The sequence below is a fragment of the Planktosalinus lacus genome (genome assembly GCF_014640155.1).
GTDB classification, from domain to species: Bacteria; Bacteroidota; Bacteroidia; order Flavobacteriales; family Flavobacteriaceae; genus Planktosalinus; species Planktosalinus lacus.
In genome coordinates this window covers 1-230,686 of the sequence record NZ_BMGK01000006.1, presented here as the reverse complement: position 1 = coordinate 230,686, position 230,686 = coordinate 1, and the positions used below count along the sequence as shown (strand labels likewise).

Genomic DNA, 230,686 nt, shown 5'->3' with positions numbered 1-230,686 from the left:
TCGACACCACCTTCTACAAAAATGAATTTGTTTCCGTCATAATTTCTGTTGAAATCAGTAGCATTTGCTGAATGGGGAATAGCCATCAGTGCGATGAATAAAACTGCGAATGTTAGAACAAAATTTTTCATAATAGCGGATTTTAAATATTAGTAATTGCTTAAAGGTTTTGGTTAGCATTACTTTATACGCTATATAATTACCAAAGGTCGTGCCAAAATCTGAGAGCAATTGTTAACATTATGGTTTACAGAAGTTTAATGTTAATTTTAGGAGAGGTGTTAAAAACAAAAAGCTCTCCAATTGGAGAGCTTTTAAAGTTTAAAGGGTATATATTAAAAACTATGCTTACGCTAGTTTAACATTTACTGCATTTAATCCTTTTTTTCCTTGAGCTGTCTCAAAGGTTACTTCGTCATCTTCTCTAATATCGTCTACTAGACCTGAGATGTGTACGAAGATTTCTTCGTTTGATTCGTTGTCTTTAATAAATCCAAAACCTTTTGAATCATTGAAAAATTTTACTGTTCCTGTTTGCATAATAATAAAAATAAAAAATTGTTTTAATAAGCTGCAAATATAGAACTAATAAAGTTTATAACCTATTGTTTTACAACTAATTATTTTTAAAGACCTTAAGTACAGTGAAATGGAGTTATAACATTCTTAACAAAAGGACTTGTTTTCTTAAAATATCAAGAAACTAAGGAGTATAAATGCCATATTTAACCTTATATTTTCTACATTTGAATACCAATAAATAAATTTTTTAAAAATGCCGGAATTCCATTATATAAGCAGTCAAGTGCTTGATTTGTACACTATTATTGATATTGTTGATAATCAAAAAAAACTCTCACTTTCAGATGAAGCAATACTGAATATAAATAAATCCAGAACCTATCTAGATAATAAACTTAAAAATAATGAAACACCCATTTATGGGATTAATACCGGTTTTGGTTCCCTTTGTAATATTAAAATTTCATCAGATAACTTAACAACCCTTCAGGAAAACCTGGTTAAATCACATGCTTGTGGTACAGGGGATTTTGTTCCAAGAGAAATTATAAAGCTAATGCTGCTTCTAAAAGTGCAATCCCTTAGTTATGGCAACAGTGGTGTTCAACTTGAAACTGTAGAGCGTCTTATTGATTTCTACAATCACGATATATTGCCTGTCATCTATACCCAGGGAAGTCTCGGTGCTTCGGGAGACTTAGCACCATTGGCACATTTGGCACTGCCTTTACTGGGACTGGGTGAAGTTTATGAAGGCAGCAAAATAGTTCAGGCAAAGCAAGTCTTAACAAAGAAAAACTGGGATCCTATCACACTTAAAGCGAAAGAAGGGCTCGCACTCCTTAACGGAACACAGTTTATGAGTGCATATGGTATTTACTGTTTGATTAAATCATACAAACTCTCTTATCTTGCTGATGTGATAAGTGCAGTTTCAATCGATGCTTTTGACTGCAATATGAGTCCGTTTGATGCTTTGGTTCACGAGGTGAGACCCCATAGTGGGCAAATCAAAACGGCACAACATATAAGGTCTTTTCTGGAAGGGAGTGAAATTGCAGCTACTGAAAAGATGAACGTTCAGGATCCTTATTCTTTCCGGTGTATTCCACAGGTGCACGGGGCGACAAAAGACACACTGGAGTTTGTGAGAAAAACATTCAAAACCGAAATCAACTCTGTTACTGATAATCCAAATATATTCATAGACGAAGATAAAATCATTTCCGGAGGTAATTTTCATGGACAACCTCTGGCTTTAGGTTTGGATTATATGGGGATTGCAATGTCAGAACTGGGTAGTATTTCTGAAAGACGTACCTATCAACTAGTTTCTGGCCTAAGAGGTTTACCAAGCTTTTTGGTTGACAACCCGGGGTTGAATTCAGGATTTATGATTCCTCAATACACAGCTGCTTCCATTGTGAGCCAAAATAAGCAATTGGCTACACCCGCAAGCGTGGACTCAATTGTTTCTTCAAACGGGCAGGAAGATCATGTAAGCATGGGTGCAAATGCAGCGACAAAATTATTGCGCATCGTTGAAAATGTGGAAACCATTTTGGCGATTGAACTCTTCAATGCATCTCAAGCAATAGCCTTTAGGAAGCCTAAGAAAACTTCAGAGTTTTTAGAGTCATTTTTAAAAATGTACAGGCAAGGGGTTTCTTTTGTTGAAAACGACAGGATCATGGCTGATGACATTCACACTACAGTAGCGTTTTTGAAAAGTTTCAATATTGATTCTGAATTGCTGTATGAATAAATTTATTACTCTTTTGAGGCTTCAGCTATTTTTTCTTCACACCAATTTATTGCATCAATTAATTTATTGAAACTTTTATGAGGCTTAGTTAAAAACTGCTTTTCAAATTCTGCATTGGATATGCTTAAATTATTCTGAGAAACAACAGCAAAAGCAACCAGGTTTTCAATCTTGGAGGTTTCTAAATAAATTTTTGGGTTGACAGAGTAGGAGTATATTCTGTTAGTTATATAGGCAAAAGGTCTGTTTTTAAAATATTTTTCGGCTACATCAATTAAAGATTCATTGTCATCGATCGTAAGATTAACTCCTTCCTTTATTACTGCAATAATGAAGTTATCAAAAATGGAGAGTTCACCAAAGTTATATTTATTAACAGTTTTTAGTTTACTCATATTCCGTAAAAATAAAATCTAAGTTAAAGTCCTGAAGCACAAGATACACAGAGATTAGTTTGAGGCATTAGTATGATTCTTCCAACTGGAATTTGTTGATTACACCTTCTGCACAAGCCAAAGTCATTATCATTAAATTTTGAAAGTGCAACCTTTAGGTGTTTGAGTTTTTGGGATGTTTTTTCTAACGCAGCTTCATTGATACTTCTGTTATTTATTGCATCCATTCTTGAAACTCTTCCTATTGCATTTTCAGGGGAAATGGGTTTTGTGAGCTCTTCCAGTTTTTTTAAAGCTTCTGATGTTTTATCTATTTCAGAAAGTATTTTAATTTTGATATCAGAAAGTTCATTTTCAGAGTAACTCATTATAAAAATTTATGACTCAGTTGTTTTTTTTTGTTTTTCAATCTTAATAACCAATTCGTTAGATTCTTTATCTAAATCCATTGTAATTGAATCTCCTTCTACAAGTTTCGAGGAAATGATTTCTTCTGCAAGTACATCTTCAATATACTTTTGAATTGCCCTGTTAAGAGGTCTGGCACCATACTCTTTATCAAAACCTTTGTCTGCTATGTAGTTTTTAGCGCTTTTGGTTAATGTTAAAGAATAACCAAGGTCTTTAATTCTAAGAAATAATTTAGCAAGTTCTATATCAATAATTTTATTGATATCTTCTTTTTCCAGGGCATTGAAAACCACAACATCATCAACCCGATTTAAAAACTCGGGGGCAAATGCTTTTTTAAGCGCATTCTCGATGATGCTTTTTGCATTCTCGTCTGCTTGACTTGTTCTTGCTGAAGTTCCAAAACCAACACCTTGTCCAAAATCTTTTAATTTTCTGGCACCAATATTAGATGTCATAATTATTATGGTATTTCTAAAATCAATTTTTCTTCCTAAACTGTCTGTCAAGTAACCATCATCAAGCACTTGCAAAAGCATATTAAACACATCTGGGTGTGCTTTTTCAATTTCATCCAGAAGAACGACCGCATATGGTTTTCTCCTGATTTTTTCAGTTAATTGACCTCCTTCTTCATAGCCCACATAACCCGGAGGTGCACCAATAAGCCTCGAGACAGAAAATTTTTCCATATACTCACTCATGTCTATCCGAATTAGCGCATTTTCAGAATCAAAGAGTTCACGAGCCAACACTTTTGCTAACTGGGTTTTACCTACACCAGTTTGCCCTAAAAATATAAATGAACCAATGGGTTTGTTTGGGTCTTTAAGTCCCGCTCTGTTTCGCTGTATAGCCTTAACAACTTTATTGACAGCTTCATCCTGACCAATAACTTTGCCTTTGATTTGTTTTGGCAATTCTGAAAGTTTTTTGATTTCAGTTTGAGCTATTCTATTTACAGGAACACCTGTAATCATTGAAACCACTTCTGCAACATTTTCCTCTGTCACTGTTTCTCTGTGTAATTTAGAATCTTTTTCCCATTCCTCCTGAGCAACGGCAAGGTCTTTTTCTAGTTTCTTTTCATCATCTCGCAATTTTGCAGCTTCTTCATATTTTTGCTTTTTAACAACTGAGTTTTTTTGTTCCCTTACTTTTTCAAGCTCAGATTCAATCTCAAGAATTTTTTCTGGTACATTAATGTTTGTTATATGTACTCTAGAACCTGCTTCATCTAAAGCATCAATTGCTTTATCAGGAAGAAACCGTTCAGTCATATATCTGTTTGTGAGATTTACACAAGCATTTATGGCCTCATCTGTGTATGTCACATTGTGATGTGATTCATATTTATCTTTAATATTGTTTAAAATTTCAATAGTTTCTTCGATACTTGTTGGCTCAATAATCACTTTTTGAAAGCGTCTTTCGAGAGCTCCGTCTTTTTCAATGTACTGTCTATATTCATCAAGTGTGGTAGCACCAATACATTGTATCTCGCCACGAGCTAATGCAGGCTTAAACATATTGGAAGCATCTAAAGAACCGGTTGCTCCACCTGCACCAACTATTGTATGAATTTCATCTATGAATAATATGATATCATCATTTTTTTCTAGTTCATTCATAACCGCTTTCATGCGTTCTTCAAACTGACCACGATATTTTGTACCGGCAACCAAACTTGCAAGGTCGAGAGTCACCACACGCTTGTCATATAAAATTCTTGATACTTTTCGTTGAATTATTCGAAGCGCAAGACCTTCAGCAATCGCTGATTTTCCAACGCCGGGCTCTCCAATCAAGAGGGGGTTGTTTTTCTTTCTTCTACTCAAAATCTGGGATACGCGTTGAATTTCCTCTTCTCTTCCCACAACTGGGTCTAATTTTCCTTCTTCACCAAGCGCGGTTAAATCTCTTCCAAAATTATCTAATACAGGGGTTTTTGATTTTTTGTTTGTTTTTGCAGAACCACTGGTACCAAAAGGATTTTCTTTTGGGTTTTCTCCAGGTGTTTGGCTTTCGTCTTCGTCGTTTGGAAAGGACTCAGAGGTGGGTGATTGAAATGGGTTTTCATCATTTGTTATCATAAATTTAAACTGATCTTTAACACCATCATAGTCTAAGTTTAATTTGTTAAGCAACTTTGTAGTTGGGTCATTTTCATTTCTCAAAATACAAAGCAATAGATGTGCAGTATTAATGGATGAGCTTTGAAAAAGCTTCGCTTCAAGAAAAGTGGTTTTTAATGCGCGTTCTGCTTGCCTTGTTAAATGAAGATTTTTCTTATCATTTGGCATTGGAGTAGTGTTTGGGTTTGGCGGACTTAGTATTTCAACTTTTCGTCTTAAATGATTTAAATCAATATCTAAAGCATTTAGTATATTGATTGCTTTGCCATTTCCATCTCGTAAAAGGCCCAGCATTAAGTGTTCTGTTCCAATAAAGTCGTGACCTAACCGCAAGGCTTCTTCTTTACTGTAAGCAATAACATCTTTTACTCTTGGGGAAAAATTATCATCCATGGTATATCTTCTTAGTGTCTAAATTTACGAATAATGCTAGTATTCTACAAAAACTATTCCTTGATAAAGCATCATAAGTAAAAAGACAAAAAAACTTTTCAATTTCAAAATAAATTTGAGTCTATTTATTAACTTATTTGATGTCAATTTTTGTTAATAAAATAGTGCAAAACCAGATGTGTTTTTTGACTAAAAAAGCTTTAAAAGCCGTATATTGCTCGATAAAATTTATAAACGACAAATTAAAATATTAAATATATGAATGAAGGTGAAAAACTGATTCCGATTAACATCGAAGAGGAAATGAAGTCAGCTTACATTGATTACTCAATGTCGGTCATTGTGTCACGTGCACTTCCAGATGTTAGAGATGGAATGAAGCCTGTTCACAGACGTGTTTTGTTTGGTATGCATGAACTGGGTGTGAGGTCAAATTCATCACACAAAAAATCAGCTAGAATTGTTGGGGAAGTTTTAGGTAAATACCACCCCCACGGTGATACATCTGTATATGACGCTATGGTGCGAATGGCACAAGAGTGGAGTTTAAGGTATATGTTGGTAGATGGCCAGGGTAATTTTGGGTCAATTGATGGAGACAGCCCGGCAGCAATGCGTTACACAGAAGCACGAATGCGAAAAATATCTGAGGATATGCTCGCAGATATTGATAAAGAAACGGTAGATTTTCAATTAAATTTTGATGATACTCTTGAAGAACCCACAGTATTGCCGACACGAGTACCTGGGTTACTTATTAATGGAGCTTCAGGTATTGCAGTTGGTATGGCCACAAATATGCCGCCTCATAATCTCACCGAAGTTATTGATGGAACGATTGCTTATATTGAAAACAACGATATTGAAATTTCAGAGCTGATGAATCATATAAAAGCTCCTGATTTTCCAACAGGAGGTATTATTTATGGTTATGAAGGAGTAAAGGAAGCTTTTGAAACTGGAAGAGGAAGGGTTGTCGTTAGGGCAAAAGCAACTATTGAAGAAGTAAAAGGTAAAGAATGTATTATCGTTACTGAAATACCTTATCAAATCAATAAGGCTGACATGATCAAAAAAACAGCCGATTTGGTAAATGAGAAAAAAATTGAGGGAATTTCAAACATTAGAGATGAGTCTGACCGAAAAGGGATGCGCATTGTATACATACTAAAACGTGATGCTGTTCCTAACATAGTTTTAAACACACTTTATAAATATACATCACTTCAATCTTCTTTTAGTGTAAATAATATTGCACTTGTAAAAGGAAGACCCCAAATGTTGAATTTAAAACAATTAATTCAATATTTTGTAGAACATAGACATGAAGTCGTTGTTAGAAGAACTGAGTATTTACTTCGAAAAGCTGAAGAAAGAGCTCATATACTTGAAGGTTTAATCATTGCTTCAGATAATATTGACGAAGTTATTAGGTTGATAAGAGCTTCCTCAAATGCAGATGAGGCTCGCCAAAAATTGATTGATTCATTTGAGTTAACTGAGATTCAGGCAAAAGCAATTGTTGAAATGCGTTTGCGTCAATTAACCGGATTGGAACAGGATAAACTTAGAAGTGAATATGAAGAATTAATGAATACCATTCAGGATTATAAGGAAATCCTTGCTAGCTTTGAAAGAAGAATGGAAATCATAAAAGAAGAGCTACTTGAAATTAAGAATAAATATGGTGATGAAAGAAGATCAACTATCGAATATGCCGGTGGTGATGTTTCCATCACAGACCTCATTGCAGATGAAAAGGTAGTAATCACAATTTCTCACGCAGGATACATTAAAAGAACTCCGCTCAACGAATACAAAACACAAAATAGAGGTGGAGTTGGCCAAAAAGCGTCAGCGACCAGAAATGAAGACTTCCTAGAGCATCTATTTGTAGGAACCAACCACCAATACATGCTGTTCTTTACTCAAAAAGGAAAATGTTTCTGGATGCGTGTTTTTGAAATACCTGAAGGAACTAGAACGTCCAAAGGTAGAGCTATTCAAAACCTCATCAATATTGAACAAGATGATAAAGTAAAAGCTTTCATTTGTGTTCAAGACCTGAAAGACGAAGACTACATAAACAGTCATTTTGTAATTATGGCAACCAAAAAAGGTCAGGTTAAGAAAACAGCTTTAGAGCAATATTCAAGACCCAGAACAAATGGAATAAATGCCATAACAATCAAAGAAGATGATGAATTGCTAGAAGCAAAACTAACATCCGGTGATAGCCAAATAATGTTAGCAGTAAAATCTGGAAAAGCCATTCGTTTTGAAGAAGAAAAAACAAGACCAATGGGAAGAAATGCTTCCGGAGTAAGAGGAATTAGATTGGCAAATGATCAAGACGAAGTAGTGGGAATGATTACAGTTGAAAACTCAAAAGAAGAAACCGTTCTTGTTGTCTCTGAAAATGGATATGGAAAACGAACCTTTATCGATGACCCTGAAGATGGTGAAGCAATTTACAGAATTACAAACAGGGGCGGTAAAGGAGTGAAAACAATATCTATCACAGAAAAAACAGGAAGTTTAGTAGCCATCAAAAGTGTAACTGACACTGATGATTTGATGATTATTAATAAATCCGGTATAGCAATTCGAATGTCTGTCGACGATCTAAGAGTTATGGGAAGAGCAACTCAAGGTGTCAGACTTATAAAAGTTAGAGAAGATGATGCCATTGCAGCTGTTGCAAAATCAATGAAAGACGACGTAGAAGTTGAAAACGTTGACACTGCTGAGAATGGAACAGTTGTTGATAAAAATACAGATAGTGAAGAATAATAAAAACTAAATAAAATGAAAAAAACAATCTTATTTTTTGCTGTTTTTATGATAACAGCAGTGACATATTCACAAAAGAAGGAATTGAGGACAGCTTCAAAACAAATTAAAAATGAATCTTTTGAGCAGGCAAAATCAACCCTTAATTCAATTGAAGGAATGATAAGTTCTGCTGATGAAGATGAAAAAGCAGAATATTATCTATACAAGGGTCAGGCATACTTAGGTGCTGCCGGAAACAGGGAAGAAGACCTTGTTACCTCTGCAGAAGCTTTTAGAAAGGTTATTGAAATTGAATCATCAGGGAAGCAAAAACACACAAAACAGGCTGAAGAAGAAATCCAAAATTTATTAGTTCGATTAATAAATTCGGCTATTGAAGATCAAAATGCTGAACGTTACAGTGCAGCATCCAAAAAACTTCATGCAGGCTATACAATTAGTAAATCTGATACTACCTATTTGTATTTTGCTGCAGCTAATGCAATGAATGCAAAAGAGTATGACAATGCTATGAAATATTATGAGCAACTTTTGGATTTAGACTACACAGGCATTGAAAAAGAATTTGTAGCTGTCAATAAAGAAACCGGAGAAACTGAAGCTTTTGGAAGCGATGAAGAACGAAAATTGATGATGATTTCCGGAAATTATGTTAGACCTCAAGAGAGAATGTCAGAATCAAGAAGGCCAATAATTTTAAAAGACCTTGGTGCAATTTATATAGACAAAGGAAGAATAGATGATGCTAAGAAAATAATTGCAGATGCAAGAAAAGAAGACCCTAATGACATAGCATTAATTAGAGCTGAAGCAAATATTGCACTGCAAATGGAGGATATGAAAACTTATAACAGATTGATGCAACTTGTTATTGATTCAGACCCAGAAAACCCGGAATTATTTTATAACCTTGGAGTGAGTTCAGCATCAATAGGTGAAAGAGAACAAGCAATCAATTATTATAAAAGAGCACTAGAACTAGATCCGGATTACATTAATGCAAAAGTAAATTTAGCAGTTATAATTTTAGAGAGAGAAGATACCATTATTGAAGAGATGAACTCATTAGGCACTTCGCCTGCTGAAAATAAAAAATATGATGAGTTAAGAGCTGAAAGAGATAATCTATATAAAGAAGCAATACCCTATCTTGAAAGTGCACTTAAGAATCGTCCAGACGATATGAATATTTTGAGAACTCTTATGAACATATATTCAATTCTAGGGCAAGATGATAAGTTTAAAGAAACCAAAGCAAAAATTGAAAGTTTAGAAAACTAATAATTCTACAAATTAGTTATATAAAAAATCCCGATTTCTATCGGGATTTTTTATATAATACGTTTAATGACTCTTAATTTATGACTATGCCTTTTAGTTTCAGTATTGAAAATACCACTGTGATCTAACCTGTCAATCCTAACTTTTCCATGCGCGTGAATGATGTAGTTATCTGACATTATAATTCCAACGTGTGTAATAACTCCTTCTGAATTATCAAAGAAAGCCAAATCGCCGGGTTCACTTTCTTCAATGAAACTTAAATTTTCACCCTGACTTGCCTGATCTTTAGCGTCTCTTTTTAAAAAAACTCCGTTCAGTTTATAAACCATTTGAGTAAAACCACTACAGTCAATTCCAAAAGGTGTTTTGCCTCCCCATAAATAAGGGCAGTTTAAATAGAGTAGTGCATGTTCTATCAATTTTCCTTTAGGCAATTTTCCTTTAAAATAATTACCATCATGTTTATGATTTAGTACTGAAACAGCATTGAGATTGGAACCTAAAGGTATTGCAATTAATTGGTCAAATTCATTCGAGACAAACTCCATTAAGTCGGATGTAATTTTAGAGGTTTTTTCATTTAGAGAGTGGTAGGTATCAGCATCAATTTCCATAAACTGTTTACTGTCAATCCAACCTTCATATTGATCAAACGCTATTCTGATTTTGATCCAGGATTTGCGTGTGTCAATTATTTTAAAATAATCTCCGTAAAGAAGTTGTGTTACCATTTCACTGGAATCACTTGCTTCATTCCTAACAGCCACCAAACTTAAATTGCAAAGGCCGTATTTCATCTAGCTTTAAATATTATTGGAGAATCAACCAAAAATTAAATGATTTAAAAAGAGTTTCTATTTTCGTTCTATAATCATAGCTGAAGCACCTCCACCACCATTACAAATAGCAGCTGCACCAATTTTTCCATTGTTTTGTTCCAAAACGTTAATTAAAGTAATGATGATTCTTACTCCACTGCAACCCAGAGGGTGACCAAGTGAAACTGCACCGCCATTTACATTAACAGTTTTGTCAGTAAGACCTAAAATCTTCATATTTGCCAATCCTACAACAGAAAATGCTTCATTGAATTCAAAAAAGTCTATATCACCTTGGTTTATTCCTGCTTTATTAATTGCAAGCGGTAGCGCTTTAGCAGGGGCAGTTGTAAACCATTTTGGTTCCTGAGCTGCATCTGCATAACTCTTTATATAAGCTAAGGGTTTTAAACCCAATTCATTTGCTTTTTCTTCGCTCATTAAAACTACAGCACCGGCACCGTCATTAATTGTAGAGGCATTGGCCGCTGTAACAGTTCCGTCCTTAGAAAATGCAGGGCGTAGCGATGGAATTTTATCAATAAAAACATTCTTGAATTCCTCATCTTCGGTAACTAAAATGGGGTCTCCTTTCCTTTGAGGTACTTCAACAGGAACAACTTCATTTGCAAACTTTCCTTCTTTCCATGCTTTTTCTGACCTTTTATAGGATTGAATAGCAAAAGCGTCCTGGTCTTCTCTTGAAAATTCATACTCCGTAGCACATAAATCAGCACAGACCCCCATAGCATTTTTATCGTATGCATCAACCAAACCATCTTTTTGCATCCCATCTTCCATGGTCATAGGACCAAATTTATGCCCTTTTCTTAAGTGTGTATAATGTGGAATATTACTCATACTTTCCATACCACCCGCAACAATAATATCAGCATCTCCTGCTTTAATTGCTTGGGCTGCCTGAATAACTGTTTTCATACCACTGGCGCAAACTTTATTTACCGTTGTGCAAGGAACAGTATCTGGTATACCTGCACCTAACGCAGCCTGACGTGCTGGTGCCTGACCAACTCCGGCCTGGACAACATTTCCCATTAAAACTTCTTGAACTAATTCAGGCTTTAGGTTAATTTTTCCTAAAGCACCTTTAATAGCGATAGTTCCAAGTTGCACAGCAGTTAAGGAGGAAAGGCTTCCCATAAAACTTCCTATTGGTGTTCTTGCGGCAGATACAATTACTACATTTTTACTCATTATATAATATTTTAATTTCTAAATCTAAAAGAGCAAATTTACGTAAAATAACGCCAATTATCAATTGAGATTTCAATACGATATATATAAATAAAAAATCAACTTGGTTAAGAATTATTTCATCAAAGATTCGAAAGTTGATTAGACTATGGCTTATGTAAAATTGATTTTTTTTGAGAAATTTTGTGTGAAAATAAAAAGCCCCAACAGTTGTGGGGCTTTAAGTGATCGCGAGAGGATTCGAACCTCTGACCGTCTGCTTAGAAGGCAGATGCTCTATCCAGCTGAGCTACGCGACCATTTTAATAGTAATCATTATGTAAGTATAAAAATACTAAATCAAATAATTATTGTCGGGGTGGCAGGATTCGAACCTGCGACCTCCTGCTCCCAAAGCAGGCGCGATAACCGGGCTACGCTACACCCCGAGGTGTAATTTTTGCGGAGAGTGTGGGATTCGAACCCACGCGACAGTTACCCGTCGACAGTTTAGCAAACTGCTCCATTAACCACTCTGGCAACTCTCCAATTTATTATGAACGTTAGCATCTAAAATTGCGGTTGCAAATGTAAGCCTTCATGTTTTATGAAGCAACAAAATTACTGAATTTTTGGGTTTAAATTTTCTTACAATCTAAAATTACTTTTGATTTGTTTTGAAGCGTAGTGAAAAACAAATAATTATCTCCTCCATCTTTAATATTCCATTTTTTTTTGATTGAGGAAACAGGCTCAGGAAAATTTCGAATACTAATATTTGCTTGAGTATTTCTAAATTCTTTTTTCACTGAAGGTTTGGAGTAAGGAACCATATTTTTAACAAGAAATCTTCTGCCGGGAAACTCTATTAATTTATTTGAAGTGAATAAATGTGAACTTTTGGAAAGTTTTTTTAAGTTGAAATCAACACAAAGAGCTCCAAACATAGCACTTTTCATAATTGCAGCATTGGGCTCATATAAATACTTTTCTGGGGCATCAACATAAGTCTCTTTCTTTGGAATTAGAATAGTCTGGTATTTTTCAATTTCAGTCTTTTTTAAATTGGCAGTTTTTATTTCAATGTTTTCAGTTTGCGATTTTTTTAATAACCATAATAATTCTTTTACTTCATTTTCAATTGCTACAATATGGATTTCAGAAACATGCTTTAATTCTTTCAAACCAATTGATATATCAAGCATGGGTGAGGTTTTAATCATTAATAGTTGACATCTATTCATTAAATACTCAAGATGTTCAGCAACGTTTGGTAAACAATCTTTCAAATAGAAAACTTTTCCTTTAAGTTCGTTTCTGCGAGAGGGGTCAACAAAAATAGTGTCAAAGTTTTGATTATGAATTCCGTCAATTCCATTATCAGAAGAACAAACTATTGAAGCGTTTAATTGGAAAAAATTATGCATAGCAATGAAAGAAAGCTCCTTATTCATTTCAAAATGAACTACTTTATTTATTTTTTTTGAAAAATAGTAGGAGTCAACTCCAAATCCTCCTGTAATATCTGCTATTGAATCCCCATTTACCAAGTCAGCTTTATATTTTGCTGTAATTTCAGAGGAGGTTTGCTCTAAATTTACTTTTGGTGGATAATAAATATTTTTTGAATGAAACCAGGTGGGCAATTTTTTTTTCGCATTTTTTTTTCCATCAATTTGTTGAATTAGTTCTTTGGTAGAAACTTGTTTAAATGGACTTCCTTTAAAGGATAGTTCAATAATATCAACACTTAAATTTTCATTTATAAAATCCTGAACCTCTTTATTTAAAACTTTATCATTCAAAGTAAAACTTAAATATCTTTTGTGAGTCCTTTGACAATTTTATATTCAAATAAAAACTCTTTTGAAATTACCTTTATTGCTGTATAAAAAGGAACAGCAGCAATCATTCCTAAAATCCCAAATAGCAATCCACCAATTACAATGATTAAAAATATTTCTAATGGGTGAGATTTCACACTTTTTGAAAATATTAATGGCTGACTTAAAAAATTATCTATTAATTGGCCAATTATAAAGCCAATCATAACATATATTGTAGTTGGCAGTATTACAGTGCTAAAATCTTGACCCAAATTACTTGACATTGTTAAGAAAAACATTAAAATACCACCTATAATAGGGCCCACATAAGGTATAATGTTGAGTAATGCACATAGAAAAGCGATTACAATGGCATTGTCAATTCCAAAAAGTAATAAAACGAAAGAATAAATTATGAATAAAATCAAAATTTGGAAGACCAAACCAATAAAATAGCGCGATAAAAGGCTTTTTATTTTGTTTAGAGAATTAGAAAACCTCGATTCAAACTCGTCAGGGATTAAAGTTAATAAACCACTTTCCATTAACTTGCTGTCTTTTAGAAGAAAAAAAGATATAAAAATGACTGAAAAAAGTCCAATGCTAAAACTTCCCAATGCAGCTAAAAAAGTATTTATAAACTCAGGAATAAACCCAAAATCGAGTGTGTTTAAAAAGCCAGAGTTTTCAATTTGTGTTTCAATATCAATATTTGACCCTGCAAAATAGGCTAACATTTCTGAATATAAGTTTTCAATGGTTTGAGAAAATGATTCAATATTTAATAAAGAAAGGTTATGACTTTGCTGCCTGATTAGTGGAATAAACAATAGTAACAGGCCAATAAAAAAACCATAAATAAAAACCATTGTAATGATAACAGCCAAAAGGTTATTGAAACGTAATTGGTTTTTTAGGAAAAGTATTAAAGGACGCCCAATGAGAGAAATGATTGCAGATATAATTATATATAATACAACACTTTGTATTTGATACAGGAACCACCCCAGAACAATAAAACCAAGAAGAACAGCAATTGCGTTTAAAATGCCTTTTGTGATTTCTTTTGATAGCATAATCAATGATTAGTTTTCAAAAACATATTTAAGTATATTAGCTCCCATTTTTAAAGCTTTTTGCCGAACCTCTTCTGGGTTGTTGTGAATCTCACGATTTTCCCAACCGTTTCCTAAATCTGTTTCATAAGTATATAAAAGAATCAGTCGATCTTCTTCAAAAATTCCAAAAGCTTGTGGTGGCTTGTTGTCGTGTTCGTGAATTTTTGGTAAACCATTCGGGAATTTAAAATGAATGTTAAAAATAGGGTGGGAGGCCGGTAATTCAACCAGTTCTTTTTCAGGAAATAGTTTTTCTAACTCAGGTCTTAAAAAAGAATCCATCCCATAATTATCATCAATATGTAAAAAACCACCACTCAAAAGGTAATTACGTAAATTGGTTATATCATCAGGTGTGAAAAATACATTTCCGTGACCCGTCATGTGAATGAATGGAAAGTTAAATATTTCAACACTAGAAGTTTCTACCGTTTTTGGATTTGCAGAAATTCTTGTATTGACATTTTGATTTGAAAATTTAATTAAATTGGGCAATGAAGTTGGGTTGGCATACCAATCGCCTCCGCCATTATACTTTAAAACTGCAATTTCCTGAGCATTTATTGTATGACCCAAAATTAAAACTAACAATATATAAGTCAAATATTTCATTAATAGGTGGTTGTTACATTTTCATTCACTACTATGATAAAATCTGCTTTATTTATATGTTCCTCATCCAAATGAGAAATATCTTTTTGTGTTACTGTAGATATGGTTTTATAATTTAGCTCAGGTTCTGTGAGTTTTAAATACCAAAGTATTCCTTCAAAATAGTCGCTGTGATAAGCTCCGTTAAAGTGAATAAACAATTCTTGTTCATTTTTATTTTCTAAAATTGAAAAGGCCATAGTAGCATCTTTAATAGCTTGGGCCATCACGAGTTCGGGAGTACCATGATCTCCCATCATTTTCAAAATATTTTGATATGTTGGTAAATCAGGGACAAACTCAATGGGTAATGGTGCTATCCATTTTTTTTCCTCGCTTGACAGTGTATCTAAAACAGAAAAACTATTTTTATATACCATATTAGCATAACGTCTTGGTATATTGGTGGCTACAAATTCCAATTGGTTTGATTTTGCCAAATCTAGAAGCGGGGCATAATCTGTTTTATGGTTAGACCAAAGTCTTGCTATTGTATCCAATCCTTTTTGGTCTATTTCGCCTTTAAGGTAAGAATTGAGTGCTTCTTGATTATCTCTTTCAAACATTTCAGCACCCAGCTTTACATTTCTCACTTTTATCAAATCTGAAGTCAACTCAAATTGCAGCCAATGGGCAATTGCACTGTTATGCTGTTCACCAAAGAGAATAATATCACTCATTTCAACTTGGTTAATCATATCAGTATAATGTATTTCTTCACCCTCACCAGTAAAAATAGAGTATGCTCTTTTGTGTTGTGAAAATGTTTGAGTGCAAACAAAAAATACAATAATCAGGACTGAATAAATTCTCATAGAAAGTAAATAGAAATTGCTCGCTAATTTAAACATAAAAAATCCGACTTTAAAACTAAAGTCGGATTTTAAGAAATTCTTTAGTTGAAACTAGTTTCCTCCACCTTCATCGTTTTCAATTTCATTTTTTTTATTCTTCGAATGCTTCATAGGCATTACACGTTGTAAACTGTCAGCACTATTAGCTTTTTGAAGTTTTGACTTTTCTAAGTTAGCATTGTTTTCAAGATTTTCTCGTTTTTCTTCAATCTCAATAGATTTCACTTTGGTGTCTTTTACTAAAACATCTTTGCTTTCTTGATTGGTAGCCTCGCTTCCAGCAACCTCAAGTTTACTTTTTGTTTCTTTAACCTCTTTATCAACAACAGTCTCAACATCGGTATCTTTAACAGTTACTTTTTTTACTGTTGTTTCTTTTTTTACATTTTCATTATTTTGTGCTTGAATTCCCAAAACAGTTAAAAATGAAAACACAAAAGCTATAAAAATCTTACTTTTCATAATATTTTATTTATTAGGTTAATAATCTATAAATATAGTTATTAAAACAGGTTTTAAATTTAAAATACCTATAAACATTTCTTAAAAGAATTAAAAGTATTCTATTTGCTATAGAGATTTATTTTTAATCATAAATTAACTCTATTCTGTTTATTTTTTTATTTTAGCGTTCTTAAAAACTAACAACCTCTAAAATGGATGAAACTACTGTGACCAAAAAAAAGGGTTTGCTAAACAGAGCACTCGATTTAGTTGAAAAAATGGGTAATAAATTACCCGATCCAGCAATTTTATTTTTTTATTTACTAATCTTCGTTTGGGTTTTATCTGCAATTCTGTCTCCGTTTGATTTTGGTGAGGTTCACCCAATGACGGGAAATAGTTTAAATGTACAAAACTTACTTACAGGAACTCAATTAGCAGAGTTTCTTGCAAGTATGGTGAATACCTTTGTGCTTTTTGCACCATTGGGAATTGTTTTAGTCGCCATGCTTGGTGTAGGAGTAGCAGAACATTCCGGTTGGATTGATGCCGGTTTGAAAAAACTCTTAAACTTTACACCCAAACAGTTGCTTACCCCAATGCTTATTTTAATAGCCATCGTAAGTCACACAGCTGCAGATGCAGGTTATGTGCTTGTTATCCCGCTGGGAGGTGTTATATTTTATGCCGCAGGGCGCCATCCTTTAGCAGGAATTGCAGCAGCGTTTGCAGGAGTTTCCGGAGGGTTTTCAGCAAACTTTATACCTTCGGCTATTGATCCGCTTATTATGAGTTTTACACTTGAGGCTGCAAGAATCCTGGATCCTGCGATTAATCTAAACCCTTTGAATAACTGGTATTTCACATCTGCATCCACTTTATTGATAGTACTTGTTGGCTGGTGGATTACAGATAAAATTATCGAACCCAGGCTTTCAAAAGTAAAAGTAGATGGTGATGAAGACCAAATGCCCAAAATGGAAAAAGTTACATCCAAGGAAAGTAAAGCCTTCTGGATGGGGCTTATGGCAATGGTGCTTGGTATTGTAGGTTTGTTTTTGTGGGCATATCCTGAAAATTCAGCATTAAGAGGTCCTGATATGGTGAATCCTGAAATTCAATCACTCACCTCATTCCACGCGCCGTTAATGAAGGCCATTGTACCCTTAATCTTTGTCTTGTTATTAATTCCGGGACTAGTTTTTGGTTTTGTATCAGGCAGGTATAAGTCTTCAAGGGATTTAATAAAAAGTATGACAAAATCCATGGAAAGTATGGGTTATTATGTTGTAATGGCCTTTTTCTGTGCACTTTTTATTGATGCTTTTTCTCGATCAAATATAGGTCTTTTAATTGCCATAAAAGGTGCAAACTTCCTTCAGGCACTTGAATTACCGGGTCAAATTACCATTGTTGGAATTGTAATACTTAGTGCATTTGTAAATTTAATGGTGGGCTCTGCCTCAGCAAAATGGGCGCTTATTGCACCCATTTTTGTTCCTATGTTAATGCAGTTGGGTATATCGCCTGACCTTACGCAAGCAGCATATCGCGTAGGGGATTCGGTTTCTAATATTATTACCCCATTATTACCTTATTTTCCATTGGTGGTAGTCTTTAGTCAACGCTATGTCAAAGGAATGGGAATTGGAACCCTTATTTCGATGATGTTACCCTATTCAGTTATATTTTTAGTTGCGTGGACTATATTCTTACTAGTTTACTGGTGGCTGGGTATCCCATTGAGTTTTGAGGCCAATTACCTCTATCCGGCTCCTTAACATTATAACTATTTTGATAATTTTAAAAAGATGTTTATTGATTTTCAGTAAACATCTTTTTTATTCTTAATATTTGAACTGAAGATGTATCTTTGCACCCTTTAAAAACGATATTATATGAAAGCCGGAATCGTAGGTCTTCCCAATGTAGGTAAATCCACATTATTCAATTGTCTGTCAAATGCCAAAGCACAAAGTGCAAACTTCCCATTTTGTACCATAGAACCCAATATTGGTGTTGTGAACGTTCCCGACACCAGATTGCAAAAACTGGAGTCACTTGTGAATCCGGAACGCGTGCTCCCTGCAACTGTTGAGATTGTCGATATCGCCGGTCTGGTGAAAGGGGCTAGTAGAGGTGAAGGATTGGGAAATCAATTTTTGGGTAACATCAGGGAAACTGATGCTATTCTTCATGTACTTCGTTGTTTTGACAATGACAATGTGGTTCACGTTGATGGTTCTGTAAACCCTATCAGAGATAAAGAAACCATCGATATGGAGCTTCAGTTAAAGGATTTGGAAACAGCCGAGAAAAAACTGGAGAAAGTAAAACGTGCCGCTAAAACTGGAAACAAAGAGGCCCAAAAAGAAGAAGAAGCACTTTTAAAAGTGAAAAAAGGCCTGGAAGCAGGCATTTCAGTAAGGGCTATTGATTTTTCTGATGCTGAACGGGAGGAATTTATTGCTCCGCTTCAATTCATTACAGACAAACCGGTAATGTATGTTTGTAACGTGGATGAAGGCTCCGCAGTAAATGGAAACAAATATGTAGAACTAGTAAAAGAAAACGTAAAAAATGAAAATGCCGAAGTATTGGTGTTGGCAGTAGGAACTGAAGCCGATATCACAGAGCTAGAGTCTTATGAAGAACGACAACTTTTTCTGGAAGATATAGGTCTTGATGAAGCCGGTTCAGCAAAACTCATTCGCTCTGCATACAGATTGCTAAACCTTCAAACATATTTTACCGCCGGAGTTAAAGAAGTACGCGCCTGGACAATTCCTGTTGGTGCAACTGCCCCACAAGCCGCCGGAGTCATTCATTCAGATTTTGAAAAAGGATTTATAAGGGCTGAAGTGATTGCTTATGATGATTATGTGAGCTTTGGCAGTGAAGCCAAAGTCAAGGAAGCCGGTAAAATGAGGGTAGAAGGGAAGGAATACATCGTCAAGGATGGTGATGTGATGCATTTTAGATTCAATGTGTAAAAAAGTATTATAAACTACCGGCTCAAAAATAACACCATATTTTTTTCTCTTATAATGAAATTTAAAAAATATACCCGCTAAAACAGCTAGCCATCTGTAAACTATTTTACCACTTCACACTTTTCTTAAAAATACATAATTTTAAACCTCCATTAGGCCATTACGGAACGGACCAAACACTGTTAATAAAATCTTAAAATGAGGTCAAAAATCCGTGGTAATGCAACATTCAAGTAAGGGTACTGTAACGTTCACCCTGAGGTAATGTATAGTTCATGCAGTGGTAATGTAACATTCAAGGGGGTCGAGTGCGACGCGAATGCAACGTTTACTCGACGCGAATGCAACAGAAGTGCAACATGTATAGCATGTTCAAGGCATGTTTAAGGCATGGTAATGCGATATCACATTATAAAGCTGCCTTTTGCAATATATACTTTTCTGCCATGTCGCCACTATTGGGTCGTCCTTCAAGATCCAGTTGTTTTAAATGATTTTCGCCAACTTTGAAAAGTGTTGCATTGCTATCTTTTGTATTGGTAAGAACTACAGTCGATTTATCTTCAGTCCCTTGTAAAGCACCTGTTTCTTCAAAAACAGTTTTCATCTTTGCCTATATAAATTCTATTAATAGTATTAAGTATTATTATTATGAGTATTATTGTCATGCAAAGTAACTTCGGTTTGAATCCCTTCACAATCAGCACAGGGCAGGATGCCTTGATAGGTTCCGTGCCAATCCAGGGAATTTTCTGAAGTGCTTATATCAGGAGCCTGCTCCATTTCAGTGTTTATTTCAACCACTTCATTTTCTGTAATTTGTTGTTTTTCAGGAAAGGAAAACCGTAAGGCTTAATATTAAAATGAGTAGTTTTTTCATTGTTTATCAATTAAGGATGACATACAAATGTAACAAACCTTTCATTTTCAAAACATTATTTTTCGAATAATTAGTGAAGAATTTTGAATAAAATTTTCTTAACAAAATGAATCGTTCTATTGTTAATTACTTTCTATTTTGGAGGTTTCATTTTTTAGCCTGAAGTCTTATATTAGCGGGTCTATCATAAATTTTAATATGGCTAAAGAAACCCAATATACCGAGGATAATATACGTTCCCTGGACTGGAAAGAGCACATCAGGATGCGCCCGGGAATGTACATAGGGAAACTCGGTGACGGTTCTTCACCTGATGATGGTATTTACATCCTTTTAAAAGAAGTGCTGGATAACTCCATTGACGAATATGTGATGGGAGCCGGTAAAACCATCGAAATACGCATAAAAGATAAAGAAGTCAAAGTGCGTGATTATGGCCGTGGTATTCCACTGGGCAAAGTGGTAGATGTGGTTTCCAAGATGAATACCGGAGGGAAATATGATACCCGTGCCTTTAAAAAATCTGTCGGGCTGAATGGTGTGGGCACCAAAGCCGTGAATGCGCTCTCCTCCTTTTTCAGAGTGGAATCTGTAAGGGAAAATCAGATAAAATATGCCGAGTTTGAACAAGGAAATCTTCTCGCTGATCCAAATCCCGAAGAATCTTCCTCACGCCGCGGGACAAAAGTGATTTTTATTCCTGATGAAACCATCTTTAAAAACTTCAGGTACCGCAATGAGTATGTCTCCAAAATGCTCAAAAACTATGTCTATCTAAACCGCGGATTAACCATCGATTTTAACGGGGAGAAATACTTTTCAGAAAACGGACTCAAAGATTTACTGGAAGAAAATATCCATCATGATGATATTTTGTATCCAATCATCCACCTGGAATCTGAAGATATTGAAATAGCGCTCACACACAGTAAAACCCAGTATAGCGAGGAGTATCACTCCTTTGTCAACGGACAGAATACCACTCAGGGCGGAACCCATTTAAATGCCTTCAGGGAAGCCTTCGTTAAAACCATCAGGGAGTTTTATGGAAAGAATTTTGAAGCGAGTGATATCAGAAAATCCATTGTTTCAGCGATTAGTATCAAGGTGATGGAACCGGTTTTTGAAAGCCAGACCAAAACAAAATTGGGTTCGACCGATATGGGCGGCAAATTACCCACCGTGCGTACCTTTATCATTGATTTCGTAAAAAAACACTTAGACAATTATCTGCATAAAAACCCGGAAACCGCAGACAAACTGCAGCGCAAAATCCTTCAGGCGGAACGGGAGCGAAAAGAGCTTTCCGGAATCAGGAAACTCGCCAAGGAACGCGCTAAAAAAGCGAGTTTACACAATAAAAAATTACGCGATTGCCGTGTTCACCTTCACGATACAAAATCTGATCGGCAGCTGGAAACCACTTTGTTTATCACCGAAGGGGATTCTGCAAGCGGTTCCATTACAAAAAGCCGCGATGTGAATACACAGGCCGTGTTCAGCCTAAAAGGGAAACCTTTGAACTGCTATGGTTTATCTAAAAAAATTGTTTACGAAAACGAAGAATTCAACCTGCTCCAGGCAGCGTTGAATATTGAAGAAAGTATTGAAGACTTGCGTTACAACAACATTGTAATCGCGACAGATGCCGATGTGGATGGAATGCACATCCGGTTGTTGCTCATCACTTTTTTTCTTCAGTTTTTCCCTGAAGTAATTAAAGAAGGGCATTTGTATATTTTACAGACGCCGCTCTTTCGCGTAAGGAATAAAAAAGAAACCATTTACTGCTATTCTGAAGAAGAACGCAAAAATGCGATTGAGAAATTAAAACCAAAACCCGAAATTACCCGATTTAAGGGACTTGGAGAGATTTCTCCGGATGAATTCAAGCATTTTATTGGCGCTGATATTCGCCTTGATCCGGTGATGCTGGAACGCAGTATGTCCATTGAGGAATTGCTTTCGTTTTATATGGGCAAAAACACGCCCGAAAGACAAGAGTTTATCATTGACAACCTCAAATTTGAAGTTGATAAAGTAGAAGAAACAGTTTAACCCATTTTGTCCTAAATACGACCCATTTTAATGAGCGACGACCAAAACCCAAATGAAGAAGAGTTTCCAATTCAAGACGATGGAAATGCGACGGGAGATACCATTATAAAGGTAAACGGAATGTTTAAAGACTGGTTTCTGGATTATGCCTCATATGTAATCCTGGAACGTGCGGTACCAGCCATTGAAGACGGTTTTAAGCCGGTACAGCGTCGCATTATGCAATCGTTAAAAGACCTTGATGACGGTCGCTATAATAAAGTTGCAAACATTGTGGGACATACCATGCAATACCACCCTCACGGGGATGCGAGTATTGCAGATGCTATGGTTCAAATAGGGCAGAAGGACATTCTTATTGACACGCAAGGGAACTGGGGAAATATTTTAACCGGTGACAGTGCAGCAGCTTCCCGATACATTGAAGCACGACTTTCAAAGTTTGCTTTGGACGTGGTGTATAACCCAAAAGTCACTCCCTGGCAATTGTCTTACGACGGAAGGAGAAAAGAACCCATCAACCTTCCGGTGAAATTCCCGATGCTACTAGCTCAAGGTGCAGAAGGAATTGCTGTGGGCCTTTCGACAAAAATTTTACCACACAACTTCAATGAGCTTATTGAAGGTTCCATCAAGCATTTACAAGGAAAAAAATTCACCATTTACCCTGATTTTCCCACAGGTGGAATTGCTGATATCACTAATTATAATGACGGTTTAAGAGGAGGGAAGGTGCGTGTGCGCGCCAAAATTCACCAACTGGATAAAAACACTTTGGTAATTACCGAGATTCCGTTTGGAACCAATACTTCCTCGTTGATTGACTCCATATTAAAAGCCAATGACAAGGGAAAAATCAAGATTAAAAAAATAGACGACAATACCTCGGCTGAAGTGGAGATACAGATTCATTTGCCTTCAGGTCTTTCACCCGATAAAACCATTGATGCACTGTATGCTTTTACGGCTTGTGAAACCTCCATTTCGCCTTTAGGCTGCGTGATTGAAGACAACAGGCCTTTGTTTGTTGGGGTTTCTGAAATGCTCAGACGGTCAACTGACCGGACTGTTGAATTGCTCAAAGCCGAATTGCAGATTCAACTCGACGAGCTTGAGGAGCAATGGCATTTTGCATCCCTGGAGCGCATATTTATAGAAAACAGGATTTACCGCGACATTGAGGAAGAAGAAACTTGGGAAGGCGTTATTGCTGCTATTGATAAGGGATTACAGCCTCATATCAAGCATTTAAAACGCGCAATTACAACGGATGATATTGTGAGATTGACCGAAATCAGGATCAAGCGCATTTCAAAATTTGATATCGATAAAGCCCAACAAAAAATAGATTCGCTGGAGGATCAGATTGCGCAAATCAAGAATTACCTCGATAATCTCATTGAGTATGCAATTAATTATTTTAAGCGTTTACGGAAAGATTACGGTGATGGCAGGGAGCGTAAAACGGAATTAAAAATTTTTGATGATATCGAAGCCACAAAGGTGGTGATCAGAAACACAAAACTTTACGTCAATAAAGAAGAGGGTTTCGTGGGAACAGCCTTGAAAAAGGACGAATATGTAACTGATTGCAGCGATATCGACGACATCATCGTTTTCACCGAAGACGGTAAAATGATGGTCACTAAAGTGGATACCAAAACCTTTGTGGGTAAAAATATCATTCATGTGGCTGTCTTTAAGAAAAAAGACAAGCGCACCATTTACAATATGATCTATCGAGATGGGGCTAAAGGAGCATCTTACGTCAAGCGATTTGCCGTTACCGGCACCATAAGGGACAATGAGTATGATATGACACAAGGAAATAAAGGCTCCAAAGTGCTTTATTTTACTGCAAACCCTAACGGCGAAGCCGAAATTGTACAAGTATTGTTGAGGCAAACCGGAAGTATCAAGAAACTCAAGTTTGAATTGGATTTCGCAGACATTCTCATCAAAGGAAGAAACTCCAAAGGGAATATCGTTTCAAAATACCCAATCAAGCGCATTGAACTCAAAGAAAAAGGTTTGTCGACACTCAAACCCAGAAAAATTTGGTTTGATGAGACTGTGCAACGACTAAACCTTGATGCTAGAGGTGAGTTCCTGGGTGAATTCAGAAAGGATGACAGATTACTGATTATCTATCAATCAGGTAAAATAAAGACTGTAATCCCCGATGTAACACTGCGTTTTGATGATGGTATGATATTGCTGGAGAAATGGAGACCTAAAAAACCTATTTCAGCGATATACTGGGAAGGCGAGAAAGAAATGTTTTATGTAAAACGCTTTTTGGTGGAGAATGAAGATAAAGAAGAAACATTCATTACAGAGCACCCTAAATCTTATTTGGAAATCATTTCCACAGACTACAAGCCGGTGGTAGAAATGGAATTTTACAAACCACGTGGTAAAGAACAAAAGGAAAACCAGCAAATAAACATTGAAGACTTTATTTCTATCAAAGGAATCAATGCCCAGGGAAATCAATTAACCAAGGAAAAAGTAAAGCAAATCAATTTACTGGAACCTTTGCCGTTTGAAGAACCGGAGGAAGTACCTGCTGAAGAAATGGAAGTGGTGGATGAGGAAAATGTAAAAAACAGCCCTGAAAAAAGTGATACGAAACCTGATTCCAAAGATGATGAAGATTCACGTGATGAAAATGGTCAGATTACTTTAAGACTGGATTGACATGAAAGGATTTTTTAAGGAGTTTAAAGAATTTGCAGTGAAAGGTAATATGATGGATATGGCCATTGGTATTATCATTGGTGCGTCATTCAATGCAGTTGTAAATACTTTGGTTAAAAAGGTCATCATGCCTCCACTTACCCTTTTGACCAAGGGAATTAACTTCGAGGATAGGAAAGTTGTATTGCGTGAGGAAGAGCTCGGTGAAACGGGTAAGATTGTCGATCCTGAAGTCGCTATTGGTTATGGCGAAATGATAAGCGTATTGCTTGATTTCCTCATTGTAGCCTTTACTATTTATTTGGTAGTCAGATTCTTGAACAGGCTGAGAAGCCGTTCTGAAAATCCAAAAGATAAAGCAGTGGAAACGCCTAAAAATATTGAGCTTCTCTCAAATATTGAAAACCTATTGAAAGAACAGAACACACTTTTGAAAAATCAAAAAAGAACAGAAGACTAATCTACCTTTACTGCCGTACCACGTTCCTTTTTGGTCTGTCCCACGATATTGTATTCAAAAGTATAGGTGTTTTTATCTGTGGTGAGAATTTTCATATGAATGGCTTTTTCTTCAGCCATGCTTTTAGGATTGAGTTTTTTTACAATATACTCACAGTCGTTAATCCAGCGTACGCTTGAAGTATCAGCTTTACCCTTAAAATAATCGATTTCAATACTGTCGTTGCGCACAAAGGTTGTTTTTAGGACTTCAGCACCTACTAAGGCTTCAAATTCAAAAGTTCCGGTCCTGAAATCTTCGCAATTCCGTTCGGGACTGTAACACGAAGTAAAGAGTAAGGTTAACAAGAATAAAGATAGAAAACGCATAGCTATTTTTTTTGCAAATTTCTGTAAAAAATGGGAAGCTTGCTAATTTTTATATTCCTTAAATGTACCGTCTTTGTAGAAAATGATGACGCGCTCAATATTTTTATCAGGATCTAAACCTGATATGTTTCCTACAGATGGCTTTTCTTTTTCATTGCTCTCATTTTTCAGTGGAGGTGATGGTGGCGAGACGTTTTCTTTAGGAAATTCGATTTCAGGATCAGAATCGGGGAAATTGCCTTTTCCATTTAACAACCAGTACAATTTTACTTCAGGAAATTTTTCCAATACTTTCATTACAAATTCCAAACTCGGTTTGTTCCTTCCTGAAAGTAAATGAGAAATACTGGAACGGTTAAAATCAATCGTATCTGCAAAAGCAGAGGAGGACAAACCATAATAATCCATTACTTTTTGAAGCCTAGAAGCAAAAGCATCACTGTTTACCATTGTAAATTATTTAAATACATAATCAGGTTACAAATGTAATGTATTTCTGTAAACAATGCAATATACACTCTTAAATAATCTTATTATTATTAAATATATGCTTCTAGTAATAGAGTATAATACATTGATATAAAATTAATTAATAGACATAATATTTAATCGTCATAATCTTAACTAAACCCAATGTTTTGTTGGATACAAACTGAATGGAATAGTTTACAACAAACAACTTTCAAATAAAATCAACTGTTTACATTCGTAAACTTCCACTTGTTTACATTTGTAGTCGATTAGAATTATGGATTTAAGAACACTTTATAGTAAGCACAAACAAGAAGACCTTTTTGGTAGGTATATTCCTCCTGAGAAGATAGAACCCCTTTTGTTGCATTACAAGTCTAAATTTGAAATAGAAGTAATTGGAACATCTGAAGAGGGAAAAAAAATTCATTCTATTAAATTAGGGTCAGGTGATTTTAAAATTTTCATGTGGTCACAAATGCACGGTAATGAATCAACAACTACAAAAGCTTTATTTGATTTCATTAATTATTTAAAGAGTGATACAGAAGAAGCTAAAATAATTCTTGATAAATTTTCAATAAAAATCATTCCTATGCTTAATCCTGATGGGGCTGAGCGTTATACCAGAGAAAATGCCAATAAAATAGATTTGAATAGGGATGCCCAAAATCGATCACAACTGGAAATAAGAGCATTGTTTAAAGTATTTGATGATTTTAAGCCCAATTTATGCTTAAACCTTCATGATCAAAGATCAATTTTTTCGGCAGGTAAAAAGAACAAGTCAGCAATAATTTCTTTTCTTTCTCCCTCAGCAGATGAGAATAAGACTATAACTCCAGCTAGACAGCTTTCAATGCAGTTAATTGCCAATATGGCTATTAAACTAGATAAGCAAATAACAGAACATATTGGACGGTATGATGATGAATTTAATTTGAATTGTGTTGGAGATACTTTCCAATCAATGGAAGTACCTACTATTTTAATTGAAGCCGGACATTTTCCCGAGGACTATCAGCGTGAAAACACAAGAGAATATATCTTTCATTCATTACTGTATCTTTTTAATTCCATAAACCTAACAAAAGACAGTCTCCCAGAAGTTTCAGCCTATTTTTCCATCCCGGAAAATAAAAAACTATTTTATGACATATTGATAAAAAATGTGAAAATTTCAAATAAAATTGAATCATTAGATGTAGCTATTCAATATGAGGAGCAATTGGTTAACAAGAAAATAGTATTTATCCCTAAAATTGTACGTATTGAAGATTTAAATGGCTTTTATGGTCATAAAACTTTTGACGCCTTAGGAGAAAAGATTCAGATAAATAATGATGAGAGTTTGAAAATTGGAATGAGAGTAAATGAATTACTGATTGGAGAGAAAAAAATTTCATTCTAATAGATATTTTTTAGCCTTTGTTTAAGAATTATTATCAATTTTGCGATTATCTTTGCAAAAAAAACAATAAAACCCAAAAAGCATATGGCTAAATTTAAACTAGATAATATCGACCATCAAATCCTTGATATGTTGATCGATAATTCAAGAGTTCCCTTTACAGATATTGCAAAAAAGCACAATGTTTCAGCTGGAACAATTCACGTAAGAGTTAAAAAAATGGAAGAAGCCGGAATCATAACCGGTTCTTCTCTAACAGTTGATTATAGAAAATTAGGCTATGCTTTTATAGCATATGTTGGAATATATTTAAACAAAACTTCCCAAACAAAATTTGTATTAGAGCGATTAAAAACCATCCCAAATGTTACTGTTGCTCACATTACAACCGGAAAGTTTAATATTTTCTGTAAAATAAGAGCAAGAAGTACTTCACACGCTAAAGATATTATTTATCAAATAGATGACATTGAAGGAGTATTAAGAACTGAAACTATGATTTCACTTGAAGAAAGTATCAATGACAAAAAAAGATTGATGCACGATATCTTTGATAACGCAAATTGATTTTAAAAAGTGATATTTCAAAAAATGAATATGCCTCCTTTTATGGAGGCTATATTTATTTGGTTAAAAGTGATGTGACAGTCGTTGAAGCTTTGAACCAAAGCTTTTCATTGGTGTTAGAGTATTTCGAAAATCTATCTGAAGAAAATGCAAACTTTAGATATGCTCAAGATAAGTGGAGTTTAAAAGAAATGCTTTTACATTGCATAGATACTGAACGTATTATGGTTTACAGAGCATTGAGGTTTTCAAGAAACGATACAACTGAATTACCCGGATTTGATCAAGACATTTATGTTTTAGAATCTGAGGCAAGTAAAAAAAATATTGCTCAGCTTATTGAAGAATATAAGTCTGTGAGAAATGCTACCCTAAGCTTGTTTAAAGGGTTTAGCACAGAACAGTTAAAGCGTTCTGGAATTGCCAACGGTAAAAGAATGTCTGTAAGAGCATTAGGGTTTGTAATTTCAGGGCACGAATTACACCACTTGAATATTTGTAAGGAACGTTATATATCAAACTAATTTTTCATTGTCATCCTCTTCTTCAATCTCAATTTCTTCAATTGATTTTTCTGGGATTTCTGAAATTGGTTCGTTAAAATCGTCCTCATCATAATCATCTTCGTCAAAATTGGCCATCGTGTTTACAAGTTTTGAACTCACTTTGACTAAATAGATATCTTCCTCATTTCTAACTTCTACCGCCTCAACAATTTCACCCTTAAGGTTTTTGAAAGTTATGATATCTTCATCATCATATCCATAAGGATATTTTTCAACCAAAAGGGTCAATATTTCAGGGGTTAACTTTTTGAAATCGACGATAACGCGTTTCATAATTAAAATGGGGGTTGATTACTCGATTATAAAACTAAATACTTTTTTTAAAGAAAAAAAACTTTGAAATAGTTTTCGTTAAGATTATTTTGAGTCTAAATAATATTCAAATGCTTTAATTATTAAATCATTACTAACTCTTTGATTTATTACGGGACTTCCAATGTCTTTTAATAAAACAAAATTAACGGCACCAAAAACGTTTTTTTTATCAAACTTTAATAGGTCTATAACGCTTTTGATATCCTGAGAGTTTAGGCTAATTCTATTGAAATACCTATAGTATTGATTTGTAATTTCCTGTAGTTTTTCTTTAGAAAAACCCAAGGATTCAGTTGATATAAACCCAGCTAAAATAAGGCCAATCGCTATTGCCTCACCATGGAGTAGAGGTGTGGTTTTATTTTCTTTAGAATTCGAATAGGTTTCAAGGGCGTGGCCCAACGTATGACCGAAATTCAGAGTCATTCTCAGGTTTTTTTCTAAAGGATCTTGCTCAACAATTGATTTTTTTATTTCAACAGATTCATAAATAATTCTTTCAATTGACTTGTCATTCAATATTTTGGAAGTTGAAATTAAACTCCAATAATCCTTAGAAGCGATGAGTCCGTGTTTAAGTATTTCAGCAACACCCGAATTAAATTGTTCGCTCGGAAGTGTTTCTAAGTATTTAGTGTCAACGAAAACTAATTTTGGGTTCACAACAAGACCAATTTGATTTTTCAGTAATCCAAGGTCAATTCCTGTTTTTCCTCCTACAGAGGCATCTACCATTGCCAAAAGTGTGGTAGGAATGTTGATATAATCAATTCCCCGCATAAAAGTAGAAGCTACAAAACCACCCAAATCAGTAACAACACCTCCTCCTAAATTTATTACGAGTGAATTCCTGTCAGCTTCATTTTCTGATAAAAATTTCCAAAAAAGATTACAGCTTTCAATATTCTTATGTTTTTCGCCAGCAGGAATAGATGTTTTAAGAAGAGGAGTTGTTGTCTTTAGCTTTGATAAAAAATTTTCTAGACAATATAAACTCGTGTTCGAATCAGTTAAAATAACTAGCTTCGAAGGATTTAAGGTGTCAATATATTGATTCACAGAATCATATTGTGGGTCATTAAAAATCACCTGATAGCCTGATGTATAAATAGTTTTCATTTCTTAAAAAAAACACTTTAAAGAAGGTGAAAATAAGGAGAATTCTTAAAAAATCGATGGAATTCTAACTATATTTGTGGAACTATTACTTCAGTAATTATGCACACAAAAAATCTCTTCGAAAACACAGAGGTTGCTTTTTCCCTTAAATCAGATTCTGAACTGGAACGTGCTTATTTTTTATTTAAAATGATAAGTAGTGAGCCTTTGGTGAAAATAGGAACTGCTGCAACAAAGTTTGCTTTAAATATTAATTTACCTGTAGAAGGCCTTATCAGATCAACAGTTTTTGATCATTTTTGTGGTGGTGTAAATGAAGAGGATTGTATGCCGGTAGTTGAAAAAATGCATGAAAAAGGAGTTTGTTCTGTTTTGGATTATTCAGTTGAAGGTAAAAACCTTGAAATGTCATTTGACATTGCTACAGATAAAGTTTTAAGACTCACAGAATTTGCTGAAAATAAAGAAGCTTTGCCTTTTTCAGTTTTTAAACCCACAGGATTTGGAAGACTCGAAGTTTACAGAAAAGTTGCAGAAAAAGAACCTTTAACAGATATTGAAAGAATTGAGTGGGAAAAAATTATCGAACGATTTGATAAAGTTTGTCAAAAATGTTCAGAAACAGGTGTTTCTTTATTGATAGACGCAGAGGAGAGTTGGATTCAAAATTCGGTTGATGATTTGATTCTGGAAATGATGCGAAAATATAACAAAGAAAAAGTTGTTGTTTATAACACAATTCAATGTTACCGCTGGGATCGATTAGATTATCTAGAGTTAGTGTTACAAATCGCTTCAGAAGAAGGATTCAAACTAGGGTTTAAAATTGTAAGAGGCGCGTATCTTGAAAAAGAAAACAAAAGAGCTGAAGAAATGGGGTACAAAAGCCCAATTTGCTCAACTAAAAAAGCAACTGATGAAAACTTTAATTCCATTATGTCATTTATGTTTGATCACCCTGATGTGATGACAGTTTTTATTGGATCACATAATGAGGAAAGCTGTTACCTCGCAATGGATTTAATGCAGCAAAAAGGAATTGCAAAAAATGATCTTCGCGTATGGTTTGGTCAATTATATGGAATGAGTGACCACATCAGTTTTAATTTAGGTCTTGAAGGCTATAATGTTTCTAAATACCTACCTTTTGGACCTGTAAAAGATGTAATGCCTTATTTGATTAGACGTGCAGAGGAAAATACTTCAGTTGCAGGCCAAACCAGCAGGGAGTTAAACTTGATTAAAAGAGAGAAGGAGAGAAGAAAGCTTTAATTTTTTTCAGACAGAGACAATATAACAGCATTTTCAGGGCAATTTTCTACCTCAAGACGAACTAATTTTTCTAATACCTTTCCATAAATTACATACAGATTACAAGAATCTCTTTTGGTGTCACTCTCTCCAAAATCAACATCTCCTGTTTGCAGCAAAAGGTTTACAGATGCAGTGTCAATATTATTATTTTGAATATCATTAAGAACCCTTTCTGAGTAAACTTTTGGTTTTAACCGAATATTTTTTTTAACCCTGGCATCTGGGCTGTAATCACAACTGGCACCTTTTTTATTGAGAAAGAAAAATAAAAAAATAAGTCCTATTGAAAATCCAAAAAGATAAAAGGCCAGGCGTTGCGTAAATTTCATAAATATTTTAAAGAATAAACAGGTTTATATCACTGTAAGGCATATCAAACCAATCTGAAATTGATTTGTTTGTTAAAATACCGCGGTAAAAATACAACCCATTTTTTAAACCATTATCAAAACGAATGGCATTTTCAAGTCCGCCGGCTTCAGCGATATCAATTAAGTAAGAAGTGAAAATATTACTAATTGAAATTGATGCTGTTTTAGGATATCTTGCCGGAATATTTGGAACACCATAGTGAATCACACCATTTTTAATGACTATGGGGTTATCATGACTTGTCATTTCTGAAGTTTCAAAACAGCCTCCCATATCAATACTCACATCAATAACCACAGCTCCTTTTTTCATATTTTCAACCATTGTTTTAGAAACTATCACAGGTGATCTATTTTTTCCTCTTATGGCGCCAATTGCTACATCACAGCGTTTCAATGCTTTCAATAAATTCTTTGGTTGAATAGTTGAAGTATAAATAGGATGGCCAATGTTTGCTTGCAAACAACGCAGTTTAGTGATTGAGTTATCAAAAACCTTGATACTGGCACCCAATCCCAAAGCTGACCGAGCGGCAAATTCACCCACTGTACCTGCGCCAATGATAACAACTTCAATAGGAGGAACTCCACTGATGTTACCAAACATAAGTCCATTTCCTTCTTTGGCATTTACCATAAGTTCAGCTGCAATTAATACAGAGGCAGTTCCTGCAAGTTCACTCAATGATCTAACGGCTGGGAAGGCGCCATTTTCATCTTGTAAAAACTCAAAAGCCAAAGCAGTGACTTTCTTTTTAGACAAAGCTTCAAAATAACTTTTTTCTCTGGTTTTTAATTGTAATGCAGAAATTAAAACTGATTTTTGCTGTATCATTTTAATTTCATCTAGAGTAGGGGGTTCCACTTTTAAAATTATTGGGCAGGAAAATATCTTTTTTGTGTCGCGTGTGAGTATGGCCCCGGCATCTGCATAAGCTTTATCGCTATAGCTGGCGCCTTCACCGGCACCATTTTCTATTAGAATTTTATGACCTTGTGCAACGATTGCTGAAACGGCATCAGGAGTAAGGCAAATTCTTTTTTCCTGAAAATAAATCTCTTTAGGAATTCCTATATATAAATCCCCCTTTGTTTTTTGAATTTCAAGAGTTTCCTCTTTTGGGATAAGTTGGGAAGCTGTAAAAGGAGTGAGAGACTTAGCCATTAAAGTTTAGGTTGATTGTAAATAACTAAATTACAACTTTAAGACTAATGATGCAAGTATGGATTTAATTGTTTGCTAGCGAAAAAGATCTTTCAATTCATCCCATAACGTGCGTTTTGTTTTAAGCTCTTCTTCAAAAGCTTTCATATCATCCCCTCGTACTCTGTTAAAGACTTTTGCACGGATTAAATATACCGCAGGGATAATTACAAGCATGACAGGTATCATGTAAAGCAACTCAACTTCGTCGAGTTGCATACTTTGATTTATTAACCCCCAAGTTTGAAATAAGTACATTGTAATTGGTATTAAAATAATCCAATGCCACCAATGCTTACAGGTAAAAAACCAAATAAAAAGAAGGTAAAGAGGGATTAGTTTTCCAGTTAAAAACCAAGCAAATAAATAAATACTTTGATAGTTTGTTTCAATTTTAAATAAAAAAGTTTCCCAAACATTTGAATCAGTTGGGAAACTTTCATACAGATAAAACAAATAAGGTGAAATAGCAATTAATAAAACTACTATTCCACCTCCTATTGTGTACTTTTTTTTATCCCTGTCTTGGGACTTGAATTGTTGATGCGTCGATTTGTTGTTCATCGTTGTCTATGCTTTCTGGTGTACAAGATACAAATAATCCAGTAAAAAAGATAGCAACAAAGAATACTGCTTTTGACATTTTCATAATTTTAGTTTTTGTGAGGTTAATAGTACAAACCTATGTAAAAAAAACTAAAGTATTTTAAAAAATATTCCCGTATCTTAGTAAGTTAACTTTTTTCAAAAGAATTCTAAGCTTATTTTAATGTCGATTTGGGGTCTTTACTAAAAAAAGGGAGGCGATAAACCTAGTGTTTATCTTTAAAGCGGTTATTTTTCTTGTTTGCTATTTATTCACAGGCATTAATTTTTAGTGTTCTGGTTCCATCAATATTTTGAGTGACAATTATTTCATTTTTGCGGTTGGGCAATATATTTGAAATTTTTTCCGGCCATTCAATTAAATTCCAATGATCACTGTAAAAGTATTCTTCAACACCTATATCTAATGCTTCTTTTTCATCATTTATTCTATAAAAATCAAAATGATATAATTTATCATTTTGGACGTCATATTCATTCACCAATGAAAATGTAGGGCTACTAACGATGTCATTGTATCCTAATTGTTTTGCAATTTCTTTAATAAGTGTTGTTTTGCCTGCTCCCATATCACCATAAAAGAGAAGTGTTTTCCCGGAAATACCGGTAAGCACAGCTTTTGCCGCTTCAGGCAAGTGAGATAAGTCGTAGGTATAAGTCATAACTTTGGGGTTACGAGCTCAAATATAGTAAAAAAAACATTATCTCGGTAATAAAACTGCAAAGGGTATAATCATTTCTTCTAGAGACACACCTCCGTGCTGATAGGTATTTCTAAAATAACTCACATAATGATTGTAATTATTTGGGTATGCGAAGAATAAGTCTCCTTTTGCAAATATAAATGAACTACTCATGTTAATACTTGGAAGATGGATGGTTTTAGGGTCTTTTGCAGCCAATACATCTTTGGATTCATAGGTTAGGCTTTTGCCTGTTTTGTACCTTAAGTTTAAACTGGTATTTTTATCTCCAATAACTTTTGATGGGTTCTTAACATTAATGGTTCCGTGGTCAGTTGTAATGATCAATTTAAACCCAAGTTGAGCTGCCTGTTGAATAATTTCCAATAACGGAGAGTTTTTGAACCAGCTTTGTGTTAAAGATCTATATGATTTATCAGTCGAAGCAAGTTCCTTGATCACATCCATTTCAGTTTTGGCATGAGAAATCATATCAACAAAATTATACACAACCACTGTCAGGTTGTTTTCTTTTTGTGCTTTAAAATTATCTACTAGCTTTTTACCCTGTTTTTGGCTTGTAATTTTAAAATAATCATACTTAATATTCATTCCCAGACGCTTTAACTGAGCGGCTAAAAATTCTTTTTCGTGCAAGTTTTTACCACCATCCTCAGTATCATTTAGCCATAGGTCAGGGTGAAGTTTGTCCATGTCATCTGGCATTAAACCTGAAAAGATAGCATTTCTGGAATATTGCGTTGCAGTAGGTAAAATACTGTAAAACGCAGACTCCTTTTCTTTTTTATAAATATTTGATAAAATGGGTTCAAAAGTCAGCCATTGATCATATCTTAAATTATCAATTACGACAAGAAGGGTGGGTTGTGTATTAGATATTTCTGGAGCTATTTTTTCTCTAAAAATGGTATGTGACATAACTGGTGAGTCTTCATTTTTAAACCATTCTGGATAGTTTTTATCAATGAATTTACAAAACTGAATATTCGCTTCAGACTTTTGGGATTCCAGGATCTCAAACATACTTGAATCTTCAATTTCTTCTAATCTCAATTCCCAGTGCATTAATTTTTGATACAATTCAACCCAGCCTTGATATGTATTTATCATAGACATATCCATTGCTATTTTTCTAAATTCTTGTTGATAATTAGAGGTTGTTTTTTGAGAAACCAAACGAGAGTGATCCAGGTTTTTTTTGAGACTTAATAAAATTTGATTTGGATTTACCGGCTTTATAAGGTAATCTGCTATTTTTGAACCAATAGCTTCTTCCATTATGTACTCCTCCTCACTTTTTGTAATCATTACAACTGGGAGGTTTGGTTTTTTTTCTTTTATCTCGTGAAGGGTTTCTATTCCTGTTAAACCGGGCATATTTTCATCAAGAAATACAATGTCAAAATTCATTTTTTCAATTTCTTCCAAAGCCTCAGTACCACTTTGGGCTTTGGTAACCGCATAATTTTTATTTTCCAAAAAGAGGATGTGAGGTTTTAATAAATCAATTTCATCGTCAACCCAAAGTATATTTATCTTATTCATTGTTTGTGTTTTGTTTATTTAATTACCAATATTCATTATATTTGCGATGTATTTTCGCTCAATTATTCTCTAAAAAAATCTTCTTTGATTTCTCACCAAAAACTTAATATTTTAAACGACCCAATTTACGGTTTTATTACCATACCTGATACAATCATTTTTGAATTGATTGAAGATCCATTGTTTCAGCGATTACGTCGTATCTCACAAATGGGCCTTTCATATTTAGTCTATCCGGGAGCAAATCACACACGTTTTCACCATGCCCTTGGTTGTATGTTTTTAATGCAAAAAGTAGTCCAAGTCTTACACATCAAGGGTGTAGATATTACTTTGGAAGAAGAAGAAGCGTTGTATATTGCAATTTTATTGCACGATATTGGGCATGGGCCTTTTTCACATGCAATGGAAAATAGTATTGTTGAAGGGATTTCTCATGAAGAGATTTCATTGCTTTTAATGGAACATCTCAATAAAAAGTTTAACGGAAGATTAACGCTTGCCATTCAAATATTTAAAGGATTACACGATAAACAATTTCTTTGTCAATTGATTTCCGGACAACTTGATATGGATCGGCTGGATTATCTAAAAAGAGATAGTTTCTATGCCGGAACTCCTGAGGGCAATATCAATTCTGAACGATTAATCACTATGCTTAATGTTGTAAACAACGAGCTTGTGGTTGAGGAAAAAGGGGTTTATTCTATTGAAAAATTTATAATTGCCAGAAGGTTTATGTATTGGCAGGTATATCTTCATAAAACAAGTATAGTTGGAGAACAAATATTGATTAATATTTTAATCCGTGCTAAAGAACTCATAAAACTGGGAAAAAGCTTGAATGCTAGTAAATCCCTCATTTTTTTTCTAACAAATAACATTTCTAAAACTGAATTTGATGAAGATATGGTTTTAAAGTTTTCAGAACTGGATGATTTTGATATAATAGCCGCAGTAAAAGAGTGGAAAAACAATGATGATTTTGTGTTAAGCAATCTTTGTGAAAGATTGTTAAATAGAAACCTGTTAAAAATCAAAGTAAAAGAAAAACCGTTTTCTGATAAGGATTTAAACTCTAAACTTGAAAAAGTAATACAGAATAATAAGATTTCTAAAGAGGAAGCATCCTATTTCGCTTTTCGCGGAAGCATTACAAACCTGGCTTATAGCGATACAAAACAAAAAATAAAACTATTGACTCAAAAGGGGAAAGTGATTGATATTACAGCGGTAAGCGACCAAATAAACAGTAAAGCACTAACTAAAGTGATTACAAAAAACTATCTATGTTATCCAAAAAGCAAAGATTAAGCCTTTTTTCCTATTTTTGCTAGATTGAAACAAACTAACCAATACCATTTTTACAATAAAGCTAACCAATGATTGTTTCATCATTTAAGAATTAAATCAAAAACCATTAGATGAAATTTACAGCGGAACAAATTGCTACAATTTTAGAAGGAGAAGTAGATGGTAACCCTAAAATTGAAGTATCTAAGCTTTCAAAAATTGAAGAAGGGGAAATGGGTTCACTAACTTTTCTTTCAAATCCAAAATACACATCTTATATCTATTCAACTAATGCTTCAATAACTATTGTTGACAAGAATTTTATTCCTGATGAAAAATTGAATACAACGCTCATCAGAGTTGAAAACGCCTATAAAGCTTTTTCAAAACTATTGGAATATTACAATATGGTAAAACTTAACAAAACGGGATTTGAAGAACCAGTTTATAGATCTAAAAATTCAAAACTTGGTAAAGACATCTATCTGGGAGCTTTTTCATATATAGGTGATGGTGTAACAATTGGGGATAATGTAAAAATATTTCCGGGAGTCTATATTGGAGATAATGCAGTTATTGGAAATAATGTGATAGTATTTGCGGGTGCTAAAATTTACTCAGAAACCAAAATTGGGGATAATTGTGTGATTCACAGTAGTGTGGTTTTAGGAGCTGATGGTTTTGGTTTTGCGCCGAGTGAAAATGGAGAATACAACAAAGTACCCCAAACTGGGAACGTAATTATTGAAGATTACGTAGATATAGGCGCAGGCACTACTATTGATAGAGCCACACTTGGCTCAACAATCATTAAAAAAGGAGTAAAACTTGACAATCAAATACAGATAGCCCACAATGTTGAAATTGGGGAAAACACTGTAATTGCAGCTCAAACAGGTATCGCAGGCTCTACAAAAATTGGAAAAAATTGTATGATTGGCGGTCAGGTAGGTATTGCCGGACATTTGATAATTGGTAACAATGTAAAAATTCAGGCTCAAAGTGGTATTGGTAGGAATGTAAAAGACAATGAAACCCTTCAAGGTTCTCCTGCTTTAAATTATGGCGATTATAACAAAAGCTACGTACACTTTAAAAATTTCCCGAAAATTATAGATAGAATAAACAATATTGAAAAAAAGAATGGCAATGAGTGAATGTCTTATTAAACAACAAACTTTAGGTAAGGAAATTTCCCTAAAAGGAGTAGGGTTACATACTGGCAAAGAAGTAACATTAACTTTAAAACCTGCGCCCATAAATTTTGGTTATGCGTTTGTAAGAGTAGACCTTGAAGGTAGCCCTGTCATTGAAGCGGATGCAAACTATGTTGTAAGTACTCAAAGAGGAACAAACCTTGAAAAAAGAGGCGTGAAAATACATACTTCAGAGCATGTTCTTGCTGCCTTAGTGGGTATGGAAGTGGATAATTGCATCTTAGAACTTGATGCTCCGGAACCTCCAATAATGGACGGCTCATCAAAATATTTTGTTGAAGCCATAGAAAAAGCCGGAATTGTTGAACAAGAAGCTCCAAGAGAAGAATATATCGTGAAAGATGTTATTTCTTTTTTAGACGAAGATTCCGGAAGTGAAATCATTGTAATGCCAGCTGAAGAATATCAAGTAACCACAATGGTTGACTTTGGCACCAAGGTTTTGGGTACACAAAACGCAACTTTAAAGTCCCTGAAAGATTTTAAAAATGAAATATCAAACGCTCGAACGTTTAGTTTCCTACATGAAATTGAAATGCTGTTGGAAAATGGTTTGATAAAAGGGGGAGACTTAAACAACGCCATTGTTTATGTTGATAAAGAATTATCTCCTTCAACCATGGAAAAGCTAAGAGGAGCTTTTAACAAAGAATCCATTTCTGTAAAACCAAACGGAATCCTGGACAATTTAACTTTACATCATCCTAATGAAGCTGCACGACACAAATTGCTTGATGTGATAGGTGATTTAGCTCTTATAGGAACACGAATCAAGGGAAAAGTGATTGCAAACAAACCAGGCCATCACGTTAATACCCAGTTTGCAAAAAAGCTTTCAAAAATGATAAAAATTGAAAAGCGCAACAATGTTCCAAAATTTGATTTATCACAACCACCTTTAATGGATGTAAATCAAATAATGGACATGTTACCACACAGGCCACCTTTTCTTTTAGTGGATAAAATTATTGAACTTTCAGACAGTCACGTTGTGGGTCTTAAAAATGTTACAATGAATGAACCGTTTTTTGTGGGTCATTTTCCAGGAGCCCCAGTAATGCCAGGAGTTCTAATCGTTGAAGCAATGGCGCAAACAGGTGGTATTTTAGCATTAAGCACGGTGCCCGACCCTGAAAATTATCTCACTTATTTTATGAAAATAAATAATGTGAAATTTAAACAACAAGTTTTACCGGGAGACACTTTGGTGTTTAAACTTGACCTAATTACACCTATCAGACGTGGTATTGTTCACATGCAAGGAAATGCCTATGCAAATGATAAACTTGTTACAGAAGCCGAGCTAATGGCACAAATAGTAAAAACAAAAGAGTAAAAAATGAATCAACCCTTAGCATACGTCCATCCGGGCGCCAAAATCGCAAAAAATGTAGTAATTGAGCCATTTACCACTATTCATAACAATGTGGTAATTGGAGAAGGAACCTGGATTGGGTCCAATGTTACAATTATGGAAGGAGCCCGTATCGGTAAAAACTGTAACATCTTTCCCGGTGCTGTGATTTCAGCAATTCCACAGGATTTAAAATTTCAGGATGAAGATACCACAGTTGAAATAGGCGATGGGACTACCATTCGTGAATTTGTCACTATAAACCGAGGAACAAAAGACCGCATGAAAACCGTAGTTGGTAAAAACTGCTGGATTATGGCGTATTGTCATATTGCTCACGATTGCATTGTGGGAGATAATTGTGTGTTTTCCAATAACAGTACCTTAGCTGGTCACATTACAGTTGGTGACCATGTAGTTCTAGCAGGAATGGCGGCTATTCAGCAATTTTGTATGATTGGGAGCCATGCTTTTGTTACCGGAGGATCATTGGTTAGAAAAGACGTTCCACCTTATGTAAAGGCCGGTAGAGAACCTCTCTCCTATGTTGGGATTAATTCAATTGGTCTTAGAAGAAGAGGCTTTACCACTGAAAAAATCAGAGAAATACAAAATATATATCGCATTTTATATCAAAAAAACTACAATAATTCACAAGCTGCAGACATTATAGAAGCTGAAATGGAAGCGACCCCTGAACGAGATGAAATTCTTCAATTCATTAAAAACTCTCAAAGAGGTATTATGAAGGGCTATGTGAGTTCAATTTAAATTTAAAAAGACAAAAAATATATTATTAAAAAACTATGGCAACAACATCAGATATTAGAAATGGACTTTGTATAAAATACAATCACGATATATTTAAAGTAATAGAATTTCTCCATGTAAAACCGGGTAAAGGGCCTGCTTTTGTAAGAACAAAATTAAAAAGTGTTACAACCGGAAAAGTAATTGACAATACTTTCTCTGCAGGTCATAAAATTGATGAAGTCAAAGTAATGACTAACAAATTTCAATTCCTTTATAATGATAGCGACTTTTATCATTTTATGGATGTTGAAGACTTTTCGCAAATTCAATTAAAGGAAAGTGCTTTAGACAATCCAGGCCTCTTGAAGGAAGGAGAAGTTGTTACTATTTTAATCAATACTGAAGATAATTTACCGCTTTCGGTTGAAATGCCGGCCAGTGTTATTCTTGAAGTTACTGCAACAGAACCTGGTGTAAAAGGAAACACAGCCACAAACGCCACCAAACCCGCCACAGTTGAAACCGGTGCCATTGTGAATGTGCCCTTGTTCATCAATGAAGGCGACAAAATAAAAATTGAAACCGACAAAGGGACATATAAAGAGAGGGTTAAAGAATAATTTTTTTTCCAGAAGAATAATTGATTATGATGAACTTTCGGCTTCAAAACATATTTTTTTTATGTATTGCTGCTTTATTAATTACTTCGTGTACAACAACAAGATATGGGATTGCCAATCAAGGGAGTCAAGCGAGATATATAGCTAAGCCAATTTATAAAGATACTACCGAAACTGCACTTTATATTTCCGGACAATATTTCAATAACAATGGAAAAGGCTTTAATGAGCAACAAGAATTCTCTCAATTTGGAGATTTGATGATTCATCGAAGCCACTCAGTTAAAGACTGGAATTACGCTTACGGAATCTTGGGTTATTTGGGTAGTTATGATGTGAATGCAGTTTATAATTTACGTGGGGAAAAAGATTTTTTTGGAATAGGTGTGATGGGCGAAATAAATTACACCATTCCGTTTAAACATATAGAATTTAGACCGGTAGGTTTTAGACTGGGAATTATGCGTGAGTTTGGGGATTATGAAGAGTTTAAACAACTTGCTTCAGAGTTGAATTACATTGAGGATGTAAACCCAAATAACACACCCTTAAATTTTGGGGTTTCATCAGAAGTAATTTATAAGCACGTTAAATTCGATTTGGGATTTCAGTTAAGTTTTGCATATTTATTTAATGAAGGTAATCAACCTCTAAAAGCATTAAAAACTTTCCAAACAATTCACTTTACTTATGGAAACTGGACGCTTATTGGAGCTACATCAATAACTTCAACAAGAAATCTTTACTATTCTACCGGTTTGACATACAAATTCTATTAATTGAAGGAACATAATTATGTTTAATAATATTTTCAGATTCAAATTTATAATGGTAGCGAGTTTATTATTTCTGGCGAATATATCTTGCTTTAAATACGACGAAGAATGCTTAAAATATCAAAACTATTTCATTGCAGAGTTTGACGGATATTTCATTGAACCTGGCTGGAATAATGGTTTAACTTTTGGGGACCGATATGGATTGCATGTTTTTCAGGCACCAGACAACCCAAACAGCTGGCGGATTTCTTTTAAAATTAATACACGGGAGGATATGGAATTTAATATGTTTTTTAGCAATATTGAAAGCACAGGTGAGTACCCTATCGAGACCGGAACATATGAAGATGCGGTTACTAATCCCTTTTCAAAAAACATGATGTTTATCAGGGATGGTTCGCTATTTGGTGGAGGTTCTGATGAAAACACATATATTTATTTTAGTAAGGGAAATTCAGGAAACATTTCAATTACCGCCTATAATCAAGAAAGTGGTATTATAAAAGGTACTTTTCAAGGTCAAATCTACAGTATAGAAAATGAGGAGGAAATTCACATTTCTGGAGAATTTGATATAGATTTACAAACCCTTAACGATATGGAAAACAATAAACCTTGTTGGCTTTAATTCTTAAATTTTTATAAAACAAATGAAATTTGCCCTAATAGCTCACGATAATAAAAAACCTGAAATGGTTGCTTTTGTTATGCGAAGATTGCGGTTTTTTAATCTTGAAAATGTAAAAATTGTCGCAACCGGTACCACTGGGAAAATGATCAGGGATGCCGGCATTGAAAAAGTGGAAACAGTGCAAAGTGGGCCTATGGGTGGCGATGCTGAAATTGCGGCAATGGTTAGCCGGGGCGAGATTACTGCTGTAATATTTTTTAGAGACCCATTAGGGAAACATCCCCACGAAGTAGACGTTTCTATGCTAATGAGACTATGTGACGTTCACAACGTTCCTTTGGCAACAAACCATACAGCAGGAGAAATTTTACTCGAACATTATCAAAACCAGATAAAACCATGAAGTTCCACCCACAACAATCGTTAGAACAAATTGCAAAAATATTAAATTGTGATTATGTGGGACATGCTGAATTTCCTGTACTTGGAATGAATGAAATTCACGTTGTAGAATCCGGTGATATTGTTTTTGTAGATCATCCAAAATACTATGAGAAAGCTTTAACTTCAGCTGCAACAATTATATTAATAAATAAACAAGTAGAATGCCCTGAAGGGAAGGCACTTTTAATATCAGACGATCCATTTAGGGATTTTAATAAACTAACCATTCATTTCAATCCGTTTATTGCTTCAAAAGACTCCATTTCTTCATCATCACAAATAGGTGAGGAAACAGTCATTCAGCCCAATGTATTTATTGGTAATAATGTGCAAATCGGTAGGAACTGCCTTATTCATTCAAACGTATCAATTTATGACAATACTATCATTGGTGATGGAGTAACTATTCATGCCGGTACTGTTTTAGGTTCAGATGCTTTTTACTATAAAAACAGACCGGAAGGTTTTGATAAACTTATTAGTGGAGGAAGGGTCCTCATTAAAAACAATGTTGATATTGGTGCACAATGTACCATAGACAAAGGAGTTACCGGAGACACAACTATTGGCGAAGGCACTAAAATTGATAATCAGGTGCACATTGGTCACGATACAGTAATTGGGAAAAAATGCCTCATTGCATCACAAACAGGCATTGCAGGCTGTGTGGTAATTGAAGATGAAGTCACTCTTTGGGGTCAGGTGGGAGTAACCAGCGGAATAACCATTGGTAAAAAAGCCATTATTTCTGCACAATCAGGGATTAGCAAATCGCTTGAAGGAGGAAAATCTTATTTTGGAACTCCTGCAGATGACTTTAGGTCAAAATACAAAGAAATTGCATCTATTAAACTGATTCCTTCATTGATAGATGAAATTAATAAATTGAAAAAATAACTTTCTATGAGCAAAAAAGTGAAAGAAATCGTCAAATCTTTTTATGAATCAGATTTCATAAAAGAGAAAAACCTGATTGAACGTTATGTTCATCCAGAGCTTACTTTAATTTGGAATAGCACAACAGACGGGCTTTCAATTTTAAATTTTGATGATTTAAAAGATTTCTTTAATGAAGTAAAACGCAATTATGCTGATATGCGCATAGAAATCAGTCATTTACTTCAAGATGATAATTTTGTAACGATACGATATAAATACTATATAACAACAGTTGAAAACCCCAATGAAGAACTGGGAATAGCCCATTTCATTGCTATATGGGAGGTAAAAGACAATCAGCTTTATAAAGGATATCAAATCAGTCAGCCGGTAACAGATAAAGATGATACACAAAAATCATATCATAGAGTTAAAGTATAATTTTTAAACTCGTTTTAAAAGTTTATTTTTGCAGTCAAATTCATAAAAACTATATATTTCAATGAGTGTTCTAGTTAATAAAGATTCCAAGATAATTGTCCAAGGTTTTACAGGTAGTGAAGGTACTTTTCACGCAAGTCAAATGATTGAATATGGTACAAACGTAGTGGGTGGTGTAACTCCCGGAAAAGGTGGGCAAACACATCTTGATAAACCTGTTTTCAACACCGTTTCTGAAGCTGTGGATAAGACGGGAGCTGATACAACTATCATTTTTGTACCTCCTGCTTTTGCCGCCGATGCAATTATGGAAGCTGCTGATTCAGGCATTAAAGTAATTATTACGATTACGGAAGGAATTCCTGTAGCAGATATGATCAAAGTAAATAACTACATTAAAAACAAAAACTGTAGGTTGGTAGGTCCCAATTGTCCTGGCGTAATAACTCCTGAAGAAGCAAAAGTTGGCATCATGCCTGGTTTTGTATTTAAAAAGGGGAATGTTGGCTTGGTATCAAAATCAGGAACACTTACCTATGAAGCAGCAGATCAAGTTGTAAAACAAGGATTGGGAATCACGACGGCCATTGGAATTGGAGGTGACCCCATAATTGGAACAACAACTAAAGAAGCACTGGAGTTATTGATTAATGATGACGAAACAAAATGTGTTGTTATGATTGGTGAAATTGGTGGACAACTTGAAGCAGACGCCGCTAAATGGTATAAAGAAAGTGGTAGCAAGAAACCCGTTGTAGGGTTTATTGCCGGAGAAACAGCACCCGCCGGTAGAACAATGGGTCACGCCGGTGCTATAGTTGGTGGAAGTGAAGATACAGCTGCAGCTAAAAAGAAAATCATGAGAGAACACGGCATTCACGTTGTAGACTCTCCTGCAGAAATAGGTAAGAAAGTAGCAGAAGTACTCGCCTAAATTTTCTGAATAGATTAACAAATTGACCTCTCGATTTTCGAGAGGTTTTTTTGTTTGTTCATAGTGCAATTGCGTATATTTGGTGACAACTATTAATTAAAACCAGTATATGAAACTACTATCAGGAAAAACAGCAATTATAACAGGTGGAAGTAGAGGTATCGGTAAAGGAATTGCAGAAGTATTTGCAAAACACGGTGCCAATGTAGCATTTACATATAGCTCTTCTGAAGAAGCAGCTTTAGCATTAGAAAATCAACTCACAAAAGAAGGCATTAAAGCCAAAGCATATAAAAGTGATGCTGCAAACTTTCAGCAATCTCAAGAACTTGCAGAAGATGTGGTAAAGGAATTTGGCAGCATCGATATATTGATAAATAACGCAGGAATTACTAAAGATAACCTTTTGATGCGTATTTCAGAAGAAGATTTCGATAAGGTAATTGAAGTAAACCTCAAGTCTGTCTTTAATATGACCAAAGCAGTGCAGCGCACTATGCTAAAACAACGACAGGGTTCTATTATAAATATGAGTTCGGTGGTAGGAGTAAAAGGCAATGCAGGTCAGACAAACTATGCGGCTTCAAAAGCCGGTATAATTGGTTTTACAAAATCAGTTGCATTGGAATTGGGGTCAAGAAATATTCGTTGTAATGCAATTGCACCGGGTTTTATTGAAACCGAAATGACCGCAAAACTTGATGAAAACACAGTGCAGGGCTGGAGAGATGCTATTCCTTTAAAACGTGGAGGAGCACCTGAAGATATAGCAAACGCATGTGTGTTTTTAGCCAGTGATTTGTCATCATATGTTACCGGGCAAGTGCTTAATGTTGATGGCGGAATGCTAACTTAATCTACCCAGCGTAAAAAATAATTAATGGGCATACACTAGAACTATATGCATGAAAATTCATTGTTATATATCATATTAGCGGCATTTGTAGCCCTAAGTATTGCAAGTTTTTTTTATGGATATAAATCAAAGCTTTCAGTAAAGCTCCGATGGCTTTTTGGAGCTTTACGTTTTTTAAGTATTTTTATTTTGTTACTATTATTAATCAACCCCAAGTTTTACAACACTTCTTATTATAATGAAAAGCCGGTTCTAACGGTATTAATTGATAATTCTGAATCTGTGAGTTACCTCGAAAGAAGTCAAGAAACCCAAAACGCGGTAAACTTTATCAAAAATAATGATGCCCTTCAAAATCGTTTTGATGTTTCTTTTTACTCTTTCGGCGAAAGCCTGAACACAGCTGATTCATTAAGTTTTTCAGAAAAACAAACAAGCCTTTCTCAACCATTGCTATCTTTAAATGAAGTAAATAAAAATAAAGTAGCACCAATTATTGTATTAACTGATGGAAATCAAACTTATGGAGCAGATTATGAATTTATTTCACAGAGTTTAAAACAGCCTGTCTACCCCATAATTCTCGGTGACACTATCACTTATAAAGATGTTTCAATAAGCCGTATCAATGCAAACAGATATGCATATTTGAACAATGAATTTCCTGTTGAAGTTTTTCTTTTGTATTCAGGTAATACTTCTGAAAATGCAACTTTTACTGTTAAACAAGGAACGTCAACTGTTTACCAACAAACGATTCAATTCAGTGAATCTCAATCTTCTCAGGTCTTAAATTTTACACTTCCGGCAAACAGGGTAGGGGTTCAAAAATATACCGCTGAAATTGGAAAGCTTCAAAATGAAAAAAACAAAGTTAACAACAAAAGCGTATTTGCTGTGGAAGTGATTGATGAAGCAACTAACATTCTTTTAGTTTCTGATATTATTCATCCTGATATTGGAGCACTCAAAAAATCGATTGGCAGTAATGAACAACGAAAAGTTACAATAGCCTCTCCTGAAGAAGCCTTGAATGATTTAGAGGATTATCAATTGGTGGTCTTATATCAGCCTACCAGTCGTTTTACTGAGTTATTTAATAAAATTGAGCAACTGAGTTTAAATTATTTCCTCATTACCGGATCCCAAACCAATTGGACTTTTCTCAATCGAATTCAATCCCATTTTACTAAATCAGCTTATAGCACTGAAGAAGTTCAAGGGGTGTTAAATACTGCTTATTCACTCTTTTCAGTAGAGGATATTGGTTTCAACAACTTGCCACCATTGAAGTCTTCTTTGGGAGATTTAACTTTTGAAGGCGCACATGAGGTCCTGTTAAAGCAACAAATTTTAGGTATCACTACTGAAAATGCTTTGCTTTCAACTTATGAAGAAGGTTCACAAAGACACGCACTTCTTGACGGAGAAAATATTTGGAAGTGGAGGGCAAATGTATATTTGAAAAATACTAGTTTCAATCCCTTTGATGACTTTATAAGCAATCTAGTTCAATATCTTGCTTCAGACAAAAACAAAACCAGATTGGATGTTGAAGCCTCTTCATTTTATTACAACAATGGTGATATAAGAGTAAAGGCTCAGTTTTTTGACAAAAATTATGTGTTTAATAATCGGGCTTCTTTAAATATTACGGTCAAGAATATTGAAACTGAACAAACAAATACTTTTCCTTTACTTTTAAAATCTAATTTTTATGAAGTAAATTTAAGCAATTTAGAGCCCGGAGATTACACATATACAGTGAGTGTCACAGAAGAGCCATTAAGTGTCTCAGGAAGTTTTAGTGTTTTAGAGTTTAATGTAGAACAACAATTTTTAAATGCAAATGTTGATAAGCTTAGCCGACTTTCAAATGCAACGAATGGAGCTCATTATTTTATAGACAATTTTTCAGAACTGGAACAGGATTTATTAAACGACACTAGGTATGAAACCATTCAAAAAAGTGAACAAAAAATCGTAACTTTGCTCGATTGGAAAATACTGCTTTTCGTTTTAGTTGCGATACTCGCAATTGAGTGGTTCAGCAGAAAATATTTTGGATTGATTTAATCTGAAATGAATAACAAATAAACAATATTTAAACTTTAAAAATAAAATATCAGCTATGGAAAAAATGCCAAAAATCGGATTGCCTTTAATTTTTATAATTATTGTGGTAATCATTTTACTCACAAAATCAATAACAACTATAGGCGCAGGTTCTGCAGGAGTTCTTTATAAACCACTTGCCGATGGTGTTGTTACTGATCAACCTGCACTTGGTGAAGGTTTTCACATCATTGCACCCTGGAACAGCGTAACAGTATACGAGGTAAGACAGCAAGAGCTTTCAGAAAAAATTGAAGCACTTTCTTCAAACGGACTTGATATTAGAATTGATGCCTCGATTTGGTATCTACCGGAATATGAAAACTTAGGAAACTTGCACCAGCAAAAAGGTGAAATGTATGTACAACGAGTTCTACAGCCAGCTATTCGTTCGGCTGCAAGAAGCGTTATAGGACGTTACACCCCTGAGCAACTCTATTCAAGTAAAAGAGATGCCATACAAACAGAAATATTTGCTGAGACAAACCGTCTTCTTGAAGGTCAATATGTACAATTGAATGAAGTTTTGGTAAGAGACGTAAAATTGCCTCCAACCATTAAGGCAGCGATTGAACGTAAATTGAGTCAGGAGCAAGAAGCGCTTGAATATGAATTCAGACTTCAAAAAGCTGAACAAGAAGCAGAAAGACAACGTATTGATGCTGAAGGTAAAGCTATTGCCAATGAAATTTTGGATGCATCTTTGACTGATAAAATTTTGAAAGAAAAAGGTATTCAGGCGACAGTTGAACTTGCTAAATCAACAAATAGTAAAGTGATTGTAATTGGAAGTGGACAAGAAGGAATGCCCATTATTTTAGGCAATAATTAAAATCTACCTTAGAAAATCAAAAAAAGCCGCTTTATAAAGCGGCTTTTTTTGTGATTTTCTTTTTGGATTGACCAACCCAGTCGTCGCGGTCTATTCTTCCGGGAAAGTACTCAATTAAATGTGTTACAGTGGCTATATCCTCTTTCGTAAAGCGACTAATTTGACTGAATGAGAATATCCCTAGCTGATTAAGCTTATCTTCAATAAAAGGGCTTATTCCATCAATTTTTGTAAGATCATCTTTATTCATTTCATCAGCATATCCAAAACTGTCAAAATTTAACTCCGGTTGAAATGATTTGTTTTTTATTTTGTTTGATTTTGGAATTGTACTTTTATGTTCCTGAATCATCTTTATGATTTCAGGCTTAATTTCGCTAAAAATGGTTTCAATTTCATTAATGTCTTTGGGTTTACTATTGTGTGTTTTACCTTTTTTTGTTTTTTTTCTACTTCCAAAAAAATAACCAATGATAAAAGCACCTAGCATCAAAATGAATAGTTCGAGTAGAAATTTTGTTTCCGGAATATTTTCTAATGTAAAATCCATACTATTCAATAACAAATTCTATTCTTAAATTATTTTTTCTTCCTAAAGCTGTATTATTATCATCTATCGGTTTTTCTTCACCTTCTGAAAGTGCTATAAGCTTTTTAGGGTCAATTCCTTCATTATTGATTAAATACCATCTTGCTTGTTGTGCATATTTTAAACCCAATTGATAGTTGTCTACTTTACTGCCAATATTGTCTGTATGGCCAATTATTTTAACTTTATAAGAATCATTTTCAGCTAAAATATTCTTTAACTCTTTGGCAAAGTCCTTCAGTTCATTGTTTGCAATAATTCTAGAAAATGAAAATCTAGGATAAATATTAAAATTTCTGATTTTATTATTTTCTATTGCCTCAAGATCATTTTCGCTTAAACGAAAGTATTGAGCACGAATGCCTCCATATGAAAACCCTTTTTTTGAAAACTCAATATCTTTGATGTCGCTTTCAATACTAATTTTTTGATTATTGACACCTAACTTCACCAATTCATTTTTGATAAATTGTCCTCGCTGAATTCCAAAATTTGGAGTCATAAAATTTTCATTGGCACTGTAATCGCTTGTAAACACAATTCCGGTTTCTTTATTTTCATACAAATGCTTGATTAATGGATCAAAATAGGCTTCTGCAGAGCCTTGATAATATACAGTATCAGTATTTTTTCTTATTAAAAGAGAATCTAACTCATATAAAAGTAAGCTGTTTTTATCAAAAACTGAAAGCTTCGCAAGGTTTGGCTTAATAGAATTTTGAAATTTATCCAATGAATCTCTATTGGTTTTTTCAACCAATGTTGTATCCTTCTTTTCAACAAGTTTTTCAGAACTGTTCTCGGGAGAAGAAGATTTATCAAACAGCATGGAAACATTGCTGGAAATGTCAGTCGCGTAGTATATGAAAGCAACAGCACACCACAAAAGTAAAACAACAAAAGCGATTAAAAAGTTTCGCATATATGCCCCATATTATTCATATCAAATCTACTAAAAAGAATAGCAGCTATTTAGCACTTTTAAAATCTTTATTAACCGACTTTTCACAATTTAATTGGTATTCGTGATTGTCCTTTATAGTGAAGCTTCATAGAAAAGAAGAATACATACTTTAAATTACCACCACACAATAAAAAATTGTTCATAGCTATTTGTGGGTGTTTTCTTCCAGCATAAAAGGGATTTTTTGTTTTGAAGTGATTGTTTCGTATTATTTACTGAATCTGCGAAGGAAATCCAAGCATCGTTGTCTTCAGGATGGATTAACCAGTTTTCTTTTTTCGGTAAACAATAGACATCATCGTCCCTATGCCTGTCAATAAATGCGTCTAATGTCAGCCAAAAACCTACGATACAGCTATTGTTTATTTTTGGAAAATACCTGCCATATAAATGAATGGGCACATAGAGTTTTCCAAGGAAACAAACCTGTTGGGAAAATTCTTTGGAAGGAAGATTCATGTCTTTCAAATAATCCTGTGTGATTTTATTTTGAAGTAAGGGAAGTTGTTTATTTTTCAACTTCTGGATTTTATACAATAAGGTGTCCCGCCTGTTTGGGCCAATCCAGCGTTGAAGTTCTCCTTCAATTTTAGGATCATACACATAAAATTTATAAACCAATTCAACGTGTAGAAATCGGTTATTTAAAGTGTCTTTTACTAAAAAATCCAATTCGCCCAGCGTTACTTTACTTTCTATAACTTGAAGGTTTGCAGCTAAAATTGTTTGGCTTTTTGAGTTTTTAATAGCATCCTGAAAAAACAACTCCACACGTTTGCCCAAAACCAGGTTTTCCGGAATTTGTTTTAATTCTAATTTATAAATGTATTCTTTATTTTTCCCGGAAAATGAAAACAATTCAAAGTTTTTATTTTCCTTAAAAAGTGCCGGGGTATCGAGAAAGCCCCTGTATTGTTTTGCCAATTGATTATTAGAATCCATGAACTTCAAAAATAAGGAAATAGCCGCTTTAATCCGTTCGTTTTCGTGAAAACAACTAAAGACTTGCTTTGCAACCTTTATTTCCTGAAAAATTGTTTTATTTTTAGAAAACCAAAAACACAAGCGCTCAACCGAAGAAACACTATGGCAAGAAAAAGACAAAAACGCAAGTCAAAAATAGGTCTGGCACCGGGAACACTTCTCTTTACAGGTCAGCAAAAGATGGAAAAAGCTGAATTTTCTGTATTGATTTATAATGAAGATCAAGTGCAGGAGATCACTCCAAAGAATCTGGAAGAAGTAATTCATTTGATAGATACTTCAAAAGATACGCTTTGGATAAATATTGACGGCATCCATGACGAATCCATAATTGAAAATATTTGCTCAAAAATTTTGGTGCATAAGCTTACGATGGAAGATATTCTGAGTGTGGGGCAACGACCAAAAATAGATGAATATGAAAATTACATTCATATTGTTCTTAAAATGTTAATGCTTAATAAGGACGATGAAGTTGAAGATGAGCAACTAAGTTTTATTTTACACAAAAATATTTTAATATCATTTCAGGAAAAAACAGGTGATGTTTTTGAAGGAGTTAGAAAACGTATTCTAGAAGGTAAAGGTTTCATCAGAAAAAGAGGATCTGACTATTTACTATATGCGCTTGTTGACTCTGTTGTAGATCATTATTTTTTAATTTTAGAAACTTTAGGTGAAAAAATAGAAACCCTGGAATCAGAACTTTTGGTGAACCCTGTTGAATCTGTACTGGCCAAACTACACCATTTGCGAAGGGAAACCCTTGACATAAGACGCTCTGTTTACCCATTACGAGAAGTCATCAGCAAATTTGAAAAGATTGATGAATCTATTTTACACCCTGATGTAAGGGTTTTTATAAGGGATCTTTATGATCACACCATTCAGGTGATTGAAACCATTGAAGTGTTAAGGGAATCTGCATCAGGTTTGCTGGATTTATATATGAACAGTGTTTCAAACAAGATGAATGAAATTATGAAAGTCCTCACCATCATGGCTTCTATTTTTATACCGCTTACCTTTATTGCCGGTGTGTATGGAATGAACTTTCAATATATGCCTGAGCTTGAATACCGGTATGGATATTTTGTGGTTTGGGGTGTTATGATTCTTGTGTTTGTGGGCATGCTAATTTATTTTAAACAAAAAAAATGGCTGTAATTTATGAGAATATCTGAAACACTCTTTCCGTTTTTAAGCGAGCTTAAAGAAAACAACAATCGCGAGTGGTTTGCCGAAAACAAAACCCGTTTTCAAAAAGAAGACAAAGCACTCAAATTGTTTTTCAACGAAATAACCAGCGCAATCAATAACTTTGATGAGATCGAAAAAATGAAAATTTTTCGCATTTACCGCGATGTACGCTTTAGTAAAGACAAACTACCCTACAAAACAAACCGAAGCGCCAACTGGATCAGGGCAGGAGCACACCGTCGCGGAAGTTATTACTTACAACTCGAACCCGGAAACTCCTTTATTGGCTGCGGTTTTTTTCAGCCCAATCCGGCAGATTTGCTTCGCATCAGAAAAGAATTTGAAATGGATGACAGCGAAATCAGGGGAATTTTGAACCAACCGGATTTTAAAAAAGTCTATGAAGGGTTTGATACTTCAGACCAGGTGAAAACGGCTCCAAAAGGTTTTGATAAAGACCACAAAGCCATCGACTTGATTAAAAATAAAAACTTCTTTGTAGCACATTATTACACTGATAAAGAGGTTATGTCTTCAGGCTTTTTTGAAAAGGTGGTCCATCATTTTGAGTTGGTGCAACCTTTTTTCAGGTATATGAGTGATGTTCTTACGACAGATTTGAATGGGGAATCCCTTTTAGACAGTTAATACACATTTACAATCTTATAATTCATATTGTTGAAAGCAAAGCTGTCACCTGCCTTTTTACCTTTTAAATGGGCATAAATGGGCGCATCTGTTGAAATGGAGTAGTAATTTTTATTGTCATCTATATCCAGCTTTCCAAGGGCAACAGTTATAAAAAAGAAGTTTTTTTCGGTTTCAACCAGACTTCCATTAGCGACCACTTGATGTTCCTGTGACACATCTATGCGTTTTAATTGTTCTTTGGTCTTTTCAGTGGTTTCTACATATCTGGCATATTTTTCCAACTCGTTGAGCATTTCACCCTTTCCGCCATCATCTTCTTCAGAAGGAGAGTTTTCGCCTTCTAAGGCTTCCTTGACCAATGCGATTTCGTTCTGGTATTTTTCCAGTTGCTGATTTAAGATATCCAGGCACTTTTTGTAAAGCTGATTTTTAATCATTTAATGACATTTAGAAGCACAAAAGTAGTTTCAATTCCTATTATATTGTGTAAAATGTTAATAAAAATTCAGGAATCCTTTTTTTATAAGCCCTATGACTTATATTTTGGTTTTATAAGTCTTTTGACTTATATTTTGGTTTTATAAGTCTTTTGACTTATATTTGTAATAAAACAAATTGTATGGTCGCCGTTTTAACAGCTGATTTAATCAACTCAACTTCTTATGAAAAGACCTTCCTGAAGGAGGTTGTAAATGTTTTGAAGACTGAATTTGACTCGATTTCTAAGGAACAGGATGCCTTATTTACAATATTCAGGGGAGATAGCCTTCAGGGAGTCGTAAAACATCCTGAAGACGCATTGCACATTGCGTTACGCTTAAAAGCAGCAGTATTAAAAGTGCAGGATCCAAACCAAAAAAAGTCAAATATGCCGGTGGCAGATGTGCGTATCGCGATAGGGATAGGGGAGGCTGATTACAACGTAAAAGCCATTTCAGAATCAAACGGAGAAGCATTTCATTATTCGGGCCATACACTTGATGCCATGAAAGCTGAAAACAAGAAACTAAGCCTTAAAACCGGAAATGAAAACATCAACAGCGAATTTAAGGTAAGCCTAAAGTTTCTGGACAGCCTTACAGATAAATGGTCAATCGCTTCTGCAGAAGTGGTCTATTATCTGCTCAAAGGAATGAAAGAGCAGCAAATAGCTGATCTTTTAAAACGTAGCCAGGCAGCCATTAATCTGAGAAAAAAGGCAGCAGGATGGGAAGAAGTACAATTATTGTTACACCGGTTTAATCAGGTATTTTCAAAATAATACGTTATGAACGAAACTTTGCTTATCGCTTTACAGTTATTATTGGCCCACGTACTCACAGATTTTGTGCTGCAGCCGGCAAAAGCCATCCAACAGAAAAGGGAGCGCAGGGCAAAAGCTCCTTTTCTCTACCTTCACGCTTTTTTAGCAGGATTCTTTACATACCTTTTTTTACAGCAATGGAGCAGCTTTTTGGTTCCGGTTTTAATTATGGTGACGCATTTTGGGATTGATTTATGGAAACTCAACCAAAAAGAAGACAACTTAAAACTCTTTCTGCTGGACCAGTTTTTTCACCTGATTGTTTTACTGTTGGCGTGGTTATACCTCACTGATAATTTTGAAGCGGTTGTTCCGTTTTTTGAGTCGCTTTTTGATTCACAAAACACATTGATTCTTTTACTGGGCTATTTGATAGTTATTTTTCCATTCGGGTTTATTATTGGAAAAGCAACAAAGCACTGGCAGGTAGAAATTGAAAAAGAAGACAGGGTGAATAGCCTGGACAAGGCAGGACGCTATATCGGTATTTTTGAGCGTATACTTGTGCTCACCTTTGTTCTGACCAATAATATTGCGGCTATAGGGTTTCTTATTGCGGCAAAGTCCATTTTACGCTTCAGCGATAAAAGTCAAAGCGGTGGGCGCAAGCAAACAGAGTATGTCCTTATTGGGACACTGATGAGTTTTGCACTGACCATCATCGTGGGCTTTTTAATGAACGCACTCATACTCTAAGAGCTGAATGTTGCTCTTGAGTCTTTCGATAACAAGATTCATCATACGCTTATTGAGGGAAGAAGAGTTTTGAATGTAAAGTTCATATTCTTCAATTGTAAATTGCCCTATGACCATTCCTTTCAATGAGTTCCTGAATTTAATATCTTTTTGAATGGCGTTTTCAATGTATTGCAACCTTTTGTCGAGCGATAAGGTATAAAACACATTTTTGTGTTTGGATACATAGTTTCTAAAAACTAGAACAAACAATTCATTTTGCAACTTCACAATAGGACGCAAGGTTTTGTTTTGAAACTGTTCATCAAAACTCATTAAAGGGGTGACAATTGCTGAAGGAATTTCGGGACGTAAAGCAACCAAATCAAGTTCGCGGGAGTTCATAATCAGAAGTTTTATTAAAAATAACGAAAGCATTCTCCATGAAATAGTTAAAACCGGCCTAGTTATAAACGAGGTTATCAACAAAGAAAACCTTAAAAATCCCTTAAAACCAAAGGGTTTAAAACTTTAAATGATTAATTTTAAAATAAACCAATAGAATTATGGCAACAATAAAATCTATAAATCCTTATAACGGAAAAGCACTTAAGTCATACACTACTCATTCTGAAAAGGATGTAGTTGACGCTTTGGAAAAAGCTGAAGAACGCTTTCAGAAATGGAAAAATGTTTCTTTCGAAAAAAGAAAACACTTGATGTTAAAAGCTGCTGAAGAGCTGAAGAAGAACAAAAAAGAATATGCTGAAACTATGACCCTTGAAATGGGAAAGCCCATCAAACAAGCCATTGCAGAAGTTGAGAAATGCGCCTGGGTCTGTGAATATTATGCAGAACATGCGGAAATTCATTTGGCCTCAGAAAAAATCAACACAGACGCTGATAAAAGCTATATCAATTATGAGCCTTTAGGAGTAATTTTAGCAATCATGCCTTGGAATTATCCATTTTGGCAGGTATTCAGGTTTGCGGCGCCGGCATTGATGGCAGGAAATATAGCCGTTTTAAAACACGCTTCCAATGTTTTTGGTTCTGCAATGATGATTCAAAAAGTATTTGAAAGGGCTGGTTTCCCGAAACATTGTTTTACAACCTTACTCGTGGGAAGTGATGCTGTCAAATCAATTATTGAACATCCTGTAGTGAAAGCTGTGACTTTAACCGGAAGCGGACCGGCAGGGGCCTCTGTTGCATCCATTGCCGGAAAAAACATAAAAAAAACAGTGCTGGAACTTGGCGGAAGCAATGCACTTATTGTTTTTAAAGATGCAGATATTGAAAAAACGATTGAGACCTGTGTTCAGGCACGCTTTCAAAACACCGGACAAAGTTGCATCGCAGGAAAGCGTTTGCTCGTTGATGTAAGTATTGCAGAAATATTTTTGGAAAAGCTTACGGCAAAAGTTAAAACATTAAAAAGCGGAAACCCTATGGATGATGAAACCTTTATTGGGGTGATGGCAAAGGAAAACCTGTCAGAAGAACTGGAGGAACAACTTCAAAATTCTGTAATATCCGGGGCTGAAATCATTCTGGGCGGAAACCGAAAAAGTACTTATTTTGAACCCACGATTGTGAAAAACGTCAGTCCCAAAATGGAAATCTTTAAAGAAGAAACTTTTGGACCCGTTCTTTCGGTAACAACTTTTAAGACTGAAAAAGAAGCTGTGGAATTTTCCAATAATTCCAAGTTTGGGTTAGGCGTTTCTTTATTCTCCAAAGACATCAAACGAATGGAAGAGCTAATTCCTCAATTTGAAGAAGGGGCTGTTTTTATCAATGAACTCGTCAAAAGTGACCCCAGACTCCCCTTCGGCGGAATAAAAACTTCCGGTTATGGCCGTGAATTGAGCAAAGAGGGGATAAGGGAGTTTGTAAATGTAAAAACGGTTTATATCAAAAAATAAAGGGGAAACATAAACATCAAGCTATTTTTAAATAAATAAACAGAGAATCATCATGAAGTTTGGAAAAGTTAACAACCCGGAAGAAATAGATTTTTCTCTTCCTCCTGACCACATAGAAACCAAAGTATTGTTATCAAAATTCAAAAAACCCAAAACCCCTAATATTTATGTAGGGTGTGCAAAATGGAACCGTGCCGATTTAAAAGGATTTTATCCAAGGGGCACCAAAGATGAATTGGCATACTATTCCACCCAATTTAATTCCATAGAATTAAATGCTACTTTTTACCGCATTTTTCCTGCTGATCAATTTGCAAGATGGTATGATAAAACCCCTAATGAATTTCGGTTTTTTCCAAAACTTTTTCAGGGAATTAGTCATTGGAAACGTTTGCAAGGTGCTGAGGAGTTCTTAAATGAATACCTTCTTGCTGCCTCAAACTTAAAAGAGAAACTGCAAATGCCCTTTCTACAAATGCCGGATAATTTTGCGCCAAAAGGCATTGACAGACTGGAACCATTTTTTAAATTGTTCCCTAAAGATGTTTCATTGGCTGTTGAATTCAGGCATACTGACTGCTATAATGATCCTGTCGTGGCAAGTGAATTATATGCGATTCTCGAAAGTTTTAATATTGCAAACATCATTACGGACACAGCCGGCAGAAGAGATTTATTACATATGCGAATGACATCAAATACTGCCTTTATAAGGTATAACGGTGCAAATCAGAAGAGCGATTACACCCGATTGGACGAATGGGTCATTCGTTTAAAAGAATGGGTTGACGAGAGATTACAAAACATTTACTTTTTTGTGCATCAAAATATCGAGAAGGAATCGCCGCTCCTTTCAGCTTATTTTATTAAAAAGCTTAACGATACTTTTGGAACAAACCTCAATATTCCTCAAATTCCAAAATAATGAGCAGTCAAAGTATTTTCTTGACAGTAGATACTGTTGTATTTTGCAAAAGTGAAAAGCAAACGCTTCTCTTATTGATTCAACGTAAAAATGAACCCTATAAAGAACAATGGGCATTACCAGGAGGTTTTGTGGAAGATTATGAAGATTTGGAAACAGCTGCTTTACGCGAATTAAAAGAAGAGACAGGGGTTGCTTTGACATCATGTGAGCAATTGTATGCTTTTGGTAAGCCGGGAAGAGACCCCAGAAGGCGGACTGTTTCAATTGCACATGTGGGCTTTGTAAAAAATAAAATTACTCCCCGGGCTGCTGATGATGCCGGTGACGCAAGATGGTTTGGTATTGATAAGCTTCCTGATTTAGCATTTGATCATAAGGAAATAATTAATCTGGCGATTTCCCGTTTTCTTCCAGACCATTCTCAATAGTTTCTTTGGCTTCTGCCTTATCTTCCTTAGAAGCATTCTCTGGACTTCCGTTTTCTTCTCTGTTGCAACCGTGACATAATTCGGCAAACATGGGGAAGTGATCTGATCCTATTGATTTCAATCGTTTTAATTCAGCGAGTTTAAAATCATCAGAGACAAACAAGTGATCAAGGGGCCATCTGAAAAGGGGGTAGTCTGCATGAAATGTGTTATAAAATCCGCGGCCAATTCGCGGATCCAAAAGCTGGCTTATGCGTTGAAACATTCTGGTGGTATGCGACCAGGCTACATCATTGAGATCTCCCATTACAATAATGGGGTAGTCTTCTTTACGTATTTCTTTGGCAATAATAAGAATTTCGGCATCCCGGTCTAATGATTTTTCATTTTCAGTAGGGCTTGGCGGCATAGGGTGAAGGCAATACAACTTTACCCAGGTCTTATTTTTTAGTTGAACAAAACCGTGTATGGAAGGGATTTTATCATCAACCAGAAATTTTACTTCTGTATCCTTAAGTTTCAACTTGCTTAAAAGAATGATTCCGTAAAAATTTTCTAAGGGATATTCAACGCTATATGGATATTCCTCTTTTAAAATTTTTAATTTTTCCTGCCACCAGTTATTGGCTTCGAGCAGGACTACAATATCCGGGTTTGCTTTTCTGAATACAGACAAAAACCTCTCAAAATCCTTATTGTCCTGTAAAATATTTGCAGAAAAAACACGTATGGAAGCACTGCTGGACCTGATACGGGTCGCTGTGATTTGTTTTTTAGCTAAAGGAGTGTAGGGGTGCATAATACTATATTGGTAGGTAAGGGCAATAAGCAATAAGATGAGCAATCCTATATCATAATAATTATCCCAATCTACCATAAAAATAAGTGCTATAAAAGCAATAAGGCTGAGAAATGAGATTTGCAAGTGCGGAAAGTCAAATGCCCTAACCCACCATTTCTTGGAAGTTATCAAAGGCATCAAAGTAGCTACCAGACAAAAAACTGTAAAGCAAATCAGAAATATTTTCATCTAAGCATCATGTGTTGTCCTTAATTATCTTTTACACCTGAAGGTGGGAGTGGTTTATTAAATTGAAGAAGATTTTTGATATCGCTACCGGTGGGTTCTTCAAAGAGCTCTAAATCAAAATAAGGAATTGCCGCAATCACATGATCAAAAACATCAGACATAATGGCCTCATAGTTTTCCCAGCGCTTATCAGAACTGAAACAATAAATTTCAAGAGGAATCCCTTGAGGTGTTGGCTGCATTTGGCGCACCATAATCAACATATTATTGTTTACGCCTGTATTGTTTTTGAGTGTACTGTCCAGATATTTTCGAAAAACTCCAAAATTGGTTTGGTTTCTTCCGTTGATCAAAACACTTTTATCAGCACTTACCCGCTCATTATGACGGTCAATCTCGAGTTGTCTGTGCTCAATATAATTTTTGACCAGTTGTATTTTTTTTAATTCTTCCATTTTCTCGGGAGTGAGGTATTTAATGGAAGATTGTTTTATAAAAATAGAGCGTTTGATTCTTCTTCCACCTGATTCCTGCATACCGCGCCAGTTTTGGAAAGAGTCAGAAATAAGACTATATGTGGGAATTGTTGTATATGTATTGTCCCAGTTTTGAACCCTTACAGTAGCCAGATTTATATCAATAACGGTACCGTCTGCACCATATTTGCTAAAAGTAATCCAATCACCTATACGCACAATATCATTTACAGAAACCTGGATAGAAGCTACAAACCCCAAAATGGTATCCTTAAAAATAAGGAGCAATATAGCCGAAACAGCACCCAGAGATGCCAGGCTGAGCACGTCTTTTCCGGTTAATTCATAAATTACAAAAATGATGGCGATTCCCCACAGAAAAATGAGGACCACCTGTAAATAGCTTTCCAAGGGCTTATCTGCATACTCTTCCTGGGTTCGGAGGAAATTTTTTGTGGACCGTAAAACACTCCTGATGATTTTTACGATAAGTATAATCCCATAAACATTAATGGCGATACTAAAAACTTCAAACCAAATTTGAAAGCCTTCAAATATAATAGGAAAACTTGCCTTAAGTAAAATTAGTGGAATGATGTGTGCAATATACCTGGGAAAATTACTTTGAACCAAGAAATCATCAAAAGTGGTTTTGGTTTTCACTGAAAAGAGATGGAATACTTTTACGATTATTTTCCTTAGAATTCTGTCCAAAATATAGGCGAGACCTCCAATCAGAATGAGCACCGCTATGAGGTTAATATATCTTGCCCAAAACTCAGTAAACCCCAATTCGATTAAATACTCCCTCAAAAAATGGGTATAAGAAATTAAAATGTCTTTATCAATCATATATTAAGCAGTAAGGTATTTTTTTTCGATATAAAATGTTCCAAAAGGTATAATTGAAGCTATCATAACAATTGCAAGTGTTTTTAATGACCATTTCAGCTCATTATATACCATAAAAGCTAAAGCGATATACCCCAAAAACAAGATACCATGTGCCATTCCAACCACTTGCACCATTTGGGGCATTTCCCAAATATACTTTAAAGGCATTGCTATAAACAACAATAAGAGTAAGGAAATTCCCTCCAGGAAAGCTATAATCTTGAATAGTTTTATCATAATCTGCATTTTGGACAAAGGTAAAAATATATCACATTAAACACATTATCATTGCAATATCATTTTTTTAACTTTTAGAGCATTTTAACTTTTGTATATTAGCTGGATTTTCAAACAAAACCAACATTATGAAATTATTAAAATACCTCTTTATGTCCGGCTGTATGCTTTTTATGTATTCTTGTAATAAAACCACCACTACTGATGAAGATAAAGGAGAGGAGTTTACTTTGGAATATGAAAAATTTACACTGGATAACGGCTTGGAAGTAATCCTTCATGTTGATAAAAGTGATCCCATTGTCGCTGTTGCAACCGTAATGCACGTTGGCTCAAACCGCGAGAAACCCGGTAAAACAGGTTTTGCCCACTTTTTTGAACACATGGCCTTTAACGATTCTGAAAATGTTCCTGTAGGTGCCAACAGAAAAATGGTGCCTGAATGGGGCGGAAGCCGAAATGGTGGAACATGGAATGATGGAACCATCTATTATGAAGTGGTTCCAAAAGATGCTTTTGAAAAAATCCTTTGGATAGATTCAGATCGTTTTGGATATATGATTAACACGGTTACCGAAGCTGCATTAGAAAGGGAAAAACAAGTGGTAAAAAATGAAAAGCGCCAGCGCGTAGATAACGCACCCTATGGATATACTGATGAAATAATCCGTTCAAATCTATACCCTGCAGACCACCCATACAACTGGACGGTCATAGGTTCATTGCCTGATTTGCAGGCGGCAACTTTAGATGATGTTAAAGAATTTTACAACCAATACTATGGTGCTGCAAATGCAACTTTGGTAATTGCCGGTGATATTGATGTTGAAGAAACCAAAAAACTTGTTGAAAAATGGTTTGGCGAAATCCCTCGCGGGCCTGAAGTGGAACAAATGGAACCTATGCCTGTCAGCCTTGAAACTACAAAGGCACTCTCCTTTGAAGACAATTTTGCAAAACTTCCTGAGTTACGTATGGTTTTTCCAACCGTTGAGGAATTTCATAAAGACCAGCAAGCGCTGGAAGTATTGGGGCAGCTTCTTAGCGGAAGCAAAAAATCACACCTCTATAAATCCATCGTTGAAGATAAAAAATTAGCACCCAATGTTTCAAGCTATCAAAGCAGCAATGAACTTGCGGGTGAATTTGTGATTCGTGTAAGGGCAAATGAGGGTGTTGACCTTAATGAAGTCAAAATAACCCTGGATGATGCTTTCGCAAAATTTGAAACAGAAGGCTTCACGGACACTGAACTACAGCGCATCAAGGCCGAACTCGAAACCCAATTGTATTATGGTGTTTCTACCATTTTAAACAAAGCCTTTCAACTGGCACAGGATAACGAATTTGGAGGTGACCCCGCTTATGTCACCAAAAGGGCTAAACTCACTCAGGCGGTTACAAGAGAAGACGTGATGCGGGTCTACAATACATACATCCAGGATAAAAATTATATTATGACCAGTGTGTTTCCTAAAGGCTCATCTAATTTGGCTGTAGCGGGCAGTGAACCTGCTACCGTATGGGAAGAAGAAGTCACGGCTATGAACGCCTCTGAAGAAGTGGGGCAGGGGGAAGAAGCAGTTTATAACAAAACACCTAGCAAGCATGACCGTTCTGAGCCACCTTTCGGTGAAACGCCACTTTTTAAAATGCCAACTGTCTGGACAAATGAACTTTCAAACGGTATGTCAATTCTGGGGATTGAAGATTATGAATTGCCTTTGGTTGCTTTTGAAATTTCAATAAAAGGCGGTCAACTACTTGACACCCCCGAAAAAGCAGGTATAGCCTCTTTTACCGCTCGCATGCTCAATGAAGGAACCGCCACAAAAACAGCAGCAGAACTTGAAGAAGCAATAGGTTTGTTAGGTGCAAATATCAATGTGCGTAGTAGTCTGGAAGAAATTACAATTTCCGGAGCAAGTTTGGCGAGAAACTTTGAAGAAACCCTGAAACTTGTGGAAGAAATGCTTTTAAGTCCGCGATGGGATGAAAAAGATTTTGAAAAAATAAAGCAGGAAATTTTAACTTCCATAAAAGGAAGAGAAGCCAATCCAAATGCAGTAGCCTCACTTAGTTTTGATAAACTCATTTATGGTAAAGAGCATATTTTTAGTTTACCAACCAATGGTACAGAAGAAAGTGTAACCGGAATAACGCTTGATGATTTAAAACAATTTTATACAAATCTCTCACCACGATTGACAACCTTTCACGTTGTTGGTGCAGTAGATACAGACAAAGTAACCAGTGCTTTATCAGATTTGGAAAAAAACTGGAATGGAGAAGAAATAGTTATCCCTAACTATAAAGCCATCGAAGAAGCCACTCCGGGAACGCTTTATTTTATAGACGTTCCCAATTCAAAACAATCTGTGCTTTATATTGGAAAACAAGCCCTCTCTGCAGCTGATGAAGATGCTGTCAAGCTAAACTATGCCAATGAGATTTTAGGAGGTGGATCCAGCGGTATGCTCTTCCAAACTCTTCGTATTGAAAAAGGTTATACCTATGGGGCATATTCTTTTATTCCCAATAGAAGTGAAGTAGCACCTTTTATTTTAAATACTAGCGTCAGGTCAAATGCAACTTTACCATCCCTTGAAATAGTTAGGGAAATGCTATTGAATTATGGACCCAACTTTACTGAAGAAGATGTAGCCCTTACCCAAAATAAATTGATTAAACAAAACACTCGTGCTTATGAGTCATTGGGTGCAAAGCTGAATATTTTGAAAGACATCAGCAAGTTTGATAAATCGTTTACTTATATTGAAGAAGAACAGCGAGTGCTTCAGAATATGGATTTGTCAGATTTTAAAGGGATGGTTGATAAATACATTCAGGAAGAGGAGATGATTTATATTGTAGTTGGTGACAAAGCAACACAATTTAACGAGGTTAAAAAACTTGGCAAACCCATTGTTGAGCTTGATATTTATGGCAATGTCATAAAGTAAATAATAAAAATCTATTTACAAGAAAGCGGTGCATCCATCACAGGGGCACCGCTTTTGTTTTTATAATTGAAATGCCACCATTCAGACTGTATGGTTGCAAAACTAAAGTATAACATTCCTTCTTGTAACACCTTTCTATTTGCAAGCACTTCTTCGGGTAAATTAAAGTTATCAATATGTGCCGCTTTGCCAAAAAAATCATAATCGGTTCCCATAGCAACGGGTTCTCCTTCGAGAGTTGCCAATGTTACATCAACCGCAGCTCCACGGTTATGCACAGAACCTACTGCAGGATCGGCTACATAAATTGGATTAGGTACTTTTTCCCACATTTGCTTTTGAACAGATAACGGCCTGTAACAATCAAAAAATTTAAGAGCATAACCCCGATCACAAAAGTAATAGCTTGCATTTATTACAGCTTCGGCAACTTCAGGGAGTAAAAGGCATTTAGCACAGTCGTATAGTGGCTCTTTTAAAAAATTATTTGCGGTAGCGTAACGAATGTCCAGATAAAACATGGATGAAAGTTCGGTAATATCAACAAGTGGATTTTCTGTTTGATTTTTGGAAATTGAAAAACCTGAAAATAATAGTAATAAACAGAAAGTAAGCAACAATATCCTAAACTTCATTTGATTATTTTTTTTAAAAAGCTTTACATTGAAAATATTGTAAAGGGAAACTTTTTTCCATAATTTAGAGGAATAAATAACTAAAACATTTAAAGATATGCAATTTATTGAAGGCAAAGTAGCATTAGTTACCGGAGGCAGTAAAGGAATTGGTTTTGGTATCGCTGAAGCATTACTTTGGCAGGGAATAGATGTTGCCATTACCAGCAGAACAAAAAATACTGCTGTTGAAGCAGCCAAAAAATTAAATAAACTATGCAAAGGAAAAGCTAAAGCAATTGGGCTTCAAGCCGATGTAAAAAACTACAAACAACAGGAAAAAGTAGTCGCTCAAGTTCTGGAAAAATTTGAAAAATTGGATATTCTGGTTGCAAATGCAGGCTTAGGCCATTTTGCTCCCGTGGATCAATTAACAATTGAGCAATGGCAAGAAACTATTGACACCAATTTAACAGGAGTTTTTTACAGTGTGAAAGCAGCAGTAGAAGCCCTCAAAAAGTCAAAAGGTTACATTATTACAATATCCAGTCTGGCAGGTACCAATTTCTTTGAAAATGGAGCTGCTTACAATGCTAGTAAATTTGGCGTGACAGGTTTCTCCCAAGCCATTATGCTCGACTTACGAAAGTATGAAGTTAAAGTAACGACCATTATGCCGGGCTCTGTAGCGACTTATTTTAACAATCACACTCCGGATGGTAACGATGATTGGAAAATTCAAAAAGAAGACTTGGGGTCAATGGTAGTTGATTTATTAAGAATGCACCCGCGAACGCTTCCCAGCAAAATAGAAGTAAGGCCATCTTTACCCCCTTCAAAATAAATAAATAAGCCGGTGTAATTTCTACACCGGCTATAAGATTTTTGAAGGCTAATTCAAAATCCTTATAAAGTTGGTTACTTTTTTTTCTTAATAGCTAAACCTTCTTTTGCTATTCCAAACATCTCTCTTATTGTTAAAGTCTAACACAATTCGTTTATTGGTTAAGAGACTGTTTCTTTTTTCACTAACTGACTCGAAAATTCTTTTAATTGTTCTCATGGCTATTTGATTTTAATTGATTGATGAATATTTTTAGTTTGATTATTAATTAATAACCAAATCGTCTTCTACTGTTCCAAACGTCTCTTTTTTGATTTAAACTTAATAAACCACGTCTGTTCATTTGCTGATCTTCTTTTTTCTCACTAACTGAGCTAAACATTCTTTTTACCGTTGTCATAATTAATTGATTTAATTGATTGATTTACTATATAGACGACGGATTAATTGTTTTGTTACAGTACTTTGCTATACAAAGTAGTATTTAACAAATAATTAACTATAAGTGCTTGTAAACTAAGTAAAAGTGGATAGGTAGTAATTAGCTTACTATATTAAATATTGCAAGTGCATATAGATAAAAGCGAAGAAAACGCAACAATCCAAACAGCAGTAAACTATTTAAAGGGTATTTAATAATTCCGGCCGCCATTGTGGTAATAGAAAATGGAATAGGTAGTAAAGCTCCAACAACAATCAGAAATCCACCCCATTTTCGGGTATTCCGAATGTGCTTAGCCATTTTAATTTCAAGGTAATCGTGGATGGAAGGTATTTTTGTAATTGCTTTTCCGATATAAAATGAAACTACTCCGCCAGCATAAGACAACAATGCTAATAAAGACAAATGAAGTACCGGTGTTGCAGATTTACTTGACCAGGCAATAAAGAGTTCGGGTGGAATAAGTCCTAAAACAGATTCTGAAATAAAAAAAACAGTAAAAACCCCAAACGCAGGAAAAGTTTCAGTAATCTTGTTTAATAAAACATTGACATCTATTACAAAAAAGTGAATAGCAAATAGTCCTCCAATGAAAAGTAATATCAAAGGAATGGCTTTTAAAAGACTACTTCCCAAAAAACCATAAAATCCGGTATAGCTGTAGTACTGATGCAACAGCTGTAGACGTGTTTTCTTTCTAGGTTTGTTCCTGGACATTGGGTACCTTAATTTTCTGCAAATCTAATCTATTACTACTTAAATTAAAAGAAAGGAAAAGTTATTCTTCCCTTAAAATTTTGTTATTAATCCGCTTGAAAAGATTTACGTTAACACACTTTTAGGGATATTTTATGGAATAACCTAATAAAGGTCTTATTTTTGTAAAAATGGACTCAAAACAATATGATTGAAGTTAAGGAACAAGAAAGTTTAATAGATAGAGAATTATATACTTACCAGAAAAATGCTATTGAAGCAATTTTTAAACGATTCAAAGACTTTCCAGAAAGCTATAACATATTATACCAACTTCCCACCGGAGGGGGAAAAACTGTCATCTTTTCAGAAATTGCAAAACGTTATATAAATGAAGCAGGCAAAAAGGTGCTAATACTCACACATAGAATTGAACTTAGCAAGCAAACTTCAAAAACCTTAACGGAAATTGGTGTACAAAACATGATTATTAACAGCTCTGTCAAAGAAATTCCCGACGAAGATGACTACCAATGTTATGTTGCAATGGTAGAAACACTTAATAACCGTTTAAAGGAAGATCAACTTTCTATTCATAATATCGGTTTGGTCATCGTTGATGAAGCTCATTACAATTCATTTCGAAAACTTTTTAAGTACTTCAAAAAATGTGATATTCTTGGTGTAACAGCAACACCACTGAGCTCCAACATAAAACTACCAATGAAAGATACTTACAATGAATTGATTGTAGGTCATTCAATTTCTGAGCTCATCGAAAAGGGGTTTTTGGCCAAAGCAACAACCTATAATTACAATGTGGGCTTAGGGGCTTTACGGATTGGAATCAACGGAGATTATACTGTTAAATCCTCAGAAGTGGTTTACATCGATTATGCAATGCAAGAAAAATTGATTTATGCTTATGAAGAGCGAGCAAAAGATAAAAAAACACTCATTTTCAATAATGGTATAAATACCTCTCGATATGTTTATGAATCCTTTAAACGTGCAGGTTATGATAATATCAGGCATCTTGATAACAAACATAATGATTCAGAACGTAAAGAAATTATTGATTGGTTTAGAGAGACGCCCAATGCAATTATCACCTCTGTAGGTATTTTAACAACAGGTTTTGATGTACCCGATATTGAAGCTATTATCTTAAACCGGGCAACACGTTCACTTACTTTATATCACCAAATGATTGGACGCGGCTCACGTATCACTGATACAAAAAAGGAATTTACAGTAGTGGACATGGGTAACAATGTTGCTCGCTTTGGCTTGTGGGATGAAAAAGTAGACTGGAACAGTGTCTTCAAAAACCCTGACTATTTCCTTGAAAACCTAATTCCTGACGAAGAAATTGAACGGAATTTCTCTTACGAAATGCCAAAAGAAATCAGGCAGAAATTCAAACATTCAAAAGAAGTTGATTTTGACGTAGAATCCGCCTATGAAAAAGCAAAGAATTTGGGTCAAAAACCTAAAGTTGCACTTGATCAGGCAATAGAACAACACGCACAAATGTGTCTGGAAAATAGTGAAGACGCTTATGAAGCAATGAAACTGGCTCTTTTGTTGGAAGATGCTATCTCGTTTAGGGTCCAAAAATATGCCTATTGCCTGAGTAAAAGCACTGATAACTACCGCGACTGGCTTACAGAAGACTACAAAAGAAGTTTGCGCTCTATTTTAAGAAAAAGTATGTAGTCTTAATTACTATCTTTACGTTTAAAGATAGAAAACAAACCTCCTTTTTTCTTCTTTTCTTTAAATTCTTTAGGTTTATCAGGGTTTGTGAAAAGACGTTTAAAAAAACCATCTCGTTTTGTATCCTCACATTCTGATTGAGCTTGTAAATGTTCCGGTAGACTTTCAAAACGAGCATTTGTGATATTTCGATAGTTTCCGTCGCGGTTTATGCTTTGATAAAATTGGGCAAACATAGGTAAGGCTGCATTGGCACCTTGTCCAAGAGAGGTGCTTCTAAAAGGAATGTTTAAATCATTTCCTACCCAAACCACAGTGGTTAATTTTGGCGTAAGTGCTACAAACCACGCATCTTTATTATCTTGAGTGGTTCCGGTTTTTCCTGCTATATCATTTTGTAAACCATAAGTGCTGCGGAGTCTTTTTGCAGTACCTGAATTCACAGTTGCCTCCATCATATCGATCATCAAATGACGGGTATCATCTGTAAAAGCCTTTTCTTCTGAATTGGAGGAATCAAAGGTTGCAATGGTTTTTCCTTCCTTGGTTTCAATTCTTGAAATAAAAATAGGTTCACTCACAAAGCCATCATTTGTATAAGCTGTGTATGCTTTTACAATTTCTAAAACCGATAGCTCTGCAGTTCCCAATGCCAGTGAAGGTACTTTGGGAAGGGGAGAAGAGATTCCCATTTTTTCAGCTTGTGCTATTACATTTTCAATTCCGGTTTCCATATGCAATTGCACTGCAATTGTATTCACTGAATTACTCAACGCATACTTCAATGAATAGTTTAGGTAAGGGTCTTCATCGTCTGAAGATGTTGTATTTTGGGGAGTATAACCACCTTCATAAGTAATGGTCTCTTTTGAAAAATAAGAACACGCATCTATACCGTTTTCTAAAGCTGCTGTATAAACGATTGGTTTAAAAACAGATCCTACCTGACGTTTGCTTTGAGTGACGTGATCATATTGAAAGGCATTATAATCAATTCCACCAATCCAGGTTTTTATTGCACCAGTAGCAGGCTCTATAGAAATCATACCGGTATTAAGAAACTTCATATAGTGTTGAATACTGTCTATTACACTTGCCTGCATTTTTACAATAGAATCATGTGTATAAAACTCTTTGGTCGTTTTAAGATTCAAAGAGTCCATGATTTGATTAACTGTAAATCCTTTCTTTAATAGTTTTTTATAGACAGGTAGTTTTTTTACTTGTGCTTGGATCAAACTTTTATTTTTAATCCAGGGAGCCTGGTTGCCCCAAGAGTTTTCAAATGATTGTTGTAGTTTACTTATATGCAATAACATGGCTTCTTCTGCATATTGTTGCATTTTGAAATCGAGGGTGGTATGAATGATTAAACCATCGTTATATAAGTTATAAGGTTTCCCATTTTCATCCCGTAAAGTATCTAAAATTGCTGAAACTTTTTTTCTGACCGTTTCACGAAAATAAGTTGCAACTCCACGATTGTGATTAAAATATTGATAATCCAGTTGCAAACTGTCCATTTGGGCATTTGTGGCGAGCTCCGGGTGTAAATATTTATAAGTTACCATCTGAGAAAGCACTAAATTTCTTCTTTGTTTACTGCGTTTAGGGTACAAACGCGGATTAAAATAATTGGAGGCTTTAAGTGTGCCGACGAGTGTTGCAGCTTCAGCCAGGGTTAAATCAGTTGTCGACTTATTGAAAAACTTATTAGAGGCACTTTCTACCCCATATGTATTGTCACTAAATGGAACTGTATTGAAATATAGTTCAATAATTTCTTCCTTACTGTAAATGTCTTCAATCCTCCTTGCAATAATTGATTCTCTAAGCTTTGTGACTACAATTCCTATTTTGTTTATATCATTTCTTCCGTAAAGGTTTTTAGCGAGTTGTTGAGTGATCGTACTTCCACCGCCAGAAGAAGCATCCTGTAATAGAATTGTTTTAAAAAACACCCTGAACAAACTCTGACCATCTATTCCATTATGCTCATAAAAGCGAGCGTCTTCGGTAGCAACCAAGGCATCCACAAGATGTTTTGGAAGTTCATCAAAAGGAATAGATTGTCTGTCAAAAAGAAAATACTTTCCTAAAAGTTCTCCTCCAGATGCCAACACTTGTGAGGCCTCACTTTGGTTAATTTCAGAAAGTTGCTTTTTTGTTGGAACAGGGCCCCATAATCCAAACAATACGCTTAAATAAAAAAGTAAAAGCGTCAAGAGAATTGCAGCTGAAAAAAATGTAGTTTTTTTAAGAAGTTTCCTTTTTGAAATTGCCAATTGGTTTTGTTTTAGTTTAAAACGTTATTCAAAAAATGCTATTACTTTTTTAAAGATAATTTAACTAAAAAAGCCTTCCCGAATCAACAGGAAGGCTTTTTTAGAAAAGAAGTTGTTTAATCTAAACCGCCTTTGCGGTTTGCATCTCTTGGGGTTGGCCACTCCATTTGATTACCACTCCATCTGCTAATAGGCAAAACTGCTTGTTCTCTGGATGTTTTCTGAGGATCTTCGCTAGCCAAATAGGTCATAATGGCTATCAATGCTACATTGTTTTTTACATCGTCAAATACTATTTTATCATAGGTGTCTAAATTGGTGTGCCATGTGTAGTTCCAGTAAGACCAGTTTAGCGAACTCATCATAAAAGCAGGGGCTCCTGCAGCAACAAATGAAGAGTGATCTGATCCACCACCTGATGGTGTTCCGGGAAATGTGGTTTCAATTTCAGATTTATACTCTTCGGGAACCTCATGTAGCCAGCGACCTAAAAAGTCATAGGAATGTAGAAACCCTTGACCGTTAATACTTACTACACGGCCTGTACCATTGTCTTGGTTAAATACTACCTGAATGTTGTCTACAATAGCAGGGTTGTCCTCTACAAATGCTCTCGAGCCATTTAACCCTTGCTCTTCACCTCCCCATAAACCAACAATAATACTCCTTTTTGGGTTGGGGTAAAGTTTTTTAAGGATGCGGGCAATTTCCATCATAGTAACGGTTCCGGTGGCATTATCAGTAGCACCGCTACCGCCGTCCCAGGAGTCAAAATGAGCAGATAAGACAATGTATTCTTCAGGTTTTTCAGTTCCTTTGATGGTTGCAATGGTATTAAGCGTGGGTACTTCACCCAACTCTTTGGATTCAGCCAGTAATCTAATTTGCGGTTTTTTACCGTTTTCAGCCAAACGGTAAAGAAGTCCGTAGTCTTCAAGTAAAATATCTATTGTTGGAATGGTTTTAGTGCGTGAACCAAAAATCTTATTTGCCCCAAACCCTCTTGACCATTGAGATTGAATTATTCCAGCAGCTCCTGCTTTTTCAAGAGCAGCATCGAGTGTGCGGGATGAATATCCTGAATTTCTAATGTTGCTGTTCCAGGTATCTATTTGTGCTGAGCGTTCTTCTTTCATTTTTTCAAAAGAAGCTTCAGTAGCAAATTCTTCCCAGTTATAATCAGGTCTTCCGGTTTTTTGTGGCATAGATACTAATACAAACTTTCCTTTAACTTTGGAAAGCCAGCTTGCAAAGCTAGAGGAATCGGCAATTGTGGTTGGCAAGGTAATGACTTCGGCAGTAATTCCTTTTTTGGGAGTAGGGGCACTCCATGCCAGTTGCATACCGGCAAGAGTTTTAACTCTAGGAGAAATTAAATCAATATGTGTAATACCTCTTTCCCAGCCACGCCAGGTTCCGTATTCTTGATTTTCTGCAGGGATTCCCCAGGAACTGAATTTTGAAACTGCCCATTGATGTGCTTTTTCCATTTGAGGAGTTCCCACGAGCCTTGGTCCAATTTCATCCGTAAGTTCAAAAGCAAGTTGTTCAACTTGTGAATTTTGTTTAATCTCTTCAATAATTGAATTAATAACCGTTTCCTTTTCTTGTGCAAAAAGGGTGCTTCCAACAATTAAAAAGGAGAGAAGTAATGTAGTTTTTTTCATTAGTAAAATAATTTAAATTATAAATCAATAACACTTAAAAAGTATTATACACCCACAATGGGTTCTCAAATATAAAAAAATCCAAAGGAGTTCTGCTTGTTAATATAAACCCAATAAAAAAGCCCGAATGAATCGGGCTTACTATTGTATTTAAACTTAGGTAATTATTTAATTTCTAATAATTCAACTTCAAAGGTTAAATCTTTACCAGCAAGCGGATGATTTGCGTCAACCACTATTGTATCGTCTTTTATTTCGTGTAAAATCAATTGTCTTTCAGAACCATCAGGAGCTTTAGAAACTAGTCCCATCCCAACTTCAAGTTGCATTTCTTCAGGGAGTTTATCTTTCTCAACCTCGTGGAATAATTCCTCACGAACCTCGCCATAGGCTTCGGTATGTGGAATGTTGATCGTTTTTTTCTCGTTTAATTTCATATTGAGGACGCCTTGCTCAAAACCGGGAATTAGTTGCCCTTGACCTATAGTAAACTCCAAAGGGTCACGTTGCAATGAACTGTCAAAAATTTGACCGTTTTCCAATTTTCCCGTGTAGTGCACTCGCACAGTGTCATTCTCTTTTACTTGACTCATACTCTTTATTTTATGATTTAATTATATGATTTCTGCGAAACTAAAGGTTTCTGTTTACAACACAAAATCAATATCTAAAAGATTGCTTTCATTAATAAAAGTTTAACATTAAAATACTTACTGATATTTGTCATTCTATATCTAAGAATTATCGTATATTTTTAGGAGATAAAATTAAAATCCTGAATGATGAAAAAGAATGTCCCTGTTTCGACAATTATGACTAAAAACGTAATTAAACTCAACTTAAAAGATGAGCTCACAAAAGCTGAAACTTTGTTCAAAAAACACAACATCAGACACATCCCGGTTGTTAGTGGGGGTAAAATAATAGGAATGCTTAGTTACTCAGATTTGCTTCGCATTTCGTTTGCAGATGCCGTATATGAAGATGAAGAAATAGACTCTGTAGTTTATGACATGTTTGACATCAGCCAGGTGATGACCAAAAACATCGTGTCTATAACTGAAAATACTACCATTAAAGAAACCGCCGAAATCCTTGCGTCAAAAGAATTTCACGCTTTACCGGTCGTAAAAGATGAACAATTAGTAGGCATAGTTACCACAACCGATTTAATAAAATATTTACTGAACCAATACAATTAAATCAGGAATCCATAACTTTGTTTAAAAGCAAAGCTATGTCAAATATTGATTTAATTATTGAAGAAAGAAGCAGGGATATAGGTGACTTCTTAGTAGGAAGGTTGCTTCCGTTTCGAAAGAAAAGAATGGTAGGGCCTTTTATTTTTATTGATCATATGGGTCCCACAAAGTTGGGATCTGAACAAATCATCAAGTCTGGTGCTGTGAACTGGATGGTAGCCGGAAAAGGTGTCACTCATACTGAGCGTAAACCTTCAGCTTTGAGAAATAAAAATAAATTTATTGCCCACGGATATCAAATATGGGTGGCACTACCAAAAAAATTTGAGGATTGTGAACCTGAATTTCATCATTTTGATGTAGAACAATTACCAAAATGGAGGGAGGGAAGCGCCACCTTCAAGTTGATAGCCGGAGAAGGTTATGGTAAAAAATCTCCTGTACCTGTAAAATCTGAGCTTTTTATGATAGAAATTAAAACAGAAAAACAATTTGAATTGAATACCAAAAACAACCTTCAGGTCGAAATTGGAATATGTATTGTAGAAGGTGAAATTGAGGCTTGTGGTACATCAATCAAAAAAGGAAATATGATGGTTTCAAAAGTTGAGAACACCTGCAATGTCACTATCAAACCAAAAACACACCTTTTGCTTTTTGGAGGAAAACCATATGAAGAAGAACGTTTTATTTATTGGAATTTTGTTTCTTCTGATAAAAATAAACTTGAAAAAGCAAAAATTGACTGGAAAAACAACGCTTTCCTTAAAGTTCCTGGGGATACTACTTATGTGAAAATGCCAGAGTATTAAATTTCTGCTAAAAGAAAGCTCCCGTTTTTTAGTGACTTAAAAATTATGTATATTCAAAAGCCGAACTAAAACACAAAAAATGAAAATAAAACTAGTAATATTATCACTTCTAACCAGCTTAAGCATAGTTGCTCAACAACCCACGCATGTCCCAAGTCCACAAAACAATACTGCAATAGATTTAACCAATTGGGTTGACATTCTTATATTTATTGTATTACCAATTGCTCTTATTTTGATTTATTTTTTATGGAGAAGGCAACTCAAAAAAGAACAGAGAGAGGCAAGAAATAAAGAAAATAATAATTAAAAAAAGGGAATCGAATGGATTCCCTTTTTTACGTTTTGTCTTTTCCGTTTAATTAATTTTCTGCCATTGATTCGTTTGAATCCAACAGTGCAAAAAACTTATCCAAATCAGGAATGATTACGATGCGTGTGCGTCTATTTTTAGCCATATTTTCCATACTGTTGTTTTCAACTAAAGGAATGGAGCTTCCGCGACCGGCTGCAATCAACTTTTCAGGGGCAACATTGTATTTGTCCTCGAGTAGTCTTACAATAGAAGTGGCACGTTTCACACTTAAATCCCAATTATCTTCAACCACTGCGGTATTAATACTTCTTGGATCGGTATGACCTTCAACCATCACTTCCAGACTGGGTTCAGAGTTAATCACATCTGCTAGTTTTTGAAGTAAATCATTAGCCTTAGGACTTACACGATAACTGGCCGTATTAAAAAGCAATTTGTCTGAAATGGATATCATCACCACTGTCTTATCAATATCAATTTGAATATCGTCATTTTCTCCTTCTTTGGAAATTGATTTCATCAAATTATGTGATACAGCAATATTGATGGAATCCTCTAGTGATTTTGCGCCACTTAAAATTTCAGGGTCAACATTTTCCAATGTTTTCCGCATGTTTTCCTTTGTTTTTCTGTTCATCATAGCAACATCATTGAGCTCATATTTTTCTTCTGAGGTTTCTTTTAATGAGTTGATTTTAGCGTTGTAATCAGCAACACGTTGCTCTATCATTGCAAATTGTTTTTCAAGTTCTTCCTTTTCAATTGCAGTTTTTTGGAGTGTTGACTGGGTGTTAGAAAGTTGCTCTTCAAGTTCGACATACTTCTTTTTAGAGACACAAGAGGTAAGCACTCCTGCAACAATGATTGTTAATAATAATGTCTTTCTCATTTTAGTTTGTTTTTGGTTAAGATATACAATAGCCTTTTTTATGGCCATATTTTGTAATGTAACGAGGATAAAAAAAGCATCGTGCTTTATTGGCTTTTTTTTTGAGACAATTAACAAACCTTTATGCCAAATGTTGAAGTTTGAAAAAGTCTTTAACAAAAATTTGGTTTTTAAAACTTCCATATCATACAAGTTTACAATAAATTTGGAATAAGTACTTTTAAACAACAATTGGATAAAAAAGAAAAGAAGGTTAAAAAGAAAAAATGGAAGTTCCTTAAAATATTTGGAAAAATATTGTTAGGGCTTTTACTGTTGTTTATACTATTAGTACTTTTTATAAGAAGCCCATGGGGGCAAGGCATTATTGTTGACAAAGCCACCTCATACATTTCTGATAAAACCAACACAAAAGTTGAAATTGACAGGCTCTTTGTTACCTTTTCAGGAAATGTTTTCCTTGACGGGCTCTTTCTTGAGGATACTCAGGGCGATACACTCGTGTACTCAAAAAGTATGGAAGTAGATGTGCCTTTGTGGCCTATCATTCGCGGAAAGGGTATTTCCATTGATCAGGTCGACTGGACAGGCCTTAGGGCCAATATAATAAGACGAGACTCTGTTCAAGGGTTTAATTATCAGTTTTTGATAGATGCTCTGGCGGCCACTGATACCACTGCAACCACAACAACTGAAGAACCATCACAAACAGAATTTACTATCGGGGATGTCAACTTTAACGACTTTGACCTTGTTTTCAAAGACGATATCACGGGCATTGACAGCAGGTTAAAACTGGGGTTGCTTGAGCTTGAGGTAGATGAAATGGATTTGGAAAGCCTTCGTTTCCATGTAAATGACCTGAATATTGAAAATACAGACATTCAATACACACAAAACAAACCTTTTCCGGAGTCTGAAGATAGTGAGGAAAGCCCGTTACCCTATATAATTGTTGAAAATTTGCAACTTAAAAACATTACTGCAAATTACAATGCTGCTCCAGATGGTTTCGTCGTGAGTGGTAAAATCGGAAAATTCATTCTTGAACTTCCCAAAGCAGACCTCGCCGAACAAATAATTGACATTACTCAAATTTCCCTGGCCGATACAGATGTTTTATTGGAAATTACCACGTCAGGAGCTGACACGAAGCCTTCAAAAGATCCCACAAGCCCCGGTGAATTTAAATGGCCAGACTGGATTATTAATGTTGATGAGATTGCTTTTGAGAATAACAATATGCGTTACTTGGTAAATGGAACAAAGCCTCAGCAAGGCACTTTAAATCCCAATGCACTTGTAGTGGATAATTTCTTTTTTATTGCTGAAGATCTGTATTTACAGGACGAATCTATCGGCATTCAATTAAAAGACTTCCAGTTTGAAGAGGCGTCAGGTTTACAATTGAAAGACTTTGCTTTTGATGGAATCTTTACAGAACAAAATTTGGATATCTCTCAGCTCAATTTACACCTGAATGAAAATTTAATAAACGGAAATATCTCATTGCAATATGCCTCGGTGAATGATTTCATAAACAACCCGGAAGCCTCCCGGATCAAAACAAACCTCAGTACTTTTGAACTCTCTTTAAACGAACTCTTTCGGTTTCAACCGGAATTAAAAAACAACGAATACCTGCTGGCACTTAGCAGGAAAAAAGTAACCGGAAGCCTTCGGGCGAACGGTACTTTAGCATCTCTGGAAATACCTGAGAGCAATTTCAACTGGGGCAATACAACTTCTGTAAATGCCCGGGGAATCCTGTATAACCCGATAAATGTTGATTCTCTCAGACTGGATTTTCCTGTGTTTAATGTGAAAACGGTAAGGGAAGATGCGATGGCCTTTTTGAATGAAGATTCTCTGGGCATCAGGATTCCCAAAACCATTTCGCTGAAAAGCAATTTAAAGGGAGCACTGGATAATATCAGTGCAGAAGCTGTTGTGCAAACACCTGACGGCCAAATTGATATCACTGGAAACTATTTGAACAGGGAAACCATTGCCTATGATGCCAATGTGGAAGTAAAAAAACTGCAATTGGGCAAAATCCTTAAAAATGAAAAATTCGGGGAACTCAACCTTACTTTAAAATCTTCGGGACAAGGTTCAGACATCAACAATCTTGATGCCGTGTTTGATGCTACAATTAGCAGTTTTCAACTAAATGACTATGCTATCGAAGATTTGTTGCTTAGCGGCAAAATGGAAGATGGAGAGGGAACATTAACGTCAGAATACCGCGATGATAATCTTGACCTCTCACTTTATTCGGTGGTGCAACTAGATTCTGTTTCCCCGGGTTTTGCTGTGAAGCTTGATTTAAAAGGTGCAAATTTTCAGGCACTGGGTTTGACAGAAAGGAATATTCGGGGTGCATTTATCTTAAAAGCCGACTTTTTAGGCAATACCGAAACGTTTACGTTTACAGCAGAAGTTGAGGATGGCATTGCGGTTTATGACAATCAATCTTATCTGTTGGGCAACCTTGAAGTAGATGCTTTTGCAAACCCTGATACCACATCGCTTGACATTACAAATAAAATGGTGGATGTTACCTTGCGTTCCAACGCAGACCCAGCTGAATTTAGTAAAGCTTTACAGCGCCATTTTGAAAGATATTTTTCTGAAGAATTTCAAATAAGTGATACAGAAAATGATACCATTATAAACCCAGTGAATCTTGAATTAAAGGCAAAAATCAGTCAGGCACCCATCATCAGGGATGTATTTTTGTCCAGTCTTGAGGAAATGGATACCATTGATATTCAGGTTGATTTTAATGAATCCAAACGTGAGCTTACTGCCAATGTTTTGTTGCCCTACGTAAACTATAATGGCAATGAAGTTGACAGTCTGGCTTTGGGGCTTCAGTCTGATGCTGAAAATTTTGATGTTAATTTTAGTTTCAGGAATATTGTTGCAGGGCCTCTGGATATTAAAAGAACGTCACTGGAAGCCTCAATTGAAAACCAAATACTCAATTTAGATTTTAATTCTTATTTTGATGAGGAGAGGATTGTCCACTTCAATGCTGATGTTACGCGAAAAAATGATACCATCCGTTTACAGATAGACCCTGCGGAGTTTATTATAAACAAAAAAGAATGGAGTATTCCTGAAAGGAATGAAATTATTTATGCTGAAAACTTCCTCGAATTTATCGATTTCAATATTCGCAGGAATGGCCAGGAATTTACATTGAGCAGTTCACGGCCAGAAATGGAGAAGGAACACATTGCTGTTACCTTTGAAAACTTTCGCCTAGCTGATTTTCTCGATTATTTCAACCCCGAAAACTCACTTGCACAGGGACGACTTAATGGTAATGTAATTCTAGAAGACCCTTTTGGCAGTTTAGGACTCATAGCTGATATGAAAATTAACGAATTCAACGTGATAGACGTGCCTATGGGTACGCTAAGTCTGGATGCTCGGGAAAGCTCAGCAGGGATTTATGATTTCAATTTGGCTGTAAAAGGAGGGGAGGTAGATTTAGACCTTACCGGCGATTATGAAGCCGATGAAGTGGCTGCAAAACTCAATCTTGATTTGGTCTTGAACGAAGTTAAAATTAGTGCTATTGAGGGTTTTTCTGATGGTGAAATCACAAATGCAGAGGGATCTTTTTCAGGTGATATACAAGTGAGCGGAACCACAGCAGAACCAAAGTATGAGGGAAATATCACCTTTGATGATTCGGGTTTTACAGTAGCAACACTCAATGCCGGCTTCAGGCTAAACAAGGAGAGTATACGCATTGACAATGAAGGGCTCTATCTGAATCAGTTTCAAATTGAAGATGAAAACGGGAATGATTTTGTGGTTGACGGAAGCATTCTAACGGAAACATTTACAAACCCTGAATTCGATTTGCAGTTCGATGCTCAAAACTTCCGTTTGCTGAATTCCACACGCGATGACAATGACCTTTTTTACGGTACAGCGGTCGTTGATATAAAGGCGACCCTTAAGGGCAACTTAAACCTGCCCAAACTAGACGCAACACTCAATGTAAAAGAGGAAACCGATGTAACCTATATTATGCAGGAATCTGAACTGGCCATTGAAGAACGTGAAGGAGTAGTGATCTTTGTCAACAGGGAAGACCCTGATAACATACTTACCCAAACTCAGGACGAATCTTATGCCATTACCGGTTTTGATGTAAACGCTGTGATTTCGATCAATGAAAACGCCATTTTTAATGTGGTGATTGATGAACAAACGGGTGATAATTTTCAAATCGGTGGGGAAGGAGACTTAACATTTACTATAAACCCTAATGGCAGAACGAACCTTTCAGGTCGCTACACACTCAATAAAGGCCATTTTGAAATTAATTTATACAACCTGGTCAAAAGGCGCTTTGAGATAGCAGATGGCAGCACTGTTATATGGGCTGGAGACCCGTTTGATGCGTTGCTGGATATCAGGGCTATTTATCGTGTAGAGGCTACAGCTTCGTCATTAATGGCACCGTCATCAGGTAGTTTTGATGCGGGAATGAACAATCGCTTCCGGCAGCAACTACCTTTTTTAGTCTATCTTAATATTGATGGAGAACTTATGCAACCGGTCTTGACTTTTGACCTCGATATGCCTGAAGATGAACAAGGTGCTATTGGTGGTCAGGTGTATGGCCGTGTACAACAAATAAACCAGCAAGAAGAAGAACTCAACAAGCAGGTGTTTTCACTTTTGGTATTAAACCGATTCTTTCCAGAATCGGGTAGCGATGGAAGCCAGGGAGGTGCCATGTCTATTGCAAGAAACAATATAAATCAGGCGCTTTCTGAACGCATGAACAAGTTTTCAGACCAACTGCTGGGAAGCACCGGGGTTGAACTGGATTTTGGCCTTGATAGTTTTACCGATTATGGTGAAGAAGGGTCGCAAGAACGCACACAACTGGATATTACCGCAAGGAAACGTCTGTTTAACGACCGGGTGATTGTGAGTGTGGGTAGCGAGGTTGATATTCAGGGAAGCAATCAAAACCCTGACGAACGAAGTCCGGTAATCGGAAATGTGAGTGTTGAATATTTACTTACTGAAAATGGGCGGTTCCGCTTGAAGGGTTTTAGGAGAAATCAATTTGAAAATGTGATTGACGGGCAATTGATTGTAAGTGGTATAGCGCTAATATTCACCCGAGAGTTTGATAAATTCGCTGAACTTTTCACAAAAGCTGCTGATGAACAGCAACTTAACCCACCTCAAAAAGAAGAGGAGGAGCCCAATGAAGAAAATTAGAATGAAAATGAAGACTAAACATATAAATATATTCTTGGTCATTGTAATTGTACTGGCAATGCAGTCCTGTAATGTAAAGCGTTTTATTCCGGAAGGGGAATTGCTGTATACAGGAGCCGATGTCGAAGTGAGCAGTGACAAACTTGTGAAGGATATAAGTGAAGTTCAAACGGAAATAGAAAACCTGATCCGTCCTGAACCAAACTCCAAAATACTGGGGTCTCGTTTGGGGCTTTTGGTGCATTATAAAAGCCAGCGTGAAAACCCCGGATTTATAAATAAATTTCTCAATAAAAGAATAGGAGAGGAGCCGGTGTATGAATCAGATGTCAATACCATCCGCACAGAAGACCTTATCAGAAACAGACTTGAAAACCGGGGCTTTTTCTTTAGCAGGGTAGGTTCAGCCATGGAGGAAAAACCGGAGAAGAAAACTGCTGAAGCCAAGTATGTTATAAAGCTCACAGAACCTTATTTGTTGGAAAATTATATCATTGACAAAGATTCATTGAATATATACAATGATATTAAAGCGTCATTGTCTTCAACAAAGATAGAGGAAGAAATGCGTTTTGATTTGGCAGCATTGCGGGGGGAACGTGAACGGATAGATGAAGACCTCAAGAACAAAGGGTATTATAACTTTACTTCAAATTTCCTGATTTTTGAAGCAGATACCAATCAATACAAAAACAAGCGATTTGATCTATTTCTTCGATTAAAAAAAGATGTCCCAAAAAAATCAATCAAACCCTATCGCATCACTAAGGTAAATGTGTATCCCAACCATGGACCGGACGAAGAATATACTGCACAGGACAGCACACGCCTGGACCAAAAGAGCTTTTTTCAAAAAGAGGAATTCTTCTTGCCCAAAAGGCTTCTGCCATACATCCGTATTGAGGAAGGTGACAATTTTAACCCTGATAACTCGCGCAACACTAGCAGGAGGCTCACATCACTGGGAGCGTATAAATTTGTGAATATCAGGTATGATGAAATCGATTCCCTGGCTACAGACAGTTTGGGTATTTTAGAAGCCAATATCTTTTTATCACCACTTAACAAAAGGGCAATCAGGGCAGAACTGCAGGCGGTAACAAAGTCAAACAATTTTGCCGGGCCCACCTTATCGGCGACCTTGACAAACAGGAACCTTTTTAAAGGGGGTGAAATTTTAAACCTGACAGTCAAAGGCGGCTATGAGTTTCAACTGGCATCAGGGGAACAATCGGGTTTAAACAGTATTCTTGTGGGAGCCCATGCAGACTTGATTTTTCCACGAGTGCTGTTCCCCGTTTCCATCAATAATGATTGGTTTAAATATGCCATTCCCAAGACGAAAATAAGCATTGGGGCAGACTACTTAAGCCGCAGCAAACTCTACAGCCTGACGTCTGCTACAGCTTCCTTTGGCTATATATGGACCGCAAACAGGTTTGTTACCCATGAGCTGACACCGGTTTCTGTGAACTATGTGAAGTTGTCCAATACCTCCGAAGAATTTGAACAAATATTGGAAGACAACCCCTTTTTAAGAAGTAGTTTCAATCAGCAATTCATCGCCGGGTTGCTGTATTCTTTTACATACAATGGTTTGATCGATGCACACAAGACACACCAATTTTATCTCAATGCCAATCTCGATGTTGCCGGTAATGCCTTATCCTTATTTAGTGGTGAAGCAGAAGGGTCCAGTTCCAAGACATTTTTAGGTCTCGAATATGCTCAATATGCAAAAACAGATGTAGACATCAGGTACCATTTAAAAGTGGGTTCAGAACAAAAAATAGCCACGCGTCTTTTTGGCGGAATAGGAATCCCTTATGGGAATTCAGACATTATGCCTTTCAGCAAACAGTACTTTTCAGGAGGGCCTTACAGCGTGAGGGCGTTCAGGATTCGCTCCTTGGGTCCGGGTTCTTTCAACCCTGAAGAAGCCACCACTAACAATCCGTTTTTTGACCGCACCGGAAACATTCGGCTGGAAGCCAATATTGAATACCGCTTCCCCATTTATTCCTTTTTTAAAGGAGCCGTGTTTGCAGATGCCGGTAATATCTGGAATACCGATGAAAACGAATCGGTGCCCGGAGGAAAATTTGAAAGTGATTTTATGAAGGAAATGGGTGTGGGTGTCGGTGTGGGACTACGAATTGACATTCAAAGTTTTGTGATACGCTTTGATTTGGCTGCACCAATGAAAACACCATCTCTGCCTGAAGGGGAACGATGGAATTTTGATATAGAAAATCCCATATTGAATTTTGCTATAGGATATCCTTTTTGATAAAATTAATTGAGTAGATTGGACCGCAACAAACGTAATTGTGTAAGTACTTTTTCTGCTTCAAAATAAAACACATCACTCAAGCTATCATCAGATTGTCGCAAGTTATAAGCGCGTTCAACGAGTCGTTGGTATTTTTTTTCCAAACGGCTTAGGTTTATTTTTCCGGGAAGAGGAGTTGTTTTTTCCATTATAACTTTGAATTAATAAAAAAGTACTTTATAAATATCGTAAAAAATAATTATATATTACACTCTATACCAAATAATTAACATTTTATTTAATTTCTAATTTTTTTAATCCATCAAGAGATTGTTAAATTGCCTTGTGCTTATATACTAATTAAATAAATTTACTGATAATTACATCTCTAATTTATGAAAACAAAGACCTACAGCACTATATTAAATCTTAAAAATACTGATATCGCCCTTTTATTTTTACGCCTTGGAGTGGGTGGTTTGATGCTGACGCACGGAATACCTAAACTCGTCAATCTATTTGACAGCAACCCCATTCGCTTTGGTGACCCCATTGGGATAGGAGTGGAGGCCAGCCTTGCTTTAGCTGTTTTTTCTGAGGTAATTTGTTCTGTACTGGTTATCATTGGCTTAGGAACACGTTTAGCAGCTATCCCTTTATTCTTTACAATGTTTGTAGCATTTTTCGTTGTACACGGAGCAGATCCCTTTAAAAACAAAGAATTGGCCTTATTTTTTATGATTGTATATTTAGTACTTTTCCTAACAGGAAGTGGAAAGTATTCACTAGATCACTATTTTTTAAATCGTAAAAAAGGTGCTTAAAAGTTTTATAAATAAAGGAACAGTTTTTGTTGATTTAAATAAAATTCAATCTATGACTAAAAAAGTCTTATCAATACTCGCTTTATTGGGAACGGTTTCGATGTTTTCGCAAATTGACAATCAGGGAGGTTTTGGTGTCCCCATTGATGCACAGCAAAGTTCCAACAATTTAGATGAACCCTTAAGAACCAACCGAAGCAGAAGTCTCTCCAACAACAACAGTTTTTTAAATTCTAATGAAAACAAACCAAAACCACTGGCAGATAATGAGGAAAAGGAATTTAACATGTCTACCGATAACGGGCTCATGACCCGTAAATTTGATTACAAGCCCAGCTGGTTGACTAAAGACAAGGAATTTAAAGAAGAATATTATCGGGGTCAATTGTTTGGAACTTTCGGAACAGAAAGTAATACTGTAGAAATTTTGTGTCGTGATCACCAATATGTTGATGGTGATCAAGTGAAAATTTTAGTCAATGACGTTGCAGTTATTCACAAAATTCATCTCAGAGAGGATTTCCAAAGTTTTATCATCGACCTTAAAGAAGGCCGAAACGTCATCGAATTTGAAGCCCTTAATCAAGGTAAATCAGGTCCCAATACTGCTCAATTCAGGGTGTACGACAATGCCTCCAATTTATTAACCGAAAACGTCTGGAACCTAGCTACCGGAGTGCGTGCTAAATTGGTTGTAATTAAAAATATCGAATAAATTTAAATTTGCTTATCGGAGTAGGGCAGTACCAGTATTAAACCTCCCTTTTTTACTGAATTATTGGTGCTTTCTTGAAGTTGTTTGGCCTAACAAAACCGTTTTTTGATTTACTTTTAACGAAACTTTAATTGCACATCCCTTTCAAAGATTTTACTTTTAAAAGAAAAAATCAATGAAAGAACAACAACCCTTATTGACCCCTTTCACAAGCGAAAATTTAAACTTACCCAATCGTGTTGTCATGGCACCCATGACTCGAAACCGCGCTGATAATAAAGGGAATATTCCCACAGCCGATTTACAGGGAGAATATTATGCCCAACGTGCCTCAGCAGGTTTGATTATATCTGAAGGCTCACAAATTTCTAAACGCGCTGTTGGCTATATCAACACCCCGGGAATCTATTCAGATGAACAGGTAGCGGGCTGGAAAAAAGTAACTCAAAAGGTACACGATGCGGACGGTCTCATTTTTATTCAATTGTGGCATGTGGGTCGAATGTCACATCCCGATTTCCAGGATGGTGAATTGCCTTGGGCGCCATCAGCCATCAACCCTAAAAGCAAATCCTTTACTCCTGAAGGTTTTAAAGAAACCGTTACTCCCAAAGCAATGACCCTTGCAGAAATCAAACAAACTGTTGGTGAGTTTAAACAGGCTGCAGAAAATGCAGTGACCGCAGGATTTGACGGTGTTGAAATACATTCTTCCAATGGTTATTTATTCCATCAGTTTTTTAATGCTACCTCAAACCACCGCACAGACCACTATGGTGGCAGTATCGAAAATCGTGCGCGCTTTCTCTTTGAGGTGCTGGATGCTGTGAGTGAAGTCATTTCACTAAAAAAAGTAGGTATTCGGTTAAATCCATCTTTGCATGGTATTTTTGGGATGACGATGGATAAAGAAACCATACCGACATTTGATTATATTGTAAAAAAATTGAATAACTACGGTCTAGCATATCTACACCTTTCAGAGCCATTTAATGATGTTTCTGATGTTCCGTTTGCAGTTTCCGAAATAGCTAAACATTACAGGCCACTTTACAATGGTACCTTAATGATCAATGCTGATTTTGACAGAGAGAAAGGCAATGCCGTTATTGCTGCGGGGAATGCAGACCTGGTATCTTTTGGCAGACCATTTGTGTCAAACCCTGACCTGGTAGAACGTTTTAAACATGAAATTGATTTGACTCCCTGGGATAAGGATACTTTTTATACTTCAGGAAAAGAAGGGTACCTTGATTATGAACCCTCCACAAAGTCAAAAAACGTTTAGAAAAATGTGTTTTTAATTTAATGAGGAGCCCTTATTGTTACCTAAAAATAACAGATGCTTAACAGTAAATAAGTAGCTTTTTTAATATATTACTTTAGTAACCAAATATTTATATATTATGAATTCTAACAACAAAAGTTTAAAAAATACATTCACTGCTTTTATAGTCTTGTTTTTTGTAACTATATCAATTGGACAAACAAAAGCAGACTTGAAAGTGATAAGTAATGCAGAGGAAACAAAAACAACGTTTATTAAAAGTAACCCTGAACTGGCAGACCTTATTTTAGATTCACATGCATATGTTATTTTCCCTGAATTAAAAGAAGGGACTTATGCAAAAGAAGGCGTTTCCGGTAAAGGAGCAGTATATTCTAATGGTAAAGTAATTGGAATAGCGCAAGTAACTCAACCTGATTCAGGATTTGATTTAGAAGGTCAAACCTTTAGTGAATTGGTCCTCTTTGAAAATGAAACACAATTTGAACGTATGAAGGAAGACAATTTAAAACTGATCACAGATATGCACGGTGTTATGATGGAAAAAGGCCAAACAAAAAGTATGCAATTTCGTGACGGTATGACGGTGGTCACAATGCCTCATAATCAGGCACAGATTGAAATAACAGTTGCAGGGCAGAGTTTTTCATTCAAAAAGTTCAAATAAGTAAACTTTACATTATTTAAACGAAATATCTATTAATTCAATAAAAAACCCAAATCAAATGATTTGGGTTTTTTTATTGAAAATGAGTAAAAAAATTAATTTTTTCGTTCAACAAGACTTTCCAAAGACTTAACCTGAGAAAGTGTTGCTTGAATTTCATTTAAATGACTGTTTAGTACATTTTCAATTTGAGGTGGGAAATTGTTTTTATTAAGAGCTTCCCGGTATTCTTCTTCACTGGCTTTTTCTCCGCGAATACATTCTTCCAGAACTGCTTCATCGTTATTACCGGCAACACTGCTCTTAATATCAATCCAACTGCGGTGCAGGCTTCCGATAGTGCTCCCGCTTTGTTTGGGTTCTTCGTTTAGCAAACGAATTTCTTTGTCCAATTCAGTGGCAAAACGATTCCGTCTTACAGACTGGGTTTTTAAATACTCTTTTAAGTTTTGATTATTCGTATTGGTGATGGCGCTTTTAAAGCCTTTTTCTGCATCATAGTTTTTTTCGAGTAAGCCCTGAAGGTTGTCCACCAAATTATCCTTACTTTCTTTTCTTGCTTCTTCTCTTGTTGTTTGCATAATTTGATTTTTTAAAGATTAATATACCTAATAATACTCTTTTACAAGGGAAATATTCTTAATTTTTTGTGAGTTGAGATAAGTTTAACATCTTTATTTTAAAGGCGTTATATGATTTTTCATTCATTTTCAGAAAAACCACTCGACAATGGAGCAGTAGCAGCTTCGGGGCTATTTATATATTTTAAAATTGGATTGTACTATTTCAAAATCTAATATTCCAATTTTAGCAACCAAATATTCAACAATGAAGATCAATATAACATTTCAGCAATTTTTAAGCACAAGGCACATTGAATTTTTTCAATATTAAACCAGATGAATACTTCTTTAAAAAAATCATAATGAATAACTTTAAAACTAAAAGGATAAATGAGGGGTTTTATCTAAATATAAAAATAATGGATAAGTATAGGGGAAGGCTTGATGAGAAGTATTCAATTTTCTATTTTACATAATATAAATTATAATTTAAGACTTATTTTCAAAACTATTATAAAGAGTTCTTAATCCTTACTGAATTCAAGGAGTTCGCCGGGTTGGCAATCCAACGCTTCACAGATGGCTTCCAGCGTACTGAAACGAATGGCCTTTGCCTTACCGGTTTTTAAAATGGAAAGATTGGATAAACTCAGGTTTACTTTTTCTGATAGCTCATTTAAAGACATTTTACGTTTGGCCATCATCACGTCAAGATTTACAATGATTGCCATAGCTTAAACTGTTAGATCGTTTTCGTTTTGAATTTCAACACCTTTTTTGAATATAGTCGCAATTATATATAGTACTGCACCCATCACAATAAATGCCTGGCTATCTGCCCAAAAATGGTTTAGGTTGTCGATCACATAACCCTGATGTGTTAAACTTATAGCTACTTGCCTGCCAAGGTAACTTAACAGCCCAATTGAAAGTGTATAATAACTCATTAGAGAAATTTGTCTCGAAACATACATATTGAAGGGTTTTAATAAATCCATTTTGTGCATTAGTCTGAGAAGTATGTAAAATAAGTAAGCTTTTAAAATTGAAATAACTATGAGAAAGCTATAAACATTAAAAAACGCCCATTTACTTTGTTTGTACATTTCAGTTAAATCCAAATTTTGATACAGGTTTTGGACAAATTCAGGCTCATAGAGACTGTAAAAGAAATTTACGATCAAGCCACCGGCTTCAATGCAAAGGCCCACAAAGATTACCCAAGCGACAATGTGTAAGCCTTTAAATATTAGGTTGTTTGTATTTGACATCATTTTATTATATATGAATTAATGAGACAAATATAAAATAATTTATTGATAAACAATAAATATTTATTTAAAAACGAATATTAGTTTACTTTAAACAGTAAAAAACTTATTGGTCTTGTAGTCGTTTTACCTTTAGGAGTTTGTTTATAAGCACTATTTGACCCAAATGGTAATAACAATGTTCAACTACGCCTTCAATATTGTGTTGGTAACTTCCATATTTTTCCTCTACAAACACAGCATTCAATTGATGGTCTGTCATTGAATTTACTTTTTTTATAAACTTTTGAGCATTTGCAAACAAGGTTTCTTTCAGTCCTGTCCAGTCTTCTTCTGAGTTGATGGGTGGCATATCAAAACTATTGGCATCCTTTATTTCCAGATTTCCGCCATAAAATACATTCAGGATGCCCGCCAGATAATAATTAATGTGGTAAGTGAGTGCTGCAATACTGTTTAGGGAGTCTACCTGAAGCAGTGCTTCCCTCCTCTTTATGAACTTTAGCTGGTCTTGGTAATTTGTGTTGGCAATCCAACGGCCGTTTAGTAAGACTTCCTCTAAACGCGCCGCTAAAAATTCACTGTGTGTCATTACTTTTGTGTTTAATTAACTCTTTTTGTTTTGGTTCCATTGGTTACAATCAAGGTGATACCAATTGTGAGGCGCGTTATCATACAAAAACGTTCCCGAATGCTGCATCCCCACTTTTTTCAAAACATTATTGGATCCAATATTTTCAATATGTGCTGCAGCATAGATGTCCTTCAACTTCAGCTTTTGAAATCCATATGTCAAAGAAGCCACAGCACTTTCGGTAGCATAGCCTTTCCCCCAAAACTTTTTGATCATTCGATAACCCAGGTCATAATAGTCAATGTAGTTGTTGGTAGGCTTATTTTCAAGCTTTAAACCAGTCCATCCCATAAAGGCATTGGTTTTTTTATCAATCATTGCCCAGCGGCCGATACCTTTTTCAATATACTGCTGTCTAATATATTTGATAACCTCCAAGGCTTGGGCTCTGTTTTTGAGGGGTTTGTTCCCCAAATAAGTATGCACATCAGGGTCTGAATCCAGCTCAAAGATACCATCAACGTCGGTCAACAAAATTTCTCTAAGTAGCAGTCGGTCTGTTTCAGCAAAAATCATCATTGTTTAAATTTCAAACTGTTTGTCCAGGGAGAATTAGCTATTCTTTGACCTTATGAAAATCATTACGATGGCAGTTGTGATGAAGCCCATCACTATGGCACCCAAAGCGCCCTGGATGGCATAGTTTTGATAATTGAATTGTGCCTCTGCATCGGCTGTAGTGGCATAATAGCCCAACTCTACTGATCGTTGAATTACGTTAGGAAAATAATCAGGTGTGATGACATTGGTGGTTACCCATTGTGCCAGTGGACTTAAGAAACCGATGAAAATAGAAAGTAAAATACCCGATTTCATACCTTGCTTATAGCTCATTTCTCCGCCAAAAAAGTTTTTCTTTTTGTCTTTCAAGGCCAATACCATCATTACAATCGCAGGAATGGCAAATAAGTTGGTGAGGTAAATGTGGTAATCAATGTAAGTGTCGTGAAGTCCCACCAACTTTTCAAGCACCATCCACAACAGTCCTACTATAGTGAATATAAGTGCCCACTTGATTTCAATTTGAATGGATTTCATTTTTGATTGGTTTGATTGATTTTGAGTAGCTAATATAAACAAAATACTCTTGGGCCATTCTCTCAAAAGGAGTGTCTAAAAAAACTGTTTATTTAAAATAGATATGCTGTATTAAATTGGTTTCTTTAATTTTTTAAGATTTTTTGATTAACTATTTGGTTCTTATCCAAGAGAAATTGAATGTGGTACACTCCATTACTAAGACCGGAAATATCAATTTTATTTGTAGTTCCTCTGTCTATTTCAATTTTTTGACCTATTGAATTGAAAAGCTTAATTTCATTAATAAATTCAGAATTTGAGAAATATACATATTTACTTGATGGATTAGGATAAATAATAATTGCTTTGTGCGAAGATGTATTATCAGATAGACTTAAAAGTGTATTTAAGTCATAAACTTTGGCATAGCCCACTTCGGTTCCACTTTGTTTGTAAGTAAAATTAAGAGCTCCGGTAATCAAAACACTTCCATCTCCTGAAATATTTAGCCAAGAGCCAAATTGCCCTCCCACATCTTCACCGTAAAGGGCAATTCCAATATGTACCCAGTTATCATCAATTAATTCATATACTTTGACATAACCCGGCAATTCAGTGTTTAAGATATCGTCTTGTGAAGGGGCACCTACAGCCACTCTGTTTCCTTCATCCGAAATCGTTACAGCAAGCCCAAATTTGTCTCGAATGTTTTCACCCTGTAGTGCATCACCCACCTGAACCCAGTCATCACCATCAAAATCAAATACTTTTGCATACCCTGTATATGCATTCGTTTGATTATCGCCAACTATGATCCGGTTACCTTCGTAAGAGAGGTTTGCAGAAACTCCAAAATTATCATATGATTCAATCCCCGTAAGGTCAGTTCCTAATTGAATCCAATCTGTGCCATCAAATTCAAATATTCTCATTAAACCATTAGGGTAGTATTGGTTAGCTCCCACAGCTACTCGATTACCGTCACCACTCAAAGACAATGAAGTGCTGAAATAATTTCCAGATGCATCACCATCAATATCAGAACCTAATTGAATCCATTCATTTCCATTATATTCATATACCCGAGCATGTCCTGTACTTCCATTATTAAATTTTGCACTAGATGTTATTCGTTGTCCATCAGATGAAATCGCAATAACCAGTCCATAAATATCTAAGCTTGACTCTCCATAAAGCGTACTTCCCAACTGTATCCAATTGTTATTCACAAGTTCATACACCCTTACAAAGCCTGTTCTAAATTTAATAGTACTGGTAACTAACCTGTTACCGTCTGCAGATAATGCTACTTTATACCCTGTAACTTCATCTGGATGTTCAGTTTGAATATCTGCTCCCACTTGATGCCAATTACTTCCGTTATAATCGTAGACTCTAAATCCAAATTCACTTTTTCCATATCCTGCAACTGCAACTCGTCTTCCATCAAATGAGGTACTGACAGAATTAGCATACGCAAAGTCATTATCGATCACATCCAAGGTCTCACCTAATTGAATTTGACCATAACCAATATGAAAACAAAACATGATGAAGACTAAATACACTGAAGTTGCTTTATTCATATTCATAAATTTCAGTTCCTGATTATTGATTGGAGTATTATTGATTTTCTTGATTATTTACAAAAATAGATAAAATGAACTATTTTTTGTATTTATTTACAAAACACCTCAAATTCAAGTTAATACTCCCCACTATCCTTTCAATTTTTTTGTATAAAAACATCTTTAACAAAGGTCAAAAATTCCACTTATTAAAATGATTTATTTTTAAAGTAAATTCAACACGAATGTACTTTAAAATGGTACTTAATCAATTAAATTCATTTATTTAAAATTATTCTAAAGAAGCTAAGGGTCGCTTTATCCCAGCCTTTGCTATGGAGTATCTATACACTATCTATACATAAGACTACTTTTTACACGACTAAATAATTGCTTTGGCCCGTCCTAAAGTCACGAGACAGTTAAGGAAGCGGCTCTTAACAATGCTCCTTGAGTTTGACATTTATAACACCTAATCTATTGTGTTCATAATTTTCAAAACAGTATTCCGGTTTCTTGTGGTGATTTCTTTTCCAAATATCTTTTCCAACACTTAAATCCTTTTTGATGTCTTTTTAAAATAGAGTTTGCCAAATAATTATTTGCTGAATGATTTTACAATATTACCGGAAGAGGGTACATTCAAAAATACGTATCATCATTCTTTCAACATTATTGATTTAAAGGGAACGAATTAAATTACCCCAATACTGTGTGAATGCCTGATGGCGACCTCACTGTTTTTAAAATAGCATACAGATACATTGAGGCTTTTAATATTTTCAAGTGTTCTGGCAACTTTTTGTTTTTGGTTTTTTCCTGTTTGCCTGATGTAAACCGCCTTAATACTGAGTTTGTATATCTTACAAATCTTTTCATAGATAAAAGCATCGTGTTGTGAGTCATCACCCAGCAGTACATATTGCAAATCTGGGTAAAAGGAAATGATATCTTTTATTTTTTCATATTTATGATCATGGTTACCCCTCCCAGTGGTGAGGAAATCCCGTATCCCTGTTTTTATTTTTTTGAGTTTAATGACGGCTTTGGGCAAAGCATGCAATTGTGTAAACTCAATGATAAAATCATATAAGTTCCACTCACTACTGGAAACATAGAAAAAGGAATTAAAGGACTTTTCATCATCCTGTCCATAGAGACTTAACGCCCGGTAATGGTCTGCTACATCACTAAATACTTTTCTCTTATCAATGTTTTTGAAGAGCAGGATGTATAGTTTCTTAAAAAAGCTATTACTGTGAGATATCAAAAAAGTATCATCAATGTCTGAAATGATTCCGAATTTGCTTTTAAATGGCTTGAGCAATTCTCCTTTTGCCACAATGCCCACTTCTTTTACTTTAAAGGCAACTTCATAAGTATGCCAACCACTTTCCAATGTTTCATAGAAAGGAATATCAAAACGGAAATAGCCGTCATCAAGGGTTTTTGTAGTAAGGTTAATTCCTTTAAATCTCAGGGTAATTTCCTGATTCTTTATAGGTTTGATCCTGAATTTATGTATCACTGATAAAGCGTGTTTGATACCCCGCTTGTCAAGTTCAAACTTATCAGGTGCCCAAGATTTAAAAGCGTGGCCAAAAACCACCAGGTGCTGGTCATTTACATATCCCCGGTAAAGTTTTAAGTCCAGTTTTAGCATAATTATTTTTAAATCGTTCTAATTTATTTAAATTTAATGACATAAACCAAATCAATGAAAACCAATCTTCAGATATTATTTGTAATCAACCCTTTCGCCGGAAATACCGCTAAAGAAAAACTGATTGAATATGTTACAACCTACTGTAAAAAACATAGCATTCAATTAAAAACCGTGAAGATTACAAGCACGGATGATGATAAGCTGATCAAGTCATTACTTGAGAAGCACCATTTTGATCGGGTTTGGGTTGCAGGTGGTGACGGAACAATCCATAAGATGGTAAAAATGGTGATTGATTACCCGGTTATATTAGGTATTTTTCCTGAAGGTTCAGCAAATGGACTTGCACTCAATTTAAAGATTCCAGATACCCAAGAGGAGCAGCTTAGGGTTGCACTGTCTGACAAAACTCTTTCTCTTGATGTTTTAAAAATGAATAATGACATTTGTATTCATATTGCTGATATTGGTGTGAATGCAGAACTCATTGAAAATTTTGAAGAAGGAAACATCAGAGGAAAAGTTGGATATGCACTAAAATCTATTCCCACGCTTTTAAACACCACCTACCCTTTTACATTTGAAATTAATGTAAACAGTAACATACAGACAAAAGAAGGTGCCGCGCTTGTAATAGCCAATGCCCGGAAATATGGCACAGGTGCCACTGTAAACCCTTTGGGTGAAATGGATGACGGCAAGTTTGAAATCATTCTTTTTAAGAATCTCAATTTCATCGAAATTATCAAAACCCTTTCCGATATAAATAGCCTTAACCCTGATTTTGCCGAAGTCATTTCAACTAATAAGGCTGAAATTGTATGTAAATCACCTGTTCCCTTTCAAATTGACGGAGATTATATTGGAAAACTCAGTAAACTGAATGTTTCTGTACTTAAAAAGAAAGTCAGCGTGGCTGTACCAGAAAATAATAGTTAAACGTTCGTCGTTCAATTTAAAAACCTTCCAGTATATTATAAATATTATATCCAAAAAAGACAAGGGTTGAGAGCAAGGCTAATACAGTAGGAACCGGGATGTTTTTTATATTAAACGGAACTCTAAACGGTGGTTGCTCGTGTTCTTTCTCCTTATGACTCAACCTGAACTTTAACAACGCTAAATTAACCATTCCAAATACAATAAAAATAAACACATTGCTGATACTTGCTACCACTTTCAGGTTGCCTACCATAGCAAAACTGAGAGAAAGCAGGCCTATTAATGCTATAGCATAAACCGGTGTTTTTCCAGGGCCTAGCAGTATGGTTAATTTTTTCAAATTTGCAATTTTACTGTCACGAGCCACATCATAAAATAAGCGTGAAGTCCCCAGTATATTACTTAAAATAGTTTTACTAGTTGCAAACAAAGCGACCACAATTAAAAGTGTAGCTCCAACAGACCCGATTTCTGATTCAATAACTTCGGCCAAGGGACCTCCGGAAGTTGACAATGTTTTCCAATGGAGTGTTCCCAAAGCACTTATAGCAATGAATACATATAGAATGAGTACAATGACACTGCTCAATATGATCGCTTTGGGCATGTTTGTTTTGGGTTTATTGGTCTCTTCTGCCATTTTCACGAGGTCTTCAAAACCAATATAACTAAAGAAGATCAAAGCACTTCCCGCAAATATACCGTGCCATCCAGACTCAGTTGCTTCAAGTAAATTGGTGTTTTCAAAATTTGGAAGTGATACCACAATAACAAAAACCAACCCAAGCAGGGTGATTATTGTGGCTAAAGAATTAAAATAGGAGCTCATTTTTGAGCCTATAGTATTAAAAGCAGTCATAAAAAAAATGATGCCCACTACAATAATCCTCCAGGAAATATCAGTCAATCGACCCAGATAATCAGCAAAGCTAAGAGCAATTGCCGCAGCTGCCACAATACCGGTAAAAGCCATAAAAAAGGACATAAAGAGTGCCGTTTTCATACCCATACTTTGCTTGATGTATTCAAAACTTCCACCAGCATCAGGAAAACGGCTCACAAACTCTGAATAGGATAATCCTGTTAGTAATGCCACGACTGCAGCCAGCACAAAACTAAGCCACAATAAATTGCCGCTCAGGGCTGCAGCTTCTCCAATAATGGCGTAAATTCCCGCACCAACAATACTTCCAACACCAAAGAAGAGCAGATCCCAAAAACCCAGAACCTTTTTAAGTTTGTTATTCTTCAATACAGCTTACTAGATAGTTAAATTATTTTTTTGAATTGTTTTGGTTTTCTTTGAATGTGCTTTGGTTTCTTTCCAGTTCTTTGTGATTTCCGCCTTGACTGTGTAATTCATTTTCTTCATCAATCAACAGGTGTTCATTGGTATGTTTCCTTTTTCTACTTCTTCCCGGAACATCCAGGTCTTTTCCTTCAAAATCAATACTTTCAGAATTTAGTCTGTCCAGGTTACGCAGTTGCAAATCATCGCCACCTGATTTATGAATGTTTTCTTCATTCAGCATTTCTTTTTCTTCCTTCGTCAAGTTTGAATTAAAATCATCTTTTGTTTCCTTTTTTTGATTGTTTGATTTTTTGGTATTCATTTTTTTAGTTTTTTAATGAGATTCTTTAACTAAATTTCAACTATAAAGGCTAATAAAAATAGATCATTCTACTTCAATCTTACCCTTTTTAAAGTTATCTTTTGTCTCTCCGGTAACAGTTCCCAGGGTTTCTTCTAACATATTGATGAATTTATTTTTGGTTTTATCCCAATAAAATGCTTTTTGTGGTATCACTTTGATTGCTGTTAGATTGACATCATCAAGCCCGTTAAACCAGCGATCATCTTCTTCACTGTAAAGTTCTTTTTTTATGGGATAACGACTCTCAATCATTGCATCACCATAAACACTCAAATATTGTTTTTAATTAGGATCACTATAGATCAACTGAACTTTACTGTCTAACTGAATGTTGACATTATGTTCGCTTTTCAGTTGACTTAAAAACCAAATGGCACCCGTTTCATCAACCTTTTTCGTAGTCATAGGGTTTACACTTATAGGGCGTTCCTTAAGATTCGTTAGAATCATCGCTATTTTAATTTTCTCTGCTAATGATTTTATTTTCTCAATTGCACCTTTTTCAAATAAATTGTCAGTTTTCATAATTAATAGTTTTTTTAATATTGATGTTGTAGACATAATTTATAAAAACTAAAGAGCTAAGCCTATTAATGCTTTGCTAATTCTATGGTGTAGAATGTTAAAAGATGTAAAGGTTCAGAAGAAGTTAAAAGGGTTTAATCTGTTTTTTATTTGCCGGAAGCAGCCAATAACATCATCACAATCGCAGAAATGACAAACAGCTTGATGAGGTAAATTTGGTAGTCAATGTATGTGTCGTGAAGCTCCGCCAGCGTTTCAAGCACCATCCACAACAGTCCTACTACAGTGAACATAAGTGCCCACTTGATTTCGATTTGAATGGATTTCATCGTAGATTGGTTAGTTTAAGGGATGTTTTTTTTTGAACGTTGTAATAGAAAATAATAAAATTGAAAATACAGATTTTTTATAAACCAATACAAAAAAAAGACACCCACACTTTATTTGATGGATTACTCCTTTTCGGTTCCAATTGTTTTGAAGCTCTTCTCCAGGAGTTCCAGCACCATGGGCCAGGCGTCCAGGTGAGTTTGATAAGCTGATGAGGAATCAACTTTAAAAAGCGTCCGCAATGAGGATGCCATTCAAGAGGGACATTGGGTTCATGCCTGAACTCCGTTTCAAAAAAGAATGGAGTGTTTTCTTTCCCTTCAGCCAATAGGGAGCTCGGTGCAGCAAACCACTTTTCCAATCCGGTGCTCTAAATATATCTTTATCTTTGTTTGTATTCATTGTTTTTGATTGTTGAGTGGTGATAAAATTATAAAATATAATCTAATATTTCCATCGAACCATACAATCGTGCCCAATGCTAAAGTTAAATATAATCCCCATTGAAAATCTCATAATTGTGTAACCTTCTACAGAAGTTATGTAACACTATTTGTTCAAGAATTAGTCATCTTTGAATATGAACAATTGAGGCTCTAAACAAGACCTTTAATTTCAAGAAAAAAGACAATTACCCAATGCTTACAAATGAAGCGTTTGCTATCAAGCGGGTAATGAAAAAGAACTATTAACAAATTTAAATCCAGACTAGGAACAAACCGAAATGAAGTTATTGGAATTTTACAAACCAATCAAGTAACGGTTTCATTAAGCTTATCAATGCTAACACCTAATCTGTATTTAATAAGGGAGTCCTTTGGGTTGAGGCTCCCTTTTTTTTATCCTTCTATTCTTAGTCTGTCGAAGCTATAATAATGGTGATAAACCTTTTGCTGCTTGTCAATAAACCATAACTACTCAATTTCAAATTGATACTACTCTTTACATCATTTGTAACCTTAGAAGAGCAACAAACGATATTCGGTTACCAATGAAAACACAAAGTTATGTAACCTTCTCCTTGAGTTTTGTAACATAAAACAGCCAAGATTGTGTCATCTTTGTATCAGTGCAAAAGAGATACTATAAATCATCAAATTATGAATCCTAAAACTATCGATGAGAAAAGTACAATTGAAGAATTTAAAATAAAAGGTGACTGGGAAAAACAGTCAAGTACATTGAAAAGATTTTACCCAACTCTAACAAATGAAGATCTGAACTATCAAGAAGGAACTATAGCAACCTTAATTAAAAAAATAGCAATCAGATTAGGAAAAAACCGGAATGAAGTAATTGGAATATTGAAGACCAATCAAGAAACGGTTTCTTAAAGCTTACAAACGCTAACACTTAATCTGAAAAAAGAAGGGAGTCCTTTGGGGAGAGGCTCCCTTTCTTTATTGTCGTTCAATCAAACAGACTAACTGTAATTCATCAACTCCTATTTTCAAGATATGAGAGCAAGATATAGTTAGCTGAATACCATCAATAAAACCGCAACAATCCATTCCTAATTATTAATTCTTAATTCTTAATTATTCACTCTCTCGGAAATTGAAGTGTAAAAACAGCTCCCTTTCCCGGTGCTGCTTCTGCGCTTATCGAACCCCCGTGATTTCTCATAATACGTTTACAAGCCGCAAGGCCCACCCCTGTGCCGGGTATCTTATCATTGGCATGCAACCGCTTCATAAATGTAAATATATTGGTTGCCTGTTCCTTTTCAAACCCAATCCCATTATCACTCACCTGAATACACTCAAACCCATTGGTTGTTTTGTGTGTCACTACAATATGGGGTGCTTCTTTTGACCGGTATTTTATTGAATTCTCAAAAAGGTTCTGAAAAAGCCTTACAAGTTGTGATTTTGAACCTGAAATCACTGGCATTTCAGTTATATCAAACATTGCCCCGTTCTTTTCCACAGCATCCTTCAGCAAATCAATCGCCTGCCTGCATACTGCCTCAATTGAAACAGGGGAAAAAACAGACGGGTCCTCATCTACTTTTGAATATTCAAGCAGATCGCGAACCATCAATCTCATTTGATTGGAATTGCTTTTAATCAGGGAAAACAATTTGGCACTTTCTGAGCCGGGTGTAATTAGCTTTTTCTTTTCGAGCAAATGAATCATTCCGGATATCGTTCTCAACGGACTCTGAAGGTCGTGAGAAGCTGTATGGGCAAACTGCTCGAGGTCTTTATTTACTTGTTTCAACTTTTTTAAGGCGGCCTCTGCATTTTTACGTTCTTTCAATAACTCACTTTCATACAGCTTTCGCTGTCTGATGTCTATTACAAACACGCTGAATGTTTCCTTTTTACCGCGCTCAGGGGCATCTTTTTTTGCATTTAACAAGACCGGTAAGGTCGTCGCGTTTTTACCTTTCAACGAGACATTGATTTCTGAGGCTTCCCTTTGCATTTGCAGCAAAGGTTGTATATGGGTATTGTAGTATACCTTCCCTCCCATACTGAACAAATCCTCTATGGAATGGACTTCTAAGGCTCCTTCCTCCTCAAAACCAAGCCACCTTCTTAATGTTTTATTCATTTGCAATACAGTACCTTCTGTATCCATTTGCAAATAGCCACAGGGTGCGTTATCGAGAAGCTGGTCTGTTACTTGTTTTTTCATTTCACTCATTAAAGAAACAGTCTCATCGCTGCAATGGTTGCCTCCGGGTTTGTGAGATGTGGCGTGTGTCCCGGTACTTTTATTTCTGTATAGATACTGTTCTGCAAATGCTTATGGACATATTGACCTACTTCAATGCGTGAAATCACATCAGGGTTGCTTTGAATGACCTGGGCAGGTACACTCACTTTTGCAAGGTCCTCCCGGTTATCCCCCAGAAAAGTGACCTTTGCAAAGTGCTTGGCAATCTCAGGATTCATACGGCAAAAGCTGTTATGCAGTTCATCTGAGTACTCCGGTTTTTCAGGGTGCCCCGTGATGATTGGCGTGATGTGGCTGGACCAACCCAAATAATTGCTCTCAAGGGTCTCCACCATATCTTCGATATCGGATTTTGTGAACCCACCATAATACTCGGCCTGGTTGATATAACGTGGTGAGGGACCTATCAAAATAAGCTTCTCAAAAAGCTCAGGCCGCTGAATGGCTGCCAGCACACCAATCATACAGCTCACTGAGTGCCCTATGAAAATCACCTTACTGAGTTTCAGCTCCTCACAGAGTTCAATGACATCTTGGGCATATCCATCCAAGGAGTCATATTTTTCAAAATCGTAAGCCGATTCATCTGAATTACCTGAACCGGTATGATCAAAAAGTACTATTTTATATTCGTTTTCAAATTCAGGGGTAATAAAGCGCCACATGGTTTGGTCACATCCATACCCATGGGCAAAAAGCATGGGCTGTTGCCCGTTTCCAAATTGAATTACATTATTTCTATCTACTACATTTTTTTCCATATAAAACTTTATGTGCGTATTCTAAATGCTTACCATTTGCTCTATAAATACATCCTGATTTTAAATCTTAAAGGTAGAAAAAATACAGGAATTATTAAGTTTAATAGAGATGTAAGGTTTTATGGAAAACCATGTTAAGAGAAAATAGTTTTCAAGAAGCATAATACGTAATTAACCCTTGAAGGGTTTAGAACCCTTCAAGGGTTGGACAAAAACCTTTATTCCATTTTTTGAAGGTAGACAGCGCCGTTTTTCATGACAAACACCAATTGTTCTAGGGTTTTGAGAAAGTCGTTTTCCAGATTCCCTTTTACGGCAATGATATCTGCTTTAGCTCCGGGTATGAGACTGCCAATCTCTTTCTCCTTGTTTAAACAAACTGCAGAAAGATACGTGGCTGAATGTAATATATCCAAGGGGTGCATTCCCGCTTCAAAATAATAGCGAAACATATCTCTTGACGACTCCCCGCGTGTCCCACCGATATGAGTATAGTTATCAGAACCTGCAACAATGGGAACTCCTTTGTTTAGTGCGCTTGTAAGTCTCTTTTTCATATTCTCCATATAATAATCAATCCAGTCTGCCTCTCCGGTTTCATAGCCTGCCAGGGTAGCATATTGTTCCATATAGGCCCTGCTGTTTTCTGTGGGCACCAGAAACACCTTTTTTTGTGCCATCAACGTCAAGGTGCTATCAGCTATATTAAAACCGTGTTCAATGCCGTCTACTCCTGCCTCAATGGCGTTCCAGGCAGATTGATTGGTCACGGCATGGGCGGTTACGGTCAGGCCATATTCATGGGCTGTTTGAACGATGGCTTTCATTTCATCTACAGAGAGCAATGCTTTATTGGGGAGGTTGTCTGCACATATTTTAATAAGGTTTACGTTTTGATTGACGTGTTCACGCACCGCGTTACGGGCGTCCTCCACTCCTTTTACAATGCGGTATTCTTCATCTATAATGTGTTGTTGGTCAGAAGGCACCCCATAAAGCTGCCCTCCTGCTGCTGCCAGTATGGGCCCCGAAGCAAACACACGCGGACCTGCCACCGTGCCTTCATTGATGGCATCCCTAAGGGCGGTATCCAGAAAAAGTCCTGAGTTGCCCAAATCCTTGATGCTGGTGATGCCCACGTCCAAATAAGACTGCGCTCTTTTGGCTCCTCGAAGCACTCTCAACGCCTCGCTTTCCATCACAAGGGTATGTATGCTATGTGCCGCAAAGTCATCCTTAGCGGTTTGAGAAAACAATACATGTGTATGGGCATCTATCAGTCCCGGAAGAACCGTATAGCCAGTTAAATCAATGATTTCAGCATGCTCAGGAATGCTTTCAAACCCACCGACAGACTCAATTGAAGTGCCACTGATATAAATGACCTGGTTGTGCCGGAGTTCCTTTTTTTGACTGTCAAACAGTTGACCGGCTTTTATATATACATCCTGGGAGTAACCTATTGCTGTGATTTGTAAACAACACAACAACAGCAGGATAGCGTGTATCATTTTATTCATTCGTTTAGTATACTTAGTTATTTGAAATAGGACTATCGTGTTGCTAATGTATCACTTTTTTTGTGAACCCATGAGGGGTTTAGAACCCTTTCTGGGTTGCAAATATATTCACTATTCCTTCTCTAAAATAGCATCGATCGCTTCGATAATAGACCTCGCCCTGGTTAATATAGGTTTATTCACATCTATGATAGCACCACGATAGTATATTGACTTCTGAAGTGCGTTATGAACGGTTCTGTTGTTTTTTAGAGTCTTAAGATCAAACGTTACTTGACTTTTAGTGTCGTCAGTAAAATTGAGATCTACACTTGGGTATAGTTCATTGTTTGCAATAGTAACCAAAGCATCCCCCAGCTTGATGGTCAAATCATAACTAAAATCAATTGATTCAAGATAGCGTAAGTATTTATAATGTAAATCCCGGTTTAATCTTTTAATTGAACCCGAGGCAACGATCAAGCCGTTCCTATCGATGTTTTTTTGCACAGGGAGTAAGTATTCTGCCTGAACTATTGTTTTACTGATCAGCTTGATTTGTTCCTCATTCAATGCTTCTGAGGTGTCTATCATAAATAGCGTACTACGTACGTTTTCATTGATTTCATTGTACCACTTAGTTTGGTGTGAGAATGCCAAAGTATCCAAGATGATTTCCCCTTTCAAGTTATTTAAAAACTCAATATCAGATTGATGTTGTTGCTTTCTATCATTCCAATTATTAATCTGCAAGGCGATCAAGATCCCTATCACTACTAGAATTATTTCTCCAATTGCATACAGAAGATATTTTCTGAAATTGTTTTCAGTCAGTAACTTATGCCTAATGCGTCTAAAAAACTTAATCATGTTGTTAGGTATACACCGGTTTTATTGTTTTCGTTCAATGATATGAATGTTATTTCCATCCATATCTGCCATGTGAATGGTTCGTTCTCCATTGGGCATATGTTCCATTTCAGGAAGCTCATAGTTTAATTCTTCTAACCTTGATAGAATGGTATCGATCGATGATATTGTAAATCCAATATGTCCGGGATCATAATACTGTGTTGTATCTCCTTTAAATTCCCCCAAATGCAATTCTCCACCATTCCCTGTTGACATCCATTTTGCTCTGATGTGTTCTCTGTAAGGAAATGGATAATGAATGGTGTCAAATTCAAAAACGTAGTTGTAAAAAGCAACACTTGAATCTAAATTTTTAACAACAAAAGCCGTGTGATTGTATGTTGCAAAAGGTTGGGCTACAGTGTTGGTTTTTAAATTTTCATTCGTTGATTTTTGTTTGCACGAAAAACAGCAAATCAAGACAAAAGCAATGAGCAGTAATTTTGATGGATGCTGAATAAACTCTGACTTTTTCATATTGACTAATGGTTTTCAGACCTTTGAACGCTTATCACGTTTCCGGCAGTTTGTTTATTAATTTTTAACAGTGGTAGAATGCAATTGCTGTAGTTTCCATTTGTCACGGTCTTTTACAGCAATTACACTTTCTAACCAGTGTACGCTTCCTAAAGTATCAGTTCCTTTTACCCAGGTTCCATAGTTATTATAGGCTATCCAGATGGAAGTTTGGTTGTGCACTGATTGTATAAAGTCAAATGTATTTAACCGCTTATATTGATAGACTTCCATTTCTTTACGTTCCCTGTTTAAGTAATGCTTTACAGAATCATTATTCCAAACAATGCCATTTTCGAGAAGCAAAAAATCATCTGTGTGATGTGTCGCTATTTTAGTTGAATCCAGATTTGACCAAATGTCTTCAAAAGAATGCCTTATCAGGTCCTTAACTTGCGCGAGATCTTGCTGAACTACTAAACTGTCGCTTTTGATAATCGGCGCCTTCTCTTCATTTATTTGATGATTACAGGAACTAACTCCCCAAATGAATATCAAAAGGATTAAAATGTGTTTCATAACTATTATTTAATGACTGCAAACGTTAGTATTAAAGCAATATCACCAGACTTTGCTGGTCTATTCCTTTTCTGAACTGTTTGTTTATTTGATTAATGTCTTACATACAGTTTAAAAGTACATAGCGACACCATTTAATTTAAAAAAAACCATTGGGGAGTACTGCCTCCTTCGCTATCCCCCTTCGCAGTTTCCCTTCGCTGAAAAAGCTTCGGGGGATGAGAAACTTCTGAGGCTTAAACAAATATAAAAAAAATGTAAAACACCATTACTGTAACAATGCAACAAACTGGTCCTAAACAATTCTCAAAAACGGACGAGAACAAGCATTTACTTAAAGCCATTGTTAACTTTAGGTTTTAGTTTACTGTCAATATAGGTTTTTAGTCTTTTAGCAATTAGATGATTCGTGTCCAATGCTACAGCCTTATCGATATATGTTTTAGTCAATGAAAGACTATCCATCTTTGAGTAAATCTGAGCATACAATACATAAGGTGCAGGAATATCCGGATTGTTGATTTTTGTTTGTAATTTATCTGCAAGTGAAAGGGCTTTTTCATAATTTCCTAAATCAGATTCAAAGGCAGCAGCAAGACTAATAAAAGAAGGAAGTTCCTTTTGTTTTGTTGTTGAGAGAAAATTTAATGAATCTAAAGCCACTTGGGCATTGTGATTTGAATGTAAAATTTCAAAATATTCTGCTTTAAAATAAGATTCATTTGGGTATTTATGAACAAACTCTCTATAATTGGATTCTGACATTTCCTTAAAATCAGACATAAATTTCTTATCCAATTTCATGTTTTGGTCTCGAGCATTAAATAACTCCAATATATTGAGTGTTGATTCTAACAGTAATTGTTCATCTTTGGAAGCGTTTTGTTTTTTTATGTTCAATTCATCCCACAGCCTTATCCGCTCGTCAAGATCTTGGGTTATTTTCCCAACTAAACTTTTCCCAACCAAAAAAGTGGTATCAAATTCGACCGCTTTTCTAAAAGCTTTTTCAGACAAGGTCCATTGGCCATAATCCATAATATACTCCCAGCCTTTATTAAAATAAAAAAGGGCAGAATCATTTTTTGTACCATAATCATATGCTGCTTGACTATTTTGATTCTTGGAAGTGTTTTGATTGCAAGATATTAGTACAACTAAAACTATACCTAAAGTAAAATATTTAATCTTCATATCAGGTTCTATTAAATTCAAAGTTAACGGTTTACCAATTAACCACTATAACCACATATACGCTTTTGTGTACCGCCATTTTAAAGTCCGTTTTTATGTGAGGAATGAAATTGTCCACACCACATAAAACCATAGATATCCCATCCAACTGATTTTATGTATTTTTTTTATTGTCAACAAGTCATATACAAACAAGGAAATGAACAGCCCATTCCAAACGAGAATAACAAATAGTACATTATTTCCAATATGAAGGTTTGTTGCAACCCTATCTAATATGGGTTCCAGAATCAACAAAGTACCCATATAAATAAACCGCTTGTGTCTGTTACCCTTTTTTCTGTTTAGATATCCCAGTAGGATTAAAACGGCAAAACTGGGTATAAATAAAAGGATTGCTTTTTCAAAATACTTCAGTGCACTCCAGCCTCCATCATAGGCTTCACTAATGATATATACGGTGCTTAAAACCACTAAAATGGCTATCACAAAACCTGCAACCCCCCATTTCATATGTGCTATGTAATTTCTTTTTCGTATAAAATTAGCTTGGATGACAAATAGTATAAACCAGGCAAACATCAACAGTCCGTGGATAATAAACTTCGGGTCGCTGTTGCTTTCTTGCCCCACATCAGTAATTAAATTGTCTGAAAAGGCAATGATGGAAAGCACAAGTAGAAGTATGCTAGCTATTTGAAAATAATAAGTTCTCATTCCAATTTATGTCTGTATTTTTTTGGTTGCTTGGTCTTTATGAATGTTCGCTTACATTTAGTGTAAAATGCGTTTTAATACATTTTTAAACATTGTAAGCGGCTACTCTTCTTTCAATTATCATAGTATGAATTTTTCAAATATTGTCCCATTAAATTTAAATGCCCCGTTTTCGTGCGTTCCAAGCCAAAGGGCACCATGGTTGTCTTTGTAAATGCTGAATAATGTAATGTCTGTTGAATTATACTGAACCGGGTAATGAGTGACGTTTGTTCCGTCATATTTCCAAACGCCATCACGATAGGTTACAAACCATAAATTGTTATTGTCGTCTCTTACTGTTGATAGATACTCGTCCAAATTGCTGTCCTTTTTCCCATCTAACCCACCTATACTTTGGTGTCTTGTGTAAAATTGATTGTTATCTAACGTTGCGCTGTCGTAAACACGATAGCGATATTCGGTATTGAACCAAAAGTCGCCATTTTTGTCTTCCGCAATTGATCGCACTCCGTTTGCACCTTCGTTGCGAAATTCAGTCACATCTTCTTCTGTGATCCATTCAAATGATTTCCCATCATATCGGCACACTCCAACAGGGTTGGTGCCAAACCAAATGTTTCCTTTCTTGTCTTTATAAATGGTGTAGATTTCAAAAGGATTGGGGAGATTTGGTGGTTTTGGTAACTGCAATTCATGTAACGTACTTCCGTCATACCGATATACTTTTTCAGATTGAAAAGAATGTCTAAACCATACATCATTGGATTTAAGTTGCCAATCGTTACCGGCGACTGGCGATAAAGTCGTGAATGTATGTCCGTCAAACTTAACTATCGTTGAATTTGGGGAACAACTGGTAAAATATATGTTGCCGGATTGATCTTCTTTTATTTCATCAATTCTGTTTGGTAAGCCTTGATCGGCTGTATAATTGACCAATGTTTTTCCACCTGTCTTGAGGGAAGCCGAAGGATCATATCTATATACTCCCGTCTTCCAACTTCCAAACCAATAATTATTTTTCTTGTCTTGATAAACAACCATAACGCTGCTACCAAGTGCTTGTACAGTGTCGCCTTTTACCAATTGTTCTTTTAACTGCTCATTGTTTTTTTGCTTGGAAGCGGTCTGCCCGTTACACGAAGTCAATAGAGTTAAGATGCTCAGCAATAATAGTATGTTTAATTTCATTGTCGTCAGTTTGATTTTTGCTGTGTCGTCATAGAGTTACTGCTAACAACCATATTAAAGTAATACCTCCACAACTTGTTGCTGTCATATTCCTTTTCTACATTGTTTAGAGTATTAGTTGATATCCTGCATGCAGCTTATAAATCAAATAGACCACACCATTTAATTTTAAAAAACTATTGGGGAGTACTGCCTCCTTCATTTAAATTTCTGAGGCTGAAACAAATATAAAAAAAAATGTTAAATAAGCGTTCAAGGGAAACTGCAAACACGCAGCAACAAGCCACCTCAGCCCCCCTGCCCTCATAGGGCAGACTTCTAAGTCAAAGTCCCTGCTAGTCCCTTAAGTCCCTTTTACAGAGTATCACCACCCTCCTTTTTACCCTTGTTGCGCTGTTCAATTCTTACCTTCGTCATACGTTCTCTTAAACCACCTTCTTTTATAAAAGCAGCTTCCAGGGCTTTGAGTTGTTTGTTTAATAAGTAACTTGTAACTTTGATAAGGCCAATCATCACATTGGCACAGATCTCAGGGTTTTGATGTTCTATGCCTTTTTTAAAGGTTTCATAAGTGGCGTTGGGTGTTTTGTTGAGTTCCCGCAGTCGTGCCACCAGACGGTGCCCTTTGTCCCAGATTTCATAGTTGTTGCTTCTCAGAAAGTCTTCATAATCTATTCGCAATTCCTCTAAAGAAGCCCGGGCAACATTGGTTAATTTAATTTCAAACTCTTTTGAAGTTCCAGAAGCCATACTGGCTTCCACAATATTTTGTTTACCACTTCTAGCTGCCTGCACCATTTGGTCTATGGTACGGTCATATTTTCCAAAAAAACGTCTCGTAAAATACATCGTGCCGTCATAGATGATTTCAGCTTTTTGATAGGAAATCAAATTGCGGTAACCACCGTGTTGAGGGATAAAACCTGAGTTGTTTTGCTTTTGTTCTTTCATAATAAAGGACTTAAGGGACAACAGGGACATTGACTTAGAGGGGCGGGCTGCTGTGCCTGCGGTAAAGTCCCTGTGAGTCCCTTATGTCCCTTTTAACCCGTTATTAAAAACCATGCCGTTTCCGGCAAAAGGGTATTACAGCAATTATTTTCTTGGGGATGATAAAGCGGCTAGTGCCTCCTTCGTTATCCCCCTTCGCTGAAAAAGCTTCCGCCTTGCGCTTCATAGCTTCAGGGCGCCTACGCTAAAGCTTCTGCAACAGCGTGCGACGAAGCGGAGGATGAGAAACTTCTGAGGCTGAAACAAATATAAAAAAATTGTTTAACAATCGTTGTTTTGACACTGCTCTCAGCCGCAAGCCACCAGAGCCCCCCTGCCCTGCCCTCATAGAACAGACTTCTAATTCAAAGTCCCTGCTAGTCGCTTGGGTCCTTTTTACAGTGTATCACCACGCCCCTTTTCTGCGGGATGGTATCACCCTGTAACGGGAGTTATTGATTCATTTCAGGTTCCGGTATGGATGCATTGAATCCTTTGAACAGTAACCAAAGCGGAAGAATGAGTTGAATCAATCCCATGGGAAGCAGCATATTCATACTTATACTCTGTCCAAAAATTGAACTTACTTGTTCAATAAACATCAGGACGACCGCCAATATTCCAAAAGCAGCTATCACACGTGGGACCAGTTTAGAACTGTATAAGGTGACATAGAGTATAAAAACAGGAAAGCAGGAAATTAAGAGATACATATAATGGGTCCACCAATGCATTTCAGAAACAAACGACTCCAAAATAGTTGACGCACTTTCACCGCCATTGCCCACATATTCTTTACTCAATTCCAACATAGAGAGTACGCTCACATTATCAATCATAATGGCAATAAAGTTGAGGATGCAGAAGGCAAGGTATAGATAGGCCAGGTGCATACTATATCGTTTAAAAATGGGCAATAGCAGGGTAGCAATCACGATGGTTACGATCCCGCTAAAAATACCGAGTACTATGGAAGCGATGACTTGATTGGCGTTCTCAGAAGTGGTAGAAAGATAATCGTCTGAAAAAAGCACCGGACCTTGTAAAACTTGAAAAATTAGGATGCCTGAAACAAAAACAAATAAAAGCAAAGCGCCAGTGATCCTTCCGGTTTTTTGATTTGAATACATAGTTGGTTTTTTTAGGTTGGTTTTAATTTAAAAGGGTGCCCCGCTACCACGCGATGCAATCGCACGGCAGCGGAGGGTTATTGGTTTGAAGTATTAAAGATAGTTTTTTTGAATGATTTGATCCATGAAACCTTTTAAGAAATACTACCAAGTTCAAAACATTGCTTCTTTAGGTTTTGTAGTCAGCCCTGAAGGGGCATCAGAACCTCAACGGTGGGTGTGAGCCCACCGCATTGAACAGCCAGCCAATAAAAAAGCCCTGAAAGGGCGCAATAGTTTACTCACACTCCCCCGGAGTATATGAAATAAGCCCACCCATGCATCTGGCCCAACCGGCATTGGTATATGTCACCCCGTCACAACCGCACACCGGGTCATACTCATCAGAAAGGTCTATTGATTCACACTGGGGGAAGGTATAGGTATCACAAGCGTCCCCAGTGCAGCCGCTCAACAGCACACCCGCAAGCAGCAGGACGGTGATGAAGAAAAGAAAGTGCTTCGTTATCAATTTTATCTATTCTATTTTCGAGACTGTTCAAGAAAGTGTGTCAAATTAATAATTTATTAATTTAGACATATGAAAGATATAGAAAAACAGAATGATTTTGAAAAACTGGTTACAGAACTTTCTAAAGGATTGTCAAGTGGCCAGCCTTTAACTGGTAAAGATGGTGTTTTTACACCTTTACTCAAGCGAGTGATCGAAGCCAGTCTTGAAGGAGAGATGGACTCTCATTTAGAGCAAAGTTCTAAAAAAGACAAAAATCGGCACAATGGGCGAGGGCGAAAAAATATCTCTAGCTCATTAGGTGGCTTCGATATTTTTTCGCCGCGTGACCGCAATGGTTCTTTTCAACCCGAGATTATCAAGAAAAGACAAAGGCGCATAACCAGCGATATTGATGCTAAGATTTTGTCTCTTTACAGCAAAGGGATGAGTTATAGGGATATTCAAGATCATCTTAAGGATATGTATGATTTAGAGATATCTGTAGGCACATTAAACGCTATAACAGATAGAATAATCCCGGAGATACTAGAATGGCAATCCAGGCCTTTAGATTCTGTTTATCCGGTGATGTGGCTTGATGCCATGCATTTTAAAGTCAGGGAAAATGGAAAGGTTGTTTCTAAAGCTGTTTACTCGGTCCTGGGTGTTAATAGAGAAGGAGAAAAGCAAGTCTTGGGTATCTATTTTGGGGATAATGAATCCAGTAGCTTTTGGAGACAAGTACTCCACGAACTACAGACTCGTGGGGTAAAAGATATTTTTGTAGCTTGCATTGACAATTTAAGTGGCTTTGCTGATGCTATAGAAGATATTTTTCCAAAAGCAGATGTGCAACTTTGTTTGGTTCATCAAATGCGCAACAGTCTTAAATATGTAAATTATAAAGATGTAAAACCTCTGATTAAGGATTTAAGAAAGATCTATACCGCATTGAATGAAAAAGCTGCAGAACAATATCTAATTCAAGCAGAACAACGGTGGGGTACCAAGTACAAGATTATTTTCAGAAGTTGGAGAAACAACTGGGTAAGGCTTGTTAATTTTTATAAATACCCACCGGCTTTACGCAGGGGTATTTATACTAACAATCCTATAGAGAGTTATCATAGAATGGTTCGTAAAGTCACAAAAACAAAAGGTGCCTTTACTTCAGAAAATGCGATAGTAAAACAAATCTATTTAGCCACTCTAAATGCACAAACAAAATGGAATGGCCAAATGTTTGGATGGTCATCAGTTAGAAGAGATTTAGTAGATTACTTTGATAACAGATTTTTAAACGATGACACACTTAATTGAACATAACCCATAGAAATAGGTGCCATGCCATGATCGTCTTTGCATTTTAATCTAACATAATTAATTATTACATCAGTTTTTGATAAGTTTTCTATAATTAAACTTAAACTAGGTATAACAAAACTACCATTAGTATACATTGCACCAACAATCAATTCTAATGATAATATCTTTATTCTTTTTGACTTTTTTATATCTAAATAATATTTAATAACATAACCTATTATTACTGCTAAAAGAGATAAAAGGAAAATAAAAAGTGAAGATTGCCAAAAGCTTGCTTCAATAATTAAGGATTTAAAAAATGTCATTAATCTTTTGTTTATCTACTTCAAACCCAAGTTGTATGACTAATTTCATAATCATATAAAATAATTATAAACCAAGGTTTCAAAACTCAATTAAAAGGGGGTTAAAAAAAGCGGCTTCCCAAATATATAAATAAATGTTAAACCCCCCTGCAATCAAAACTACAAAAGCTGGATGTATTGGTTTTGTGGGATTCCTCATTTTTAATAGAAAAGAGAAAATAGAGAAGAATAAATAGATAATTTGCTGAAAGTTAAAAGCTGATAGCTGTTTGATTAAAGCTAACTTGGCGGTCTTTGCGAGCACTGCGCACTGTGTTTCACGCTATGAGTTTGTTATACGTCTTAAGTCATATAGTCGTACGTAAATCCCAAAACTGAACACTCCTTTGGAATTTGGTGCTTGTTATTTGGTGCTTGCCGTTTTGGTCATACGTCTTAAGTCATGTAGTCTTATGTCAAATTCTGTACACCAATCTACACGCTTACACCAAAGATATACCCCACCAAGGCCGATAAGCCCATTGCTATGGTGCCCCATATGGTAATGCGCAGGATTGCTTTTGTTACACTTGAACCTCCTGTTTTGGCCGAAGTAGCACCCAGGATAATCAAAAACAGGGTGGTGAACCCATACAGCCAATATTCCATTCCGGTTAAGGGAGTAAAAAGGACTACCAAAAGAGGGAGAACACCCCCCACTGTAAAGGCGGCCCCGGAAGCAACGGCTGCTTGTATGGGGTTTGCCTGGCTCATCTCATTGATGCCCAACTCATCTCTTATGTGGGTGCCCAAGGCGTCATGCTGAGTCATTTCAAGGGCTACTTGTTTGGCTGTTTCTTTTGTTAGTCCCCGGTTTTCATATATTTTGGCTAAGATGTTCATCTCTTCTTCAGGCATTTCTTTCAGCTCTTGTTTTTCTCTTTCAATATCTGCTTTTTCGGTGTCTGTTTGCGAACTCACCGAAACATATTCACCGGCAGCCATCGATAAGGCTCCGGCTACAAGCCCCGCCACAGTGGCTAATATGATGGGTTCCCTGGTCGTGCTTGCCGCAGCCACCCCAATCGCAAGACTTGAAACAGAGATGATTCCGTCGTTAGCCCCCAAAACAGCCGCTCTTAACCAATTGCTTCGGTGAATGTAGTGGTTATCTAAATAATTGTCTATGGTTACTTCTTCCATGTGTTTGGTTTTTATTTGGTGTACTCTGCACGTTTTATTGTGCTGCTTCAAGACGCATTCGGTTCTGTTTTAAGAGAAAATGACTGCCTATTCAAAGATAACTAAAATTGAGAATGAAGAATGAAGAATGAAAAATTAAGAATTAAGAATTAATAATGAAAAATTAAAAACTGAGCACTGCTGCTGAACACTGAACACTAGTTTGCTTTAGGCTGTAAGCTAACCTGGCGGGCTCTGCGAGCACTGCGCACTGTGTTTCACACTATGAGTTTGTCATACGTCTTAAGTCAGGTAGTCTTATGTCAAACTCTGAACATTCTTCTTTAAAATCCTCAAACACATACTGTTCTTTAGCTGATTTTAGGCTTAGGTTTGTGGAGAGTTCAAACAAATGTGCCTGTGTTTCATAAAAGTGCATCAGATAGCCCGCGGTATTGACAAAGCCAATGACATCAGCCACTTGCGGGAGGTGTGGCAAGGCAATCTTTCGTTTGAGCAGGATGTCTTGTTCCAGGCAATAGGCCCCGGTGAAGTACACTTCGGTGGGAGCGGCCTCTGCAGGTTCCAGTGCGGTCAAGGGGTCCAGGAGGAAATCGGCACTGGAGCTTTTCAGCTGACTCATATTCATCTCCAGCCCCACCAGCCAGCGGCCACGAGCATCCTTTTTCCGGAAGACCACCCGTGCCAGGGTCATCCCCACCTGGTTGAGCAGTGAGCGCCCGGGTTCCATACGCAGTTCGATGTCTTTGCCCTGAAGCAATTCAGAAACAGATGGATAGTTTTTATAGCGGTAATTCAGGATGTTTTCAAGAAAGGTGGCGCCGTTTTCTTCATTGTAATAAGGATAGGCATCCAGGGTTCCGTGTAAGTTGCCGTCAATAAGCTGAAAGCCCAGTCCGTCATTGTTGAAGGTGATCTCGTCGCATTTGCCTTGCACAGCTTTTTTGAGTTCCTGTTGAAAGTTGTTCCACTCGTCTTTATGCTGCAGGTAGTTGACCAACACTCCCCCGCCAATGTCGATGAACTCGGTTTTTAAGCCCTGGGTCTCCAATCGTTTTGCCAACACAATACACTGGGTGAGCGCTGCCCCCCGCTCTGTGGTTGAATAGCCGTCTAAATGAAAGTGAAGGCCTTTATAGACCAGGTGAGATTCCCCTCCATCGGGAAAGCAACCGGTGGTAATAAAAGGAGCCACCGCGTTGATATCAAAACCAAAGCGGCTGTAAAGCTTTTTATCTTCAGCATAAAAACCGCTTACGCGAAAACCAATACGGATATGTTTCTTGTGTTTTTTGGCAATGCTGTTCAGCAGTTCACATTCATCGGGGTTGTCAATGATGACCAATACATTGTGTTCAACGGCGAGTTCGAGAAGTTGCGCTGTTTTGATGGCTGCGGTCACAACCAGGAGTTCAGGACTGACACCGGCTTCCAGTGCTTGTTTCAATTCCCTGTAACTGGCGGTGTCTACCCCTATTCCGTTTTGGGCGGCGCGTTCTACCACGCTTTGGGTTTTGTTGGCCTTGCGGGCATAATACAGTTGATGTGGAAGCCCGTGCTTTTCAAACACCTTTCTGAACGTATGGATGTTCTCATCCATCGCCGGAAGATAATGGATATTGAGTGGCGAACCGTGGGCTTGAAAAAGGGTGTCGAGCAATGGTTTATTGGCCATCAAATCTGACATCCATTGATTTGCCAAAGGTGAAAGAGGTGGTAAGTGGATTAAAGGTTTCATATTTTTGAATTGTTAGTTGTTTAATTACAGCTTGTGCCCAGGGGTCAGCAAAGTTGTTGCGGGTGCGGGACAAGGTGTCGTTGTCATGCAACAGTCCCTCGGTGGGTGTACCATAGAGGGTGATGTTTTCAGGAATTCCCCGGGCGTTGATAAGATTTCCATTGCGGTCAATTTCTACGGTTCCCGAAGCATAGGTGGTGTGTTTACCGTGGTTTATATACGGTCGTGCCAGTTCGTTTCGACACAAATTCAGAAACAATCCCGAGGCATCTTTTTGAATGGAGTTCTTGGGGATACGGGCATTGATAAGGACGTCACAAAAGTTTTGAGATTTGCCATTGTTCAGACTGATGCCGTTCTCCTGGCACTTTAAGTTGGGGTTCCTGGCATACTCAAAGTCTAGGATACCTGCTTGTGCAAGGGCTATGATCTTTTTGAGGTTATCGGGCGACGGGCCAAAGGCAATACGGTTGAGTTTACCGAAGTAATGCTTGTCAAACTCCTCATGCGAAGCAGGGTCGAGTCCGCTAAAGGAATAGAGCTCGTTGAACACAGGGCTCACCCGTTTCCACACCGCCGCGGCACGTAGTTGGGCTTCGTGCACAATGTTTAGGGGGGCTACCTCGGTAAAAGCGGTCAGGTATTCCAGGATGTTTTGGTGGGTGCTTAGCTTGGGGTTGAATTCCGGTTCCAGTAAACGTTTCAGTGAAAACTCAGGATATTCCGGATAGGCTTGGTGGAAGGCAGCAATCTGGGCTTTTACCTGTTCATAATCCGGGTGGTAGATTAGCTCTACTTGTTTGTGGGCAATCAAGGTGTTGTAATAAGCAAACTCCATATCCTGGTGCAGCAAGGGCAGGATGTCATTGGTAAAACTCAGTTGCGCGTCAGTTAAAGGTTGAATGCTTTCGACATACAGCGGGGGTTCATTTTCAGGAGTGTCAAAATTATATTTGGGCAACATTGGCCAGCCTGACTTTGAAAAGGGATAAATGTGATTGGGTTCCTTTCCGGAAGGGCTATAGGTATAATTACCGTTGGTGGATTCAGTAAAGGTGCCTCCCCTGCCTTCAGTGAGTGCCAGTGCCGCATCGATAAAGGTGAGGCCCAGGCCTTTCATTGCCACCGTGTGGTGTTGAGTCACTTCTTTCAGGGTTTCTTCTACAGGATAAATAAACCGAACACGGTTTACCTTGGGTTTGATGCATTTTTTGTGACGCTGGTGCCCTGTGGTAATCAGGATTTGTTGAAAACCCTCAAGGTGAAGTGTTTCCTCCTCCCCTTGAAAGCCTATCACATAGTTCTCACCCTCCTTTTCAATGCTGTTTACTTCGGCTATGTGCTTGTGCAGCCGGACGTTTTCAGGGAGGTTCCTGCAAAGCTCAGTAAACCCTTGTTCTAAATAAGCCCCCACGGTAGCACGCGAGGCATACAGTGAGTCCACTGCTGCCGGGGTGGTGGTTTGTTTCCGGGCCAGGTATTGAGAAAAGCGTTCAGGGTGTTGGACCACCGGTTGCGGGGCTTCATTAGGCCACATATTGATGTGTTTATTGGAAAAGTTCATCAGCAGGTAGCCCGGCTGATCGCTTCTGTACACATCACCCGAACCCATAAAGCGGGTCTTGTTAAACAAATGGATTTCTACAGGGTCGTTTATCAGATTGGAGTTTAGTCGTGCCAGCAAACGTTCAAAACCGTAGAGGCCTTTGGGTCCGAGGCCTACAATTGCGATTTTAAAAAGAAGCGGTTTCATCTTTTCCGGTTTAAGTGTTGCTGACTGTTTCTTTTTGGGGAAAGTTAAAATAGGGGAAGTGTTTGTGGACCCAGGTTTTGTTATAGACGGTCTCGAGATAGCGATCGCCCCGGTCACAGAGAATGGCAACACAGCTTGCCCCGGCAGGAATAAACGGAGCATACTTTTCAATGGCAGACACTACCGCACCGGAAGACCCTCCGCAGAGTATGGCCTCCTGTTCCAGTAAGTTCCAGCAGCCTGTGATACAGGCTTCATCTGAGACATGCATGATATCGTGAATGAACGAATCATCCAGAAAATGTGATGCCTTGCCGGAGCCGTGACCCGGTATGAGGCGCGTGGATTCCTTTTGACCAAAGGTGACGCTGCCTTTGGCATCTACGGCAATGATTTTGGTGGCCAAACGGTTTTCATAAATATACTTAGCACAGCCCATCAAGGTGCCGCAGGTGCTGGTACTGATAAAAACATAGTCTATTTTTTTATTGAGTGCATGGGCGATTTCACTCATGGTTTCATAATGCGTTTGGGGATTGGCAGCATTTTCATACTGGTTCAGGGAGTGGCTGTTGGGATATTGCTTGAGCAACTCTTTTACCTTTAAGATTCGGCTCTCCAGGTAGCCCCCTTCCGGTTGTGGGTGGGTCACTTTCACCAGCTTTACACCATAGACCTCCAGTATCTTTTCTGTATGGAGGTTCACTTTGGGATCAATCACCACGATGAGTTGCAGCTTGTAAAACTTACACACTTGTGCCAGGCCCAGTGCCATATTCCCCGAACTTGATTCAATGATGGTGTCGCCGTGATGAACCTCACCCTTTTCCATGGCCTCCAAAAGCATATTAATGGCCGTGCGGTCTTTGATGCTCCCGCCGGGGTTAAACCCTTCCATTTTACCATATACAGTGAAGTCCCATTCTTTGCCAAGACGGGACAAGTGAACCAAAGGTGTTTTGCCAATGGTTGCCATAATATTAGGACTGTATGTTTGAGTGACAGATTGAGTGCCGGTGATTGTATGCATAAATTGGTGATGAGGTTATTTAGTAAATATCCATCTAAATTCACTAAAACGATAGAGCAAACCTATTAATTATCAAAACTTTAGGACAAATATGGCTTATTGTTATATGTTTTTTGTTAAAGCGTTTTACGGAACGATATTTGAGAAGAATACTTTTGAATTTTTAGAATTTAACAACTTAGCAAGCTGCTAAGTTGTACTATTTTAATACATTGTTCCTATGAAAGCTTCTCTACTCTTTTTAATGATTGTATTGACAACCACTTTTACTGCTTTGGCTCAGGATATCAAGTCCCATCAATGGGAAGACCGCGTATTGATTGTGATGACTACTGACAGTACCCTGACTGAATTCAAACAACAGCTGCAGCTCTTTGAAGCAAAAAAGGAAGGAATACAAGAACGCAAACTCCTAGTCTACCTTGCAACACCTGAAGCATACAAACTATGGAACACTGAGGGTGCTTCCTGGGTCCCCGGTGGTGCATTGTATCAAACCTATAAAGACCGAGATGCAGACCTTGAACACCTGCTCATTGGCCTAAACGGTGAACATAAACACCGGTGGACCAGTGTTGTTGACACGCTGTTACTCTTTGTAACCATTGACACGATGCCGATGCGACAAACAGAATTAAAGCGCAAGAAGCAAAACCTAAAAAAACAGGATGGATAGCCCACTTACAAAAACCCCACACATTGCATGAAAACAGCCACTGTAAGCCAACTCAAGAAAGAACTGCATTACCGCTCCACTGACGAGTTAATGGAAATCTGCCTGCGTTTGGCCAGGTTTAAAAAGGAAAACAAAGAGCTCCTCACCTACCTGTTGTTTGAGTCGCAGGATGAAAGCGGGTATATCGCAAGTGTAAAACAAGAGATCGACACACAGCTGGAAGCTATCAACACCAAAAACTACTACTGGATGCGCAAGAGCATCCGTAAGATATTGAAAAGTGTCAAAAAGTTCATTCGCTACTCTTTAAAGAAAGAAACTGAGGTAGAGCTCCTGCTCTACTTTTGTGTGCAGTTAAAAAACATGACTCCCTCCATCAAGCGAGACAAAACCCTGCAAAACATACTGGAACGCCAGCTGGCATTGGTTCATAAAAAGATAGACAGCCTGCACGAAGACTTACAGTATGATTTTAGGTTGCAACTAGAAAATGAAGGACTTGTCTAATTGAGGTTAAAGTTCTCTGTGGCCCTTTGTGCTTCTTTGAGCAACTTTGTGGTATAGCTATACCGCAGAGCTACACAGAGTTTCCGCAGAGGTGCACAAAGACTCTGCTTTATACAAAGTAAGAAACCTGCCTGAAGACATGCAGTATGATTTTAGGTTGCAAATGGAAGAGGAAGGATTTGTCTAATTGAGTTTAAAGTTTTCTGCGGCCCTTTGTGCTTCTTTGAGCAACTTTGTGGTATAGCTATACCACAGAGCTACACAGAGTTTCCGCAGAGGTGCACAAAGACTCTGCTTTATACAAAGTAAGAAACCTGCATGAAGACTTGCAGTATGATTTTAGGTTGCAGCTAGAAAATGAAGGATTTGTCTAATTGAGCTTAAAGTTCTCTGTGGCTCTTTGTGCTCTGCTTGAGATATGCATATAAAAATGCAGACGACAAAGAGTCGCCTACATTAGGTTGCTAATTAAAAACATACGGGGGAATTATTGACGCGACTAGATTAATTCATTCGCATCAATCGATATGGTTTTCTTTTTAGAGCCGTTTTTAAGAACTACTTTATAGTTTACTTTAGGCGCTTCGTCTTTGTTGTAGCTAATGGTGCACTGCACTGCTTGATAGCCCCAACCGGGATACATCTTGGTGATTTCTTTGCTTAAGAAATAAGGTACTCTTACTTCCTCAAACTTTTCATCACAGCGAATGATGTTTCCATTATGGTCATACACTGCTTTAATACTGTTTAAGCCTTCTGTAAACACAACGTCATAAGTGCTTTTACGGGCTTCTAAATAGACAGGAGCCTGTTTGATGTCATAGTTGGCTACAACAGCCTGAAAGGCCTTCACGCGCTCAGGCACGAGGTTTACTTCAATAGCTTCAAAGTAACCAGGGTTCTTTAAAGCTGCGGTCTTTGCTGTAGCTGACTTAAAAGATGTTTCATTTACATCTACATAAGCAATGTCGTTTTGTGCGTTCAGGAAGCAGCTCATCCCCAAAAATGCGATTCCAAGTACAAAAGTTTTCATAATTAAATTGGTGTTTGATTATTAAATAAGTTCTGATTTTAATACACAGCAACTGTTTTGTAATAAACAGATTGTCTGTGATTTATCGTTGCACTAATGTAAAAAGAAAAACAGGCAGGAACCACATTTAAGCAATAGACAAATAATAGACAGCCAAGTTAAAGGCTTATTTAAAACCCTATCAATAAAGGAACTTAAACAGGACTATAAACTTTGAATAAATGTATCTAAATCAGTGTTTTCTGACAGCTTTAGCTTCTTTCTGATGCGATACCGGGCTGTATTTAGGGAAGCAATTGTAATGTTTTGAAGCGTTGCGATCTCCTGACTGTCAATTTTAAGACGAATCAATGAGCACAACCGGATGTCATTTTTAGAGAGTTTGGGATATGTTTCCTGAAGTTTTTTGTAGAACGCGGCACTCAGGGAATCCAGTTTGTTGTAAAAAGTTTCGGTTTCTTTATCAAAAACCACTTTGTTTTTTATTTCTGCTTCCAGTTCTTCAAATTGTTTCTTTCGGGCCCTGCCCCGTGTTTCTTTGATAGACTGAATTTGTTCATACAGGTCTTTGGCCCACTCGTGACTTTGGGAAAGGTTGATGGCAAAGTCGGTAAGGTCACGCTTCTTGGCTTCTACTTCATAGTTGAGCTGCTTGTTTCGGAGGGCGGTGTTTTTGGCTTTTTCATCAGCTATTAAAAGAGATTGTTTTCGCTGTTGGTAGAGGTAAAACAAGATGAATATGGATAATGTCAGTATCAATACTACAATCCAAAAGCGCAGGCGTTGTTTTCTTATTTCCTCCTGTTGTTCTTCTTTTTCATACGCAAGGCTTTCTTGAATGCGATCGAGTACGATTTCATTTAAGGTATTTTGCAGTTCTGTAATGGAGTTGTATTCCTGTTGGGCAATGCTGTCTTTCATTAAACTGATTTCCTGTAGGGTTTGATTGGCTTGCTGATACTCGCCGCCTGCCTGTTCTACTTCTACTTTTGCTATGAGATAGTCTAACCGCCACTGGGCTTCGCTTTGTTCGTCTATATAGCTTTGCATTTCAGTGAGCGTTTGTGTTGCGGCCTCTATATTGTTTAATTGCAGTGAAGTATTGATATATTGCCTCCCGGAACTCATAATACGTCCATAATCAATGGGATAAAATTCGTTTTCCTCATAGGGGACTACTTTGTAAAAGTCAAAGTTTTGACGGTACAAGCTGTTGGCTTCTTCTATTCTGCCGGTTTCTAAATACAAATCGGCAATGTTATCAATCACACTTCCATAGATGTGCACATCACTAAAGTTTTCCTCTGCTATGGCCCTGGCATCTTCAAAGTAATGAAGCGCGGAGTCCAGTTCTTTTTTTTCGTAATAAAAATACAGCCCGTAATTATTCAATGCAGAAACATAGTAACGCGATTGCCTGTTGGAAGTAAATGCAATGGCTTTTTTATAGATAAAAGCAGCGCTCTCCTGCTGATCTATAAAGGTATAGTTTTGGGCTAAGATACTGTAGTTGAATGCGGCATACTGAAATAAAGAGATTTCATCATCGGGTGTTAGTTGTATTTCACTCTGGTAACGCTCATAGTAATCGATGAAAATATTTGACTGTCTGATGGATTCTTTAATCAAACCCAATTGATGCAACCTATAAGTAAACCGGGCATAAAACCTCAGTTTGTGGTAGTGTTTGCCTTCAATTTGAGGCATCAATTCAATGGCCCGAAAAGAATAAGTAATAAATTTGTTTAACTGCGGACTGTATTTATAATAATCGGCGGTGTCGATAAGTTGTTGTTGAAGTTTAAATGCTTGTTCACTCGTATATTTAGCTTGAGCCATACCGGCCAAAGTGAAGAAAAGACACGTATAGGCAACTAACCGCTTCAAAAAGAATGAGTGTATATAATTGGTTTCAATTAGCGTTTCACAGGAATTAAATGCACGGGTATGTTGGTTTCTTCAATAATCTTGGAAGCCACGGTTCCTAAAAAGATTTTTTCCAGCGAGTTGTGGCTGTGAGTTCCCATCACTATGAGATCTGCCTGCCATTCATCAGCATATTTAAGAATTGCTTTGGCGGTATCCCCTTCGGCTACGTGGGTTTGCACATTGGGATCTTTGAGAAATTCAGTCGCAGATCTCAGGAGTTCGATACCCACTTTATGCAACTCGTCTGCTTTCATTATTTTCTCTATATCATCTTTTACAGGCACATACCCCATAAACTCAGAGTAACTCATTTCATAATAAGACTCGTCTGTTACCACGTGTATTAAACACACTTCGCAGTTGAGCTTTTTGGCTAATTGATAGCCTTGTTTTGCAACTTTTTCAGATACAGGATTGTAGTCGATGGCGATGAGTACTTTTTGCATTTTCAGAATGTTTTAATGATTACATAAAGTTACAAAATTTGTAATAACTTAACTATTATTTCATCTATAATTATGAATCCAATAAAGGTTTTTGAATTCAGACAATAAATTTTTACTGAATAAAGTGAGTGAATTCTAAGTCTATATTTTATATTTGAAAAAACTAAAAACCCAATGAAATTTAAACTTCTCCTTACGCTTCTCTCAATACTGTATTGTACAGTATTTTATGCTCAAGACAAACGAATTACCATTGAAGATGAACAAGTTAAAAACCGTTTGCTTATTTATGCTTCAAACAATACCCTTACTGACCTGGATGTGGCCATCACTTTAAAAGGAACCGGTTTTAGACAACGCAGAGGGGTTCCCAGAAAAGTCAGGGTTCCCGGACGCTCAAAAGTAAACCTGATCAGTGTCGTGATTGAAAGAGACCAGGAGCCTAAATACACCTATACTATGGAGGTAAGTGACAGTCTAACACGCAGGTCGCTCGTTAAACAGTTTGAACTCATCAAAATAAAACCATCAAAATTAATCACCTTATACAAGCCTGATAACTGTTCAAATTGTGAAGACATTATCACGGGACTGGACGAGAGTCCTTTTATTTATAAAACAATTACTCTATCAGAAAACGAAACAATCAAGACACAACTTGCGCCTTATGTGCCCAACCTTGAAACAACTGATAAAATGATTGTTATGCTGGGTGGTAATTTGTATCCTGAAATAGAAACTGCTGAAGCCCTGCTTGAAGAATTGCAGAAATAAACACTGCATTCTAGCCGGCTTTTCACACAGGCGGGGTTTAATGACTCATAAAACGGGGTGTACTACTCTATTTTAGAATCGTTCACCGCTTTAGGGTCCTCATTTGTCATTAACTTTCTAATTACCGATGACAATAATCCACCAGTGGTCATCCCCAGCAGGTAAATCAGGATCACTACAATAGAAACCGGCAGGGTCATTCCCCAGTTAAAGAATTCAATATTAGTGGTCTGGCTATTTTGTATAGCAAAAATCACGACCACTAGAAGAAATAAAAACAAGATGGTTTTTTTAAGTATTCGCATAGAATAGGATTTTTATTCAAATCATTTAAAGTAATGGCTTAAATGTTTAATTAGTTGTTAAACTGCTTCATAAAGATACTAAAATTTAGTATAATAGTGTCAATCTTAAAAAACAACTAACAATGAAAAATAATGAAGATATGGGTGTACTTTCAGAACATACTAATCAACTAAATTTTTATTACTACCCTGAGCATAAACTTTCCAAAGAAGCCCTCGCCTATGCAGAATCGTCTGACGCCAAGTTAAATGCGGTCAATATTAAGAAAACTAAATTAACCGGTACCCAATGGGTTGAACTGGCAGAAATGCTTGATTGTTCTGTCTATGAGTTACTCGCTAAGGAACACCCTGTTTTTAAAGAAAAATATGAGGGCAGCACTTCTCTTGGAACAGAAGATGCCATCAAGTTGCTTCAAAACAATCCTGAGTTACTGGTATATCCCATTGCAAGCCGTGGCAAGAAAGCTGTTTATGTCAAAATGATGACTGATGTTTTAAAACTCACCAAACCGGATACGGCCAATGAATCCAGAAACTGATTTATTAAGTAGTTTTCTGTTCAATAATTTGAATTACATCGCCCACCGTCTGCATGGTTTCCATATCATCATTGGTCAATGCAATTTTAAAAGCATCCTCCACGTCGAGCACGATATCCACCAGATGAGAGGAATTGATGTTCAGTTCGTTTGTTAAATTACTTTGCAAGGTGATAGATTCTTTAGAAACATCTTCCGGAAGGTATTCTGAAATAATGGTTTCCAGGGTTTGATATATGTTATCTCGTGTCATTGTTTTTTCGTTTAAAGATAATACAAGCATTCACATCACCAAAACCAAAACTTGCTTTCATAACATACTTGAGTGTTTTTTCTATACGCTTACGCGGAATGCGATCGGCAGCAACAATGTTTAGAATATCGGGATGTATTTTTTCACAATTGATATTAGGGAATATAAAACCTTCCTTTAACTGAAGAACGATTGCAACCGCTTCAATGCTTCCCGAAGCACTAAGACAGTGTCCCGTCATTCCTTTGAGTGAGTTGATATACGGAAAGTCTGCTCCGCTTCGATCCAGCGCTTTACTCCAGTTCAGTACTTCCTCAGGGTCTTTTGCCGTCGCGGTAAGGTGCCCGTTGATGGCATCGATTTCTTTTCCTGTAATTCCGGCATCGATCAAGGCTTCTTTAATACACGCCTGTACCGCAATAGAATTGGGCGCGGTCATACTTCCTCCATTTTGCTGGCCACCGCTATTGAGAGCCACACCGGCTATTTCTGCATAGATGGGGGCGTTCCTACTCAGGGCACTCTCCAGGGTTTCCAGCACCATTGCACCTGCACCACAACCCGGAACAAAACCTGAAGCTGTAGCGCTCAAAGGCTGTGAGGCTTCTTTAGGACGGTCGTTGAAATTGTGAGGCAGTATGCGTAAAGCATCAAAACCTCCCCACACATAAGGACCACCATCGCTGGTGCTTCCTGCAAGCATTCGTGATGCTTTGCCCGCCACGATACGTTCATAAGCCAAGATAATGGCTTCTGCACCAGTTGTACAAGCAGAAGAATTGGAGGTTACCATATTCCCTAATCCCAATTTACCACTTAAATAAGCACTTGCCCCACTGCTCATCGTTTGTTGTACAGACGTACTTCCCAATCGCCTCACATTGCCGGTATCGATTTTATGAATACTTTCACGAAACTTAGCCACCCCCAAATTACCTGAACCAAACACAGTACCCGAAGAATGATCTACCGCATTGTGTTCAACATTTAAGCCGGCGTCTTTCCAGGCGTCCATACCAGCAATGACAGCATAGAGTATGCCTTCACTGTTGAAGTTTTTGAGCTCCAGTTCGGTAAAATACTTATTTTTGAGTTCCTCTGAAACCTGTGGCATCCCTCCCAGCTGGCAGGAAAAGTTGAGTGTTTTGAGTTCTTCAATAAAACGAATTCCTGATGTTCCCTTTTGGATGGCATTGGTAAAAGCAACTTTACCGATGGCGTTGGGGGCAACGACTCCCAGCCCGGTAACCACAACACGAATGTCTTTGGATTGTGTTTTCATACGGTTAACATACCACTTAAAACGCCTTTGCAAACAAGCTCATTCTGACTGTTTAGCATCTTGACCTTGCACTTTAACTTATTGAATCTAAAATACACTATATCAGATACAACTGTAACTTTTTCATCAGGATATACAGGTTTATAAAAATCGATCTCACTAGAGCTTAAAGCAAGTCCAGTTTGGGAAACTTCGCGCGTAGTGTCTTCTTTTGAAATTAAATAAATTCCAAAGCATACAAGACCAATCTGCGCCATGCATTCAATCAAAATAACACCCGGTGTAACCGGTTGATTTTTAAAATGAGAGGCATAAAACCAGAGTTCGGGTTTAAAGTGATAATGCCCTTTAATACCGAGTTCGGAGAGCTCTTCAATGGAGTCTAAAAACAAAAAATCGGGTCCGTAGGGCAAGTATGTTAAAAGAGTTTCTGTTGTCATTATTTTAAACTTTCGCCTCCATCTGCTTTGAGGACAGTTCCGTTGATCCAGGCGGCTTCGTCTTTACAAAGCAGATATACTACATTGCCGATATCGGCTGGTGTGGTAAGCCTTTTAAACGGATTCTTTTTCAGTGCAATGGATGCATATTTTTCACTTCCCGGTATGGCTTTCAGAGCGGCGGTATCTACGGCTCCAGCCTGAATGCAGTTGGATGTAATGCCCAAGGGGGCAAATTCAACTGCCATATTTCTGGTGATGGCTTCCAAGGTGGCTTTTGCTGCCGAAACAGCGGCATAATAAGGCCAGGCTTTGGCATTGCCCTCACTGGTAAAAGAAATTACACGGGCTGATTTACTGAATAGACCTTGACTAATGAGTGCCTGTGTCCAGTCATAGAGACTGATTGCCATCGCATCAATTGTGTGATGAAAATCGGCATTGTTTAGCACTTCGCCATTTGCACCAAGCATCGGCTTCAAGTTTCCTTTGGCAATGCTGTGCACTAAAACCCGTACGCTCCCTTCGCTTCCCATGTGGTTATTTAATTCTTTTAAAATATCTATGCGATTACTTTCTTTAAGCGCATCAGAATTGAAGGTAAGGAGGTTGATTCCGATTTCGCGTAAGCGATTGAAACAGCTTTCAATCTCTGCCATTTGTTCTTTTCGGTCGCGATGTACAATGCACAGGTTCATTCCTGAAGAAGCTAGTTTTTGTGCAGTACCCAATCCCAAGCCACTACTGCCTCCCAGGATGACTGCCCAATAATTGTTGTTTTTAAACTCCATCGTTTGTCTTTTTATTTACCATTTAAGTAATACTTGTTGAGCCGAAAAACCGGGGCCAAAGCTGAGCATAAGTCCCAGGTCATCTTCAGGCACATTGCGCTCCATAAAGCGTTCCAATACATAGAGAATCGTAGCGCTGCTCATATTGCCGTAGCGTCGCAACACCTCACGGGTATCGTCAATGTTTTTACCCATTTCAGTGAAAAGGCTTTCTACCAGTTCAAGAATCTTTTTACCACCGGGATGGAAAATGAAATGATGTATCTCCTGAATGGTTAATTTATTTTTCTCCAAAAACGGATTGAGTATAGCTGAAAAATGTGATGCAATGTTTTCAGGCACTGTTTCATCGAGCACCATCTTGAGTCCGTTATTTGTAAGTTCAAAACCCATTAAGTGTTCTGCATTGAAAAAGTGATACATACTGGTATCTAAAATTTCAGGCCCATTGACATCAATTTCTGAAGATAGTAGTGCGCAGGAAGCACCATCACCAAAAATAGCGGCACTCACTATATTGGCCATGGAAAAGTCATTTAACAAAAAGGTAGCAGCCGGACTCTCTACAGCAACTATTGCAGCCCGTTTTCCTGGGTTTGCCTTTAGAAACTGGGTAGCATAAATAAGTCCTGAGACTCCTGCAGCACAACCCATTTCGGTTACCGGAAGACGCACCACATCCTGGCGCAATTGCAGGTGATTGATTAAATAAGCATCCAGTGAAGGAATCATTATACCAGTGCAACTCACCGTGATGATATAGTCAATAGAATCTGCTTTCCAATGGGCTTTATCCAAGGCTTTTTGCAACACTTCAGTTCCTATAGTGATGACTTCACGGGTGTAAATATTGTTTCTTTTTTCAAAGGAGGTTTCAGTGAAGACTTCAAGAGGTTCAAACAATGAATACCGCTGATCGACTTGTGCATTTTCAAAAATCTTGATTGTTTTTCGCTTTAAGCGCTCGTCTTGTCCTTCCATCCAAAGGTCGATAAAAGGAAGAATATCTTCAGTTTTTTTGGTGTATTTGGGTAATACTTTGGTGACGGTGTGTATTTTTACGCTCATTTTTTTTGTATAATCCATTGCCACCTGAAAGCCCATTTTTGCTTTAATTGTTGATGACTTTGGGGTAGTAATTTAGAAAAACCCCTGAGATCTTCCTTTTTAAATCCTCTTAATATTGATACCAGTCCGTCATTTTTAGCAACGTTGCTTTTTAAAAAACAAAAGCTAAACAGTTGAAACAGTCTGTATGCAAGTGCACTTCGCTGTAAATCATTGATTACAATGCCTGTTTTTGCCTGATGGAATGATTTTTCTAAAATACGGATAATATCATCGTTTGAAAAGTGATGCAGTGTTAAAGAAAACAGAAATATGTGAGCGGTAACCTTTTCAAGTTCATCTGAAAAAACATCCATTAATTGAAATTGAACCTTGCTTTCTGCAGGCATTCTTTTTTTTGCCAGGGCAATACTTTTATCATTATTATCAAGCCCAACAAGAATCCAATTTAGCTTGTTTTCTAGGGCATAGTGTTCACATCTGAAAAGAATTTCTCCATCACCACAACCAATATCGATGATGGTAACAGGTTCATTTACCGGCAAATCTTTAGTTAGTTGAATTACACCGTTTAAAGTGATGTGGTTTCCTCCTAAGAGTTTATTTACCTTGTTAATGTCGTTGTAAGCTAACTGAAGCTGTACTTCTGATAGGTTAGGTTGATCCATCAATTCACTTTGGCTGCTACGATATGTTGTATTTACAAGCATCTAGAGAGGTTTTCCGTGGGTTTTTGAAACTAAATAGGGAATTAATTTTGGGGTAAACTTTGCGAGATTCAAACCCGCAGTTAACAATTTTGGATTCATCAAGACAGTTTGTAACAATCGACCGTAGTTTAGCCGTTTTGAAAAGGTGGTGTTCCATTTATGGGTGTAAATTTTTTCGAGCAATGCTCGATCTGCGTTTTTGTTTTCTAATAAAGTTTCAGATACTAGTTTTGCAGCTGTTATTGCCATTGCCATTCCGTTGCCACATAATGGGTGAATGAGGGAAGCACTGTCTCCAACCATAAAAATATGGTTTTCAACTGCTTTTTTTCTTTCGAAAGAAATCTGACTAATAGTGAGTGGCGCATCGAAAACCGGAGTTGCCTTTTTCAAAAAGCGATTTAAAAACGGATTTTTCATGAGTACTTTCTGTTCAAACTCAGTTATGCTTTTGAATGGTTTAAATGCTTTTATAGTGGTGAGGTAGCAAAGGTTTACATTATTTGTCTCCACTTTTGAAAGACCGCAATACCCTCCTTCAAAGTGATGCAATGCAACCTGGTCTTCCGGAAAATCACCTTTGTAATGTGCTTTGACTGCCAACCATTGCGTTTTTTTTTGAAAGAATGGTCGTTGCAGCGATTTATCAAGATTGGAACGTTTTCCAAAAGCTCCAATCACATAACGTGCCTTAAAAAGTTTCCCTGAAAGTGTTTTAATCATAAAATGATTCTCTTTAAAATCTAATTCTGAAGCAGTTTCGTTCAAAACGGGTACTTTCTCCTTTGTATTTTTATATAAATGATAATCCAACTCATATCTGCTTATTCCAAATCCTCCTAGAGGCAGCTCAGTTAGATTCTCTAAACCTTTTCTATTTGTAACTTGTAAACGGCTGATGGGTTTTGCTCCCAATTTGAAAGGGTCAATTCCCAGGCTTTTGAAATAAGGCAATACCTCGTTGGATATATATTCTCCACAAACCTTGTGATATGGATATTTATTTTTCTCAAACAGAAGAATTTTAAAATCACTATTACTCAAGTGCAATGCAGCAGTGAGACCGGCCAAGCCGCCCCCCAATATTGCTATGTCACAGGTTTGATTCATTTGCTTAAAAATAGCCAAATATTTATTTACAGAAAATTAAAAAACCGGATACCTTTTAAAGCATCCGGTTTGTAATTGTTAAAGAGCTGAAGGTTAATTTTCTCCGGCTTCTTTTTTAGCATCTTCGATCATTTTTTCGTTTGGAACGATGGCCACATTAACCCGACGGTTTTTAGCACGGCCTTCAGCTGTGCTATTGTCGTGTGCAGGTCTGTCTGGCCCATACCAGGTTGTAGTGAAACGACCACTGGCAAGTCCTTTGCTAACCAGATATCCTGTTACCGCTTCTGCCCTGTTTTTAGACAAGTCCATATTGAATTCATAGGGTCCTGTGCTATCAGTATGTCCAACAACAAGGATATTAGTGTCTGGGTACTCTTTCATAACCCCTGAGAGTTTATCGAGGTTTTCTCTTGACTGTGTATTTAAGTTGAATTTGTTTGTTTCAAAAAACACTCCACTACCTTCGTCAAAAGTAATCACAATGGCATCGTCAATTCGTTCAACTTCTGCTCCGGGTATTTCTTCTTCAATTTTTTGTGCTTGTTTGTCCATTTTGTTTCCAATCAAAACACCTGCAGTACCACCAACAACTCCCCCAATTACAGCACCAATCACCTGATTGTCTTTACTGCTACCAACTTGATTACCAATAATAGCTCCCAATACAGCACCACCGGTTGTACCAATGACTGCACCTTTTTGAGCGTTATTTGCGTTTTTTGTTGCTTCGCAGGACATTGATAGTCCAATAAATGCGATTGCAACGATCGCTATTCCTAATTTCTTTATTTGTTTTTTCATAGTTATTGTAATTTAGAAAAGTTCATATATAATTTAAAGGGTTTACCATCTACCATCAAGCTCTGTTCCCAGACCATTATGTTTTCTGATAATTGTGAGAGTCGCACTCTAAAACCTTGATTGGTTTCAGATCTTCCACGTTCATCGGTTGGCTTTAATAGAAAGTCATAATAACCTGAAGCAGTGTCAATTTCCTGGATTGTAAAAATGAAATTGCGCTCTCCAACTGTACATCCGGCAGATTCTATTGCATAGGTTCCAGTATTATTATTTGGAATAAACCTCCATACACTGCCTTCAAAACAATCCCTTGATACATCATTGAACAATGATATTTCATAAGTTCCTGATTCATTGTGGGTCACTGAGTTTAACACCCACTCACCTTTCATGACTTTTTTAGAGTCTCTAACAGTTTGTGGTGTTGCGCAAGACAACAAAAGCGCAGACACAGTTAATAATAGAACTACTTTTTTCATATTAATTTGATTATTTATTTGAGTATAAAGTTAGTTGTTTTTTACTCTTAATGTTAAGAAAATCGATTAGTTATAATTAAATTAACATAATTAAGTGATTATTAACTTTTGAATTGAATTAATACTAATTTTTTTATATGAAAAAAGTCATTCTTTTAACAAAACTTATTCTCTAATAAAGCAATAAGTCCAATAATTCTTTTTCAAAGCGGTTTTTTGACAAGTAGTTTTTTTCCAATGCTGCTGCAAACGGAATGGGTGTTTCAAGACTTGCTACGCGTTTTACGGGCGCATCGAGTTGCTCAAAGCAATGTTCCATAATCAATGCAGAAATATCTGAAGCAATGCCACCAAAGAGACTGTCTTCCTGAAGGATAATAGCCTTACCGGTTTTTTGAACTGATCTGTAAATGGCTTCTGTGTCGAGGGGTTGCAGCGTTCTAAGGTCAATTAAATCTGCTGAAATTTGAGTGTTTTTTTGAAGTGTTTCCAGCGCCCAATGAACTCCGGCGCCATAGGTTATGATAGTGATATCTTTTCCTTCTTTAATCAGAGAAGCTTTTCCCAGTGGCAAGTTGTAATAATCTGCAGGCACCTCCTGATAAACACTTCTGTAAAGTGCTTTGTGTTCAAAAAACAATACCGGGTTTGGATCTTCTATACTGGTTGCCAATAATCCCTTAGCGTCATAAGGAAAGGCCGGATACACTACTTTCAGCCCCGGGGTGTGCGTAAACCAGGCTTCATTGGTTTGACTGTGAAAAGGACCTGCTCCCACACCTGCCCCACAAGGCATACGCACCACCACATCAGCTTTTTCTGCCCAGCGGTAATGACTTTTTGCCAGATAGTTTACAATGGGGTTGAAACCGGATGACACAAAATCGGCAAACTGCATTTCTACTACTGCTTTAAACCCATTGATTGACAGTCCCATTCCTGCAGACACGATTGCTGACTCACAAATGGGTGTGTTTCTAACACGAGCTTTACCAAAAGCCTCAACAAAGCCATCTGTGATTTTAAAGACTCCGCCATATTCTGCGATGTCCTGTCCCATTATCACCAAATTTTCATGCCGCTCCATAGATTGCTTTAATCCAACAGAAATGGCATCAATCAGGCGAATATTACTAACATCGTTACCTGGTTTAACCTCTTGATAATTATATTCTTTATATACATCTCTTAACTCTTCACTTTCAATAGATTCAATAGTGGTTTCAGCGAAAGCGATATCGAGATTTACATCAATTTCTTGTTTAATATCCGCTTTAAATTGCCGTATTTCTTCTTGAGTTAAAACACCCTTTTCCAATAAGTGGTTTTCATAATTTACGACGGGATCTTTGAGTGCCCAGGAATCCATTAGTTCTTGGGGAACATATTTAGTACCACTTGCTTCCTCATGACCCCGCATTCTAAACGTGATAAACTCCAGTAAGACCGGTCGTGGATTTTTGCGAACACTTGCCGCAATTTCAGACACTTTTAAAAAGACCTCTTCGATGTTATTTCCGTCAATTTGATGTGCTTCAATACCATAACCAATTCCCTTATCTACCATCTGTTTACATCGAAACTGTTCATGTGTTGGGGTTGAAAGTCCGTAGCCATTATTTTCAATACAAAACAAAACCGGTAAATCCCATACCGATGCTACATTGAGCGCTTCATGGAAGTCGCCTTCGCTGGTGCCTCCTTCGCCGGTAAAAACGGCCGTAATTTGATTGTTTTCTTTTAGTAAATTAGCCAGTGCTATACCATCGGCAACACCCAGTTGCGGACCTAAATGAGAAATCATTCCTACAATTTTAAATTCTTGTGTTCCAAAGTGAAATGAGCGGTCTCTACCTTTTGTAAATCCGGAGGCTTTTCCTTGCCATTGCGAAAACAATCTATTTAAAGGGATTTCACGGGAAGTAAAAACACCCAGGTTGCGGTGCATAGGTAATATGTATTCTTCATTACTCAATGAAGCTGTGACCCCAACAGCAATGGCTTCCTGACCAATGCCACTAAACCATTTGGATATTTTTCCCTGACGAAGAAGAATAAGCATCTTTTCTTCAATGAGTCTGGGTTTTAACAACTTTTTATATAGGTCAATCTTTTGTGATTCACTTAATTTTGTTGAAGAGTATTTTAAAGAGGAGTTTTCTGAAATAGTTGTGCTCATAAAAATTGAAAAATTTAATGGTAAAAGTAGAAAAAAATGTTGTCCTAAAGTTCCGTTAAAAGAAAAATTACTACTAAAAAGCCGGTTTTAAAACACGTTCTTTTTTGGTATCTTTGTAGCTACGTATTTAAAATATAGACCATGAAAAATATACCCAGTGTAGATTTAGCCGATTTCATTAGTGGCGATCCTGTAAGAAAACAAAAATTTGTTGAAGAAATAGGCCGTGCTTATGAAGAGATTGGTTTTGTTTCTTTAAAGAACCACTTTTTGAATGACAATCTGGTTGATGAGCTTTATAAAGAAGTAAAAGCTTTTTTTGCACTTCCTGTTGAAACTAAGAAGAAGTATGAAATTGAAGGATTAGGAGGTCAACGCGGCTATGTATCTTTTGGAAAAGAGCACGCCAAAGGTAAAAAAGAAGGCGATTTGAAGGAGTTCTGGCATTTTGGCCAGGAACCTGAAGAAGATGCCAATCTTATTGATGAGTACCCAGATAACGTCCAGGTTGAAGAGCTACCGGATTTCAATAAAACAGGAATGGAAGCCTATAGAATGCTTGAAAAAACAGGTATTTATGTATTGCGTGCACTGGCTTTATACATTGGTTTGGATGAACATTATTTTGATCATTGGGCCAGTAATGGTAACAGTATTTTAAGGCCCATCCACTACCCGCCCATTGTTGAAGAGCCTAAAGGCGCTGTTAGGGCCGGAGCCCATGGAGATATCAATTTAATTACACTATTAATGGGGGCTTCAACCGGTGGCTTGCAAGTGTTACGTAAAGACGGCGTTTGGATGGATGCGATTCCTGAAGAAGATGAGTTGGTAATCAATGTTGGAGATATGCTGGAGCGTCACACAAACAATAAATTACGCTCCACTATTCACCGGGTTGTAAACCCACCTAAGGAGGAATGGAGTAAACCACGTTATTCGATTCCGTTTTTTATGCACCCACGCAGTGACATGCCTCTAAATTGTTTGCCTGAATGCATCGATGATGAACACCCAAAAGCCTATGAAGACATTACAGCAGGAGAGTTTTTATACGAAAGACTTGTGGATATTGGATTAATAAAAAAATAAGTCATTATGAAGCTTCTAATTATTATCAACGATGCACCTTATGGCACTGAAAAAGCATATAATGCACTGAGAATAGCAAACCAAACAAACAAGGATTTTCCGGAAACTGAAGTTTGTATTTTTTTAATGGCCGACGCTGTGGGGTGTGCAATTGCAAATCAAAATACCCCCAATGGCTATTATAATATTGAGCGTATGCTTAAATTGTCTCTAAACAAAGGCACCACATTAAAGTTATGTGGCAGCTGTATGGATGCGCGTGGATTTAAAATAGACAATATGCTTGACGGAGCTGAACTTAGCACGATGGCTGAACTTACACAATTCATTGCAGAAAGCACTCAGGTACTTACATTTTAAGAACAATGGATTTAAAAGAGCAATTAAAGAATTTATTTCCGGAGCATCAGGAATCTGAAATTGAAGAATCTGAAGACTCTCAAAAGAAAACGCTCTGGCTTCAAGACAACCCATTGATTTGCAAATATGAAAAGCGGAAAGGTAAACCTACAACCATCATTGAGGGCTATACCGGTGCTGACGAAGATTTTAAATTGTTAGCCAAAGACATAAAAACAACCCTTAGTGTGGGCGGAAGTTTTAAAAATGAACAAATCATCATTCAAGGTGATTTTCGTGACAGAATCATGCAAATTCTTAAGGATAAAGGTTTTAAAGTAAAGCGAGTAGGTGGTTAAACAGATATTTAATTGAATTTTGAAAAAACTACATTTCCAATTGAATACGTAAAAAAATGCCGTTATGAAAATCAAAGAATCAGAATTAATATTAAATCCCAATGGAAGTGTTTATCATTTACACCTCTTGCCCGGACAAGTAGCTGACGCTGTAATTACTGTGGGTGACAGCGACCGTGTTGAAGAAATCACCAAATACTTTGAAAATATTGAATTTACTGTTCAAAACAGAGAATTTAAAACGCAAACGGGTTCATACAAAGGCAAACGAATTACTGTTATTTCAACCGGAATTGGCACTGACAACATTGATATTGTTTTAAATGAATTGGATGCGGTTGTAAATATTGATTTGAAAAGCAGAACTGTCAAAGATCAGTTGAAATCCCTTGATATCATCAGAATTGGAACTTCAGGATCAATCAATCAGGAGGTTCCTTTAGATTCCTTTTTAGTGAGTGAAATGTCTATTGGTTTTGACAGTTTGATGCATTTTTATAAATCAGATGGTGTTGAAGAAAGTGAGGCCACTCAGGCATTTATCACCCATACCGGTTGGTTTTCAAAAAAATCGGAACCCTACATTATCAAAGCTTCAGAAAGGCTGGTGAAAATTTTTAAGTCAGATCTAACCAAATCGGGTATTACTGCCACCAACATCGGCTTTTACGGACCCCAAGGACGCGTTTTAAGAATTCCACTTCAAGATGCTGAGATTAATAAAAAGCTAGCTTCATTTCAATATCGTGGATTGAATATCACAAACATGGAAATGGAAACAGCAGGAATTTACGGACTTTCTAAATTATTGGGGCACAATGCGCTTTCTTTAAATGCATTAATAGCCAACAGAGTTACCGGAGAATTCAGCAAGGATCCTAAAAAGCTAGTCGAAAGACTCATTACTTACGCTTTAGAGCGTATTACAAATGTTTGATTTATGAAGAAAATCAAAATTGGCGGTGTACCGGAGCATTTCAATTACCCCTGGTATTTGGCATTAAAAGATAAGAAATTTCAACAACAAGGAATCAATCTTCGTTGGGTAGATTTTCTGGGTGGCACCGGTGAAATGAACAATGCTTTACGCGAAAAAGAAATCGATCTGGCAGTTATTCTTACTGAAGGAATTGTTAAAGACATCATACAAGGCAATCAATCAAAAATTGTTCAGGTTTTTGTAAAATCACCACTTGTTTGGGGAATACATGTTGCAAAAAACTCCCCCTATCAAACCATTTCTGACTTGAGAGGAGCCGAAGCAGCCATCAGTCGTTATGGCTCAGGTTCGCATTTAATGGCATTTATCAATGCTCAAAACCAACACTGGGATATTCAAAAAGACTTAAAATTTAAGGTAATTGAAAATCTTGATGGTGCATTGAAAGGACTTCCGAACGGAGAGGGTGATTATTTTATGTGGGAAAAATTCACGACCAAACCCTATGTAGACAAAGGAATTTTTAGAAGGGTTGGAAATTGCCCTACTCCCTGGCCTTGTTTTGTGATTGCTGCTCGGGATGAACTGATTGAAAATGATCCTGAAGCAATAAAAACTATTCTAGAACTAATCAACGCTGAAACAAAGCAGTTTAAAGAGATCCCTGCGATTGACCATAAATTGGCTGATCGTTATCAACAAAAAGTTGAAGACATTCAAGAGTGGCTTTCTTTGACGCAATGGAGTTCTAAAAACCTGACCTCTAATGAATTGGAAGAAGTTCAAAAGAGTCTGCTGGATTTGAATTTAATTGACAAAAAAGTAGCACCCGAGCGTATTTTATTTAATTTTTAATTTTTTATAGGATTAAACGCAACCTTTTTTCTTTACAGACATCTAATTAGAAAGAACCAATAGATTATGATGACTGTTTTAATTATTATCGGTGCGCTGTTAGCTTGTAACTTCTTACTATTACATTTCAGCTGTAACGATGTTTCGGAAAGAAATACACCTCCCGGTGAAGAATAATTTATAAATTAAATAGTGTTGATTTAATCAAAAGATTTTAAGTCAACTTTTACCATTTAATTGTCTTAATTCCCCTATTCTCAAAATACTCATTCGCTCTGCTAAAATGCTTGTTTCCAAACCAGAATCCTCTGTTAGCACTCAATGGCGAAGGATGCCCAGAAGTTAATACAAGATGTTTTTCTGTGTCAATCAATTTTATTTTTCGTTTTGCATATCCTCCCCAAAGTAAAAAAACAACACCTTCTTTTTCTTTAGAAATGAGTTCAATTACTTTATCTGTAAACTGCTCCCATCCCTTATTTTGATGACTCCCTGCCTGATGTGCTCTCACTGTTAAAGTAGCATTCAATAAAAACACTCCCTGTTGTGCCCATCGTTCCAGGTTTCCACTTTGAGGTATGGGAGTTTTTAAATCCTCTTGAATTTCCCTGAAAATGTTTTTTAATGAAGGCGGTTTAAGTACACCGTCATTTACAGAGAAACATAAACCATTTGCTTGATTGGGTCCGTGATAAGGATCCTGACCTAAGATCACTACTTTTACTTGATCAAAAGGTGTATTGTCAAATGCAGCAAAAATCTGATTGCCGGGAGGGAAACAGCGCTGTGCCGTGTATTCCTCTTTTACAAATGCGACAAGAGATTTAAAATAAGGTTTTTCAAACTCTACCTTAAGTTTTGAAAACCAACTTTCTTCTATTTTTACAAGCATTATCCTTACTTTTACAAAAAAAACAGCTATAAAAGTAAGCAGAAAAAAACGAATGATTAAGATTCAAACCAAAACACTTCAAGACCTTGAGTTTTCGACTATTTTAGAGCAGACAGCCCAGTTTTGTATCACAGATTTGGGCAAAGAAAAAACATTAAAAATCAAGCCTTTTTCTGATTCTGAAAAAGCAATGCAGTCTCTAAAAGAAGTCAATGAATTTATTGTTTCACTTACAGGTGACAATCCCATTCCCAATCACGGGTTTGATACAATCAATGCTGAATTGCATTTGTTAAGTATTGAAAACAGTATTTTGGAAGTAGGTGGTTTTAGAAAAATTTTAAGCATCAACGAAACAACTACTACCCTCCTTTCATTTTTTGAAAAATACAAACAGTTCTATGAAAGTTTATTTGAGAAATCTGAGAGTATAGATATAGAAAAATCAATTTCGGAGGCTATCAAAGAGATCATCGACCGTTTTGGTGAAATAAAAGACAATGCTACCCCTGAGCTTGCCATAATCAGAAGAGCTATAAGCGGCATGAAAGGAAAGATCAATGCTTCTTTCAACACTGCACTTTCACAAGCCGCGTCAGGTGATTATTTAGATGAAATTAAAGAGTCTATCATTGACAACAGACGCGTGCTGGCAGTTAAAGCAATGCACAGAAAGAGAATCAAAGGAACTGCTTTGGGCACCTCCAAAACCGGAAGCATTATTTTTATAGAACCAGCAACAACTCTGGAATTATCAAGAGAATTAAACAACCTCCTGTTTGATGAGAAAGAGGAAATCAAAAAAATACTCAGACAATTAACTGAATTTATTAGGCCCTATAAAGAACTTTTAAACTCTTATCAAAATTACCTTGTTGAAATTGATTGTATTGCTGCCAAAGCAAAATATGCTCAAAAAATCAATGGGATTTTACCCATCATCACAAAGGAGAAGCAACTTTTTTTAAAAAATGCCTTTCACCCTATTCTTTATTTGAGTAACCAAAAGAAAAAAGAAAAAACCTATCCGCAAACCATACAACTAAAGCAAGACAGCAGAATTATTGTGATTTCAGGACCCAATGCGGGTGGAAAAAGTATCACGTTAAAAACTGTGGGTTTACTGCAATTAATGCTTCAAAGTGGGTTTTTAATTCCGGTAGACTCACAAAGCGAATGTTGTTTTTTTGACAGAATTTTAACTGATATTGGTGATAATCAATCCATTGAAAATCATTTGAGCACCTATAGTTATCGACTCAAGATGATGAATCAGTTTTTAAGAAAATGTAACGAAAACACCCTGTTTCTTATTGACGAATTTGGAACTGGCAGCGACCCCGAATTAGGCGGCGCACTGGCAGAAACCTTTTTAGAGGTGTTTTATGAACGAGCGGCTTTTGGAATTATCACTACTCACTATTCCAATTTAAAAATGCTGGCAAACGAATTGCCCTGTGCGGTGAATGCCAATATGCAATTCAATCAAAAAACGCTTGAACCCATCTATCAATTACAAATTGGCGAAGCCGGTAGTTCCTTTACTTTTGAAGTCGCACAGAAAAACGGTATTCCTTATAGTTTAATCAATAAAGCAAAAAAGAAAATTGAACGCTCTAAAGTTCGTTTTGATAAAACCATCGCCGACTTACAAAAAGAACGTGCCAAACTCAGAAAGTCTTCTGAAACCCTTAAAAATGAAGAAGTAAAAGCCAAGACGGAAACCAGGCAACTCGAAGAAATCAATGCCAAAATACAGCAAAAACTTGAAAGCTTTCAGGAGTTGTATGACAGCAACCAGAAACGAATACATCTTGGCAAAAAAATAGAGTCATTGGCAGAAAGCTTCCAAAACAATAATCGCAAAAAACAACTCATCGATGAATTTTTAAAAATCATTGCCGTTGAAAATTCAAAACGCAAAAAAGAAGTTCCAAAAGTAAAAAAGCAGGAAAAGGCAAAAGAGAAACAGCTTGAAAAAGAAGTTGAAAAGAAAGTAGCTGTGATTCGGGAGAAGAAGAAAAAGGAAAAAATCATTCAAAAGAAAAAAGAAGAAAACAAGCCAAAAGTGGTATTAAAAGTTGGGGATCGTGTGAGAATGACTGATGGGAGAGCCATTGGCATCATTGATACTCTTGAAAAGAATAAAGCAATTGTTAATTATGGAATGTTTACAACCAATGTTTCCATAAGCGAACTTGAATTTGTTGACCGAAAAAAGAAGTAACTTTGCTCTATGGCAGTAAAACAAAAAAAGATCATCCTGTTTGACGGAGTTTGCAATCTTTGCAATGGCTCTGTTGTTTTTATCATTAAACGTGATACAAAAGATGTCTTTCGGTTTGCTGCCATCCAATCTGACGAAGGACAAAAATTAATTAAAAAATACCAAATCGATACTTCAAAAGTAGATTCAATTTTGCTGCTTGATGGGGAAAAATACTATGCAAAATCCACAGCAGCCTTAAAGATAGCTCGTCATTTAAAAGGAGGTTATTCTCTTCTCTATGGATTTATAATTCTACCGGCTTTTATTAGAAATTGGGTGTATGACATTATTGCCCGAAACCGGTATCACTGGTTTGGAAAAAAAGAAAGTTGTATGATTCCCACTCCGGAATTGAAAGCTAAGTTTTTGTGAAAAATTTAGTTTGTATTCCCTCTAATAATTAAATCATCTCCGGCAGAAAAATCATTAAAATACCAAGTTCCTCCTGCTGCGGTAGCACCCCAATTTACAACCCTAAAAGTTATAGTGGTTAATGACGTTAAATTTTGTAAATCATTAATACCACTTAAATCAATTGACTGTTGAGGATTTCCAGCACCTGACGTTATTCCACCCCAGATAATTTCTGTTCCTATATCGACAAAATTAACTCCATCAATGCTGTATTGCCAAATACCGTTTGTGGGTCCGGTACCTGAACGTCTTACATTGTAGGGTTCAATTGAAATGATTGATACGTTATAACCACTCACTGGAGTTATAGTAAAAGTCACATAGTTATTGTTTGCAATTGCTGTTGCCTGTGTTTCTGTTGGTGCAGCTGAATACCACCCATTAGCGCCCCAGGCATCCAAACCAGCTGATCCTGAAGTATTTAAGCCACTCCCCCTTTCAAGACCACTTACAGTTACACTTGCACTTGCATTTCCAGGATTATATGGACTTGGACCATAAGCTGTCAAACTTTCCATATTCCAAGCAGCTATAACGGTATCAACGTTTGCTTGTTGCGGAAAAACAATCTGCCAAGCTGTACCATCCCAAAGCTGTAATTGGTTGTTGGGTGGGTTGATTACATACACCATCAACCCTTCATCAGAAGCGGTTACGGGAATCAGATCCCGTTCAGCAGGAGAAACTCGTGGAGGCATAAAACCACCAAAATTTACACCATCAGAAGAACTGTTGACATCTAAAACAGCAGCAGGACTAGGCGTTGTGGTATTTATTCCCACTTGAGACTGCATTGTTTCAAATGAAAACAAAAACAATAAACTAACTAAAAGTATTTTCATCTTATGCTAATTTCACATAAGTAAATTAATAATTGGTAAAATGAGGCATTGTAAAACTAAAAAATTAAGGGGAGGAAATAACAACATCTAAAATTAATAAATTATCATCAATTTCAAAATTAATTATTTCACTTCAAAAGTATCAGAAGGGTCTTTAGCTTCCTGATAATCCATCATTCCTTCTCCGTTAGCAATGATTGATGATACTGTGGCATCCCCGGTTACGTTCACTACTGTTCGGAACATATCCAGTATTCTGTCTACAGGAAAAATAATGGCTATCCAGGCGGGGTTCAACCCCACAGCCTCCAACACAATAATCAACATCACTAAACCGGCACTGGGCACTGCAGCTGAGCCAATAGAGGCTAAAGTTGCTGTTATAACAACAATTAACTGTTGCCCAATTGTTAAATCGATCATATGCATTTGTGCTAAAAACACTACTGCAATGGCTTGGTATAAACTGGTTCCATCCATATTAACTGTGGCACCTATTGGAAGAACAAAACTGCTTATTTTTTTATCCACACCCAGATTATTTTCTACACACTCCATAGTTACAGGAAGTGTTGCTGCACTACTCGAGGTTGAAAATGCGAGTGTTTGTGCCGGACTCATTGCTTTAAAAAATCCTTTGTATGGAATATTCCTTACAAATGTTTTTAGCACCAAAGGATATATTACAAATATCATCAAAAGTAAACCGCCCAGCACCGTTAAGGTATACCAACTGAGGCCTTTAAATATTTCAATGACTTTTCCAATATCATCCCCGGCCATTTTACTCACAACACCGGCCAGCAATGCAAACACAAAAAACGGTGCAGCTTGCATGACTAAATCAACCATTTTCAAAAAGACCTCCATGGTTCCATCGACAAAATCCAAAACTGGCTTAGACTTTGAAGTCGGTATAAATAATAAGCAAACACCAAAGAAAATTGCAAAAAAGATGATTTGCAACATCAAACTATTGTTGGTCAGTGAGAAGAAAAAGTTTTCAGGAACGATATCCACCAATGGTTGTAATGGTGTCGTTTCTTTTTGTTTGGTGGCAGTTTCCAATTTATCAGAAACAGAAGCTTCTTCCAGTTCGTTTTTTGTCAAATCTGATATTTCACGGGCTCTTTCAAAAAATGCCGGGTCTTGTAAATAGTTTACGCCGTCTTTTATTTCATAGCCTTGATTGGAAGCCCAAATCTCATAACTGATGCGGTTATCAATACGGCTTTGCTCATCAATCAGCTTTCCGGGTTTAAAGGTGTTTACCAACAATAACCCAATAGTAATAGCAAGAACAGTTGTGATTAAATAAATCAACAGTGTTTTACCTCCCATTCTTCCCAGGCTTTTAGGGTCTCCAATATTCGCAACACCACTGATAATAGAAAATAACACTAAAGGAACAGCAATTAGTTTTAGCAAATTGATGAAAATGGTTCCAAAAGGATCTATCCAGTTGATGGTAAATGAACTCCAGCCCATTGTGCTCGAAAGCAGGGCCCAGATAATACCCAAAACCATCCCAATGATTATTTTCCAGTGTAGTGCTAGTTTTTTCATAGTTTGTTTAAATTTTTGAAGCTCTATTTATCAAATAAAAATCGGCTAAAACCATTGCGGCCATTGCTTCTACAATGGGCACTGCTCTGGGAACCACACATGGGTCATGACGCCCTTTACCTTGCATTTCAGTGGGGTTTCCATTGCTGTCAATTGTGGTCTGGTTTTTCATAATCGTCGCAACCGGTTTAAAAGCGACTCTAAAATAAATATCCATTCCATTACTGATGCCGCCTTGAATTCCTCCACTTAAATTGCTTTTAGTAGTACCATCTTCATTAAAAAGATCATTGTGCTCACTGCCTTTCATTTGTGCACCACAAAAGCCACTGCCATATTCAAAACCTTTGACTGCGTTGATGCTTAACATGGATTGACCTAAACGTGCATGAAGTTTATCAAAAACAGGTTCCCCCAATCCTATCGGCATATTTTGAATAACACAGGTTATTGTACCACCCACAGTATCTCCTTGTTTCTTAATTTGTTTGATAAACGTTTCCATTTTTTTGGCAGAAGCTTCATCTGGACAACGTACAGCATTGTTTTCCGTTTTTGAAAGGTCGAGCTCCTGATAGGGTTTATCGACAAAGATTGAACCTACAGATGATACAAATGCATTCACCTGAATGTCTTTTATAAGTTGCTTGGCTATGGCACCACCCACCACCCAATTGGCTGTTTCACGAGCTGAAGACCGGCCTCCACCCCTATAATCTCTCATTCCAAATTTCTTATCATAAGTAAAATCGGCATGGGAAGGTCGATAAACTGATTTGTTGTGAGAGTAATCTTTCGATTTTTGATTGGTATTTTTTATCTGAAATCCGATGGGTGTTCCTGTCGTAGTTCCTTCAAAAATTCCGCTAAGGAACAGTACTTCATCTTCTTCTTTGCGTTGGGTTACAATTTTTGACTGGCCGGGTTTACGGCGCTGCATTTCTTTTTGAATGGCTTCAATATCCAGTGTCAATCCGGCGGGACAACCTTCTATGATCCCACCTATGGCTTCTCCGTGAGACTCACCATAAGTGGTTAATTTAAAAAGTGTTCCAAAAGAATTGCCGGCCATAGAATAGTTTGATGGTTAACAAATGTAATTTTTAAAATAGAGATTTAAAAATATTACTTTAATTAATCATAATCTAAAGTAGGTTACTGTGTATTAATCTAAACATAACATTATTTTAAGTATCTCATAAAGAGGAATACTAGGTAATACAAAGTCTTTATATGAAATTTGTATAAACCAAATTACCTTGAAAAGAAAACTTGATATTGTTGTTATTTCTGATGTGCATTTGGGCACTTATGGTTGTCAGGCCAAAGAATTATTGCATTATTTAAATAGTATCCGCCCAAAAAAGTTGATACTAAATGGGGATATTGTAGATATATGGCAATTTAGAAAGAGTTATTTTCCAAAAGCACATCTTCTGATCATTAAGAAAATTATTTCCCTAGCTACCAAAGGCACCAAAGTATATTATATCACCGGAAATCACGATGAAAAGCTAAGAAAATTCAGTGAAACCAAAATGGGCAACATTCAAGTGCTTGATAAACTGGTATTGAATATAGATGGTAAAAAAGCCTGGTTTTTTCATGGTGATGTATTTGACGCCTCTATTCAGCACGCCAAATGGATTGCCAAACTTGGTGGATGGGGTTATGATATATTGATTCTCATCAATCAATTGGTGAATTGGTTTTTACTCAAAATGGGTAAAGAAAAATACTCTCTTTCCAAGAAAATAAAAGCGGGGGTTAAACAAGCTGTTAAGTTTATAAGTAATTTTGAAAAAACAGCCTCCGACTTAGCCATTGAAAACGAATTTGATTATGTGATTTGTGGTCACATTCATCAGCCACAAATAGAAACAAAAACAAATCAAAAAGGTTCTTGTATATATTTAAACAGTGGTGATTGGGTCGAGAATCTAACTGCCCTGGAATACCATAATGAAAAATGGGAACTTTACACTTACAATCCAAAAGGGTATAAAAGTCCGCCTAAAGACTATTTATTTGACGATATTGAAAACCCTGTTAGTATTCCCAACTTACTTTCAGCTATGAGAATGCATCAAAACTTGTAATTTCAAAGCAGGGCGTGATTCAATATGCTTACCGGATGAAGTGCTACCCTGCCGGTTCCATCTTGTATCTGATGGCGGCAACTGGTTCCTGTAGCAGCAATGATAACATCGTTTTTAGTTTTTCTAATCGCCGGAAATAACGTCAATTCTCCCATTTTCATACTTATCTCATAATGTTCTTTTTCATAACCAAATGAACCGGCCATTCCACAGCAGCCTGAAGGAATTACAGTTACCTGAAAATTTACAGGGAGGTTTAACAACTCAAAAGTATGTTTTACCAAGGATAATGCCTTTTGATGACAATGCAAATGCAGTTTTATTGTTTTTGGTTCTGAAGAAAATAAATCTTTGGTTATTGCTCCTCTTTTAATTTCGGAAGCCAGAAATTCATCGATGGTATAGGTGTTTTTAGCAAGTGACTGGGCTGAATTTTTATCGCTGGCCAATCGCAGATATTCATCCCTAAATGTGAGTATGGCTGAAGGCTCAATGCCCACTAATGGGTGGTCTTTAGAAACAGTATTTTTAAAAATAGCTACATTTTCATCAGCATAAGACTTGGCTTCTTCCAAAAAACCTTTAGAAATCAAAGCGCGGCCACTTGGTTTATGTTGAATCCAATTCACATCATACCCCAATCGAAATAGCAATTGAAGAGCATCAACGCCCAGTGAGGCATCATTTATAGAGGTGAACTCGTCAGCAAAGAAATATAATAATTTTGTGTTATTCGTAAATTGTTTTTTTAGTGCTTGATATTCTTTATATAAGCTTACACTCGAAATTAAGGGAAGATTTCTCTTGGTGGCAATTCCCAGACTTTTCTTTATGACAAACGAGGTTATCGAATTGCTAAAGATAAAGTTTGCCAATGGTTTTAAGTTACCGACTTTGTTTTGATAATGATCAAAATGAGCAAATAATTTAGTCCTTAAACTCGGGCGGTTTTCTTTTTGAAATTGATAGTCAAACTCTGCTTTATAAGCAGCCATATCTACACTTGATGGACATTCACTTTTACAACCTTTGCAACTCACACAAAGTTCCAGTGCATGTTGAATTTCTTTATGATTGAATTTATTTACTTGATTGCTATTTGTCAATACTTCCCTTAAAACATTGGCACGGCCGCGGGTGGTGTCTCTTTCGTTTTGGGTAGCCCTGAAACTGGGGCACATCACTCCTCCCGACATTTCAGACTTTCTGCAATCCCCACTACCATTGCATTTTTCCACAGCTCGTAAGATTCCCATAGAATCTGAAAAATCCAAAAGTGTTTTGATTTCGGGTTCAATACGTTCAGGTACATATCGTAGATTTTCATTTATTGAATAGGAGTCAATTATTTTGCCGGGGTTCATGATTCCTACCGGGTCAAAAAGGTGTTTAACTTTTTTTAAAACTTCAAAATTTTCAGTGCCTATCATCAGTTCTATAAATGATGAGCGAACGATGCCATCACCGTGTTCGCCACTCATAGACCCCTTGTATTTTTTAACCAAATGAGCGACAGCAGTGGTTATTTCCTCAAAAAGAATAACATCTTCTGCTTTTTTTAAATTGAGTATCGGTCTTAAATGAAGTTCACCTGCTCCGGCATGAGCGTAATACACCGCTTTTTGATTGAACCCCTTCATTAATGCTGTAAACTCAGTGATATAACTTGATAAATCTTTAAGAGCGACGGCAGTATCTTCAATACAAGCCACTGCTTTTTTATCTCCAATGAGATTTCCCAACAAACCTAAACCTGCTTTGCGGAGTTCGAGCGCTTTGTCAATTTCATCATTTTGCAAAACCGGCATTGCATATGCTAATCCTATTTTTTCTAATTCACTACATAGAATGTTTCTTTTATTTAGTAAATCCTCTTTTGAATGAGAGCGCATTTCCATCAATAAAATAGCCTGGGGGTCACCTTCAATAAAAAAACGATAGGGGCTGTATTTTAGGTTGTTTTTTGTGCAATCTAAAATGACTTTATCCATCATTTCACAAGTGTATAAATCGTGTTCCATCATTGGTTGAACCGCTTGCAAACAATTTTGGATTGAATCAAAATGTGCAGCAACTACTATAGTTTCTTTTGGTGGCAAGTTGTCTAATTTCAATTTTATTTTGGTAGTAAATGCCAGTGTTCCTTCACTTCCGCACAATAAATTACAGAGGTTAAATGAATTTCCATTTTCTTTAAACACCTCACCTTTTATCAATTCGTCAATCGCATATCCGGTATTACGCCGATGAATTTCGGGTTTTGGAAATTCTTTTAGTATGTTACTTTGTATAACTTCATCATTTAGTAAAGCATACAAGCTGTTATATATTTTACCTTTAGCTGTTTCTTTTTTTGCTGTCGAGAAAAATTCTTCAGGGATTTCATTTCCAAAAACAGCAATTTCCCCAGTGGAAAACACTACTTCCATCTCTAACACTTTATCCCGAGTTACCCCATATTTTATTGAAGTGGTCCCACTTGAATTGTTGCCAACCATCCCTCCTATCATGCACCTGTTTGAGGTGGAAGTGTTAGGTCCAAAAAATAAGTTATAAGGTTTTAAAACCATATTTAAATCATCGCGAATAACCCCCGGAGCCACAGTGACTGTTTTATTTTTCTCATCAATTTCGAAAATCGAATTGAGATGTTTTGAAACATCAACTATGATCCCGTAATTTACACATTGACCTGCTAAGGATGTTCCGGCTGCTCGTGGAGTAATTCCAATTTTATGTTTTGTTGCAAATTGGATGATTTTTTGAATATCTAAGGTGTTTTTGGGAAAAGCGACTGCACTTGGAAGTATCCGATAAACTGAAGCATCGGTTGCATATAATTGTTTAGTAAGCTCATCAAAAAGTATCTCACCATCCAGTTGATCTGACAACTGTTTTAATCTCATATTATAACTAATATCCATAGGCTAAAGGTACAATTAAATGAGATTTTGTATTAACACATTTTAATATATATTAACTAAATATTAGCTAGAAAGACTAACTATTTTATCGCTCACTAAGTTAAATTTGAAATGAATTAATAACAAATTTTATCAAATTATGAAAACAATTTTTGCTACAGTATTATTTTTTGCAGGATTTTTAATAAGTGTTCAGGCTCAATCAATCTCGGAAAACGCGATAGGTATCAGAATTGGTGACAACGACGGATTTGGTACAGAAGTTAATTACCAAAGAGCCATTGGTGATAACAACAGACTAGAATTTGGTCTAGGTTGGCGAAGCAGTCGCTTTGTAGATGCTTTTAAACTTACAGGTTTGTACCAGTGGGTTTGGAATATTGACGGAGGCTTTAACTGGTATGCCGGTGTTGGTGGTGGAGCAGGAAGTTATAGTTGGGATAGAGATGAGTTTCCGGATAGAAGAAGTGATGGCTTTGCCTTTGTAGCGGGTGATATAGGTATTGAATACAATTTTGATATTCCTTTATTAGTTTCTCTTGATTTCAGACCCGAAGCTGGTTTTGGAAATTACAGGGACGACCTAGGCTTTGATGTAGGATTGGGTGTAAGATATCAATTCTAATCATCAATTTTATAAAAGCAAAGTACCCCGTAGTATTCTGCGGGGTACTTTGCTTTTATTTTGAATTTATTTTTATTTAAATATGATGGTTTCGTTGGCATTTATGACCACTACACAAAATGGATTGGTTAGTGCCATAGTTACAGGTTCGCCGGGTTTTGGTTCTGATTTTTGAACAGTCACATAAGAGGTGTCACCATTTACTTCTACATTACTAACTTTTATTGAATAACCACCGGAATTATATGAGCCCGCATGTAGCATTAAAACAGTCTTTTCACTAAAATCAATATTATTAAGTTTTTGAGTGACCTGAGAATCCAATCCTGACATTTTGATTTGCTCATAGAGCGCTTGTTTTGATTTTATAATATCATAGGACTCTGAATCTTTCCCGCCATTCTCACTTTGATGAATTATTTCAAAAAAGGCCTCAGGATTGTTTTCTTGTGTTTTTTTGGTTCCGTCACAATTTGACAAGAAAATTGCTAATATTACTACTGCTGCGTATTTCATTATTATTTAGAATTTAAATTGTTAATTGACTGAATATACAACTTTTCATAAACTGGTACAATTTTATGAATATCAAATTGAGAAGCTGTTTTTCTGGCTTGTTTCTTAAAGTTTTCTAAAGTTGTTTTATCTGATAGAATTTTTAATGCGTTTTGAGTCATATCGTCAACATCGCCCACTTTACTCAAATAGCCACTAACCCCCTGTTGATTGACCTCCGGCAATCCTCCCGTGTTTGTTGAAATGACCGGAACACCACAAGCCATGGCTTCAAGTGCAGCCAATCCAAAGCTTTCTTTTTCTGATGGCAATAGAAATAAATCTGTAAAACATAGAATTTTATAAACTTCATCACTATTTCCTAAAAAGATAACTTTTTCCTCTATCCCTAATTCATGACATGTGTCTTCTGCAACTTCTTTTTCGGGTCCTTCTCCTACCATTATGAGCTTTGCTGGTAATTTTTTTTGTATTTCATAAAATACTTTTACTACATCGTCTATTCGTTTTACTTTTCTAAAATTACTTACGTGAGTAACTATAAACTCATCCTCATCAGCCATAATTTCACGCTGGCACTCACTGTATTCAGATTGAAGATGTTTTTCTAAATTGATAAAATTAGGAACTACTTCGATGGGTGTTCTAATGTCAAAAAGTCTCAGTGTATCCTCTTTCAGGCTTTGTGAAACTGATGTTACTACATCACTTTTATTAATGCTAAATGTCACTGCAGGTTTGTAAAACGGGTGGTTACCTACAAGAGTGATATCAGTTCCGTGGAGCGTGGTTACCATAGGAAGTGTAAACCCTTCTTCTTCCAGCATTTTTTTTGCCATATAACCTGCATAGGCATGTGGTATGGCATAATGCACATGCAAGACCTCTATTTTGTGCAATTTCACAACATCAACCAGTTTGCTTGACAATGCAAGTTCGTATGGTTGGTATTTAAACAGTGGATATTCCGGAACATGAACTTCGTGAAAGTGAATATGATTTGCCAATAACTCGAGTCTGACAGGTTGCTTATAAGTGATAAAATGAATTTCATGACCTCGTCTTGCCAATTCAGTTCCTAATTCTGTAGCTACTACTCCACTTCCACCAAAAGTGGGATAACATACGATGGCTATTTTCATTTTTACCGATTTTTATAATTATGAATACAACTAATAATCAATCGCATCATTAATGGCTTGTTGTGTATCTGTTCTGATATTACTTCTTATCAAACTGCGATTGTTTACATCAGGATAGGTTCTGTTTGATAAAAATACATAAACAATTTCAGTTTCGGGGTCAGCCCAGGTATAGGTCCCTGTAAATCCAGAATGACCAAAACTGGTCATGGAAACACAACCACAAGTTGGCCCCACTTCACCTAGTTGAGGTTTGTCAAAACCAACTCCTCTTCTCACATCTTCTTCGCAAAAATAACAGGTGTTGAATAATTCAAGTGATTCAGGTGAAAAATATCTTTTCCCACCATAAAATCCCCGTTGAATATACATTTGCATGATTTTGGCAATATCATTTGCATTTGAAAAAATTCCGGCGTGACCATTCACTCCTCCCATCATCGCAGCACCTTGGTCGTGAACAAAACCATGAACTTTCTGCATCCTGAAATCATAATCAATTTCTGTGGGCGTAATTTGATCTGGTGTAAACTTTTTTAGAGGTAAATAGCCAGTATAATTTGCACCTAAAGAATTGTAAAATTCTTCCTGAACTATCAATTCCAGTGGTTTTTGATAGTGGTTTTCAATAAACTTTTTAAGAATGTAATAGGGCAAATCGCTGTATAAATATTTAACCGGACTGGAAACCTCACTTTCTAAAATTATTTTCTGTATACTATCTTCCATATCATCACGGGCATAGAGTCGTTCTGTAACTATTGCAGAAAAACCGGGCTCCGGTCTTGACCTGTAGTATTTATTAGAAGGTTTTTTTGTGATTGAATCCAAAGTGTTTTTGTAAAAAGGAATCCAAGATTTTAGTCCTGCATAATGTGACAATAGTTCTTTTAAGGGGATGTATGATTTATTTGAAAATTTATATTCAGGTAGCAAATCTCCTAAAGTGGTTTCAAGACTAAAAACATCCTGATCTGCTAATTTAATAAGAATTGGAACCGATGCCAGAATCTTTGTGAGTGAAGCTACATCATACAAATGATTGCTTTCAACCTTTGTTTTCTTGTCATAGGTATGATATCCGTAGTTTTTTTCAAAAATCACTTTGCCGTGTCTGGCCACTATAACCTGAGCACCTGGTGCCATTTTTTCCGAAACTACCCTTTGGGCAAGTTCGTCAACTTTTTTAAGACGCTCTGAATTCATTCCAACACTTTCAGGAGTACCATAACTCAGTCTACCTAATATATTTGTCTTGATTTGTGTATTTACCGGAAATGCTTCTCCTGAAGTTACCGGTAACTTTCCCTTTGCCGCTCTGGCACCAAAGACAATTTGAGCACTTACTTCCTGAGCAACCTGACTATTTTGATAAGACACCACTATGCCTTCAAAATTTGCAGTCGTCTTTAAATCCAATAAAGCATAAGGACGTGTAAAGATGTTGAGAATTACTTTGTTTGTGCGGGCAATCTCGTAGATCCAAACCAATTCTTTTTGTGACATTTTATAACTTTTCCAAGGTGTCTCATTTGATTTGTGAAAACCTATAAAAACAGTTTCGTAATCTTCTAATCTATGAATCAACTCATCCAATGTTGCTGCTTTAACCCAATCTACTTTGGTATATTTTCTAAGTTGTTTTAAATAAGGTTCTCCATCTGCATCTCCAAAATTCACATACGCAAACTTTTTATTTTCAATATCCTTAACCGGAAGTATGTTTCTACTATTTTTAACAATAGTTACAGCATTTTCAATCAATTCTTCATAAAGCTGGTGGTCTTGAGCAGTATTGAGTTCATCAACAAGAAAGGTGGTTTCAACAGGTTTGAAATTGTATAATCCCACCTTGTATTTTGCCATTAGAATCTTTTTTACTGAATGTTCTAATCGTTCTTCTGTAATAGTTCCTTTTTGGTAATTCTCCACAATTATACTAACAGCTCTAGGAACATTTTCAGAAATAAGCAAAACGTCATTCCCTGCTTTGAATGCAGCTAAATCAACCTCTCCGGGGCTTGTAAAATTACTTACACCTTTCATATTTAATGCATCTGTAAAAATCAAACCTTGAAAACCAAGATCCCGTTTCAGTAAATCAGTTACAATTGGTCTTGATAATACAGAAGGATAATTTTGACGAGGTTCCAGACTAGGAACATTCAAGTGAGCTACCATTACACTTGCAAGTCCTCTTTTAAAAAGTTCTTTGTATGGATACAGTTCTATGCTATCTATCCGTTGTTTGGAAAAGGAAATAGAAGGTAAGGTTTTATGTGAATCGCTGTCTGTATCACCGTGACCGGGAAAATGTTTGGCATTGGCCAATACACCGGCACTTTGCATTCCCTGCATAAATGCTATTGATTTTATAGTCACATTATCTCTATCTTCTCCAAATGATCGGTTACCAATTATTGGGTTGTTTGGATTGGTATTGATATCTACAACAGGAGCAAAATTAATGTGAACACCCAACCGTTTGTTGTGCTCTCCTATGCGTTTTCCTGCTTTGAAAATCAATTGAGGATCTTCAATGGCACCAAGTGTCATATTCCAAGGAAAAGCAAAAGTTGAATCCAGACGCATTGCTAAGCCCCATTCTGCATCCATTGCAATCAAAAGGGGTACTTTGGCGGCACTTTGAAAATCATTGGTAATTCTTGCTTGTCTTCCAGGTCCTCCTTTTGAAAAAATGATGCCTCCTATATGATAATCTGTAACCAACTTTTTTATTGATTCTATTTTAGCCTTTGATTCAGACGAAAACAAGTCAACCATAAACAACTGTCCTACTTTTTCTTCTAACGAAAGTGAGTTATAGACACTATCTACCCATTTTTGCTGATTTTCCACATCGCCTATTACCTTTAAAGGGTTTAACTGCTGACTGTAAACAAGGGTGTTTGAGAGTGCGATTAATAAAAGGATGAGGTAGCGGTTCATATAAAAATTATGGGATAGTGAAGTTTAGCAATTCTCTAAAAAGATGCAAACAAAAATACTAAAATTAAGCTGATCTTGCTTCTTAAGGATTTCTTATTTTTTGAATAAAACAGTTGAAATTGTATTAAAATAGTCGCGCGTGCCAACTTTCTTCAGCCGGCACTTCCCAGTTTTCGAGATATTCGGCTTTGGTGTTTACGAGGTTATTAAATACGACTGTTTTTTTTGAGATTGCTTTTGATTTTGCCATTTTCTTAAAATCCTGCAACGTCTTGTGTGTAATATATTCACCGGTGTAAAATGTGACATTCATTTTATCAAGCAAATCCACCTGAAATTGCTTTTCAAGCTGTTGAATAAAATGAACTGAAGCATCTATGGAACATCCAGATGCCGATGCATTTTCCTGGTTTAAACCAATGATGATAAAACGGTTGTATTTTATTTCAAAACCGGCTTCAAGTGAGTCACCATGTGCCGTCCACTGTGTGAGAAATTCAGACAAACGCTTTTCAAATTCAAAGATTTCATCATCACTGAATTTTCTGTTTGATTGATATATCCAGATTCTTGAATCTTCCGGTAGTGAGTTAAAATCTACTAACATGTACTAATTTTATTGTGTTTTATAAGTCTTCTGCATTTGCAATCATTTCTGCAACATCCATAACTTCAACATCATTCTCTTTGTTTTTGCCCTTCACACCATCAGTCAACATGGTGTTACAAAATGGGCACCCTGCAGCAATAATTCCCGGTTGTGTTTCAAGGGCTTCTTCAGTGCGTTCTATATTGATGTCTTTATCTCCTTTTTCAGGTTCTTTAAACATTTGTGCACCACCTGCACCACAACAAAGTCCTCTGGTTTTGCAGCGTTTCATTTCAACGAGTTCAACTTCCAGCTTTTCCAGTAACTCACGGGGGGCTTCATATTCACCATTGGCTCTACCTAAATAACATGGGTCGTGAAAAGTAATGCGCTTGCCTTTAAATTTTCCACCTTCTACTTTCAGGCGGCCTTCTTCCATAAGACTTTTTAAAAACTGTGTGTGGTGCATCACATCATAATTACCACCCAGTTCAGGGTATTCATTTTTAAGAGTATTAAAACAATGAGGACAAGCGGTGACAATTTTTTTTACTTCATAGCCATTGAGCACTTCAATATTTGTCATGGCCTGCATTTGAAAAAGAAATTCGTTGCCCGCCCGTTTTGCGGGATCTCCGGTACAACTTTCTTCGGTACCTAATACTGCAAAATCAACATTAGTTTTATTAAGAATACGCACAAAGGCTTTGGTGATTTTTTTTGCTCTGTCATCAAAACTTCCGGCACAACCCACCCAAAACAAGACCTCGGGCTGCTTGCCTTGTGCCATATACTCTGCCATTGTGGGCACTTTTATTGCTTCACTCATACATATAATTTTTTGTGACTTTTTTAATCTTTAAAAACCTGAATCGTCACTTCTTTATCAACTAAATCTGTAAATTTTCCTTTGTAACGGGTTGCTTTTACTAAATGATTATCAATCCAATGGTAATTTCCTCCTCTTGGTTTTCCCATTAATAAACTGTGGTATTTGAACCCATGTTTCTTGAGCCATGTTTCAGTATAGGCTCTGTGTTCTTCTGTTCTGGAAGTGAAAAAACATATAAAATGTCCTTCATCATACCATTTATTAAGTGTTTTTAATGCGTCAGGGTATACCGCTGCCGTGAGCATTCTTTCGGGTTCTTCATTAGGAATATCATCACAGATAGTCCCATCAATATCTATCAGGTAGTTTTTAATATCGTCAGGTAAAAGCGGACTTATATTGGAACCTCCTTTGGTCGCAGCTTTTAATTTTTTTTCAACTTCATTTTTCTTCATAACAACTTTTATTCGTTTTTCCAGTTCAATCTGTCCATTTGGTTATAAGGCCAGGGAGCACCGTTGTTTTCAATATTTGTCATTGAGATGTTTAATTCATTGGGTGCTGCAGATTGTTCCATTACTAAATATTGACGCATATCCATAATGATGGATAAAGGATCAATACTCACCGGGCAAGCTTCAACACAGGCGTTGCATGTGGTGCAAGCCCACAGCTCTTCACGTGTAATATAATCGTCTAAAAGTTGTTTTCCGTCATCTACAAAGCTTCCGTTTTTATCTATATTTTTTCCTATATCTTCAAGTCGATCGCGTGTATCCATCATAATTTTTCGTGGCGAAAGCTTTTTTCCTGTCTGGCTGGCTGGACATTCACTGGTGCATCTACCACATTCGGTGCAAGTATATGCATTGAGTAACTGAACCCAGTTTAAATCTGTCACATCACTGGCTCCAAATTTTTCCGGCACCTGGTTTTCTTCTGAAGGTGCAGGTGCTGCAAAAGGATCAGCATTTGGATCCATCATTAGTTTGACTTCACTCGTTACCGTTTTATTGTTGGGAAACTTTCCTTTTGGAGTTACTTTTCCAAAATAAGTATTGGGGAATGCCAATAAAATATGGAGGTGTTTTGAATAGTAGAGGTAATTTAAGAAAAATAGTATTCCCAGGATGTGTAACCACCAGGCGATGCGTTCAATAAGGATCACTGAACTTGATTCCATTCCGTCAAAAAATGGTGCAATAAATTGGCTGACAGGAAATGAACCTGCTTGTGTATAGGATGCTACTTCTGCTTGTTGTAAATGATAATCAGCTGCGTTCATGGTTAAAAACAAAACCATCAATACCAACTCTATATAAAGAATTATGTTAGCATCATTTTTTGGCCAACCTTTCATTTCAGGGTTTAGAAATCGCCTAATTTTTTGAACATTTCGACGAGTCCAAAAAAGGATTACACTTATAATTACTAAAATAGCTAGGATTTCAAAGGAAGCAATTAAGAAATCATAGAATCCTCCAAAAATTGAAAAGGATCTATGTGTGCCGAATAAACCATCAATGATAATTTCGAGAACTTCAATATTAATTATAATAAAACCAAGATAAACAATGACGTGTAAAAAACCGGCAATGGGGCGTTTTATCATTTTTGATTGCCCAAAGGCAATCATCATCATATTGTTAAAGCGTTCTTTTTTATTTCCTGAAACATCAACATCTTTTCCTAGGGCTATGTTTCTTCTTAATTTGCCTACATTTTGAATAAAAAACCCAATAGCTATAAAAAGGGCTGTTAAAAAAAGAATATTTGGAATATAATTCATTTAGCTTTCTTTTTTATGTGTATTACTGATCCCTGCTTTCAGGTTCTTCATATTCACCGGCTTTCTTGCCAAAAACTGAAATATGGATATATCGTTTTGGATTGAGTTTAATATCCTGCAAAAGCTCTTCCAGTTGGCGGGTGGCATATTCTATATTTTTATAAACGGTATCATCATTAAGAAGTTTGCCAATGGTGCCTTCTCCGCTAGAAATATCTTCAGATAGCTTTTTGAAGTTTGATATAGTTGTTTCCAGCTCACCTACTAATTGGTTTAAATTCAGTTGCGCTAATGAATCAGATAAAGCCGCAAAGTTTTGTGTAGTGATGTCAAGGTTATCAAATGTTCTGTTTAATTTATCTTCGTTACCTGCAATGATACTTTGAAGAGACTCTGCAGAAACAGCAAATGAAGATGTGATTTTATTTAAATCATCAATTGACTTTCTAAGGTTTTCCCTTGATTTAACATCCAATACATCATTTAAAGAAAACATCAGGCTATCAACCCCTTCAACAGCACTTTCAATTTTCATTTGTAATGGGGATAACCTGTCATTTACAAGTTCCATGATGCCTTCTTCAGTTTCACTTTTTAATGTGTCGCCGGTTTGAGCAATATTAGTAGATTGAAAGTCAGGTACTATCGCGAGTGATTTGCCTCCAATAATTCCACCACCATAAATACGTGCAACACTGTTTTTAGAAAATTCAAAATCGCTATCTACATTAAATTCAACGATTAAATTTCCGGTTTCTTTGTCGATTTTAATTTCTTGCACTCTACCAACTCTTAGCCCATTAATCATAACACCTGAAGACTGGCTGAGACCTTCTACATTGTCATAAACTGCATAAAAAACACGTTCACTTTGAAAAAGGTTTGTTCCATTTAAATAATTGAAGCCTAATATAAAAGTTGATATTGCAAAAACAGCAAGTAATCCGGTTTTAAGTTCTTTAGATAGTTTCACGCAGGATTTTTATTTAATTAACAAATTTAGAAATAATATTAAACACAAATGGTAAATAAACATTAATTTATAATTTCTGAAAGTTTTGTTTTTTTGCCGTTTTTAAATGCAACAATAAAAGCTGACTCATAGCCTTTTTGTTTTGCCTCTTTCAGAAGGGCTTTGATTAGGTTGTAATCTGATGTTGAGCCGTAGTAATATTTAAACAATCCACTTTCTTTCTCACGGCTCATCATTGTAAGACCTTTAAAATTATAAGGCTTAATATCGATTTTTTTGGAACTCGCTGCGATTTGAACTTTGAACAGGACATCTTCATAAATATCAACCTCAGGAGGTGATTCACTTTTTGTGTCGACTGCAGCTTCAGTTTCATTTACAACATACAAATATTTGATTGAATTATAATAGTCTAGTACAGCTTTTGAAATGGCAGTGGCCATCTCCTGTTGTCCTTTTTTCGAATTTAGGTATGCTCCTTCATTTTTATTGGTTAAAAAGCCTGTCTCTATCAAAACACTGGGCATATAGGTGTTGTGCAACACCCAAAAGGGTCCTTGTTTAACACTTCGGTTATTTCTCTTTAGTTGTTTAGTAAAATTATCCTGCACCAGGCTTGCAATAGCAATGCTCTGCTCAAGATATTCTTCCTGCATAATAATCAACCCGATTAATGATTCCGGTGCATTGGGATCAAACCCACCATATGTTTCCTCATAATTGTCTTCCAAATAAATCACCTGGTTTTCTTTTTTGGCAATTTCAAGGTTTTGAGCATTTTTATTCAAACCTAAAATAAAAGTTTCTGTTCCGTGGGCGTTTGAGCTGTGTGCATTGCAATGTACAGACACAAATAAATCGGCATCTGCCTTGTTTGCAATTGCTGCTCGCTCATGAAGTTCTAAAAAGACATCCGTTTTCCTGGTGTAGATTACTTTAATATTATTATTCTTTTCAAGTTCTTTTCCAACTTTTAAAACAATATTTAATGCAATTTCTTTTTCATAATAACCATTGCCCCTGTTTCCGGGGTCTTTACCTCCATGGCCGGCATCCAGTACTACTGTAAAAGGTTTATTTTGAGCTAACAGCTTTGGAGGAAACAAAAGTGAAGCTATTGAAAAACAGAATACTAAAAAAACTAACGATTTCGTTCTCATAAAGAAACAAACGTGTTTAAACTTGTTTATATTTTAAATTTTGGGTTGTGGTAAAAAGATACCCAAAAAATATGTTTAATTTTGACACTTCAATAATTAAGCCATAGCTTTACAAAAATAGGATTATTACCATTGCAAACAAATAAACTTCATCTAGTTTTATTGCTTTTTTGTGTGATATTGAGTGGAACTTTTACTCAAGCACAAGAAATTGGTAACACTCCTTCCGACTCAATTCCTGCAGTAGAAAACAAGGTAGAAATTTTACCCGGTGATTTACCCCAAATTCCCAGTGAAATCGTAAATGATACCATTCAAAAAGACAGCATTCAAAAAGAAAATGAACTGCTTACAGATATTGTTGATTATTTTGGTGAAGACTACGTTTTTATGAACCGAAAGGAAAGTAAAATCTATATGTACAATAAAGCATATATCAAATATGAAGATATGCAAATTGATGCCGGGATTATTATTTTTGATTACAACAAAAAAGAAGTCTATGCTAAAGGAATCGTTGACTCTACAGGTGCATATACCCAGCTACCGGTATTTATTCAAGGAACCAATCAAGTTGAACCCGATTCAATTCGCTTTAATTATGATACACAAAAAGCTCTGATTTACAATTCAAGAACAGAGCAAGGAGAGTTTAAAGTTAAAGCAGAAGTTTCCAAACGAGAAAACGATTCAGTTGTTTTCTTAAATAATGTAAAATTTACAACAGCAAAAGACATCGACAACCCGGAGTATTACTTCTATGCACGTAAAGTAAAATTTGTTCCAAAAAAGAAAATTGTTACCGGACTTACCAATATGTATATTGCAGATGTACCCACACCGTTGGGGCTACCTTTTGGATTTTTTCCTCTTGAGGAAGACCGCGCTTCGGGATTTATCATCCCCACCATTGGCGAAAACAATAACCGTGGGTTTTTCTTTCAAAACGGGGGCTATTATTTTGCTGTCAATGATTATATAGACTTACTCACATTGGGTGATTATTACACAAATGGCAGCTACGGGATGCGTATCGAATCTAATTATGCTTTGAGATACCGCTTTCGCGGAAACGTCAATTTCAGGTATGAAAAGTTACTTAACAGTGAACGTGGTTTCCCTGATTTCTCTGAAGCTTCTGTTTATAACATCCGATGGACACATAGTCAAGACGCTAAAGCAAATCCCAGTTCACGCTTTTCTGCATCTGTAAATTTAGGAAGCAGTAGGTATTATCAACAGTCTATAAATCAAGTAAATACAGCTAACTTCTTAAATAACACTTTAAGCTCATCAGTGTCTTATTCTAAAACTTTTGAAGGAGAACCACAAGTTAATTTGAATATAGCAGCTACGCACTCTCAAAACACTAATACGCAAGAAATCAATTTAACATTACCTAATATCACTGCAAGTATGTCTCGTGTTTTTCCATTTGCACCTAAAACCGGTATAAAAAAAGGAATTATACAAAACCTCAATTTTCAATATGACGTAACGGCCGAAAATAGAATGAACACCACTGACTCATTGTTTTTCAAAAAAGAGATGTTTGACAATGCTCTTCTGGGAGCCCGTCATTCCATACCCTTAAGCACAAACTTTAAAATATTCAAATATTTAAGTGCCAGTGCAGGAACCAGTTACCAGGAAACCTGGGTGATGAAAACTACAAGAAAATCTTTTGACCCCGAACTGAATGAAATTGTAAACGACACAATTAATAGCTTTGACAGTTATAGAACATATAATTTTAACACAAGCCTTGGTACTACCATTTACGGCATGTTTAATCTTGGTGAAAACAAAAAAATACAGGCTCTACGACATGTGATGAGACCTTCTGTGGGTTATAGTATCAACCCGGGCTTTAATCAGTATTATGAAGAATTGAGGTACAACCCCACCATTGCCGGAGGAATGACTGAGGAGGAAGTTTTGATTTACTCGCGATTTGAAAATTCAATGTATGGAGCTCCCAACCAAAATTACTCCAGTAGTATTGGAATTGGTTTGAGTAATACCCTTGAAGCCAAAGTAAAAAGCAAAGACTCTACTTCAACAGAACCAAAAAGAATCTCACTTCTTAATAATTTAAACTTTAATACAGCCTATTCTATTTCAGCAGATAGTCTAAAATGGGAACCTTTACGTTTTTCGGGAAGCATTCCTGTGGTTGAGAAACTTGATATCAATTTCAGTGGGATTCTTGATCCATATGCTCTGGACAATAATGATAACAAAATTAATACCTTCAACATTGACAACGGTGGAAGTCTTTTCAGGCTAACTTCGGCCAATGTAAGTATGAATTATTCTTTTTCAAGCAAAGATTTTGAAAAAAAAGAAGAGGACGCAAAGAATAGTGAAACCTTTAGAAGCGGAGGCCGACCAGATGATTTATTTGGAGACTCCAATGATATTTCAAACCCCACATACATTGGTAATCGAGAAGATGCTGAAGAAAGGGATGTAAATATTGGTAGATATAACTACGCAATTCCCTGGGACATTAGACTGGCTTATACTATTTCTTATGATAATACACGCAGGCAAAATGAAATTTCGTCACACTCGCTTATGTTTAGTGGTAACGTTGATTTATCACCACGTTGGTCTGTAGGTGCCTCATCAGGGTATGACTTTAAAGACAAAGGATTTACTTTTACACAATTTCGCTTTCAGCGAGATCTTGAAAGCTGGCAAATGAGCTTTAACTGGGTCCCGTTTAGTGCCAGAAGTTCCTGGTATTTCTTTATCGGAATAAAATCTTCGGTTTTAAGCGATATCAAATATGATAAACGTAGAGAACCCGACAGACAGTTGTAAAAAAATCCTATGAAATTGTAGTACAACTCTCAAAACTTAACGATTATGAAAAAAATAATTCAAACATCAAAAGCCCCTGCTCCTATTGGCCCTTACAATCAGGCAGTTCAGACAGGAAACATGTTATTTACTTCAGGTCAAATTGCTATCGACCCAAATACCGGTGAACTCAAAATTAGTGATATTCAGGAGGAAACTCATCTTGTTATGCAAAATCTTAAAGCCGTGCTAGAAGAAGCAGGAATGACTTTTGAAAACGTAATAAAAACATCTATTTTTATTAGTAATATGAATAATTTTACTAAAATAAACGAAGTGTATGCACACTATTTTAACAATGAAACAGCTCCTGCCCGCGAGACTGTTGAAGTGGCAAACCTTCCTAAATTTGTAAATGTTGAAATTTCTGCAATTGCTGTAAAATAAGACTTAAACTTACTACTTATGGTTCTGTCAACACTGGATTATGCAATACTTATTGGATTCTTTCTAATTTCTCTCCTTGTAGGAATTGTTGTTGCAAAACAAAGTGGAAAAAACACAGAGTCATTTTTTCTTTCAGGCAGGAATATGCCTTGGTGGTTGTTGGGTATTTCAATGGTAGCCACAACATTCGCTGCTGATACTCCTAATTTTGTTGCAGGTGTGATTCGCGAAGATGGAGTGTATGGAAATTGGATTTGGTGGAGTTTCTTACTTACGGGAATGGTGACCGTTTTTTTCTATTCTAAATTGTGGAGAAAAAGTGGCATAACCACCGATCTTGAATTTTATGAATTACGCTACAGCGGGAAAAGTGCTGCATTCCTAAGAGGATTCAGGGCAATATACCTGGGTGTATTTTTTAATATCGTCATTATGGCTAACGTTTGTCTTGCGGCAATCAAAATTGGTCACGTGATGTTTGGTTTTTCAGAATTTCAAAGCTTGTTTATTGCTTGTGGAGTAACTGTTTTTTATTCAATGCTGGGTGGTCTTCGCGGAGTGCTAATAACAGACTTTATTCAATTCATCATTGCGATGGTAGGGAGTGTATGGGCTGCTGTTTATATTGTTAATCACGAAAAGGTGGGTGGTCTTGATGCAATGCTAGCTTCTCCTGAACTTGATGGAAAACTCACTATGCTTCCCGATTTCAATAACTGGGAAGTGGTTGTACCCCTGTTAATTATACCTCTGGCTGTACAATGGTGGAGTGTTTGGTACCCCGGTGCAGAACCGGGTGGTGGTGGTTATATTGCACAACGAATGCTCGCCGCTAAAGATGAAAAACACGCCACCTGGGCAACCTTGTTTTTTAATTTTGCACATTATGCTCTCAGACCTTGGCCTTGGATAATTATTGGATTGGCATCACTGGTAGTGTATCCAGATTTGGCAAGTTTACAAGCTGCTTTCCCAGATTTTAATCCAGATTATGTTAAAAATGACTTGTCTTATCCTGCTATGCTCAGACTGCTCCCGGCTGGATTGTTGGGACTTGTAGTGACTTCGTTAGTTGCCGCATTTATGAGTACCATCTCAACACATCTAAACTGGGGTTCCTCCTATGTGGTCAATGATTTCTATGCGCGTTTTATTTCAAAAAATGCTACTGAAAAGAAAAAAGTACTTGTAGGAAGGCTTTCCACATTTTTGATGATTATTTGTGCAGCTTTCCTAGCTTTGGTTTTGGAAGAAGCTCGTGAAGCTTTTAACCTTTTATTACAAATTGGTGCCGGAACAGGTTTGTTGTTTATCCTCAGATGGTTTTGGCGACGCATTAATCCATACAGTGAAATAACTGCCATGGCGGTTTCTTTTCTTGTTGCAGTATTTTTCTTTCTCAATGATAAAATGGATACTCCGTTGATTGTTCTCGAATCACATTGGCAACTTGTTGCTGGGGTTATCATTACAACTGTTAGTTGGGTGTTGGTCACTTTATTGACAAAACCATCAAAACTTTCAACGATTGAAGCTTTTGAAGCTTTGGTTTTTGATAAAGAAAATAAGTTTAAGGACTTTAAATATAAGTTTTTAGCGCTTATAATGGGAGTTTTAGGTGTTTATTGTTTTCTTTTTGCAACGGGATTTTTCATCTACGGAAACAATGTGACAGCGGTATTTTTATGTAGTATAACATTAATTTCTATTGCAGTCTTGATAAAAATTAAAAACCGTTTTTAATACCATATATTAATTTTCAAGTTGTTCATTTTCAACATCTTCTTTTTCGGGTGGTAATACATCCAACATTTTGCGCTCTCGTAATGAAGGTGTGAGTTCTTCTTCATCTTCTGTAGATTTTCTACCTACAACACGTCGCCAAAATTCTCTAAAAGAATCAAATTCAAGTGAATAAGACAATCCTGTCCCCTGTTCAAATCCCTGATTTTCACCAATAAACTGGACTTGTGTTTCGCGATTAAAAATATTCCATTTGAAATTTCCTTCTTCATTGAGCAGCACCTGAATTTGAAAATCACCTGCTACTGTATTTTCACTAACCCCACCAACAGGTACACCCACACGACCGTCGATAAGGACTCTATCACTGATTTGTGATGAAAAGGTAACACCCACTCTGTCTGAAGTTTCCAAATCGCGGGTACGGGTTCCTTGGGTATAGTCTAAACCAACACTAAATTTTCCGTCCTGGTCTTCAAATAAATCGTTTACCAGTCCTGAAAAACGCTCTACCAAAGTTGAGGTTCCTTGATCAATACTAAAACGATCTCCTGAAAAAGACCCAGTAGATATTAAATACAATACCTGCAATTCTCTTTGTTGGCGGTCATCAAGCTTATAATCTAATTCAGATTTTACAATGGAACTTGCAGTAGGGAACTCAATTGAATAATCCATTTCAGGAGAAATCAATTCACCTTGTAATTGAATGCCCACCTCAACAGGAATTTTCCTGTTTACAGTGGGGTTGTCTAACAATATCGATGGATTTGCAGTGGTTTCATAAATTGCCTTAATGTCAATCCTTGCACGCTCAGGAATACCGTCCCAGGTGATGTTTCCGCCTCTTTCCACAACAAATTGTTTTTGAACCAAATTAGCATATCTAAAATCATAAATAGCATTATAAACCTGAAAGTCACCCCACATATTAAACCTGCCCAAAGTGTTAATCTCAATAAACAAAATACCTTCACCTCTACCCTTCAATGTTGAATTGTTTTTTATATCAACCACTACTTCAACTTCGGCCTCACGTGTAATTTCAAGATCAAATTCAAGAGTAAGTCCTTTCAAGTCTTCTCTAACAAATTGCTCTCCGGATATGCGTGCCTGTTTTTCTTCTGGTGAAAGGAAATATATGAAAGAGTCATCACCAATTGATTCTGTATCACTAATTGGAATTTTAAATGTAGTGCCACTGGCAGTTGCTGCATCAACTTTTATAATCAGCTCATCAACTGGACCATAGATAGATGCAAAGCCATCTATAAAAGCGGTGCCGTAATACAATGCTTCCTCCTCAGCTTTAGTGTCGAGCACTAAAAATCGGTCTGTATTAATATCAAGATCCATTGACCAGTTTCCAAAATTGACATGATCAAATGAACCACTTACAAAAGCTTTGGTGTTGTGTTTAGTGTCAGTTATTTCTGTTCTTGGAATCGTGAATTTGTTTTTGCTCAGCAATACTCGGGTTTGGTCTCTAAAATCAAAATCTATGTTAAGGTATGGGATTTTCATACCAGAACTGTTAAGGTCTAATCTACCGTTAATATCTGGTGATTTGTAATCGCCAGTTACTTTTGCCTTTCCGGAAACAAAACCCCTAATATCTGTAATAACATCACCTCCAAATGGACTTATGGCAGCTAAATTGAAGTCGTTCAAATCAACATCTAAGTTGATCGTTGAGTTCAAATCATCCACTGTTAAATAACCCACAGCATTGATAGATTTTACATTGTTATTTGTTAAGGTGGTATTGATATCATATTGAGTTAAATCCTCATTTCCACTGATATTCAGGTTTAAATCTCCTAGTTGATTATCGTTTATAATTAAATTATCAATAGTAACATCAGATTTTGGATAATATCTGTTTTCACGTTGAATAAAATCAAAACTTCCATTTACATATCCTGACATTTCCAAGCTGTCAATTTCAGGAGTTATTTTGCCTATATCTACATTTCTAAATTGTAATTTAAGGTTTTTATAACTGGAATCACTTATTTTTCCAGCCATTTGAATCATTTCATCCTGGTGACTCAGTACCAGCGAATCGATGATGATATCTTTGAGTTTATTATCAAATACGATTTTGTTGAGTGTATCATTTTGTTCATTAATGAACCATTTATTTTCTTTAAACTCAATATCTGAACGTTTCATGCCAATCACAGACTTTCCGTTTTTATTAATCGTATGATAAAGTGAAAGGTTGAAAATATCACTCTTAGTAGGTCCGCCTTTAAACTCTGACCTGACAAACAAAGTATCTGAGAGCGTCACGTTTACAAGGCTTAAGTCAGAAAAACTATAAGTACCAAGGTCAACAGAGTCAATTTCTACATAGGTATTAAATAGCGGATTGTTGTTGTCTACCTGGAGTGAAATTCTTTCAATATGGTAGTCATAGGCATTGATTTCAGGTGAACGGAAATTGAGTTTAAATTTAGATTCATCTGATGCAACTGAACCTCTTAAAAAAGTATTGTCGCCTAGTTTTATCTCGGGAACAATTATTTCAACTATCTTATTGTAAATTTCAAAATTGAAATTCAGGTATTGATTTTCAGTTGTGCGTTCCGGGACATAGTTTGTATATATACTGGCTATGGAGTTTTGAAATAAACTAGGCAGATCTTTGAGTAAAAAATTTCCTGTGAGTTTACCACTAACAACATCGGGTGAAATAACCTGAATAGTTCGTTCTTCTTCGTCAAAGGTTGAAAGTATCAAAATGTCATCAAAATAATAATCGTCTGTAAGATTTTGATAAGTGCTTTCTGAAATTCTTATTATTCCTTTTACATCATCAACTGTTGTGCCCCTCATATCCATACCAATTTTTCCGGTAAATATGGAGATACTGTCACGTTTAAATAAGTTGGTATTGTACAAATCAGCATAATCAATTTGAAGGTCAAAATCATAAATGTTTCGCTCTTCAGTAACATCAATTAAACCATCAAAATCAAGCTTTAGATTTGGGTCATTAATACTTAATTCACCATTAAATATGGGATTTTCCAGGGTGCCTTTTATGTCAATATTAGTGTAGGTATATCCATTGAAAACAAAACTACTAATCTTTCCTGAAAGTGCTGTATTAAGGGTTTCCTGATTAAATCCTTTACCGTCAAATTGAAGTTTAGCAGAAGTTCTTCCCACTGTACTCACCCCTAAAAGTTTTCCTAAATTAAATTTACTCAAATCAGCAGTGCCTTTGTATGAAGCTTGATCAATATTGTTTATCGAGCCCATTTCAAATTTAGTTTTTAAAGAACCCAAGGCAGAATTAACCTCCAGATCAGTATTGAAATTTGTGCCGGTGACTTTGGTAGTTCCGTTAAAGCTGAAGTTTTTTAACTTTTCAAGCTCTTTGGGAAGAACATTTCCAAGTACATTTGGCAAAAAGCGTCTTAAATCATAATAATTAGAATTAATGCGGTGATTGCTGGCACCAATTTCATAAACGCTGCCTTCTTTCAATAAATCTTTAAATACAAAATCACCACTGATATTGGTTTCTTGGTTTTGCAATTCCAAATTAGAAAGTGTAAAGTTGTTTAAAGAGCCGTCCAAGTTTCCGGAAAAGTTGATGATTTGATCATTTCCAAATTCATTGTAGAAATAGTTCAAGTCCTTTGTAGCTATTGAGGCATTTCTGAAATCTGCTTCAAATACAACATTGTTTGTAAAGTCTGAAAACCCATTTTCATCAAAATGCATTAAAACATCTGCATCTATTTCACTTTCGGCTGTTTTAAGCTCAAGATGTTGAAGCTGAATTAACGCTTGGGTATATTTAAAATTTGCACTAAGCTGCTCAATCTGTATTTCGTTGTTATAAAGAAATTGCAATTGCTTGATATCTGCAATTACATCAGTATCTAATACTTTAAAACTGCCTGTGCTAAGGGATACAGCATCCATTATTAAAACCTCTGGATTCTCAAGGTTTTCATCAGTAATTTTGATTAGGGCATTATCAAGTTGTAATGTTGATGCTTCAAGTATAAAAGGTTCTGGATTTTCAAGTGGAGTTTTTGGAGCAAATTTTTTGGAAAAAATACTTAGATTGTCATTTTCCTCTCCCTCGTAGGTTTTGATGTAAAGTTTTGCGTCATCCAATGCTAAATCACCAAAATTTAAATGGGTATTTAACAAGTTCCGAAAACTTAAGATGGTGGTGCTAACACTATTGGCATAAATTAAAGTATCCTTATGATGATCTGCGATATAAACCCCATCAATAACAACTTCACCTTTAGAATTAATACCTATTTTTTCAATATTGATATCGGTTCCATAGGAATCATTAACCGACTTTGTAACCTGTTTAGCAACCAGTGTTTGTACTTTTGGAAACATAAGTGAAATACTTATGAGCAATAAAAGTAAAACAATTGCTAGCAAAAACCGGAATAGTATTTTTTTGAATTTTTTGATAGCGCTTATTGTTTTAACTTTGCACTGATTTTGCCCATAAAAGTAACAATTTTTATGCCTAAATAAAATGAATGAACCAATATATATTTTAGGGATTGAATCCTCTTGTGACGATACCGCAGCAGCGGTAATTTTAAACGGCAGGATTCTTTCAAATGTTGTGGCTTCTCAAAAAATTCATGAGGAATATGGAGGCGTGGTTCCTGAGTTGGCATCCAGAGCACACCAGCAAAATATTGTGCCGGTTGTGGACCAGGCTTTAACAAAAGCGGGGATTTCAAAAAGGCAACTAAGTGCTGTGGCCTTTACCCGTGGACCGGGTTTGATGGGCGCGCTTTTGGTGGGGTCGTCGTTTGCAAAATCGTTGGCAATGGGGCTCGACATTCCCTTGATAGAAGTTAACCATATGCAAGCCCATATTCTGGCCCACTTTATTGAAGAAAAAAACCAATCAAAGCCTAATTTTCCTTTCATTGCTTTGACTATAAGCGGGGGACATACTCAAATTGTAAAGGTTTCAGATTATTTCAAAATGGAAATTATTGGCCAAACCATTGATGATGCCGTAGGTGAAGCCTTTGATAAATCGGCAAAAATTCTTGGACTCCCCTATCCCGGAGGCCCTTTGATTGATCAATATGCTCAAAAGGGCAATCCAAAAGCATATTCATTTACCAAGCCAAAAGTGGGCGATTTAGATTTTAGTTTCAGCGGTTTAAAAACGGCTATTTTATATTTCGTTCAAAACAATACCAAAACAAACCCCAATTTTATAAAAGAAAACATGGAAGATATTTGTGCTTCCATTCAGTTCACGATAGTCGACTATTTAATGGACAAACTCAAAAATGCTGTTCAAGAAACAGGGATTAAAGAAGTCGCCATTGGTGGTGGAGTTTCCGCGAATAGCGGAATCAGAAATGCTCTTAAAAACGCTGAAAAAAATCTCGGTTGGAAAACACACATTCCAAAATTTGAATACTGTACTGACAACGCCGCTATGATTGCCATTGTGGGAGAATTAAAATATAGGCAAAAGGATTTTTCAGAAATGAATGTATCATCAAAAGCTCGAATGACTTTTTAGACCATATCTATGCAACTTTTCTATCATCCTGAAGCCGAATCTATCAAGCAACATCTAGTTTTTGACAAAGATGAAAGCCGACATATCGTAAAGGTTTTAAGAAAGAATTCAGGAGATGAATTGTTGTTAACCAATGGGAAAGGCTACTTTTTTTCTGCAGAAATCGTAACGGCCAATCATAACAAATGTGGTGTAAAATTACTTTCAAAGGAATTACAATCTGCGTTGCCCTATTCGCTTCATATGGCAGTTGCGCCAACAAAACTGAACGACCGCTTTGAGTGGTTTTTGGAAAAAGCTACTGAAATTGGTGTCAGTGAAGTCACTCCGGTTATTTGTGAACATAGTGAACGAACCAAAATAAAATTGGAACGCTATGAAAAAATTGTGTTGAGTGCAATGAAACAATCGCTGAAAGCTTATTTACCAAAAATTAATGCTGCTATATCCTTCAACGAATTTATCAAAGTTCAATCTGAGAATAATACTATGAAGTGTATTGCCCATTGTGAGGATGGAATAAAAAAAGAACTTAAGGAAATAGTGGTTCCCAATGAATTTTATACTATTTTGATTGGTCCGGAAGGTGATTTTTCAGCACGCGAAATCAAACTGGCTTTGAAACATGGCTTTCAACCTGTAAGTTTGGGAAATAGCAGGTTACGTACAGAAACAGCTGCGATTGTAGCCGTCCACAGCATTGCTTTTTTAAATCAATAATTAAACCCTGCCTGCAATTCTGTCTTTTGCCAACTGAAGAACGGTTTGAAACTGGTCTTCAATTGTGGTGTGGGTATTGTCAATTTCAATAGCGTCATCAGCCTTCACTAATGGAGAGTCTTCACGGGTAGTATCAATATGGTCACGTTCAGTGACATTGGTGTAAATTTCTTCAAAAGAAACCGATTTACCTTTCTCTTGAAATTCTAAGTATCGCCTTTGAGCACGTTCTTTGGCATCTGCGGTAATAAATATTTTTAATTCTGCTTCAGGAAAAACCACAGTGCCAATATCTCTTCCGTCCATCACAATTCCTTTGTATTTACCCATATTTTGTTGAAGTTCAACCAGTTTTTTTCTAACTTCTGAAACCTCAGCAACGTGACTTACCCATTGTGAAACTTCCATTGAACGAATTTCTTTTTCAACATTTTCGCCGTTAAGGTGTATAAAAGCTGTGTTGGTATTGACTTCCAACTTAAAGCTTAAATCAATGGCGTCAAGATTGTCAATCAACTTTTGTGCATCAAAGGTTTTGTTTTTCATACAACCTTGCCGAATGGCAAACAGTGTAACTGCCCGATACATAGCGCCGGTATCAACATAAATATAACCTAGATAAGCAGCCAATTGTTTCGCAACAGTACTTTTACCCGTTGAAGAAAATCCATCAATAGCGATCGTAATTTTTTTCATTTAATAAATAATTCTTTATTCGAGGTTTTTTACTGCAGGTCAATATTCAGACCAAAAAAACTGGCAGCAGCCGCTGAACTGTATTTTGAATAGGAATAACTCAACCTTAATTTATTTAATTTGATTCCAAATCCGGCACTTAAACCGGCAAAAGCCCTTTGTTCAACAATTCGTAACTCTTCCGAACGTCTCACATTGTATCCCAGTCTTAAATTAAAAGCACTTTCCGGAAATATTTCGATACCAAAAATAACTCTACGGTATAAATTATCAAAAAAACCAATGTTTTCCTTTTGAACATTTCCTTCTAAATCAATTTCTTCTCTGGCAGGATTTGAAAATGCAATGTTCCAGGTTTGTAAATTTTCTAATGTTAAATGCCATCTTATAGGAATATTTTGAGGGGTTTGGGAAATTCCAAGGTCTACTTCAAAAGGTAGTTTTTCATAGGTTTCGTGATAAGGTGTGAATTGTGTTCCCAGGTTTCGGGCTACGGCAGCGATATGCAAATCCCAGGGTTCATAAATATACATCAATCCAACATCAATAGCACCACCAAAAGAGCTGTATTCTTCAAGTTTAGAAGAAATGAGTTTAACATTTACGCCCCAGTAAAAATCAGACCAAGGAATATTGCGTGCATAGCCAAAAGAAAGTGCTACTTCTCCTCCACCAAAAGAACCGGTGCTTTCACCCTGCTCGTCATATCCGTCAAAATTTCCATAATTAATATAGGTTACACCAGTGTGAAACACTTGTGTGCGACGGTCCCATAAATAAGCATAAGAAGCAGTTCCGTAATTTACATCTGCAAAATAATTGATATAATTTACTGAAAGCTGATTGTCCATCAAGGGGTTGATCGATGCCGGATTGTACATTCCCTGAGTAGGGTCGTAATCGTAATTAGTGAGTACTTTTCCACCCAGAGCTGCTTGTCTGGGTGAATTAACAAGGTTTAAAAATTGATAAGTACCCTTTCCTCCTATTTGAGAATAACTCAATGCAGAACATATTATAAAGAATGCAATCAGTATCCTTTTATGCATAAGATAGTGCGGGTTTTCATTCTCAAATTTGGGAGAATATACATTTAAGTTAACGAGTGCAAGTATAAATTATTTTTACCACTCATAAAAAAAGGAAAGTATATTATTACTTTCCTTTTTTATAAATAAATGCTTTTTTAAAGTTTTTTTGCATTTTTGACTTTTTCTTTGGTCAAAGCAAGCTGTAAAACTTCGTGCATATCTTTCACATAGTGAAACTTCAACCCTTTTAAATAGTCGTCCTTAATTTCTTCTATGTCACGTTTGTTTTCTTCACAAAGCAGGATTTCTTTAATTCGAGCGCGTTTTGCTGCCAGAATTTTCTCTTTAATTCCACCTACAGGAAGCACTTTTCCTCTTAAAGTTATTTCTCCTGTCATTGCAATGCTTTTCTTTACCTTTCGTTGTGTAAACAAGGAAACCAATGAGGTCAACATTGTGATTCCCGCACTTGGGCCATCTTTTGGAGTGGCTCCTTCAGGCACATGTATGTGGACGTTGTATTTTTCAAACACATCAGGGTCTATTTGAAGCTCGTCTGCATTTGATTTTATGTATTCCATTGCAATGGTAGCAGATTCTTTCATAACCTTACCGAGATTTCCGGTGATGGTTAAATTGCCTTTTCCCTTTGATAAAGCAGACTCTATAAAGAGTATATCACCACCCACTCTGGTCCAGGCTAATCCGGTAACAACTCCGGCCACATCATTGTTTTCATACTTATCACGTTCCATTTTTGGAGCACCCAGTACTTTTACAACGTCGTCGTTAGAGGTTTTTATGTTATACTCTTCTTCCATTGCAATGTTCATCGCTGCATGACGAACCATTTTAGCAATTTGTTTTTCAAGTCCCCTCACACCAGATTCGCGTGTGTAGCCTTCCACAATTTTTTCTAGTTGTGGTTTGGCAATTTTTAAATGAGAATTATCTAAGCCGTGCTCTTTTAATTGTTTTGGGAGTAAATGTTGTTTAGCAATTTCCACTTTTTCTTCAATAGTATATCCGGTTACTTTGATGATTTCCATTCTGTCCAACAAGGCCGGCTGAATTGTATTCAGGCTATTGGCAGTGGCTACAAACATAACTTTTGAAAGATCAAAACCTACTTCGAGAAAATTATCGTGAAAATTACTGTTTTGTTCTGGGTCAAGCACTTCGAGTAAAGCTGATGAAGGATCTCCCTGATTACCCAATGAAAGTTTATCAATTTCATCAAGAACAAAAACGGGGTTAGATGTTTCAGCTTTTTTCACACTTTGGATAATTCGACCGGGCATTGCCCCAATATAGGTTTTACGGTGTCCTCTTATTTCTGATTCATCTCTTAAACCACCCAGTGAAACTCTAACATATTTACGTCCTAAAGCCTCAGCAATTGATTTCCCTAATGAAGTTTTACCAACACCAGGAGGTCCATACAAACAAAGTATGGGCGATTTCATATCGTTACGCAACTTGAGTACTGCCAGGTATTCAATAATGCGTTTCTTTACTTCATCCAATCCATAATGATCTCTGTCTAAAATACGTTTAGCGCGTTTTAAATCAAACTTGTCTTTCGAAAAGTGGTTCCAGGGCAAATCAAGGAATAAATCTAGGTAGTTTCTTTGAATGGAATATTCTGCAACCTGGGGATTCATACGTTTTAGTTTGGCCAGTTCTTTATTGAAGTGTTTTTCAACCTCTTTAGACCATTTTTTCTTTTTAGCTTTTTTATACATCTCTTCCAGCTCCTCTTCATGAGACACTCCACCAAGTTCTTCCTGGATGGTTTTCATTTGCTGATGCAGAAAATATTCGCGCTGTTGCTGGTCAAGGTCATAACGAACTTTTGACTGAATGTCGTTTTTTAAAGCCAGTTTTTGGAACTCCACATTCATGAATTTCAAGGTTTCCATAGCCCTTTCTTCAAGTGAATTGATTTCCAATAATTTCTGCTTATCCTTTACGTCAATATTTAGGTTTGAAGAAACAAAATTGATTAAAAAAGAATTGCTTTCAATATTTTTTATTGCAAAAGAAGCCTCTGACGGTATGTTTGGACTTTCATTGATAATTTGCAATGCAAGGTCTTTAATTGACTCAATGACGGCCTTAAACTCTTTGTTATTTTTTGCAGGTCTTGCTTCCTCTACTTCTTTTATCTTAGCCTTAAAATAGGGTTTAGAGGTAGTGATTGAATCTATTTCAAAGCGCTTTTTACCCTGAATTATCACCGTAATATTTCCGTCAGGCATTTTAAGCACTCTTAAAATTTTAGCAACAGTCCCCAAACGATTGATATCTTTTTCATCCGGTTCTTCTACACCTTCAACTTTTTGGGAAACTACTCCAATCACTTTAGAGTTTTTATTGGCTTCATTAATGAGCTTGATCGATTTGTCTCTTCCGGCTGTAATGGGAATTACAACACCGGGAAAAAGAACTGTATTTCGCAAAGGTAAAATTGCAAGTTCATGAGGCAAATCCTCTTTATTGATGGCATCTTCATCTTCAGGGGTCATTAAAGGGATTAACTCTGCTTCATCGTTTAAATCCTGAAATGACAAATTGTCGATATCTATAAGTTTTGATTTTGACATATCTTAATTTAAGCCATTGTGTCATAAAAAACACAATGTGATTAACTATTTATTTTTTGAATTAAAATTGAAAGATACTGCAATTCAAACGCTTAAGGTCTATATAAATTGCTGTATCCTTCTCATATGGGCAATAGTTATGCCAGTTCAGCCTTCTTCATTAAGAATGTTAATAGTAGTCTTTAAAGTAGTTCCTTTGAAAATTCAATAAAAAAATTCTGAAAACTGTAACATTTTGTTTTAAATACTATCTTTAATACAAACACAAAGATTTTTTGGCACTAACCGGCTTACATATTGATCAATTACTCAAGTTGTGCAAAGAAGGCAATAGCCTTGCCCAAATGGAGGTTTACAACCGTTATTATCTGGCGATGTATAATATTGCTTTGAGAATTGTAAAACAAACAGATGAGGCTGAAGATGTAATGCAGGAAGCTTTTTTAACGGCTTTCACAAAATTGGATAGTTATAAAGGAGATGCAGAATTTGGTGCCTGGTTAAAAAGAATAGTGATTAATAATGGAATTTCAAAATATAGAAAGTCACAATATTTTGAAACTCTCGAAGAAGATCAAAGGGACGATGAAATTTTTGATGATGAAGAAACAGAACGCGTAGAAGATTTTAACCAATTGAAAGTTAATACAGTTTTAGATTCAATCAATAATCTGAAAAAAAATTACAAGATCGTGCTGAACCTTTATTACATTGAAGGATATGACCATGAAGAAATCTCAGAAATTATGAAAATAAGTTATGCCAATTGCAGAACCTTGCTTTCAAGGGCTAAAGAAAGCCTAAGAAAACAACTCGCAAAAAACAAAATAGAATCATGAAAGACCAACAATTTGACGCCAATTTAAAAGCTCTTTTTAATAGAGAGCAGCTCCCTATGAAAGAGCCGGCAGATGGACATAAACTTAGGTTTATGGAAAAACTAAATGATCATCAAAAAAACAAGAAGCCTTCTATAAACTACCTGCATTTTGCAAAACCATTGGCAATTGCGGCCTCTTTTCTGATCTTGTTTACTTTCATCTTCCCGTTTTTTAACACCTCTAATCAGGAAGCTGATCTCGCAAGCATATCGCCAGAAATGGCCCAAACACAAGCGTTTTTTACAAGTACAATCAACAGGGAGTTGAACCTCTTGAAAAATTCACATTCGCCCGAAACTTCAATTCTTATAGAAGACGCACTCAATCAAATGACAGTTTTGGAAAACGAATACGATAAATTGAAAGTAGAATTGGTGAAAAGCGGAAATGATGAGCGCATCATCTATGCAATGATAACAAACTTTCAAAATAGAATTGACTTGCTAAAACAAGTTCTCGAACAAATAGAACACATTAAAAATCTAAATACCGAAAACCATGAAACCACTGTATAAAGTAATCATTCTCTTATTCTTGTTGCCTGCAGTTGTCATTGCAAACGATTCAAATTTAAACGGCAAACACACTAAAGAAAAGAAAATTAAAAAGCAATTTGAAGTTTCTGAAAAGGCACTACTTAAAATAAACAATAGGTATGGTAATGTTGACATCACCACCTGGAATCAAAATTCAATTTCCATTGAAGTAACTATCATAACCAATGGGAATAACGAAGAGGAAGTTCAAAAACGTTTGGATGAAATTACTGTTGAATTCAATGCAAGTAAATCACAAGTGAGTGCAGAAACATTAATTGCTAAAAAGAAAAGTAATTGGTCTTTTTGGGGTTCCAATACCGGCAAAGTCAATATGAAAATCAATTACCTGGTTAAAATGCCAATATCCAACAGCCTTGACATAAAAAACGATTACGGCGCCATCAGCCTCAATGAAATTGACGGGAATGTAAACATTAGCTGTAACTATGGAACTTTTATTTTAGGTGACTTAAACGGAAGTGAAAACTTCCTTCAGTTTGATTATACCACGAAAGCCTCTATAAATTACATAAATCAAGCAACCATCAATGCTGACTATTCTGAATATGAAATTAAAAAAGCAAATAACATCAGCTACAATGGTGATTATACCAGAGTTTTAATTGAAGAAGTAAAAGAAAAAATTGATTTTGGAACATCCTATGGTAAAGTCCAAATAAATGCCGCAAACTCAGTAAAAGGGGAAAGTCGATATGTAACATCCACCTTTGGAAAAATAAGCAACAGCCTTGAATTAGATTCAAAATATGGGAGAATCTCTGTCGATGAACTTAAAAAAGGATTTAAAAATGTGTTTATCAATGCCAAATACACTTCTATAGAGATTGGCTACAATGCTGATGCTAATTTTGACCTTGAAACTAATCTGTCTTATGCAAATCTAAGCGGGCAAAATAATTTTGAGTTTACTGTACAAAACATCCAGAATACTAAAAAAGATTTTAAAGGATACTATGGTTCTTCTAATTCAGGAAATTCTATTCAAATAATTTCCGGCTATGGGGGAGTTACACTAAAAAAAAATAATTAATAATTCATCAATCAAAAAACGAAACGTTATGAAAAATCAAACCCTTATTTTAACAATTTTATTTTTAATTTCAATAACCTCAACACAAGCACAATGGGGCTCCAAAACAATCCGTGGTAACGGAACTGTAATTACCAAAACATTTCAAACTAATTCTTATGAAGGTATCTCTGTAGCAGGAAATTTTTATGTAACTCTTATAGAAGGTTCTGAAGGTATCATCGAAGTTAAAGGGGAATCTAATTTATTAGAAGAACTGGAAATAGAAACAGACGGAAGTAAATTAAAAATTAAACCTCGTAACAATAAAAACCTTAAACCCAGTGGGAAAAATAAAATAGAAATTACGATTCCCATTCAGGAAGTCAATTCTATAGCGTTGGCAGGGTCAGGAAATATTCAAAGTAATTTTTCATTAAAATCCGATCATATTTCTGTAAAACTAGCAGGATCGGGCGCTATTAATATGGAAATAAAAACACTTGAACTAGAAGCTACTGTTGCAGGTTCTGGAACAATAAACTTAAATGGAAAAGCACAAAATTTAAAAGGGAGTATTGCAGGGTCTGGAACAGTGGATACACAAGAGGTAAAAACTGAAAATGCCGAGGTCACAATTGCTGGTTCAGGCGATTATAAGCTACAATGTACAGGACTTCTCAAAGCAAGAGTTTCAGGCTCCGGAGATATTTTTTACAAAGGAAAACCTGAAAAAATTGACACTAAAGTTGCAGGTTCAGGAAAAATAAAGGCACTTTAAATCTTGTAAAAGTTAAACTAAAAAGCCACTTTATTCAAGTGGCTTTAATATTTTATAAAAACTCTGTATTAATAATTGTACTGGAAAAAACCCTGTGAAAGTGAATAAACAGTATCTCCACCTTCCTCAAGTACAGCTTGAAAGTTAAATGTAAACCGAATGCGTTCTTCATTGTTTTCAAGAAGTATTAAAAGTCCGCTTTGAGAACCATACAATTGTTCACCATCAAAATAAGTAGCGTTTATTTCACCACCAAAACTAAAAGTATAGGTGCCTGCTTCTGTTTCTAATGGAAATTGAACAGTTATAATCTCACCTGTTATTGTATTGACTCCTTCAACAGTAATAAAGGTTTCATCGGCATTTACCGAAACAGAGTCTGCTGCAAAGCTTGACTCTCCAATTTGAATAGTCATAAAGTCTGATGCGTCCCCGGGTTCACCATATTCTATTGTGAGAGTCTCAAAAGTTCCATTGGCGATGGTAATGGTTTCTGTCCCTTCATTTCTACCGGCAATAAATTCAAATGTACCACTTACGATATTGTTTTCAAGATCAAATGTAGTAATGTTTAAAGTACCACTTCCATTTTCACTTGACAAAGTGGTATAAGGGTCTTCACCTTCTATTTGGTATGTACCTAAAGAGTTTTGGGCACTTAATGCTTCCAGACTGTACTCACCTACCTGGGGATTTACGACTCGCAACCTAATTGTTTGATTGTTGTCAACAGCTTCAATGATCATAACATCACTTGTCTGAATATAGGTTGCTGCAGCACTTTCACCCTCAGCGGTAAATGGGGTTTCGTCCACATCGGCATAAAAAGCTGCCGGATTGTTATCATCACCGGTACTGCCGTCACTTTCAAGAGGAATGTCATTAAATTCTCCCTCAGTAATTACGACAACGTCAAAGGTGGGGTTACCATCGGCATCCAATATTGGTTGTCCGTTAGCATCAAGTAAAGGCCTTGTGGCTGTAAAAGAAAATGTTCCGGAGATTGCACCCAACTCAACATCATATTGAGTTACAATCACTTCACCGCTTCCTCCATCATTTTGACTTGAAAAAGCCAAAGGTTCTACGTTAATACCAAAAGTTGCTTCTCCTTGACTTACTAAGTTGAAGCTTCCAACACCGGTACCGTAAAGGTTTAAGTTTATTACATCACCATTGCTTTTAATTCCGGTGATTGTTGTAACGCCCTGTACTGTTTGAGCATTTACAGTATCTCCTTCAAATTCGATCCCTTCCACTTCAGCATAAAACATTGGGACTAATAAATCAGGGTCATCAACAACAAATTCTCCTTCTAATGATTCATTATCACAAGAATAAAAAGCCATTACAAATATGCCGGCAAGAATAAAAAATGGTTTGAATTTCATCTGTATTTAATTAATTATTTCAGATAAAATACCTTCTAAAGTAAATTTTTCTGTCAAACAAAAAGAATTTTGAGGCATTTTATAAGTAGATTATTGATTCTATATGGTTATTCGCAAACTTAAGTAAAAATATTTATTTGATACAGAAATTATTTTTTTAATAATATCCTCATATCTATAAAATATCTATAAAAACTATTTTTTGAATAAAAAATTGTATAAACCGTGATATAAGAATTAACTTCTTATCTGATTTTTTCTTGGAACGCGCAATAATAAAACGATACCTAAAAAGAAAAATACCACCAAAAATAAGATTGAGTTTCGCATACTTCCAGTGAAATGGTCAATAAGGCCATAAAGCAACATTCCAATTACGATTCCTATTTTTTCGGTAACATCATAAAAGCTAAAATAAGATGTTGTATCTGTTGTTTTTGGTAAAAACTTCGAATAAGTCGATCTGGAAAGTGATTGTATTCCCCCCATCACCAAGCCAACAAAAGCCGCTGTAGTGTAAAACTGTATTGGTTCAGTAATTGTGTAGGCTACAATACAAAGTGTCAGCCAAATGCCATTGATAACTATCAATGTGGGGATGTTTCCAAAACGTGAAGAGGCTCGTGAAGTAAGTTCAGCACCCAATACAGCAAGTAATTGAATCAGTAATATACTCACAATAAGACCCATGGTTTTTTCATCAGCATCAGCCCAGTTGATTTCCTGTTCTCCAAAATAAGTTGCCACCAACATTACGGTTTGCACAGCCATACTATATATAAAAAAAGCAAATAAATAGCGTTTTAATTGTTTATTCTCAATCAAAGAGCTTTGTACTTTCTGAAGTTCTTTAAAACCATTGAGCAGCACATTCCTGGTTAATTTGTTGTTCTTTTTAGGTCCTTTAGGAAGAAAATAAAAGGTGTATTGACTAAATAGCGCCCACCAAAGACCTACTGTTATAAATGAAATTTTCATGGCTAACAAAGACGCTTCGCCTCCTTCTCCCAATCCAAAAGATTCGGGAAACATCACCATGGACAGGTTAAACAACAATAAAATTACACTTCCAATATACCCCATTGAATACCCTCTGGCACTCACTTGGTCTTGTTGCTCCTCATATGCTATGTCGGGAAGGTAGGAATTGTAAAACACCAGACTTCCCCAAAACCCAATTAACGCCAGAAAATAACACGACAAACTGAAATAAATAGCATCGAGACTAAACCAAAACAAACCAATACAAGAAAGGCTTCCCAGATAACAAAAAAACTGCATAAACCTTTTTTTATTACCCACATAATCTGCAATACCAGAAAGCAAGGGAGACATCAATGCTACTATTAAAAACGCAGCTGCAGTAACATAGCTAATTAAAGGCGTACTACGAATTTGACCACCAAAAGCACTAACTGTTTCTGTTTCAGCCAGGTCAAATAAAGCCTGATAATAAATTGGAAAAATTGCAGAAGCAATCACAAGACTGTAAACAGAATTTGCCCAGTCATAAAAAGCCCAGGCAAAGAGGATCTTTTTACTTCCTTTTTCAGGAGTTTGAGTCATTTATTTTAGTTTTTGACTTTTTACAAAATTGACTAATAAAAAAGCTGCCATTTAAAGCAGCTTCTAAATTATAAAAATTGATTTGTTTTCAACAAGGTTCAACTTATTTTTTGAACGTTGTCACTCCAAACTTTCTGGCTTCGGCTTTAGACTCTTCCACCCACGACAGAATATTGTTGATTCTTGTAGTGCTGGAGGGGTGAGTACTTAAAAATTCCGGTGGTGCCGGTCCACCCTGATCTTGCATTCTTTGCCAAAGTACTGCTGCTTCTGCCGGGTCATATCCTGCCATCGCCATTAAAATCAGACCTATACGGTCGGCTTCCGTTTCGTGATTTCGGCTAAAGGGCATCATAACCCCCACTGTAGTTCCCACACCATAAGCAGTATTGAAAATTGCCTGATATTCAGGGTCGTTTGCCAGTGCAACATTACCAGCCACAGCACCCAATTGTTGTATTTGACCAGCGCTCATTCGCTGCTGACCGTGGTTTGCTAAAGCATGTGCAACCTCATGACCCATCACGGCGGCGATTCTAGCTTCGGTATTGGCAATTGGAAGTATTCCCGTGTAAAAAACAATCTTTCCGCCGGGCATACACCAAGCATTAACAGCATCATCCTCAACAAGGCTATATTCCCATTGATATTCATTCAAATAACCCTGATAACCATTGGCATTCAGCCACCGTTCAGAGGCTGTAGCTATCTTTTGACCTACATTATTAATTCTATTGGCATCATTTGTACCGGTTATCACTTTGTTTTCAGACAAAAATTGATCGTATTGTTGAAACGCCATGGGTAATATCTGAGAATTGGGCACTAAAGCCAAGGTCTGTTTTCCTGTAAATGGATTGGTTGTACACGCTACCAATAAAAGTAGCAAGGAACCTGTTAATAAATGGCGTTTTAATTTCATTGCAGTTGTCTATTAAATTAAACATCTAAAAATACTAATACAAACACTATAAAGCAAACTTTATAACATAGTGTTATGATTTTCTGAAAATAGCCTAACTTTGAATATCTTTTACAAATTTAATATTTCGGCACACATCTTGTTTAATATCTAAAAACAAAAAAATCACATATTATGAAAAAGCTCTTTTTTACTCTCGCAATTTCAATATTCTTTTTGTCATCTTGTGAAGGGCCACAAGGACCCCCGGGATTGGATGGCATCAACATTTTGGGACAAACTTTTGAAAGAACCGTTGATTTTCAATACAACAATCAAAGCGGACTGCAGGAAGTTTTGATAGAGATTCCAAATTCTGTTGAAGTTTATGAATCTGATGCTATTTTGGTATACAGACTTGAGGGGCAGTTACCTGACAATGTTGATTTATGGAGTTTAATACCTCAAAACTTTTTCTTGGGTAATGGTGATATCATTCAGTATGTCTATAACCATTCATTTTTTGATGTTCAAATCTTAATAGACGGCAATTTTGACCTCTTCACTCTTGGTCCAGCTTTCACTCAAAATCAAACTTTCCGTTTTGTAGTAGTGCCTTCAAATTTTGCATCAACTTCTGGTGTTGACATCAATGACTACAATGCTGTGATGAGAGCGTTAAATATCGATTAAAAATTATTTTAACCTACACTTTAAGACCTTCAATAGATTTTTATTGAAGGTCTTTTAGTTGATTACTATCAACTAATAAAACATTATAAAATAAAGTTAAAGAATCTAAATTGTATTTTTTTACGTAAGTAAATTGTAATTTTAAAAGAAAAAATATGCTGTCAAAAATCACTCTTTGCCTCTGTGCAGTAATACTTTTGGGATGCAATTCCAAAGCACAACAGGAATCTGTCAAAAAAGAAAGTAAAACTTATGCAGTTCAAAAAACAGAAACAGAATGGAAAACTGAACTCAATGAACTCGAATACTACGTCCTGAGACAAGCCGGAACTGAAAAAGCTTTCACAAGCCCTTTAGATTCATTTTATAAACCCGGCACTTACCATTGCAGGGCTTGTGGTGTGTTACTATATAAAAGCAAACACAAGTATGACTCCGGCTCAGGGTGGCCATCATTTGATCGCGGTGAAGATAAAAACCTTGAATATGATACCGATTATAAAATTGGTTATGCCCGCACTGAATTAAAATGTGCAAACTGCGGTAGTCACCTTGGTCATATGTTTGAGGACGGACCTGAGGAAACTACAGGGAAAAGACATTGTATCAATGGAGCTGCCTTATCATTTAAACCACAGCAAAATGAATAAAAAACAATACCCCATCGAGAAAACTGAAGAACAATGGCTAAAAGAATTAGGTGAGGAAAAGTACCATATTCTAAGACAAAAAGGAACTGAAAGACCCAATACAGGTGAATTCAATCTACATTTCAACTCAGGTAATTATTACTGTGCTGCTTGTAATGTCCTCTTGTTTGACAGCAATACCAAATTTGATAGTGGCTGCGGCTGGCCATCATTTGATCAAGCTGTTGAAGGAAGTATAGAATACCAAAAAGACAACAGTCACGGAATGTTACGCACCGAAATTTTATGTGCTCAATGCGGTAGTCATATGGGTCACGTCTTTAATGACGGCCCTACAAAAACCGGACAACGCTATTGTGTAAATTCATTAAGTTTAAAATTCAGCGAAAAGACTTAAGCAAGCCAATCTTTAAATTCTTTGACTCGCTCTCTTGCAACAATGATTTCTTCCGCTTTGTAAGTGTTTAGTTTGATTTTCAAACGGGAGTTTGAATAGCTTATAATGTCTTTAATTGCGTGTAGATTGATTAAAAACTTCCGGTTAACCCGAAAAAACTCCTGTGGGGAAATTTCAGGTTCCAACGCTTCAAGTGTACTGTCAATCAAGTAATTTCTTCCTTCTATTGTTTGTATGTAAGTGCCTTTGTTTTCACTGAAAAAACATTCAATTTCACTTATGGGAATCATTTTTATATGTTGCCCCACTTTGACTGTAAAGCGCTTTTTATAATCCCTGTCTAGAGGATGAATCAATAGTTTTTTAATATCCTCAATACTAAGCTGAACATTTTTACTTGCTTCATCATTCCCAAATTTGTTTTTCAAAGAGTTGTATTTCAAAACTGCTACCTCCAGCTCCTCTTCATCAATGGGTTTGAGTAAATAATCAATGCTATTGAGTTTAAACGCCTGTAATGCATATTCATCATAAGCAGTAGTAAAGATAATAGCACTTTCTATTTCAATAGATTCAAAAAGTTCAAAGGACAGACCGTCATTCAACTGGATGTCTAGAAATATCAAATCGGGATGGGAGTTGTTTTTAAACCATTCTTTTGCATCTTCAACAGAATGAAGGGTTGCTATTACATTGACACTTAGCTTTTCCAGCATTCTTACAAGACGTCTGGCAGCCGGCTTTTCGTCTTCAATAATGAGTGTTTTCATTTTTAACATTTAGAGGTGGTAAAATAATTTATTCCCATTGTTTGCGTTGCTTTTTTTCTTTCTCAAGAATTTCATTGATTTTTCGTTCCTCCCATTTTTTTCCTAAAAAAAGATTGGGTCCAAAAACACTAGCCCAATGTGCAAAAACACCAATTCCCCAAAAAAATGGTAATGCAAAATTTCCAAATTCAATGGTTCCAAAACCCTGAGTAAATAAGTCACTGCTCACAACAAAGATAAACAGGTTTACCAACACATAAACCAAGAGGTGAATGTAAAATCCTTTGATTTCCTTCATTTTTGTTTGAGCCATTTTGTAAAGCTCTTCTTCGTGATAGTTGCGTTCCATTAGTGCCAGTTTTTATTGTTCTTTTTTTCTTTTTCCATTATCTCCTGAATCTTTTTTTCTTCCCAGGATGTTCCGTACCCAAATACTGTAAAACCATGTATTGTTACACCTATACCCCATCCAAATAACGGAAACCAAAACCACTGAAAGCCCCAGTAAGTGTAATAATTGATGAAGATTAAAAAAGGTACTACGATTAAGTAAGACATTAGGTTACTGTAAAATTCTTTAATTTCTTTTACGCGTCTGTGTGCTTTAATGTAAGCGTCGTTATTTATGCTAGATGATTGTGATTCCATAACGGTATATTGTTTTGTTAATACTGGTATTTGAACTTTAAAATGTTGATCTGTTTCGTTTACTATTACTTTACGGGGTGTTACTATGGCATAACGGTTAACGATATTTTGCAAGCCTACCCCTTTTCTGGTTTTTAAAACTTCTTTACGCTGCAAATCGTTTTCAACAACCAAGGTATTGTTGTTTTCATAAATGCGAATGTGCAAAGGTTTTGACTCACTCACTATATTGTGCTTTATAGTGTTTTCAAGCAACAACTGCAAAGAAAGCGGCACTACCTTAGCTTCCGGATTGGTTAGCTTGTCAGGTAGTTCAAAAAAGAGGCTGTTTTCAAAACGCATCTGCAACAATTGCATATAGGTCTTCGCAAATTTGAGTTCTTCTTCCAGGCTAACCAACTCCTTGTCCTTTTGATCAAGCACGTAGCGATAGATTTTAGATAAGGAAGTGGTAAAATTTTGGGCCTTATCAGGGTTTTCCTCAATCAACGAAGACAATACATTCAAACTGTTGAATAAAAAATGGGGGTCAATTTGATTTTTTAAACTCTCAAACTGTGCTGAAGCTGTGCCAGCAATAATTTTTTGTTCTTTCAGTTTGTTTTTTTGCAGCTCTTTATAAAAGTAAAAGGCATGAAAAAATAATGAAATTATCAACGTAATGATTAATGCAATAAAATAAAACTGCAGACGCTCAGTCTCAAAAAATGTTTCCAGATCTTTACCATCAATGAGCGTTTGGTGTATTAGCCTGATAAAAAATATAGTGATTAAAGTGATAATCACAGAACCTATTAAACCAACAGCAAGCCTAAATTTTTCACGGTTTTTCCAGTTTACTTTTTCGTCGAGATAGTCAAAAAAATAAGAGTTTACCAAACCCAGTGGCACACTGTAAAATATGTAGAGAGCAACTGAAATTAACAAGTTTGAATTGAATGTAACTTCAGCTCCTGAAATTAAGCGAAATGAAATATCCAATACAAACAGGACAACTCCTATTAATACACCAATCCCGACAACAAAAGCAAATTTTTTCATTACTTACAATTTTTAAGGCTTTCTTCAGCTTGTTCTCTACCCCATTGAGGATGAAAAGGACTTTCAGGTTTAAAGGTATCAAAAAGTTCTAAAGATTGCTCAATTGCTTCACAAATTGGTTTAGTATCGGTTCCGAAAAACTGAGCAGATCCCATTTCAAATTGTGCTTTTCCCAAAACTACCCGAGGGTTGTTGGGTGCTATTGCACTAGCCTTTCCATACAGTTCCATAACGGGACCTGATAATTTTTGACCATTGGTCATCGGATCATGAGCTATTTGAGCTGTGTAAATCATCGCCTGCATCACCAACAACTCTGCATTGTCTTTATGCTTGTTTTTTAAGAAGTTTAAAGCTTCTTGTGATTTGCCAATTAGGTTTTCAACTTTAGCCTGATCGGTAGTTTCAAAAGCAGCAGTCGTGTTTACCAGGGCAACATAATAACCGGGCAGCCAGTTTTCATTGTCAACCATTGCTATTCTCTCAAATACTGCAGAAGCTTCTTCTGTTTTCCCTTCACTCCAAAGGTCAAATGCTTTTTGCATGTTTTGCTCATAACTTGTTTGAGCCGATGTTAAGGCTGTCATCACAAGTGCTAAAATAATTAGTGCTTTTTCCATAATATTTATGATTTTTGATTATTTAATACTGCAAATATGCAATTGTACCTCTCCTAATTAAATTACTTTTTACTCAACTGTAGAATTTTATGGATGAGTTGTCGTTTGTAAAAAACAGGGTTTTTATTCTGTAACACCTTACATATTTTTTATATTCGTGACCTGTGCAGAAAACACATAAATCAAACAAATTGAATTTTATATAATTTTAATAACTAGTTGTGGATCAAAATCAAATCAATGCATTAAAAAAGTTTCTTTCTTCCAAAAGAAAAATTGTTATTCTAGGCCATAAAGGTCCAGATGGAGATGCTGTAGGAGCTACCCTTGCTTTATCTCAGTTTCTAAAAAAAATTAATCAATCCACCACAGTTATTGTACCCAATGATTTTCCTGATTTTTTAAAGTGGCTACCAGAAAGCGATACTATCCTCATTTTTGACAAAGCAACCAAGCAAGCAACAAAAGCTATCAAAGATGCTGAATTGATCTTTACTCTTGATTTTAATACTCTTTCGCGTGTGGGCGAGGATATGCAACACCTGCTGGAATCACTCAATACTCCATTTGCGTTAATTGACCACCACCAACAGCCTGGTGATTTCGCTACTTATAAATACAGTGATGTCACTATGAGCTCTACTGCTGAGATGGTATATCATTTCATTGAAATGATGCAAGGAGCAAACCTAATAGATCAATCCATTGCAACATGTATTTATACGGGTATTATGACAGACACAGGCTCATTCCGTTTTAGTTCCACTTCAAGTGAAACTCATCGGGTTGCTGCCAAACTCATCGACTTGGGTATTGACAATGCCATGATTCATCAGGCAGTTTTTGACACTAACAGTCCTGAGAGAATGCAATTGCTGGGAGTTGCATTGCAAAATCTGCAAATCTTAGAACCATTCCACACAGCATACATAACCCTTACTCAGGATGAACTCGACCGGCATAACTTTAAAAAAGGAGACACCGAAGGATTTGTTAATTATGCACTTTCTGTTAAAGGAATCGTTTTTGCAGCAATTTTTATTGAAAACAAACAAGAAGAAATAATCAAAATATCTTTTAGAAGTATTGGAGACTTCTCTGTAAACGAATTTGCAAGAAACCATTTCAATGGTGGTGGACATAACAATGCGGCAGGAGGAAGAAGTTCGGTAAGCCTTAAAGAAACAATTAGTGATTTTATTACTAACTTGCAACTCTATAAAAATGAACTTTCGAATGAATAAATTTTTCATAACTGTCCTTGGAATGTTTTTGGTTTTTTCGGCATGCAAGACACCTGAAGCCAGAAGACCTGTTAAAACAACATCAGGCAGTTATATTGATGCCTCGGTTGCCATGAATAAAAAAATTATCGCCGCCGATGAAAAAGATATCCTTGCCATCATCGAAAAGGACACTTCCAGAGAATACCTCTCATCAGAACAAGGGTTTTGGTATTTTTTTAATAACCAAATTCCTTCAGAAACTGAACAAGCTGATTTTGGTGATATAGTAGAATATGAATATGATATTAAAGACTTGAATGGAAATATCATATATACAAAAGAAGAACTTGGCACTCAAGAATATCATATGGATAAAGAGGAACTCATCAGTGGCTTGCGGGAAGGTCTCAAACTGATGAAAGAGGGGGAAACAGCAACCTTTTTATTACCTTCTCACAAAGCATTTGGTTATTATGGCGATTTAAAACGCATTGGTGCCAATATGCCTATAATCACAACAGTTACAATTTTAAACATAGAACAAATCAATTAAAAACAATTTTTATTTTTATGAAAAAAACAACTTTATTATTCGCATTTTTTGCATTTACACTTTTTGCATGTCAGGATAAATATCCTGATCTTGAAGATGGAGTTTATGCAGAATTTATAACTAACAAAGGTACTTTTGTTGCTAAACTTTTCCACGAACAAACACCCATTACCGTATCAAATTTTGTGGATTTAGCAGAAGGTAATAACGCATTGGTTGATAGCACCTATGAAGGAAAACCATTTTATGATAGCTTAGTGTTTCACCGAGTCATTAAAGATTTCATGATTCAAGGTGGTGATCCACTTGGCAATGGTACAGGAAATCCCGGATACAGATTTCCCGATGAAATCGTAGAAGGTCTTGAACATAATAAAAAAGGGATTCTCTCAATGGCAAACTCAGGTCCTGATACAAATGGAAGCCAATTTTTTATTACTGCAAAAGAAACACCACACCTCAATGGGATGCACACCGTTTTTGGTGAAGTCGTGATGGGTATGGAAGTAGTAGAAGCAATCAATCAGGTTCCAACAAACGAACGTGACGTACCTCAAGAAGCAGTGGTTATTGAAAAATTGAACATCATTAGAAAAGGAAATGTAAGTCTCAACTCTTTTGAGAAAGAAATGGAATCAGTAGAAAATGAACGTAAAGAAAAGGAAGCTCGTTTAAATGAGATTAAAGAAGAAACAGCTGCTGAGTTCAATAAACTTAAAGAAGAAGCAGAAGAACTTCCTTCAGGTCTAAAAATGTTTTTTACAAAAAAAGGTGACGGCGTTCAACCTAAAGAAGGACAGCGAGTCTTGATTAACTATGAAGGTTATTTGTCAGATGGCACCTTATTTGATTCCAGCAAACTGGAAATTGCCGAAAAATATGAAATGGTTGATCCACGTAGACTTCAGGCAAATCAATATGCACCAATGCCTGCTGAATACAGTAGAGATGCACAACTAATCGCAGGCTTTAAAGAAGGAATGTTAGAAATGAAAGTAGGTGATGAAGCCGTTTTATTTATCCCTTCTTATCTGGGATATGGTGAAAACGGAGCAGGTTCTGTAATTCCACCCAATGCAGACTTAATCTTTAAAATTGAAATTGCTGATATAGCTAATTAGTTTATTTCAAATATTAAATAAAAAAAACGCTCCTATCTTGGAGCGTTTTTTTTATAAATTTTATTTGATAGCTTATCAAAATTGGATGGTACAATTTGTAAATTAATCCGTAAATTTAATGGTGTCAAATAGAAAAGTTATGAAATCAGATTTGAAACTTCACTTTTTTGGTGCCGCACATACCGTTACAGGTTCCAAATTTTTAATCGAAACTCCACAGACCAGCATATTAATTGACTGCGGAATGTTTCAGGGATTAAAAGAACTTAGATTGCTCAATTGGGAACCCTTGCCTTTTCCGGCTAAAAATATCGATTATGTCTTACTCACTCACGGTCATTTAGACCATTGCGGATATTTACCAAAACTGGTCCAGCAAGGATTTAAGGGACACGTTTTCGGAACTGCTCCCACCCTGGCTATCGCAGAAGTAATTCTCAGAGACAGTGCTGTGATTCAAGAGGAAGAAGCCAAACAAGCTAATGAAGAAGGGTTCTCTTCCCACCAGCCTGCTTTGCCCTTTTACACCCTAGAAGATGCCGAAAAAACCATCAAATATTTTGAAACAAAAAAAACGGGTAAGTGGATTCCCTTGAATGATAATATCCAATACCGCCATCAAAAAAACGGACATATCATTGGTGCTACCTTCATCGAAGTAGATATAAATGGAAAAGTAATTGTCTTTTCAGGAGATATTGGTCGTAAAAATGACTTGCTACTCGCTCCTCCCACTAAGCCGGAATGGGCAGATATATTAGTAATGGAAAGTACTTACGGAAACAAAATGCATCCTGAAAACGATGCTGATAGCATGCTAACCGAAGCCATTAAACAATGCGTTCAATCAAAAGGAACATTGATAATTCCCAGTTTTGCAGTAGAGCGTTTGCAAACTCTGATGTATAAATTATGGGAATTGTACAGTAAAAATAAAATTCCACACATTCCAGTTTTTATAGATAGCCCGATGGGCAACGAAGTCATCGATATTTTTTCTCAATTTCCCGATTGGCACAAACTTTCAGGAAGTGAGTTCAACGCACTTAAAAACCATTTTAACATTATAACCAGTTATAAGGATACCTGGAAAACTATTGATGATAAACGTGCCAAAGTTGTCATCGCAGGTAGTGGAATGGTTACCGGAGGACGGGTTTTAACCTATCTTAGATACTACCTTGACAAATCTGAAACCATTGTGCTTCTCGCCGGGTATCAGGCTGAAGGAACACGCGGACGACAACTTCAGGAAGGTGCTCACGAACTAAAGCTTCACGGCAAATATATTCCTGTAAAAGCACAAATCAAAACCATTCAAAGCCTCTCAGCACATGCTGATCAAAGTGAACTTATTGACTGGATGAGCTCAATTAAAAACGTTCCAGAGCAAGTATTTTTAGTACATGGCGAACCCACAGCACTAGACACGTTAAGAGTAAAAATCAACGATACCTATGGCTATAAAGCCATTATTCCTCAACTCAATGAAGTATTTTCAATTGATTAAAAGCCGCTTCGTTTATAGCAAATATTTAATTTACTAAAAATACGTACATTCGGAAACTTATTAAGCATAATAATATTCCAAACTATGACAAAACTAACTTTAAAACCCCTGAAACACTATCTCGGGCTTACTGCAATCATTCTGTTTGCTTCTTGTGCAGATACAAAAAACGATACTGAAAACACCAACACCATGAATGAAAACCCATTACTCGCTGAATGGACAGGACCCTATCAAGGTGTGCCCGCCTTCGATAAGATGGATCTGGAAGATTTAAAACCTGCAATGGATACAGCAATGACATCTCATCTCAATGAAATTGATTCCATTGCAAACAATCCTGAAGAACCCACTTTTGAAAATACCATTCTCGCAATGGAAACAGCAGGAAGTGAAATCAACCGTTTGTTTACTTACTACGGCATCTGGAGCAGTAATATGTCAACCCCTGAATTTCGTGAAATTCAGGCAGAATTGTCGCCAAAAATTTCTGAATACAACTCCAAAATCCAACAAAACAAAGCATTGTTCCAGCGCATTAAAACCGTATACGAAAACGCACAAAAACAACCTTTAGACACAGAAAAACAACGTCTTGTTAAGCTGACTTATCAGGAATTTGAAATGAACGGAGCCAATCTAAACGAAGAAGATAAAAAACGCTTTGCCGAAATGAACAAAGAACTTTCTTCTTTATACACCAAATTTTCCAACAATGTGCTCCACGATGAAGAAAACTATGTAACTTATATCACCAAAGATCAGCTCAGCGGATTGCCAGGCTCGTTTATCAATGCAGCTGCCAAAGCTGCGTCAGACCGCGGTCGAGAAAGTGAGTATGCCATTACCAATACCCGCTCCTCGATGGACCCCTTTCTCACATATTCTGATGAAAGAAGCTTACGCGAAAAAGTGTGGCGAACCTACTACTCCCGTGGTGATAATCAGGACGAATATGACAACAATGAAATCATTTCTAAAATACTGAAATTGCGTCACGAACGAGTTCAACTAATGGGCTATGAAAACTTTGCACAATGGCGCTTGCAAGATCGTATGGCCAAAAAACCTGAAAATGCAATGGAACTTATGGAAACTGTTTGGCCGGCAGCTCTAGCACGCGTTGAAGAAGAAGTAACAGAAATGCAAGCTATTGCCAATGCTGAAAATGCAAATATCACCATTGAACCCTGGGACTACCGATACTATGCAGAGAAAGTTCGTAAAGACAAATATGACCTTGACTCTGACGAAGTCAAACAATACCTCGAACTCAATAATCTTACAGAGGCCATTTTTTATGTAGCGGGAGAATTGTTTAATTATAACTTTATTCCCATCACCGATAGTAGTGTGCCTGTTTTTCACGAAGATGTCAAAGTTTGGGAAGTAACTGACAAAAGTAGTGGCGTTCATATAGGACTATTTTATCTCGATCCTTTTGCACGTCAAGGAAAACGTTCAGGTGCCTGGGCTACACAATACAGAAGCCATGCCAATTATGACGAAAAACGAACAGTACTGGCTTCAAACAATTCTAACTTTGTAAAAGCACCCGAAGGTGAATCTGTTTTAATTTCCTGGGATGATGCAGAAACATTTTTCCACGAGTTTGGTCATGCATTACATTATCTTTCATCAAACGTTACTTATCCCACTTTGAATGGTGGAGTAAGAGATTATACCGAGTTTCAATCTCAACTGTTAGAACGATGGCTGTATACTGATGAAGTTATCAACCGCTTTTTAAAACACCACAAAACCGGTGAAGTCATTCCTAAAAGTCTGGTGGCAAAAATCAAAAATTCCTCAACCTTTAATCAAGGCTTTGCAACAACTGAATTTTTAGCATCGGCTTTAATGGATATGAAATACCACACAACAGATCCTTCAGACATCAACCCGCGTAAATTTGAAAAAGAAACTTTAAAGGAACTGGGAATGCCTGAAGAAATTGTTATGCGCCACCGCAGTCCTCACTTTGGACACGTCTTTTCTGGTGAAGGCTACGCAACAGCTTATTACGGTTATATGTGGGCAGATGTGTTAACCAGTGATGCCGCAGAAGCTTTTGAAGAAGCTCCAGGTGGTTTTTACGATAGAGAATTGGCAGACAAATTGGTCAACTACCTCTTTGCTCCTCGCAACGCAATGGATCCCACAGAAGCTTACAAAAAGTTTAGAGGACGTGATGCCAAAATTGATGCTCTTATGCGCGATCGTGGCTTCCCTGTGCCAAATGAATAATTTTTTATAAATGGATTAATTTTGTTTTTTTAACGTATTTAATAATAAAATCAATCATTTATTTTAGATTAACCCTCTTTGGATTTTTATATTTAATTAATCACCTTTGTTAAAAAACTAACAATGGCAGAATGGTTTTCAACTGATAGTGATTTACTTTTGTACTTGGGAATAGTGATTGCTTTTTTTGCGTTTTTTATCTGGAACAGTACGCGATTAAAGCGAAACAGAGCCAAGCAAAAAAAACGCAATTTCAGAAAACGCTTTATGGATCGAAAGAAAAATGTTAGCAAAGAAGAATAAATTTTTTAGTCGTCTTTAGACGTTGTGTATTCTTCGAAATTATTGAATTAAATTGTAAATTGAATCTTTTAATTTAGAGTTTTAACTTTGTACATTAAATGAAAATATATACCAAAACCGGTGATAAAGGAACAACTGCTCTATTTGGAGGTACGCGTGTTCCTAAACACCACATTCGCATTGAAAGTTACGGTACAGTCGATGAACTGAATTCGCACATCGGATTAATACGCGATCAGGATATCTCCAAGAGTCATAAGAAATTACTCAACCACATACAGGACCGTTTATTTACAGTAGGTGCCATTCTTGCCACCGATCCGGCGAAAGCCGTTCTAAAAAATGGGAAAGAAAGACTCAACATACCTAAAATAAGTGACGAAAATATTGCCTTACTGGAAACCAGCATCGATGAAATGAACGAATTTCTTCCACCAATGACTCATTTTGTGTTGCCTGGGGGGCATCAAACAGTGTCATTCTGTCACATTGCCCGTTGTGTATGTCGGCGTGCAGAGCGACAAACCAGCTATTTGAATGAACAAGAGCCGGTTGACGAAAAGGTTTTGATGTATTTAAACAGGCTCTCTGACTACTTGTTTATGCTGGCACGAAAATTGTCCCAAGAGTTGGAGGTTGAAGAAATTAAATGGATCCCGGAAAAGAAAGATTAACTTTTGTGTATTTATTTAGTATTCAGCCTATTAAAATAAATATTATAAAGTTCTTATAAATAAAGTAGAAATAATTCTTTTTTTTCTTGACTTTCTCAACTAAAAAATTATTTTTGCAAAAAATTAAACTGAAGTGCTATGTACTGGACATTAGAATTAGCATCCTATTTAAGTGATGCCCCTTGGCCTGCCACCAAAGATGAACTGATTGATTATGCAATCAGAACTGGAGCGCCTCTCGAAGTCGTGGAAAACCTTCAAGCGATCGAAGATGAGGATGACGCATATGACTCTATTGAGGAAATTTGGCCCGACTACCCTACTGACGAAGATTATCTTTGGAATGAGGATGAATATTAACCAAAAAAATAAAAACATATAAGAAAGTCTCGACAGAGGCTTTTTTTTTGCTTAATTTTGAAGCAGTACAATACCAAAAGACAATTATGACCTTTATTGATAAAGTATTAAAAGTATTTGTAGGAGATAAATCCAAACAGGACGTAGGTAAAATCATGCCGATTGTCAAACAAATAAAACAATTTGAATCGGCTTTAGAACAACTTTCATTAGACGAACTACGCGCTAAATCTGAAACCTTTAAGCAAAAGATAGCTGACTCGCGAAAGGAGTTGGATGCACAAATAAAACAACTCTCAGAAGAAGCAAATGCATCTGGCGACATAAACCGCAATGAAGACATCTATGCTGAAATAGACAAGCTTAGAGACGAAATTTACACGATCGAAAAGCAGGTGCTGGACGAAATACTTCCTGAAGCTTTTGCTGTAGTAAAAGAAACTGCTAAGCGTTTTATTAACAATACAACCCTTGAAGTAACTGCCACTTCTTTTGATCGTGAGCTTTCAGCTACCAAAGATTATGTAACCCTTGATGGCGATAAAGCCCTGTGGTCAAACTCGTGGGATGCAGCCGGAAAAGAAGTGACCTGGGATATGGTTCACTACGACGTACAACTTATTGGTGGTATTGCGCTCCACCAAGGAAAAGTGGCCGAGATGCAAACGGGAGAAGGTAAAACATTGGTGGCTACTTTGCCGGTTTACCTTAATGCCCTTGCAGGAAACGGGGTGCATCTGGTTACCGTAAACGACTACCTGGCCAAACGTGACAGTGCGTGGATGGCTCCTATTTTTGAATTTCACGGTTTAAGTGTAGATTGTGTTGACTATCACCAACCCAATTCAGAAGCGAGAAGAAAGGCCTACAATGCCGATATAACTTATGGAACCAACAACGAGTTTGGTTTTGATTACCTGCGTGATAACATGGCCCACGCTCCTACTGACTTGGTTCAGCGTCCACATCACTACGCCATCGTGGATGAGGTGGATTCTGTATTGATTGATGATGCGCGTACACCTTTAATTATTTCAGGGCCAGTTCCCGAAGGTGACCGCCACGAGTTTACAGAGCTCAAACCACAAATTAGTGAATTGGTGGAAATTCAACGTAAATATTTAACAGGTGTTTTAGCAGAAGCCAAAAAACTCATCGCCGAAGGAAAAACCAAAGAAGGTGGATTAAAATTATTGAGGGTTTACAGAGGTTTGCCTAAAAACAAAGCTTTGATCAAGTACCTTTCTGAAGAAGGCATTAAGCAAATCCTTCAGAAAACCGAAAATTTCTATATGCTTGATAACAATAAGGAAATGCCTAAGGTAGATGCTGAATTGTACTTTGTGATTGATGAAAAAAACAACCAGATTGAACTATCAGATAAGGGAGTTGAGTTCCTATCTGGCGAAAAAGACCCCGATTTTTTTGTAATGCCTGAAATAGGACTTGAAATTGCTAATATTGAAGCCAAAGAACTCTCAAAAGAAGAAGAAGCTAAAGCCAAAGAGGAATTGTTTAGAGAGTTTGCTGTGAAAAGCGAACGCATTCATACGATGAACCAATTGCTTAAAGCCTATGCCTTGTTTGAAAAAGACACCCAGTATGTGGTGATGGACAACAAGGTGATGATTGTTGATGAACAAACCGGACGTATTATGGACGGGCGTCGTTACAGCGATGGTTTGCACCAGGCGATTGAGGCCAAGGAAAATGTAAAAATTGAAGCCCTCACTCAAACTTTTGCAACAATCACGCTTCAAAACTATTTCAGAATGTACCGCAAGCTTGCTGGTATGACCGGTACTGCCGTTACCGAAGCAGGTGAACTTTGGGAAATTTATAAACTTGATGTAGTTGAAATTCCCACCAACAGACCAATTGCACGAGATGATCGGCAGGATAAAATTTATAAAACCAAACGCGAAAAATTCAATGCAGTGATTGATGAAGTAGTTGAACTTTCCAATGCCGGAAGACCGGTTCTGATTGGTACTACTTCTGTAGATATTTCTGAATTACTCAGTAAAATGCTTACCCTTCGAAAAATTAAGCACAATGTGTTGAACGCTAAACTTCACAAAAAAGAGGCACAAATTGTTGAGGAAGCCGGACATGCAGGTGTGGTTACCATAGCAACCAATATGGCAGGTCGAGGTACCGATATCAAACTCTCTGAAGAAGTAAAAAAAGCCGGAGGTCTTGCTATTATTGGCACGGAGCGTCATGATTCCCGCCGAGTAGACAGACAGTTACGTGGACGAAGTGGACGTCAGGGAGATCCGGGTAGTTCACAATTTTATGTATCACTCGAAGACAACCTGATGCGCTTGTTTGGAAGTGACCGAATTGCCAAACTGATGGATAGAATGGGCTTGAAGGAAGGTGAAGTAATTCAGCATTCTATGATTTCCAAATCGATTGAACGTGCTCAGAAAAAAGTAGAAGAAAATAACTTTGGAATCAGAAAACGTCTCTTGGAATATGATGATGTGATGAATGCCCAGCGTGAAGTGATCTATAAAAGAAGATATCATGCTTTGTTTGGAGAACGACTTAGAGTTGACATAGCAAATATGATTTATGACACCTCTGAGGTCATTGCTGAATCCAACAAGTTGGCACAAGATTATAAAAACTTTGAGTTTGAACTCATTCGCTTTTTCTCAATCAGTGCCCCTGTGACTCAGGAAGAATTTGAGAAAAAAGACACGCTTGAAATTGCTGGTATTGTATACAAAGTTGCATACAAGTACTATCAGGAGCGTATGATTCGCAATGCTGAAATTGCTTACCCGGTAATTAAAAATGTCTATGAACAACAAAAAGATCAATACAAACGCATTCTGGTTCCATTCAGTGACGGAGTGAAGACGCTGAATGTAGCTACCGATCTTGAAAAAGCTTATGAAACTGAAGGCAAACAATTGATTCTGGATTTTGAAAAGAACATCACCCTGGCCATTATTGACGATGCCTGGAAAACCCATTTACGCAAAATGGATGAATTAAAACAGTCTGTACAATTAGCTGTCCACGAGCAAAAAGATCCATTACTTATTTATAAGTTTGAGGCCTTTGAACTCTTTAAGGTGATGATAGAAAAGGTTAATAAAGATGTAGTCTCCTTTTTATTTAAAGGTGAATTGCCACAGCAGGACCAGGCACAAATCCGGGAAGCCCGCCAAAGCAAGCCTAAGGAAAATCTGAAAACACAAAAAGATGAAATTCCAAATATGGATGAACGCGCAGCGCAATCAAGGGCTGCAGGGCAGACACAATCACAACAAACTGTTACCGAAACAATCGTTCGTGACAAACCAAAAATTGGTAGAAACGACAAAGTAACTATTAAAAATGTGATGAGCGGTGAAACCAAATCATTGAAATTTAAGCAAGCCATTCCGTTGCTCGACAAAGGTGACTGGGTGTTGATGGATTAATAAACTATTTGGGATGATTTTTGATAAGATTCTTTATAAACATTCAAATTAATGAAGATTTTTATCAGTCTTTTATTTTTAACCTTCAGCAGTCTTCTTACTGCTCAGGAGTTTGGTTCTCAATTTCTAAAAATGAACGATCACACACTCCCTGAATTGTTTCTTGTTGAGAATAGTTTTTTTGTTCAAAAATATGAGAAACTAAATTTTTCAAAAACACTGGGAGTATCCTCTAGTAACTATTGGCAACCGGTGAGTATGGAGGATGCGCTTAATAAGCAAAAATCTTATTTGAACAGAAAACAAGAAACTAAACGTCCCATTAATGCAGAAACTTTAGGTTTCAGAAAAGTCATTAGAAAAGAAAGTTCCATCAGGGTGGAAGTACATGACCCCTATTTTCTGAGAAGAACCGGGGTGCAAAATTCAGTTTACAGAGATGCCTCTATGCCTTTTTTTTATAATCCCTTTCACTACAGGGTTGTTCCAGGAACTGAATATTAAACCTGCCACCATTTGGTAGCAGGTTAATTTATATTGTTAAAAAATATTAGTTTACTAAGGCCTCAGTCAATGTTTTCCCTTCACATTGTATTTGGCAGAGATAAACTCCCTTTGGGAAAGTGGTTTCAATAATAATTGAACTTGCAGACGAATTGGTTTGATATATTAGTTTTCCATTAAGATCATACAAGCTCACATCCAAGTTTTTATTTTTTAAATTAGAAAGTTTAAATTGACCGTCAACAGCTTTGGTATTATTGAAAAACACTCCTTCTGCAAATTCATTATCTTCTAAACTTAAAAATTCAAAAAAGTAAGATTCAGATTCGATCACACAGGTTGGAGGTCCGAAAGTTACTTCTACAGTATAGTTCCCGGTTTGCTCTGGAGTTATTGCAAAAGTATTTTCTCCGGGGATTTCTACACCTTCAAAAAACCAGCTATAGTCGTTGCCATTTTCAGTAGTAATAAGTTCAACTCCTATTTCAGAAATAGTTACTTCTTCACCAACGACCTCAAATGTTACAGGAACTCCACTGGAAAGCCATTGCTCAGGACATTGCTCATAAGAAACCTCAAGAAGATAAGAACCAGCTTCAGATACTTCATAAAAATCCTGTGTTCCCTCAAGAACCAATTCTCCGTCTTTATACCATCTAAAATTTTGAGGACCTGGAAATGCATTTGAAATGACAGAGGTCTCTCCATAGCAAAGGGTCGTGTCAGGATCGTGTTCAATGGCTGGTGACTGAAAGATCCAGGTGTCAAACATAATTTCGTTAGAATCTTCAGTACAGCTATCTTCAGTAATGGTTACAAAAACATAGGCAAAACCCAAATCACCGGCAACAATGCTCAGTGAATTACTTGTTTCACCTTCAAAATTTGTGGGACTCCCAGTTGCTGAAAATTTGTACTTCCATTGGTAGCTTTCATAACCTGATGGTGCAGTAAACTCAATTACCTGATCGGCACATTGTATTTGGTTCCCTCCACTTAAATCAGGGTTTGAAGTAATAGTACTGTCAAAAGGACATTGTGCAAAAGCCAGACTTTCCATCAGTAAAAAGCAAATTAAAAGCGTAAATTGTTTCATTTTATTATTTATTAAATTAGTTGTTTAATGAACGAATTTATTTAAAACAGTTGAAATAAAAAAACCGAAACACTTATTAGTCTTTCGGTTTTGATTTTTAAAAATAAAGCAAGACTTATTTATGATGCATAAATGCCTGTTTCGTTAAAAGTTCTTCTTCTGTTTCTTTGTGATTATCATCGGGAACACAACAGTCTACAGGACATACCGCAGCACATTGAGGCTCTTCGTGAAAACCTTGACATTCTGTACACTTATCCGGAACAATATAATAAATCTCATCACTAACAGGTGTTTGAACCTCTTCAGCATTGACTTCTTTTCCGTTGGGGAGCACTACATTGCCTTCCAAATCAGTTCCATCAGCATAGCGCCAATCGTCTGCACCCTCATATATCGCGGTATTGGGACACTCCGGCTCACAAGCTCCACAATTGATACACTCATCTGTTATTATAATTGCCATAGTTTTCTTTTTCTTTACGTAAATTTGCACAAAAATAACTCCAAAACATTTCAAAACCAAATTGCTTCATGACATTAACAGAACGTATAAATGCCTGTATTCATTTAGGGAAATTTTTATCGCAATTTGTAGAAAGCCCTCCCCTTAGAAAAGAAGATGTCCTTCTCAATGATATGTTTTTTGACGGGATGCTACACCAGATTAAACTCGCTGAAGAACACAACGGTTGGTTTACCAATGAAAACATTCGCTTTGCACTCAAAAACTGGTCTGAGGCCCTAAAAAACAATCACTTAAAGGAATGGCTCCTACCCTATTCATTCGATACTATTGAGCCAAAGACAGTCGCTATTGTAATGGCCGGAAACATTCCATTGGTTGGTTTTCACGACTTTTTATCTGTTTTAATGTCAGGTCATAAGGTATTGGTAAAACAATCTTCCAAAGATAAGCATCTATTGCCCTATCTGGCTAAATACCTTGAGTATGTTGCGCCGGGATTTAAGGGTTACATCACATTTACTGAGGATCAACTCAGCGGCTTTGATGCCGTGATAGCAACCGGAAGCGACAATACTGCCCGTTATTTTGAATATTACTTTAAAACGAAGCCACATATCATAAGAAAAAACAGAAACTCAGTAGCTGTTCTAAGCGGCAAAGAGTCTGAAGTCCAACTGAGCGCTTTGGGTGAAGATATATTTAGGTATTATGGTTTGGGATGCAGAAATGTTTCTAAGTTGTATGTTCCGGAAGATTACAATTTTGATGCTTTTTTTAATGCTATTTATCCTTGGCATACTTTAGTTAACAAACAAAAATATGCTAACAATTATGATTATAACAAAGCGGTTTATTTGATGAGTGAGTTTGACTTTCTTGACAATGGTTTTTTTATGTTGAAAGAAGATACAGGTTACAGTTCGCCCATTGCGAGTTGTTTTTATGAGCGCTACTCATCTAAAAATGAGCTGCTGCAACGTTTAAAACAAGACCAAAAACTCATTCAGTGTGTTGTATCAAAGGGCTTAATAGAAACTGAAATTGCCTTTGGAAAATCACAACAGCCTCAGTTATGGCATTATGCTGACAATATTAATACGCTTGATTTTTTATTAAATATTTAGAAGAAAAGCCCTGAATTAATCAATTTAATGGCTGTAAATTAGTACTAAGAACTTTAAGAATTTGAATCCTATGAAAAAACACAACTTTAGTGCCGGTCCCGGAATTCTTCCTCGAGAAGTCATTGAACAGGCTTCAGTTGCAGTACAGAACTATAATAATACAGGTTTGTCGATACTTGAAATTTCACACAGAAGTAAAGAATTTGTCGCAGTGATGGAACAAGCGCGACAACTTGCTTTGGAACTTACAGGACTTGAGGGTAAAGGGTATCGGGCATTATTTATGCACGGAGGTGCCAGTTTACAGTTTGTGATGGTAGCCCAAAACCTGCTTGAACGCAAAGCGGCCTATATAAACACAGGAACCTGGGCAAGCAAAGCCATCCAAGAAGCACGATTTTTTGGCGAAGTACTGGAAGTGGCTTCATCAAAGGATCAAGACTTTACCTATATCCCTAAAGAATTTGAAATTCCCACAGGAATAAGTTACTTGCACTGCACCAGTAACAATACCATTTATGGTACGCAGTTTAAAAAATTCCCTGAATCCTCTGCACCTCTGGTGTGTGATATGAGCAGTGATATTTTTTCCCGGGACATCGATTATTCTCAATTTGACTTGATTTATGCCGGTGCACAGAAAAACATGGGCCCTGCCGGAACAACTCTGGTGCTGGTGAAAGAAAGTGTTTTGGGAAAAGTTAGCAGAGCAATTCCCAATTATATGAACTACCGCCAACATATAGAAAAAGAAAGCATGTTCAATACGCCTTCTGTTTTTGCTGTTTACTGCTCCATGCTTACCCTAGAGTGGATTAAAGCTAGAGGAGGTGTTTCTGAAATTGAAAAAGAAAATTCAAAAAAAGCAAGCCTATTATATAAAGCAATTGACAGTAATAACTTGTTTGTTTCCAATATTACCAATATAGAAGACCGCTCGATGATGAATGTAACGTTCAGGCTTCAAGATGACAGTCATAAGGAAATGTTTGAAAAACTAGTGGCTCAAGCCGGAATCAACGGGCTCAACGGTCACAGATCAGTTGGAGGTTACCGGGCGTCCATATATAATGCATTGCCATTTGAAAGTGTACAATTACTTGTTGATACAATGCAACAGCTCAAAAATAAAGTTTAATTCAGTCAAGACTCAATTAAAATAAAACTATTACATCTATAACCCAAGACAATGAAAGTATTAGCAAACGACGGAATATCAAAAAGCGGAATTGACGCATTGGAACAAGCTGGAATCGAAGTAATCACTACCAAAGTTGCCCAGGAGCAGCTCATAAACTACATCAATCAGCGTCAAATTGATGTAATACTGGTGCGCAGTGCAACCACAGTTAGAAAAGAGGTGATTGATTCCTGTCCATCTTTAAAACTTATTGGACGTGGCGGGGTAGGTATGGACAATATAGATGTGACATATGCCAAAGAAAAAGGAATTCACGTGATAAATACACCTGCAGCTTCCTCTGCATCAGTTGCAGAGCTTGTGTTTGCGCATTTGTTTACGGGCGTGCGGTTTTTATATGATGCCAATAGAACTATGCCGCTGGATGGAGATACCAAATTTAACGACCTTAAAAAAAGTTATGCCAAAGGCATTGAGTTGAGAGGCAAGACACTTGGTATTGTAGGATTAGGTAGAATTGGTCAGGAAGTAGCAAAAATTGCCATCGGCTGTGGTATGCGAGTCTTTGCCTGTGATAAATTTGTAAAAAATACTTCTGTTACACTTGATTTTTTTACAGGTGAACAAATGACATTTACGATTGAAACAATTCCTTTTAAAGAGGTATTGAGTGCCAGTGATTTTATCACTTTACACATACCCGCACAGGAAGGGTATGTAATTGGTAAGGAGGAAATAAAACTAATGAAGGACGGCGCAGGAATTATCAATGCAGCACGTGGCGGTGTTTTAGATGAAGTGGCTTTAAAAGAAGCCTTAGATAGTGGAAAACTTGGTTTTGCCGGCCTTGATACTTTTGAGGAAGAACCCAGACCAGCTATTCAGGTTTTGATGAACCCTAAAATATCTTTGACACCACATATAGGAGCTGCTACTCTTGAAGCTCAGGACAGAATAGGTCTTGAATTAGCTGAGAAAGTAATAAACCTACTGAAGCATTAAACTATCAATACGATTCTGAAAGCACCTCAGGGATGCCAGTTTAAAGAATTAAAAAGGGGGCAAAATGATTTATTTTTCTTTCCATTTGGGGGGTATATTGTTAAATAAATCTAAGTAAAAATCTATTCCTTGATAAATTTGTATCTTTGTTGTTATGAAGTATTTGCTTTCCATACTCGTTTTTGCGATGGTTGTCATTAGTTGTGACACCACAAAGTCAACTGTTCAAACCACTCAGGATGATTCTGAATTTTCTGATACTGTACGAATAGCCAATGATAGCATTGAGTATGAAATCATCATTATTGAACCTGGTTTTAACGGATGGTTAGTAACTCAACCACCAAAAGGATATTATGGCCTAAGCTATCTTGAAACCAGAAACCGTCAATATGTGAATGAATACAACTACCGCGTTTACGCTCCCGGCTTTAATAAAGACCTTTATGTTCAGGAAATCAACTATGACCCTTCCATTTCTTATGGTTTGGAAGTAAATTATTTACTTTACAATTATTTTAAATATTTTGAAATCACCTACAACCAAAAGCTTCGATGAATAAACTTAAAGATCGCTGGGGTATTACATCCAACCGTCAATTAATCATAATATTTATTGTTTTTGGTATAACCGGAACACTGGCTGCAAGGCTGGGAGAACCTTTAACGTTACTTTTAGGAATTTCGCAAGACTTTTGGTTATATTGGCCTGTTAGAATTTTGATTATTCTACCTGTGTATAAAGTGATTCTTTTAATGATAGGTTGGTTGTTTGGAGAATTTGATTTTTTCTGGAATTTTGTCAAAAAAATGCTAAGAAGACTCACCCCTAAAAGTCTTTATGATGGACGTTAAAAAACACTACAAAAATACACTTAATATTTTATTGAATATTGAATTTTAAGATTATATGAAAACCAAGCAGGGTTTAAATTTCAAAGTAACCGCATTACTACTTACAATTGCTCTGTTGTTGCCTTTTACTACTGAGGCCTTGCATTTGATTGCTCACAACAATCACATACATTGTACAGAGACCGGAACTACTCATTTTCATCAACAAGAATTAGAATGTGACCTGTTTGACTTTCAGCTCAGTACAGTTTTTCATTTATTTATTTTTGAATCAGAAGAACAACAATCTCTAAATTTTAAATCTATATTTCCTTCTATTGAGGATTATTATTTTAATTCTTTTTTTATAACTCCACACTTAAGAGGGCCTCCTGTAAACGCATAAATCTGATTTATTTTTATCACAATTGTTTTATCTATCTCTTTTAGTAAAGGGGAACAATTTAATTTATGCGATTTATTATCATATTCTTATTAATTGGTGGTTTAGTCCATTCACAAAATTGTGAGCAAGAACTCCATGGGCGTGTTGTTGATTTCCACGATGGAAGTCCGTTATCGGGCGCTGTAATTATAGTCGGTGGTGTTGAAAAATATGCTCAAACTGATGTGGATGGTTATTTTACCATAGACAACCTCTGTGATGAAACATACAACCTGCAGATATCTCACCCTGAGTGCTCTACAGTATCCAAAACAGTAACTGTTCCTTATGTTGGCACTTATATTATACAGATGGAGCACCACTTGGAGACACTCGATCAGGTAACAGTAAAAGGAAGTGCAGCGATTGACTATGTTAGCTCACAATTAGAGAGCCGTCTAGAGAAGGATGCATTAGACGATTTGAGCCACACTTCACTGGGTGATGCCCTCAAATTGCTGTCTGGCGTTTCCACTTTAAACTCTGGAAATACTGTTGTAAAACCTGTTATTCAAGGCTTACATAGTAGCAGGGTATTGATAATGAACAATGGTGTTAGAATGCAGGATCAGGACTGGGGCGTAGAACACGCACCGAATGTAGATTTAAACAGTGCCGGAAGTATTGCTCTTATTAAAGGCGCTTCTGCTCTTCAGTATGGTGGTGATGCTGTGGGAGGAATTGTATTGGTTGAGCCCGATAGGGTAATACGCAAAGACAGTCTTTTTGGAAGTACAATCTTAACGGGTGCCTCAAATGGTCGTGGCGGAACTCTAAGTAGCTCTTTGAGTAAAACAACAGCTGTTGGTTGGTATGGACACGTTCAGGGAACTTTGAAGCGGTTTGGTGATTTTGAAGCCCCCAACTATGTTTTAAGTAATACAGGTCAGTTTGAAAAGGCTTTTTCAGTTCGTTTTGGACTTAACAAATTCACATATGGTTTTGAAGGTTATTATTCCTTTTTTGACTCAGAAACAGGCATCCTAAAAGCCTCTCATCTTGGCAATGCTGAAGATTTATTTTTTGCGATTCAAAATGAGGAGCCCTCTGTAATAGAAGATTTCACCTATTCTATTGAGAATCCCAAACAGGAGGTTACACATCATTTGGCGAAAGCAAAAGGCTTTATGCGCATCAGTAATTTTGGAAAGCTGGAAGCTCAATACGACTTTCAATTTAACAACCGTTTTGAATATGATGTGCGACGCGGCGGCAGGGGTGATCAGGCTGCAGTGGATTTAGAATTGACAACCCATACTTTTTCCACCGACTTGAGCTATGATGCCCATACAGATATTAAAGGAAATGTGGGTGTGATGATGCGATACCAAAACAATTTTGCCAATCCTGATACCGGTGTGAGACGTTTGATTCCGGACTATGACAAATATGATTTAGGTGTTTACGCCTTGGGAAACTATACTTTAAATGACAATTGGAAACTGGAAGCCGGTGTTCGCTATGATTACAATCATTTAGATGCCAAAAAATTCTACCGAACATCACTATGGGAAAACAGAGGCTATGATGTGGAATTTGCTAATTTTTTTGTAGAAGATTTTGGAACACAGGTATTGACAAATCCGGTATTTGATTTTCATAATTTCTCAGGAACACTAGGGTTTACCCACACATTGTCTGAGCAATTTGAAATTTTCACAAACTATTCACTTGCTACACGCGGACCGAATCCTTCTGAGCTGTTTAGCGAAGGGCTGCACCACTCTGCCGCTAGAATTGAAATTGGCGATTTACGGTTTCAACAGGAAGTAGCTCATAAAGTGGCCGTTTCCCTTCATAAAAAAGCAGGTAGGTTTCAGTTTAACTTCAGTCCTTTCTTAAATAAGGTTAATGATTTTTTGTTAATAGAGCCTACCGGTGTGGAGCAAACCATAAGAGGTGGATATCAGGTTTGGGAATTTCGTCAAAAAGATGCCTATTTATTCGGCTTTGATATTGACGCCAATTATCAGATTTCACGGCATTTTGATATGTTTTCGAAGTTTGCTTTGGTTAAGGGTTATGAAAACAAGGATGAAAATCCCTTGATCCTTATGACTCCAGCTAATTTAAGCACCACTTTGGAGTACAAGAATGAAGAATTGAATCACCTCAAACTTGCGCTGGAAAGCAATTTGGTATTTCGCCAAAATGAGTATCCAGATACCAATCCGGAAATTTATTTGCCCATTAGCCAAACTAATGAAATTATTGATGTTAGCACACCACCCGAAGCTTATCATTTAATGCATTTCAGAGTAGACACCCGTTTTGATCTTTCCAGAAAGTCAACACTGGCGATGGGATTGAGTATTTATAATTTGTTTAATACTGAGTACAGAGATTACCTCAATAGACTGCGCTATTTTGCAGACAATTTAGGGAGAAATATAGTTTTAAGAGTAAAAATTAATTATTAACCATTTATAAAATTAACAATGAAAAATTTAAAATTAACGAGTTTATTATTTATAACTACACTGTTTTTAACTTCCTGCTCTAGTGATGACGATAACATAGAGCCGATACTAGAGGAAGAAGTTATCACAACCCTTCAAGTCACTCTTGTAGGTGGTGGTTCAACCATTACAATGGAATACAAAGACTTAGACCCTGAGGGTCCTACTGACCCCGTTGTAACCGTTAGCGGCCCTTTGATGGCCGGGACGGTATATACCGGAAGTTTGACCCTTTTGAATGAATTGGTCAATCCAGCAGAAAACATTACTGAAGAAATATTAGAAGAAGCTGAGGAACATCAGTTTTTCTATCAAGTAAGTAATACTCTGAATATTACAAACATTACTTATGAAGATTCTGATAGCAATGGAAACCCGTTGGGCTTAAGCTTTAGCTTTGAAACAGGTGCCGCAAGTGCAGGTGATTTTACCATCATTTTAAGACACGAGCCCAATAAGGAAGCTGAGGGTGTAAGTAATGGTGACATTACCAATGCTGATGGAGAGACTGATATCTCAGCTGGATTTCCATTGACAATTCAGTAAACTTAGTACTTTATAAAACTAAAAAGCTGTCAAATTAATTGATTTGACAGCTTTTTTTATTCTACAATTTCTACTTCCAACGGCTCTTTAATAGATTTATTTTTTTTCCAGACATAGGTATATATCCAGATGAGCGTAAAAGTGGGAATCAAATCCAAACCCGGTGATAGTTCTTCCAGAAAAACAATTACTGCCGCTACTTTTCCTTTTTTACCCTGGTACATTTTGTTCATCTGTGTAGCCGCAAAAGGAGCCCAAATAAGATCAATGAAAGGTCCGATACCCGGAAACAAATAGGACACCATGCCAATGAGATCATAGGCAATACCTTTTAAAAGCAGTTTGTTTTTTTCAGTCATTCAAGGTCGTTTTATATTCTAAAACGCAACAAATGTTCCAAAAATTGTCTTACTTCTCGATGAGCTTTAAAAACTCATTGCGGGTTTCAATTTTTTCAAATGCCCCTCTAAAACCTGATGTAGTTGTAACTGAATTTTGCTTCTGCACACCACGCATCATCATACACATATGTGCCGCTTCAATAACCACCGCAACCCCTTTGGGTTGGAGCGTATTGTTGATGCAATCCAAAATTTCCTTGGTCATGCGTTCCTGAACCTGCAATCGACGTGCAAAAACATCAACCACACGTGGCAGCTTGCTCAGTCCCACAATATGACCATTGGGTATGTATGCAATATGTGCTTTACCAAAGAAAGGTAACAAATGGTGTTCACATAATGAATACAATTCAATATCTTTTACAATCACCATATTTTCATAAGTCTCCTTAAACATCGCTCCTTTTAGTATTTGAGCGGCATCCTGGTGATAACCCTGAGTTAAATACCGCATGGCCTTGGCAGCCCGTTCGGGGGTTTTTACAATTCCTTCTCGGGTAATGTCTTCTCCTAGTCCCGTGAGGATCTGGCTGTAACTATCCATCAACCCTTTTGTAATGTGCTCATTGCTTATATCTTGAATATTAGTCTTCATAGTTTGAATTTGTTTTTTCTTTAAAATAGTCAGTTACTTTTTGAACTTTGGGAGCAATCACCATTTGGCAATATATTTGATTCTGATTTCGGTTATAATAGTCCAAATGGTCATCTTCGGCTTTGTAGAAAGGAGTTGCAGCAGATACTTCTGTAACAATGGGTTTTTCAAAAGCAGATGACTTGTCCAGTAAGGAAATCATTTTTTTAGCAGCATTTTTTTGTGTTTCCGAATGATAAAAAATAGCACTTCGATATTGGGTACCCTTATCATTCCCTTGTTGATTGAGTGTAGTGGGATTGTGTGTTGCAAAAAAGACTTCAAGCAGCTCCTCAAAAGTAATTACTGAAGGGATATAACTTATCTGGATTGCCTCTGCATGTCCCGTTTTTCCAGAGCATACTTCTCTGTATGCCGGGTTTTTAATTGAACCGCCAATATAGCCTGGAATTACTTTCAGCACACCTCTTAAACGTTGAAAAACTGCCTCGGTACACCAAAAACACCCACCGGCAAAGGTTGCAAGTTCTGTATCTGATTTATTCATAAATAATATTGTTTAACAAATGTAGTGTAGTTTTAAACATTAATAGATTCAATTAACTTTTCGTTAATATACTAATTCCAAAAATAAACACACTCTTTAGCTGAATCGATTGTATTTATCAGCACAAATACTTACTTTCACAACTCACAATAAAGTGATATGATACACGCTGAAAACATACATAAATATTATGGGGATTTACACGTTTTAAAAGGTGTTTCTCTCCACATTAAAAGTGGTGAAGTAGTTTCTATTGTAGGTGCATCAGGAGCAGGAAAAACTACGCTACTACATATTTTGGGAACACTTGACAATCCTGCTGCAGAATCAGGTGACTTATTGATTCATAACACCAATATTTTAAAATTATCAGATAAGGAACTGGCAGCCTTTAGAAATAAAAATATTGGCTTTATATTTCAATTTCATCAATTATTACCTGAATTTAGTGCTGTTGAAAATGTTTGTATTCCTGCATTTATCAAAAATATTCCTAAAAAGAAAGCAGAGGAAAAAGCAAAAAAACTACTTGATTTTTTAGGGCTTTCACACCGATATCATCACAAACCCAATGAACTTTCAGGAGGTGAGCAACAACGTGTGGCGGTTGCAAGAGCATTGATCAACGACCCCTTAATTATTTTTGCAGATGAACCCAGCGGTAATTTAGACAGTGCAAGTGCTGACAGTTTACATTCTTTATTCTTTAAACTACGTGATGAGTTTAACCAAACATTTGTTATTGTGACTCATAATGAAGAATTTGCTGATATGGCAGACCGAAAGCTGGTGATGAGTGACGGTAAGATTGTCTCTTAATGGTGTGATGGAAAAAATAAACCAAGCTGAGCTTAAAGAATTTCTTGATGAAAAGGTGCAACTCTACAATTCACCAAAATTTATTGAGAGTGATCCCATTCAGATTCCACATCGGTTTACAGTAAAGGAAGACATAGAAATTATCGCATTTTTAGTAGCTACCATTGCCTGGGGAAACAGAAAAAGCATTATCAATAGTGGCAATAAAATAGCTGAACTCTTGGGAAATGCACCACACGATTTTGTCATCAATCACCGTGAACATGACCTTGATAGACTTCTACGCTTTGTCCATCGTACCTTTAACGGAATCGATTTACAGTTTTTTATCCACTCACTTAAAAACATTTACGAAAATCATGGTGGACTGGAGTCTGTTTTTAAAAAAAACGCCACAAAAAGCAGCATACAACCGGCCATTCATTCATTTAAAAAGATTTTTTTTAGCATCCCCCACCCTGAAAGAACGATGAAGCATGTTTCAGACCCACTTAAAAATTCTGCGGCTAAGCGCATCAACATGTTTTTAAGGTGGATGGTGAGAAATGACACAACCGGTGTGGATTTTGGAATCTGGAAAACCCTAGACCCTGCCCTGCTCTCTTGCCCGCTTGATGTGCATAGTGGAAATGTAGCCCGCAGTTTGGGATTGCTTTCGCGAAAGCAAAACGACGCCAAAGCATTACTGGAGCTTGATTCCTCTTTACGTAAACTAGATCCTGTAGATCCTGTGAAATATGACTTTGCCTTGTTTGGCCTGGGTGTTTTTGAAAACTTTAAGTGATAAACTTTTCCTAAAGTCAACCGAAGATTTTCAACAGGCTTTTGCATTTTGTATCTTTCATAGAATCAAAATTACAAGACTATGAAAACATTGAAATTTACTAATAAGGATACAGTACACGCCATTGGTTTAGGAACCTGGAAAGCCAAAGGAGCCGAAGTTAAAAAAGCTGTTAAAGACGCTCTTTATGCCGGATACAGACATATCGATACAGCAGCAGTTTACGGAAATGAGAAAGACATTGGAGAAGCGCTGCAAGAAGTCTTTGCTGAAGGCAACATTTTAAGAGAAGACGTGTTTATCACTTCAAAATTGTGGAATGATTCACATCAAAAAGCCTATGTGATTCCGGCAATTGAAAGCTCGTTGAAAAACCTGCAACTCGATTACCTTGATTTGTATTTAATACACTGGCCTGTGGCATTCAAACCCGGAATTGGTTTTCCTGAAAAGCCCGCCGATTATTATTCACTCAATGAAGTACCGCTTTCTGAAACTTGGGCAGAATTTGAAAAAGCAAAAAAAGACGGTTTGATGAAGCACATTGGTGTTTCGAATTTCAACATTTCCAACTTAAAGAAATTGATTGAGTCAGCCACTCAAATTCCTGAAATGAATCAGGTGGAGTTGCACCCTTATTTACAACAAGATGAACTTTTGGAGTACTGTACTTCACAAAACATTCTGGTTACCGGATATTCGCCATTAGGTTCAGGTGACCGTTCTGAACAAATGAAAGCGGATGATGAACCCAATTTGATGGAAATTCCGGAAATAGTTTCGATTGCCAAAAAGCATCTGGCTAGTGCTGCTCAGATATTGATTGCCTGGCAAACAGAGCGCGGAACCGCAGTGATTCCCAAATCAACTACCAAGGAAAACATCATCAATAACTTTAAAGCCAGCAGTATTCAATTAGACGAAGAAGATATGAAAGCCATTAAAAAGTTAAACAAAAACTATCGATTTATTACTGGTAAGTTTTTTGAATGTCCTGAAAAGGGTTACGACTCTATTTATGATGAATCATAAAACAGCAAACAATTAAAGTCAATAAATAAAAAATCCCGCTTAAGCGGGATTTTTTTATTATTTAGCAATATTAACAGCTCTCGTCTCCCTGATGACCGTCACTTTCACCTGACCGGGATAGGTCATATCAGTTTGTATTTTTTGTGAAATCTCAAACGAAAGGCTAGCTGCTTTTTCGTCGCTTACCTTTTCGCTTTCCACCATAACGCGAAGTTCTCTGCCTGCCTGGATAGCGTAAGCCTTGTTAACACCATTAAAGCCAAAGGCGATGTCCTCAAGGTCTTTTAAGCGCTGAATATATGAATCCAGCACTTGTCTGCGTGCTCCAGGCCTTGCGCCACTGATGGCGTCACACACCTGAATGATGGGTGACAAGAGGCTGGTCATTTCAATTTCGTCGTGGTGAGCTCCAATGGCATTACACACTTCAGTTTTTTCTCCATATTTTTCTGCCCATTGCATTCCCAGTATTGCGTGAGGAACTTCTGTTTCAGTATCGGGCACTTTACCAATATCGTGCAATAGTCCGGCACGTTTAGCGAGTTTTGGATTGAGGCCAAGCTCTGCAGCCATCACACCACAAAGTTTGGCAACTTCTCTTGAGTGTTGCAGAAGATTTTGACCATAGGAAGAACGGTATTTCATTCGGCCCACAATTTTAATAAGTTCAGGATGTAAGCCGTGAATTCCGAGGTCAATTACGGTGCGTTTTCCTACTTCAATAATTTCTTCTTCAATTTGTTTGGTTGTTTTTGAAACCACCTCTTCAATACGTGCAGGGTGAATTCTCCCATCAGTTACTAATTTGTGGAGTGACAAGCGTGCAATTTCCCTTCTCACCGAATCAAAGCAAGAAAGAATGATGGCTTCAGGGGTGTCATCTACAATGATTTCAACACCGGTGGCTGCTTCCAGCGCTCTGATGTTTCGGCCTTCACGACCAATGATACGACCTTTTACATCATCACTTTCAAGGTTGAAAACTGAAACTGTATTTTCAATGGCCTCTTCTGTTCCAATACGCTGAATGGTATTGATGACAATTTTTCTGGCTTCTTGTTGTGCGGTTAGCTTTGCCTCTTCAACTGAATTTTGAATGTAGGCCATTGCGTCTGTCTTGGCCTCTTCCTTAATGGTTTCAAAAAGTTGCGCTTTGGCATCCTGAGCCGAGAGTGAAGAAATCACTTCGAGTTGCTCTATCTGACTTCGATAGAGTTTATCAACTTCAGTCTGTTTTTTATCAAGAAAGTCAAGTTTTTCCTGATAATCTTTGATTTGTTCTTCAAGTTCTGAATTTAGTTTTTTGTTTTTTGCTAGATCGTTTGATACTTGTGATTCTTTGTCACGAATTCTTTTTTCAGCTTCAGCGATTTTTTTATCGCGGCTTAAAATCACTTTTTCATGCTCAGATTTCAGTTCGATGAACTTTTCTTTCGCTTGAAGTATTTTGTCTTTTTTTATGGTTTCTGCCTCTGATTTTGCTTCTCTCAGAATGTTTGAAGCAGTTTTTTTGGCAGATTTAACAAGGTTTGAACCATTGTTTTTTTCAATCATTTTAGCGATTAAAAAGCCCAATGCAATCCCTATTACTCCAATTGCTATTATTAAAAATAAACTATCCATGTTGGTTGAATTTAGATAAAAAAAAAGCCTACATTAAAACGTTGATTTGTATAAACTCCTTAAATCAGGTTTAGGGCTACTAAGGTGATCAATAATCCGCCAATCAGCTTTTATACTGAGACGGCACGCTTTTACACCTTGAACTCACCCTTTTTAAAGAGATCGTGTTGAGTTTATCAAAATTTGTAATAATGTAGGCAGTACCTTATTATATTTTAAAGAACGTTATAATAAAAAATCTTGCAATGTTGCGTTAAGAGTCTTCAGTCTTTCTTCTGCCATTGCAAAATCTTTTTCTTCACTTACTGATTTTTGTTCCGTTTGGGCTGCAAATTGCAGGGCACACATTGCCAAAACATCTTGTTTATCCCTTACGGCATAGTTTTGTTCAAACTGCTTAATCATTTCTTCTATCTTTTTGGTTGCTCTTCGCAAACCTTCTTCCTGATCTGGGTTAACCGTTAATGGATAGACCCTGTCAGCTATCGATAGTTTTATTTTTAGCTGGTTTGACATACTTAATTTAGTTACTCAATTGTGAAATACATACATCAATTTCACGAATTAGAGCGTTTATTTTGAGTTTAGTTTCTCGTTTAAATTGGTCACTGCCTAACATAGCATTGGCAACTTTTAAATTGTCTGTTTGTTCTTTCCATTGTTCCAACTCTTCACGTGTATTGGAATGCTGGAGCTTTTCATGAGCTAACTCTTTTTCTAAATCAGAATTAACTTGCTTTAAACTTTCATAACTATGAAGTAGCTTACTAATTCTATTTTCAAGAGTATCAACAATTTCAGAAAGAGAACCCATTAAAAATGTATATCAATGCTAATCACACAAAGTTAAGACACCAAATGAAATAAGCCAACATTTTTAATTCTTTTTTTATAATAATATTTGTTGAATATTTGAGTTGTGAAATTATGGCATTTGTAATACCTTGTAACTTCAATAGTATAAATTTAATTTATGAAAGGGATTTTAGCGGGACTATTTTTAATTTCTATTGTAACCTTTGCGCAGGAGGACACTTATTTTGAAAGCTATACTGCGGAAGAAGTTATTCCTGTTGATTACTTTTCTTATCCACTTGACATTCCATTACAATTATCGGGCACTTTTGGTGAGTTAAGAAACAATCATTTTCACGCTGGGTTGGATATTCGCACCCAAATGAAAGAAGGACTTCCAATTTATGCTGCCGCTGATGGGTTTGTAAACCGTGTTAAAGTTGCACATTTTGGCTATGGAAAAGCCTTGTACATCCAGCACCCCAACGGCTATTCAACGGTTTATGCACATCTTAAAAAATATGCCGGAGATATTGAAACCTATGTCAAAAACCTACAATATGAAAAAGAATCCTATGAAGTTGAAAGCTTTCCATCAAAAAATCAATTGATTGTTAAAAAAGGTGACCTTATAGGCTATACAGGTAATTCGGGAAGCAGTGGTGGACCTCATTTACATTTTGAAATAAGAGACCATGCCTCCAGGCCTATGAACCCAAAACTCTTTGGAATTGACATAGATGATACTCGAAAACCACTCATCAATAGTGTTTTTGTATACCCAATAAGTGATGATTCACACGTTTTTCAAGATGCCAACCCCCGGCAAATCCGTCTGATTCCAAAGAATGATGGTAATTTTGTAACCGAAAAAATAACTGCTTTTGGCACCCTTGGCTTTGGTCTTTCTGCAAACGATCAACAAAATGCTGCAAACAATCGCAACGGGGTTTTTAGAATTCAAACCAACCACAATGGTGAAAATTGCGTGGATATTGTATTTGACAAAGTTTCTTTTAGCGAAACCCGTTACATCAACCGATTTATCGATTATGGTTTTTTTAAAGAGAAAAAAGCCCGGATTCAAAAATTGTTTGTTGAAAAAAACAACCCCTTAAGTATTTTTAAAACTTCTAAAAACAATGGTTTTGTTACTGTAGAGGATGGCTACAATTCAGTTTATACAATCTTGGTTTCAGACTTTAAAGGAAATAATGTCACCATCACTGTACCCATAGAAGGTGTGAGTGACTCAATCAAAACCTCTGAAAAAGTTAAAGAATTTACTCATACTGTCTATGAGCGTGAAGGTGCTGATATTAAAGAAGGAAAATTTACGGTAAATATTCCTCCCGGAAGTTTTTATGATGACGTGCAGCTTTATATTACTTCAGATGGGAACACTTTGAAATTTCATGAAGATAATGTACCTATTCACTCTTACATCACACTTTCTGCAGATATATCAAATTTTGACACACCTGATAAAGACAAAGTTTTTATTGGAAAATTAAACTACAGAGGAGAACCTTATTACAGAAACACAGAAAGAAAAGGTGATATTATTTCAGCAAGAGTCAGGGAATTAGGTGATTATGGGCTTGGAGTAGATACTGTAGCCCCAACTATTTCACCGGTTAATTTTTCTGACGGAAAATGGATCAGTAACCACAAACATCTACAAATAAAGATTGATGACAGCCAAAGTGGAATAAAGAGTTATCGCGCCACTATCAATGGTAAATGGATTTTAATGGAATATGAATACAAGAAAAACCTTCTGACATATGATTTTGAAGACCATATTAATTCAGAAACTGAAAATAATTTAAAACTCATTGTTACAGATAATGTGGGAAATAATTCTAAATTTGAAGCAACTTTTTTCAGAAAATAAATAGATACATTTGAAAGCTACTATATTCTACCAACTTGTTCTTGTCTTTTTAATTGGCAACAGTATTTATTCACAAACAGCAACTATAAAAGGAGTTATCCTCGATCAGGAAAACCAGCCCATTCCCGGAGTGAATGTTACTTTTAACTCTTCAGGTACACTAACAGATTTTAGTGGTTTTTATTTGCTTGAAGTCCCTTCCAATCAAAATTTGACCATCAACTTTTCACATTTAAGTTTTAAAAATTTTTCATTGGAAATCAATTTTGAACCCAACGAAGACTTTGAATTTAATCCCATTATGGAACTTGATATTGAAGGCATTGATGAAGTCATCATTTCCAGCAGACAAAACAAGCAAGTACAAGGAATAGTAAATTTAACTCCTGAAACCATCCGGAAAACTCCCGGAGCTCAGGCTGGTGTTGAAAATCTTCTGAAATCACTTCCCGGTGTGAGTGGTAATAACGAATTAAGCACACAATATGCCGTGAGAGGTGGAAATTATGATGAGAATCTGGTGTATGTTAACGAGATTGAGGTTTACAGACCCTTTCTAATTCGCAGTGGTCAACAGGAGGGATTGAGTTTTGTAAACAGCGACCTCACCTCAAATGTAGATTTTTCGGCTGGAGGATTTCAGGCAAAATATGGCGATAAACTTTCTTCAGTTTTAGATATCACTTACAGACGGCCTGTATCTTTCGATGCAACCGTTGACTTGAGCCTCTTGGGCGGAAGTGTTGCTGCAGGTGGGATTTCAAAAAACGGACGATTGACTGCCATTGGAGGTGTTAGATATAGAAACAACAGTCTTTTGGTAAATGCAAAAGAAACAGAAACCAATTTCAAGCCCGTTTTTGCTGATGCACAAACATATCTCACCTATAAAATCAACAACAAGCTGGAAATTGGATTTTTAGGAAATATTTCGCTGAATGAATACAGCTACAAACCCCTCACCCGTCAGACCAACTTTGGAACACTAGCAGACCCCAAAGCATTGCTGATTTTTTATGAAGGCCAGGAAGAAGATCGGTATGAAACCTATTTTGGTGCATTTAAGGCCACTTATGCTGCTAATGATAACTTGACACTAAAGTTTATTGCCTCGGCCTATCATACCAAAGAACAAGAGCATTTTGATATTTTGGCTCAATACAGAATTGGTGAGGTCAACTCTGATATTGGATCAAGTGACCTTGGAGAAGTTGAGTTTAGCCGTGCGATTGGGTCACAACTCACCCACGCCAGAAATGATCTCGATGCACTGATTTTTAATATAGAACACAAAGGAGATTATTCTGTAAATGACAATCAATTTCAATATGGTTTGAAATATACCCGAGAAGACATCAGAGACCGTGTACAAGAGTATGAAATAATTGATTCAGCAGGATTTTCAATTCGCCCTCCCGGGATTGAATACATCAACACCCAACCTTATGAACCATATGATGCGCCATTAGTTCCTTATAACGATATTGACGCCTTTAATGACATTCAGATCAATAGAATTTCCGGATTTTTACAATGGAGTAAAAGGACCGGTATGGGAGACCATGAATTATGGTTGAATGCAGGCGTGAGAGCTCATAACTGGACGGTTAGCGGACAAGGCATTGAAACCACAACACAAACTGTATTCAGTCCGCGTGGCCAAGTAGCTATAAAACCCGACTGGGAAGCTGATATGTTGTTCAGGGTTTCGGGAGGGTTCTACCACCAACCCCCATTTTACCGAGAGCTAAGAGACTCTACCGGAACTGTAGTGCCAAATGTTAAAGCACAACAATCAATTCACATCGTTTTAGGAAATGATTACAGTTTCAAGATGTGGGAAAGAGCTTTCATCCTCAATTCAGAATTGTATTACAAATCACTTTCAGATGTAAATCCATATACACTTGAAAATGTTCGCATTCGATACAGAGCTGCCAATAATGCTAAGGCCTATGCTTATGGTCTAGATTTAAGACTTACCGGTGAATTTGTTCCGGGCACTGAAAGTTGGCTAAGTTTTGGGTATCTCAAAACAGAAGAAAACATAGACAACAGAGGATATATTTTCAGACCTTCAGACCAGCGCATGAAATTTGGTATTCTCTTTCAGGATTATGTTCCAAAAATACCCGATATGAAAGTTTATTTAAATCTTGTATATAACACGGGTGTTCCGGGCGGATCACCAAGCTATGCAGACCCCTATGATTACCAAAGTCGCTTACCCGATTACAAAAGGGCTGACGTAGGTTTTTCATATGTTCTTGTGAGTGAAGACAAGCTAAGAGCTTCAGGATGGTTAAAACCTTTCAGGGAACTTACTTTTGGATTTGAAATTTTCAACATTTTTGACGTTCAAAACTCAATTACAAATACGTTTGTGAGAGATGTAGATACAAAGGTGCAATATGCCATTCCAAATTATTTAACTCCCAGAGTATTTAATATAAGAACGACAATGCGGTTTTAAAAATTAGTTTTCAATAAACTCCTTCAATACCTGCACTACATAATCTACTTCCTCTTTGGTGTTAAACAATGAAAATGAAAAACGGATAGATGGCTTTTTCCTGTCTTCTTCATTGAGAATTGCGTTTAAAACGTGTGAGCCCTGATCGCTACCACTTTGACAGGCACTTCCCTTTGAACAGGCAATTCCCTTTAAGTCAAGTTGAAAAAGCAGCATGAGGGCTTTTTGTGGAGAAATGGGCAGACAAACATTCAATAAAGTGTAAGTGCTTTTTGCGTTGTCACTACAGGCCCCGTTAAATTTTACCCCCTGAATTTCCTTTTTAAGTGTTTCAATAAAATAGTCTTTCAATGAAAGTATGTATTCTTTCTCTTCCTCAAGATGCTCATAGGCCAGTTGAAAAGCAGTTTCGAGCCCTGCTATGTTGTGAACAGCTTCTGTTCCCGCTCTCAATCCTCGCTCCTGCTGACCGCCAAAAATGAGTGATTGCAATCCTGTGTTTTTTCTGATAAATGCAAATCCCACACCTTTGGGCCCGTGAAACTTATGCGCCGCTGCGGTTATAAAATCAATTTTTACTTCAGAGAGGTTCAGCCTAAAATGACCTATAGATTGCACGGTATCAGAATGAAATAAAGCGTTGTATTTTTTAGACAATGCACTCACTCGGTCAAGATCAAGCATGGTTCCCACTTCATTGTTGACATGCATTAAACTAATCAAAGTCTTTTTAGATGAATCTTTCAAAAAGCTCTCAAGTTGATCATAATCAATTTCTCCACAAGAATCCAAAGTTAGCAAATCGATTTCTACTTCATAATTCTTATGGAGCTCTTCTATAGTATGTAAAACGGCATGGTGTTCTATTTGAGTTGTGATAATACGATTTACACCAAGGTCTCTCACACAACTATTGAGGATTAAATTGTCAGCCTCGGTACCTCCTGAAGTAAATATAATTTCTGCTGCTGTTACACCAAGTTCATTCGCTATCGTTTTTCTAGCATTTTCAATTAAAGATTTAGATGCTCTACCATAGGAGTGTGTGGATGAGGGGTTTCCAAAATCATTTTGCATCACTTTGGTGATGCGTTCGATAACCTCTTTTCGCATTTGGGTGGTTGCAGCGCTGTCAAAATAAACACTTTTCATTTTTCAAAAATAGTTTATTTGAAATAATTAAGATTACTTCTATTATTAGTATTGCAAAACTATTACTTTTGTGGAAACACACTCACAATGAAACAGTTTTTTTTAGCACTAATTTTGGTTTTGGCAGTTAGTTCCTGTGATGATGGCGATATTATTGTAACCACTTTTGATTTTGAAGCCATTGAACTCGATTACTGTGAAGTTATTGAAGGTTATGTTTTTTATAAAATTAATAACACCAATTTAGAAACATTATCATTTAAATTAACCGCTCAGGATTCTATTCTTTATCAAGAGGATACACTTATTTTCACTATTGATGGAACTACAAATGCCGTGAATTATAGGACTTATCAAAATGAAATCCCTGCAAGTTATTTTTGCAGTAGTGTTCCACCGATTACCCCAGAAGTTGACAGAGATTATGTAAGCAACCAAGGAAGTGCAACATTAAGAACCCAAATTACTGATACCACTTATAGCGGTGTTGGAATTGAACAGGATACTACCTTTGTTTTTACAACAAGTATTATTTTAAATAATATCAAACTGGAAAGTCAAAACGAAGTTATTATCAGAGAAACGATTGATCTTGGTCTGATTAATAATTAATGTTCTAAGAGCCGGAGTTTTGAAAAATATATACCTCTGTAGCACCACGACCATATTTTTGATAATCAGCATCATAAAACTTAATATTATCATAGCGTTTTAGCAAGAACTCCAGTTCCTGACGCAACACGCCCTCACCCACTCCGTGAATAAACACCACTCGCTGAAAGCGTTTTTGTATGGCAAAATCCAATTGACGCTTGGCTGTATCCATTTGTAAATTGAGCATATCATAATTATCCATTCCACGAGTAGACTTAACAAGCTGATTGATATGTAAATCAATTTCCATTACTGGAATGTGCTTTTCTGTTTTAAAAAGAGGTGCTTTTCGTTTTTTAGTAGATTCTTTTTCTTTTAAGACCTCTGGGAGTGGAACTGAAAATTCTATTTCTTTAGAGATATTTTGGTTGGATTTTATAAGCTCATTTTCATTAAAGTATAACTCAAACCCGTCTTCAGTTTCAACAACAACTTGATTGTTTTTAAAACCAACTACTCTTCCATCCATTAATTCATCAATAGCAGAAACGAAATCACCTTTATTTAATTTCATGATCTAATTATAATTTTTAGCAAATATAGTTTTTAAAATTAATTAATAACTTCATTAAAAAACTAGTCAAATTCTCCAAAACCAAGTAGTTAATCGAAAAATTATACAATTCATCTATTTTTTCAAAAAGATTATTGTAAATTTGTTTAATTATAATTTCGCCATTTTTATAGAAATTTATAAAATTAAATATATGAGACCCCTACTCTTTCTTGCACCATTCCTACTTGTATCAGGTACTTTATCTGCACAGTTATATGTAAGCCCAAATACAACCAGTGGGAGTGATAGCTATATTTATGCCAATGATGCTGTCTTATATGTTGAACAAGATATAGAATTGGTGGAAAACACAAACGCTGAAACAAAAGCAAGTATTTATTTCAGAGGGGATGCTCAGCTTATCCAGGGTGATAAATTAACCTCCCAAAATTCAGGAAACGGCTCAATTTCAATTTTACAAAGAGGATGGGCTAACGCCTATGATTATAACTATTGGGGTTCACCTGTTGGCGTTCCCGAGGGGGTAGCGGGCAATAAAAATTTTGGTATTACCAGATTTTTTGATGTACAAGATGGGGGGACACATCCTACACATAGTCTTCAACAAGAAACTACAGGCGCTTTAAATGGTCTATCAAACCCATTGCGTATTTCGAGCAGATGGATTTACGCTTTAAGAGGTTCTAATTCTTATTATGGCTGGGTTTATATTGCTAATTCAAACGGTATACTTCCGGGCGAAGGTTTCTCCATGAAAGGAACCCGAACCGATGTGGATGCCCATGACCAACTTTATGATTTTAGGGGAAGACCTAATGACGGTGATATTTCAATAACAGTATCTCATAATGGAACTGAAGGATTATCAACTTTGGTTGGTAACCCTTATCCCTCAGCGATTGATTTAGCGGCTTTTATATTTGATAATACTGCTATTGAGGGTCAGGCCTTGTTTTGGGATCAAGACCGCACAACCAACACTCATTATATCTACGATTATGAAGGCGGTTATGGAATTTGGGTTCCAGCTGGAGGTGATGATATTGGTGACGGCACAACTTCCGGAACATATACAAACCCAGTTTATACTTATACAGACGGTTATGGAACTTCAGGAACACCAACCGGTGAAGTAGGTGAATATGTAGAAAGAAGATTTGCTCCTGTAGGTCAAGGTTTTGTGGTTCTAGGTGATGAAACAATTGGACCTGGCAATGGAACTGTAACTTTTAAAAATAGCATGAGAAGACACATAGGTTTAGGAGCTGAAAACTTTAGCCAGTTTAAATCTCAAACAAATTCTTCTAATAAATCAAATATTTCTGAATATTACCTCGATATTATGGGGTCATTAAGGTTTCACATTGGAATAGACGAAAACTATGTGAGGGATATGGTTTTAATGTTTTCTGATGAATCCACCAATGGTATTGACAGAGGTTATGATGGTAGCCATCCTGGTATTATCTCATCGGGTGATGCCTATTGGAAACTGGAGGACGTTGAAAAACCATATGTTATTCAGACTAGACCTTATGATTTTCATTCTAAAATTCCACTAGGTGTTAAAGTTAAAAATGGCGCTAATTATTTTGAAGTAAGCTTAGTAGAAATTAAAGGGTTTGACAATATTGGAAATTTAAAACTATTTTTATTTGATGCCTTTGAAAAAACTTATCAAAAATTGGATTTAAACAACAAAGCGCTTATCAATCATTCCGGAGCAGGAGGTGTTATTGAAGACAGATATTTTATTGTGTTTAAAAAAGGACATCACAACAACGGACAAAACAATGGAAATGGCAACAAAAATATTTCAGCTTTAGATTTTTTCCAAAACAACAGGGCAAAACAACTTGAAGTTTACAACCCTGAGACTATTGACATCAAATCTGCTTATGTATACGACATGAGCGGTAAAACAGTGATTCAGGAAAGCAATTTGGGTAAGCAAACCAAATATTCCTTCAGTACTGCAAATTTAAGTTCTGGTGTATATTTAGTAAAGCTGATTACTGTAGACGATATCATTATTGATTACAAAGTTACCGTCCATAATAAATAGAATGTACCCCCATAACAAAAAAGGCTGTTTGTTAAATTCAAACAGCCTTTTTTAATTTCCATAATTTATATTTATTTTTCAAAAGTAAGGAGTGTTCTTGTGATGATCGAAACACAGTCAAGCAATTGTTCTTGATTCATTACTAAAGGAGGTGCAAAACGAATAATGTTTCCGTGGGTGGGTTTTGCTAACAAGCCATTATCACGCAAGGCAATACAAATGTCCCAGGCTGTTGAACTGTCTTCAGAGTCGTTAATCACAATGGCATTTAAAAGTCCGCGCCCTCTAACTAGCTTTACAATCTTGCTGTTTTCAATGTATTTTTCCAATTCGTTTCTAAAAAGCTCTCCAAGTTTTCTTGAGTTTTGCGCCAGGTGCTCATCTTTGACTACTTCAAGTGCAGCCATACCCACTGCTGCTGCAACCGGATTTCCTCCAAATGTAGAACCGTGTTGACCGGGTTTAATGACATTCATTATATGATTGTCTGCCAAAACCGCTGAAACCGGATATGCACCACCTGAAAGAGCTTTTCCCAATATTAAAATATCAGGACGGCTGTAAGTTGATTGTTGTTCACAGCGGTTTTCACAGGTACAGTTGCCACATACAGCCAGCAAAGAACCTGTTCTGGCAATACCGGTCTGAATTTCATCTGCCATAAACAAAGCGTTGTGTTTTGTACATAATTCACGTGCGTGCTTCATATAATCATCTGCCGGGGTATAAACACCGGCCTCACCCTGAATGGGCTCGACTAAAAGCCCTGCAATATTATCATTCTCTTCAAGTGCTTTCTCTAGTGCTTCGGTATCATCATAAGGTATTTTTATAAATCCAGGCGTGAAAGGACCAAAGTTTTTACGTGCATTTTCATCATTGGAAAATGAAATAACGGTAGTAGTTCTTCCGTGAAAATTATTTTCGCACACAATGATTTGAGCCTCTTTTTCATCCACCCCTTTTACTTCATAAGCCCATTTTCGGGCAATTTTGATGGCCGTTTCAACGGCTTCGGCACCGGTATTCATAGGCAATACTTTATCAAACTTAAAATACTCGGTGATGTATTCCTCAAAGCGACCCAGCATATCGTTGTGAAATGCTCTGGAGGTTAAGGTAAGTGTTTCTGCTTGACGGCTCATAGCATTGATTATTTTTGGATGGCAGTGGCCTTGATTGACAGCAGAGTATGCTGATAAGAAATCGTAATATTTTTTACCTTCAACATCCCATACATGCACACCCTCTCCTTTTTTCAATACCACAGGAAGTGGATGATAATTATGAGCACCAAACTTGTCTTCTAGTTCGATGGCTTGTTGTGAAGTGATATTCTTTGAAGTGTGCATAAATATTGAATTTAAATTAAAATTTATAATTCCTGCTTTTTGAATTTAAACAGTGGAGAGAAATCATCCTATATCCGCAAAAATAGCTATATTCTTTAAATTTTAATAACGATTCACTAATTATTGCTTAAATCATATTTTAAGAAAAATTATTGTAATAATTTTGAATTAAAAGCTATACAAATGTCAGATTCAAGAGGCTATTCTTTAAAAAAAATTGCAAAATACCCCTTCGTTTATGCCAAAAACACAAAACTAGGAATGTTTTTGGCTTGTACTATATTAGCAGGCCTTTTGACACTTTTTTTAGGAGACGATAGTTTTGTGCGGTCACAGTACATTGTTTTATTTCTCTTGTTTTTTGCTATGCTTTTGTGGTTTACAGAAGCAATTCCTCCCTTTGCAGTAGGCATTTTCATTGTTGGATATCTTATTTTTTTTATGGGGCAGGAAGGCACCATGGATGTAAAGCAATATGTACAAACATGGTCTGATGGAGTGATTTGGTTATTTTTAGGTGGTTTCTTCCTGGCAGAAGGAATGCGAAAATCCAGATTGGATATTCGTTTATTAATTATTACTGCTCCCAAGTTTGGAGACAAAGCACGTAATATCATTTTAGGGTTGATGTTTGTAACAGCAGTGCTTTCCATGGTCATGAGCAATACCGCTACCACTGCCATGATGCTGGCGACAGTGACACCTCTTTTTAAAGAAATAGAAAATAAAAAGCTTCACAAAGCCTTTTTATTCGGAATTCCCACCGCCGCAGCAATTGGCGGAATGGGAACCATAATCGGTTCTGCCCCCAATGCAATTGCAGTAGGGGCTTTAGAATCTATAGGAATAAAAATAAGTTTTATAGAGTGGATGAGCATCGGGGTACCCATTGCACTCCTACTGACGTATATTTTTTGGAAGATATTGATGCGCAAATATAACTTAGGAGACTTAAAGCTTTCAACCGATTTCATTGAAAACCTTGAACGGAAAAAAGATCATAAAAAAGAAGAAGTTCAACAAAGACGCATAGTTTTAATTGTATTTGCAATCACGGTTTTCTTCTGGCTCAGTTCACAGTGGACAGGTATACCTGTAGCAGCAGTTTCAGGTATTCCAATAGTCGCATTGACAATGATGGGAATAATTGACGCCGATGATGTAAGGAAATTGCCCTGGGACACCTTAATGTTGGTTGCCGGGGGGTTAGCACTTGGAATTGCTATACAAGAGCAAGAATTGGCGCTTTACTTTATTTCAAAAATAAGCGCCTTCAATTTTAATATTTATCTACTATTAATTCTCTTTAGCATTTTAACAGTTGTACTATCAAATTTTATGAGCAATACTGCTGCTACGACAATTCTTGCCCCTGTAGCACTTTCTATAATAAGTCTCTATGCCAATGTAAACCCTATCTTATTTATAGTGGTCATCGGGTTAAGTGCTTCTTGTTCGTTACTTTTACCTGTTTCTACTCCACCCAATGCCATTGTGTTTAGCACGGGTCTTGTGGAACAAAAAGAATTCAGGCTGGCAGGAGTTTCAATGGGGTTAATTGGTCCGGCACTTATTATTATATGGACATTCCTTTTAACTAGTCTCTTTTTTTAACTTCTTTTTTTACTAATTTATCACATTCATTACATTATTTTTGCGGTATGGGAAGAAAGAAAAACAAACGTCAAATATTTGAAAATATAGCTGTACTTGATGCCGGTGCAAAAGGAAAAAGCATAGCTAAAGCACCTGATGGAAAAGTAATTTTTCTTAAAAATGCTGTTCCTGGTGATTTGGTTGATATACAAACTACCAAAAAACGAAGTGCTTACTATGAAGGAGAAGCCATCAAAATCCATCAACATTCAGAAAGAAGAACAACACCAAAGTGTATTCATTTTGGAATTTGTGGTGGCTGTAAATGGCAAAACATGAAGTATGAAGACCAGCTCTTTTTTAAGGAAAAAGAAGTGGTCAATAACTTAAAACGCATCGGAAAAATTGAAATGCCAGAAATTTCTCCAATTCTAGGCTCTAAAGACATCTATAATTATCGCAATAAAATGGAATTTTCATTCTCAGACAGCCGTTGGCTCTCCTATGATGAAATAAATTCAGATAAAGAGTTTGAAAACCGCAATGCCTTGGGATTCCATATACCCGGTATGTGGGACAAAATTCTTGATTTAAAAGAATGTCATCTACAACGAGAGCCTTCAAACAGCATTCGTCTTGAAGTGAAAAAATATGCAGTAAAAAATAACCTTTCCTTTTTCAACACTCGAAAACAAGAAGGGTTTTTGCGCACTCTGATGATAAGAACCACCAGTATAGGCGAATTGATGGTTCTTTTCCAGTTTTATGAAGAAAATCAAACCGAAAGTGAAAAACTACTCGATCACCTTGCCGCTACTTTTCCGGAAATCACTTCATTGCTTTATGTGATTAACTCAAAAGGAAATGACACTTTATATGATCTAGATATCCGTTGTTATAAAGGCCGTGATTATATTGTGGAAGAAATGGAAGGACTGCAGTTTAAAATCAATGCAAAGTCTTTTTATCAAACCAATTCTGAACAAGCCTATGAACTTTACAAAATCACGAGAGAATTTGCCGGGTTATCAGGAAATGAGTTGGTGTATGATTTATATACCGGAACAGGAACCATCGCACAGTTTATTGCCAAACAAGCCCGGAAAGTGATCGGTGTAGAATCAGTTCCAGATGCTATAGAAGCTGCAAAACAAAATGCACAATTTAACAATATTGACAATGTTGAGTTTTATGTGGGTGATATGAAAAAAGTATTTACAGAATCGTTTATCTACCTACACGGACAGCCTGATGTGATCATCACTGACCCACCAAGGGATGGTATGCATAAAGATGTTGTTGCCCAAATCCTCAAGGTTGCTCCTCAAAAAATAGTGTATGTGAGCTGCAACAGTGCAACACAAGCCCGTGACCTTTCAATGTTGAATGAGACCTACAAACTTGTGAAAACACAGGCAGTTGATATGTTTCCACAAACACATCACGTAGAAAATGTTGTACTTTTGGAAAAACGAACATAATGATTAAAAAACTGTTTCTTTTAATTAGTTTATTTACAGTACTACAGGGTTGCACCAGAGATGACATCTGTCCTGATGATACATCAAAAACACCCTTATTAATCATCAAGTTTTTTAATGCCGAAAACCCTGAAGCACCTAAGGAAGTTCAAGCTTTTACTGTAATCAGGCCTGAAGATGAATTCAGTTTATTCGCTCCGGTTACCATTGATTCAATTTCCATTCCACTTTTGACAAATACAGATCTCACAGATTATTATTTCATTTCAAATGCAAACGACAGTATTCAAAACATAGATTTTGTCTCATTTACTTATGAAAGAAGTGATGAATATATCAACAGAGCTTGTGGGTTTAGAACCAACTTTACAGACCTTAATTTCCAGTTAGCCCCAGCCAGTCAGCAGAGTTGGATTTCGCAAATAAGCATTCAAAACGACAGTATTAACGCAAGAAACCAAAATGAAGCACATTTGTATATTTATCATTAACCTGTTGTTTGTCTGTCAGTTTTTAAATGCGCAAACTACTTCTGAACCTTTAGATTCACTCAGTGAAAAGGAAACGTTTGGATTGCGTGTGGGATTGGATGTTTTTAAACCTGCCAGAACTCTTTTTGATGATAATTTTTCCGGTTTTGAAATAATGGCTGATTATAGAATCTATAAAGACTATTATATAGCCCTTGAAATTGGAATGGATGAGAAAACCACTTTTGATGATAGAATCACTTCAAAAGGTGATGGGACCTATTTCAAATTAGGTTTTGACTACAATGCTCATAAAAACTGGTATGGCTTAAACAATATGATTTTTGGTGGATTAAGATATGGGTATTCCTCCTTTTCACAGGAACTTTTGCTATATGAAATAGCAACAGAAGCTCCTTACTTCCCACCCGATTTTCGCACAGAGCCTCTTCAATTTGACGGTCTCACCGTACATTGGATTGAACTAATTGTGGGTGTCAAAGCTGAAGTACTGAAAAATTTATTTCTTTCAATAAACCTGCAATTAAAAAACAGAGTTTCAGAAAAAACACCTGAAAATTTTGAGAATCTTTATATACCCGGATTTGGAAGGACTTATGAAAACAGTAAGTTTGGTGCCGGATTTGGATATGGAATCAGTTATTTAATTCCAATTTCAAAAAAATAATTTACCCTCTTCTTTTACTTCCTTCATAGAGTTCATATTTCACAAAGCGGGCTTCCAATTTTCCATTAAATGTTTTAATTTTTCTTGAGGGTCGTAAACCAACAAACTTGAGTGCTTCCAGATTTGCTGTAATAAACCAGGCAACAGAATTGGGATACTCTCGCTTTAAGGTGTTTCCAATATCACCGTAAAAAGTTTCTATATCGATACTTAATCGTTCATCATAAGGAGGATTAAATACAATATGCAACGGTCCGCTGGTATTTTTTTCTGTTTTAAAAAAATCTTCATGACTCACCTTAATAAACTCTTCCAGGTTTGCGTTTTTGATGTTTTCTTTCGCTTTCGCAATAGCAGAAGGAGCTTTGTCATATCCCACTATGGTGTAATTAAAATTGGTCACGCGTTTTAAAAGTGCATTTTCAATCACTTCAAACAGATTGTCGTCGTAGTCATTCCAATGTTGAAACCCAAATTCTCTTCTATTGATATTTGCGGGAATATTACAAGCTATCATTGCGGCTTCAATCAAAAAAGTGCCACTTCCACACATCGGGTCTAAAAAATCACATTGACCTTTCCATCCAGATTGCAACAACAAGCCCGCAGCCAACACTTCGTTGATGGGAGCAATATTAGTATCAGTTCGGTACCCTCTAAGATGCAGACTTCCTCCTGAACTATCTAATGAAAGCGTACATTGATCTCCTTGTATGTGTATGTTAATTTGAAAATTTGGATGTGCAGTGTCAATAGAAGGACGCTCACCTGTTGATTCACGCAATTGATCTACAATAGCATCTTTTACTTTATGAATTACATATTGAGAGTGATTGAAGAAATCCGAAAAGATAGTTGCATCTAAAGCAAATGTGGTAGTTGGACCAAAATAATCCAGCCAGTTAACTTTTCTAATTTGGCGATACAATTGTTCGTCATTTCGTGCTTTAAAACTGTAAATTGGTTTTAAAATTTTAATTGCTGTGCGTAAACTCAAATTGGCTTTATACATAAACCCCTGATCGCCAACAAATGAAACATTTCTGGTTCCCGTTACCACTTGTTGAGCACCTAAATCTTTTAATTCTTTAGCAAGCACATCTTCAAAACCATACATGGTTTTAGCTAGCATTTTAAAATTTTTTTCCATAAAACAACTTCTTAATGCTGCAAAAATACGTTAATTTAGACGTGATAATGAAAAACAATGCAAAAACTGAACGAAACCTGGTTTAGCTCCTGGTTTGACACTCCATACTATCATATTTTATATAAAGACAGGGATTATAAAGAAGCCGAAAGCTTTATGAAAAACCTCACAAGGTTCCTGGGTTTATCTAAAGGTGACTCTATTCTTGACCTTGCCTGTGGAAGAGGACGGCACTCTGTAAGCCTTAACAAGAAGGGCTTTGATGTTACCGGGGTTGACATTTCTCCTGCAAGTATAGTATATGCAAAAGACTTTGAAAATGACACCTTGCACTTTAAAGTGCATGATATGTGTAAGCCCTTTCCGGCCAAATTTGACGCTGTTTTAAATCTTTTTACAAGCTTTGGCTATTTTGAAAAAGAAGAAGATAATTTAAGGACACTTCATGCTATTAAATCAAATTTAAAGGAAAACGGAAAAGGAGTTATTGACTTTATGAATGTCGAATTTGTACTTCAAAATCTAGTTGAACGGGAAACTAAAACAGTTAACAAAATCAAGTTTCATATTCATCGATATGAAAAGGACGGTTATATATTCAAAGATATATCATTTACAGATGCAAATGATAAATACTTTTTCACTGAAAAAGTAAAAACGTTGACACTTGATGATTTTCTCTCCTACTTTCAAAAAGCAGGAATTAATTTAATACGTACTTTTGGAGATTACAATTTAGGAAATTTTGATGTGAGCAATTCGCCAAGATTAATCTTAATTTTTAATTGATGAATTACCTTCTACCCATTCTAGCTATAGCAGTAGGATATTTTTTTGTGATCCTTTTTAAACCAGAAAAACCAGGAAGTATCAAGCTCTTTCTAGCTTTTAGCGGGGCTTTTTTACTTGCGTTGACAGTCTTTGAACTACTGCCGGAAGTTTATGATTCTCAAAACAAAAACATAGGCATATTTATAATGGCTGGCATCTTGTTGCAAATATTTTTAGAATTCTTTTCAAAAGGAGCTGAACACGGCCACGTACATATACATTCAAAAAACACTACATTTCCCTGGTTGCTTTTTTTGAGTTTAAGTATTCACTCTTTTTTAGAGGGCATTCCCATCCATGACCATGACCACTTATTGATAGGAATTATAATCCATAAAATTCCAATTGCAATCATTCTAACTGTTTTTTTTATTCAAGCGGGATACAGTACTAAAAACAGCTTACTTTTCTTGCTCTTATTCTCTTTGATGACCCCCGCCGGAAGTTTTGCTTCTGAAAAGTTTGAATTCTTGGAATTATATTATGTGGAAGCTACTGCCGTTGTTATTGGTATTTTTTTACATGTTTCTACAACTATACTATTTGAAAGCAGTGAAGGTCATAAGTTTAATTTAGCAAAACTTCTGATTGTTATTTTTGCTACATTTCTGGCTTATTTACTTTAAATAACCCTCAAGAATATAAATAAATAATGAAAAAGGCTTCCCAATAAAACAAATATATGCCAGATAACGTGGAAGAATTTCACACGATGCCTTATATAAAAAAGAATTCCCACTGTATAAAACAATCCTCCAAGGGCCAGCAATGTTAATCCCAAAGTATCAGTTCTTTCATACAATGTCTGAAAGTCAAACACAATCAGCCAGCCCATAATGATATAAAGCAATAACGAAATGGTTTCAAACCTTCCGGTAAAAAAAAGCTTTAATATAGTTCCAACCGCAACAATTCCCCAAACTGTCCAGAAAAGTTCCCATCCTAGACTGTCCTCGAGCAGAATTAAAACTATGGGACTATACGTTCCCGCTATTAACACATAAATGCTTATATGGTCAAGAATGCGATATTGATCTTTACGAGGTGTTCGTTTTTCAAAGTGGTAAATAGTAGAGGCAAAATACAATAAGACCAATGAAGTTCCATACAGGCATACACTTAAAATACTTTGAAAAGTTCCACTTGTCTCATAAATAAGCAAGAGGACAAATCCCGGAATACTCATCAAAAAACCAATGCCGTGAGTAAGCCAGTTATAAAATTCTTCTTTTTCTGTTTGAGTGCGCATTTTAAGAAATCAAAGATAAAAATAACAGAATATTTCCTAAAACATTTTCTATTATCAAAAGTATATAAATAAAAAAACCCTTCATCAAAAGATGAAGGGTTTTAAAAGAAGGCGGCGACATACTCTTCCACCGTAATGGCAGTACCATCTGCGCTAACGGGCTTAACTACTCTGT

222 protein-coding genes, 3 tRNA genes, 1 other RNA gene and 1 pseudogene (1 of these 227 cut by a window edge) are annotated in these 230,686 nt (G+C 36.4%); 104 read left to right on the top strand and 123 right to left on the bottom strand.

The window, feature by feature from the left end:
* Window positions 1-131: the beginning of a hypothetical protein gene (locus tag IEV69_RS09105; protein WP_188441678.1), read on the bottom strand. It extends 1,147 nt beyond the left edge of the window; the window shows 131 of its 1,278 coding nt (coding positions 1-131); the start codon lies at window positions 129-131; the stop codon falls past the left edge of the window.
* 217 nt (window positions 132-348) lie between these two features.
* On the bottom strand, window positions 349-540 hold the full coding sequence (locus tag IEV69_RS09100; RefSeq protein ID WP_188441676.1) for a cold-shock protein: 192 nt from the start codon (window positions 538-540) through the stop codon (window positions 349-351).
* A 235-nt stretch (window positions 541-775) separates the two neighbouring features.
* Between IEV69_RS09100 and hutH the strand changes: the two genes are divergently transcribed.
* The gene (gene hutH / locus IEV69_RS09095; protein WP_188441672.1) at window positions 776-2,287 is read left to right on the top strand and encodes a histidine ammonia-lyase; all 1,512 of its coding nucleotides are present in this window, start codon (window positions 776-778) and stop codon (window positions 2,285-2,287) included.
* A gap of 5 nt (window positions 2,288-2,292) precedes the next feature.
* On the opposite strand, the gene IEV69_RS09090 is transcribed toward hutH, so the two are convergent.
* From IEV69_RS09090 to IEV69_RS09080, 3 genes are read right to left on the bottom strand one after another with little or no spacing between them, the layout of a single operon-like run.
* Window positions 2,293-2,682, bottom strand: coding sequence for a hypothetical protein (locus IEV69_RS09090; RefSeq protein WP_188441670.1), 390 nt, complete (start codon window positions 2,680-2,682; stop codon window positions 2,293-2,295).
* Window positions 2,683-2,705: 23 nt separating this feature from the next.
* Window positions 2,706-3,050 (bottom strand): TraR/DksA family transcriptional regulator, encoded by a 345-nt coding sequence (locus IEV69_RS09085; protein WP_188441668.1) that lies wholly within the window; start codon window positions 3,048-3,050, stop codon window positions 2,706-2,708.
* 9 nt (window positions 3,051-3,059) lie between these two features.
* A complete protein-coding gene (locus tag IEV69_RS09080; protein WP_188441666.1) occupies window positions 3,060-5,621 on the bottom strand; it encodes an ATP-dependent Clp protease ATP-binding subunit in 2,562 nt (853 codons plus the stop codon).
* 258 nt (window positions 5,622-5,879) lie between these two features.
* On the opposite strand from IEV69_RS09080, the gene gyrA reads away from it, so the two are divergent.
* Window positions 5,880-8,414 carry a DNA gyrase subunit A gene (gyrA, locus tag IEV69_RS09075; RefSeq protein WP_188441664.1) on the top strand — a complete coding sequence of 845 codons (2,535 nt, stop codon included), beginning with the start codon at window positions 5,880-5,882 and terminating at the stop codon, window positions 8,412-8,414.
* Between the two features lie 15 nt (window positions 8,415-8,429).
* Window positions 8,430-9,698 carry a tetratricopeptide repeat protein gene (locus IEV69_RS09070; RefSeq protein ID WP_188441662.1) on the top strand — a complete coding sequence of 423 codons (1,269 nt, stop codon included), beginning with the start codon at window positions 8,430-8,432 and terminating at the stop codon, window positions 9,696-9,698.
* Window positions 9,699-9,748: 50 nt separating this feature from the next.
* Here IEV69_RS09070 and IEV69_RS09065 read toward each other — a convergent pair whose 3' ends face one another.
* The 10 genes from IEV69_RS09065 to IEV69_RS09020 form a co-directional block, all read right to left on the bottom strand.
* Window positions 9,749-10,498 carry a C40 family peptidase gene (locus tag IEV69_RS09065; RefSeq protein WP_188441660.1) on the bottom strand — a complete coding sequence of 250 codons (750 nt, stop codon included), beginning with the start codon at window positions 10,496-10,498 and terminating at the stop codon, window positions 9,749-9,751.
* A gap of 57 nt (window positions 10,499-10,555) precedes the next feature.
* Entirely contained in the window at window positions 10,556-11,734 is a 1,179-nt protein-coding gene (locus IEV69_RS09060; protein ID WP_188441658.1) for an acetyl-CoA C-acyltransferase, read from the bottom strand.
* 225 nt (window positions 11,735-11,959) lie between these two features.
* A tRNA-Arg gene (locus tag IEV69_RS09055) sits at window positions 11,960-12,033 on the bottom strand.
* A 54-nt stretch (window positions 12,034-12,087) separates the two neighbouring features.
* A tRNA-Pro gene (locus IEV69_RS09050) sits at window positions 12,088-12,162 on the bottom strand.
* Window positions 12,163-12,176: 14 nt separating this feature from the next.
* Window positions 12,177-12,261, bottom strand: a tRNA-Ser gene (locus IEV69_RS09045).
* A 90-nt stretch (window positions 12,262-12,351) separates the two neighbouring features.
* Complete coding sequence (locus IEV69_RS09040; protein WP_188441657.1) at window positions 12,352-13,518, bottom strand: THUMP-like domain-containing protein; 1,167 nt, start codon at window positions 13,516-13,518, stop codon at window positions 12,352-12,354.
* 8 nt (window positions 13,519-13,526) lie between these two features.
* On the bottom strand, window positions 13,527-14,615 hold the full coding sequence (locus IEV69_RS09035; protein ID WP_188441655.1) for an AI-2E family transporter: 1,089 nt from the start codon (window positions 14,613-14,615) through the stop codon (window positions 13,527-13,529).
* Window positions 14,616-14,624: 9 nt separating this feature from the next.
* Window positions 14,625-15,269 carry a DUF4159 domain-containing protein gene (locus IEV69_RS09030; protein ID WP_188441654.1) on the bottom strand — a complete coding sequence of 215 codons (645 nt, stop codon included), beginning with the start codon at window positions 15,267-15,269 and terminating at the stop codon, window positions 14,625-14,627.
* Window positions 15,269-16,123, bottom strand: a complete 855-nt coding sequence (locus IEV69_RS09025; protein ID WP_188441693.1) for a ChaN family lipoprotein — start codon at window positions 16,121-16,123, stop codon at window positions 15,269-15,271. Before IEV69_RS09025 ends, IEV69_RS09030 begins: the two co-directional genes overlap by 1 nt.
* 90 nt (window positions 16,124-16,213) lie before the next feature.
* A complete protein-coding gene (locus IEV69_RS09020; RefSeq protein ID WP_188441652.1) occupies window positions 16,214-16,624 on the bottom strand; it encodes a hypothetical protein in 411 nt (136 codons plus the stop codon).
* A 194-nt stretch (window positions 16,625-16,818) separates the two neighbouring features.
* On the opposite strand from IEV69_RS09020, the gene IEV69_RS09015 reads away from it, so the two are divergent.
* The gene (locus tag IEV69_RS09015) at window positions 16,819-18,387 is read left to right on the top strand and encodes an AbgT family transporter (RefSeq protein ID WP_188441650.1); all 1,569 of its coding nucleotides are present in this window, start codon (window positions 16,819-16,821) and stop codon (window positions 18,385-18,387) included.
* Between the two features lie 117 nt (window positions 18,388-18,504).
* The gene (ychF, locus tag IEV69_RS09010; protein WP_188441648.1) at window positions 18,505-19,599 is read left to right on the top strand and encodes a redox-regulated ATPase YchF; all 1,095 of its coding nucleotides are present in this window, start codon (window positions 18,505-18,507) and stop codon (window positions 19,597-19,599) included.
* 409 nt (window positions 19,600-20,008) lie between these two features.
* On the opposite strand, the gene IEV69_RS13965 is transcribed toward ychF, so the two are convergent.
* Complete coding sequence (locus tag IEV69_RS13965) at window positions 20,009-20,206, bottom strand: copper resistance protein NlpE N-terminal domain-containing protein (RefSeq protein WP_188441646.1); 198 nt, start codon at window positions 20,204-20,206, stop codon at window positions 20,009-20,011.
* A 29-nt stretch (window positions 20,207-20,235) separates the two neighbouring features.
* Window positions 20,236-20,403, bottom strand: coding sequence for a copper resistance protein NlpE N-terminal domain-containing protein (locus IEV69_RS13960; protein WP_262891973.1), 168 nt, complete (start codon window positions 20,401-20,403; stop codon window positions 20,236-20,238).
* A 274-nt stretch (window positions 20,404-20,677) separates the two neighbouring features.
* On the opposite strand from IEV69_RS13960, the gene IEV69_RS08995 reads away from it, so the two are divergent.
* From IEV69_RS08995 to mscL, 3 genes are read left to right on the top strand one after another with little or no spacing between them, the layout of a single operon-like run.
* Window positions 20,678-22,537 (top strand): DNA topoisomerase IV subunit B, encoded by a 1,860-nt coding sequence (locus IEV69_RS08995; protein WP_188441644.1) that lies wholly within the window; start codon window positions 20,678-20,680, stop codon window positions 22,535-22,537.
* 30 nt (window positions 22,538-22,567) lie between these two features.
* A complete protein-coding gene (locus IEV69_RS08990; protein ID WP_188441642.1) occupies window positions 22,568-25,237 on the top strand; it encodes a DNA gyrase/topoisomerase IV subunit A in 2,670 nt (889 codons plus the stop codon).
* Window position 25,238: 1 nt separating this feature from the next.
* On the top strand, window positions 25,239-25,697 hold the full coding sequence (gene mscL / locus IEV69_RS08985) for a large-conductance mechanosensitive channel protein MscL (protein WP_188441641.1): 459 nt from the start codon (window positions 25,239-25,241) through the stop codon (window positions 25,695-25,697).
* On the opposite strand, the gene IEV69_RS08980 is transcribed toward mscL, so the two are convergent.
* On the bottom strand, window positions 25,694-26,065 hold the full coding sequence (locus IEV69_RS08980) for a DNA topoisomerase IV (RefSeq protein WP_188441640.1): 372 nt from the start codon (window positions 26,063-26,065) through the stop codon (window positions 25,694-25,696). The two genes, mscL and IEV69_RS08980, sit on opposite strands and share 4 nt — an antisense overlap.
* Window positions 26,066-26,107: 42 nt before the next feature.
* Window positions 26,108-26,515 carry a helix-turn-helix domain-containing protein gene (locus IEV69_RS08975; RefSeq protein ID WP_188441639.1) on the bottom strand — a complete coding sequence of 136 codons (408 nt, stop codon included), beginning with the start codon at window positions 26,513-26,515 and terminating at the stop codon, window positions 26,108-26,110.
* Window positions 26,516-26,813: 298 nt separating this feature from the next.
* On the opposite strand from IEV69_RS08975, the gene IEV69_RS08970 reads away from it, so the two are divergent.
* From IEV69_RS08970 to IEV69_RS08960, 3 genes are all read left to right on the top strand, one after another.
* Complete coding sequence (locus IEV69_RS08970) at window positions 26,814-27,947, top strand: M14 family metallopeptidase (protein WP_229741412.1); 1,134 nt, start codon at window positions 26,814-26,816, stop codon at window positions 27,945-27,947.
* Window positions 27,948-28,031: 84 nt separating this feature from the next.
* Window positions 28,032-28,514, top strand: coding sequence for an Lrp/AsnC family transcriptional regulator (locus tag IEV69_RS08965; protein ID WP_188441637.1), 483 nt, complete (start codon window positions 28,032-28,034; stop codon window positions 28,512-28,514).
* The gene (locus IEV69_RS08960; protein ID WP_229741411.1) at window positions 28,511-29,038 is read left to right on the top strand and encodes a DinB family protein; all 528 of its coding nucleotides are present in this window, start codon (window positions 28,511-28,513) and stop codon (window positions 29,036-29,038) included. The genes IEV69_RS08965 and IEV69_RS08960 overlap by 4 nt, the downstream gene beginning before the upstream one ends.
* Here the strand turns inward: IEV69_RS08960 and IEV69_RS08955 are convergent.
* A complete protein-coding gene (locus IEV69_RS08955; protein ID WP_188441635.1) occupies window positions 29,030-29,353 on the bottom strand; it encodes a hypothetical protein in 324 nt (107 codons plus the stop codon). The two genes, IEV69_RS08960 and IEV69_RS08955, sit on opposite strands and share 9 nt — an antisense overlap.
* Before the next feature lie 84 nt (window positions 29,354-29,437).
* Window positions 29,438-30,514, bottom strand: a complete 1,077-nt coding sequence (gene aroB, locus IEV69_RS08950; RefSeq protein ID WP_188441633.1) for a 3-dehydroquinate synthase — start codon at window positions 30,512-30,514, stop codon at window positions 29,438-29,440.
* A 99-nt stretch (window positions 30,515-30,613) separates the two neighbouring features.
* On the opposite strand from aroB, the gene IEV69_RS08945 reads away from it, so the two are divergent.
* Window positions 30,614-31,786: a proline dehydrogenase family protein gene (locus IEV69_RS08945; RefSeq protein WP_188441632.1), complete on the top strand. Its 1,173-nt coding sequence runs from the start codon at window positions 30,614-30,616 to the stop codon at window positions 31,784-31,786.
* Here the strand turns inward: IEV69_RS08945 and IEV69_RS08940 are convergent.
* From IEV69_RS08940 to porX, 5 genes are all read right to left on the bottom strand, one after another.
* Window positions 31,783-32,157, bottom strand: coding sequence for a DUF4258 domain-containing protein (locus tag IEV69_RS08940; protein WP_188441630.1), 375 nt, complete (start codon window positions 32,155-32,157; stop codon window positions 31,783-31,785). The two genes, IEV69_RS08945 and IEV69_RS08940, sit on opposite strands and share 4 nt — an antisense overlap.
* 7 nt (window positions 32,158-32,164) lie before the next feature.
* Window positions 32,165-33,364, bottom strand: coding sequence for an alanine dehydrogenase (locus IEV69_RS08935; protein ID WP_188441628.1), 1,200 nt, complete (start codon window positions 33,362-33,364; stop codon window positions 32,165-32,167).
* 75 nt (window positions 33,365-33,439) lie between these two features.
* Window positions 33,440-33,967, bottom strand: a complete 528-nt coding sequence (locus IEV69_RS08930) for a hypothetical protein (protein WP_229741410.1) — start codon at window positions 33,965-33,967, stop codon at window positions 33,440-33,442.
* Window positions 33,968-34,257: 290 nt separating this feature from the next.
* Window positions 34,258-34,671, bottom strand: a complete 414-nt coding sequence (gene tsaE, locus IEV69_RS08925; RefSeq protein ID WP_188441626.1) for a tRNA (adenosine(37)-N6)-threonylcarbamoyltransferase complex ATPase subunit type 1 TsaE — start codon at window positions 34,669-34,671, stop codon at window positions 34,258-34,260.
* A gap of 39 nt (window positions 34,672-34,710) precedes the next feature.
* Complete coding sequence (gene porX / locus IEV69_RS08920) at window positions 34,711-36,258, bottom strand: T9SS response regulator signal transducer PorX (protein ID WP_188441624.1); 1,548 nt, start codon at window positions 36,256-36,258, stop codon at window positions 34,711-34,713.
* A gap of 84 nt (window positions 36,259-36,342) precedes the next feature.
* Between porX and IEV69_RS08915 the strand changes: the two genes are divergently transcribed.
* The 14 genes from IEV69_RS08915 to IEV69_RS08850 all read left to right on the top strand — a co-directional run bounded on the left by IEV69_RS08915 (window position 36,343) and on the right by IEV69_RS08850 (window position 49,406).
* Window positions 36,343-37,572, top strand: a complete 1,230-nt coding sequence (locus tag IEV69_RS08915; protein WP_188441622.1) for an HD domain-containing protein — start codon at window positions 36,343-36,345, stop codon at window positions 37,570-37,572.
* Between the two features lie 110 nt (window positions 37,573-37,682).
* Window positions 37,683-38,708: a UDP-3-O-(3-hydroxymyristoyl)glucosamine N-acyltransferase gene (gene lpxD, locus IEV69_RS08910; protein WP_188441621.1), complete on the top strand. Its 1,026-nt coding sequence runs from the start codon at window positions 37,683-37,685 to the stop codon at window positions 38,706-38,708.
* A complete protein-coding gene (locus tag IEV69_RS08905; RefSeq protein ID WP_188441620.1) occupies window positions 38,701-40,104 on the top strand; it encodes a bifunctional UDP-3-O-[3-hydroxymyristoyl] N-acetylglucosamine deacetylase/3-hydroxyacyl-ACP dehydratase in 1,404 nt (467 codons plus the stop codon). Before lpxD ends, IEV69_RS08905 begins: the two co-directional genes overlap by 8 nt.
* A gap of 3 nt (window positions 40,105-40,107) precedes the next feature.
* A complete protein-coding gene (gene lpxA / locus IEV69_RS08900; protein ID WP_188441619.1) occupies window positions 40,108-40,893 on the top strand; it encodes an acyl-ACP--UDP-N-acetylglucosamine O-acyltransferase in 786 nt (261 codons plus the stop codon).
* A 35-nt stretch (window positions 40,894-40,928) separates the two neighbouring features.
* Entirely contained in the window at window positions 40,929-41,495 is a 567-nt protein-coding gene (gene efp / locus IEV69_RS08895; protein ID WP_188441618.1) for an elongation factor P, read from the top strand.
* A 26-nt stretch (window positions 41,496-41,521) separates the two neighbouring features.
* Entirely contained in the window at window positions 41,522-42,274 is a 753-nt protein-coding gene (locus IEV69_RS08890) for a hypothetical protein (RefSeq protein WP_188441616.1), read from the top strand.
* Between the two features lie 16 nt (window positions 42,275-42,290).
* Window positions 42,291-42,902 carry a hypothetical protein gene (locus tag IEV69_RS08885; RefSeq protein ID WP_188441614.1) on the top strand — a complete coding sequence of 204 codons (612 nt, stop codon included), beginning with the start codon at window positions 42,291-42,293 and terminating at the stop codon, window positions 42,900-42,902.
* 22 nt (window positions 42,903-42,924) lie between these two features.
* A complete protein-coding gene (locus IEV69_RS08880; protein ID WP_188441612.1) occupies window positions 42,925-43,308 on the top strand; it encodes a methylglyoxal synthase in 384 nt (127 codons plus the stop codon).
* Window positions 43,305-44,246, top strand: a complete 942-nt coding sequence (locus tag IEV69_RS08875; RefSeq protein ID WP_188441611.1) for a UDP-3-O-(3-hydroxymyristoyl)glucosamine N-acyltransferase — start codon at window positions 43,305-43,307, stop codon at window positions 44,244-44,246. The genes IEV69_RS08880 and IEV69_RS08875 overlap by 4 nt, the downstream gene beginning before the upstream one ends.
* Window positions 44,247-44,252: 6 nt before the next feature.
* Window positions 44,253-44,669 (top strand): nuclear transport factor 2 family protein, encoded by a 417-nt coding sequence (locus IEV69_RS08870; RefSeq protein WP_188441609.1) that lies wholly within the window; start codon window positions 44,253-44,255, stop codon window positions 44,667-44,669.
* A 61-nt stretch (window positions 44,670-44,730) separates the two neighbouring features.
* Window positions 44,731-45,603, top strand: coding sequence for a succinate--CoA ligase subunit alpha (gene sucD, locus IEV69_RS08865; RefSeq protein WP_188441607.1), 873 nt, complete (start codon window positions 44,731-44,733; stop codon window positions 45,601-45,603).
* A 109-nt stretch (window positions 45,604-45,712) separates the two neighbouring features.
* On the top strand, window positions 45,713-46,459 hold the full coding sequence (fabG, locus tag IEV69_RS08860; protein ID WP_188441604.1) for a 3-oxoacyl-[acyl-carrier-protein] reductase: 747 nt from the start codon (window positions 45,713-45,715) through the stop codon (window positions 46,457-46,459).
* A gap of 45 nt (window positions 46,460-46,504) precedes the next feature.
* Entirely contained in the window at window positions 46,505-48,535 is a 2,031-nt protein-coding gene (locus tag IEV69_RS08855; protein WP_188441602.1) for a vWA domain-containing protein, read from the top strand.
* 55 nt (window positions 48,536-48,590) lie between these two features.
* A complete protein-coding gene (locus IEV69_RS08850; protein ID WP_188441600.1) occupies window positions 48,591-49,406 on the top strand; it encodes a prohibitin family protein in 816 nt (271 codons plus the stop codon).
* Between the two features lie 31 nt (window positions 49,407-49,437).
* Here IEV69_RS08850 and IEV69_RS08845 read toward each other — a convergent pair whose 3' ends face one another.
* The 3 genes from IEV69_RS08845 to IEV69_RS08835 all read right to left on the bottom strand — a co-directional run bounded on the left by IEV69_RS08845 (window position 49,438) and on the right by IEV69_RS08835 (window position 51,901).
* Window positions 49,438-49,956, bottom strand: a complete 519-nt coding sequence (locus tag IEV69_RS08845) for a helix-hairpin-helix domain-containing protein (RefSeq protein ID WP_188441598.1) — start codon at window positions 49,954-49,956, stop codon at window positions 49,438-49,440.
* A 1-nt stretch (window position 49,957) separates the two neighbouring features.
* Complete coding sequence (locus IEV69_RS08840; protein WP_188441596.1) at window positions 49,958-50,917, bottom strand: OmpA family protein; 960 nt, start codon at window positions 50,915-50,917, stop codon at window positions 49,958-49,960.
* A gap of 156 nt (window positions 50,918-51,073) precedes the next feature.
* Window positions 51,074-51,901, bottom strand: coding sequence for a DUF1853 family protein (locus IEV69_RS08835; protein WP_188441594.1), 828 nt, complete (start codon window positions 51,899-51,901; stop codon window positions 51,074-51,076).
* A 144-nt stretch (window positions 51,902-52,045) separates the two neighbouring features.
* On the opposite strand from IEV69_RS08835, the gene corA reads away from it, so the two are divergent.
* Window positions 52,046-53,110 carry a magnesium/cobalt transporter CorA gene (corA, locus tag IEV69_RS08830; RefSeq protein WP_188441592.1) on the top strand — a complete coding sequence of 355 codons (1,065 nt, stop codon included), beginning with the start codon at window positions 52,046-52,048 and terminating at the stop codon, window positions 53,108-53,110.
* 3 nt (window positions 53,111-53,113) lie between these two features.
* Window positions 53,114-53,791, top strand: coding sequence for a DUF2461 domain-containing protein (locus IEV69_RS08825; RefSeq protein ID WP_188441590.1), 678 nt, complete (start codon window positions 53,114-53,116; stop codon window positions 53,789-53,791).
* Here IEV69_RS08825 and IEV69_RS08820 read toward each other — a convergent pair.
* On the bottom strand, window positions 53,788-54,231 hold the full coding sequence (locus IEV69_RS08820) for a transcription elongation factor (protein ID WP_188441588.1): 444 nt from the start codon (window positions 54,229-54,231) through the stop codon (window positions 53,788-53,790). The two genes, IEV69_RS08825 and IEV69_RS08820, sit on opposite strands and share 4 nt — an antisense overlap.
* Before the next feature lie 182 nt (window positions 54,232-54,413).
* On the opposite strand from IEV69_RS08820, the gene IEV69_RS08815 reads away from it, so the two are divergent.
* Both IEV69_RS08815 and IEV69_RS08810 read left to right on the top strand, forming a co-directional pair.
* The gene (locus IEV69_RS08815) at window positions 54,414-55,055 is read left to right on the top strand and encodes a hypothetical protein (RefSeq protein ID WP_188441586.1); all 642 of its coding nucleotides are present in this window, start codon (window positions 54,414-54,416) and stop codon (window positions 55,053-55,055) included.
* Between the two features lie 6 nt (window positions 55,056-55,061).
* On the top strand, window positions 55,062-55,793 hold the full coding sequence (locus IEV69_RS08810; RefSeq protein ID WP_188441585.1) for a DUF3307 domain-containing protein: 732 nt from the start codon (window positions 55,062-55,064) through the stop codon (window positions 55,791-55,793).
* On the opposite strand, the gene IEV69_RS08805 is transcribed toward IEV69_RS08810, so the two are convergent.
* Window positions 55,770-56,177 carry a glyoxalase gene (locus tag IEV69_RS08805; RefSeq protein ID WP_188441584.1) on the bottom strand — a complete coding sequence of 136 codons (408 nt, stop codon included), beginning with the start codon at window positions 56,175-56,177 and terminating at the stop codon, window positions 55,770-55,772. The genes IEV69_RS08810 and IEV69_RS08805 overlap by 24 nt on opposite strands.
* Before the next feature lie 161 nt (window positions 56,178-56,338).
* On the opposite strand from IEV69_RS08805, the gene IEV69_RS08800 reads away from it, so the two are divergent.
* The 3 genes from IEV69_RS08800 to IEV69_RS08790 are packed head-to-tail and all read left to right on the top strand — an operon-like array spanning window position 56,339 to window position 59,056.
* Window positions 56,339-57,700 carry an NAD-dependent succinate-semialdehyde dehydrogenase gene (locus tag IEV69_RS08800; RefSeq protein WP_188441583.1) on the top strand — a complete coding sequence of 454 codons (1,362 nt, stop codon included), beginning with the start codon at window positions 56,339-56,341 and terminating at the stop codon, window positions 57,698-57,700.
* A gap of 52 nt (window positions 57,701-57,752) precedes the next feature.
* Window positions 57,753-58,625, top strand: coding sequence for a DUF72 domain-containing protein (locus IEV69_RS08795; RefSeq protein WP_188441582.1), 873 nt, complete (start codon window positions 57,753-57,755; stop codon window positions 58,623-58,625).
* Window positions 58,625-59,056, top strand: coding sequence for an NUDIX domain-containing protein (locus tag IEV69_RS08790; protein WP_188441581.1), 432 nt, complete (start codon window positions 58,625-58,627; stop codon window positions 59,054-59,056). Before IEV69_RS08795 ends, IEV69_RS08790 begins: the two co-directional genes overlap by 1 nt.
* Here IEV69_RS08790 and IEV69_RS08785 read toward each other — a convergent pair.
* Genes IEV69_RS08785 through IEV69_RS08775 form a run of 3 tightly spaced genes read right to left on the bottom strand, consistent with a single transcriptional unit; the run spans window position 59,013 to window position 61,693 of the window.
* The gene (locus IEV69_RS08785; protein ID WP_188441580.1) at window positions 59,013-60,086 is read right to left on the bottom strand and encodes an endonuclease/exonuclease/phosphatase family protein; all 1,074 of its coding nucleotides are present in this window, start codon (window positions 60,084-60,086) and stop codon (window positions 59,013-59,015) included. The two genes, IEV69_RS08790 and IEV69_RS08785, sit on opposite strands and share 44 nt — an antisense overlap.
* A gap of 20 nt (window positions 60,087-60,106) precedes the next feature.
* Entirely contained in the window at window positions 60,107-61,414 is a 1,308-nt protein-coding gene (locus IEV69_RS08780) for a mechanosensitive ion channel family protein (protein ID WP_188441578.1), read from the bottom strand.
* A 3-nt stretch (window positions 61,415-61,417) separates the two neighbouring features.
* Window positions 61,418-61,693 carry a DUF3817 domain-containing protein gene (locus IEV69_RS08775; protein ID WP_188441576.1) on the bottom strand — a complete coding sequence of 92 codons (276 nt, stop codon included), beginning with the start codon at window positions 61,691-61,693 and terminating at the stop codon, window positions 61,418-61,420.
* 128 nt (window positions 61,694-61,821) lie between these two features.
* Here IEV69_RS08775 and IEV69_RS08770 point away from each other — a divergent pair, with 128 nt between their 5' ends.
* Window positions 61,822-64,656 (top strand): M16 family metallopeptidase, encoded by a 2,835-nt coding sequence (locus IEV69_RS08770; protein ID WP_188441574.1) that lies wholly within the window; start codon window positions 61,822-61,824, stop codon window positions 64,654-64,656.
* 11 nt (window positions 64,657-64,667) lie between these two features.
* Here the strand turns inward: IEV69_RS08770 and IEV69_RS08765 are convergent, their stop codons facing one another.
* A complete protein-coding gene (locus IEV69_RS08765) occupies window positions 64,668-65,291 on the bottom strand; it encodes a M15 family metallopeptidase (protein ID WP_188441572.1) in 624 nt (207 codons plus the stop codon).
* Window positions 65,292-65,388: 97 nt separating this feature from the next.
* Here IEV69_RS08765 and IEV69_RS08760 point away from each other — a divergent pair, with 97 nt between their 5' ends.
* The gene (locus IEV69_RS08760) at window positions 65,389-66,114 is read left to right on the top strand and encodes an SDR family oxidoreductase (protein WP_188441570.1); all 726 of its coding nucleotides are present in this window, start codon (window positions 65,389-65,391) and stop codon (window positions 66,112-66,114) included.
* Window positions 66,115-66,655: 541 nt separating this feature from the next.
* On the opposite strand, the gene IEV69_RS08755 is transcribed toward IEV69_RS08760, so the two are convergent.
* Window positions 66,656-67,273, bottom strand: a complete 618-nt coding sequence (locus IEV69_RS08755; protein WP_188441569.1) for a short-chain dehydrogenase — start codon at window positions 67,271-67,273, stop codon at window positions 66,656-66,658.
* A 186-nt stretch (window positions 67,274-67,459) separates the two neighbouring features.
* Between IEV69_RS08755 and IEV69_RS08750 the strand changes: the two genes are divergently transcribed.
* On the top strand, window positions 67,460-68,971 hold the full coding sequence (locus tag IEV69_RS08750) for a DEAD/DEAH box helicase (protein ID WP_188441567.1): 1,512 nt from the start codon (window positions 67,460-67,462) through the stop codon (window positions 68,969-68,971).
* 2 nt (window positions 68,972-68,973) lie between these two features.
* Here the strand turns inward: IEV69_RS08750 and IEV69_RS08745 are convergent, their stop codons facing one another.
* The 3 genes from IEV69_RS08745 to IEV69_RS08735 all read right to left on the bottom strand — a co-directional run bounded on the left by IEV69_RS08745 (window position 68,974) and on the right by IEV69_RS08735 (window position 73,516).
* The gene (locus tag IEV69_RS08745) at window positions 68,974-71,256 is read right to left on the bottom strand and encodes a transglycosylase domain-containing protein (RefSeq protein WP_188441565.1); all 2,283 of its coding nucleotides are present in this window, start codon (window positions 71,254-71,256) and stop codon (window positions 68,974-68,976) included.
* A gap of 116 nt (window positions 71,257-71,372) precedes the next feature.
* Window positions 71,373-72,923, bottom strand: a complete 1,551-nt coding sequence (locus IEV69_RS08740) for a M20/M25/M40 family metallo-hydrolase (protein ID WP_188441563.1) — start codon at window positions 72,921-72,923, stop codon at window positions 71,373-71,375.
* Window positions 72,924-73,087: 164 nt separating this feature from the next.
* Entirely contained in the window at window positions 73,088-73,516 is a 429-nt protein-coding gene (locus tag IEV69_RS08735) for an FKBP-type peptidyl-prolyl cis-trans isomerase (RefSeq protein WP_188441561.1), read from the bottom strand.
* A gap of 189 nt (window positions 73,517-73,705) precedes the next feature.
* Between IEV69_RS08735 and IEV69_RS08730 the strand changes: the two genes are divergently transcribed.
* From IEV69_RS08730 to IEV69_RS08720, 3 genes are all read left to right on the top strand, one after another.
* Window positions 73,706-74,125: a CBS domain-containing protein gene (locus tag IEV69_RS08730; RefSeq protein ID WP_188441559.1), complete on the top strand. Its 420-nt coding sequence runs from the start codon at window positions 73,706-73,708 to the stop codon at window positions 74,123-74,125.
* A 35-nt stretch (window positions 74,126-74,160) separates the two neighbouring features.
* Window positions 74,161-74,937, top strand: coding sequence for a pirin family protein (locus IEV69_RS08725; RefSeq protein ID WP_188441557.1), 777 nt, complete (start codon window positions 74,161-74,163; stop codon window positions 74,935-74,937).
* Between the two features lie 79 nt (window positions 74,938-75,016).
* A complete protein-coding gene (locus tag IEV69_RS08720; RefSeq protein ID WP_188441555.1) occupies window positions 75,017-75,247 on the top strand; it encodes a cytochrome c oxidase subunit II in 231 nt (76 codons plus the stop codon).
* 52 nt (window positions 75,248-75,299) lie between these two features.
* Here the strand turns inward: IEV69_RS08720 and IEV69_RS08715 are convergent, their stop codons facing one another.
* The gene (locus IEV69_RS08715; protein WP_188441553.1) at window positions 75,300-76,142 is read right to left on the bottom strand and encodes an OmpA/MotB family protein; all 843 of its coding nucleotides are present in this window, start codon (window positions 76,140-76,142) and stop codon (window positions 75,300-75,302) included.
* 231 nt (window positions 76,143-76,373) lie between these two features.
* Between IEV69_RS08715 and IEV69_RS08710 the strand changes: the two genes are divergently transcribed.
* Window positions 76,374-81,404 (top strand): translocation/assembly module TamB domain-containing protein, encoded by a 5,031-nt coding sequence (locus tag IEV69_RS08710; protein WP_188441551.1) that lies wholly within the window; start codon window positions 76,374-76,376, stop codon window positions 81,402-81,404.
* Between the two features lie 7 nt (window positions 81,405-81,411).
* Window positions 81,412-83,694 (top strand): translocation and assembly module lipoprotein TamL, encoded by a 2,283-nt coding sequence (tamL, locus tag IEV69_RS08705; protein ID WP_188441549.1) that lies wholly within the window; start codon window positions 81,412-81,414, stop codon window positions 83,692-83,694.
* A gap of 5 nt (window positions 83,695-83,699) precedes the next feature.
* Here tamL and IEV69_RS08700 read toward each other — a convergent pair whose 3' ends face one another.
* Entirely contained in the window at window positions 83,700-83,885 is a 186-nt protein-coding gene (locus IEV69_RS08700; RefSeq protein ID WP_188441547.1) for a Lacal_2735 family protein, read from the bottom strand.
* Window positions 83,886-84,071: 186 nt separating this feature from the next.
* Between IEV69_RS08700 and IEV69_RS08695 the strand changes: the two genes are divergently transcribed.
* The 4 genes from IEV69_RS08695 (at window position 84,072) to IEV69_RS08680 (ending at window position 87,170) form a co-directional block, all read left to right on the top strand.
* Entirely contained in the window at window positions 84,072-84,500 is a 429-nt protein-coding gene (locus tag IEV69_RS08695; RefSeq protein WP_188441545.1) for a DoxX family protein, read from the top strand.
* Window positions 84,501-84,552: 52 nt separating this feature from the next.
* On the top strand, window positions 84,553-85,215 hold the full coding sequence (locus tag IEV69_RS08690) for a hypothetical protein (protein WP_188441544.1): 663 nt from the start codon (window positions 84,553-84,555) through the stop codon (window positions 85,213-85,215).
* Window positions 85,216-85,390: 175 nt separating this feature from the next.
* Window positions 85,391-86,503, top strand: a complete 1,113-nt coding sequence (locus IEV69_RS08685) for an alkene reductase (protein WP_188441543.1) — start codon at window positions 85,391-85,393, stop codon at window positions 86,501-86,503.
* A 118-nt stretch (window positions 86,504-86,621) separates the two neighbouring features.
* Window positions 86,622-87,170 (top strand): lipid-binding SYLF domain-containing protein, encoded by a 549-nt coding sequence (locus tag IEV69_RS08680; RefSeq protein ID WP_188441542.1) that lies wholly within the window; start codon window positions 86,622-86,624, stop codon window positions 87,168-87,170.
* Between the two features lie 95 nt (window positions 87,171-87,265).
* On the opposite strand, the gene IEV69_RS08675 is transcribed toward IEV69_RS08680, so the two are convergent.
* The 8 genes from IEV69_RS08675 to IEV69_RS08640 form a co-directional block, all read right to left on the bottom strand.
* Window positions 87,266-87,751 (bottom strand): ferritin-like domain-containing protein, encoded by a 486-nt coding sequence (locus IEV69_RS08675; RefSeq protein WP_188441541.1) that lies wholly within the window; start codon window positions 87,749-87,751, stop codon window positions 87,266-87,268.
* A gap of 506 nt (window positions 87,752-88,257) precedes the next feature.
* Window positions 88,258-88,464, bottom strand: coding sequence for a helix-turn-helix domain-containing protein (locus IEV69_RS08670; RefSeq protein ID WP_188441539.1), 207 nt, complete (start codon window positions 88,462-88,464; stop codon window positions 88,258-88,260).
* 3 nt (window positions 88,465-88,467) lie between these two features.
* Entirely contained in the window at window positions 88,468-89,007 is a 540-nt protein-coding gene (locus tag IEV69_RS08665) for a DUF2975 domain-containing protein (RefSeq protein ID WP_229741409.1), read from the bottom strand.
* A 103-nt stretch (window positions 89,008-89,110) separates the two neighbouring features.
* Window positions 89,111-89,596: a DUF1572 family protein gene (locus IEV69_RS08660; protein ID WP_188441537.1), complete on the bottom strand. Its 486-nt coding sequence runs from the start codon at window positions 89,594-89,596 to the stop codon at window positions 89,111-89,113.
* A gap of 15 nt (window positions 89,597-89,611) precedes the next feature.
* Entirely contained in the window at window positions 89,612-90,157 is a 546-nt protein-coding gene (locus IEV69_RS08655) for a GNAT family N-acetyltransferase (protein ID WP_188441535.1), read from the bottom strand.
* A 33-nt stretch (window positions 90,158-90,190) separates the two neighbouring features.
* A complete protein-coding gene (locus IEV69_RS08650; RefSeq protein ID WP_188441534.1) occupies window positions 90,191-90,676 on the bottom strand; it encodes a DUF4199 domain-containing protein in 486 nt (161 codons plus the stop codon).
* Window positions 90,677-90,801: 125 nt separating this feature from the next.
* Window positions 90,802-92,244 carry a T9SS type A sorting domain-containing protein gene (locus tag IEV69_RS08645; protein ID WP_188441532.1) on the bottom strand — a complete coding sequence of 481 codons (1,443 nt, stop codon included), beginning with the start codon at window positions 92,242-92,244 and terminating at the stop codon, window positions 90,802-90,804.
* A 676-nt stretch (window positions 92,245-92,920) separates the two neighbouring features.
* Complete coding sequence (locus IEV69_RS08640) at window positions 92,921-93,889, bottom strand: App1 family protein phosphatidate phosphatase (RefSeq protein ID WP_188441530.1); 969 nt, start codon at window positions 93,887-93,889, stop codon at window positions 92,921-92,923.
* A gap of 54 nt (window positions 93,890-93,943) precedes the next feature.
* On the opposite strand from IEV69_RS08640, the gene IEV69_RS08635 reads away from it, so the two are divergent.
* Window positions 93,944-94,831 (top strand): diacylglycerol/lipid kinase family protein, encoded by an 888-nt coding sequence (locus IEV69_RS08635; RefSeq protein WP_188441529.1) that lies wholly within the window; start codon window positions 93,944-93,946, stop codon window positions 94,829-94,831.
* A gap of 16 nt (window positions 94,832-94,847) precedes the next feature.
* On the opposite strand, the gene IEV69_RS08630 is transcribed toward IEV69_RS08635, so the two are convergent.
* The 5 genes and pseudogenes from IEV69_RS08630 to IEV69_RS13955 all read right to left on the bottom strand — a co-directional run bounded on the left by IEV69_RS08630 (window position 94,848) and on the right by IEV69_RS13955 (window position 97,598).
* On the bottom strand, window positions 94,848-96,086 hold the full coding sequence (locus tag IEV69_RS08630; protein WP_188441527.1) for an APC family permease: 1,239 nt from the start codon (window positions 96,084-96,086) through the stop codon (window positions 94,848-94,850).
* A 22-nt stretch (window positions 96,087-96,108) separates the two neighbouring features.
* The gene (locus IEV69_RS08625; RefSeq protein WP_188441525.1) at window positions 96,109-96,447 is read right to left on the bottom strand and encodes a hypothetical protein; all 339 of its coding nucleotides are present in this window, start codon (window positions 96,445-96,447) and stop codon (window positions 96,109-96,111) included.
* A 63-nt stretch (window positions 96,448-96,510) separates the two neighbouring features.
* Window positions 96,511-97,014, bottom strand: a pseudogene (locus IEV69_RS13895) (pyridoxamine 5'-phosphate oxidase family protein).
* Between the two features lie 146 nt (window positions 97,015-97,160).
* Entirely contained in the window at window positions 97,161-97,307 is a 147-nt protein-coding gene (locus IEV69_RS08610; RefSeq protein WP_188441519.1) for a hypothetical protein, read from the bottom strand.
* 159 nt (window positions 97,308-97,466) lie between these two features.
* A complete protein-coding gene (locus IEV69_RS13955) occupies window positions 97,467-97,598 on the bottom strand; it encodes a hypothetical protein (protein ID WP_262891972.1) in 132 nt (43 codons plus the stop codon).
* An 846-nt stretch (window positions 97,599-98,444) separates the two neighbouring features.
* On the opposite strand from IEV69_RS13955, the gene IEV69_RS08605 reads away from it, so the two are divergent.
* Complete coding sequence (locus IEV69_RS08605; RefSeq protein ID WP_188441517.1) at window positions 98,445-98,678, top strand: hypothetical protein; 234 nt, start codon at window positions 98,445-98,447, stop codon at window positions 98,676-98,678.
* A gap of 208 nt (window positions 98,679-98,886) precedes the next feature.
* On the opposite strand, the gene IEV69_RS08600 is transcribed toward IEV69_RS08605, so the two are convergent.
* The 11 genes from IEV69_RS08600 to IEV69_RS08550 form a co-directional block, all read right to left on the bottom strand.
* Complete coding sequence (locus IEV69_RS08600) at window positions 98,887-99,987, bottom strand: sensor histidine kinase (RefSeq protein ID WP_188441515.1); 1,101 nt, start codon at window positions 99,985-99,987, stop codon at window positions 98,887-98,889.
* Between the two features lie 8 nt (window positions 99,988-99,995).
* Window positions 99,996-100,790 carry an alpha/beta fold hydrolase gene (locus IEV69_RS08595; RefSeq protein ID WP_188441514.1) on the bottom strand — a complete coding sequence of 265 codons (795 nt, stop codon included), beginning with the start codon at window positions 100,788-100,790 and terminating at the stop codon, window positions 99,996-99,998.
* Between the two features lie 218 nt (window positions 100,791-101,008).
* Window positions 101,009-102,310, bottom strand: coding sequence for a metal-dependent hydrolase family protein (locus IEV69_RS08590; RefSeq protein ID WP_188441512.1), 1,302 nt, complete (start codon window positions 102,308-102,310; stop codon window positions 101,009-101,011).
* A gap of 111 nt (window positions 102,311-102,421) precedes the next feature.
* Entirely contained in the window at window positions 102,422-103,159 is a 738-nt protein-coding gene (locus tag IEV69_RS08585; protein WP_188441510.1) for a DUF6090 family protein, read from the bottom strand.
* A gap of 21 nt (window positions 103,160-103,180) precedes the next feature.
* Complete coding sequence (locus IEV69_RS08580; protein ID WP_188441508.1) at window positions 103,181-103,678, bottom strand: VOC family protein; 498 nt, start codon at window positions 103,676-103,678, stop codon at window positions 103,181-103,183.
* Between the two features lie 57 nt (window positions 103,679-103,735).
* Window positions 103,736-104,236 carry a DUF4440 domain-containing protein gene (locus tag IEV69_RS08575; protein WP_188441506.1) on the bottom strand — a complete coding sequence of 167 codons (501 nt, stop codon included), beginning with the start codon at window positions 104,234-104,236 and terminating at the stop codon, window positions 103,736-103,738.
* A gap of 330 nt (window positions 104,237-104,566) precedes the next feature.
* The gene (locus tag IEV69_RS08570; protein ID WP_188441505.1) at window positions 104,567-105,451 is read right to left on the bottom strand and encodes a tetratricopeptide repeat protein; all 885 of its coding nucleotides are present in this window, start codon (window positions 105,449-105,451) and stop codon (window positions 104,567-104,569) included.
* A gap of 72 nt (window positions 105,452-105,523) precedes the next feature.
* Entirely contained in the window at window positions 105,524-106,147 is a 624-nt protein-coding gene (locus IEV69_RS08565) for a hypothetical protein (RefSeq protein ID WP_188441503.1), read from the bottom strand.
* Between the two features lie 120 nt (window positions 106,148-106,267).
* Complete coding sequence (locus IEV69_RS08560) at window positions 106,268-107,341, bottom strand: ligand-binding sensor domain-containing protein (protein WP_188441501.1); 1,074 nt, start codon at window positions 107,339-107,341, stop codon at window positions 106,268-106,270.
* 354 nt (window positions 107,342-107,695) lie between these two features.
* A complete protein-coding gene (locus IEV69_RS08555; protein ID WP_188441499.1) occupies window positions 107,696-108,292 on the bottom strand; it encodes a four helix bundle suffix domain-containing protein in 597 nt (198 codons plus the stop codon).
* A gap of 491 nt (window positions 108,293-108,783) precedes the next feature.
* Window positions 108,784-109,461 (bottom strand): DUF4386 domain-containing protein, encoded by a 678-nt coding sequence (locus IEV69_RS08550; protein WP_188441497.1) that lies wholly within the window; start codon window positions 109,459-109,461, stop codon window positions 108,784-108,786.
* 580 nt (window positions 109,462-110,041) lie between these two features.
* On the opposite strand from IEV69_RS08550, the gene IEV69_RS08545 reads away from it, so the two are divergent.
* On the top strand, window positions 110,042-111,274 hold the full coding sequence (locus IEV69_RS08545; protein ID WP_188441495.1) for an IS256 family transposase: 1,233 nt from the start codon (window positions 110,042-110,044) through the stop codon (window positions 111,272-111,274).
* Here IEV69_RS08545 and IEV69_RS08540 read toward each other — a convergent pair.
* From IEV69_RS08540 to sbnA, 5 genes are all read right to left on the bottom strand, one after another.
* A complete protein-coding gene (locus IEV69_RS08540) occupies window positions 111,232-111,585 on the bottom strand; it encodes a hypothetical protein (protein WP_188441493.1) in 354 nt (117 codons plus the stop codon). The two genes, IEV69_RS08545 and IEV69_RS08540, sit on opposite strands and share 43 nt — an antisense overlap.
* Before the next feature lie 474 nt (window positions 111,586-112,059).
* A complete protein-coding gene (locus IEV69_RS08535) occupies window positions 112,060-112,767 on the bottom strand; it encodes a VIT1/CCC1 transporter family protein (RefSeq protein ID WP_188441491.1) in 708 nt (235 codons plus the stop codon).
* Window positions 112,768-113,029: 262 nt separating this feature from the next.
* Complete coding sequence (locus IEV69_RS08530; RefSeq protein WP_188441490.1) at window positions 113,030-114,505, bottom strand: Y4yA family PLP-dependent enzyme; 1,476 nt, start codon at window positions 114,503-114,505, stop codon at window positions 113,030-113,032.
* On the bottom strand, window positions 114,432-116,258 hold the full coding sequence (locus IEV69_RS08525; RefSeq protein ID WP_188441488.1) for an FAD/NAD(P)-binding protein: 1,827 nt from the start codon (window positions 116,256-116,258) through the stop codon (window positions 114,432-114,434). Before IEV69_RS08525 ends, IEV69_RS08530 begins: the two co-directional genes overlap by 74 nt.
* 10 nt (window positions 116,259-116,268) lie before the next feature.
* Window positions 116,269-117,288 (bottom strand): 2,3-diaminopropionate biosynthesis protein SbnA, encoded by a 1,020-nt coding sequence (gene sbnA / locus IEV69_RS08520; RefSeq protein WP_188441486.1) that lies wholly within the window; start codon window positions 117,286-117,288, stop codon window positions 116,269-116,271.
* Window positions 117,289-117,508: 220 nt separating this feature from the next.
* Between sbnA and IEV69_RS08515 the strand changes: the two genes are divergently transcribed.
* Window positions 117,509-117,964: a DUF4174 domain-containing protein gene (locus IEV69_RS08515; RefSeq protein WP_188441484.1), complete on the top strand. Its 456-nt coding sequence runs from the start codon at window positions 117,509-117,511 to the stop codon at window positions 117,962-117,964.
* 27 nt (window positions 117,965-117,991) lie between these two features.
* Complete coding sequence (locus IEV69_RS08510) at window positions 117,992-118,471, top strand: hypothetical protein (protein ID WP_188441483.1); 480 nt, start codon at window positions 117,992-117,994, stop codon at window positions 118,469-118,471.
* A 499-nt stretch (window positions 118,472-118,970) separates the two neighbouring features.
* On the opposite strand, the gene IEV69_RS08505 is transcribed toward IEV69_RS08510, so the two are convergent.
* The 3 genes from IEV69_RS08505 to IEV69_RS08495 form a co-directional block, all read right to left on the bottom strand.
* Entirely contained in the window at window positions 118,971-119,504 is a 534-nt protein-coding gene (locus tag IEV69_RS08505) for a hypothetical protein (protein ID WP_188441481.1), read from the bottom strand.
* Window positions 119,505-119,708: 204 nt separating this feature from the next.
* Window positions 119,709-121,391 carry a tetratricopeptide repeat protein gene (locus IEV69_RS08500; protein WP_188441479.1) on the bottom strand — a complete coding sequence of 561 codons (1,683 nt, stop codon included), beginning with the start codon at window positions 121,389-121,391 and terminating at the stop codon, window positions 119,709-119,711.
* 29 nt (window positions 121,392-121,420) lie between these two features.
* Complete coding sequence (locus IEV69_RS08495; protein ID WP_188441477.1) at window positions 121,421-121,879, bottom strand: universal stress protein; 459 nt, start codon at window positions 121,877-121,879, stop codon at window positions 121,421-121,423.
* 174 nt (window positions 121,880-122,053) lie between these two features.
* Between IEV69_RS08495 and IEV69_RS08490 the strand changes: the two genes are divergently transcribed.
* Complete coding sequence (locus IEV69_RS08490; protein ID WP_188441475.1) at window positions 122,054-122,653, top strand: hypothetical protein; 600 nt, start codon at window positions 122,054-122,056, stop codon at window positions 122,651-122,653.
* Window positions 122,654-122,715: 62 nt separating this feature from the next.
* Here IEV69_RS08490 and IEV69_RS08485 read toward each other — a convergent pair whose 3' ends face one another.
* Window positions 122,716-122,958, bottom strand: a complete 243-nt coding sequence (locus IEV69_RS08485) for a lipopolysaccharide assembly protein LapA domain-containing protein (protein ID WP_188441473.1) — start codon at window positions 122,956-122,958, stop codon at window positions 122,716-122,718.
* Window positions 122,959-123,080: 122 nt separating this feature from the next.
* Between IEV69_RS08485 and IEV69_RS08480 the strand changes: the two genes are divergently transcribed.
* Window positions 123,081-123,500, top strand: a complete 420-nt coding sequence (locus tag IEV69_RS08480; protein ID WP_188441471.1) for an arsenate reductase family protein — start codon at window positions 123,081-123,083, stop codon at window positions 123,498-123,500.
* 4 nt (window positions 123,501-123,504) lie between these two features.
* Here IEV69_RS08480 and IEV69_RS08475 read toward each other — a convergent pair whose 3' ends face one another.
* From IEV69_RS08475 to IEV69_RS08430, 10 genes are all read right to left on the bottom strand, one after another.
* Window positions 123,505-123,753, bottom strand: a complete 249-nt coding sequence (locus IEV69_RS08475) for an acyl carrier protein (RefSeq protein ID WP_188441469.1) — start codon at window positions 123,751-123,753, stop codon at window positions 123,505-123,507.
* Window positions 123,740-125,035: a beta-ketoacyl-[acyl-carrier-protein] synthase family protein gene (locus IEV69_RS08470; RefSeq protein WP_188441467.1), complete on the bottom strand. Its 1,296-nt coding sequence runs from the start codon at window positions 125,033-125,035 to the stop codon at window positions 123,740-123,742. Before IEV69_RS08470 ends, IEV69_RS08475 begins: the two co-directional genes overlap by 14 nt.
* Window positions 125,032-125,475: a 3-hydroxyacyl-ACP dehydratase FabZ family protein gene (locus IEV69_RS08465; protein WP_188441466.1), complete on the bottom strand. Its 444-nt coding sequence runs from the start codon at window positions 125,473-125,475 to the stop codon at window positions 125,032-125,034. The genes IEV69_RS08470 and IEV69_RS08465 overlap by 4 nt, the downstream gene beginning before the upstream one ends.
* Window positions 125,475-126,266: an SDR family oxidoreductase gene (locus tag IEV69_RS08460; RefSeq protein ID WP_188441464.1), complete on the bottom strand. Its 792-nt coding sequence runs from the start codon at window positions 126,264-126,266 to the stop codon at window positions 125,475-125,477. Before IEV69_RS08460 ends, IEV69_RS08465 begins: the two co-directional genes overlap by 1 nt.
* Before the next feature lie 15 nt (window positions 126,267-126,281).
* The gene (locus tag IEV69_RS08455) at window positions 126,282-127,334 is read right to left on the bottom strand and encodes a type III polyketide synthase (protein ID WP_188441462.1); all 1,053 of its coding nucleotides are present in this window, start codon (window positions 127,332-127,334) and stop codon (window positions 126,282-126,284) included.
* Window positions 127,331-128,044 (bottom strand): methyltransferase domain-containing protein, encoded by a 714-nt coding sequence (locus IEV69_RS08450; RefSeq protein WP_188441460.1) that lies wholly within the window; start codon window positions 128,042-128,044, stop codon window positions 127,331-127,333. Before IEV69_RS08450 ends, IEV69_RS08455 begins: the two co-directional genes overlap by 4 nt.
* A complete protein-coding gene (locus IEV69_RS08445) occupies window positions 128,045-129,154 on the bottom strand; it encodes an NAD(P)/FAD-dependent oxidoreductase (RefSeq protein ID WP_188441458.1) in 1,110 nt (369 codons plus the stop codon).
* Between the two features lie 93 nt (window positions 129,155-129,247).
* On the bottom strand, window positions 129,248-129,958 hold the full coding sequence (locus IEV69_RS08440) for a YiaD family glycine zipper/OmpA-like lipoprotein (protein ID WP_188441456.1): 711 nt from the start codon (window positions 129,956-129,958) through the stop codon (window positions 129,248-129,250).
* Window positions 129,959-129,960: 2 nt separating this feature from the next.
* Window positions 129,961-130,437 (bottom strand): lipocalin family protein, encoded by a 477-nt coding sequence (locus tag IEV69_RS08435; protein ID WP_188441454.1) that lies wholly within the window; start codon window positions 130,435-130,437, stop codon window positions 129,961-129,963.
* A gap of 172 nt (window positions 130,438-130,609) precedes the next feature.
* Entirely contained in the window at window positions 130,610-132,616 is a 2,007-nt protein-coding gene (locus IEV69_RS08430) for an alpha-ketoacid dehydrogenase subunit alpha/beta (protein ID WP_188441452.1), read from the bottom strand.
* Between the two features lie 141 nt (window positions 132,617-132,757).
* Between IEV69_RS08430 and IEV69_RS08425 the strand changes: the two genes are divergently transcribed.
* The 5 genes from IEV69_RS08425 to IEV69_RS08405 all read left to right on the top strand — a co-directional run bounded on the left by IEV69_RS08425 (window position 132,758) and on the right by IEV69_RS08405 (window position 136,201).
* Window positions 132,758-133,708 carry an isopenicillin N synthase family dioxygenase gene (locus IEV69_RS08425; protein ID WP_188441450.1) on the top strand — a complete coding sequence of 317 codons (951 nt, stop codon included), beginning with the start codon at window positions 132,758-132,760 and terminating at the stop codon, window positions 133,706-133,708.
* A gap of 6 nt (window positions 133,709-133,714) precedes the next feature.
* Complete coding sequence (locus IEV69_RS08420; protein WP_188441448.1) at window positions 133,715-134,068, top strand: DsrE/DsrF/TusD sulfur relay family protein; 354 nt, start codon at window positions 133,715-133,717, stop codon at window positions 134,066-134,068.
* Between the two features lie 5 nt (window positions 134,069-134,073).
* Window positions 134,074-134,406 carry a translation initiation factor gene (locus IEV69_RS08415; RefSeq protein ID WP_188441446.1) on the top strand — a complete coding sequence of 111 codons (333 nt, stop codon included), beginning with the start codon at window positions 134,074-134,076 and terminating at the stop codon, window positions 134,404-134,406.
* A 64-nt stretch (window positions 134,407-134,470) separates the two neighbouring features.
* Window positions 134,471-135,343: a nucleoside phosphorylase gene (locus tag IEV69_RS08410; protein WP_188441443.1), complete on the top strand. Its 873-nt coding sequence runs from the start codon at window positions 134,471-134,473 to the stop codon at window positions 135,341-135,343.
* Between the two features lie 3 nt (window positions 135,344-135,346).
* Window positions 135,347-136,201 carry a substrate-binding domain-containing protein gene (locus IEV69_RS08405; RefSeq protein ID WP_188441441.1) on the top strand — a complete coding sequence of 285 codons (855 nt, stop codon included), beginning with the start codon at window positions 135,347-135,349 and terminating at the stop codon, window positions 136,199-136,201.
* 226 nt (window positions 136,202-136,427) lie between these two features.
* On the opposite strand, the gene ung is transcribed toward IEV69_RS08405, so the two are convergent.
* Window positions 136,428-137,093 carry a uracil-DNA glycosylase gene (gene ung / locus IEV69_RS08400; RefSeq protein ID WP_188441439.1) on the bottom strand — a complete coding sequence of 222 codons (666 nt, stop codon included), beginning with the start codon at window positions 137,091-137,093 and terminating at the stop codon, window positions 136,428-136,430.
* A gap of 52 nt (window positions 137,094-137,145) precedes the next feature.
* Here ung and IEV69_RS08395 point away from each other — a divergent pair, with 52 nt between their 5' ends.
* Entirely contained in the window at window positions 137,146-139,320 is a 2,175-nt protein-coding gene (locus IEV69_RS08395; RefSeq protein ID WP_188441438.1) for an endonuclease MutS2, read from the top strand.
* A gap of 9 nt (window positions 139,321-139,329) precedes the next feature.
* Window positions 139,330-139,734, top strand: coding sequence for a thiol-disulfide oxidoreductase DCC family protein (locus IEV69_RS08390; protein ID WP_188441436.1), 405 nt, complete (start codon window positions 139,330-139,332; stop codon window positions 139,732-139,734).
* 5 nt (window positions 139,735-139,739) lie between these two features.
* Here IEV69_RS08390 and IEV69_RS08385 read toward each other — a convergent pair whose 3' ends face one another.
* The 3 genes from IEV69_RS08385 to aroC form a co-directional block, all read right to left on the bottom strand.
* On the bottom strand, window positions 139,740-140,618 hold the full coding sequence (locus IEV69_RS08385; RefSeq protein WP_188441433.1) for a phage tail-like protein: 879 nt from the start codon (window positions 140,616-140,618) through the stop codon (window positions 139,740-139,742).
* Between the two features lie 123 nt (window positions 140,619-140,741).
* Complete coding sequence (locus IEV69_RS08380; RefSeq protein WP_188441431.1) at window positions 140,742-142,184, bottom strand: dicarboxylate/amino acid:cation symporter; 1,443 nt, start codon at window positions 142,182-142,184, stop codon at window positions 140,742-140,744.
* 7 nt (window positions 142,185-142,191) lie between these two features.
* Window positions 142,192-143,256, bottom strand: a complete 1,065-nt coding sequence (gene aroC / locus IEV69_RS08375) for a chorismate synthase (RefSeq protein WP_188441429.1) — start codon at window positions 143,254-143,256, stop codon at window positions 142,192-142,194.
* Window positions 143,257-143,443: 187 nt separating this feature from the next.
* Here aroC and IEV69_RS08370 point away from each other — a divergent pair, with 187 nt between their 5' ends.
* Window positions 143,444-144,283 (top strand): UDP-2,3-diacylglucosamine diphosphatase, encoded by an 840-nt coding sequence (locus IEV69_RS08370; protein WP_188441426.1) that lies wholly within the window; start codon window positions 143,444-143,446, stop codon window positions 144,281-144,283.
* Between the two features lie 2 nt (window positions 144,284-144,285).
* Here the strand turns inward: IEV69_RS08370 and IEV69_RS08365 are convergent, their stop codons facing one another.
* A complete protein-coding gene (locus tag IEV69_RS08365; RefSeq protein ID WP_229741408.1) occupies window positions 144,286-147,189 on the bottom strand; it encodes an FAD-binding and (Fe-S)-binding domain-containing protein in 2,904 nt (967 codons plus the stop codon).
* Window positions 147,190-147,346: 157 nt separating this feature from the next.
* On the opposite strand from IEV69_RS08365, the gene IEV69_RS08360 reads away from it, so the two are divergent.
* A complete protein-coding gene (locus IEV69_RS08360; protein WP_188441422.1) occupies window positions 147,347-147,832 on the top strand; it encodes a hypothetical protein in 486 nt (161 codons plus the stop codon).
* A 72-nt stretch (window positions 147,833-147,904) separates the two neighbouring features.
* On the opposite strand, the gene IEV69_RS08355 is transcribed toward IEV69_RS08360, so the two are convergent.
* The 9 genes from IEV69_RS08355 to IEV69_RS08315 all read right to left on the bottom strand — a co-directional run bounded on the left by IEV69_RS08355 (window position 147,905) and on the right by IEV69_RS08315 (window position 157,782).
* Entirely contained in the window at window positions 147,905-148,348 is a 444-nt protein-coding gene (locus tag IEV69_RS08355) for a protease complex subunit PrcB family protein (protein WP_188441420.1), read from the bottom strand.
* Window positions 148,349-148,350: 2 nt separating this feature from the next.
* Complete coding sequence (bshA, locus tag IEV69_RS08350) at window positions 148,351-149,490, bottom strand: N-acetyl-alpha-D-glucosaminyl L-malate synthase BshA (protein ID WP_188441418.1); 1,140 nt, start codon at window positions 149,488-149,490, stop codon at window positions 148,351-148,353.
* A 30-nt stretch (window positions 149,491-149,520) separates the two neighbouring features.
* Window positions 149,521-152,439 (bottom strand): serine hydrolase domain-containing protein, encoded by a 2,919-nt coding sequence (locus IEV69_RS08345; RefSeq protein ID WP_188441416.1) that lies wholly within the window; start codon window positions 152,437-152,439, stop codon window positions 149,521-149,523.
* A 124-nt stretch (window positions 152,440-152,563) separates the two neighbouring features.
* Window positions 152,564-153,046 carry an ABC transporter ATPase gene (locus IEV69_RS08340; RefSeq protein ID WP_188441415.1) on the bottom strand — a complete coding sequence of 161 codons (483 nt, stop codon included), beginning with the start codon at window positions 153,044-153,046 and terminating at the stop codon, window positions 152,564-152,566.
* 19 nt (window positions 153,047-153,065) lie between these two features.
* The gene (locus IEV69_RS08335; protein ID WP_188441413.1) at window positions 153,066-153,857 is read right to left on the bottom strand and encodes a (Fe-S)-binding protein; all 792 of its coding nucleotides are present in this window, start codon (window positions 153,855-153,857) and stop codon (window positions 153,066-153,068) included.
* A 23-nt stretch (window positions 153,858-153,880) separates the two neighbouring features.
* Complete coding sequence (locus IEV69_RS08330) at window positions 153,881-154,315, bottom strand: LNS2 domain-containing protein (protein WP_188441411.1); 435 nt, start codon at window positions 154,313-154,315, stop codon at window positions 153,881-153,883.
* Between the two features lie 8 nt (window positions 154,316-154,323).
* On the bottom strand, window positions 154,324-155,649 hold the full coding sequence (locus tag IEV69_RS08325; protein ID WP_188441409.1) for a 4Fe-4S dicluster domain-containing protein: 1,326 nt from the start codon (window positions 155,647-155,649) through the stop codon (window positions 154,324-154,326).
* 22 nt (window positions 155,650-155,671) lie between these two features.
* Window positions 155,672-156,622 carry an MlaD family protein gene (locus IEV69_RS08320; protein ID WP_188441407.1) on the bottom strand — a complete coding sequence of 317 codons (951 nt, stop codon included), beginning with the start codon at window positions 156,620-156,622 and terminating at the stop codon, window positions 155,672-155,674.
* Window positions 156,623-156,684: 62 nt separating this feature from the next.
* The gene (locus IEV69_RS08315) at window positions 156,685-157,782 is read right to left on the bottom strand and encodes an N-acetylmuramoyl-L-alanine amidase family protein (protein WP_188441405.1); all 1,098 of its coding nucleotides are present in this window, start codon (window positions 157,780-157,782) and stop codon (window positions 156,685-156,687) included.
* A 132-nt stretch (window positions 157,783-157,914) separates the two neighbouring features.
* On the opposite strand from IEV69_RS08315, the gene IEV69_RS08310 reads away from it, so the two are divergent.
* The 3 genes from IEV69_RS08310 to IEV69_RS08300 are packed head-to-tail and all read left to right on the top strand — an operon-like array spanning window position 157,915 to window position 162,780.
* Window positions 157,915-160,611 (top strand): putative LPS assembly protein LptD, encoded by a 2,697-nt coding sequence (locus IEV69_RS08310; RefSeq protein ID WP_229741407.1) that lies wholly within the window; start codon window positions 157,915-157,917, stop codon window positions 160,609-160,611.
* Window positions 160,612-160,656: 45 nt separating this feature from the next.
* Window positions 160,657-161,037: a RidA family protein gene (locus IEV69_RS08305; RefSeq protein ID WP_188441403.1), complete on the top strand. Its 381-nt coding sequence runs from the start codon at window positions 160,657-160,659 to the stop codon at window positions 161,035-161,037.
* Between the two features lie 18 nt (window positions 161,038-161,055).
* Window positions 161,056-162,780, top strand: coding sequence for a sodium:solute symporter family protein (locus tag IEV69_RS08300; protein WP_188441401.1), 1,725 nt, complete (start codon window positions 161,056-161,058; stop codon window positions 162,778-162,780).
* Between the two features lie 9 nt (window positions 162,781-162,789).
* Here the strand turns inward: IEV69_RS08300 and IEV69_RS08295 are convergent, their stop codons facing one another.
* Window positions 162,790-167,160: a translocation/assembly module TamB domain-containing protein gene (locus IEV69_RS08295; RefSeq protein ID WP_188441399.1), complete on the bottom strand. Its 4,371-nt coding sequence runs from the start codon at window positions 167,158-167,160 to the stop codon at window positions 162,790-162,792.
* Between the two features lie 145 nt (window positions 167,161-167,305).
* On the opposite strand from IEV69_RS08295, the gene tsaD reads away from it, so the two are divergent.
* Both tsaD and IEV69_RS08285 read left to right on the top strand, forming a co-directional pair.
* Complete coding sequence (gene tsaD / locus IEV69_RS08290; RefSeq protein WP_188441397.1) at window positions 167,306-168,325, top strand: tRNA (adenosine(37)-N6)-threonylcarbamoyltransferase complex transferase subunit TsaD; 1,020 nt, start codon at window positions 167,306-167,308, stop codon at window positions 168,323-168,325.
* Between the two features lie 9 nt (window positions 168,326-168,334).
* The gene (locus IEV69_RS08285; RefSeq protein WP_188441395.1) at window positions 168,335-169,045 is read left to right on the top strand and encodes a 16S rRNA (uracil(1498)-N(3))-methyltransferase; all 711 of its coding nucleotides are present in this window, start codon (window positions 168,335-168,337) and stop codon (window positions 169,043-169,045) included.
* On the opposite strand, the gene cmk is transcribed toward IEV69_RS08285, so the two are convergent.
* The 3 genes from cmk to lon form a co-directional block, all read right to left on the bottom strand.
* Window positions 169,046-169,741: a (d)CMP kinase gene (gene cmk / locus IEV69_RS08280; protein ID WP_188441393.1), complete on the bottom strand. Its 696-nt coding sequence runs from the start codon at window positions 169,739-169,741 to the stop codon at window positions 169,046-169,048.
* A 29-nt stretch (window positions 169,742-169,770) separates the two neighbouring features.
* On the bottom strand, window positions 169,771-170,790 hold the full coding sequence (porQ, locus tag IEV69_RS08275; RefSeq protein WP_188441391.1) for a type IX secretion system protein PorQ: 1,020 nt from the start codon (window positions 170,788-170,790) through the stop codon (window positions 169,771-169,773).
* A 137-nt stretch (window positions 170,791-170,927) separates the two neighbouring features.
* A complete protein-coding gene (lon, locus tag IEV69_RS08270) occupies window positions 170,928-173,378 on the bottom strand; it encodes an endopeptidase La (protein WP_188441389.1) in 2,451 nt (816 codons plus the stop codon).
* Window positions 173,379-173,653: 275 nt separating this feature from the next.
* On the opposite strand from lon, the gene IEV69_RS08265 reads away from it, so the two are divergent.
* Genes IEV69_RS08265 through IEV69_RS08250 form a run of 4 tightly spaced genes read left to right on the top strand, consistent with a single transcriptional unit; the run spans window position 173,654 to window position 176,609 of the window.
* On the top strand, window positions 173,654-174,217 hold the full coding sequence (locus IEV69_RS08265; RefSeq protein ID WP_188441387.1) for an RNA polymerase sigma factor: 564 nt from the start codon (window positions 173,654-173,656) through the stop codon (window positions 174,215-174,217).
* The gene (locus tag IEV69_RS08260; protein WP_229741406.1) at window positions 174,214-174,774 is read left to right on the top strand and encodes a hypothetical protein; all 561 of its coding nucleotides are present in this window, start codon (window positions 174,214-174,216) and stop codon (window positions 174,772-174,774) included. The genes IEV69_RS08265 and IEV69_RS08260 overlap by 4 nt, the downstream gene beginning before the upstream one ends.
* Entirely contained in the window at window positions 174,758-175,849 is a 1,092-nt protein-coding gene (locus tag IEV69_RS08255; protein WP_188441386.1) for a hypothetical protein, read from the top strand. The genes IEV69_RS08260 and IEV69_RS08255 overlap by 17 nt, the downstream gene beginning before the upstream one ends.
* Window positions 175,850-175,877: 28 nt before the next feature.
* Entirely contained in the window at window positions 175,878-176,609 is a 732-nt protein-coding gene (locus tag IEV69_RS08250; RefSeq protein WP_188441384.1) for a head GIN domain-containing protein, read from the top strand.
* 68 nt (window positions 176,610-176,677) lie between these two features.
* On the opposite strand, the gene IEV69_RS08245 is transcribed toward IEV69_RS08250, so the two are convergent.
* The 3 genes from IEV69_RS08245 to IEV69_RS08235 form a co-directional block, all read right to left on the bottom strand.
* Complete coding sequence (locus IEV69_RS08245) at window positions 176,678-178,000, bottom strand: Riean_0653 family protein (RefSeq protein WP_188441382.1); 1,323 nt, start codon at window positions 177,998-178,000, stop codon at window positions 176,678-176,680.
* Window positions 178,001-178,237: 237 nt separating this feature from the next.
* Entirely contained in the window at window positions 178,238-179,566 is a 1,329-nt protein-coding gene (locus IEV69_RS08240) for an MFS transporter (RefSeq protein ID WP_188441380.1), read from the bottom strand.
* Window positions 179,567-179,669: 103 nt separating this feature from the next.
* Window positions 179,670-180,488, bottom strand: a complete 819-nt coding sequence (locus tag IEV69_RS08235) for a M48 family metallopeptidase (protein WP_188441378.1) — start codon at window positions 180,486-180,488, stop codon at window positions 179,670-179,672.
* Window positions 180,489-180,662: 174 nt separating this feature from the next.
* Here IEV69_RS08235 and IEV69_RS08230 point away from each other — a divergent pair, with 174 nt between their 5' ends.
* The 3 genes from IEV69_RS08230 to msrB (IEV69_RS08220) all read left to right on the top strand — a co-directional run bounded on the left by IEV69_RS08230 (window position 180,663) and on the right by msrB (IEV69_RS08220) (window position 182,207).
* Window positions 180,663-181,160 carry a collagen-like protein gene (locus tag IEV69_RS08230; RefSeq protein WP_188441376.1) on the top strand — a complete coding sequence of 166 codons (498 nt, stop codon included), beginning with the start codon at window positions 180,663-180,665 and terminating at the stop codon, window positions 181,158-181,160.
* A 155-nt stretch (window positions 181,161-181,315) separates the two neighbouring features.
* Complete coding sequence (gene msrB / locus IEV69_RS08225; protein ID WP_188441374.1) at window positions 181,316-181,810, top strand: peptide-methionine (R)-S-oxide reductase MsrB; 495 nt, start codon at window positions 181,316-181,318, stop codon at window positions 181,808-181,810.
* Window positions 181,803-182,207, top strand: a complete 405-nt coding sequence (gene msrB / locus IEV69_RS08220; RefSeq protein ID WP_188441372.1) for a peptide-methionine (R)-S-oxide reductase MsrB — start codon at window positions 181,803-181,805, stop codon at window positions 182,205-182,207. The genes msrB (IEV69_RS08225) and msrB (IEV69_RS08220) overlap by 8 nt, the downstream gene beginning before the upstream one ends.
* On the opposite strand, the gene IEV69_RS08215 is transcribed toward msrB (IEV69_RS08220), so the two are convergent.
* From IEV69_RS08215 to IEV69_RS08200, 4 genes are read right to left on the bottom strand one after another with little or no spacing between them, the layout of a single operon-like run.
* Window positions 182,204-182,977, bottom strand: a complete 774-nt coding sequence (locus IEV69_RS08215; RefSeq protein WP_188441370.1) for a LytR/AlgR family response regulator transcription factor — start codon at window positions 182,975-182,977, stop codon at window positions 182,204-182,206. The genes msrB (IEV69_RS08220) and IEV69_RS08215 overlap by 4 nt on opposite strands.
* Window positions 182,978-183,005: 28 nt before the next feature.
* Window positions 183,006-183,326 carry a 2TM domain-containing protein gene (locus tag IEV69_RS08210; RefSeq protein ID WP_188441368.1) on the bottom strand — a complete coding sequence of 107 codons (321 nt, stop codon included), beginning with the start codon at window positions 183,324-183,326 and terminating at the stop codon, window positions 183,006-183,008.
* Complete coding sequence (locus IEV69_RS08205) at window positions 183,326-184,666, bottom strand: histidine kinase (RefSeq protein WP_188441366.1); 1,341 nt, start codon at window positions 184,664-184,666, stop codon at window positions 183,326-183,328. Before IEV69_RS08205 ends, IEV69_RS08210 begins: the two co-directional genes overlap by 1 nt.
* A complete protein-coding gene (locus tag IEV69_RS08200) occupies window positions 184,666-185,286 on the bottom strand; it encodes a hypothetical protein (protein WP_188441364.1) in 621 nt (206 codons plus the stop codon). The genes IEV69_RS08205 and IEV69_RS08200 overlap by 1 nt, the downstream gene beginning before the upstream one ends.
* Window positions 185,287-185,507: 221 nt before the next feature.
* Between IEV69_RS08200 and IEV69_RS08195 the strand changes: the two genes are divergently transcribed.
* The 10 genes from IEV69_RS08195 (at window position 185,508) to IEV69_RS08150 (ending at window position 197,224) form a co-directional block, all read left to right on the top strand.
* Window positions 185,508-186,530 (top strand): DHH family phosphoesterase, encoded by a 1,023-nt coding sequence (locus IEV69_RS08195; protein WP_188441362.1) that lies wholly within the window; start codon window positions 185,508-185,510, stop codon window positions 186,528-186,530.
* On the top strand, window positions 186,523-187,065 hold the full coding sequence (gene gldI / locus IEV69_RS08190; RefSeq protein ID WP_188441360.1) for a gliding motility-associated peptidyl-prolyl isomerase GldI: 543 nt from the start codon (window positions 186,523-186,525) through the stop codon (window positions 187,063-187,065). Before IEV69_RS08195 ends, gldI begins: the two co-directional genes overlap by 8 nt.
* 17 nt (window positions 187,066-187,082) lie before the next feature.
* Entirely contained in the window at window positions 187,083-188,186 is a 1,104-nt protein-coding gene (locus tag IEV69_RS08185) for a peptidylprolyl isomerase (RefSeq protein ID WP_188441358.1), read from the top strand.
* Between the two features lie 139 nt (window positions 188,187-188,325).
* Window positions 188,326-189,696 (top strand): MBL fold metallo-hydrolase RNA specificity domain-containing protein, encoded by a 1,371-nt coding sequence (locus tag IEV69_RS08180; RefSeq protein ID WP_188441356.1) that lies wholly within the window; start codon window positions 188,326-188,328, stop codon window positions 189,694-189,696.
* Window positions 189,697-189,780: 84 nt separating this feature from the next.
* Complete coding sequence (locus IEV69_RS08175) at window positions 189,781-191,943, top strand: M3 family metallopeptidase (protein WP_188441354.1); 2,163 nt, start codon at window positions 189,781-189,783, stop codon at window positions 191,941-191,943.
* A 123-nt stretch (window positions 191,944-192,066) separates the two neighbouring features.
* Window positions 192,067-192,246: a hypothetical protein gene (locus IEV69_RS08170; protein ID WP_188441352.1), complete on the top strand. Its 180-nt coding sequence runs from the start codon at window positions 192,067-192,069 to the stop codon at window positions 192,244-192,246.
* 98 nt (window positions 192,247-192,344) lie between these two features.
* Window positions 192,345-192,920, top strand: a complete 576-nt coding sequence (locus tag IEV69_RS08165) for a cob(I)yrinic acid a,c-diamide adenosyltransferase (protein WP_188441350.1) — start codon at window positions 192,345-192,347, stop codon at window positions 192,918-192,920.
* A gap of 138 nt (window positions 192,921-193,058) precedes the next feature.
* On the top strand, window positions 193,059-193,280 hold the full coding sequence (locus IEV69_RS08160) for a DUF2795 domain-containing protein (RefSeq protein ID WP_188441348.1): 222 nt from the start codon (window positions 193,059-193,061) through the stop codon (window positions 193,278-193,280).
* Between the two features lie 86 nt (window positions 193,281-193,366).
* Window positions 193,367-196,720: a preprotein translocase subunit SecA gene (gene secA / locus IEV69_RS08155; protein WP_188441347.1), complete on the top strand. Its 3,354-nt coding sequence runs from the start codon at window positions 193,367-193,369 to the stop codon at window positions 196,718-196,720.
* Between the two features lie 51 nt (window positions 196,721-196,771).
* On the top strand, window positions 196,772-197,224 hold the full coding sequence (locus IEV69_RS08150) for a hypothetical protein (RefSeq protein ID WP_188441345.1): 453 nt from the start codon (window positions 196,772-196,774) through the stop codon (window positions 197,222-197,224).
* A gap of 46 nt (window positions 197,225-197,270) precedes the next feature.
* Here the strand turns inward: IEV69_RS08150 and IEV69_RS08145 are convergent, their stop codons facing one another.
* Entirely contained in the window at window positions 197,271-198,320 is a 1,050-nt protein-coding gene (locus IEV69_RS08145) for a T9SS type A sorting domain-containing protein (protein WP_188441343.1), read from the bottom strand.
* A gap of 115 nt (window positions 198,321-198,435) precedes the next feature.
* Window positions 198,436-198,786, bottom strand: a complete 351-nt coding sequence (locus IEV69_RS08140; protein WP_188441341.1) for a 4Fe-4S dicluster domain-containing protein — start codon at window positions 198,784-198,786, stop codon at window positions 198,436-198,438.
* A gap of 68 nt (window positions 198,787-198,854) precedes the next feature.
* On the opposite strand from IEV69_RS08140, the gene IEV69_RS08135 reads away from it, so the two are divergent.
* From IEV69_RS08135 to IEV69_RS08100, 8 genes are all read left to right on the top strand, one after another.
* Window positions 198,855-199,913: an acyl-CoA reductase gene (locus IEV69_RS08135; RefSeq protein ID WP_188441339.1), complete on the top strand. Its 1,059-nt coding sequence runs from the start codon at window positions 198,855-198,857 to the stop codon at window positions 199,911-199,913.
* 70 nt (window positions 199,914-199,983) lie between these two features.
* Window positions 199,984-201,051 (top strand): 3-phosphoserine/phosphohydroxythreonine transaminase, encoded by a 1,068-nt coding sequence (serC, locus tag IEV69_RS08130; protein ID WP_188441337.1) that lies wholly within the window; start codon window positions 199,984-199,986, stop codon window positions 201,049-201,051.
* Between the two features lie 51 nt (window positions 201,052-201,102).
* Window positions 201,103-202,056 (top strand): D-2-hydroxyacid dehydrogenase, encoded by a 954-nt coding sequence (locus IEV69_RS08125; RefSeq protein ID WP_188441335.1) that lies wholly within the window; start codon window positions 201,103-201,105, stop codon window positions 202,054-202,056.
* Between the two features lie 154 nt (window positions 202,057-202,210).
* A complete protein-coding gene (locus tag IEV69_RS08120; RefSeq protein WP_188441333.1) occupies window positions 202,211-202,615 on the top strand; it encodes a DUF6146 family protein in 405 nt (134 codons plus the stop codon).
* A complete protein-coding gene (locus IEV69_RS08115; RefSeq protein WP_188441332.1) occupies window positions 202,612-202,911 on the top strand; it encodes a DUF6787 family protein in 300 nt (99 codons plus the stop codon). The genes IEV69_RS08120 and IEV69_RS08115 overlap by 4 nt, the downstream gene beginning before the upstream one ends.
* A gap of 55 nt (window positions 202,912-202,966) precedes the next feature.
* Window positions 202,967-203,296: a hypothetical protein gene (locus tag IEV69_RS08110; RefSeq protein WP_188441331.1), complete on the top strand. Its 330-nt coding sequence runs from the start codon at window positions 202,967-202,969 to the stop codon at window positions 203,294-203,296.
* 65 nt (window positions 203,297-203,361) lie between these two features.
* Window positions 203,362-205,755 (top strand): TonB-dependent receptor, encoded by a 2,394-nt coding sequence (locus tag IEV69_RS08105; RefSeq protein ID WP_188441330.1) that lies wholly within the window; start codon window positions 203,362-203,364, stop codon window positions 205,753-205,755.
* 18 nt (window positions 205,756-205,773) lie between these two features.
* Window positions 205,774-206,340 (top strand): type 1 periplasmic binding fold superfamily protein, encoded by a 567-nt coding sequence (locus IEV69_RS08100; RefSeq protein ID WP_188441329.1) that lies wholly within the window; start codon window positions 205,774-205,776, stop codon window positions 206,338-206,340.
* Window positions 206,341-206,396: 56 nt separating this feature from the next.
* Here IEV69_RS08100 and IEV69_RS08095 read toward each other — a convergent pair whose 3' ends face one another.
* The 3 genes from IEV69_RS08095 to msrA are packed head-to-tail and all read right to left on the bottom strand — an operon-like array spanning window position 206,397 to window position 207,883.
* Window positions 206,397-206,699, bottom strand: coding sequence for a hypothetical protein (locus IEV69_RS08095; protein ID WP_188441327.1), 303 nt, complete (start codon window positions 206,697-206,699; stop codon window positions 206,397-206,399).
* Window positions 206,700-206,748: 49 nt separating this feature from the next.
* Window positions 206,749-207,285, bottom strand: a complete 537-nt coding sequence (folE, locus tag IEV69_RS08090; RefSeq protein WP_373283664.1) for a GTP cyclohydrolase I FolE — start codon at window positions 207,283-207,285, stop codon at window positions 206,749-206,751.
* A 40-nt stretch (window positions 207,286-207,325) separates the two neighbouring features.
* Complete coding sequence (gene msrA / locus IEV69_RS08085) at window positions 207,326-207,883, bottom strand: peptide-methionine (S)-S-oxide reductase MsrA (RefSeq protein WP_188441323.1); 558 nt, start codon at window positions 207,881-207,883, stop codon at window positions 207,326-207,328.
* A gap of 159 nt (window positions 207,884-208,042) precedes the next feature.
* On the opposite strand from msrA, the gene IEV69_RS08080 reads away from it, so the two are divergent.
* The 3 genes from IEV69_RS08080 to IEV69_RS08070 all read left to right on the top strand — a co-directional run bounded on the left by IEV69_RS08080 (window position 208,043) and on the right by IEV69_RS08070 (window position 210,518).
* Complete coding sequence (locus IEV69_RS08080) at window positions 208,043-208,702, top strand: ABC transporter ATP-binding protein (protein ID WP_188441321.1); 660 nt, start codon at window positions 208,043-208,045, stop codon at window positions 208,700-208,702.
* Window positions 208,703-208,718: 16 nt separating this feature from the next.
* Window positions 208,719-209,486, top strand: coding sequence for a TIGR02757 family protein (locus tag IEV69_RS08075; RefSeq protein ID WP_188441682.1), 768 nt, complete (start codon window positions 208,719-208,721; stop codon window positions 209,484-209,486).
* A gap of 81 nt (window positions 209,487-209,567) precedes the next feature.
* A complete protein-coding gene (locus IEV69_RS08070; protein WP_188441319.1) occupies window positions 209,568-210,518 on the top strand; it encodes an aldo/keto reductase in 951 nt (316 codons plus the stop codon).
* A gap of 57 nt (window positions 210,519-210,575) precedes the next feature.
* Here IEV69_RS08070 and rny read toward each other — a convergent pair whose 3' ends face one another.
* The 4 genes from rny to IEV69_RS08050 all read right to left on the bottom strand — a co-directional run bounded on the left by rny (window position 210,576) and on the right by IEV69_RS08050 (window position 212,955).
* Window positions 210,576-212,141 (bottom strand): ribonuclease Y, encoded by a 1,566-nt coding sequence (gene rny, locus IEV69_RS08065; RefSeq protein WP_188441317.1) that lies wholly within the window; start codon window positions 212,139-212,141, stop codon window positions 210,576-210,578.
* Between the two features lie 52 nt (window positions 212,142-212,193).
* Window positions 212,194-212,314: non-coding RNA, 6S RNA (ssrS, locus tag IEV69_RS08060), on the bottom strand.
* 52 nt (window positions 212,315-212,366) lie between these two features.
* Entirely contained in the window at window positions 212,367-212,657 is a 291-nt protein-coding gene (locus IEV69_RS08055) for a cell division protein ZapA (protein WP_188441315.1), read from the bottom strand.
* Window positions 212,658-212,664: 7 nt separating this feature from the next.
* Entirely contained in the window at window positions 212,665-212,955 is a 291-nt protein-coding gene (locus IEV69_RS08050) for a coiled-coil domain-containing protein (protein WP_188441313.1), read from the bottom strand.
* Window positions 212,956-213,114: 159 nt separating this feature from the next.
* Between IEV69_RS08050 and IEV69_RS08045 the strand changes: the two genes are divergently transcribed.
* Together IEV69_RS08045 and IEV69_RS08040 are read left to right on the top strand one after the other, a co-directional pair.
* Window positions 213,115-214,833: a M23 family metallopeptidase gene (locus IEV69_RS08045; RefSeq protein ID WP_188441311.1), complete on the top strand. Its 1,719-nt coding sequence runs from the start codon at window positions 213,115-213,117 to the stop codon at window positions 214,831-214,833.
* 10 nt (window positions 214,834-214,843) lie between these two features.
* The gene (locus IEV69_RS08040; RefSeq protein ID WP_229741405.1) at window positions 214,844-217,306 is read left to right on the top strand and encodes a TonB-dependent receptor; all 2,463 of its coding nucleotides are present in this window, start codon (window positions 214,844-214,846) and stop codon (window positions 217,304-217,306) included.
* 3 nt (window positions 217,307-217,309) lie between these two features.
* Here IEV69_RS08040 and IEV69_RS08035 read toward each other — a convergent pair whose 3' ends face one another.
* Window positions 217,310-218,458, bottom strand: coding sequence for a cysteine desulfurase family protein (locus IEV69_RS08035; RefSeq protein WP_188441309.1), 1,149 nt, complete (start codon window positions 218,456-218,458; stop codon window positions 217,310-217,312).
* Between the two features lie 87 nt (window positions 218,459-218,545).
* On the opposite strand from IEV69_RS08035, the gene IEV69_RS08030 reads away from it, so the two are divergent.
* Complete coding sequence (locus IEV69_RS08030; protein ID WP_188441307.1) at window positions 218,546-219,070, top strand: hypothetical protein; 525 nt, start codon at window positions 218,546-218,548, stop codon at window positions 219,068-219,070.
* A gap of 4 nt (window positions 219,071-219,074) precedes the next feature.
* Here IEV69_RS08030 and IEV69_RS08025 read toward each other — a convergent pair whose 3' ends face one another.
* A complete protein-coding gene (locus IEV69_RS08025; RefSeq protein ID WP_188441304.1) occupies window positions 219,075-219,626 on the bottom strand; it encodes a Smr/MutS family protein in 552 nt (183 codons plus the stop codon).
* Window positions 219,627-219,819: 193 nt separating this feature from the next.
* On the opposite strand from IEV69_RS08025, the gene IEV69_RS08020 reads away from it, so the two are divergent.
* On the top strand, window positions 219,820-221,694 hold the full coding sequence (locus IEV69_RS08020) for a DUF8693 domain-containing protein (RefSeq protein WP_188441303.1): 1,875 nt from the start codon (window positions 219,820-219,822) through the stop codon (window positions 221,692-221,694).
* Window positions 221,695-221,765: 71 nt separating this feature from the next.
* On the opposite strand, the gene rocD is transcribed toward IEV69_RS08020, so the two are convergent.
* The gene (gene rocD, locus IEV69_RS08015) at window positions 221,766-223,046 is read right to left on the bottom strand and encodes an ornithine--oxo-acid transaminase (protein ID WP_188441301.1); all 1,281 of its coding nucleotides are present in this window, start codon (window positions 223,044-223,046) and stop codon (window positions 221,766-221,768) included.
* A gap of 183 nt (window positions 223,047-223,229) precedes the next feature.
* Here rocD and IEV69_RS08010 point away from each other — a divergent pair, with 183 nt between their 5' ends.
* From IEV69_RS08010 to IEV69_RS07995, 4 genes are read left to right on the top strand one after another with little or no spacing between them, the layout of a single operon-like run.
* On the top strand, window positions 223,230-224,660 hold the full coding sequence (locus IEV69_RS08010; RefSeq protein ID WP_188441299.1) for an SLC13 family permease: 1,431 nt from the start codon (window positions 223,230-223,232) through the stop codon (window positions 224,658-224,660).
* 47 nt (window positions 224,661-224,707) lie between these two features.
* Window positions 224,708-226,123, top strand: a complete 1,416-nt coding sequence (gene rlmD, locus IEV69_RS08005) for a 23S rRNA (uracil(1939)-C(5))-methyltransferase RlmD (RefSeq protein ID WP_188441297.1) — start codon at window positions 224,708-224,710, stop codon at window positions 226,121-226,123.
* Entirely contained in the window at window positions 226,123-226,614 is a 492-nt protein-coding gene (locus IEV69_RS08000; protein WP_188441296.1) for a DUF6452 family protein, read from the top strand. The genes rlmD and IEV69_RS08000 overlap by 1 nt, the downstream gene beginning before the upstream one ends.
* Complete coding sequence (locus IEV69_RS07995; RefSeq protein WP_188441294.1) at window positions 226,586-227,281, top strand: DUF6048 family protein; 696 nt, start codon at window positions 226,586-226,588, stop codon at window positions 227,279-227,281. The genes IEV69_RS08000 and IEV69_RS07995 overlap by 29 nt, the downstream gene beginning before the upstream one ends.
* Window position 227,282: 1 nt before the next feature.
* Here IEV69_RS07995 and IEV69_RS07990 read toward each other — a convergent pair whose 3' ends face one another.
* Window positions 227,283-228,431, bottom strand: coding sequence for a THUMP domain-containing class I SAM-dependent RNA methyltransferase (locus IEV69_RS07990; protein WP_188441292.1), 1,149 nt, complete (start codon window positions 228,429-228,431; stop codon window positions 227,283-227,285).
* 57 nt (window positions 228,432-228,488) lie between these two features.
* On the opposite strand from IEV69_RS07990, the gene IEV69_RS07985 reads away from it, so the two are divergent.
* Together IEV69_RS07985 and IEV69_RS07980 are read left to right on the top strand one after the other, a co-directional pair.
* Window positions 228,489-229,220: a class I SAM-dependent methyltransferase gene (locus IEV69_RS07985; protein ID WP_188441290.1), complete on the top strand. Its 732-nt coding sequence runs from the start codon at window positions 228,489-228,491 to the stop codon at window positions 229,218-229,220.
* Window positions 229,220-229,888, top strand: coding sequence for a ZIP family metal transporter (locus tag IEV69_RS07980; protein ID WP_188441288.1), 669 nt, complete (start codon window positions 229,220-229,222; stop codon window positions 229,886-229,888). The genes IEV69_RS07985 and IEV69_RS07980 overlap by 1 nt, the downstream gene beginning before the upstream one ends.
* On the opposite strand, the gene trhA is transcribed toward IEV69_RS07980, so the two are convergent.
* A complete protein-coding gene (trhA, locus tag IEV69_RS07975) occupies window positions 229,885-230,511 on the bottom strand; it encodes a PAQR family membrane homeostasis protein TrhA (RefSeq protein WP_188441287.1) in 627 nt (208 codons plus the stop codon). The genes IEV69_RS07980 and trhA overlap by 4 nt on opposite strands.
* Between the last annotated feature and the right edge of the window lie 175 nt (window positions 230,512-230,686).

Excerpts from the sequence above, each read along its gene's own strand:
- IEV69_RS08635 (WP_188441529.1), top strand. The coding sequence starts at position 93,944 with ATGAAAACCAATCTTCAGATATTATTTGTAATCAACCCTTTCGCCGGA.
- hutH (WP_188441672.1), top strand. The coding sequence starts at position 776 with ATGCCGGAATTCCATTATATAAGCAGTCAAGTGCTTGATTTGTACACT.
- msrB (WP_188441374.1), top strand. The coding sequence starts at position 181,316 with ATGCTGTCAAAAATCACTCTTTGCCTCTGTGCAGTAATACTTTTGGGA.
- IEV69_RS08460 (WP_188441464.1), bottom strand. The coding sequence starts at position 126,266 with ATGGAGTTTAAAAACAACAATTATTGGGCAGTCATCCTGGGAGGCAGT.
- IEV69_RS08515 (WP_188441484.1), top strand. The coding sequence starts at position 117,509 with ATGAAAGCTTCTCTACTCTTTTTAATGATTGTATTGACAACCACTTTT.
- IEV69_RS08045 (WP_188441311.1), top strand. The coding sequence starts at position 213,115 with ATGAAAGGGATTTTAGCGGGACTATTTTTAATTTCTATTGTAACCTTT.
- IEV69_RS08250 (WP_188441384.1), top strand. The coding sequence starts at position 175,878 with ATGAAAAATCAAACCCTTATTTTAACAATTTTATTTTTAATTTCAATA.
- IEV69_RS08055 (WP_188441315.1), bottom strand. The coding sequence starts at position 212,657 with ATGTCAAACCAGCTAAAAATAAAACTATCGATAGCTGACAGGGTCTAT.
- IEV69_RS08660 (WP_188441537.1), bottom strand. The coding sequence starts at position 89,596 with ATGACACACAGTGAATTTTTAGCGGCGCGTTTAGAGGAAGTCTTACTA.
- IEV69_RS08255 (WP_188441386.1), top strand. The coding sequence starts at position 174,758 with ATGAAACCACTGTATAAAGTAATCATTCTCTTATTCTTGTTGCCTGCA.
- trhA (WP_188441287.1), bottom strand. The coding sequence starts at position 230,511 with ATGCGCACTCAAACAGAAAAAGAAGAATTTTATAACTGGCTTACTCAC.
- IEV69_RS08850 (WP_188441600.1), top strand. The coding sequence starts at position 48,591 with ATGGAAAAAATGCCAAAAATCGGATTGCCTTTAATTTTTATAATTATT.
- IEV69_RS08690 (WP_188441544.1), top strand. The coding sequence starts at position 84,553 with ATGACTAAAAAAGTCTTATCAATACTCGCTTTATTGGGAACGGTTTCG.
- IEV69_RS08385 (WP_188441433.1), bottom strand. The coding sequence starts at position 140,618 with ATGAAAATACTTTTAGTTAGTTTATTGTTTTTGTTTTCATTTGAAACA.
- IEV69_RS08000 (WP_188441296.1), top strand. The coding sequence starts at position 226,123 with ATGATTAAAAAACTGTTTCTTTTAATTAGTTTATTTACAGTACTACAG.
- IEV69_RS09085 (WP_188441668.1), bottom strand. The coding sequence starts at position 3,050 with ATGAGTTACTCTGAAAATGAACTTTCTGATATCAAAATTAAAATACTT.
- IEV69_RS08175 (WP_188441354.1), top strand. The coding sequence starts at position 189,781 with ATGACAAAACTAACTTTAAAACCCCTGAAACACTATCTCGGGCTTACT.
- IEV69_RS08450 (WP_188441460.1), bottom strand. The coding sequence starts at position 128,044 with ATGCTTGTAAATACAACATATCGTAGCAGCCAAAGTGAATTGATGGAT.
- IEV69_RS08790 (WP_188441581.1), top strand. The coding sequence starts at position 58,625 with ATGAGCAGTCAAAGTATTTTCTTGACAGTAGATACTGTTGTATTTTGC.
- IEV69_RS08970 (WP_229741412.1), top strand. The coding sequence starts at position 26,814 with ATGGATTTAAGAACACTTTATAGTAAGCACAAACAAGAAGACCTTTTT.
- tsaD (WP_188441397.1), top strand. The coding sequence starts at position 167,306 with ATGAATGAACCAATATATATTTTAGGGATTGAATCCTCTTGTGACGAT.
- IEV69_RS08740 (WP_188441563.1), bottom strand. The coding sequence starts at position 72,923 with ATGAAAAAAACTACATTACTTCTCTCCTTTTTAATTGTTGGAAGCACC.
- IEV69_RS08145 (WP_188441343.1), bottom strand. The coding sequence starts at position 198,320 with ATGAAACAATTTACGCTTTTAATTTGCTTTTTACTGATGGAAAGTCTG.
- IEV69_RS09100 (WP_188441676.1), bottom strand. The coding sequence starts at position 540 with ATGCAAACAGGAACAGTAAAATTTTTCAATGATTCAAAAGGTTTTGGA.
- IEV69_RS08080 (WP_188441321.1), top strand. The coding sequence starts at position 208,043 with ATGATACACGCTGAAAACATACATAAATATTATGGGGATTTACACGTT.
- IEV69_RS08760 (WP_188441570.1), top strand. The coding sequence starts at position 65,389 with ATGCAATTTATTGAAGGCAAAGTAGCATTAGTTACCGGAGGCAGTAAA.
- IEV69_RS08235 (WP_188441378.1), bottom strand. The coding sequence starts at position 180,488 with ATGAAATTAAAACGCCATTTATTAACAGGTTCCTTGCTACTTTTATTG.
- corA (WP_188441592.1), top strand. The coding sequence starts at position 52,046 with ATGGCAAGAAAAAGACAAAAACGCAAGTCAAAAATAGGTCTGGCACCG.
- porQ (WP_188441391.1), bottom strand. The coding sequence starts at position 170,790 with ATGCATAAAAGGATACTGATTGCATTCTTTATAATATGTTCTGCATTG.
- lpxA (WP_188441619.1), top strand. The coding sequence starts at position 40,108 with ATGAATCAACCCTTAGCATACGTCCATCCGGGCGCCAAAATCGCAAAA.
- IEV69_RS08905 (WP_188441620.1), top strand. The coding sequence starts at position 38,701 with ATGAGTGAATGTCTTATTAAACAACAAACTTTAGGTAAGGAAATTTCC.
- IEV69_RS08700 (WP_188441547.1), bottom strand. The coding sequence starts at position 83,885 with ATGGAAAAAACAACTCCTCTTCCCGGAAAAATAAACCTAAGCCGTTTG.
- IEV69_RS08655 (WP_188441535.1), bottom strand. The coding sequence starts at position 90,157 with ATGATGATTTTTGCTGAAACAGACCGACTGCTACTTAGAGAAATTTTG.
- IEV69_RS08680 (WP_188441542.1), top strand. The coding sequence starts at position 86,622 with ATGAATTCTAACAACAAAAGTTTAAAAAATACATTCACTGCTTTTATA.
- IEV69_RS08160 (WP_188441348.1), top strand. The coding sequence starts at position 193,059 with ATGTACTGGACATTAGAATTAGCATCCTATTTAAGTGATGCCCCTTGG.
- IEV69_RS08995 (WP_188441644.1), top strand. The coding sequence starts at position 20,678 with ATGGCTAAAGAAACCCAATATACCGAGGATAATATACGTTCCCTGGAC.
- IEV69_RS08715 (WP_188441553.1), bottom strand. The coding sequence starts at position 76,142 with ATGAGAAAGACATTATTATTAACAATCATTGTTGCAGGAGTGCTTACC.
- aroC (WP_188441429.1), bottom strand. The coding sequence starts at position 143,256 with ATGGCCGGCAATTCTTTTGGAACACTTTTTAAATTAACCACTTATGGT.
- IEV69_RS08430 (WP_188441452.1), bottom strand. The coding sequence starts at position 132,616 with ATGAGCACAACTATTTCAGAAAACTCCTCTTTAAAATACTCTTCAACA.
- IEV69_RS08365 (WP_229741408.1), bottom strand. The coding sequence starts at position 147,189 with ATGAGATTAAAACAGTTGTCAGATCAACTGGATGGTGAGATACTTTTT.
- IEV69_RS08890 (WP_188441616.1), top strand. The coding sequence starts at position 41,522 with ATGATGAACTTTCGGCTTCAAAACATATTTTTTTTATGTATTGCTGCT.
- IEV69_RS08730 (WP_188441559.1), top strand. The coding sequence starts at position 73,706 with ATGAAAAAGAATGTCCCTGTTTCGACAATTATGACTAAAAACGTAATT.
- IEV69_RS08685 (WP_188441543.1), top strand. The coding sequence starts at position 85,391 with ATGAAAGAACAACAACCCTTATTGACCCCTTTCACAAGCGAAAATTTA.
- IEV69_RS08880 (WP_188441612.1), top strand. The coding sequence starts at position 42,925 with ATGAAATTTGCCCTAATAGCTCACGATAATAAAAAACCTGAAATGGTT.
- IEV69_RS09080 (WP_188441666.1), bottom strand. The coding sequence starts at position 5,621 with ATGGATGATAATTTTTCCCCAAGAGTAAAAGATGTTATTGCTTACAGT.
- IEV69_RS08470 (WP_188441467.1), bottom strand. The coding sequence starts at position 125,035 with ATGAAAACACAATCCAAAGACATTCGTGTTGTGGTTACCGGGCTGGGA.
- IEV69_RS08315 (WP_188441405.1), bottom strand. The coding sequence starts at position 157,782 with ATGAGAACGAAATCGTTAGTTTTTTTAGTATTCTGTTTTTCAATAGCT.
- IEV69_RS08595 (WP_188441514.1), bottom strand. The coding sequence starts at position 100,790 with ATGGAAAAAAATGTAGTAGATAGAAATAATGTAATTCAATTTGGAAAC.
- IEV69_RS08020 (WP_188441303.1), top strand. The coding sequence starts at position 219,820 with ATGAGACCCCTACTCTTTCTTGCACCATTCCTACTTGTATCAGGTACT.
- rny (WP_188441317.1), bottom strand. The coding sequence starts at position 212,141 with ATGGATAGTTTATTTTTAATAATAGCAATTGGAGTAATAGGGATTGCA.
- IEV69_RS08445 (WP_188441458.1), bottom strand. The coding sequence starts at position 129,154 with ATGAATCAAACCTGTGACATAGCAATATTGGGGGGCGGCTTGGCCGGT.
- serC (WP_188441337.1), top strand. The coding sequence starts at position 199,984 with ATGAAAAAACACAACTTTAGTGCCGGTCCCGGAATTCTTCCTCGAGAA.
- IEV69_RS08205 (WP_188441366.1), bottom strand. The coding sequence starts at position 184,666 with ATGAAAAAATTTGCTTTTGTTGTCGGGATTGGTGTATTAATAGGAGTT.
- IEV69_RS08465 (WP_188441466.1), bottom strand. The coding sequence starts at position 125,475 with ATGACAACAGAAACTCTTTTAACATACTTGCCCTACGGACCCGATTTT.
- IEV69_RS08495 (WP_188441477.1), bottom strand. The coding sequence starts at position 121,879 with ATGCAAAAAGTACTCATCGCCATCGACTACAATCCTGTATCTGAAAAA.
- lpxD (WP_188441621.1), top strand. The coding sequence starts at position 37,683 with ATGAAATTTACAGCGGAACAAATTGCTACAATTTTAGAAGGAGAAGTA.
- IEV69_RS08230 (WP_188441376.1), top strand. The coding sequence starts at position 180,663 with ATGAAAAAGCTCTTTTTTACTCTCGCAATTTCAATATTCTTTTTGTCA.
- IEV69_RS08825 (WP_188441590.1), top strand. The coding sequence starts at position 53,114 with ATGAGAATATCTGAAACACTCTTTCCGTTTTTAAGCGAGCTTAAAGAA.
- IEV69_RS08305 (WP_188441403.1), top strand. The coding sequence starts at position 160,657 with ATGAAAAAAATAATTCAAACATCAAAAGCCCCTGCTCCTATTGGCCCT.
- IEV69_RS08110 (WP_188441331.1), top strand. The coding sequence starts at position 202,967 with ATGAAAACCAAGCAGGGTTTAAATTTCAAAGTAACCGCATTACTACTT.
- IEV69_RS08605 (WP_188441517.1), top strand. The coding sequence starts at position 98,445 with ATGAATCCTAAAACTATCGATGAGAAAAGTACAATTGAAGAATTTAAA.
- folE (WP_373283664.1), bottom strand. The coding sequence starts at position 207,285 with ATGGATAGTTACAGCCAGATCCTCACGGGACTAGGAGAAGACATTACC.
- rocD (WP_188441301.1), bottom strand. The coding sequence starts at position 223,046 with ATGCACACTTCAAAGAATATCACTTCACAACAAGCCATCGAACTAGAA.
- IEV69_RS08575 (WP_188441506.1), bottom strand. The coding sequence starts at position 104,236 with ATGAAACACATTTTAATCCTTTTGATATTCATTTGGGGAGTTAGTTCC.
- IEV69_RS08555 (WP_188441499.1), bottom strand. The coding sequence starts at position 108,292 with ATGAAAGAACAAAAGCAAAACAACTCAGGTTTTATCCCTCAACACGGT.
- IEV69_RS07990 (WP_188441292.1), bottom strand. The coding sequence starts at position 228,431 with ATGGAAAAAAATTTTAAAATGCTAGCTAAAACCATGTATGGTTTTGAA.
- IEV69_RS08805 (WP_188441584.1), bottom strand. The coding sequence starts at position 56,177 with ATGAACTCCCGCGAACTTGATTTGGTTGCTTTACGTCCCGAAATTCCT.
- IEV69_RS08410 (WP_188441443.1), top strand. The coding sequence starts at position 134,471 with ATGAAAATCAAAGAATCAGAATTAATATTAAATCCCAATGGAAGTGTT.
- IEV69_RS08345 (WP_188441416.1), bottom strand. The coding sequence starts at position 152,439 with ATGAACCGCTACCTCATCCTTTTATTAATCGCACTCTCAAACACCCTT.
- IEV69_RS08355 (WP_188441420.1), bottom strand. The coding sequence starts at position 148,348 with ATGAAATACGCAGCAGTAGTAATATTAGCAATTTTCTTGTCAAATTGT.
- IEV69_RS08765 (WP_188441572.1), bottom strand. The coding sequence starts at position 65,291 with ATGAAGTTTAGGATATTGTTGCTTACTTTCTGTTTATTACTATTATTT.
- IEV69_RS09065 (WP_188441660.1), bottom strand. The coding sequence starts at position 10,498 with ATGAAATACGGCCTTTGCAATTTAAGTTTGGTGGCTGTTAGGAATGAA.
- IEV69_RS08440 (WP_188441456.1), bottom strand. The coding sequence starts at position 129,958 with ATGAAAAAACAAATAAAGAAATTAGGAATAGCGATCGTTGCAATCGCA.
- IEV69_RS08990 (WP_188441642.1), top strand. The coding sequence starts at position 22,568 with ATGAGCGACGACCAAAACCCAAATGAAGAAGAGTTTCCAATTCAAGAC.
- IEV69_RS08335 (WP_188441413.1), bottom strand. The coding sequence starts at position 153,857 with ATGAGTGAAGCAATAAAAGTGCCCACAATGGCAGAGTATATGGCACAA.
- IEV69_RS08035 (WP_188441309.1), bottom strand. The coding sequence starts at position 218,458 with ATGAAAAGTGTTTATTTTGACAGCGCTGCAACCACCCAAATGCGAAAA.
- IEV69_RS08330 (WP_188441411.1), bottom strand. The coding sequence starts at position 154,315 with ATGAAGAAAAATGAAGTTGAAAAAAAATTAAAAGCTGCGACCAAAGGA.
- IEV69_RS09015 (WP_188441650.1), top strand. The coding sequence starts at position 16,819 with ATGGATGAAACTACTGTGACCAAAAAAAAGGGTTTGCTAAACAGAGCA.
- IEV69_RS08300 (WP_188441401.1), top strand. The coding sequence starts at position 161,056 with ATGGTTCTGTCAACACTGGATTATGCAATACTTATTGGATTCTTTCTA.
- gyrA (WP_188441664.1), top strand. The coding sequence starts at position 5,880 with ATGAATGAAGGTGAAAAACTGATTCCGATTAACATCGAAGAGGAAATG.
- IEV69_RS08135 (WP_188441339.1), top strand. The coding sequence starts at position 198,855 with ATGACATTAACAGAACGTATAAATGCCTGTATTCATTTAGGGAAATTT.
- cmk (WP_188441393.1), bottom strand. The coding sequence starts at position 169,741 with ATGAAAAAAATTACGATCGCTATTGATGGATTTTCTTCAACGGGTAAA.
- mscL (WP_188441641.1), top strand. The coding sequence starts at position 25,239 with ATGAAAGGATTTTTTAAGGAGTTTAAAGAATTTGCAGTGAAAGGTAAT.
- IEV69_RS08120 (WP_188441333.1), top strand. The coding sequence starts at position 202,211 with ATGAAGTATTTGCTTTCCATACTCGTTTTTGCGATGGTTGTCATTAGT.
- IEV69_RS08485 (WP_188441473.1), bottom strand. The coding sequence starts at position 122,958 with ATGCGAATACTTAAAAAAACCATCTTGTTTTTATTTCTTCTAGTGGTC.
- IEV69_RS08720 (WP_188441555.1), top strand. The coding sequence starts at position 75,017 with ATGAAAATAAAACTAGTAATATTATCACTTCTAACCAGCTTAAGCATA.
- IEV69_RS08820 (WP_188441588.1), bottom strand. The coding sequence starts at position 54,231 with ATGATTAAAAATCAGCTTTACAAAAAGTGCCTGGATATCTTAAATCAG.
- aroB (WP_188441633.1), bottom strand. The coding sequence starts at position 30,514 with ATGAAAACTATTTATACATCAGGCTATCAGGTGATTTTTAATGACCCA.
- IEV69_RS08285 (WP_188441395.1), top strand. The coding sequence starts at position 168,335 with ATGCAACTTTTCTATCATCCTGAAGCCGAATCTATCAAGCAACATCTA.
- IEV69_RS08150 (WP_188441345.1), top strand. The coding sequence starts at position 196,772 with ATGAAGATTTTTATCAGTCTTTTATTTTTAACCTTCAGCAGTCTTCTT.
- IEV69_RS08885 (WP_188441614.1), top strand. The coding sequence starts at position 42,291 with ATGTTTAATAATATTTTCAGATTCAAATTTATAATGGTAGCGAGTTTA.
- IEV69_RS08735 (WP_188441561.1), bottom strand. The coding sequence starts at position 73,516 with ATGAGTCAAGTAAAAGAGAATGACACTGTGCGAGTGCACTACACGGGA.
- IEV69_RS08070 (WP_188441319.1), top strand. The coding sequence starts at position 209,568 with ATGAAAACATTGAAATTTACTAATAAGGATACAGTACACGCCATTGGT.
- IEV69_RS08435 (WP_188441454.1), bottom strand. The coding sequence starts at position 130,437 with ATGAAAAAAGTAGTTCTATTATTAACTGTGTCTGCGCTTTTGTTGTCT.
- IEV69_RS08505 (WP_188441481.1), bottom strand. The coding sequence starts at position 119,504 with ATGAAAACTTTTGTACTTGGAATCGCATTTTTGGGGATGAGCTGCTTC.
- IEV69_RS08185 (WP_188441358.1), top strand. The coding sequence starts at position 187,083 with ATGAAAAAAACAACTTTATTATTCGCATTTTTTGCATTTACACTTTTT.
- IEV69_RS08215 (WP_188441370.1), bottom strand. The coding sequence starts at position 182,977 with ATGAAAACACTCATTATTGAAGACGAAAAGCCGGCTGCCAGACGTCTT.
- IEV69_RS08545 (WP_188441495.1), top strand. The coding sequence starts at position 110,042 with ATGAAAGATATAGAAAAACAGAATGATTTTGAAAAACTGGTTACAGAA.
- IEV69_RS08455 (WP_188441462.1), bottom strand. The coding sequence starts at position 127,334 with ATGAGCGTAAAAATACACACCGTCACCAAAGTATTACCCAAATACACC.
- IEV69_RS08940 (WP_188441630.1), bottom strand. The coding sequence starts at position 32,157 with ATGAAATTTACGCAACGCCTGGCCTTTTATCTTTTTGGATTTTCAATA.
- IEV69_RS08240 (WP_188441380.1), bottom strand. The coding sequence starts at position 179,566 with ATGACTCAAACTCCTGAAAAAGGAAGTAAAAAGATCCTCTTTGCCTGG.
- gldI (WP_188441360.1), top strand. The coding sequence starts at position 186,523 with ATGAATAAATTTTTCATAACTGTCCTTGGAATGTTTTTGGTTTTTTCG.
- porX (WP_188441624.1), bottom strand. The coding sequence starts at position 36,258 with ATGAATAAGATAAATATACTTTGGGTTGACGATGAAATTGATTTATTA.
- IEV69_RS08165 (WP_188441350.1), top strand. The coding sequence starts at position 192,345 with ATGAAAATATATACCAAAACCGGTGATAAAGGAACAACTGCTCTATTT.
- IEV69_RS08390 (WP_188441436.1), top strand. The coding sequence starts at position 139,330 with ATGGCAGTAAAACAAAAAAAGATCATCCTGTTTGACGGAGTTTGCAAT.
- IEV69_RS08115 (WP_188441332.1), top strand. The coding sequence starts at position 202,612 with ATGAATAAACTTAAAGATCGCTGGGGTATTACATCCAACCGTCAATTA.
- IEV69_RS08855 (WP_188441602.1), top strand. The coding sequence starts at position 46,505 with ATGCATGAAAATTCATTGTTATATATCATATTAGCGGCATTTGTAGCC.
- tamL (WP_188441549.1), top strand. The coding sequence starts at position 81,412 with ATGAAGACTAAACATATAAATATATTCTTGGTCATTGTAATTGTACTG.
- IEV69_RS09030 (WP_188441654.1), bottom strand. The coding sequence starts at position 15,269 with ATGAAATATTTGACTTATATATTGTTAGTTTTAATTTTGGGTCATACA.
- IEV69_RS08525 (WP_188441488.1), bottom strand. The coding sequence starts at position 116,258 with ATGAAACCGCTTCTTTTTAAAATCGCAATTGTAGGCCTCGGACCCAAA.
- IEV69_RS08725 (WP_188441557.1), top strand. The coding sequence starts at position 74,161 with ATGTCAAATATTGATTTAATTATTGAAGAAAGAAGCAGGGATATAGGT.
- IEV69_RS08170 (WP_188441352.1), top strand. The coding sequence starts at position 192,067 with ATGGCAGAATGGTTTTCAACTGATAGTGATTTACTTTTGTACTTGGGA.
- IEV69_RS08815 (WP_188441586.1), top strand. The coding sequence starts at position 54,414 with ATGGTCGCCGTTTTAACAGCTGATTTAATCAACTCAACTTCTTATGAA.
- IEV69_RS09025 (WP_188441693.1), bottom strand. The coding sequence starts at position 16,123 with ATGAGAATTTATTCAGTCCTGATTATTGTATTTTTTGTTTGCACTCAA.
- IEV69_RS08140 (WP_188441341.1), bottom strand. The coding sequence starts at position 198,786 with ATGGCAATTATAATAACAGATGAGTGTATCAATTGTGGAGCTTGTGAG.
- tsaE (WP_188441626.1), bottom strand. The coding sequence starts at position 34,671 with ATGACTTATACCTACGACTTATCTCACTTGCCTGAAGCGGCAAAAGCT.
- IEV69_RS08585 (WP_188441510.1), bottom strand. The coding sequence starts at position 103,159 with ATGATTAAGTTTTTTAGACGCATTAGGCATAAGTTACTGACTGAAAAC.
- IEV69_RS08550 (WP_188441497.1), bottom strand. The coding sequence starts at position 109,461 with ATGTATTCAAATCAAAAAACCGGAAGGATCACTGGCGCTTTGCTTTTA.
- IEV69_RS08540 (WP_188441493.1), bottom strand. The coding sequence starts at position 111,585 with ATGACATTTTTTAAATCCTTAATTATTGAAGCAAGCTTTTGGCAATCT.
- IEV69_RS08935 (WP_188441628.1), bottom strand. The coding sequence starts at position 33,364 with ATGGCTAAGTCTCTCACTCCTTTTACAGCTTCCCAACTTATCCCAAAA.
- IEV69_RS08800 (WP_188441583.1), top strand. The coding sequence starts at position 56,339 with ATGGCAACAATAAAATCTATAAATCCTTATAACGGAAAAGCACTTAAG.
- IEV69_RS08475 (WP_188441469.1), bottom strand. The coding sequence starts at position 123,753 with ATGACACGAGATAACATATATCAAACCCTGGAAACCATTATTTCAGAA.
- IEV69_RS08050 (WP_188441313.1), bottom strand. The coding sequence starts at position 212,955 with ATGGGTTCTCTTTCTGAAATTGTTGATACTCTTGAAAATAGAATTAGT.
- IEV69_RS08480 (WP_188441471.1), top strand. The coding sequence starts at position 123,081 with ATGAAAAATAATGAAGATATGGGTGTACTTTCAGAACATACTAATCAA.
- IEV69_RS08780 (WP_188441578.1), bottom strand. The coding sequence starts at position 61,414 with ATGATTGATAAAGACATTTTAATTTCTTATACCCATTTTTTGAGGGAG.
- IEV69_RS08580 (WP_188441508.1), bottom strand. The coding sequence starts at position 103,678 with ATGAAAAAGTCAGAGTTTATTCAGCATCCATCAAAATTACTGCTCATT.
- IEV69_RS08260 (WP_229741406.1), top strand. The coding sequence starts at position 174,214 with ATGAAAGACCAACAATTTGACGCCAATTTAAAAGCTCTTTTTAATAGA.
- IEV69_RS08695 (WP_188441545.1), top strand. The coding sequence starts at position 84,072 with ATGAAAACAAAGACCTACAGCACTATATTAAATCTTAAAAATACTGAT.
- IEV69_RS08210 (WP_188441368.1), bottom strand. The coding sequence starts at position 183,326 with ATGGAACGCAACTATCACGAAGAAGAGCTTTACAAAATGGCTCAAACA.
- IEV69_RS08360 (WP_188441422.1), top strand. The coding sequence starts at position 147,347 with ATGAAAACAATTTTTGCTACAGTATTATTTTTTGCAGGATTTTTAATA.
- IEV69_RS08665 (WP_229741409.1), bottom strand. The coding sequence starts at position 89,007 with ATGATGTCAAATACAAACAACCTAATATTTAAAGGCTTACACATTGTC.
- IEV69_RS09020 (WP_188441652.1), bottom strand. The coding sequence starts at position 16,624 with ATGAAAAGTAAGATTTTTATAGCTTTTGTGTTTTCATTTTTAACTGTT.
- IEV69_RS07995 (WP_188441294.1), top strand. The coding sequence starts at position 226,586 with ATGAAGCACATTTGTATATTTATCATTAACCTGTTGTTTGTCTGTCAG.
- IEV69_RS08405 (WP_188441441.1), top strand. The coding sequence starts at position 135,347 with ATGAAGAAAATCAAAATTGGCGGTGTACCGGAGCATTTCAATTACCCC.
- IEV69_RS08380 (WP_188441431.1), bottom strand. The coding sequence starts at position 142,184 with ATGAAAAAACTAGCACTACACTGGAAAATAATCATTGGGATGGTTTTG.
- IEV69_RS08125 (WP_188441335.1), top strand. The coding sequence starts at position 201,103 with ATGAAAGTATTAGCAAACGACGGAATATCAAAAAGCGGAATTGACGCA.
- fabG (WP_188441604.1), top strand. The coding sequence starts at position 45,713 with ATGAAACTACTATCAGGAAAAACAGCAATTATAACAGGTGGAAGTAGA.
- IEV69_RS13955 (WP_262891972.1), bottom strand. The coding sequence starts at position 97,598 with ATGGCATCCTCATTGCGGACGCTTTTTAAAGTTGATTCCTCATCAGCT.
- IEV69_RS08975 (WP_188441639.1), bottom strand. The coding sequence starts at position 26,515 with ATGGTAAACAGTGATGCTTTTGCTTCTAGGCTTCAAAAAGTAATGGAT.
- IEV69_RS08245 (WP_188441382.1), bottom strand. The coding sequence starts at position 178,000 with ATGAAATTCAAACCATTTTTTATTCTTGCCGGCATATTTGTAATGGCT.
- IEV69_RS08755 (WP_188441569.1), bottom strand. The coding sequence starts at position 67,273 with ATGTCCAGGAACAAACCTAGAAAGAAAACACGTCTACAGCTGTTGCAT.
- IEV69_RS08835 (WP_188441594.1), bottom strand. The coding sequence starts at position 51,901 with ATGGATTCTAATAATCAATTGGCAAAACAATACAGGGGCTTTCTCGAT.
- IEV69_RS08810 (WP_188441585.1), top strand. The coding sequence starts at position 55,062 with ATGAACGAAACTTTGCTTATCGCTTTACAGTTATTATTGGCCCACGTA.
- IEV69_RS08640 (WP_188441530.1), bottom strand. The coding sequence starts at position 93,889 with ATGCTAAAACTGGACTTAAAACTTTACCGGGGATATGTAAATGACCAG.
- msrB (WP_188441372.1), top strand. The coding sequence starts at position 181,803 with ATGAATAAAAAACAATACCCCATCGAGAAAACTGAAGAACAATGGCTA.
- efp (WP_188441618.1), top strand. The coding sequence starts at position 40,929 with ATGGCAACAACATCAGATATTAGAAATGGACTTTGTATAAAATACAAT.
- IEV69_RS08625 (WP_188441525.1), bottom strand. The coding sequence starts at position 96,447 with ATGAATACCAAAAAATCAAACAATCAAAAAAAGGAAACAAAAGATGAT.
- IEV69_RS08420 (WP_188441448.1), top strand. The coding sequence starts at position 133,715 with ATGAAGCTTCTAATTATTATCAACGATGCACCTTATGGCACTGAAAAA.
- IEV69_RS08840 (WP_188441596.1), bottom strand. The coding sequence starts at position 50,917 with ATGCGAAACTTTTTAATCGCTTTTGTTGTTTTACTTTTGTGGTGTGCT.
- sucD (WP_188441607.1), top strand. The coding sequence starts at position 44,731 with ATGAGTGTTCTAGTTAATAAAGATTCCAAGATAATTGTCCAAGGTTTT.
- IEV69_RS08945 (WP_188441632.1), top strand. The coding sequence starts at position 30,614 with ATGCACACAAAAAATCTCTTCGAAAACACAGAGGTTGCTTTTTCCCTT.
- IEV69_RS08875 (WP_188441611.1), top strand. The coding sequence starts at position 43,305 with ATGAAGTTCCACCCACAACAATCGTTAGAACAAATTGCAAAAATATTA.
- IEV69_RS08100 (WP_188441329.1), top strand. The coding sequence starts at position 205,774 with ATGAAAAATTTAAAATTAACGAGTTTATTATTTATAACTACACTGTTT.
- IEV69_RS08600 (WP_188441515.1), bottom strand. The coding sequence starts at position 99,987 with ATGAAAAAACAAGTAACAGACCAGCTTCTCGATAACGCACCCTGTGGC.
- IEV69_RS08645 (WP_188441532.1), bottom strand. The coding sequence starts at position 92,244 with ATGAATAAAGCAACTTCAGTGTATTTAGTCTTCATCATGTTTTGTTTT.
- IEV69_RS09070 (WP_188441662.1), top strand. The coding sequence starts at position 8,430 with ATGAAAAAAACAATCTTATTTTTTGCTGTTTTTATGATAACAGCAGTG.
- IEV69_RS08415 (WP_188441446.1), top strand. The coding sequence starts at position 134,074 with ATGGATTTAAAAGAGCAATTAAAGAATTTATTTCCGGAGCATCAGGAA.
- IEV69_RS08425 (WP_188441450.1), top strand. The coding sequence starts at position 132,758 with ATGAAAAATATACCCAGTGTAGATTTAGCCGATTTCATTAGTGGCGAT.
- IEV69_RS08750 (WP_188441567.1), top strand. The coding sequence starts at position 67,460 with ATGATTGAAGTTAAGGAACAAGAAAGTTTAATAGATAGAGAATTATAT.
- IEV69_RS08775 (WP_188441576.1), bottom strand. The coding sequence starts at position 61,693 with ATGATAAAACTATTCAAGATTATAGCTTTCCTGGAGGGAATTTCCTTA.
- IEV69_RS08200 (WP_188441364.1), bottom strand. The coding sequence starts at position 185,286 with ATGGAAAAAGCACTAATTATTTTAGCACTTGTGATGACAGCCTTAACA.
- IEV69_RS08560 (WP_188441501.1), bottom strand. The coding sequence starts at position 107,341 with ATGAAATTAAACATACTATTATTGCTGAGCATCTTAACTCTATTGACT.
- rlmD (WP_188441297.1), top strand. The coding sequence starts at position 224,708 with ATGGGAAGAAAGAAAAACAAACGTCAAATATTTGAAAATATAGCTGTA.
- IEV69_RS08395 (WP_188441438.1), top strand. The coding sequence starts at position 137,146 with ATGATTAAGATTCAAACCAAAACACTTCAAGACCTTGAGTTTTCGACT.
- IEV69_RS08650 (WP_188441534.1), bottom strand. The coding sequence starts at position 90,676 with ATGAAATCCATTCAAATTGAAATCAAGTGGGCACTTATATTCACTATA.
- IEV69_RS08795 (WP_188441582.1), top strand. The coding sequence starts at position 57,753 with ATGAAGTTTGGAAAAGTTAACAACCCGGAAGAAATAGATTTTTCTCTT.
- IEV69_RS08490 (WP_188441475.1), top strand. The coding sequence starts at position 122,054 with ATGAAATTTAAACTTCTCCTTACGCTTCTCTCAATACTGTATTGTACA.
- ung (WP_188441439.1), bottom strand. The coding sequence starts at position 137,093 with ATGCTTGTAAAAATAGAAGAAAGTTGGTTTTCAAAACTTAAGGTAGAG.
- IEV69_RS13965 (WP_188441646.1), bottom strand. The coding sequence starts at position 20,206 with ATGAAAACTGTTTTTGAAGAAACAGGTGCTTTACAAGGGACTGAAGAT.
- IEV69_RS08670 (WP_188441539.1), bottom strand. The coding sequence starts at position 88,464 with ATGGCAATCATTGTAAATCTTGACGTGATGATGGCCAAACGTAAAATG.
- ychF (WP_188441648.1), top strand. The coding sequence starts at position 18,505 with ATGAAAGCCGGAATCGTAGGTCTTCCCAATGTAGGTAAATCCACATTA.
- IEV69_RS07980 (WP_188441288.1), top strand. The coding sequence starts at position 229,220 with ATGAATTACCTTCTACCCATTCTAGCTATAGCAGTAGGATATTTTTTT.
- IEV69_RS08325 (WP_188441409.1), bottom strand. The coding sequence starts at position 155,649 with ATGAATTATATTCCAAATATTCTTTTTTTAACAGCCCTTTTTATAGCT.
- IEV69_RS07985 (WP_188441290.1), top strand. The coding sequence starts at position 228,489 with ATGCAAAAACTGAACGAAACCTGGTTTAGCTCCTGGTTTGACACTCCA.
- IEV69_RS08590 (WP_188441512.1), bottom strand. The coding sequence starts at position 102,310 with ATGAATAAAATGATACACGCTATCCTGCTGTTGTTGTGTTGTTTACAA.
- IEV69_RS08340 (WP_188441415.1), bottom strand. The coding sequence starts at position 153,046 with ATGTTAGTAGATTTTAACTCACTACCGGAAGATTCAAGAATCTGGATA.
- IEV69_RS08105 (WP_188441330.1), top strand. The coding sequence starts at position 203,362 with ATGCGATTTATTATCATATTCTTATTAATTGGTGGTTTAGTCCATTCA.
- IEV69_RS08870 (WP_188441609.1), top strand. The coding sequence starts at position 44,253 with ATGAGCAAAAAAGTGAAAGAAATCGTCAAATCTTTTTATGAATCAGAT.
- secA (WP_188441347.1), top strand. The coding sequence starts at position 193,367 with ATGACCTTTATTGATAAAGTATTAAAAGTATTTGTAGGAGATAAATCC.
- IEV69_RS08675 (WP_188441541.1), bottom strand. The coding sequence starts at position 87,751 with ATGCAAACAACAAGAGAAGAAGCAAGAAAAGAAAGTAAGGATAATTTG.
- IEV69_RS09060 (WP_188441658.1), bottom strand. The coding sequence starts at position 11,734 with ATGAGTAAAAATGTAGTAATTGTATCTGCCGCAAGAACACCAATAGGA.
- IEV69_RS08030 (WP_188441307.1), top strand. The coding sequence starts at position 218,546 with ATGAAACAGTTTTTTTTAGCACTAATTTTGGTTTTGGCAGTTAGTTCC.
- IEV69_RS08295 (WP_188441399.1), bottom strand. The coding sequence starts at position 167,160 with ATGTTTCCAAAAGTACAAACACTGGTTGCTAAACAGGTTACAAAGTCG.
- bshA (WP_188441418.1), bottom strand. The coding sequence starts at position 149,490 with ATGAAAATAGCCATCGTATGTTATCCCACTTTTGGTGGAAGTGGAGTA.
- IEV69_RS08785 (WP_188441580.1), bottom strand. The coding sequence starts at position 60,086 with ATGAAAATATTTCTGATTTGCTTTACAGTTTTTTGTCTGGTAGCTACT.
- IEV69_RS09035 (WP_188441655.1), bottom strand. The coding sequence starts at position 14,615 with ATGCTATCAAAAGAAATCACAAAAGGCATTTTAAACGCAATTGCTGTT.
- IEV69_RS08010 (WP_188441299.1), top strand. The coding sequence starts at position 223,230 with ATGTCAGATTCAAGAGGCTATTCTTTAAAAAAAATTGCAAAATACCCC.
- msrA (WP_188441323.1), bottom strand. The coding sequence starts at position 207,883 with ATGAATAAATCAGATACAGAACTTGCAACCTTTGCCGGTGGGTGTTTT.
- IEV69_RS08510 (WP_188441483.1), top strand. The coding sequence starts at position 117,992 with ATGAAAACAGCCACTGTAAGCCAACTCAAGAAAGAACTGCATTACCGC.
- IEV69_RS08095 (WP_188441327.1), bottom strand. The coding sequence starts at position 206,699 with ATGACTGAAAAAAACAAACTGCTTTTAAAAGGTATTGCCTATGATCTC.
- IEV69_RS08565 (WP_188441503.1), bottom strand. The coding sequence starts at position 106,147 with ATGAGAACTTATTATTTTCAAATAGCTAGCATACTTCTACTTGTGCTT.
- IEV69_RS08770 (WP_188441574.1), top strand. The coding sequence starts at position 61,822 with ATGAAATTATTAAAATACCTCTTTATGTCCGGCTGTATGCTTTTTATG.
- IEV69_RS08535 (WP_188441491.1), bottom strand. The coding sequence starts at position 112,767 with ATGGAAGAAGTAACCATAGACAATTATTTAGATAACCACTACATTCAC.
- IEV69_RS08980 (WP_188441640.1), bottom strand. The coding sequence starts at position 26,065 with ATGCGTTTTCTATCTTTATTCTTGTTAACCTTACTCTTTACTTCGTGT.
- IEV69_RS08930 (WP_229741410.1), bottom strand. The coding sequence starts at position 33,967 with ATGAACAACAAATCGACGCATCAACAATTCAAGTCCCAAGACAGGGAT.
- sbnA (WP_188441486.1), bottom strand. The coding sequence starts at position 117,288 with ATGCATACAATCACCGGCACTCAATCTGTCACTCAAACATACAGTCCT.
- IEV69_RS09090 (WP_188441670.1), bottom strand. The coding sequence starts at position 2,682 with ATGAGTAAACTAAAAACTGTTAATAAATATAACTTTGGTGAACTCTCC.
- IEV69_RS08845 (WP_188441598.1), bottom strand. The coding sequence starts at position 49,956 with ATGGATTTTACATTAGAAAATATTCCGGAAACAAAATTTCTACTCGAA.
- IEV69_RS08180 (WP_188441356.1), top strand. The coding sequence starts at position 188,326 with ATGAAATCAGATTTGAAACTTCACTTTTTTGGTGCCGCACATACCGTT.
- IEV69_RS08955 (WP_188441635.1), bottom strand. The coding sequence starts at position 29,353 with ATGAAACGCGTTATCGTCGATTTCAAAAAGTTAACCCCTGAAATATTG.
- IEV69_RS08610 (WP_188441519.1), bottom strand. The coding sequence starts at position 97,307 with ATGTTCACTGTAGTAGGACTGTTGTGGATGGTGCTTGAAACGCTGGCG.
- IEV69_RS08965 (WP_188441637.1), top strand. The coding sequence starts at position 28,032 with ATGGCTAAATTTAAACTAGATAATATCGACCATCAAATCCTTGATATG.
- lon (WP_188441389.1), bottom strand. The coding sequence starts at position 173,378 with ATGTCAAAATCAAAACTTATAGATATCGACAATTTGTCATTTCAGGAT.
- IEV69_RS08025 (WP_188441304.1), bottom strand. The coding sequence starts at position 219,626 with ATGAAATTAAATAAAGGTGATTTCGTTTCTGCTATTGATGAATTAATG.
- IEV69_RS08530 (WP_188441490.1), bottom strand. The coding sequence starts at position 114,505 with ATGAAACCTTTAATCCACTTACCACCTCTTTCACCTTTGGCAAATCAA.